The organism is Ruegeria atlantica (assembly GCF_947495585.1).
Lineage (GTDB): Bacteria > Pseudomonadota > Alphaproteobacteria > Rhodobacterales > Rhodobacteraceae > Ruegeria > Ruegeria atlantica_G.
Window position 1 is genome coordinate 344,044 of the sequence record NZ_CANLZK010000001.1, and the last position, 228,578, is coordinate 572,621.

Below are 228,578 nucleotides of genomic sequence, written 5' to 3' on the forward strand. Positions count from 1 at the left end.
AATCTCAGGCCACCTCATCCCGCAGGATCCGGTCAGGCTCGTGGCTTTCACCGGCTCAACCGCTGTGGGGCGGCATCTGACCACCTTGGCCTCGGAACACATGACATCGGTGCTGATGGAACTTGGTGGCCACGCGCCAGTAATTGTCTGCGAAGACACAGATGTGAAAGCGGCCGGGATCTCAAGCGCAGTCCGAAAGATGCGCAATGCCGGGCAGGTGTGCACATCGCCTACAAGGTTTTTTGCGCATGAGAGCATCTTTGACGATTACGCCACAACTTTCGTTGAACGCGCTGCGGCAACTATTGTCGGAAACGGAATGGACCAAAATGTGGAAATGGGGCCTTTGGCAAATGACCGGCGGGTGCCTGCACTGACCGAATTGGTGGAAGACGCCCGTGAAAAGGGTGCGACGGTTGCCACGGGTGGCGCCAAACATGGCGACAAAGGGTACTTCTTTCAGCCCACCGTCCTGCTGAACGTGCCCGACAACGCCCGGATCATGCAGGAGGAACCTTTTGGTCCGGTGGCTGTGATCAATCCAGTGTCCTCACTGGACGACGCAATCGGCAAAGCAAACTCAGTGCCCTATGGGCTGGCCGGTTACGCGTTCACAAATCGCGCGGACTATATTGATCGATTGATTGACGAGGTCGAGGTTGGAAACCTGTCTATCAACACGCTTGAGGCATCCATGCCTGAGACGCCCTTTGGGGGCGTGAAATCCAGCGGATATGGTCGCGAAGGCGGCACCGAGGGGCTGGACAACTACATGATCGTAAAAAACGTATGGCATTCCGCCGACATCACCTGAGCAAAGGCGCGTCAGATAAAGTCGCGCCGATTACGGCGTCAGAAGTTTCCGGTAGAGCGTGTCGATAAACGGCTCGGCCCCTTCAAACGGGTCTTCGTCGCCCAGAATTGCGCGGACCTGAACGTCGAAGTCGGCGTAGTGCTGTGTCAGCGCCCAGATTGAAAATATCAGGTGATAAGGGTGCAGGCGCGCGATTTTGCCCTGATCCATCCACTGCGTCAGTATTTCCGTTTTCTCATCCACCAGAGATTTGAGGTCATGCGACAGAGATTCGTGGATACGCGGAGCGCCCTGAACCAGCTCGTTCGCAAACAAACGGCTTTCGCGCGGCAGGTCTCGGCTCATTTCCAGCTTGCGGCGGATATAGGCGAGGATTTCTTCCATCGGGTCGCCATCCGCGTCCAGATCATGCAGGGGGGCCAGCCAGATCTCTAACAGACCGGACAGCAATGCGGTGTGGATCGCCTCTTTCGACGGGAAATAATACAACAGGTTCGGTTTGCTCAGCCCGGCCTCGGTGGCGATTTGATCTACGGTCGCCCCACGGAAACCATGCGCCGAAAACACGTTCAGTGCGGCTTCGAGAATCGCTGCGCGGTTCTTTTTCTGAATTCGGGTCGGGGCGCGGTCTTTGGGCATGTTTCCTGACTGTCTCTTTTTCCGCCAAGCGGGCACCAAATATGCCGAATTTTCCGGCGGCACCATGCAATTTCTTGACTGATGTCGAACCCGTGATAGCGTGAGTTTGACCAGATGGTCAAATCAAGACACCAAAAGCGAGCCAAATCGCAAGCAACAGGGAAGAACAAGATGGCAGCTCCGGCGCAAAACCTCAGGATCAATGGCGACAGACTTTGGGACAGCCTGATGGAGATGGCCAAGATCGGCCCCGGTGTTGCGGGCGGCAACAACCGCCAAACCCTGACGGATGAAGACGCAGAAGGGCGCGCTTTGTTTCAAAAGTGGTGCGAAGACGCCGGTTGCACCATGGGTTTGGATCAGATGGGCAATATGTTTGCCCGTCGCGAAGGGACTGATCCAGATGCGTTGCCGGTCTATGTCGGCTCGCATCTGGACACCCAACCAACCGGCGGCAAGTATGACGGCGTGTTGGGCGTATTGGGTGGGCTGGAGATTATCCGCACGCTCAACGATTTGGGCATCAAGACCAAACACCCGATCGTTGCGACCAACTGGACCAACGAAGAGGGCACACGTTATGCACCAGCGATGCTTTCCTCAGGGGTGTTCGCCGGGATGCACACGCAAGACTGGGCCTATGACCGCGAGGATGCCGAGGGCAAGACGTTCGGCGATGAGCTAAAGCGCATTGGCTGGCGGGGAGACGAAGAAGTCGGTGCCCGCAAAATGCATGCCTTCTTTGAACTGCACATCGAACAGGGGCCGATCCTTGAGGCCGAGGGCAAGGATATCGGCGTTGTGACGCACGGGCAGGGGCTGAGCTGGACGCAGATCACCGTGACAGGCAAAGACGCACATACTGGATCTACTCCGATGCCGATGCGCAAAAACGCGGGTCTGGCGATGGGGCGTATCCTTGAGAAAGTGGATGAGATCGCGTGGTCTCATGCGCCCCATGCCGTTGGTGCTGTAGGGCATATTGACGTGTTCCCGAATTCTCGCAACGTGATTCCCGGCAAGGCGGTGTTCACGGTCGATTTCCGCTCGCCGGATTTGGCGGTCATCACAGATATGGAAAACCGTTTGCGCGTTGCGGCCGAAGATATCGTGGAAGAGATGGGCCTGCAGATCGAATTCGAGAAAGTTGGTGGGTTTGATCCAGTGAAGTTCGATGACAGCTGTGTCGCGGCTGTACGGGGCGCAGCAGAGCGGCTGGGATATTCGCACACCGATATCATCTCAGGGGCGGGGCACGATGCCTGTTGGATCAACCGGGTGGCCCCGACGGCCATGGTCATGTGCCCTTGCGTTGACGGGTTGAGCCACAACGAGGCGGAAGAGATCAGCAAGGATTGGGCCGCAGCCGGGGCGGATGTTCTGTTTCATGCGGTCGTCGAAACGGCCGAGATTGTGGAATAAGGGGCGCTGCCCCCGTCGCCTGATGGGCGACTCCCACGGGATATATTGGCCAGATCAAGCAAGCGGCGCAGACCGCGTCAGGGAGATTAGAATGAGCACTGTTATCAAGAACGGAACCGTTGTGACCGCCGACTTGTCTTACAAGGCGGATGTCATGGTCGAAGATGGCGTCATCACAGAGATCGGGATGGATCTGAAGGGTGACAAGGAATTGGACGCCACGGGATGTTACGTCATGCCGGGTGGGATTGATCCGCATACCCATCTGGAGATGCCGTTTATGGGCACTTATTCCAGCGATGATTTCGAAAGCGGTACGCGGGCTGCGCTGGCGGGTGGAACCACGATGGTCGTTGATTTCGCGCTGCCGAACCCGGGTGAAAGCCTGTTGGACGCGTTGAAGCGTTGGGACAACAAATCCACCCGTGCCAACTGTGACTACTCCTTCCACATGGCCGTGACCTGGTGGGGCGAGCAGGTGTTCGATGACATCAAAACGGTGATCGAGACACGCGGTATCAACACGTTCAAGCACTTCATGGCCTACAAAGGCGCATTGATGGTGAATGATGACGAGTTGTTCTCTTCGTTCAAGCGTCTGGCAGAGTTGGGCGGCATCGCGATGGTTCACGCCGAAAACGGTGATGTGGTGGCGGAACTCAGTGCCAAACTACTGGCCGAGGGCAACAACGGCCCAGAGGCGCACGCCTATTCCCGCCCGCCGCAGGTTGAAGGCGAGGCGACCAACCGTGCGATCATGATTGCCGATATGGCGGGCGTGCCGCTTTATGTGGTGCATACGTCCTGCGAGGATGCGCATGAGGCGATCCGGCGGGCCAAATTGCAGGGCAAGCGGGTCTGGGGCGAACCCCTTATTCAACACCTGACGTTGGATGAGAGCGAGTATTTCAACCAGGATTGGGATCATGCGGCACGTCGGGTTATGAGCCCTCCGTTCCGGAACAAGCAGCACCAGGACAGCTTGTGGAACGGTCTGCAATCGGGATCGTTGAGCGTTGTGGCAACAGACCATTGTGCCTTTACCACCGAACAAAAGCGCTATGGTGTGGGCGACTTTACCAAGATCCCCAACGGCACCGGCGGGCTTGAAGATCGGATGCCGATGCTGTGGACTCATGGGGTAAACACCGGGCGTTTGACACCGAATGAATACGTCGCGGTGACTTCAACGAATATCGCCAAGATATTGAATTGTTACCCGAAAAAAGGAGCCGTTCTGGTTGGCGCTGATGCGGATCTGGTGGTTTGGGATCCTGAAAAGTCCAAGACGATCAGTGCCGATGCGCAGCAATCCTCGATCGACTACAATGTATTCGAGGGCAAAGAGGTTAAAGGCCTGCCGCGCTTTACCCTTACGCGAGGGCATGTGGCTGTGCATGATGGGGAAATCCGCACGCAGGAAGGCCACGGCGATTTTGTTGCACGTGAAGCCAATACCACTGTGAACAAAGCGCTAAGCACCTGGAAAGAGCTGACCGCGCCTCGGCCGGTTGAACGGACGGGCATCCCGGCGACGGGCGTATGATGCGTGCGGGCCGCAATTCATGCGGCCCAAAATCAAATCTTTTCAAGGCTATGGAATGAATACTGAAAGCACTACCCAGCCGGTTATCGAGGCAAGGCAGCTGGATCTGACCTTCCAAACCAATGACGGGCCAATTCACGCGCTGAAAGACGTAAATCTGACGGTCGACAAGGGTGACTTCGTCAGCTTCATCGGTCCCTCAGGCTGCGGAAAAACCACCTTTTTGCGATGTATCGCTGCGCTTGAAACACCGACCGGAGGAACCCTGACGGTCAATGGCATGACCCCGGATGAGGCGCGGCGGAACCGGGCCTATGGCTACGTGTTTCAAGCGGCGGGCCTGTATCCCTGGCGCACCATCGCTAAGAACATCAAGCTACCGCTTGAGATCATGGGGTATTCGGCCACTGAGCAAGATGAACGTGTGAGAAACGTTCTTGAACTTGTTGATCTTGAAGGGTTTGGCGGCAAATTTCCGTGGCAACTGTCCGGCGGTATGCAGCAACGCGCCAGCATTGCGCGTGCGCTGGCATTTGACGCTGATATCCTGCTAATGGACGAACCCTTTGGGGCGCTGGACGAGATCGTGCGCGATCACCTGAACGAACAGCTTTTGGCGCTATGGGCGCGCACAGAAAAAACCATCGGTTTCGTCACGCACTCGATCCCCGAGGCAGTGTATCTGAGCACCAAAATCGTGGTGATGAGCCCGCGACCGGGGCGAATAACGGATGTGATCGACAGCCCGTTGCCGAAGGAACGTCCATTGGACATCCGCGACACGCCTGAGTTCATCGAAGTGGCTCATCGTGTGCGCGAGGGTCTACGGGCGGGGCATGCGGAAGATGAATGATGGGTTCAAAGCTTTTTGGGCAGTTCTGACCGTCCTAGCGGTGATCGTTGTCTTTTGGTATGCGGCCTGCATTCCAATGAACATCAAAGGTGTTTTGACGGAACAGGAGCGTGCAGGGGCCGAAGTTCAGCCACCATCGGCTAAAGATCGTCGAGATATGTCCGAATTCGGACTGGTGTTGAATAACAGCTTTGCCATCCCCGCCACGTGGGAGCAGGACCGGCCCCGCCTGCCGGCGCCGCATCAGGTCGCCGTCGAGATGTGGGAGACCACTGTACAGAAAAAAATTACCTCGAAGCGATCGCTTATCTATCACGGATGGGTCACGCTGAGCGCAACGATGCTGGGCTTTGTGATCGGTACTGGATTGGGCATTCTGCTGGCTGTCGGGATAGTGCACAGCCGCGTCATGGACCTGTCGGTGATGCCATGGGCCATCGTCAGCCAGACGATTCCCATCATCGCTTTGGCGCCAATGATTATCGTGGTGCTGTACTCGGTGGGCATTCAGGGGATCATCCCCAAGGCGGTAATCTCGGCCTATTTGAGTTTCTTCCCTGTGGTTGTTGGTATGGTCAAAGGGCTTCGCAGCCCAGATGCAATGCAACTGGACCTGCTGCGCACTTACAGCGCCAGCCGGTCGCAGGGGTTCTGGAAGCTGCGCTTGCCCGCATCGATGCCGTATCTGTTTACGTCGCTGAAGATCGGCATTGCGGCTTCGCTGGTCGGTGCCATCGTTGGTGAATTGCCAACAGGGGCGGTGGCCGGTTTGGGTGCGCGTCTACTGGCAGGCAGCTACTATGGACAAACCGTGCAGATCTGGTCTGCCTTGTTTGCAGCGGCCATTCTGGCGGCTTGCCTGGTCGGGTTGCTGGGGCTTGTAGAACGGAAGGTCCTGAAAAGAATGGGGATGGCGCAATGATACTAGTGCTGTTTGCAATCGTCGTTTGGGTCCTGGGTTGGTGGCTGAATAGTCGTCTGGCCAGCGGGCCTTATGCGGACACGCGCATGGTGCGATTTCTGGCTCCGTTCATATTTGGCGTAACGATTATTGTCATATGGGAGCTGCTGGTCAGAGGCCTAGACGTGTCTTTGGTCATACTGCCGGCGCCATCCGTAATTGCGGTGCGCTTTGCCAACAGCCTGCCGATCCTGTGGGAGGATTTCGTTCAAACCATCATCAAAGGCGCGTTCAGCGGGTACATCATTGGGTGCTTCGCCGCATTCCTGATGGCAATTGCGGTGGATCGCTGGGATTTCCTCCGACTTGGGTTGCTGCCCGTTGGGAACTTTGTCGCAGCGCTGCCAATTGTCGGGACCGCACCCATTCTTGTGATGTGGTTTGGGTTCGACTGGCACTCCAAAGCCGCCGTTGTCGTGGTGATGGTGTTCTTCCCAATGCTGGTCAACACCGTGGCTGGTCTGCGTGAGGCCACGGCAATGCAGCGCGACCTGATGGAGACCTATGCGGCCACCTATTGGCAGAGCTTCTTGAAGTTGCGATTGCCCGCCGCGATGCCCTTTATCTTCAACGGCTTAAAGATTTCTACCACCCTGGCGTTGATCGGCGCTATCGTGGCAGAGTTCTTTGGCTCGCCCACGCTAGGCATGGGCTTTCGGATATCCACCAGCGTGGGGCAATTATCGCTGGACATGGTCTGGGCCGAGATTGTGGTGGCCGCTTTGGCCGGGACCGCATTTTATGGTCTTGTCGCAATGATCGAAAAGGCGGTGACCTTCTGGCACCCGTCGCAACGTGGATAAAACAATAATTCAACAGACCCCAAAAGGGGCACCAACAGCAACTAGGAGATATGAAGATGAATAAGCTACTCAGCGGGGCGATAGCCGCCTTTAGTCTGGCCGCCAGTTCGGCTTTCGCTGCGGATGAGGTGACATTGCAACTGAAGTGGGTCACGCAAGCTCAGTTCGCGGGCTACTATGTTGCCAAGGACAAGGGGTTCTACGAGGAAGAGGGGCTGGACGTCACTATTCTGCCCGGCGGACCAGACATTGCACCGACGCAGGTGATCGCAGGTGGCGGCGCTGACGTGACCGTTGAATGGATGCCTGCCGCGCTGGCTGCACGCGAAAAGGGTTTGCCTCTGGTCAATATCGCGCAGCCGTTCAAAAGCTCGGGTATGATGCTGACCTGCTGGAAAGATGCCGGGATCGAGGCACCCGAAGACCTTAAGAACCGCACGCTGGGCGTTTGGTTTTTTGGCAACGAGTTCCCATTCATGAGCTGGATGAGCCAACTGGGCATCGACACGGGAGGCAAAAGCGAAAGCGGTGTGGAAGTTCTGAAGCAAGGCTTCAACGTCGACCCGCTGCTGCAGCGTCAGGCCGATTGCATCAGCACCATGACCTATAACGAATATTGGCAGGTCATCGATTCCGGCGTCAACCCGGATGAGCTGGTGACCTTCAAGTACGAAGATCAGGGTGTCGCGACATTGGAGGACGGCCTGTATGTTCTGGAGGAGAACCTTGGGGACGCAGCGTTTGTCGACAAGATGGAACGCTTCGTTCGCGCCTCGATGAAGGGTTGGAAATACGCCGAAGAAAATCCGGATGAGGCGGCCGATATCGTGCTGGAAAACGATGAGACCGGCGCCCAGACCGAAGAGCATCAGAAACGCATGATGGGCGAGATCGCCAAGCTGACCTCAGGTTCGAACGGTTCGCTGGACCCTGCCGATTTTGAGCGCACCGTTGCCACCTTGCTGGCGGGCGGTTCCGATCCTGTGATCACCAAGCAGCCAGACGGCGCTTGGACGCACCAGATCACGGATGCGGCTCTGAACTGATCCGCTTCGCACTGACTGAAAAGGCGCGGTCCCAAACGGGGCCGCGTTTCCTGTTTCTTATGTCGGAAATGTGTCTGTACTTGAGATCGAAATGGCGTAGAATTCTATGAATAACAGCGCATTTCATACGAAACTGGCGATAGTCCGAAGAAAATGCAGGGATTTGCATCGGAATTCAATGCAGCGTTCACTCTGATCCTGAATGGGGATCCAGAGCTTTGGGCGATTGTGCTGCTTTCCCTGAAAGTTTCCGTTTTTGCCGTCCTGATTTCTGCACTGATTGGCATGCCTGTTGGCGCTGCGCTGGCCGTTGCACGCTTTCCGGGGCGGCGGGTTTTGATCATTCTTATGAACGCGCTGATGGGGTTCCCGCCGGTGGTCGTAGGCTTGCTGGTTTATCTGATGTTGTCACGATCCGGGCCTTTAGGTGTGCTTGAACTGCTCTACACACCGACCGCGATGATCATCGCGCAGGTTGTTTTGGTGACGCCCATCGTCGCTGCGTTGACGCGGCAGGTGGTCGAGATGCTGGCCGAGGAATACTCGGAACAGCTCCGATCCTTGGGCGTGTCGCGGCTGGCGTCTGTGCCAGTACTTCTGTGGGATGCGCGTTTGGCGCTGGTCACGGCCTTGCTGGCCGGATTTGGCCGCGCCATTGCCGAAGTTGGGGCGGTCATAATCGTTGGCGGAAACATCAATCACGTGACGCGGGTGATGACGACGACCATCGCGCTGGAAACGTCCAAGGGAAATCTTGCGCTGGCCCTGGCGCTCGGCGCGATCCTGATCGGTATTGCCATAGCGGTGAACGCCATGGTCAGCACGCTTAGCCTGCGGGCTGAAAGAGAGGGGTTGCGTCATGCGTGATCTGGTCTCGGAAATGGCGCGGCGCATCACCGTTAACGGATTGCAGATTGCGCGTAATGGCACCGCATTGCTGGACGTTCCGCACCTGACATTGAACGGGCCGGGGCCGACCTTGATCCTTGGACCGAACGGCGCGGGCAAAAGCCTGTTGCTGCGGTGCCTGCATGGGCTGATTGCGCCGGACAAAGGGTACGTGGAGCAAGATGGAGTTCCTTTGAATGCTGATCACAAGGCCCGGCAGGCGATGGTGTTTCAGCAACCCGTCTTGCTGCGCCGGTCCGTCGCAGCCAATCTGGATTTTGTCCTCAAACGGCAGGGCCTGCAGCGCGTTGCTCGCAAGACGCGTATTGCTGATTTGCTGACCCAAGGCGGGCTTGAAGGCAAAGCACGGCAAGCGGCCAGATCGCTGTCGGGAGGTGAGGCGCAGCGGCTGGCCATCCTGCGCGCGCTGGCGCTGGACCCGGATACCTTGTTTCTGGACGAACCGACCAGCGCACTGGACCCCGGCGCCACTCAGGTGATTGAGCGGATGATCCTGCGCGCATCAGAAGGGGGGGTGCGCATTGTCATGGTGACCCATGACATCGGTCAGGCGCGCCGGCTGGCATCGGATGTCGTCATGATGCAGGGCGGTCATGTGGTTGAACATGGCGATGCGCGTCAGGTATTGGACGATCCCAAAAGTGATGCCTCGCGCAGGTATCTTGCAGGCGGATTGGTGACATAACAAAAAATCTGGAGTTTAGAATGATCCGGAATTTCATTCGGGCAGCATTGGTTTCACTTGGCTTGTTTACAGGTCCGGCCTTAGCCGAAGAACCATTTATCGTGGTGCAATCAACGACCTCGACCCAAAATTCGGGACTGTTGGATTACATCCTTCCTTGGTTCGAGGCGGAAACCGGGATCGACGTGCGCGTTGTTGCTGTGGGCACCGGGCAGGCGATCCGTAATGCAATCAATGGGGATGGTGACGTTCTGTTGGTCCATGCAAAGGCGGACGAAGAGCAGTTTGTCGAAGACGGCTGGGGCGTTGAACGATTTGACGTGATGTATAATGACTTCGTTCTTGTCGGTCCGAAATCAGACCCGGCCAAGGTGAAGGGCGGATCGGATATCGTGGCCGCTTTGACCGCGGTATCTGAGGCCGAAGTTCCCTTTGCATCACGCGGGGACGACAGCGGAACGCATAAGGCCGAAATGCGCCACTGGAACGACGCCGAAGTAGATCCGGCTGCGGAATCGGGTACGTGGTACCGGGAAACCGGTTCAGGCATGGGCGCGACGTTGAACGTGGCCAGTGGCATGGATGCCTATACCCTGACGGATCGTGCGACGTGGGAATCCTTCGGCAACCGTGGAAACCTTGAAGTGTTGGTCGAAGGTGATCCGCGCTTGTTCAACCAATACGGCGTTATTCTGGTGAACCCCGAAAAACATGCGGGTGTAAGGGCGGCGGCAGGGCAGCGGTTTGTTGATTGGCTGATCGGCCCGGACGGGCAGGCAGCCATCGAGGCCTTTGAGTTGAATGGTCAGCAGCTGTTCTTTCCGAACGCGAAATAGGGGATCACCCGCTGGCGCCATTGTGGTGGATCGTTCCCAGACCGGACAGGTCGTAACCACCAAACTCATTGGCGCGGGTCAGGAACCGCTCGGACTGCACAAAGCTGAGCAACTTCAGCATCGGGTCATCAAAATAGGCCCGACGCCAAATCGCCAGGTCCAGGCGTTCGGTATGCGTAGGAACAAACCCCAGATCGTACAGCCCAGCCAATGCGCCTAGTCCGAACCCGACCTCGGCCTTGTTGTCATGCAGGGCAATGGCCAACTCTTCTTCTGTGCGGGCGCAGGTGGGCAGAGTTTCCAGATCGTTGCGGGTTATTTCGTGGGCCTCAAGCTGTGCGTCGAACAACCGTTGGCTGGCCGCGCTGTCCTGACGCAAGATGACACGACGGCCTTTTAGCTGCGCAAAACCCTGAATATCCGACGCGTCCGGTGCCAGCAGCAACCCACGCTGGCGCTGCGCGATTTCGAACAGAACGACCGGAGCCTCACCCAAAGCGTCTTTCAGGGTCTGGGTGTTGAACCCGCCATCCTCATGAATATGCAGCGCAGCCGCCTGCGCGTTGCGGTCTTTCAGGCGGGTCAGGCCGTCGAATGAGCCATCATAATATGTCGCCAGACCCGAGCCGCTTTCGCGCAGCGCCCAGTCCAGCAGCGGATCGTGACTGCCAGCCACAATCGGGGGCAGGGGCGGTTCGGCCACTTGCGGACCGGATCGTGATGCGTTGAGCCAGGCGATCACCTCGGCCCGCGGGAACAGCAGTTTGCCCATGGCACGCACGCAAGGCACCTCACCCGATGAGGCAAGATCATAGGCCTTCCGCTCGCCAATGCGCAGCAGATCGGCCAGTTCCTTGGTGGTCAGATATTCGGACATTCAGTCGAGACGCACAGCCGAGCTGGAGCCGGCATCCGCAGCACTGAAACCGATCTGTTGCAGTGCAAAGGGCGCAGCGACTGTGATCACCACCATGGCAGCGACAGCGGCAAGAAAGGCTTTCATAGTCTCCTCCAGCTCAGTTTTCCGGTGCCGTGGCGCGGCGTAGAAAGGCGATAAGGTCGTCCCTGTCCCTGGGTTCGGTGATCCGCTGCATCGGCATCTTCGACCCCGGAATGTAGTGGTCCGGCCCTTCGTCAAACAGAGCGTTTATCGTTTCTTCATTCCAAATGATATCAGAGTCTTGCAGCGTGTTCGAATAAAAATATCCGGTAAGCGTACCCGCCTTGCGCCCGAACACACCATGCAGCGACGGACCCGCGCGGCGTTGATCATCCGGTGTAAGGCTGTGGCAGATCGAGCATTTGCGGGCAAACTGGCGTTCTCCGTTCTCCATTTCCTCAGGGTTTTTGAGAAAGCTGGGTTCTGTCGCGGCCATCTGTTCCTGGTCGCCAAGCGAGGCGACTGGCCAGCTGTACATGGCTTCGTCAATCCCGCCCGCGTGTAGGTTCTGCCCATCAGGCGAAAAGGCCAGCGCCCAGACCGGGCCGCGTAATGTGGCCCTGAAATCCTGCGCGATACGCCATTCGACCGTGTCGATCACCATGATATAGCCTTCGCCATCTCCGACGGCCAACATGCTGCGATCCGGGCTGAGCGCCAATGCAAGGATCGGTCGACGTTCCAAGGTGAAATCACGCTCATCACCGGTTGTCAGGTCAAGGATGCGGGTGACACCGTCGACTGCGCCGTACGCAATCCAGTTGTCCTGTTCGTTCAGTGCCAGCTCATTGATGCCAAATCCGTGTTCCACGAACCGGTTCGTTTCCTGTCCGCTGGCAACGTCCCATATGCGCAGTGAACCATCGATACCTGCGGAATAAAGTTCCGAACCGTCTGCAGAGAATTCGACGGCGTTTATGCCACTGCCAATGGGGCCGAGGATCGACGGTGCCGAACCGTCAACTGGCCATAGGCCGATTGTGCCGTCCCAACTGGCCGTTGCCACGTGGGTTTTGGATGCGGCCACGCCCACGATCTTGCCTTTGTGCTGACCTACAACTTGGCCTCCGGGCCACCGGCGCAGGGTAAAGTCATCTCCTGCCGAATAGATCGCAGTGCCGTTGAAAACGACCGAATTGACGGCGGCTTCGTGGCCTTCCAGCCATTTTGGGGATTGATCCGTCCACACACCGACCGAGTTGTCAAAACTTGCTGTTGCGATCCGACCGTCTGGCGCGGTGGCGATCCCCATGATGGGTCCGCCATGGCCCTTGAGCGTAAAGAACTCGGCCATTGCGGGCAGGGGCATCAAAGCCAGAGCCAGAACCAGCTTGCGCATTTATTCGGCGGGCGAGGCCGCCCCTTCGCTGGCCTCTTTTGCCTGCACCTCTTCAAGCCACAGCGAGTGATGCTCGCGTGCCCATTGCTCTTCCACCTCTCCGGTTCCCATAGCGTCAAACGCACCTTCCATGCCGACCGAGCCCAGATAGATGTGGGCCAGAATGATCGCGATGAATGCATAGGCGACCATGACGTGCCAGATCTGGGCGTATTGCATCTCTTCCTGCGGGGACATCTGCACGGGCAGGTTCAGCCCAAGCATCTGCGGAATACCGGTCGAATTCGCGATCGAAAAGGTCTTGGCAAACAGTGGCATTTCAAATGGGAACAGCAACGACAGACCGGACAGGCTGATCGAGACGCCCAGCAGAATGCAAAGCCAGAATATGATCTTTTGCCCGGCGTTAAATTTTTTGGCGGGCGGGTGGCTGCCTTTGGTGAATAACCCCCCACCGGCAGCGAGCCATTTCAGGTCGGTGCGGTTCGGGATGTTGTGAGAAATCCAGTTCACTGTCACGATGATCAGCCCAAGCATAAAGGCCCAAGCCAGGTTGTTGTGCAGCCATTTGCAGCCCTGAGCGATCGTCGCGAACCCCTCTTTGCCGAAAACGGGGATCAGGAAATCACGACCGTACAAAGTTAACAGGCCGGTGACGCCTAGTATCAGGAAGGACCCGGCAAACAACCAGTGCCCGAACCGCTCGATCCCGTTGAAACGCAGAATCTTCCGCCCGGTCTTTTCACCATCAATCCTGATCTTTCCGCGGACCAGGAAAAACAGCAGCAACAGAACAAGCATACCGCCGATGATGTAAGATCCGTATTCACGCAAAGGTCCGGTGCGAAAATTCAGCCACCACATGCCGCCGTCCTGGATCAGTACCGTTGCGGCTGGCCCCTGAGATGAAACGGTTACATCCGCCGAGCCGTAGCGAAGTGCGCGATAGACATCGCTGTCCGAGGTCACACCGCGCGTCCCAAGCTGACCAAGCAAGCCTTCGGCATTGCCTTGGCCGGTGTTTTCGGACCGATAGCTGTCATCCACCTTTTCGCCGCGCTGGCGCGCCATGATATCCTCAAGCGTAGTCGCACCACCAGTCGCCGTCCTGTGGGCTGGTGCGGCGGCTTCGGTTTCACTTGATTGGGCGATGGCGGTTTGGGCCATCGAAAATGTCAGCAGCAATATGGCGAGTAAGCGGAACATCTGAACCTCGGTCAAAATCCCTGTTCAGACGACCCACTGATGCGGGTCGTCTGTTTGGTTCATGAAGGCGGGTTTACCCGTCCTTCTGGTCGTAGGCGGTGCCCCAACCCCATGCGCCCGATCCAAATCCGCGCGCGACGACGCGCTCGCGGTAGATGGCCGAGACCACATCGCCGTCACCGGCGAGCAGGGCCTTGGTGGAACACATCTCGGCGCAGATGGGCAGTTTGCCCTCGGCGATCCGGTTGCGACCATACTTTGCGAACTCTGCGGTCGAGTTGTTTTCTTCGGGACCACCGGCGCAGAAGGTACATTTGTCCATCTTGCCACGTGATCCGAAGTTGCCCGCCTGCGGGTATTGCGGCGCACCGAAGGGGCACGCATAAAAGCAATAGCCGCAGCCAATGCACAGGTCCTTGGAGTGCAGGACGACGCCTTCTTCGTTCTGATAGAAGCAGTCGACCGGGCACACCGCCATGCAAGGCGCGTCTGAGCAATGCATACAGGCCACCGAGATCGAGCGTTCGCCCGGGTTGCCGTCATTGATCGTCACCACCCTGCGGCGGTTGATGCCCCAAGGCACTTCGTGCTCGTTCTTACACGCGGTTACGCAGGCGTTGCACTCGATGCAGCGTTCAGCGTCGCAGAGAAACTTTGCTCTAGCCATTATCGTTCTCCTTACGCTGCCGAGATCTTGCAGAGAGTACACTTGGTCTCTTGCATCTGGGTCACTGAATCATAGCCATAGGTCTGGGCGGTGTTGGAACTTTCACCCAAGACATAGGGGTCGGCACCAGCAGGGTATTTATTCCGCTGGTCTTCGCCCTGGAAATGGCCGCCAAAGTGGAACGGCATGAAGGCCACGCCGGCACCGACCCTGTTGGTCAGCATCGCCATCACCTTGACCTTGCCGCCCTCGGGACCTTCGACCCAGACCTGTGCCCCGTCACGAATGCCCAGATTGTTGGCATCGCGCGGGTTGATCTCGACGAACATGTCCTGTTGCAGTTCAGCCAGCCACGGGTTTGACCGCGACTCATCACCGCCGCCCTCATACTCGACCAGGCGACCCGACGTCAGGATTATCGGATAATCCTTTGAAAAGTCGTTCTTTTGGATCGATGCATAAAGCGTGGGTAGGCGATAGGCCTGACGGTCCTCGTAGGTCGGATAGTCCTCTACCAGATCGCGACGCGGCGTATATAGCGGCTCACGGTGGATTGGGATCGGATCCGGGAAGGTCCAGACGACCGCGCGGGCCTTGGCGTTCCCGAAGGGCGCACAGCCATGCTCGATCGCGACCCGCTGGATGCCGCCGGACAGGTCGGTCTTCCAGTTGGTCTCTGGTCCCGCAACGGCATCGATGGCCGCGCGTTCCTCGGCCGTCAGATCGCCATCCCAGCCAAGGTCCATCAGCATCTGCATCGTGAATTCAGGATAGCCATCCTGAATTTCCGACCCGACACTATAGACCCCTTCGGCCAGCAGGTTGTCACCGTCGCGTTCCACGCCGAAACGGGCGCGGAAGGTCAGGCCGCCTTCGGCCACCGGTTTGGACATGTCATAGAGGTTTGGTGTCCCCGTATGACCCATCTCTGCCGTTCCCCAGCAAGGCCAGGGTAGACCGTAATACTCGCCGTCGTTGGGTCCACCAATGGCCTGCAGCGTGGTTCTGTCGAACGTGTGCTGGTTGGCCATGTGGCTTTTCAGACGTTCCGGTGACTGACCAGTATATCCGATGGTCCAGAGGCCCGAGTTGAACTCACGCGTGATGCTTTCAACATTCGGGGTTTCGGGATCTTCCATCTCGATATTGCGGAATAGTCGATCTGCCCATCCAAACTTGTTGGCGAACTTGGCCATGATGACCTCGTCCGGCAGACTTTCGAACAGCGGTTCCACAACCTTGTCACGCCACTGCAGCGACCGGTTCGATGCCGTGACCGAGCCGCGGGTTTCGAACTGCGTACAGGCGGGCAACAGGTAGACGCCATCAGTGCGATCATGCAAAACGGCGGAAACTGTAGGATAAGGGTCGATCACGACCAGCATGTCCAGCTTCTCCATCGCCGTCTTCATTTCCGTCATCCGGGTCTGCGAGTTGGGCGCGTGGCCCCACAGAACCATGGCACGGACGTTGTTGTCCTGATCCATGTTTGCCGGGTCTTCCAGAACACCGTCGATCCAGCGGGAAACAGGGATGCCGCGTTCGTTCTGAAGCGGTTTGTCCTTGCCTTCCTTGTCTTTGATCGTGGCAAACTGGCCAGCGAGCCATTCGGGTTCTTCACCCCAGACACGTGCCCAGTGACCCCATGCACCTTTTGACAGGCCATAATAGCCGGGCAGCGTGTGGGACAGAACACCAAGGTCCGTTGCGCCCTGAACATTGTCATGGCCGCGGAAGATGTTGGTGCCACCACCCGAGGTGCCCATGTTGCCAAGCGCAAGCTGCAACACGCAGTAGGCGCGGGTGTTGTTGTTACCATTGGTGTGCTGCGTACCACCCATACACCAGATCACCGTACCAGGACGGTTGTTGGCCATGGTGCGCGCAACACGCTTCAGCTGCGAACCGGGGGTGCCGGTGACGCGCTCGACCTCTTCCGGGTTCCACTTGGCAACCTCTTCACGGATCTGGTCCATGCCCCAGACACGGGTGCGGATGAACTCTTTGTCCTCCCATCCGTTGTCGAAGATGTGCCACAGAATACCCCAGACCAAAGCAACGTCTGTACCGGGGCGGAAGCGGACATACTCATCGGCATGGGCCGCGGTGCGCGTAAAGCGTGGATCGCAGACAATCAGTGGCGCGTTGTTCTGCTCTTTCGCGCGCAGAACATGCAACAGTGAGACAGGGTGTGCCTCGGCCGGGTTGCCGCCGATGATGAAGATGGCCCGAGAGTTATGGATGTCGTTGTACGAATTGGTCATGGCGCCGTAGCCCCATGTATTCGCAACACCCGCAACAGTGGTTGAGTGGCAGATACGGGCTTGATGGTCCACGTTGTTCGTGCCCCAATAGGCGGCGAACTTGCGGAACAGATAGGCCTGTTCGTTGTTATGCTTGGCCGAGCCCAGCCAGTACACGCTGTCCGGCCCGGATTCTTCGCGGATGCTCATCATGCCGTCGCCGATCTCGTTGATCGCCTCTTCCCAGCTGATGCGCTTCCACTCTCCGCCTTCCTTCTTCATCGGATACTTGAGGCGACGCTCGCCATGGGCGTGCTCGCGAACTGCGGCCCCCTTGGCGCAATGTCCACCCAGATTGAACGGGCTATCCCAACCGGGCTCTTGCCCGATCCAGACGCCATTCTGCACTTCGGCGACGACGGTGCAGCCGACCGAGCAGTGGGTGCATATGGACTTGATGTTTTCCACGGCCTGATTGGCCGCTGTCTGGGCACTGGCTGGCGTCACGGTTCCACCCGTGGCGCTGATCGCGGCAAGGCCGCCGATCGTCAGGCCCGAGCCACGCAGGAATGCGCGGCGATCGACGGTTTTCTCGCCGACCTGGGACAGGATACTTGTCCGCTGGGGGCGTCTCGCAACCCCGTTGGTCTTTTTCCTAAGCATTTCTTTCCTCCCTTGCGCGCCGTGTGAGCCACGGCTGGCTTGGTACTGCTGGTGCCGACGTCAGGGCCAATCGCAACCGTCAGTCGGGTGTGACCTCGTCCGGGTTAGAACCGGGCGCTGTCGTCGCGCTAGAAGCGTGCGCTTTTCAAGTATGCGCGCGTGTGCGCGGTATCCTGAATGCGGTTCTCATCCGTAGGCAGCTCGGCTGCCTCGGCTTTTCCGCTCAGGCTGGCGGCGGCAACGGCAGCGGGGGCTGCGGTTCCGGCCAGTTTGAGGAAGTCGCGGCGCGTTGCGCCTTCTTCCTTGGTCTTGCTCATGGGTTTCTCCTCTCCCATTTGCGAGTTAGCGCCCGTTGAGGCGCCGGTGAGTGACAGCGGTTCACGCTGCCGTCATTCGGAAGGCTTCGCGCTCGATCTCCATGAAGACCCGACCGGCTGTGCCGATCGAGGCATAGAGAACCGAGTTCTCGGCGCCTTCCAAATCCGAATAAAAATGCATGGCCCAAGGGCCGATATGTTTGTTCCAGAATGCCCTTTGGTCTTCCAAAGATGCAGCTGCGCCGAAGCGACCAACGATCATGCCTGCCATCATCTCCATCAATGAGGCGATGTTGTCTTCCGGTTCAAAAACGTTCCGGGCTCGGGTAATGCCACGCATCGCCATGTCGTTGCGCAGCTGCGCCAGGGGTTTCTCATTCAGGAACCCAGTGAGGTAGAAACTGGCGTAAGGTAGTAGCTCGCCGCGTCCCAACCCGATGAACAGCGCGTTGAATTCGCGTTCCGCTGCGGCGGGCTTGGTCACTTTGGCGACGCGGGCCATGGCCTGAATGGCCTGTCCAAGATCGGTGCCGTCGCCAGTCAGACCGGCCACCTGATCCAGCAGCATCTGATCGGGCGGCGCAGACAGAAGCAGCCCCAGAAAGTTGTAGAAATCCGCGCGCATACGATCCTCTGCCGAGACATTCATCTGTTGCGCTTCACTTGCGGTCATCAGGTTATCCTTCGAATTCAAACTTCATACGGCGCGGGGCAGGGGTGACCTCAGCCTCCTCAGGCAGGTCCGGCGCCATGTCCACCTCGGCCATCAGAACGGGCTCTGGTGTCGCGGTTTCGGGTGACGCAGGTTCGTCCTGCGGTTCATCCGGTTCAATTGTTTCGTCCGTCTCGCTGTCTTCGGCCTCAGCCGCCAGCGCCTCGACATGTGCAAGCATACCTTTGCCAACTTGATACGCTGTCTGAATGTTTTCGATCACGCAGGCAGCGTCAGTATAATCCTCGCCGTAGTCCACAAGGCCATCGACATTGGCCAATACCGGGTTCAGCCGCCACAGCCGCCGCAAAGCACGACGGCGCAGACGGTCAGGCACCGCCTTGGCCATAAAGCCCGAGACGTCATCGCCCGCCTGCAATTCGTCAGGGTCGGGCAGATCAAACTCGGCCAGTATCTCGGCATCGGATTTTTCCTGCAGTTCGGCGTGTTGGGCGGCAATGGCCTGTTCTTCAATCGCGATGACCTCGGCCTCGGCTTCCGCCTGTACTGCCGCTTTGCGGCGGGACCAGAAATCGCGGGCTTGGGTCATTGCACGATCCTCCGCGGGGCGCGGTACACGTCTGACTCTTGCCGGATGCGTGCGTCACCCTTGCCGTCCTCGACCAAATCGATCCGTTTTTTGTCCCGACGGCGTTTCACAAAGACTTCGTCGTTATGATGTTCCAGAGCGAAGTCGCGCACCCAGGCGATCAACCCATCGGTCATCGGAATTTTCTCAACGATCTCTTCACCGGTATCGGCATAGTCCTGACCTTCGAAGGGCGACGCCGTTACCAGCACCGCATCCATCGGCCTTTCGCCATCCAGCGCATCACGAAGGACAAGGTAGATCGACGGCTGGCCGTCCGACAGGTTCACCATGTAGGCTTCAGTTTCGTCCGCCCAAAGCGTCAGGGGCAGGGTCGCTGCGTGGTACTCAATGGCCTCGCCTTCACGTCGCATTTCGTGCCAGTCCGCAGGTCCGGCACCGGGCAACACGGCAATGGCGCGCCAATTCCATTTCGCCCAGCGGGTTACACCGGGTGTTTTGCGCACGACGACGCCGATTGGCATTTCAATCTGGCTTGCGGCCTTGGCCACTGGCTCCTCCCCGGAAGGCTCTCCCATGCCTTCCCATAGGTCCACTATGGTACACAAAGCACTCAGGTGCCAAGCCCGCGTCGTACGACCTTAGTCGTAATGGCTGGTAGCAAAATAGTGATCCCCACAAACGGACGCCTTTGTTTATTGTAAAGAAAGGGGTTTCCGTGGCCAAATGGCCCGCTGTCCCAAAGGGTTTACATTCCAGCAACGGGGATACAGCCTGCGATGCGAAGAGGTGGAGAAGTATCCGGGGGAGGATCATGGGCACCAAACTACTGTTATGCGATTGCGCCGGGTCTCAACCTCTAAATTCCGACAAGATCGGTTCGGCCTGCGAGATGGATTGTTCCAAGGTTTTCACAGCGCTTTGCACGCGAGAGTTGGAAGCGGTGGCCGCGGAGCTACAACAGGGGGACACCATCATTGCCTGCGGACAAGAGCAGGAAGTGTTTCAGGCCCTGGCCGAAGAACTAAATGTGGACGCCCCGGGCTTTGTTGATCTTCGTGACAGGGCCGGGTGGTCTGATGAGGGCGCGGATGCGGCCCCCAAGATGGCTGCCTTGGCTGCCGAAGCCTTGTTGCCGCAGCCGGTGACGCCCAGCGTAGACGTCTATAGCGAAGGCACATGCCTGATCATCGGTCCCGGCGACGTTGCATTTGCACTTGCTGAAAAACTGGCCGTTACACTGGCGGTTACGGTACTGGTCTTGGATGAGGCCAAGCCTATGTCGCGCGCATTCGACGTCGTGCGCGGTCGCATCAAATCGCTGAACGGTGCATTGGGTGGGTTTATCCTGCAGCTTGACGCGTTTCAGCAGCTTGAGCCCGGCGGTCGCGGAGCTTTTATGTGGACAGAGGCACGTGACAGGGCACAATCGGGCTGCGATATCGTTCTGGACCTGACCGGCGACACATCCTTGGTTCAGGCTCCGACCAAGCGCGAAGGCTATCTGCGGGCTGATCCCAAAGATCCATTGTCCGTCGAACGGCTAGCGTTTGAGGCGGCCCAATTGGTCGGCACCTTCGAAAAGCCGCTTTACGTGCGGATGGAAGAAACGCTGTGTGCCCATTCACGGGCCGAACAAGTCGCTTGCACGAACTGTCTGGATATCTGCCCGACCGGAGCGATCAAACCTGCCGGTGAGCATGTCGAGATCGACCCGATGATCTGCGCTGGCTGTGGGGAATGCGCCGCAGTTTGCCCCTCAACAGCAATCACCTACGAGGATCCGCCGATATCCGCGTTGCTGTCGCGGATGCATATTTTAGCGCGCACCTATCGGCGGGCTGGTGGACCCGCGCCACGCTTGCTGGTGCATAATGCCCACGGGGCCGAGATGATCCGACTGGCCGCCCGTTTTGGACGTGGTTTGCCTGCCGATGTGATTCCACTGGAGCTGAGTGTGATTTCAGGCTTTGGCCATGCCGAGATTCTGGCTGCTTTGGCGCATGGTTTCGCGCGAGTGGACGTCTTGCTATCCCCAACGACCGAGCGCGATGCGTTGGACCGTGAACTGGCCTTGGCGCAGGCAATAGCGGGGGCGAATGCCCTGGGGTTGTTAGATGAGGCCGACCCGGATGCGCTGTCTGATGTCCTTTATGCGCAAGATGTCCCTCAGCCATTGGCCGACCCGGTGCTGCCATTGGGCAACCGCCGCCAGATCGCCCGTTTGGCTGCGCAGGCGCTGAACCCTAAAGCCGAAGAGCCGCTGCCCTTGCCGGAAAACGCTCCCTATGGGGCGATCGCTGTCAACACGGATGCCTGTACCTTGTGCCTCAGCTGTGTGTCGCTGTGCCCATCGGGTGCTTTGATCGATAACCCGGACAAGCCGCAATTGAACTTCCAGCAGGATGCTTGTCTGCAGTGCGGGTTGTGCAAAGGCATCTGCCCGGAAGACGCGATTGCTCTTGTCCCGCAGCTTGACCTGAGCGATGCAGCCCTGTCTCAGCAGGTGCTGAATGAAGAGGAGCCGTTTGCTTGTGTAGAATGTGGGGCACTGTTCGGAGTTAAGTCCACCGTGGAACGGATCATGGAAAAGCTTGCGGGTACACATCCGATGTTTGCCTCCTCGGACAAGGCGCGGATGATCCAGATGTGTGACAATTGCCGCGTGAACGCACAGTTCCAGCAAGAGGACAACCCGTTCCAGTCTAACCCGAAGCCTCGTGTCGTTACGACCGAGGATTATTTCTCAAAACGAAAGGATCACTGAAGCTGTAAGGGCGCACCCAAGTCCGCTGCAGTTATGACCGAGACAAAGGCAAGGATGGCTTCCAGATCATCCAGCGTCATCTCGACGGGATAGATGGGCGATGGACGCTGTGGATCAAACGGAGGTGTCAGCCCGTCGATTTGTGTGAACGAGGGGTGCGGGTTGAGGGCGAAGAACGCCTCGAACCGTTCTGACCAGTCCGGCATGGCGCGCAGCACCGCGAAAGAGGGGGTCGAACCCAGACCATTCATCCGGTTCTTGGGCCCGATCACATGGCACCGGCCGCAATGGGTCATCGACAATTCCTCGCCGCGCAGCGTATCGCCGTCGATCACTGTTTCGGTTTCCACGGCCACGATATCGAAACTGGCCGAGAAATGCGTGCCTTGCTCTGGCGCATAGCTTTCTACCGTCCGTTTTCCGATATCGGACAGCAGCCAGTCGCGGAATCGCTCATGTTTGGCGTCCTCTTCGATCCGAAGGTGATAGATCACACCGTCGCGCGCGAACACAGGATCACCCGGAGGGGCGGTTTCCAGCACCAAAACGCCGGCATCATCTGCAATAACCCGGATCCCGGTCTTGAGAGAAAAGCGAGGAAGGATATGTTGCAGCAGACCAGAGCTAGCAACCTCGTCCGGCGCGGCAAGACCAATCGCCTCTTGCGACCAAGAGGGGGTGGCAGAGAGCGTCAGGCTCAGGCACAAGAGGACAAAGCGCATGCCACAGCCTAACGGCACGGCACCAAATGCGTCAAATGAACTGAATGAGACGGAGACACGTGCAATGAACGGCAACCACAGCTTGTCGATACGCAGAACCCTGACCACCGGGTTCCAAAAGGAGAATGACGCATGAGTGTTCGTGACGCAGTTCTTGCAAACCTGAGAAAGATCACCGACCCCGTCTCTGGACAGGACATCGTCAGCGCTGGAGTTGTTCGCGCGCTGAACGTCGAAGGGGACACTGTGCGCTTTGTGCTGGAGATCGACCCCAAGCAGGCCGAGCAGATGGAACCCGTCCGTGCCGCAGCCGAACAGGCCGCAAAGTTGGTCGACGGTGTTTCCACGGTCTCGGCCATGCTGACAGCACATTCCGAAAAGGCACCGCCAGATCTGAAGCCGAAACCGAAACCCTCGCAGACTGGTCCGCAAGCCGTGCCGGGTGTGGACAGAATTATCGCTGTGGCTTCGGGCAAGGGCGGCGTTGGCAAGTCCACGGTTTCTGCCAACCTGGCTTGTGCCTTGGCGGCCGAAGGGCGACGCGTGGGGCTGTTGGACGCAGATGTCTATGGACCGTCGCAACCGCGGATGCTGGGTGTTTCGGGCCGTCCGGCCAGTCCTGATGGCAAAACGATCCTGCCATTGCGCAACCACGGCGTCACCATGATGTCGATGGGTCTGATGACCAATGAAGGTCAGGCCGTTGTCTGGCGTGGCCCGATGCTGATGGGCGCGCTGCAACAGATGATGGGTCAGGTGCAATGGGGGGCGCTGGATGTTCTAATCGTCGACCTGCCGCCCGGCACAGGTGACGTGCAGCTGACGCTTAGCCAGAAGTTCAACGTGGACGGCGCCATTGTTGTCTCGACTCCTCAGGACGTGGCTCTGATCGATGCCCGCAAGGGGATCGACATGTTCAACCAGCTCAAGACGCCCATCCTTGGGATGATTGAGAATATGTCGACGCATATCTGCTCGAACTGCGGGCATGAAGAACATGTGTTCGGCCATGGCGGCGTAAAGTCCGAGGCCGAGGCGCTGGGCGTTCCTTTGCTGGGTGAGATCCCGCTGCATCTAGATATCCGGGTTGCCGCTGACGGCGGTGCACCGATCGTGGTCAGCAAGCCCGACAGTCCGCAAGCCGAAGCGTTTCGCCAAATTGCGCGCGGCATGATTGCCAAGGGCAACGCATGAACGAGCCGGTCTTTCCCCCTTTGCTGACGGGCCACCCGGTGCAAGGTGGGGAAGACCCGTTCGAGCGCGCGCAGGCCATGGCTGCGCTGGGCTGTGATGGCGGTACCGTGGTTTATAACATTCAGGCCGATCGTCTGCGTGTGGCCATCGTTTTTGCCCCCGAGGTTGTCTTGCGCGATGCGATGGCAATGGTGCCGCTTTGTGCCGTTGGGTTTCAGAACGCGCTGGGCGCGCTGGCCCCGCCTGAGGTCGCGGTCCATCTGGGCTGGGACGGGCTGATCTGTGTGAATGGGGCCAAATGCGGAATGTTCCGTGTGGCAGCTTCGGATGCAGATCCAGAAGCAGAACCGGATTGGCTAATCGTCGGTTGGGATTTGGCGCTGCTGCAAACCAGTCAGGCACCGGGCCAAAACCCGGATGTCACCGCCCTTTACGACGAGGGCTGCGCGGATGTCTCGGCAACGCAGCTTGTCGAAAGCTGGTCGCGGCACATGATGACATGGCTGAACCGCTGGCAAGAGGACGGCAACGCGCCTGTGCACGGAGAATGGATAGGCCTGCTGCGCGGAGTAGGAGAGCCCTTCGGTGAAACGGGCGTGTTTCTGGGGACGGATGAACGGTTCGGCATGCTGATCCGGCATGGTTCAGATACACAGCTTCGCCCGCTGACGGAATTGTTGGAGAACGGATGATGAAACTAGCGCGCGCAATCCATTTCGACGAAAGCGACATGAATGTGTTCCACTCCCCGGCGCGAACCGGGGAATGGTGCATTTCGGGCGGATTCGAGTTCTCAAATTGGGGCGAAGGCGATCTTGAAGGCAAAGCGCGTCAGGCTTTTGCGAATGGCTGGTTGGGTGTGGAAACCTTTGGGCGGGTGACATTCGTCGCGGTCACGCAGGTGGAACAGGCCGAGCTGGATCAGATCGCGCAGAGCCTTGCTGAACACTTTGTGCAGCTTTACGGGGCACCGTCGGTCGAAGCCGCTATCGACGTCGCACAGGCCGAGATCGCCCACATGTCCGAGCTGTGTGATGAGCATAACCCAAACACGCTGCTGACCGTCTCGCGTGAGCTGTCAGACGCCGGAGTGCGTGAGGCTTTCCGTGTGATCACGCCGCAAGAGACTCAGCTAGAGGCTCTGGCCGTACATGGGTCATTGGACGAATAACCGTCAGATCAGATCCGCAAAGCCGCCAAATTGACCGCGCTTAAAGATCAAACCTTTGCCGGTGCGGTACATGACCTTTTGAACCTCACCAACAATGATCAGGTGATCCCCCGCATCGTGTTGGGCGTGCACCTGACAATCGAACCGCGCCAGACAACCGGATAATTGGGGCCGGCGCGCCGGGTCGTGGGCCCATTCCGCGTGCGAAAAATCCTTGCCGTCGCGAGCAAAGCGCAGGGCCTGTTCCTGTTGATCCTGTCCCATCACGTGGATCGAATAATGTCGGCTGGTGTTGAAATCGTCGAACCTGTTGGAGTCTTTGGCCAAGCACCACAAAACAAGTGGCGGGTCCAGCGATACCGACGCGAACGAGTTGACCGTAATGGCTCGAGGGCCCTGATCGGTGTTCGTGGTGATCACCGTCACACCGGTTCCGAAACACCCCAACGCTTCGCGAAAAGCGGTGCTTTGATCCGGGGTTGGAGTGAATTGTTTTTCCGTCATTGCGCGCTAATCCCGTGGCCGTGCCTCAGGTGCCACGACGCGCGGGGTTTGTCCATGAAAAGCTGCGTCCGGTATGCGTGTTTTCCGAACTAGTTCAGGTCTTCCAACAGACGACCATGTTGGCGCGTTGCCTCAACGACCAGGCCAAAGGTTGTCATGCCGCGCGCCTGCAGCATCGGTAGCATTCTGACCAGCGCTTCGGCGGTAGCGACCGCATCACCCAGGGCGGTATGGCGAAGATGTTCGGGGATGGTGATCCCCAACCGTTCGCACAGAGCATCCAGTGTGTGTTTGTCACTTGCCCCGAACAGCACGGCAGACAACAGAACCGTATCCAGAATGGGGTGATCCCAATCGACATCCATGCGTTTTGCATGTCGCCGCAAAAAGGCCATGTCGAATGGCGCGTTATGGGCCACGATCACTGCATCGCGGGAGAATTGATGCAGCGCGCGCCCGGCCTCGGCAATGTCCGGTGCGCCCTGAACCATGCGATCGCTGATCTTGTGCACCTTAGTCGAGGCTGGCGGGATCGGAATGCCGGGATCAACCAATGTGTCCAATTGCTCTCCGTCCACGATGCGGCCGTTGACAACCCGTACAGCTCCGATCTGAACGATTTCGTCCTTGTGTGGCAGCAGTCCGGTGGTTTCGGTGTCAAACACGACGAAACACAAATCCTGCAGAGCAAGGTTTTCGAAGGTCTCATCCGTCGAGGTGTTCAGCAAGTCGAAGTCATACACCAAAGGCCGCGCGGCTTCGGGTGCGATGTTCGCGGCACTGTCCTCGAAGATCAGCATGTATCCGGGTGCGCTCCCAAGAGGTTTCATGCGCGTGCGGTAACTTTGCGTACCATCGACGCTGGTCAGCGCGCAGGCGACCTCCAGCCCGGTCTTCACCAGTTTGGAATGGGCCTCTTCCAGCAGGTCAGATTGTAGGTATTCAAACAACGAGGCATTCAGCCGGGGATGCGCAATCTGTGCCAGAACCTCGGCCGCCTGACCATCGTACAAAACGATCTTGTGTGTTGGGCTCGCCAACAGCATTGCAACCGGGATTTCGGTCAATAAGGCCGTCAGACGGTGTTTTTCTGCCGCCAGATGTGCCGTCTCCTCGGCCACAGCCTGTGCCACGTCCATGGTTTTACCGGACAATTGGTTGGCCAGTCCGGCCGCGGCTGGTGCCAGATCACCCAGATATCGCGCGGCCTGTGTGTCCAATTCGGTGCTGACCCCGGCATGCGCGCGGGCCCTGAGCTGGGCGGATATCCGTTCGATTGGCTTTGCAACATTGTCGTCGAACAATAACCAAACCGCTGCAATCAAAGCCAGAAACCCAAAACCCATCAGGATTTCGGCAAAGATGAACGCGTCGACCAAGTCAGGATCTGCAACGCGCCGATAGCTGATCCACAGTGCCACAGAGCTGACTATCAGAGCGCCAATGGCCAGCAGGCAGAAGAACAGGAAAATGCGCAGACGCAGGCTTAACCGGTTCAGCATGTCACACTCCGCAGGTTGCCTCGACGATTGGGTCACTGGCGGCGACGTCGATCCAGTCGGCGTTCAGCAGCTGGCCGTCATCCGCGAATTCTGCCCCATCCGCAAGATTGGCGCGGCTGAACTCTTTGCAGTCGACCACGACCGGCAGTTTTGAGACTGGGGCCCAGCGACCAAAGAGATACAGTTCCACCAAACGTTGTTCGGGAACCTGTTCATTGGTGCGCACGGAACCGGCATCAATGGCGGCAAAGCGGTCCACGAAGGGCACGGCATAGGTCCAGGGGCGGTAGAAGGCGCGGCTTTCGACCTCTTGAATGACGGTCATACCTTCGGGAAGGGTATCGCGTGTGCGGTCGTACCAGGAATATTCACTGGTAATCGTCATGCCGATCATACCCAGACCAGCGGCAACGGGTGTCATCCAACGGGGCAGGCGGCCCCCCGTCACTTTGTTCAGAACCATTACGATGCCGGCAAAGGCAAAGCCTGCAAATATGGTGCCAATCAGTTCCAGAAACATGTGACTCTCCGTATGTCTGGCGTATTCGCCAATAGTTATCGCTGCTTTAGCCCAGCATTCCCTTGCCGTGACCTACTGCCGATTGCATGGTTTTTACCACAACGAACGCATCCCGAAGATGACTTCGCTCAAAATCCGACAGGTCTGAGGGCGGCAGGAAATTGTCCGGCTTTTGACCGCTCTTCACAAGCCGGACCTGATGCTCAAGGCGGGTTTCTGCGATCAGATCATAGGCATCAAGCAAATCCCGCGCGCCCGAGGGGCTGAGGATACCGCCTGATGCGGCTGCTTTCAGACGCGCCCGAGTATTGGCTTCGGTCAATTGACCCTGAAGGCTGTAGATGCGCGCAAGGTCAACGACTGGGACCACTCCGTTATGTTTGAGGTCCAGCGTGTTGCGATGTTCACCAGACCGGATGGTCGCAAACCCGCGCAGCAGCCCCAGCGGAGGCGTGTGCTTAAGAGAGTTCGAAATCATGTGCGCCACAAAGATCGAGTTTGCGTTGGCCGCTGCCAGTGTTTCGGCCTGCAGATCGTCGAACAGGTGAAAGGCCCCACCGATAGGGCGGAGGTCGAACATGACTGAGGCCAGCATCTGCGCCTCGGGGTTCGGTTTGGCGATCCATCCGTTGAAATAGTCGCGCCAGACGCGCACCGGCTGACACCATCGTGGGTTGGTCGCCATCATGTCGCCCGGGCAATAGAAATATCCGCAGGTGTCCAGGCCATCCGAGACGTATTTGGCAAGCTCGGCGAAGTACTTCATATCGGCGTCGGTCACGCTGTCGTCCAGCATTAGACAGTTGTCCTGATCGGATACTCCGGTTTGTTCTTGCCGCCCTTGCGACCCACAGGCCAACCACAGATAGGGAACGGGTGCTGGGCCCAGCTTGTCCTCGGCCAAAGCCAACAGTCGGCGGGTTGCTGTGTCTGCAATATCCGTTATCAGCCGTGTCACGATCTCGTGCCGGTTTCCGGCAGCCACAAGTTGCACCAGAAGCTGCGGGATTTCAGCCGTCACCACCGCCATTTGATCCGCTGAGTCCGCTTGAGCGATCCGGCGGACAAGCTCTGCCGAATTCACTGCCTGATAATGGGTTAAGTCCGTTTGCGTTACGATGCCGACCAAACGTCCACCTTCGCTGATCGGGATATGACCAATCCCGCGTTCCATCATCACGTGCAGAACGTCCGATCCAATGTCAGATGGCGACAAGGTGATTGGGTTGGCTGTCATTATCGCTGACACCGGTGTCTCTGCGGGCATGCCATTGGCTACGTATTTGCCCGAGATGTCGCGCAAGGTGGCGATGCCCAGCAGGTTATCCGTTTCGGTGACGCACAAGGATGAAATGTGCTTGTCACGCATGATCCGGGCGGCTTCTTGAACTGATGTGTCCGGTGGACAGGTTGCAGGGTTATGCGCCATAAGAACGTCAATCGCGCTGGTGGCCAAGCTCTGCGGGCCGGACCGGTTCGAACGGGTCCGGTTGAAGAATTTCGAAACGACGTCATGCCCATCGATCAACTCGCGCACCAGATCTGGCGGCAGGACCAGCAAGACGGATGGCTTATGCGCGCGCGCCTTGGTCGCGGCTTTCCCGTCTTTAAGTAGCCCACGCTCACCAAACGAATTGCGCAGACCGAGATGGGACACGACGGCGTCGTTCTCATCGGTGATTTCGACGTGCCCCTCATAGATCACGAAAACACCGGGCAGGGTGTGCCCAAGTTCGTACACGGGAAAGTCTTCCTCGACTTCCCAAACCTCGACCTGCTTGGCGATCTGATCCAGTGTTTCTGCGGGCAAAGCATCATAGGGGTGGACGGATTTCAGGAACCGGGTGATTTCGTCATGAGACAGGGGCATCGTACAGTCCTGTGATTCCGGTTTTGAAAAATCCCGCCCGGTGGAGTGCCGGGCGGGAACAGTCGGTCGAAAGACGCGGCACATGGAAGTTAACCATATGCCGCATCATGCTCATTTGTTCTGAGCTGCGCCAGCGCCACGGGGAATGCGGACGCTTTCGACCAATTCAACGATCTCCGGCGGAGTCTCTTTGGTCATTCCGGCGACGACGTAAGCAACGCCGAAGTTGATCATTGCACCGATGGCGCCGAACGAGGTCGACTTGATCGGCCCCAGAAGCGGATCAGCATCAGTGAACGAGTTGGTGCCCGGAATGAACAGCCAGCCCTTGTGCAGGAAGATGTAGACCAGGGTTACGGTCAGACCAGCCAGCATACCTGCGACAGCACCGGTGTTGTTGATACGGGTCGAGAAGATCCCCATCATCAGCGCCGGGAAGATCGAGGCAGCCGCCAGACCAAACGCCAGGGCCACGGTTTGCGCCGCAAAGCCCGGTGGGTTCAGACCCAGATAGGTTGCGACAACGATGGCCACGGCCATGGCGATACGAGCAGCCAGCAGTTCTCCTTTTTCAGAGATTTGCGGGTTGATCGCACCTTTGACAAGGTCGTGGGATACCGCCGACGAGATCGCCAGCAACAGACCCGCAGCGGTCGACAGAGCAGCCGCAAGACCACCGGCAGCGACCAGACCGATCACCCAACCCGGCAGGTTGGCAATCTCCGGGTTGGCCAGAACCAGGATATCGCGGTTGAACTTGGTCAGCTCGTTACCGACCCAGCCTTTTTCTTCCGCAAGAGCCTGCATGTCGGCATTCTTGTCGTTGTAGTACTGGATCTTGCCGTCGCCGTTCTTGTCTTCCCAGTCCAACAGGCCGGTTTTCTGCCACGTCTGCATCCAGTCATAGCGCGGATCATTGTCGATATCTTCGACCGAGACAGCGCCACCTTCGATGCCACCGTTGGGCCACATCATGTCGGTGATGTTCAGACGCGCCATTGCGCCAACCGCAGGGGCGGTCAGATATAGCAGGGCGATGAAGACCAGCGTCCAGCCAGCAGACCAGCGGGCGTCAGACACTTTCGGCACGGTGAAGAAGCGCATGATCACGTGCGGCAGACCGGCGGTGCCGATCATCAGCGACAGTGTGAACAGCACCATGTTCAGCGTGTTCGAGTGGTGGGCAGTGTATTCGTTAAAGCCCAGCTCGGTCACGATCGCATCCAGCTTGGTCAGCAGAGGCTCACCACTTGCGGTGTCGCTGAACAGACCCAGCGCCGGAACCGGCGTACCGGTCAGCTGCAGCGAGATGAAGATCGCCGGGATTGTGTAGGCGGTGATCAGTACGCAGTACTGAGCGACCTGAGTGTAGGTCACGCCTTTCATCCCACCGAACACCGCGTAAGCAAACACGACACAGGCACCGATCAGCAGACCAGAGGTGTTGGACACCTCGAGGAAGCGGCCAAAGGCCACGCCCACACCGGTCATCTGACCAATCACGTAAGTCACCGATGCAACGATCAGACAGATCACCGCAACGATACGCGCGGTCTGGCTGTAAAAACGGTCGCCGATGAATTCCGAGACAGTGTATTTGCCAAACTTACGCAGATAGGGCGCAAGTAGCAGTGCCAGCAGCACGTAACCGCCAGTCCAACCCATCAGGAAGGTCGAATTGTCATAGCCGGTGAAGGCAATCAGGCCCGCCATCGAGATGAACGAGGCCGCAGACATCCAGTCTGCCGCTGTTGCCATGCCGTTGGTGACCGGGTGAATGCCGCGACCGGCGGCGTAGAATTCCGATGTGGAACCCGCACGGGCCCAAATCGCGATGCCGATGTACAGCGCAAAGGACGCGCCGACAAAGAGCAGGTTAATGGTAAACTGGTCCATTCCGCTTACTCCTCATCCACGCCAAATTCGGCGTCCAATTTGTTCATGCGCCAGGCGTAGTTGAAGATCAGCACCAGAAAGACCAGGATTGATCCCTGCTGAGCAAACCAAAAGCCCAGATCGGTGCCGCCAACTGCAATGCCGGACAGCAATGGACGCAGCAGAATGCCGAATCCAAAAGACACCAGCGCCCAGATCACGAGGCTGATGTAGATGAGACGCAGGTTCGCCTGCCAATAGCCCTTGTCGGCTTCGGCAGTCTGCGCGGAGTGTGTTGATTGATCCGCCATTGCGGGTTCCTCCTTCGCTTCTTCCATGGGCGACCCGTTGTCCTAAACCTCCAACGCGCGGGGCCGCTTTTCGAAATGCCGAATGCCAGGGTGGCATCAGGCACGACTTCTCCGATCCGCCGGGGCGGGTACTTTGAAGTTTTCCTTTAGGAATTGGGCCCTTATTCAGGGCGGGCCGTCTTCCCTTAGTTCATGGCGTCGCTGACAATCCTTTCCAGATTGCCCGCGATGTCATTGATATTGCCCATAGCGTTCAGGCCTTTCAGAACGCCGTGGTCTTGGTAATAAGTAATCAAAGGCGCGGTTTGCGCGTGATACGCAGCCAGCCGCGAGGCGACGGTTTCGGCGTTGTCATCAGCACGGCGCTTGAATTCGGTGCTGCCGCACTTGTCACACTTGCCTTTAACAACAGGGACCTTGAACGTGTCATGGAACCCTTCGCCACATCCGGCGCAGGTGTAGCGGCCCGAGATACGGATAACCATTTCGCCGTCCTCAACCTCAAGACTGATGGCGGCGTTGATCTTCTGCCCGGTTTCCGACAGCAACCCGTCCAGCGCCTCGGCCTGAACCGTGGTGCGTGGAAAGCCGTCCAGAATGACGCCCTTGGCGCAATCCGATTCAGCAAGACGGTCGCGCAAAATGGCAATGACGATCTCGTCGCTGACCAGATCGCCGGCTTCCATCACCGCCTTCGCGGCCTTGCCGGCCTCGGTTCCTGCGGCGACAGCCGCACGCAACAGGTCGCCAGTGCTGAGTTGTACCAGCCCGAACTTGTCCTCGAGCATACGAGCCTGTGTTCCCTTCCCGGCACCCGGAGGGCCGAGAAGGATCAAAACAGCGGGTGTGGTGATCGTGGCAGCGTCCATCACATCCTCACTTGTTTGCACGGTTTTCGATCAGGTCTTCGACCACAGACGGATCTGCAAGCGTAGACGTGTCACCCAATGCGCCAAAGTCGTTCTCGGCAATCTTGCGCAGGATACGGCGCATAATCTTGCCCGAGCGGGTCTTGGGCAGGCCGGGCGCCCACTGGATTACGTCAGGCGATGCAATCGGGCCGATCTCTGTCCGAACCCAAGTGCGCAGCTCTTTCAGCAACTCATCCGACGGCTCGCGGTCATTCATTAGAGTGACGTAGCAATAGATGCCTTGCCCTTTGATCTCATGGGGATATCCAACCACGGCGGCCTCGGCCACGGCGGCATGCGCTACAAGCGCGCTTTCAACTTCGGCGGTCCCCATACGGTGGCCCGAGACGTTGATCACGTCGTCAACGCGGCCGGTGATCCAATAGTCGCCATCTTCATCTCGGCGGCAACCGTCGCCAGTAAAGTAGTAACCTTTGTAATCCGAGAAATAGGTCTTCTCGAACCGTTCATGATCACCCCAGACGGTGCGCATCTGACCCGGCCAGCTGTCTTTGATGCACAGAACGCCTTCGACACCGTTTCCTGTGATTTCGACACCTGACTGCGGGTCTAGAACCACGGGCTGAACGCCGAAGAATGGCTTCATGGCAGCACCCGGCTTCATCGCATGTGCACCGGGCAGGGGGGTCATCAGGTGACCGCCGGTCTCGGTCTGCCACCACGTGTCGACGATGGGGCAATTTCCTTTGCCGACCACCTCATTGTACCAGTTCCAGGCTTCGGGATTGATCGGCTCGCCCACGGTGCCCAGTAGTTTCAGGTCGCTCAGATCATGCTTCTCGACCCACTCGTTGCCTTGCCCCATCAACGCGCGGATTGCGGTTGGTGCGGTGTAGAACTGGTTGACCTTGTGCTTGGCGCACACCTCCCAGAAACGGCCCGCGTCGGGGTAGGTAGGGACACCTTCGAACATCAGTGTAGTCGCGCCGTTGGCAAGCGGGCCGTAGACGATATAGCTGTGGCCTGTGACCCAGCCCACGTCAGCAGTGCACCAATACACATCGCCCTCGTGGTAATCGAAGGTGATCTCATGGGTCAGCGATGCGAAAACCAGATAGCCGCCAGTGGTATGTACCACACCCTTGGGTTGTCCGGTCGAGCCGGAGGTGTAGAGGATGAACAGAGGGTCTTCGGCGCTCATCTCAGCAGGGGCGCAGTAGTCATCGGCCTCAAGCGCCATTTCGTTATAGTCGTAGTCGCGGCCGTCGATCCATGTGGTCTGACCACCGGTGCGCTTGACCACCAGGCATTTCACTGTGTCTTTGCAATGCAGAAGAGCAGCATCCGCATTGGATTTCAGTGCAGTCTTGCGGCCGCCTCGAGGGGCCTCGTCGGCGGTGATCACAACCTTTGCGTCGCAGCCATTGACGCGCGCCGCCAGAGCGTCTGGTGAGAAACCCGCAAAGACGATCGAATGGATCGCGCCAATGCGCGCGCAGGCCAACATGGCATAGGCGGCCTCGGGGATCATCGGCATATAGATCACGACGCGGTCGCCCTTACGCACGCCCAGCGATTCCAGAATGTTTGCCATCCGGCAGGTCCGGCGGTGCAACTCAGCATAGGTGATGTGCTGCGCTTCGTCTTTTGGATCATCCGGTTCCCAAATGATCGCAGTTTGATCGCTGCGGGTTTTCAGGTGGCGGTCCAGGCAGTTGGCCGAAACGTTCAGCGTGCCGTCTGCGTACCAGTTGATTCCGACCGAGCCGAAATCATAGTTTACATCTTTGACTTGTGTGTAGGGCTTGATCCATTCGATCCGCTTGCCTTGTTCGTCCCAGAATGCGACGGGATCGTTGATCGAAGCCGCATACATCTCAGTGTATTTTTCAGCATTAACATGCGTGCGGGCCACGGTTTCGGCGGACGGCGGAAAGGTATTGGCTTCTGCCTGGGCAGCGGTTGTCATTCTGAGGCTCCTCCCTCTGGATCATATTGAATCAGACCGATTTTGCCTGCTGAACTGGCGATGTCGATCTGTTTCCTCCTTGTCCGCAATAATACGGAGAGCTGAAAACAAGGAAATAAATTACCGATTTCTCACGATTAGTTTGTAAATTTTTTTTTTAGACCGGAGTGATTTTGTAAAGAAAGAGGCCATCTTTGGGAATACTGGTTTTTTTACATAGCTTTGGCTGTAATGAAAATTTGTGTGGAAATAAGCCGCCCGATTACAACTAAATTGCATCTGAGACTCACCTTTCGGTTGTTAGCGCTCAACGGTGCCATTCCCAGCCGGTCAGGAACGTTGACCAGGGGTTGGCACATTCCGATGTTGGCGCTAGCTTTGACGCCAAGCGCCTCGGTAAGGGGGTGCAGCAAAGGGAGAAATTAGTATGAAAAAGATCTTGAGCGGCTCTGCTGTGGCCGCCTTGTGTGTTGCGTTCGTGTCTGAGGCAGCCGCAACTGAATGGAATGCTTCGGTCTGGGGCAAACGTCGTGCGTTCACCGAGCATGTTGAGAAACTGTCTGAGTTGGTCAGCGAAAAGACAAACGGCGATTTCACCATCAATGTTAGCTATGGTGGCCTGTCCAAGCCGCGCGAAAACCTGGATGGAATCGAAATTGGTGCGTTTGAGATGGCGCAGTTCTGTGCTGGATATCATCGCGACAAAAACCGCGCGATCACCGTTCTGGAACTGCCGTTCCTAGGCGTGAACAACCTGGATGAGGAAGTTGCCGTCAGCCACGCGGTTTACGATCACCCTGCCGTTAAGGATGAGATGGCGCAGTGGAACGCGCGTATTATCATGACGTCGCCCATGCCGCAGTACAACATCGTCGGAACCGGCGACCCGCGTGACGAACTTGCCGAGTTCGAAGGCATGCGTGTCCGCGCCACAGGTGGTCTGGGCAAGGCATTCGAGGCGGTAGGTGGTGTACCGACCTCGGTTCCTGCAACCGAAGCTTTTAACGCAATGGAGTCCGGTGTCGTTGACACGGTTGCCTTTGCTCAGCACGCGCACCTGTCTTTTGGCACGATCAACGAAGCAGATTGGTGGACGGCCAACCTGAACCCCGGCACTGTGAATTGCCCGGTTGTGGTCAATATCGATGCCTATGAGGCACTCCCGGCTGAGCATCGCGAAGCGCTGGACAGTTCGATCGACGAAGCGATTGATCACTATCTGGCCAATTATGGTTCGCTGCTGGATCAGTGGGACAGTGTTTTGGATGAAAAGGGCGTCGCAAAGGTACAGATCGATGATGCGGTAATCGCAGAGTTCCGCACCAAAGCTGCCGATCCCATCCGGGCACAGTGGATTGAGGATATGTCCGCTCAGGGCATCCCTGCGCAGGACCTGTATGATCTGGTCCAGTCCACGCTGGAACAGCAACGCAGCGGTAACTAAGCACAAAATCCGGGTGCCCACCGGGGCATCCGGACACCAATAAAAATACAGGGGAACACCGCAATGGCAGGACAGGCCACGGTGCTTGAAGACAACAGCCTCCTGAGTTCTTTGGACCGTAAGTTATTGAGGTTAGAGCGGTTTTTGGCTCTGATCAGCGGCCTTGCCGTGTTCAGTCTTATGGTTTTGGCGGTTGTCTCGGTCAGCGGACGCAATGCGATTAACGCACCTTTGCCGGGATATGTCGACTGGATCGAACAGGCGATGCCTCTAATTGCATTTCTGGGCATTTCATATGTTCAGCGCGATGGCGGTCATATCCGGATGGACATTGTCATCTCACGCCTGCACGGCCGGGCACTTTGGCTGTTTGAGCTGATATCGGTTCTTCTGATCCTGGTGTTGATGCTGGCCTTGGTCTGGGGCAGCTGGTCCCATTTTGACCGCTCGTTCGATTTTGGCGCGCCGATGTGGAGCCGGGACAGTTCAATCGACATCGGTATCCCGCTTTGGCCGGCCAAACTGCTGGCACCCGTGGCGTTCTCGGTGCTTTGCCTACGGTTGTTACTTCAGGTTTGGGGATATGGTCGCGCGCTGATCGTAGGGGCCGAAAGCCCGGTAGCGGTTCCACTGATCCAGGACGCCGCCGCACAAGCCGCCGCCGAGGCTGAGCAATTCGAAGGGCAGGACTAGCACATGGACTCGATTGAAATTGGCTTGTGGGTCACAGGTGGCCTGCTGGTTCTGGTTTTTACCGGAATGCGCGTGGCCTTTGCGGCAGGTCTTGCGGGGCTGGTTGGGCTGGTTTGGATTTTCTGGGCCAAGTTCGGATACGATCCGGATCGCTTCGGCAAAGCATTAACCGTCGCGGTCAAGACGGCGGGGCAGGTGCCCCATTCCAAGGTTGCGGCCCATACACTCAGCCTGATCCCCACCTTTATCCTGATCGGTTATCTGGCCTATTACGCGGGGCTGACGCGCGCGTTGTTCGAGGCCGCTAAACGTTGGGTTGCGTGGGTGCCCGGAGGGCTCGCGGTTTCGACTGTGTTCGCCACAGCCGGGTTCGCGGCCGTTTCTGGCGCGTCGGTGGCAACGTCTGCCGTGTTTGCCCGGATCGCTATCCCCGAGATGTTGAAGGTCGGCTACAACAAGCAGTTCGCAGCCGGAGTGGTCGCAGCGGGCGGTACACTTGCGTCCCTGATCCCGCCATCCGCGATCCTAGTGATCTATGCGATCATCGTGGAACAGGATGTGGGTAAACTGCTGCTCGCCGGGTTTATCCCCGGTGCATTCTCTGCCGTTGTGTACGGTCTGCTGATCGTCGGCATCGCGGTTGTGTTCAAAAACGTTGGTCCACCGGTAACAGGTTTCACCTGGAAGCAGCGTTTTGCGTCACTGCCGGGAGCGTTTCCGATTGTCGCCGTGATCCTGATCATCATTTGCTTTGTCTATAACCCGTTTGGTGAAAAAGCCTGGGGCACTCCCACCGAAGGCGGGGCTATCGGTGCCTTCATCGTCTTCTGTTTTGCCCTATTTCACGGAATGCGGTGGCCCGAGCTGAAGTCGGCGCTGCTGGAAACCGCCAAACTGACGGCCATGATCTTCACGATCATCTGGGGGGTGCTGATCTACGTACGGTTTCTGGGGTTTGCCGATCTTCCGGGCGCGTTTTCGGACTGGATCACTTCGTTGGAAATGTCGCCGATGCTGATACTGATCTGTATCCTGCTCGCCTATGCGGTCTTGGGCATGTTCATGGATGCCATCGGGATGCTGTTGCTGACATTACCGGTCGTCTATCCGGCGGTCATGGCCCTGAACGGGGGTGAGACGGTCAGTGCCGCCGAGAGCGCTTTTGGCATGTCAGGTCCGATGTGTGCGATCTGGTTCGGAATTCTGGTCGTGAAAATGGCCGAGTTTTGCCTGATCACGCCCCCTATTGGCCTGAATTGTTTCGTGGTTGCAGGCGTGCGCCCGGATCTGAGCGTTCAGGACGTGTTCAAGGGCGTTACGCCGTTCTTCATCGCAGACGGCGTAACGATCGCGCTGCTCGTGGCGTTTCCCGGTATCGTACTTTACCTGCCGTCATTGGCCGGATAGAAAAAACCCCCGGTGGTGAACCGGGGGCTAGTCGACGTGAAGTGCGGGTTCTTCAGCTCGCCCGCATCAGCATTCCATACAGATCCCGCGGATCATCTGGATCTGCCAACATGTCCAAAGGTTCAAAGAAATCAGTGCCTTTGATGGCAGACTGGACGTAGCACAAGGCTGAGAAATCCTCGATCGCGAAGCCAACGCTATCAAAAAGAGTGATCTGTCGGTCGTCGCGCCGGCCTTTGGCCTGACCGGTCATGACCTGCCACAATTCGGTCACTGGGTGATCCTCGACCAAGGCCTGAATCTCGCCCTCGATGCGTGTTTGTTCCGGGTATTCGACGAAGATGTCCGAGCGCAGCAGAATATCGCGGTGTAGTTCGGTCTTGCCGGGGCAATCACCGCCAATTGCATTGATGTGGACGCCCGGTCCGACCATGTTGTCGGTCAGGATCGTTGCGTTTTTCTTATCTGCGGTGCAGGTCGTGATGATCTGAGCGCCTTCGATGGCGTCCTCGGGTGTTTTGCAAAGCACGACCGTCAGCCCGGAATTCTTGAGGTTTGCCGCGCATTTTTCGGTGGCCGCGTGATCGGTATCGTAAAGGCGCACAGTGTCGATCCCGCACATGGCCTTGAACGCCAGGCATTGGAACTCGGACTGAGCGCCATTCCCAATCATCGCCATAACACGCGATGACTTGGGTGCCAGATAACTGCCGACAAGGGCCGAGGTTGCCGCCGTGCGGAGGGCGGTTAGCATCGTCATCTCGGTCAAAAGCGTAGGGTAGCCGGTATAGACGTCGGCCAGAAGGCCAAAGGCTGTCACGGTCTGCAGGCCCTCGGACGTGTTCTTGGGGTGCCCGTTGACGTATTTAAATCCATAGGCCTCACCATCCGAGGTTGGCATCAGTTCGATTACGCCATGGGGAGAATGCGCCGGAATGCGAGGGGTCTTGTCAAAGCTCTCCCAGCGTTTGAAGTCGGATTCAATCTGAGCCGCGATCTGAGTGATCATCTTTTCAAGCCCGATATGGTGCACCAGCCGCATCATGTTGTCGACGGATACAAAGGGCACAAGAGCCTTGTCAGAAGGTTGCATCATGATCTCCTATCGGCGGGAAAGGTGGATACCGGCGATCATGCAACGTACTGATCCTCCGGCTGTTTCAATGGTTGGAACCGACAACGGCAGCAGAGTGGCGCTGTCTTCGATGATGTCGGTCTGTTGGGGCGTCAGCGCATCTTTGGCGCGGCTGGAAAGAGCTAGCACGAGCCCATCACGACCACTAAGCTCGATGGTGTTTCCAGCAAAGTTTGCGATCTGGTCATGGGACAGATCGATTACGGTGCGACCGGATTCTTCCAATCGCGCCTGCACGGTCGCGCGGCGTTCGGCATCGATTATCATGTCGAGGCAGATCAGTGCATAATGTGTGCCGATTCCCATCAGGACATTGGTGTGATAAACGTCTCGGCCTGCGTCGTCCCTAGCTTCGAACGCGATGGGTTCGTAGTTGAAGTTCGTGCAGAACCGCTCCAACAAAACGGGATCAGCGCGGTTTGACTTGACCGTGTAAGCGATGCGGCCGACGTGATCGAGAACCATTGCTCCGGTACCTTCCAGTGCGAGATCGTCCGGTTCCAGCCCCGAATAATCGATCACGTCCTGAACGCGGTATTCTTGTTTCAACAACTCGATAACATCTGTGCGGCGTTCGCGTCGACGCGACGGAACAAACATCGGATAGATTGCAATGTGTCCGCCGGGATGCGTCGAGAACCAGTTGTTGGGAAAGACACTGTCCGGCGTGTTTTGTTGGCCGTGATCATCAAATACATGAACTGTGACGCCTGCATCGCGCAGTTGTTCGACTGCACGATCATGTTCATCGCGCGCGGCTGCTGAAGTCGCTTCGGCGGACCGATGTGCCAGTGTCTGAAACGCATTGTCATGGCGAGTCTCTGGGTTCGACACAAACTCATGCGGTCGAACCATGACAACAGCGGAAGGAGATTGAAGGGAATTCATCAGAAACTCCGGGTCGGGCGGTCGAAGATGCGGCGGCCCAACAGGGACGCGGCCAGATCGACCATCAGTTTTGCGGTTCGTCCACGTTCATCCAGGAACGGGTTCAGTTCGACCAAATCCAGCGAGCAGACGAGGCCGCTTTCGTGCAGCAGTTCCATCGCCAGATGGGCTTCGCGTTCGGTCGCGCCGCCAGGAACAGTGGTGCCAACGGCGGGCGCAATTGAAGGGTCCAGAAAGTCGACGTCCAGCGAGACGTGCAGGATACCGTTTGCTGCGCGTACTCGGTCGAGGAACGCGATCAAAGGTGCCTTGATACCGTGCTCATCAATGCTGCGCATGTCTGCCAGCATGGCCTGATCCTGTTCCAATCGTGCACGTTCAGCCGGATCCACGGAGCGCAAACCAATCATGCCTACTCGATCCGTTGGAATCGGTGCAGCCAGCGGAGGGAATGCGTCAAACCCGGGTTGCCCGGTGAAATAGGCAACCGGTGTGCCGTGCAGGTTGCCGCTGCCGGTGCTGTCAGGTGTATGAAAGTCGCTGTGCGCGTCCAGCCAAAGCACGAACAGGGGGCGACCCATCCTGTCTGCATGTGTTGCCATCCCGGCAACTGTGCCCATGGACAAAGCGTGATCGCCGCCCATAAAAATCGGCAGTCCGTTCGGCGCGGTTTCCTGTGCGGCGCGGCTCAGGGCGCTGGTCCAGCCGATGCACTCGGGCAGCGCCACAAGGTGTGGATGCTCCGGTACATCTGACGGATCGGCGTTGACATTTCCGATATCCGACACTTGGTGCCCGAGGTCAGTCAGAGCTTGTTCCAGACCGGCCACCCGGTAGGCGTCCGGGCCCATGCGGCACCCCTGACGACGCTTACCTGCGTCCATTGGTGCGCCAACCAATATTACATTTTGCGTATCCATATGACTATCTAGACCCTCGTGATGGCTTGCGAAAAGACAGCAAAATGTTCAAAATGGCATTCGGATAAACGAAATGAGAAGCAGTCATGGACGATTTGGATAGCAGGCTGCTCAGCGCCTTGCACCGGGATGCACGGGCGTCCCTGTCCGAACTCGCCGAAACGCTGGGTGTGACGCGCACTACGGTTCGCAGCCGCCTGCAGCGCCTCAAACAGTCCGGTGAAATTGTTGGGTTCACGGTACTCACCCGTCAGGACGTGGCGCAAAGCCCGGTGCGCGGCTTGATGATGCTGGAAATCGAAGGCCGCGGAACCGAGCGCACGATGGCCCGAATTGCCGCCATGCGTCAGGTGCGTGCTGTTCACTCCACAAACGGAAGCTGGGATCTGATCGCCGAAATCTGGACCGAAACACTGGCCGAGCTGGACGAGGTGCTGTTCCAGATTCGCCGTATGGAGGGGATCACTAAGTCCGAGACCAACCTGCTGCTGTCCACCCGCAAAGGTCGGTTGTGACCCCCGTAGTGCTTTGAGCCTGAACGAAAATGTGCAAAAGTCGGCTTGCGCGTTTCGATCGTGCAGAGTGTGATCGCGCCTGAGAGCAGGGACAAAGCATGGCAACTCATGAAAATGTCGAAGAACTCTGGGCTGTACGCCTGGCCGAACGGGTTTCGGGGTTTCTTGAAAAGCCCCTTGTCCGGATCGCGATACCGATTCTGGTCACGCTTATTGCCCTGACCGTCCTGCACGAGCTGTCTTCGCACGTCAAATGGGCTGATGTAAAAACCGACGTCGCGAATACATCGTGGAAACTGATGTTTTTCGCCCTGTGCTGGACGGCTGTCAGCTTTTTATCTCTCTCACTTTACGATGTGTTTGCCGTGCAAAGTGTGGCAGATGGCGAGGTTCCTTTGCCTGTCGCAGGCATGGCTGGCGCCTGTGGTTATGCCGTGTCGAATTGCCTTGGGTTTTCTTACATTACTGGCACGGCGATCCGGTATCGGATCTATGCGTCCCTGGGTCTTGATCTGGGTCGGGTTGCGGGGGTGATTGCCACATCTTGGATCGCGTTCTGGTCAGGTTTCATTCTGCTTCTGGGTGGGTTGCTAACCTTTCATCCGGATGGCGTGTCCAAAGTTCTACCAATAAGTGACACGGTGGAAACCGTGCTAGGATTGTGCCTGCTTGTGGGTTTCGCAACGCTGTTCATTTGGCTCTCCAAGGGCGGACGCAGACTGGCCACCGGTGGTTTGGGCTTCAATTTGCCGGGCGGCAAGTTGCCTGGATTGTTGACGCTGGCGGCTGTGGGTGACCTGTTTGGGGCGTCAATGACGCTGTACGTGTTGATGCCGGATGATCTGGGGGTCGGGTTCCCGTTCTTCTTCACAATCTACATTGGCGCTATTGCAGTCGGAATTCTCAGCCACGCTCCGGGCGGGATTGGTGCGTTCGAAGCGACTCTGATAGCCGGGCTAGGGGCCTCGGGTCGGTCTGACGTGATCGCCGCCCTTTTGCTGTACCGGTTGATTTATACCTTCTTGCCGTTCGCCATCGCGACGCTGTCCATCGCGGTGGCTTCGGCCCTGACGAACCGACATCACATCAGCGGAGCCGCCACGTGGGTTTACCGCGTGATCCGTCCGATTGTGCCGATGGTCGCGGCCGGTGTCGCAGCTGTGGCGGGTGTCATTCTGCTGGTGTCCGGGGCGTTGCCTGCAGGCAGCGAGAAGCTTAGCGCATTGCGGGACTTTCTGCCTTTGTCCTTCGTTGAAGCTTCGCATCTTGCCGGAAGCGCTGTCGGAGTTCTACTGATCCTTGTTTCACGCGGCCTGTTCCGCAAGCTGTACCGCGCATGGATAGTGGCCATGCTGCTGATGGTTGCCGGGTTCGTCGCATCGCTGACCAAGGGTCTCGATACGCACGAAGCGATCAGCATGTTGGGCACAATCGCCTTACTGGCCACGTTTCGCGGGGCGTTTTACCGCGTCAGCGGGGCATCGATATTCCGCCTGAACATCCCGTGGCTGGTCAGCGTGGTCGCCTTGCTTTTGGTCGTCTTTTGGGTCGGGCTGTTTTCCTATTCGCATGTCGAATATCAGAACGCTTTGTGGTGGGAGTTCGCGTGGAACGGTGACGCCTCACGCTTTTTGCGATCCAGTCTTGTGGTGGCGGTTATTCTTGGCGTGGTGGCCGTGAATTCTTTGTTCGGGCGCGAAGTTCCGGAACCGGTCCGGACGGAGATCCCCGAGGTTGTTGAACGTCTGGTCATGGAAAGCGAAGACACCGAGTCGCAGATTTCACTGACCGGCGACAAGCAATTCCTGATTTCACCGGACGATGACGCATTTCTGGCCTATGCCGACACAGGCAATGCACTGATAACAAAGGGGGAGCCGGTTGGGGATGAAACCGCCGGAAAGCAACTGATCTGGCAATTGCGCGAAATGGCGGACCGTGAGGGCAAGTTGTGCGCTTTCTACAGCGTATCAACTAAGTACCTGCCGACATTTCTGGATCTAGGCCTATCTATTCTGAAGATCGGAGAGGTCGCGCGCGTGCCGTTGAAAGATTTCTCGCTGGACGGTAAATCTCGCAAGCGGTTCCGTCAGGCCAAGAACCGGGCCGAACGCGAAGGGTATGTTTTCGAGATCATACCGAAAGACAAAGTGGGTCCTGTGTTGCCCGAATTGCGCAAGATTTCAGACGATTGGCTGGAGCATAAGGCTGGTGAGGAGAAGGGGTTCGCCTTGGGCGGGTTTGACGATGAATACCTGTCCTATTTCGATTTCGCGGTGCTGAAAAAGGCAGATACGGGAAAGATCGTCGCCTTCGCCAACCTCTTCCAAGGCGGGAACAAGTCCGAATTGTCGTTGGACCTGATGCGGTATGAGCCGGACGGGTCGAACTTTATCATGGATGCCTTGTTTGCCGAGATGATGACCTGGGGGGCAGAGCAGGGGTTCCATTGGTTCTCGCTGGGGGCGGCACCGTTTTCGGGAATCGAGAACCGGCAACTGGCGTCTTTCTGGAACCGCGTCGGAGGGTTCGTTTATGAACACGGCGAGCAGTTCTATCACTTCGAAGGGCTGCGATCCTTCAAGCAGAAGTTCGATCCGGAATGGAGCCCGAATTACCTCGCCAGCCCCGGTGGTCTGGCAGCACCACGTATTCTGTACGAGGTGAACATCCTGATTTCAGGCGGTTTGCGCGGGTTGACGAAATAAAGTTCAGTTCAGACTGGCGCGGGTCGGGGTTTTCTCCAGTAGATCGCCCCAATCTGTGCGATATGCCATTTCGGCCAGAACGGTTTCTGGCAGGAATTCTTGGTTCTGCCGGATCTGCCAGCCGCCTCCCAATCCCTTGTAAACCGCAACCAGATTGCTAGAAACCTGCTGGCGGGCCTGAATCAAATTAGCCTGAGACCGCAGCAGGGCTGTTTGGGTGTTCAGGATACGCGAATAGCTGGCGATACCGTCCCGATACTGGTCGATGGCGATATCAGCCGCTTTGCGCGAAGCCGCGACGCTTTTTTCATAAAAGCCAACTTGCTTGCGTGACTGGGCATAGGCAACCATCGCGCTTTCAACCTCGGAATAGGCGGTCAGGACGGTGTTCTGGTAATTGGCGATCAACGCCTGATAGGCCGCATCCTGCGCGCGGACGTTGTTTTTGATCCGGCCATAGTTCAGCACGTTCCAGACCACACCGGCATTCGCGAGCCCGGTGTTGCTGCCTGCTGAAAACAGATCTTGCCCGCCCGAGGCCTGCAGGCCAATAGCACCTGACAGGATAAATTGCGGATAAAGGTCGGCCAAAGCGATCCCGACCTGCGCTGATTGCGTGGCCGCTGCCAGCTCGGCCGCGCGAACGTCTGGGCGGCGGCGCAGAAGCTCGGCGGGGACACCGACGGACACATTCGTACGCGCAGAGGGGATCCGCCCGGAATTGCCTAGTAGGCTGGTCATGCGGGACGGCGTGGTTCCCAGCAGCACGGCCAAAGCATTTTTGGCCTGTTGAAGATCACTCTCAATCTCTGGCACCAAGGCCTTGGTATTGTTCAACAGGGCCGTGGATTCCTGCACGTCCAGCTCGGTTGTCACGCCATTGTCAAACCGCAATTGGGTCAGATCTGAGGATTCCTGTTGCAACTGGATGTTGTCGCGCGCCACGGCCAGCGACTCCTGCAAGGCACGGATGTTGACATATAGCGCCGCAACATCGCCGGTCAGGGTGACAAGCGCGTCGTCATAGTTGGCCACTTGCAGCGCCAGATTGGATCGCGCGGCCTGAACGCCGCGGCGCTGCTGGCCCCAGACGTCTAGTTCCCATTGGGCATCAAACCCGACTTGCGAGGTCGAAAACTCGGTGTCCAGCGGGATGATCCGACGGATATCGGAAATAGGTCCGAGGTTGTCGCTGACCTGACGGCGTTCAATGGATGCACCGATGGCCTGTGATTGCGGATAAAGCTCGCCAAACGCAATGCCCAACTGCGCGCGTGCCTGCAGAACGCGGGCACCGGCAACCTGCAAGTCCAGGTTCTGTGCATAGGCCTCGGCGATTAGTTTATTGAGGGTGGGGTCATTGAAGGTCTCCCACCATTTCACTACCGGAGCGCTGCGTGAGGTCAGACCGCTTTGACCAGTGCTTGGGGTGTTGACCTCGATCCATTGTTTGACGACCGGTGAGTTCGGGCGCACGAAATCCGGGCCAACTGGTGCGCAGCCGACCAGCAGCGCGGCGCAAAGGGCCGTGCCCATCAGTCGGCGGTGTAATCTGGCCCAGGTCATCATATGCGTCCTTAGATATCCAGTGGTCGAATGAAGTTGGCGAAGGAATAGAGACGAATGTTGATCCGTCGCAGAAACTCAAAGCTTTTGCCCTGACCGGTATAAATCGCCACAGCCGCGTGACCACCAGCGGGGAAGGTATGCCCGTCGGGGATATCGACCGAGATCTGGACCGCGATGCGACCGGGTAATTTCGGTAGCTCAAAGCCGGGCAGGCGGCCTGACGGCAAGTATTGCCCTTGACGGGTTGCCCACCAGATCGCTTCGACTTTACCAGTCAAAATTTCGCCCGGATACAGATCAAGGGCGACTTCAACGGGTTGGCCGACTTCGACAAATTTCAGGTTCTGCTGACGGTAGGTTGCAAGAATGTAAGGGTTATCCTTGGTGACAAAGCTGGCAATGGCGCCCAGGCGAATATCGCCGACGACCAGACCGGGACGGGCTTGTTGGGACACGATCATGCCGTCTTCGGGGGCGTAAATCGTGGTGTTGTCCAGAAAGTACTGGGCCTTGTCCAACTGCGCCTGGGCCTGAAGGATGCCGGTGTTCACGCCGTCAATCTGGGAATCCAGCGCAAGCTGAGCCTTTTCCAGATTTGCCGTGGCCTCTTTGACCTGCGCCTGATCCTCAGTCACCTGTTCGTTCCAGCGATCTAGCTCGTCCTGCCGCGCACCACCTGCGGGTACGAGGTTTTCGTATCGGGCTTGCTGCGTCTGTGCGTAAGCAAGTTGCGCGTTTGCACGCTCAATGGCTTCCCCAGCGGCAATGACGTCCTGTTCAAGGATCTTGGCGTTTTGCTCGGCCGCAACCAGCTGCGCTGTGGCTTCCTCAACCTCAAGCGCGAACACGGTGTCGTCGAACCGATACAGGGGATCGCCCTTTGTGACCTCGGTATTTGGCTCGACCAGTACCTCAGTCAATAACGTCGGCTCGGTCAGCCGTGGGACGATCTGGATGGTTGAGCGGACCACGTGGCTGTCAATGGAGAACGGCTGAAAGAACCGAAGGGCGACAAGGAAGATCAACAGCAGGTGCGCACCGACCCAGAAGGATACGATGCCCCACATGATGTTGAACTTCAGCCACTGGAACTTGAAGAAAATAAGCCAGACAAAAATGATGTAGAAAAGCGTAATGCCGAGGGCGACAAACATATTTTGTAGTTTCCTTTGGCGTTAGCTCTTTTGCGTCTCTTCCGGATCCAGCGGGTCACGGTATTCTTCCGTCAACTCACCACCCAAGCGCTTGATTTCTTTGCGAACTGCCTTTCGTTCTTCATCGGGCATGCGGCGGATATCGACCACCGTTCCATCGTGGAACGCCCAAATGAAAGCATGGACCCAAGGCACGATGGCGAGAAACCCCATCCAGCCCATGATCTTGATAGCTTCGGCATGGGGGTGATTGCGTTTGATCGCGATGCGGCCCGGTAGTCCCATCACGAATAGAAACAGCGCCATGACGGCGGCCAGTAGCAAAATCAACGCAACAAATGTCAGGTAGTCGTAATAGCCCAGTGGCTGCCCAAGTAACCCCATGTTTGTGCCTCTGTTCGGGAAGGTTATCCCATCCTCAGTTGTTGGAGCCCAGTTCGTCAATCACTTTGTAGCTGGTTGGCGGGTCGGCGCAGATGCCGGGACCACATTCAAGCAGCGTAGAACCGGCATTCAGAACAGCCAGACCAAGCATGATGAAGAAGGCAGTTTTGGCCAAGGTGCTTCCACCAAAGCGCGACTGATCCGAAGTTTCGTCAGCGTATTGGCGATCAAACAGCAGCATAACCGCGGTGCCCAACAGGATCAGGAAAAAGCAAATGGCAGCCCACGTATAGTAGTGCAGCCCCAACACGGGCGAGCCGTAATGGCCCGTGCCCGGAACGATATGCAGAAGGATCTGGCGCACCGATACGCTGCCGCCATAAAGTGCTGCGATTAACATCAACGCATAGTGCTGCGGCCGCGCGCCGTATAGCAGGTTCAAGCCCAGCCCAACGCCCACGGCGACAAAGCCAACGCGTTGCAGCAGGCAAAGTGGACAGGGCAGCTCGTAAAGCGCCAGTTGGTAAACAAAGGCCAAAAGCAGCACAAGGCTGACGGCCAGCATGCCGATGGCGTTCAGGGTTCGGGATAATTCTGGTGTCATCATCGCCCCTACAACTGGATTGTCAGTTGGCTGGTGGCGTGGAATTTCAGCCAGTACACACTCAACGCCAGCGTGAAGAAAAACAGCGCATTGGCTGCCGTTGTTTGTCGAAAATAATTCAGCCCCATGGTGGCTGTAAGTAACGCAAATAAAAGCGCTATCATGGCCCGGTTCTCCCCTTCCGTGCAACGACCGCAATACCGGGATACTGTCAGGCACTGGGAGGTCTGGCAAGAAAACTCTCGTCGAGTTCACCTTTTAGGAGAGCCACTTAGGGGATTATTGGCACACGCGCAGATCGGTCTTCCACGCCTGACACCTCTTGCTTAGGCGGTCCGTCAGAGGCCGGTCGGTGTAGAACGTATCGATCTCAGCCAACGAGGTGATGCGCGCGGGGGCTGCACGCTGAAACTTTGAATGATCGGCCACAAGAAAGGTGCGCCGTGTCTGGGCCAGGATCGTCTGGCTCACTTGGACCTCTTGAAAATCAAAATCCAATAGGTCGCCATCGGCATCAAGTGCCGAGCAGCCGATGACCGCATAATCGAATTTGAAGTGCCGGATGGTTGCGACCGTCAGATTGCCGACCAGCCCGCCATCCGATCTGCGCAGGACACCACCCGCGACGACGATTTCGCAATCGGCGTTCTCTGCCAGTATATTGGCGACATTCATGTTGTTTGTAACGACCATCAGGTTCTTGTGGATCACCAATTGGCGCGCAACCGCCTCGGTCGAGGTCCCGATATTCATGAAAACCGACGCGCCGTCCGGAATGTCTTGGGCACAAGACGAGGCAATGCGCGCTTTGGCCTCATCGTTCAGGGCGCGACGATCCTCATAGCCAATATTGGAAACGCCAGAGCGAATGACGGCCCCGCCATGAACCCGGTCCAGTTTCCCCAGATCCGCCAGCTCAGACAGGTCGCGGCGAATGGTCTGAACCGTGACCCCGAACTGAGCGGCCAAGTCATCCACCATCACACGACCATCCTGTCTGGCGATGTTCAGGATGTCTGACTGGCGAAAGGAAAGGGACATGGTCGGCTCCGAAACGGTGTGGGTTCGTTCTTGTTCTAATTTCGAAGGGTTTCCAAGAGATCTGTTTGGTCACGCTCTTGAAATACTTCGAATTGTAGTGATAAAGCGAACATAAACGAAAGTAAACGTTGACGAAACGCACGTACATCGGGTTAATGACCCCGGTTTTTCAAACAAAGAGAATCATCCGGACATGGAACGGCACACGGACAAGGTCACGGACCTTTTCATCATTGGTGGTGGGATCAACGGGTGCGGAATAGCGCGCGATGCGGCCGGGCGCGGATTGTCCGTGACATTGGCCGAGATGAACGATCTTGCTTCGGCGACGTCTTCGGCCTCGACCAAGCTGTTTCATGGCGGCCTGCGGTATCTGGAGTATTTCGAATTCCGTCTGGTGCGCGAGGCGTTGATCGAGCGTGAAACACTACTGCGGGCGATGCCGCATATCAGCTGGCCGATGCGGTTTGTATTGCCGTATCACAAGGATATGCGGTTCGATTCTGAAACGCCGACCTCGCGACTTCTCAGCACAGTAATGCCTTGGATGAAGGGACGGCGCCCGGCGTGGCTGATCCGTCTGGGTCTGTTTATGTATGACCATCTGGGGGGGCGCAAAATCCTGCCGGGGACAAGCTCACTGGATCTGCAAAGCGCGCCGGAAGGCGGGCCGTTGCAGAACAAGTTTCACACAGCCTACGAGTATTCCGATTGCTGGATCGAGGATTCACGGTTGGTTGTGCTGAATGCCCGCGATGCCGAGGCACGCGGGGCGAATATCCTGGTACGGACCGAAGTTCTGGCGGCCAAACGCGTCGATGATCTGTGGGAGATCACCATCCGCGATAAGCAGAGCGGCGAAACGCGGATGGTGCAGGCCAAAATGCTGATCAACGCGGGTGGCCCCTGGGTTGGGGACATCATCCAGACCAAGATCCACATCAACTCTCGTGAAGGTGTGCGGCTGGTGCGCGGCAGCCATATCGTGACGCCAAAGCTCTATGATCACGACAAGTGCTATTTCTTCCAAGGCGAGGACGGGCGCATCATCTTCGCCATTCCGTATGAGCGCGATTTTACGCTGATCGGCACAACGGACCAGGATCACCCAGACCCGGCAGAGCCCCCGATCTGTACGGAGACCGAGCAGGACTATCTGTGCGCATTTGCATCGAAGTATTTCCAGAAACCGGTTACGCGCGATGACATCGTGTGGACCTATTCTGGTGTGCGTCCGTTGTATGACGACGGGGCCAGCAGCGCCACTGCGGCGACGCGGGATTATACGCTGAAAGTTGACGCGCAGGGTGGGGCGGCAGTGCTGAATGTCTTTGGTGGCAAGATCACCACCTATCGGCGTCTCGCCGAGAGTGCGATGGACAAAGTGTCCGAGCATTTCCCCGATCTTCCTGGCCCCTGGACTGCAGGCGTTTCGCTTCCGGGCGGCGATTTTCCAGTTGGTGGCGTACCGGATTTGGTCGAGGCACTGTTGGCCGACTACCCGTTTCTGGACCGTGTCTGGGCGCAACGTCTGGTTCGCGCTTATGGCACTGAGGCCAAGACAATTTTGGGCGACGCCAAGTCCGTATCGGATCTGGGCGATGACTTCGGTGCAACGCTAACCGCGCGGGAACTGGCGTGGCTGATGGATAAGGAATATGCGCGCACGGCCGAAGATGTTGTCTGGCGCAGAAACAAGATGGGTCTAAGGTTAAGTACCGAGCAGATCGCTGATATTCAAGGCTGGATGGATCGCAAAACCGAACCCGTCGCAGTGAACGCCTGACCAAAAAAGTAGAAAGCCCCGCCAGTTTGGCGGGGCTGTTGTTTTGGATCACGCGGCCTCTTCTGATGGGCCCGGATCGTCTTTGGTTCCCTTGATCCATTCCCGCATCCCCTGCAGCAGGGCGTAAAGGACCGGCACTAGGATCACGCCGACCAGAGTAGCTGCCAGCATCCCGCCGAACACGGCGACACCGATGGCTTTCTGGCTGGCGGCACCCGCGCCGCTGGCCGCCAGAAGCGGCACAACTCCCAGCAGGAAGGACAGGGCCGTCATCATCACCGCGCGGAAACGTTGAAAGGCGGCCTCGGCTGCGGCGTCTTTGACCGACAACCCTTTTGCGCGTTGTTCCATCGCGAATTCAACGATCAGAATGCCGTTCTTCGAGGCCAACCCCACAAGCATGATCATCCCGATCTGCGTATAGAGGTTGATGTCGCTGCCCACGATAGCCACGGCCGCCACCGCCCCGAACAAGGCGACGATCACCGATAGCAGGATCGACACAGGCAAGGTCCAACTCTCGTATTGCCCCACAAGGAAGAGGTATCCGAACAGGATCGCCAGACCGAGGATGATCACTACCAGTCCACCGGTCGCCAATTGCTGCTGCGCGGTCCCGGTCCATTCAAAGGCATATCCCGGGGGCAGGGCAGTCGTGGATTCCTCGGTCATGACATTGATCGCGTCACCAGTGGATAACCCAGGCGCCGGAACCGCCGTTACGGTCGCCGAACGGAACAGGTTGTGACGTTTCAGCAAGACCGGACCCAATACGTTTTCGACGTCGATGAGCGTACCCAACGGCACCATCTCACCTTTGGTCGAGCGTACATACAGGTTCGAGATATCGTCGACATTATCACGATATGAACCGTCGGCCTGGATCATCACGCGATACACGCGCCCGAACAGGTTGAAGTCGTTCACATAGTATGACCCCAACTGCGCCTGCATCGTCTGGAACACCTCGGCCACGGACACTTGCAGCGTCTTGGCCTTTTCGCGGTCCAGATCCACAAACAACTGAGGAACGTTGGCCCGGAAGGTGGTATAAGCCTGACCGATTTCTGGTCGTTGGTTGGCCGAATAGACGAATGAACCAACTGCAGACGCCAGATCCTGAGGCGTACCGCCTCCGGTCTGCTGCACTTCCATCTCCACACCGGCCGAGTTGCCCAGGCCTTGAATGGGGGGTGGGTTGAACGCGATTATCGATGCGGCGGTTTCACCATAGGCAATCGCCAGCACTTTCTGCAGGATTGCATCAGCGCTCAGGTCGTCCTCTTTACGTTCATCCCAGTTGTCGAGGTTCACAAAGATCGCGGCGCCGTTTGTCGTCGTACCGTTCAGGATTGAGAACCCGTTGATCAGAACTGTGCTTGCGACGCCGGGGATCTGTTGGATCTGTGCGTCGACACGTGCAGTGACCGTTTCGGTCCGTTCCAACGTCGCAGCGTCTGGCAGTTGCACATCCACGAACAGGTATCCGTTGTCTTCCAGCGGAAGGAAGCCACTGGACGTGTTGGACATGATCGTGCCCGTGCCCATGGCCAGCGCGACAATAATCCCCAGACCGATGATCGGAAGGATCAGCAATTTGCGTACGATGGCGACATAGCCACTGCGAACGCTGCCGATGAAGTTTTCGAACACCGCCAACAGCCCCTTGGGCGGACCGGAGCGAGCCTTCAACACCAAGCCGCACAATGCGGGCGACAGCGTCAACGCGTTGATCGACGAGATCACAACAGCGGTCGAGATTGTCACGGCGAACTGCGAATAAAGCCGTCCCGAGATGCCGGGCATAAAGGTGACAGGCACGAATACCGCCAACAGAACCAGCGTGGTTGCAATAACCGGACCGGTGATCTGCCCCATGGCCTTGCGCGTTGCCTCTGCCGGTGGAAGCCCCTCGTCGGCGATGATCCGTTCGACGTTTTCGACCACAACGATCGCGTCATCCACGACAATCCCGATGGCCAGCACCAGCGCGAACAAAGAGATCGTGTTCAGCGACATACCGAAAAGCAGCAAGAACGCGAATGTCCCGATCAACGACACGGGGATCGCAACCGCCGGAATGATCGTCGCGCGCCAGCTTCCAAGGAAGACAAACACCACCGAGATCACAAGGATGAAGGTCAGGATCAGGGTCGAGACCACGTCATTCAGCGACTGTTTGACAAAGTCTGTGGTGTTGAAAGGTACGGCGTATTCCACATCCGTCGGGAAGGTTCGGGACAATCGCTCAAGCTCGGCCTCGACACGGTCCGACACGGCCAGCGCATTCGCGCCAGGTGCCTGATAAATGCCGATTACCGTGGCTGGGACACTGTCGAAATAGCCCGAAGCCGCATAATACTCCGCGCCCAGCTCGACCCGCGCGATGTCCTTGACCCGTACGATTGAACCGGCATCCCCGGTTCGGATGACAATGTCGCCGAACTCTGCGGCCGAGGTCAGGCGGCCCTTGGTTTTGATCGTGTATTGAAAAGTCTGCCCTTCCGGGACCGGAGGAGCGCCGATGGAACCGGCCGAAACTTCGACGTTTTGTTCCCGAATTGCGTTGATCACGTCACCGGGTGTGATGGACAAAGCAGCCATCTGATCCGGGTCCATCCAGATCCGCATGGCGTATTCCAGATTGGTCAGAACGTCGGCTTTACCCACACCCTGAACACGCGCCAGCGCGTCTTTCAGGTTGATCGAAGCATAGTTGGACAGAAAGACACTGTCATACGTCTCATTCGGCGAGGTCAGCGTCACCAGCAACAACATGTTGGTGGATGCTTTTTGAGTAACCACGCCAGATGAGGTCACTTCGGCAGGCAGGGACGACATGGCCTGAGCAACGCGGTTCTGCACGTTGACTGAGGCGATGTCCGGGTCGGTGCCCACTTCGAATGTGACGTTGAGCGAATAGGATCCGTTATCTGCCGAGGTCGACGTCATGTAGATCATGTCGTCCACACCGTTGACCTGCGCCTCAATCGGTGCGGCGACGGTGTTTTCTACGGTTTCGGCGTTGGCGCCGGTATAGGTGGTCGTCACGCTGACCACTGGTGGCGTAATGTCCGGGAACTGGGCGACCGGCAGAACCAAATAGCCGATGCCGCCCATGATCGTAAGGACAAGCGAAATAACTAGGGCCAGCTTGGGCCGGCTAATGAACAGGGCTGAGAACATCCGTTATTCTCCTGGCTGTTCAGACGCGACGACGGCATCTACCGCAACGCCCGGGCGAACCCGCTGCAGGCCCTCAACGATCACGCTTTCACCTTCGCGCAGACCGTCCGTCACAATAATCGCCGTCCCAACCACGTCGCCGGTTGTGATGTAGCGCTGTTCGACCATTTGCTTGTCATTCACCACCAACACAAACTCACCACGCTGGTCGCGCTGCAAGGCGGCCTGAGGGACCAGCACCTGAAGGGTGGGCTCCAGTGCTTCGATCTGAACGCTCAGAAATTGTCCGTCGATGATGAACCGGTCCGCGTTGGGGAACTCGGCACGCATTGTAATTGCGCCTGTCAGCGGGTCGATGCGGTTGTCTACAAAAACGATCTCGCCAGTTTCGTCCAGCTTGGTTCCGTTGGGCAAAGTGAGGTGCACATTCGGGCTTTTGTTGCTTTCAGCCAGCGAGGCCGCACTCTCTCCAACCTGTTCGAGAACCGAAGTGAACTGCTTTTCGTTCAGCGAGAAATTTACATAGATAGGGGCCTCACTTACCAGATTGACGAGCGGAGGATTTGTCGGCCCTACAACGTCGCCTACGCTTGTTTCCACACGTCCAATCCGACCGTCAAATGGCGCGTGGATCTCGGTATAGCTCAGATCCAACTCTGCTTGTTGGATGGCAGCGTGAGCGGCCTTGACCTCGGCCTCGGCGACCAGTTCATTGGCGCGGGCGATGTCACGCTCGGACTCCGGGGTGGCATCGCGTTTGTACAGCTCTTCCTTTCGGGCCAGATCGACCTTGGCAAGCTCCAGATTGGCCTCCGCCCGGTCCAGATCGGCTTTCCGGGCCTCCAGGGTCGCCTCATAAAGATCGGGTTCGATGGTGAACAACAGGTCGTCTTTTTTGATAAGCGCACCGTCTTCCACATCCTGAGTTTCAAGAAAGCCATTCACCCGGGCGACAATATCCACCTTGTTAATGGCCTCGGCCCGCCCGATGAACACGGCCTCATCGGTAATTTCTTCGGTATAGGCCGCTGCAATAGACACTTTCGGCGGCGGCGCGTCGCTTTGATCCTGGGCCAGCGCCGTGAACGAGACGCCCAAACTGGTCAGTGCCGCGATGGCCAAGACCGGACCTCTGTGTCGGAAAAAAGAATTCTTTAATGCAAGGGACATGGCGGGCGCCTCGTTAGACCTAAGGATATTGCGCCGGGGCGGCTCTGTTGCCTCGACGAGTCGTGCTGATTTCTTGGCAGGATGGCCGTTTTGGAACTTTATCTCAAGCTTCTTGAATGCGTCAGCTGGGTGGTGCGCCCGGAAATTATGCCGGTTTCAAGCGGACTTACGCCAAGATCATATGGAGTTTTTGCGCCCAAACCCGGTTTTCGCCCCATTTCAAAAGAAAACGGAGGCCAAATGGCCTCCGTAACTATGGTGTTGTGATCCATAATATCAGTCGCGCTGTCCAGCGAACCTGGATTGCCAGTCTTCGCGTTGTTCGTCTGTGATTTTGGCGAATAGAACGTCCGGCACCGTGAACTCGTGACCGGAGGGCAGGGCGCCCAGTGCGGCCGCAACATCGTCGGGCCAACTGGTGTCCAACGTGTTCATTGCACTCAGCATCTTAGCTGAAGCTTCAGGGATGAACGGTGCGCTAAGTACGGCGTAGAGGCGGATCAGGTTCAGGCCCAGACGTACCTGAGCGGCGGCCTGTTCAGGGTCTTCCTTGAATGTCGACCATGGGGCAGCAGCTTGCAGGTATTCGTTGCCCGCAACCCAGATCGCACGCAGTTCCTGCGCGGATTTGCGAACCTCCATCGCCTCCATATGCCCTTCATAGGCACGGACGCGTTTGGTCAGCTCATCAATCAGCGCCTGTTCGCGGTCGCCATAAGCGCCGCCTTCAGGAACTACCTCACCAAACTTAGAGCGGCAAAACTTTGTAATGCGGCTGACAAAGTTACCCAGAACATCCGCCAGGTCCTTGTTCACCGACTGCTGGAAGTTCTCCCATGTGAATTCGCTGTCGCTGCTTTCTGGCGCATGGCTCAGCAGCCACCAGCGCCAGTAGTCGGCCGGCAGGATTTCCAGCGCCTGATCCATGAATACGCCACGGCCCTGGCTGGTCGAGAACTGACCACCATCGTAGTTCAGGTAGTTGAACGACTTGATGTAGTCGACAAGCTTCCAACGTTCGGATGACCCAGATTCTTCGTTGTATGTGTTGGTGCCCAAAATCGTTGCCGGGAAGGACAGCGTGTGGAAGGGCACGTTGTCCTTGCCCATGAACTGGACATAACGGACATCATCCGCACCTTTGTCGGAGCGCCACCAGCGTTCCCAGTCTGCGTCCGTTTTGCCGTTGGCATCCGCCCATTCCTTTGCGCAGGCGATGTATTCGATCGGCGCGTCGAACCAGACGTAGAAGACTTTGCCCTCCATGCCGGGCCAGTCCTGATCGCCCTTCTTGACCGGTACACCCCAGTCCAGATCGCGGGTGATACCGCGATCCTGAAGACCGTCGCCGTCATGCAACCATTTTTTGGCAATGGACGTGGTTAAAGTGGGCCAATATTGGGTGCCCGCAAATTGCGAAAAGTCTTCTGCAGTCGCCAACTCTTTGCCGTCATCCTTTGCCACAAGAAACTTGGGAGTATTCTTAGGCGGTATTTTTGTATCTATCCATGCATCCAATTGGTCCTTCATTGCCGACTGACGCAGATATAAATGCTTGGTCTCGCGCACCTCCAGATCAGTTGAACCGGAAATGGCCGAGCGCGGCTCGATCAAATCGGTCGGGTCCAGCTGTTTGGTACAGTTTTCACATTGGTCGCCCCGCGCGCGCTCATATCCGCAATTGGGGCAGGTGCCTTCGATATAGCGGTCAGGAAGAAAGCGGCCATCGGCGTTGGAATAGACCTGTTTTTCGCTGACTTCGCGGATCAGCCCAGCATCGTCCAGCTTCCCGGCGAAATGCTGGGTCAGCGTCTTGTTTTGCTCACTGGACGAACGGCCAAAATGATCAAAGCTCATACCAAAACGCTTGGCGATGTCGGCCTGAACCTCGTACATATCTGCGCAGTATTCAGCCACCGGCTTGCCCGCTTTCGCTGCGGCCAGCTCGGCAGGTGTGCCGTGTTCGTCGGTGGCGCACAGGAACATGACCTCGTTCCCCCGGCCACGCAGGTAGCGTGCGTACAGATCAGCCGGCAATTGCGAGCCGATCAGGTTACCGAGGTGCTTGATCCCGTTGATGTAAGGGATCGCTGAGGTGATGAGAATCCGAGCCATGTTCCGTTTCCGCGTAACTGTCTGCGCGCCCGTCTACATTATGTAACCGGCCAGCAAAACCCCGGCTTTGGTTCGGACGTCGTTTTAGGCAGGGGTCGCCGGGAAAATCGACCTGAGTTGCAGCCTTGGATTGCGCCGTATTCAACGCATTCAATACCCCAGAGTTGTAAATTAGAATCACAAACTCTTGAATTTCCGCAATGACTTCCCATCTAAAATGTATACCACAGTATACAATAACGAGGGCAAACAACTGATGTTCGACTTTCTGCTTGAGGGTGCATTTGCGCCCTTCACTTTGGCGCTTGCGTTTCTGTTCGGCCTGCTTGTGCTGGAACTGATCGCATTGGTCCTGGGTGGAAGCCTTATGGCGGGCGAGGGCGATGTCGATCTGGATGTTGTGGATGCCCCTGATCTGGATGTCGGTGATTTCGGTCTGGATATTGATGCCGACATGGATCTGGGCGAATTCGAATTGGCCGAGATCGAGGCAGACGCGCCAGGCGTGATCCCTGCGGGACCTTTGGCGTGGCTGGGGATCGGCAAAGTGCCGTTCATGATCTGGCTGGTGGTTCTGCTGGCAGGCTTTGGCTTGTCCGGTATGGGCCTGCAACTGACGCTGCGCGACCTGCTGGGCTTTGACCTCCCGCCTTGGATGGCTGCGATTCCCGCCGGTGCCTTTGGCCTGTGGTTTGCACGTGGCTTTGGCGGCATCTTTGCTCGTCTGCTGCCCAAGACCGAGACCGAGGCGATGTCGGAGCGCCTGCTTGCCCGTCGCCGTGGCGTGATCACCCAAGGCACCGCTTCGCGCGGACGCCCCGCCGAGGTGCGCGTCATGGATCGATTTGGCAATACCCACTACCTGCGCGCCGAGCCGTTGCAGGACAAGGACACGCTTGAGCAGGGCACCGATGTGCTTGTGCTGCGCGACCGACGGCGCGACCGGTTCGTTCTGGTCGGCATGTCTGAATAACCAAAATTTCTAACCCCATCACGGAGGATTTTGCATGGAACTTACATTCCTAGCCGTCACAGTTGTGACCATTCTGGCAGTAGTTTTGTTTATCGGCCTTGTGCTTGGCCGTCTTTACCGCCGCGCGACCCGAGAGATCAGCCTGGTGAAAACCGGTGCTGGCGGTAAGAAAGTCATCATGGATGGTGGCGTCATCGTCGTGCCGTTACTGCACGAAGTCAGCCCCGTCAACATGAAAACCCTGCGCCTTGAGGTTCAGCGCAGCGGCGAGGCCGCTCTGATCACCAAGGACCGGATGCGCGTGGACGTGGGCGTCGAGTTCTACGTCTCGGTCATGGCGACAGAAGAGGGCATCGCACGTGCTGCGCAAACCCTTGGCGACCGTACATTCGACGTCGAACAGCTACGGGAAATGATCGAAGGCAAATTGATCGACGGTCTGCGCGCTGTTGCGGCCCAGATGACGATGGACGGTCTGCACGAAAACCGCGCTGACTTTGTGCAAGAGGTGCAGAATGCGGTGTCCGAAGACCTTCTAAAGAACGGTCTGTCCCTGGAATCTGTTTCGCTGACTGCATTGGACCAGACGCCGTTTGAGGCGCTGGACGAGAACAACGCCTTTAACGCTGTGGGTATGCGCAAATTGGCCGAGGTGATTGCCACCTCAAAGAAAGAGCGTGCGCAGATTGATGCCGATGCCGAGGTCGAAGTGCGCCGTGCAGCGATGGAAGCTCAGCGTCAGAAGCTGTTGATCGAAAAGGACGAAGAGCAGGCGCGCATCGAGCAGACGCAGCAGATCGAAACGCTGCGCGTGGCGCAAGAGGCCGAGGTTGCAGCCCGGACCGAAGACTCGGTACGCGAAACGGAACGCGCACGGATCGGCCGTGAAGAAGCCATTCGCGCCGCAGACATCGAGCGTGAGCGTAAAATCCGCGAAGCCGAGATCTCGAAAGAGCGTGAACTGGAAGTCGCCGAGCAAGAGCGCCAAATCATCATCGCGCAGAAATCCGAAGAGGAAAGCCGCGCTCGTGCATCTGCCGATCTTGCCCGTGCCGAGGCAACCAAAGCGACCGAAGCCGTGGCGACCGCGCAGAAGGTGGCCGAGGCGGAGCGTATCAAGCAGATCGCACTGATCGAAGCCACACGTGAGGCCGAGCGTCAGGCAACCGCGATCCGACTGGCTGCGCAAGCTGACAAAGAGGCCGCTGCTGACCGCGCCGAAGCCCGCCGTGAAGAGGCGCAGGCCGAAGCGGACGCTCTGAACATTCGGGCTGAGGCCAAGAAGAACGACATGCTGGCCGAAGCCGAAGGTAAGCGTGCGATCGTCGAAGCAGACAACGTGCTGTCAGTGGATCAGATCCGCATGAAGGTTGATCTGGCGCGGATCGAAACCATGCCGTCGATCATCGCGGAGATGGTTAAACCAGCTGAGAAGATCGACTCGATCAAGATCCATCAGGTTGGCGGTATCGGTGGCACCAATGGCGGCGGCGCATCGAACGGTGACAAGCCGGTCGTTAATCAGGCTCTGGACTCGATTATGGGTATGGCCGTGCAGATGCCGGCGCTCAAGAAGCTGGGTGAAGAGCTGGGCCTGTCGATGGAAAACGGTGTCGGGGGTGTCGTCAACGGTGCGCTTGAATCGACGGTTGAACCTGCCGAAGAAGGCGGCGTGATCGAAGAAGGATCGCGGACAGAACACTAATCGAAAGGGGCCGGGGTTTTCCCGGCCCTTTTTTATTGCCTTTCACGCGACCGTTTCAGCAAACGACCAATCGTGAACGACGTGCGTGGCGCGTAGACATAGTTGGTCCGCTCTTCCGGTGTCGGGCGTGAGCGCATTCGGGCCAGGCCAAAGATGATCAGGAAAACATGGCCGACCGCTACAAATGCAAACAGGGCTCCGGGTCCGAACTGCTGAATCAATGTCGAAGAGATATAGGGTGAGGCTATCGCACCCAAAGCGAACCAGAACATCAGCGCCGCGGATAGCTCTACCCGTTCTTCTGCCGTTGCGAAGTCGTTCGCATGGGCAGAAGAGACTGAGAAGATCGGGAAGGTTGTCAGGCCAAAGAAAACAGCGGCCAGCATGACGCCCACCGTTCCCGTTCCGCTGGCCGCCATTGTGACACCGCTGCTGACGACCGCAGCAACGGACAGCCAGATCAGCACCCAACGCCTGTCATATTTGTCGGCCAGCCAGCCAACTGGGTACTGCGCCAGTGCGCCACCCAATACGAATGACGCCAGGAAGAATGCGATTTGGTCAACGTCCAACCCGACTTCCTGACCGTAAACTGGGCCGACCATTCGGAAGGATGCAGAGCTGAGCGCAGCGACGATTACCCCTGCAACGGCCAGAGGCGAACTGCGCCAGGCCAATTTGGGTCTCAACCGAGGGGCGTCGGGTGTTTTTGGCTGACTGGCCCGTGTCAACGTCAACGGTAACAGGGACGCGCAGCACAGGATCGCCAGCAAGTTGTAGGACACGTATGACGCTGGCGGCAAAACCGCGATGATCAACTGTGCGCACAGAGACGCGCCCATATCCGCAATGCGATAGGTCCCCATGGCGCGGCCGCGCGTTTCGTTTGTGACTTTGGCGTTCAGCCATGCTTCGATCACCGTATAGGCCCCGGCGACACAGGTTCCAGACGCGACCCGAAGGGCTGCCCAGATGTACGGGTTTTCGGTCAACGTATGCCCAATAAGACCCATAGCGCCCAAGGCCGTACAGACTGCGAAGGCCCGCGAATGACCGACGCTGCCCATTAGGCGGGGGGCCCACCAGCAGCCAATGAAGAAGCCAAGAAAGTGCGCCGAACCCAACATACCGATTTGTCCGGTTGAGAACCCAAGCGTGATACCCGAGATCGCATCCAAAGGACCAACGCCGCCCGTTGAGAGCTGCAGAAGAATGACGGAAAGAAACAGGGCGGCAAAAGAAATGATCGTGCGCATAGTGCGCCCAGCATTACCCCATCAGCGAGCGTTGCGCGTGATAATTCGACCTCTGCGCGTCGTTTTTTGTCCTTTGGGTGTCAGGCCTTGCGGGTCAACTCGGCCCGGATGTTCAAAGACACGGTATCGGCGACCAGATCGGGATAACCAGAGGCGCCGAACTCGTGGCGGTTCAACGCGCCCGACAGTCGAATTGACAAAGCGTTCAGGTCATCAGCCTCAGTTCCGGGTTCGCGGTACAGATTGGCTTGCAGGGTCACAGGGCGCGTGACCCCACGCACCGTCAGGTCTCCGGTGATAGTTGCGCCTTCGGAAATGCGGCCGGTGGGGCCAAGCTGTATCCGGGTGGATTTGAACGTAATGCTCGGAAATTCCTGCGCGTTTAGCACGCTTTTGCTTAACATCGGGCCGCGGGCAAAGGGCAGCCGGGTGCGCGCCGCGGCTACATTCAGCACGACGGTGACACGGCTGTTTTGCAACTGATCCGTGTCGACTCGAATATCTGCCGATTGGATCGGCATCGTGCCTGACTGCGCAACCCCCGAGAGCATGAATGAAAAACCGACGGACGTCCCGGCTCGAGACAATTCATATTGGACCAACGCAGCATGAGTGGGCCGCGCCAACGGAATACTCGCCAGACCCGCAATCAGAAAGCGCCGCGTCAATGATCTCATGCCAAAACCTCTTGTTTGTGGGGGCGCGAGCGGCTGAGCAGAAACAGCAGAATTCCGATGTTCAGGCCATTCCATAGAATGCCGTTCACGAAGGCCAGTTGGTAATTGCCGGTCACGTCGTAAATCCAGCCGGACATCCATCCCCCCAGCGCCATGCCCATGATCGTCATCATCATGACAAACCCCACACGCGCGCCGGCTTCCTTCGGGGGCATAAATTCGCGCACAATAAGGGCATAACCGGGAACGATGCCGCCTTGTGACAGGCCAAAAAGCAGGCTGATCAGGTAGAGTGAGACCATCCCGTCATAGGGAAGGAACAGAAACAGCGCGAGGCATTGAAGGACCGAGCCGATCAGAACCGTCAGGACGCCGCCAAGTTGATCGGCGACCATGCCCGATATTACTCGGCTGATCACACCTCCGAACAGCATCAGGGACAACATCTCGGCGCCGACTGTGGGTCCGTAACCCAGCCCGACGCAATAGGACACGATATGCACCTGAGGCATCGACATCGCGACACAGCACGAAATACCGGCCAGACCGAGGATGTATTGAAGTGTCCGGGGGGAAATGCCAACGCTGCGCGCCTTGATTTGTGCGGCCGACGCGGCGGTGCTGTGCGCCTCAGCCGGGACCTGTCGGCGCAACAGTAGAGACAGGGGGATCACGACCAGCAGCGTTATGACGGCCAGCGTCAGGTAGACCTGCTGCCAGCCGTCGCGCGCGAGTATGCCGGACAGCAATGTCGGCCAGATGGCCCCAGACAGGTAGTTTCCGCTTGCCACCAGACCCACAGCGATCCCGCGCCGTTTCATGAACCAGTGCGAGATGTCGGCGATCAATGGTCCAAAGCCGATGGATGCCCCGAGGCCCAACAGAAGATGTGCGACGGACAACATCACAATGTTTGGCGCTAGTGTCGCCAGCAGATAACTGGTCGCACTGAGGATTGCGGCCCCGATCAGGGCTTTGGTCACGCCCAGCCGATCCACCAATTGCCCCATCCAAAAATTGCCAAGGGCGAACCCGATCATAGCCAATGTGTAAGGCATCGCGGCCTCGGCGCGTCCGGCGTTGAATTGGGATTCGACGGCGGGCATCACAACGATGACGGCCCACATTCCCACATTTGCCACGGTTGCGATGATCAAAGTGATCGCAAGTCGCAGCCAGGAGTATCGGCTATCGTGGATCGCGTGGCTCATCCCGAAACGCTAGGGCTCGGCCCTTGCTTTGGCCAGTCACAAACCCCGTGAGGGGCGCGTGATCACACGGGTGTGTCTTCTGTGGCGATCTGTTGCAGGTGCAGACCGGCGCGCGGTTTGGTCTGCGTGGCATGCCAGCTGACCGGGGGCAGGGCGCGGGCGCGGCGGCGGGTCAGAGTCCAGCGTCGGGCCTCTGCCTGATGGTTTGCGGCCATGTGCCAGCGCGTCTCTACCCCCTGTGCACCACCGTCACCGGGGGTCAGCAGCACCCCAAGCGGAGCCCGCCCCATCGCACCACCCTGTTCTGCGGCCAGATGCATGCGCCGCACTGGCGTCAGCCCCGGTGCGCCCGGCAGATCACCGATGACCAGAGGCATGGCCGCGCTGCGCAGCGCCTCTTCTACGCACCACAGCAGGTCTTCGGACCGGGTCGGGCGCACAAAGATGAACCGGGCGGGATCGGCAAAGGCCATCATGCCATCGGGATTAAGCTGGCCGGGCTCCCATGCGGGCGCGATCCACAGCACCGGCCCCTGCATCTGCCCCGCCAGCCACATGGCAAAGCTGCGCCGGGCGGGGCCGCAGGCCTCGTGCACGCGGGCCAGTTGCAGTCTGATCTGCGGATGAAGATCTATCCCCGGCACGTCACGCGCGGGTTTGCGGCCAAGAAGATGTGTAGACATGCCGTCAGATTAGCATGTTCTTATTTTGTTCTCAATTGTGGAATTGCGGCAACGGATGCCTTAGCGAGACAAAAGCAGGCGGCCATTGGCGAACTGGATATTCGAGAACCGATGCAGGTAATCCATACCCAACAAGGATTTGTCCAATTCTCCTTCGTTCACCCAGGCCGAGATATTCTGGTCCGTGATTGGCCCCAATGCCAGCGTGTCCAGACGCACTGGCGCGGTCCGCACAACGCCATTGGCCGTGTTTGCCCGGCCGAAATAATTCAACTGATCAGGGTCGATGCCAACACGTTTGGCATCCCGCGAGCTTAAAACAATCTGGCTTGCACCGGTGTCCACCAAAAAGGTGATCGGCTCTCCGTTCACATCAATGGGCAGGTAATAGTGTCCGTCGGAGGCGCGCGGAACCTCTATAGTCTGGCCGGTGACGGTCATCTGCGGGGCAGGGCCAACGGTGGTGCGAATGTCTTCCCACAGGCCGACAGCGGCAATGACACCAATAAAGATAAAGACCCACGCCAAAGCCTGCTGCAGCGTTTTGTTCAGAGACTGGCGGTTTTGCGCAACAAACCACGCCACAACGGCCGTACCAAGCACGGCCAGATATACCAAACGTCCAATGTTGTCGCCGTCCATAGCGCTCCTCACCATATTCTCTGAAAGACATATGGGGTTTTACGACGCAAAACCAAAGGCCTTGAGGCCGTCCAGGATGAATTGAACCGACAACGCCGCCAGCAGCATCCCCAACAGCCGCGTCAATACGTTCAGGCCGGTTTTGCCCAGCAAACGCGCAATCAAGCCGCCGGACAGGAAGAAGGTCAAAACCACGGCCATGACGGCCAGCATGACGATACAGGCCTCGACAATGCCAAGAATGCCCGGGTGCTGTCCGGCCAGCAGGATAATCGTCGCAATTGATCCGGGACCGGCGACCAGCGGAATGGCCAGCGGGAACACGGACGGGTCGTGGTGTTCCTCTTCTTCCTCGACCCGGTCTTCACGGCGTTTGGTGCGTCGTTCGAACAACATGTCCAATGCTGTAAGGAACAACAACGCGCCCCCGGCGACCTTGAAGGCCTCCATCGAGATACCGACAAAACCTAGCACCGCTTCGCCAAAGGCGGCAAAGGCAATGAGTATGCCAGAGGCCACGGCACAGGTGCGATAGGCCGTGCGGCGACGGGCGCGGGCGTCCATGTCCTGAGTTAAAGCCACAAAAATCGGCGCGGTGCCAAAGGGGTCAATCACCACGAACAGGGTGGTGAAGGCAGTGATGAAAAAGGCGAGGTCGATCATTTGCCGGCACCTTGTTGGAGGTCTAACAGAACGGCCACAGCTTTTTCCGCCAGATTGCTTGGAACATAGACGTGGTCGTGGTGATACCCCGCGACCATGTTTGCCGGAATTCTACTTTGGGCAAGAGCATCGGACACAGCGGCAGTCAAGCCAACGCCTTCTAGTGAGGAATGAATCCGCAGGGTGATGTACTTCATACTGATGGCGCCAGCGGGTGCTGCGTCGATTGGCACGATAAGGGACAGTCCTTCGGCCTCCATGCAACTGGCCCGCGTCCCTTCGGGCCAGGCTTTGTCATGCGGCCAAACGACAAAGGCAAATTCCCCGTCCTGAAGTTCAGGGCGCATGCCTGCGATCATGGCAGTCGTTTCGATTACGGGTTTCGTCATGTCGCTTCGGCCTTTTCCAGGCGTTCGGCCGCGACGACCCAAAGCGCCTCGGCTTTTTGCATGGCTTGGACCACTTCGGCAAATTTCCGGTTCCACGTTGCAAGATCGTTTTTCCTGTCGTCCTCGTAAAGCGCAGGATCTGCCAGCTTGGCCGACAATTTATCGTGCATATCCGTTAGCTTCTCGATCCGGTCCTCGCATTTGCGAAGGTCCGCCCGCAGGTTCAGCACTGCCTCGCGCGAAGGGCGCTTGGGTTTGATCACTTGCGGTTTCTCTTTGGCCGGTTTGTCGCGTCCCAGCAGCATGGTGCGATAGGTCTCAAGGTCTCCCTCTAAGGGTTTGACCGTTCCGTCCGAGACCAGCCACAGATGGTCCGCGACCAGCGACAATAGGTGCATATCGTGGCTGACCAGAACCACCGCACCGGAATAGGCGGTCAACGCCTCGACCAATGCCTCACGGCTTTCGATATCCAGGTGGTTGGTCGGTTCGTCCAGGATCAACATATGCGGCGCGTCGATGGTGGCGATCAGCAGCGACAGGCGTGCCTTCTGGCCGCCCGATAGACGACCAACCTTAGTTTCAGCCTGATCCGCGTTCAGCCCGAACCCCGCCAGACGCGACCGCCACTTGCCCGGCGCCTCGTTCGGGCGCAGGCGTCGCAGATGGTCCAGCGGCGTTTCGTCCACATAAAGCTCATCCACCTGATGCTGCGCAAAATAACCAATCCGCAGCTTGTTGCTGCGGGTCATCTTGCCCGCCATCAGGGGCAGGCGGTCGGACAGCAGCTTGGACAGGGTCGACTTGCCCTGACCGTTCTTGCCCAGCAGCGCAATCCGGTCATCCTGGTCAATACGCAGGTTCAATCGGCGCAGCACCTCGGTTTCACCATAGCCCGTCACGCCGCCTTCAATCTGAATGATTGGCGGGGACAGCTCTTCTGGCTCTGGGAAGGAGAATGCGCGCAGTGCGGCCTCTTGAGGGGTTGAAACCAGTTGAATGCGCTCGATCATTTTCAGGCGTGACTGGGCCTGAACCGCCTTGGATGCCTTGTAGCGGAAGCGATCCACGAAACTCTGCAGATGGGCGATCCGGGCCTTGGCTTTCACGTTCTCGGATTCCGCCTGTGCCAGTCGTTCAGCGCGGCGTTCGGCGAATTTGTCGTAAGGAACCGCGTAATAGGTCAGCTTGCGGTCTTCCAAATGAAGGATCGACCCCACCGCTCGGTTTAGCAACCCGCGGTCGTGGCTGATGATGATGACGGTGTGCGGATATTTGGCCAAATAGCTCTCCAGCCACAGCGCACCTTCGAGGTCCAGATAGTTAGTCGGTTCGTCCAGCAACAGCAGATCGGGTTGAGAAAACAGCACCGCCGCCAACGCCACGCGCATCCGCCAGCCGCCCGAGAAGTCGGAGCAGGGACGCAACTGGTCGTCATCATCAAACCCAAGACCTTTGAGGATCGAGGCGGCGCGCGCTTCGGCGGACCAGGCGTCGATATCTACCAGGCGGGTCTGGATTTCGGCGATACGTGTGGGATCGGTCGCGGTGTCGGCCTCGTCCATCAGCGCGCTGCGCTCGGTATCGGCGGCCAGAACCGTGTTGATCAGCGACACATCCGAGGAGGGCACCTCTTGCGCCACTCCGCCAATCCGGGCGCGCTTCGGGACATTGATATTGCCTGACTCCAGCGCCAATTCGCCCCGGATCAATCGGAACAGGGTTGTCTTCCCCGTACCGTTCCGTCCCACAAGGCCAACTTTGTGACCGTCGGGAATAGTCGCACTGGCCCCATCGAAAAGGGGACGGCCTTCAACCGCGTAGGTTATGTCTTGAATCCGTAGCATGACGCGCTCTTAGCAGAGCCTTGGTGCCGCCGCCAGCAGCTTGATATGTTCAATATCCAGGCAATGTGTTAGCGCTGATCCGGTTGGCATTACTCGACGGTTTTCATCATGCGCGCGGCTCAGACGCCTCCTTCTTTGGTCACTTTGATCTTCGCCACGGCGTTGTCGGTTTTGTCGTTGAACATGTTCCTGCCGTCGCTTGCGAGGATGGCCGAGGGGTTTCAGGTCGACTACGGGCTGATTAACCTGTCAGTCGCCGGGTATCTGGCGGTATCCGCCGTGTTGCAATTGATCATGGGGCCGTTGTCCGACCGATATGGTCGCAGACCGATCCTTTTGATTTGCATGGCAGTTTTCACAGTGGCATCGGTTGGCTGCGTATTGGTCGAGTCGATCTGGATATTCCTCGGTTTCCGTCTGCTTCAAGCAGCGGTGGTGGCCGGACCCGTGCTGTCCAGCGCCTCGATCCGGGATCTCTATGCCCCGAACGAGGCCGCCAGCAAACTGGGCTATGTTGCGATGGCAATGGCTTTGGCACCGATGCTTGGCCCGATGCTGGGCGGCGCACTGGATATGCTGTTCGGTTGGCGAGCCGGGTTCATATTGTACTCGGTCCTTGGGGCGGGGATGCTGGCGTTGTTGTGGGCGGACATGGGTGAGACAAATGCGAACCGATCCGCAACATTCTCGGCTCAGTTAAAGGAATACCCACACCTGTTTCGCGCGCGTCGGTTCTGGGGTTACGCGCTGTGCGCGGCATTCTCGATCGGCGGGTTCTTCAGCTTTATCACCGGTGCGCCACTGGTCGCCGCGGTCTGGTTCGAACTGAGCCCTGCCATGCTGGGTCTGGGGATCGGAATTATTACCGGCGGCTTCATGGTGGGCAATTTCATCACCGGGCGTATCGCAGCACACACGAAGCTGACGACGATGATCCTGATCGGTCGGGTCGTTGCCTCTATTGGCCCTTTCTGCGGGTTGCTGCTGTTCACAGCAGGTCTGGGTTCAGTCTGGGTATTCTTCGGATCGGCCATTTGCGTGGGCTTCGGTAATGGGCTGACGAATGCCAACGCCTCGGCCGGGGTAATGTCCGTGAGAGCCAATCTGGCAGGCAGCGCCGCGGGACTATCTGGCGCGCTGATCGTGGCGTTGGGCGCAGTTCTGACCTTGATGACCGGCTCGTTTGTTAGCCCCGAAAATGGGCCCTTTCTGGTGTTGGGCATGATGTTCGCCAGCAGCTTTGTCGGATTGCTTGCTGTGCTTTACGTTCGCCGGATCGACGCGTCAGAGCCCTTGCCGGACACAATCTGATCGCCAAGACCCACTGGCGCAATCATTCCACTTTTCATGAGGCACATACCGTGTTAGGCGGCGCGCGATGGATTTCGGCGCGTACCTCGCGCCATATAGTAAGGAGAGGCCGATATGGCACTGGAACGCACATTCTCGATCATCAAACCTGATGCAACCCGTCGCAACCTGACTGGCAAGATCAACGCCAAGTTCGAAGACGCTGGCCTGCGCATCGTTGCGCAAAAGCGCATCCACATGACCAAAGCTCAGGCTGGCAAGTTCTACGACGTGCATGCCGAGCGTCCGTTCTATGACGAACTGTGCGAATTCATGTCCTCCGAGCCGGTTATCGTTCAGGTTCTGGAAGGCGAAGGCGCCATTGCAAAGAACCGCGAAGTCATGGGCGCAACCAACCCCGCAGACGCAGCACCCGGCACCATCCGCGCCGAGTTTGCTGAATCGGTTGGCGAAAACTCGGTCCACGGTTCGGACGCGCCTGAAACTGCTGCGGTTGAAATCGCATACTTCTTCTCGGGCATCGAACTGGTCGGCTAATCCGCCGTCAGACGAAGTTCAGGGCCGTATCCCATTGGGGGTGCGGCCTTTTTCGTTTCAGACCTGTTTAAGATCTTTCGGTGCAACGCGTATGCCAATTGCATCCAGATCAGAAATCATCTGGGTTTCCGGGGCGGTACTAACGCTGGATTTTATTGCGTCGAACTTTACGCGTAGCGCCTTCTTTTCCTCACCCTTGCAGTCGTTCCAGGGGCGCCCCTGCAATCCCATCACCAGCACGTAGTATCCGATGAAATGCGGTCGGGTGCCCGCCTGCAATAGCCGCGCATAGGCTTCATCCGCTCCCAAATCGCGCAATTCCTGCGCAGAATGAATGCCTGCTCGTGCGCAGGATTGTTCAAATGCCGGGCCGAGATTGCGGATCGATGAAACAGGATCAGACATACCCCCGTCTTAGCCAAATGCCCGGACAGAGTCATTCGGTTGTTCGAGCAAAATCAGATGTTTTGGTCATTGCTGTTGATCAACGGAGTTAGTCGTTGATCGGATCGCAGGAATATGAATTCATGATCACGTACTGGATCCTCGGTGAAAGGGACGCTCTTAATGGCTCGGGTCAAAAACTGTTTTGTTATCCCGGGCACATTCGATGAGGCGGGTTTTACTAAATCTTTGAAAGAATTGGCATTGCGGTTCGAGGCCGCTGAACCTGCTGGAAATTTTGATATTCTGGATTGTCATGACCAATCCCTCAGGGCATCTAGCAAGGTATTGATCCAAACCGATGGGTCATTGTTTTTGTTGCGCGGCGGAACAGCCAAAACCCAGCAGTGCAAGGGTAAGGGCAAGTTCGTGCAGGATTTACCTGACGGATCCGTCAAAGCGGGTCTAGCGGGCTTTCCCAAGTTGCGCGCGTTGATGAGCGTCGGAGCGGGCAGAGCCAAGCACCGATCATTTGCCATTCTGGGTGACCTGCAAAAGACACAAGTGCGTGGCACGATGATGTTGATGTCCTCGGATCAGGGGCAGGTAACAGTTGTAACCGTTCAACACATGCGTGGATATGACCGGGCGTATAAGACTGTTTGTGAAAAGCTGACGAAATTGGAGGGTGGCAAAAGCAAGGCTAAGCCATTGTTCGACTGGTTGTTTCCCGACACGACCATATACAAGGCCAAGCCCGAAATCCGCGTTAGTAAACAAGAGCCATCAATTGAAGTCGCCACCGACATCATTCGCACCTATCTGGCGGTCGCGCGCCAGAATGAGGCGGGCGTGATCGATGATATTGATACTGAATTTCTGCATGACTACCGCGTTTCCTTGCGCCGCGTGCGATCTGTGATCAGCCTGTTCAAGGGGGTGCTCTCGCCTGAACAAACCGCTGCATTAAAGCGCGAGTTTTCCGGCCTGATGGAATCCACTGGACGAGCGCGAGATTTGGACGTCTATCTGTTGGAAAAAGACAGTTACTTCAATCTGATACCGCCGAACCTTCATGAAGGTGCCGTGGCCATGTTTGCGCAATTCGAAAAGGAACGCAGCCAGGCACTTGGACGTCTGTCTCGGCTCTTTCGGACGCAGAACTATGACAATCAGATGAAAAAGTTGACCGAGCTTTTCGCTAATCCGACAAACCTGCAGCCGGGCCCAAATGCAGATCGGCCTGCCTATGAATACGCGCGCGCCCTGATCTGGAAACGATATCGCAAAACCTGCAAACTGGCGCGCGGCATTACGCCAAACACGCCTGACGAAGCTGTGCATAATCTGCGGATCGACTGCAAAAAACTGCGTTATCTTATGGAGTTCTTTGCGCCTTTGTTTGACGCAAAGGCATTTAAAACGATCATCAAGCCATTGAAAAAGCTGCAGGATAATTTGGGTCTATTCAATGATTTCTCAGTCCAACAAGGGGCGCTTCTGAGCTTTGTTAAACAGCACACCAATATGCAAGGCCGCGCTGATGCGCAGTTGGCCTTATCCGTGGGCGGGCTGATTTCTGTTCTGGATCAGCGCCAATTGGCGGAACGTGACCGTGTCATCGCAAGTTTCAAGCATTTCGACAGCCCGGACATCCGGCACCTGTTCCGCAGTTTGTTTCATCAAAAGGAGGGCTGAGAAGTGAAGATCATTGCCTGTTACAGCAACAAGGGCGGTGTGGGTAAAACCGCGACCTCGGTCAATCTGGCCCATGCTTACGCGGCAGCGGGGCACAGTGTTTTGCTATGCGACCTGGATCCGCAAGGGGCGTCTGGGTTTTATCTGCGCGTCAAACCATCCAAAAAGCTGACAGATGCAAGGTTCTTTGAGGATGTCGCGCGGTTTACCAAGTCCATTCGCGCCAGTGACTTCGATGGGCTGGACGTGCTGCCAGCAAACATGACCTTTCGGGATTTTGACGTCTTCCTGTCACGGATGCGGAACACGCGGTCGCGGCTGAAAAAAGCGCTGATCTCGGCGGGCAGCGATTATGAGGTGATCATTCTGGATTGCCCGCCCAACTTTTCGACCCTGTCGGAAAACATCTTCAAAGCGGCCGATCAGATTGTGGTTCCGGTCATCCCGACGACCCTGTCTGAACGGTCTTTCGATCAGTTGGTCGGTTTTTTTGATGCCAACAAGTTGTCGAAGAAAAAGCTGACGGCATTCTTCTCCATGGTGCAACAGCGCAAGACCCTGCACCTTGAGACTATGGATACGATGCGAAAGCTCTATCGCAAACGGTTCCTGCACAGCTCAATCCCGTTTGCGGCGGATATCGAACGGATGGGGCAGAACCGTGCGCCAGTCAGTGAATTCGCCCCGCGCAGCGCCGCCAGCCTGGCATATCAAAAGCTGTACAATGAGATGGAAAACGGAGTTATTTCAAAGCGATGAGCACCGAAATTGAACGCAAGTTTCTGGTGGCGGAACTGCCCGACCTGAGCGGTGCGGATAAGGCCGTCGTCCGCCAAGGTTATCTGACTGCACCGAGCGATTCCACGGAACTGCGTCTGCGGCAAAAGAATGACAGGTACTTCTTGACGCTCAAAGGAGCGGGCTCCTTGGTGCGGGTGGAACGCGAGGCCAAGATCACGGCCGAGCAATTCGAAACCTTCTGGCCGGAAACCGAAGGACGTCGGGTTGAGAAAGAACGCTATACCGGAAAAATGCCAGACGGTCGGGTGTTTGAGCTGGACATCTTTCTGGGAAACCTCGCGCCGCTGCGGCTGGTCGAGGTGGAGTTCGACACAGAGGCCGAGGCGCAAGCATACACGCCGCCCGACTGGTTCGGAACAGATGTGACGGCAGATAAACGTTATAAAAACAAAATGATGGCGATCAAGGGTGTGCCAATCTAGGGCTTACGAGCCAGTTTGATTGTTGCCTCAAGACCCGGGTCGCAATTGCGGGCGTCGAATGCGCCCTGATGCATGTGTGAAATCGCTGCCACTAGCGCCAGACCCAAGCCTGAGTTGCGCTCGGTCCTTGCGGGATCGAGCGTCACAAACGGCACCTGCAGGCGTGGCAAATCCTCTTTAGGGACACCCGGGCCCCGGTCACGCACGCTCAGGCAGGTGTAGGGTCCGCTTTCTGACAGGGTGATCGTGATCGCCGTCTTTTCCGGGGCATAACGCATGGCATTTTCCAGAAGATTCGACAGTGCTTGAGACAGAAGCGGGCGGTGTCCCTGAACAGTGTGAGCGGTGCCCACAACTTCCAAAGAAATTCCCTGATCGGCCGCAACAGGATCATAAAGTTCGACGACGTCGCCAATCAGTTGCTGCAGGTCCACAGGTTCGAACTGTTCCCGCCCAACACCGGCCTCGGCGCGTGAGATTTCGGTCAGCTGCCCAAGAACACGCAGCACGTGGTCGATTTCCGCTGTCGCGCGCGCCACGTCGACGTCGCGGTCCAGATCGCTTTTGGACGGGTCAGACAGTGACTCGACCCTTTGACGCAGGCGGGACAGGGGGGATCGCAGGTCATGCGCGATTGAATTTGAGGTTGTGCGCAGATTGCTGATCAGTTCCTCAATCCGGTCCAACATGCTGTTCAAGGTTCCGGCCACTTGATCCAGCTCATCCCCGGTTCCGCGCAAGGGCATGCGGCGGGAGAGATCACCTGACACGATGTTTTCCGCCGTTCCCGCAAATTCGGACAGGCGCGTGAACACCAGCCGGGTGAAAAGCCAGCCGGTCAAAAGGCTTAGCGCCAGTGCAATGGCTAGGGCCAAGCCAACCGCGCGCAACAGCGCCCTGTCGAATTGTTGCCGCGCGAGGGCATCGCGCCCAACCAGCAGGCGTTCCCCGCCGGGCAGGCGAACTGAGGCGGCCGAGATCGGCACCAACTGGTCGTTATCGGCGCGGCGAAGATCCAGATCGACCCAACCGCTGCCTGCCGTGACATCCGCAGGCCAGTGCTTGAGGTTACCGGCCAGCTTCACGCCGAACCGGTCGGTCAAAAGATACAGCGCATCCCGCTCGGACGCGGTTGGAATCCTGCGTTCAATGGCTTGCAACAGCCCGAACAGACCGCGTCGTTCGTATTCATCTGCCAGGCCTGTCAGTTCCGCGGACACCACCGAGCGGGTCTCACCCTCGATACTGCGATTGGCGGTGAAGTATACAAGCCCCAGCACAATTGCCGTCAGCAGCGTGCTGAGGACCATGCTGGCAAGGACGAGGCGGGTACGGGAATTATTGAACGAAAGTCGCAAGTTATCCATCGGATATCATGTAACCCGCACCTCGAACTGTTTCAATCAATGGCGGCCTGTCGCCTTCATCCAGCTGGCGGCGCAGCTTTGATATATGGACGTCGACCACGTTGGTATTCGGGTCGAAATGATAATCCCAGACACCTTCCAGCAGCATTGTACGCGATACAACGCGGTTCTTGCGGCGCAGAAAGAATTCAAGGATCTGGAACTCACGCGGTGTCAGGGAAATCTCTTGCCCGTCGCGGGTGACCTTGCGGGTCAACAGATCCATCTCAAGATCGCGGCAGGTCAGCGTCGCGGTTTCCTCGGATTCCTGCGGGCGTCGCAACAGGGCTTCGATCCGGGCATGCAGTTCCTGGAACGAAAACGGTTTGACCAGATAGTCATCCGCACCCGAACGTAAGCCCTTGACCCGTTCGTCAACCGCACTCATCGCGGTCAGCATCAGGGTAGGGGTCTTGACCCCGGCCGCCCGCAAAGATCGGATTAGCGAAAGGCCATCAAGACCTGGAAGCATCCGGTCCAGCACAATGGCGTCAAACCCACCATCCGTGGCGTGGTACAGACCTTCGCGCCCGTCTGCGGCCTGCTCGACCACATAACCTTCCTCGCCAAAGCCCTTGGCGATGAACTCACGAGTGTCCTCGTCATCTTCGACGATCAGCAGGCGACGGCTCATATTTTGCGTTCCTTTCTAGCGGGATTTAAACACAGAAATCCGGCAAAGCACATGATTTGCTTAAATTACGTGCCGGGTGCGTTGCAGCGCACCCGGCAGTCTCAGCGGAATGCGGACAATTCAATCCGCCGAGGAGGCGTACGCCAGAAATCCCCATCAAATGGCGCACGCGGACTTCGGATCAGGCGATCTCTACCGCCACGAAGATTTGGTTTCCGCCACGGTTGATCAGCACCAGCGCAGGATCAGTCTTTTCGCTGTCCAGCGCGGCCTTCAGCGCGTCGGGGGAGGCGGTTTCCTGACCACCCAGCTTTACGATCACGTCGCCGCGTTGCAGGCCGGCCTTGGCAGCAGGGCTGTCTGGCTTCAGATCAGTGACGACCACACCGTCGACATTCTCAGCAACGCCCATCTGAGCACGGTTGCTGTCGGTCAGCGGTGCGACAGTCACGCCCAGTGCAGTGCCCGAGATACCTTCGTCCACGGATTTGTCGATCTCAGCCGAGGCGCTTTGATGCTGCCCGATTGTCAGTTCAATCTGCTGTTCCTTGCCATCGCGCAGAACGGTCATGACGCTGTCGGTACCGACTTTGGTTGTGCCCACAAGGATCGGCAATTCACTGCTGGAGTCGACGGATTCGTCGTTGAAAGTCAGGATGACATCACCTTGCTCAAGCACGCCTTCGGCCGGGCTGCCTGCGACGACATCCGACACCAGCGCGCCGGTTGAGGCGTCGATACCCATCGCTGCTGCGATTTCGGGGCTGACATTCTGGATCGAAACACCCAGCCAGCCGCGGCTGACCTGGCCGTCATCGCGCAGATCGGCCGCGATATGTTCAACGATGTTCGAGGTCACGGCAAAGCCAAGACCAACCGAACCGCCGGTAGGAGAGTAAATGGCCGAGTTCACGCCAATCACTTCGCCTTCCATGTTGAACAGCGGACCGCCCGAATTGCCCTTGTTGATGGCTGCATCGGTCTGAATGAATTCAGCGTAAGGTCCGGCCGAGATGTTGCGGCCCTTGGCCGAAACGATACCGGTGGTTACGGTCGAATGCAGGCCAAACGGATTGCCGATCGCCACGACATCTTCACCCACGCGGATAACGTCGCTGTCACCAATCTCGACGGCCTGCAACGCTTCGCCAGCGTCGATCTTCAGAACGGCGATATCGGTCAGCGGGTCGGTGCCCACAATCTCGGCCTCGAAACTACGATCGTCGCTCAGACGGACGGTCACGGTCGAGGCATTGTCGACAACATGGTGGTTGGTGATGATGTACCCGGCTTCGTCCAATACAAAACCCGACCCCAGACCTTGGGATGGTCCGCGCTGCGGTGCCTGAAAGCCCTCAGGCGCGCCGAAGCGCTTGAAGAACTCACCAAAGGGGTGGTCTTCCAAATCAAAATTCTGTCCTTGTCCCGGCGCTTGTACGGGTACGATGTCTTGTTCCGCGATGATGGTCACTACCGACGGCGACACGCCTTCGACCAGATCGGCCAGGGCTTCGTCGGCCAGTGAGGGCAAGGCTGTCGTGGCCAACAGCGCTGCACCAAGGGCGGATGCGCCAACCAAGCCAGTAGCGCGTGGCAAAAGCAGTGAGGATTTACGGATGCTCATTTTAGTCTCCTGTTTATATCGCGCGATTGCAGGCGCGCGTTAACCGAGGAGATGAGGCATCAGTCTGTGAGTTTCCTGTGCTCAGGATTAAGATATCTTAATTTAGCCACAAACAGGTCGTTGTATGACGGCCGTCCGCAGGGAATCGTAGCGAATCGCCAGTCGCGAATCATCCATTGTTGACAATTTGAAAGTCAAATCCTGAATTATCCTAAATTGATTCAGTTTTGGTAACAAAGGGTAAATGGAAGGCCTCGACGGAAACCCGCTCACCTCTTGGTTGTGACGCGTTTCAACGACCTGAGCAGATCAAATGCGTACCCTCCCGATAAGATGTATATATGCTCAATAAAGAATATACATAACGCCCGATGTGACCTAGAGCGTGCAGTTTATTGATCATCTATAGGTAGATTCCGCCTCGGCGGGATGTTGCGCAAAAACCAAACCGAGACGCCAAAAAATAACTGTTCTTTCCAATTTTACGTTGTTTAGGCGCACCGTTTGGGTGACGATGAACTTGCCCAAGCGAAGGGGGAGCCGAAGGCACTAGGGGGTGCCAACGGCTTGTCACAGTCACTGGAAACGCTGAGCGGCATGTTAACGAGGGGGTCTTGTTTAGGTTCAGCGGCGGAATAGCCAGGGTGCCATAGGCATTTTTGGCAGCGTTTTCAGGATTGGTGAAAAGTGGTAGTCCTGTTTTGGGCAAGCGGCCTGGTCGGTATCGACCGGGCCGTTTCTATTTTGGCAGGCCGGTTATGTGGCCTTCCCGGCCCGCCAGCGTACCCAATCCTCGGGAGTGTCCAGATCCAACAGGGCGTTTTGACCGGGTAGTGGTTGAAGATGCACTGCATTCTTATGCGCCTGCACAACGGACTGCGCGCCCTCATCGCCTGTAAGTTGCCTGAGCTCTTTGAACAGCGGACGAGCAAACACAACCGGATGGCCGGGCTTTCCTGTGGCTGTCGCCCCACGCCAGATCAAGCAATTTGGATATTCTTGGACAGCCTCTGCGACCTGCTTCAGGTCACCAACTGTGATTTCCGGCAAATCTGCCAGTAGAACCATGACAGCCCTGGCATCGGCGGGCACATGCGCAAGAGCACCGCGCAAACTGGCGTTCATGCCCTCATCAGCGTCGGGTATTTCAACTGCAACAACATCCATACCTTTCAAGGCGTCCTGGCGAGGATGCGGAGCAGGCGGAAGCGCAACGATCACCGGGCCTACCTGCAACGCTGTTTGTGCGGATCGCCGTAGCAGGGGCATGCCATCGACGCTTTGCATCAGCTTGTCCGTGCCAGCCATGCGGCGGGATTGCCCGGCGGCCAGAAGGATAATGGGAATGTCTGTCATACCTTCACATAGCCGCCGTAGCCGTCTTTTGTCATCCCCGCATACGTTCACCGTCCGCGTCGAACAGTGGGGTTGAGATCACGCGCGCCTTGCGCATCTGGCCCAGTATCTCAATCTCGACCTCCAAGCCGTCACGTATGCGATCCGAGGGCAGGAAACCTATTGCGATGGATTTGCCGGCATAATGGGAATACCCGCCCGAGGTGCAGAATCCGACGACCGCACCATCCAGCCAGATCGGCTCATAGGCATTCGCGTCAGCGTCTTCGGCATCCACTTCGAACGAGACCAGCTTGCGCGCGATCCCCTCGGACTGTTCCAGCTCGGCCGCGGCGCGACCGGTAAAATCGGTGTTCTTCGTGAAGGCAATAAAGCGATCCAGCCCGGTTTCAGCTGCGGTGTAATCGGGGGAAAACTCGCGCATCCACGAGCCAAAGAACTTGTCCAACCGCAGGCTCATCATCGCGCGCATGCCAAAGGGCACCATACCGTGGGGCTGACCGGCCTGCCAAAGGGTCCACCACAATTGCCGTTGGGCCATCGGATCACAGTAGATTTCGTACCCCAGATCGCCCGTGTAGCTGACCCTTTGAACGGTGCAGTCGTTCATACCGATGGTCATGCGGCGAACATCAAGGAACCTGAGGTCCGAGATGTCCGTACGGGTACAGGCGGCCAAAACCTCAGTCGCCTTGGGACCTGCGATCTGAAAACCGTTCAGACGGTCGCTAATGTTTTCAATTGAAACGCCATCGTTTTGATGCTGCAGGAACCACCGCATATGGAAGGCCTGGCTGCCATATGACGCGGTTAGTTGGAATTCGGTCTCGGCCAGACAGGAAACGGTGAAATCCCCGATCAGCTTGCCTTTGGGCGACAGCATTGGTGTCAGCGACAGGCGTCCAGGCTTTGGAATGCGGCCAGCCATGATGCGGTCCAGCCAGTCGCGCGCACCCGGGCCGGTGATGCGATACTTGCCGAAATTGTGGACCTCGTTGATGCCGACACCATTGCGCACAGCGCGCACCTCGCGCCCGGTCGCCTCGAAGGCATCCGAGCGTCGGAACGAGGGCGTTTCGTAGCCCGGCTCGTCACCGTGCGCAAAATAGTTCGCAACCTCCAGCCCGTATTGCTGACCCCAAACCGCGCCCAGATCGCTGAAGATATCGTACATCGGGGTGGTCCGGTTCGGACGCGCGGCAGGCAGTTCTTCGTTGGGGTAGGCGACACTAAAGCGTTTCTGATAGTTCTCGATCACCTTCGGGCGCGTATAGCCAGGCCCGATCCAGTCTCCGAAGCGGGCGACATCCATGGCGAACACATCGCGCTCAGGCTCTCCTTCGATCATCCATTGCGCCAACGTCAGGCCAACCCCGCCGCCCTGACTGAAACCCGCCATCACGCCACAGGCGGACCAATAGTTGCGCATGCCCGGCACCGGCCCGACGAGCGGGTTGCCATCGGGCGCAAAGGTAAACGGTCCATGGATCACCGATTTGACGCCAGCCTTGGCCAGAACGGGGAAGCGTTTGTAGGCAAATTCGATGCTGTCGGTGATCTTGTCGTAATCATCGGGCAGCAGTTCGTGACCAAACTCCCACGGTGTGCCATCGACAGCCCAGGGTTTGCAGTGCTGTTCATAGAACCCAATACACAGCCCGCGCCCTTCCTGCCGCAAATAGCTTTCTCCGGCGGGATCCATCACATGCGGATGCTCGCCGCCAGCGTCGATGATCGCCTCAATCTGAGAGATCGAGTCTGTCACCAGGTACTGGTGTTCCATCGGGTGAAGGGGGAAATAGACGCCTGCCATCGCGCCAACCTCGCGCGCCCAAAGGCCACCGGCATTGACGATGTGTTCGGCATGGATCGTACCCTTGTCGGTAACCACATCCCATGTCCCATCGGTGCGTTGGATGGTCTCGTGTACCATGCAGTGCGTTTCGATCGTAGCGCCTCCCATCCGGGCCGCTTTGGCATAGGCATGGGTGGTCCCCGACGGATCCAGATGACCGTCCAGCGGATCATAAAGCGCGCCGATGATCCCGTCGGTGTTGGTGATAGGAGCGATCTTTTTGATCTCATCCGGACCAACGATTTCCGTCTCCAACCCCATGAACCGATGCTTGGCGCGTTCCGCCAGCAACATGTCGAACCGATCCTGATTATCTGCCAGCGTCACTCCGCCCACATGATGCAGACCGCAGGACATGCCGGTAATCTCTTCCAGCTCTTTATACAGCCGGATCGTATATCCCTGCAGCGCCGCCATGTTGGTGTCGCCGTTCAGGGTGTGAAACCCACCCGCCGCGTGCCAGGTCGACCCGCTGGTCAGCTCGGAGCGTTCCAACAGCATCACGTCCGTCCACCCCAGCTTGGTCAAGTGATAGAGAACGGAACATCCAACGACTCCGCCGCCGATGACTGCAACTTGGGTTGTGAGTTTCATGCACGTCTCCTGATGCCTATGCCGTCAGTCTCAATAGGAAAGCTGCCTTTGCAATAGCTTCAGCGACAGAAAGTGTCGCGGAAGGCGATCCGGGTTCAGCACCTGCTGGCGACCCCAAACAGGAAGGATAGGGTGGTTGTCCAAAAGAAAACCGGCGCTCGGATCAGAACGCCGGTGGATTCTTGCAGTTATTTTGGTTGTCTTCAGAGAGGGCGAACTTTCAGTTCGGTGATCCGGTTGCCTTGACGTTTTGTCACCTCAAAGCGGAAGCCGTGAAAGGAAAAGACCTGACCGACGGTTGGGATCATCTGCGCTTCGTGAATGACCAGACCGGCAATGGTGTTTGCCTCAACGTCGGGCAGGGACCAATCCATCGCGCGGTTGGCGTCGCGGATCGTGGTGGCCCCTTCGACCAGAAACTGCCCATCTTCGGTTCGGGTTACAGAAACGTCTTCGTCTATATCGAACTCATCCGCGATCTCGCCCACGATTTCCTCAAGGATATCCTCTAGCGTGATCAGCCCGCGCAGCGAACCGTATTCATCCACCACCAGCGCAAAGTGGCTGTGCATCCGAAGGAATTCGCGCATCTGATCGTCCAGAGTGGTGGTTTCCGGAACAAAATAAGGATCGTTCGCGACCTTGAGGATGTCGAATTCTTTCAGGCGGTTATCGGCGTTCTCACTACCTCCGGCATGGGCGTACATCGCGCGGAACAGGTCCTTTGCGTGCACGACACCCACGATGTTTTCTTGCTCATCCCGAAACACGGGCAGGCGTGTGTGACTGCTTTTCAAACATTGCTGAAGGATGGCCTCGGGCGAGGCGTCTGCATCGATCATCTCAATATTCGAGCGGTGCAGCATGATCTCTTCAACCGTACGATCGCCCAAATCCAGCGCGCCAAGGATACGGTCGCGGTCTTCCTTTTCGACCACGCCTTCAGAATGACCAAGCTGCAACGCACCGGCGATTTCCTCGCGTACGGCCAGAATGTTGCTGTCCGGGTCGATCTGGACGCCGAACAGGCGCAGAACACCGCGTACCAGCAGGCGCACGGCTGCAACGATAGGCGAAAACACCGTCACGACGACGCCGATGATCGGCGCCACGGCAGCGGCCGCTTTTTCCGAATTGGTGATCGCGTAGGTTTTGGGAAGAACCTCGGCAAAGATCAGGACCAGCAGGGTCATTACAAGCGTTGCCAACGCAACGCCGCTTTCGCCGAACAGCCGGGTGAACAGCGCGGTCGCCAGCGACGCAGCAAGGATGTTGACAAGGTTGTTGCCCAACAGGACCGAGCCGATCAGCCGTTCGTTGTCGTCCGTGATTTCCAGCGCCTTTTGCGCGCCGCGTGAACCCTTGTCGGCCTGTACACGCAGTTTTCCGCGCGATGACGCGGTCAATGCCGTTTCAGAACCCGAGAAAAAGCCCGACAGGACAAGCAAAAGCAGGATGGCGCCTGTGGTAAACCAGAATGCGCCGTCGATCAGAGAAGCAGAAGAGGGTTCCATCGGTCCTTGGTTGTTCGTGATACTGCATCCGTTATGGGGGTGCGCATGCTGTGGATCAAGGGGTTAGCCGTCGTCATCGCCGTCTTTAGCCAACGGGTGATGCTGCAACACAAGCTCTGACAGGCGTTCTTCCAGGACATGGGTGTAGATTTCCGTGGTCGCCACGTCGGCATGGCCAAGCAGGGTCTGGATCGACCTCAGATCAGCGCCATTGGCCAGAAGATGCGTGGCAAAGGCATGGCGCAGGGTGTGTGGTGTCACTTTTTCCGGCGAAACGCCACCTTCTGCGGCCAGTTCCTTGACCAGCAGAAAAAACCTGTGCCGGGTCAGATAGCCGGATTTGCCGCGAGACGGAAACAGGAACTTGGAACGCTGAGCACCGTCTGCAACCTGCTTGTCCTCGGCCTCGTCCCTGATAAGCAACCACGCCGCCAACGCATCGCGCGCCGGAGGGGACAGAGGCACCATCCGTTCCTTACCGCCTTTGCCCAGCACAAGCAGCATCCGGGGGTCACCTCTGGCCGAGGAGACCGGCAGCGAAACCAATTCAGTTACCCGCATTCCCGTGGCGTACAGAACCTCCATCAGGCAGGTGTTGCGCACCCGGTCTGCATCCTTGCGACCGGTGCGGCGCGCGGCCTCAAGCAAACGATCGACTTCGGCGACATCCAGTGTTTTGGGCAGCCGTTTTTGTCGCCCGGGGCCTTTGATCTGAATGGCGGGGTTAGCTTCAAGCCAACCTTCTTCGAAGGCGAACCGGAAAAGTTGCTTGATCGCCGACAACCGACGTGCGCGCGTGGAACGGGACAGGCCCTGCGCGTCGCAGTCTATCAGGTATTGTTCGATCTGTTCCCTTTGTGTGTCGGGAAAACCCGTCTTTCGACGTTCCAACCAGGCCGAGAATTCTTTCAGATCGCGGCCATAGGCTAGCAGCGTATTGGTCGCGGCCCCCAATTCGGCGGCCTGAGCTTGCAAAAAGGTGGAAATCCACAAGTCCTGAGTCGCTGGGGCCGCCACTATCTGCGGTCCTGCAGGATCAGCAAGTTCAGTGCGGCGCGGCGGGCGGTGTCCTCAAGACCCACACGGCGCAGCGTCGCAATGGCTGCTGTCAGATCGACTAGGTTGCCGCGTGCCCCGTGTGCAAACCGCTGCATGGTCTCCAAGATCGCTTCCCCCAGCTGATCATTGTTTAGCATCGTTTCGATATTCGACGGGACCGGAGCAGCCCATGCAAACCCTTGCGCAACCGCATCCGCCAGAGGCGAAGGAGAGCGCGCGCGCCCCGGATCGCCTTGCGCTAACGCCGCCAGAAAGTGATTTTCGTCGGATTGACCGGGCACAGAAAGGGCCGCTGTTTCATACAGTTCGGACAACAGCAGGATACGCCAGCGCAGCTGTTCCGCCGACGGGTCCGTCAGCTCTATCTGCGACAGGCGTTCTGCGAACAATTCTGCAAAGGGTACCTCTAATCCGATCAGGCGCATTTGCGTCCACACAGTATTTAAAGCCCGGGCGATTTTCTCGGGATCGCGCGAATCCAGCGCTGACTCGAACTGTTGCACGGCCGACACCCTGTCCCAAACTGCGCCCGATGCAGCCGGGGACCGTTCGGTATACAGGCCCAGCAACTGGTTGGGGGTAAGCGCGCCGATACGGGTCAGCCGCTCAGCCGCTTCGATCTGCGCTTTCCACCCGGCCACGTCCCGCAGGTCGGCATTCGCGAAGGCACGGGGCAGAGGGGCCGATGGCAGGCGCTCTCCGATGGCTTCAAACAGGCGAAAGGTCAGCGGGCTGGGATCATTTGGCTGTGGCAGGTATTCGGCTTCTTCAAACAACTCGGGGCTGAGAAAGCGATCCAGCACATCCAGTTCTTCTGCTGGCAGTATTTGCAATGCATGTGCTGCTTCCAGCGTGAGGGCGGCTGATCGCCAGTCACCGCGCCGCGCCTTGCAGAATATTTGCGCGGCGTAATCCTGCGACAGGTGCGGTTTTGCGATCAGCGACGTACAGCTGCGATCCTCGTCCCCGGTGAGCAGCGTGGCGTCAAACCAGCGCTGGAACCTGTCGCGTGTGTCGGTCGGACCGGCCAGTTGGACCAGCGATTGCGCCGGGTCGGCTGCGCCAAGCTGCATCAATCGGTCGATGCGGGCCAATAGTAGCGTTTCCTCGGCACCGGAACCGGCAGGCGCGCGGGCCTCGGACAGGATCAGCGTAAACAACAACCGCTGCATCGCGGGGTTATAGCGAACCGGCACATCGGTGATCAGCTCAGCCAGCCGGTCGGCATCACTATTCTGCCAAAGGTGCACCGGCAGGCCGGTCACCGACGACGACACAAGCCCCAACGGCTGTGACAGCGCCTCAAGCGGAGAGACTTGGATATCCGGCTGAATGCCCGTCTCCGTGACCGGTGGTTCCAACAGGACAGTCCCTGGCAGGTTTTCCGGAGGGTCCGTCAGCCAATCGATGACGGAAAGAGGAGCCTGTTGCGCCTGCGCTGATCCAGCCAGCAATAAGGCAGCCAGTGCGGCTTTATTCAACATTCAGGATTACCGGCTCTCGGATCTCGTCTTGCGGGGCCGAGAAATCCACCCCGAATATCGGACCCAGATAGGCATATCCCACCAGCCCGACAAAACACAGGCAAACAATATATATCAGGAACTTGATCAGACGGCCCATTGCTCAACGCTGCCCCAATTTTGTCTTTTGCCATAGTTATAGCTGGCATTTTTCGTAAGATCACGTCATTCACGTTGAAATGAGCGAAATTAAGCATAACACCCACACAGAAGGTACTGATGCGGTCTTTGAACTGCACAAAACCGTCGTTCTTGTTGGCATGATGGGGGCCGGAAAGACGGCTGTGGGCCGTGCTTTGGCCGCAAGGCTGGGTGTTCCCTTCCTCGACAGCGACGCCGAGATCGAATCGGCGGCCAATATGACCATCCCCGAGATTTTCGAGCGTGATGGTGAGCCGTTCTTTCGCGCCAAGGAAAGTCAGGTCATCGGGCGTCTTCTGGACGAGGAAAAAGGCATCCTGTCTACTGGCGGCGGCGCGTTTCTGTCTGAGCTAAATCGCCAGATGATCACCGAACGCGGGGTCTCGGTCTGGCTGCGGGCTGATTTGAAAGTGTTGTGGAACAGGGTCAAACACAAGGACACGCGGCCTTTGCTGCGCACGGCTGACCCTTATGCGACCTTGCGCGACTTGTACGAAGCCCGCGTTCCGGTTTATGCGCAGGCAGGTCTGACGGTTGAGTCCGATGGCGAAACCTCGATTGAAAATATGGTGGACCGGGTGGTGAATGCGATGTTGACGCGCCCCGACGTATTGGAACGGAAGTAAATGCACCAAACCGTACATGTAGAGCTGGGCGAACGCTCGTATGACGTGGAAATCGGGCCTGATCTGCTGGTGCAATCCGGCACGATGATTGCGCCCTTGCTACATCGGCCCAAGGTCGCTGTTCTGACGGATGAGAACGTGGCCAGGTTGCACCTGAATGCGTTGCGGGATGGTCTGGCAACAGCTGGTATCGAGATGACCTCGCTGGCCTTGCCTGCAGGAGAAGCCACCAAAAGCTGGCCGCATTTCGAGCGCGCGGTTGAATGGCTTTTGTCGGAAAAGGTAGAACGCCGCGATGTGGTGATCGCCTTGGGTGGCGGGGTCATCGGTGATCTTGCGGGATTTGCTGCGGCCGTTTTGCGGCGCGGAGTCCGTTTCGTCCAGATACCGACCTCGTTGCTGGCACAGGTGGACAGTTCTGTTGGCGGAAAAACCGGCATCAACGCTCCACAGGGCAAAAACCTGATTGGGGCATTCCATCAGCCTTCTCTGGTTCTGGCGGACACCTCGGTTCTGGGCACCATGACCCAACGGGATTTCCTGTCGGGCTATGGCGAGGTGGTCAAGTACGGCCTGCTGGGCGATGCAGAGTTCTTTGAATGGCTCGAAAGAAACGGTCCCGACGTTTCGGGTGGCGATATGGCCGCGCGCGTGCGGGCGGTGACACGCTCGGTTCAGATGAAGGCCGACATCGTCGCCCGCGACGAGACTGAGCAAGGCGACCGTGCGCTGCTGAACCTTGGGCACACTTTCTGTCACGCGCTTGAAGCGGCCACCGGCTATTCTGATCGCCTGTTGCACGGCGAGGGTGTCGCTATCGGCTGTTCACTGGCGTTTGAGCTGTCCTCTCGTCTTGGGCTGTGCTCACAGGAGGAACCGAGCCGTGTTCGGGCGCACCTACGTGCAATGGGAATGAAAACCGATCTGGCCGACATTTCCGGAGATCTGCCGGGTGCCGGGGCACTGGTTGATCTCATGGCGCAGGACAAAAAGGTCATCGACGGTCAGTTGCGGTTAATACTGGCGCGCGGAATCGGGCAGGCGTTCGTCACTTCGGACGCCCCAAGGGACGCTGTGTTGTCCGTGCTTGAAGACGCATTGGCGACGATCTGATCACCGTCCGCGGATCACCATCAGTTCACCGATGTTTTCGCGGGTGATGTAGCCGACCATTGTCCCGGCCTGGGTGCAAACTGCGACGGCGGGAGCACCCTTGTGTAGTTTCCCCAGCACGGTTTCCAGGCCGGTGGTCAATTCAACGCGCGGGATCTCGGTTTCCATGATCGAAGTTGCCAGATCTGACCGAGGTGCCTCTTGCGCCATGGCAGTGAACAGCGTGCCGCGTGCTATAAAGCCCAGCAGGTCTCCATTCGGACCCAACACGGGGAATTCGTGTTGCGTGGTGTGAATGACGGCCTGTGCGGCGGTTGCAAGCGTGTCGGTGGGCGATAGGGCGTGAAACTCGGTAATCATCGCGTCGCGGGCCAGCACCCGCCGCGCGACTGAGCGCATGGCCACATCGTGGCTTTCCGCATTGGCCGCGACGAACACAAAGACGGCGATCAAAACCAGCAGAGGGTTACCTGTGCTCAGACCGAGAAAACCAAACGCCACCGCCACGACCTGACCCGCCAGAGCGGCGATACGTGTGGCTTTTACCCGGTCCATCTTCAGACATAAAAGCGCGCGGAATACCCGGCCGCCGTCCATAGGGAAGGCCGGGATCATGTTGAATACGGCCAGCAACAAATTCACATAGGCAAGCCGGTTCAACAGTCCGGCACTGGTCGAATCGATCCGGGCTAGGGAGTCCAGCGTCATTCCTGCCCCCATGGCCATCAAAACGATCCAGATCACAATATTTACCGCCGGCCCGGCCAGAGCGACCCAGACTTCTTCTATGGGCTTCTCGGGCATCCTTTCGAGCCGGGCAAGCCCGCCGATAGGCAGCAAGGTGATGTCAGGGGTTTTGATGCCGTAACGCCGCGCCATCAGCGCGTGGCCGAACTCATGCGCGACAACGCAGGCAAACAGGGCCAGAACAAAGATCAGGTTGTCGATCGCGGCGGGCATCCCGCCTTTGGAATAAGCCGCAAAGGCGACCCAGCCCAGTAGGAGAAAAAAGGTGACATGGACCCTCAGTTCCGACCCCAGTACCCGGCCGAGTGAGAAGGACCATGTCATGTTTCGTCTCCGTTTGCCTTAGAACGGAATCTCGTCGTCGTCGATTCCGCCGGATGCAGGTGCAGGGGCAGGGGCGCTGGACTGTCCGCCATAGGGGTCGCCATAGCCGCCGCCCGCCTGACCGCCGCCATAGCTGCCTGACTGTCCGCCGCCATAACCGCCGCCGCCTCCGCCTTCGCCGCGTGCATCCAGCATCACAAGGGTCGAGCCGAACCCCTGAAGAACAACCTCAGTCGAATAACGATCCTGCCCAGATTGGTCCTGCCATTTGCGGGTCTGCAATTGCCCTTCGAGATAGACCTTCGAGCCTTTGCGCAGATATTGCTCCGCTACGCGGACAAGCCCTTCATTGAAGATCGCGACCGAGTGCCACTCGGTGCGCTCACGACGCTCGCCAGTATTGCGGTCTTTCCAATTTTCGGATGTGGCGATGCGCAGGTTGCATACTTTGCCCCCGTTTTGGAAATTCCTAACTTCAGGATCGCGGCCAAGATTTCCGACCAGAATGACCTTGTTGACTGAACCTGCCATATATTTCCCCGTTCTTGTCTGTGTCGAGAGCGCCCGAATCTGACGCAAAGTTTCTACGCGACCCTATACGGCCTACGTCGTGGTTAAAACACAGTTGATGTGTGCAACGGTTGGCAAGAAACTACGCAGGTTCTGTTTACCAAGCTTTTATTCTTGCCTGAAATACCTATAATCACTCGGGTTCGAGAGCGAGCAGGATTGGCATAAATGCGTTTTCTAGTTGGTTGTTTTTCTGTTCTGTGCCTTGCGCTGGTTTCGGTTCCGGCTGCGGCAGAAACCCTGTCCACCAAAAACCGTAAGGATATTTTCCTCAAACAATCCAAGATTTTAGACTCGCGTGCTGCCACCCAATACCGCGGTTCTGAACGGCTGAAGCCCAAAACAGCGCAGCCAACTCAAGTCATCAAGCGATATAATGGTAAATATCGCGGCCAATACCTGGCGCTGGCGCGGCAAGCAGCCCGGAAACACAGTGTCCCGGAAGAGTTGTTCTTGCGACTGGTGCAACAGGAAAGCGGATGGAACCCGCACGCGGTGTCTCACAAAGGAGCACTGGGTTTGGCGCAACTGATGCCTGGAACCGCGCGCCTTTTAGGTGTGAACCCGCATGATCCCAAACAGAATCTGGAAGGCGGGGCCCGTTATTTGTCGTGGCAGTACCGCAAGTTCAAATCCTGGCGGCTGGCGCTGGCGGCATATAACGCCGGTCCGAAAGCCGTGGAAAAGCACGGCGGCGTGCCGCCCTACAAAGAAACCCAGAACTATGTGAAAGTGATCTGGGGCGGCTGATCACCAGCCAACCCAAGTCAGAAAAGAACCGGCGCTGTGGCCGGTTCTTTGCGTTTGGGCTGTTACTCGGCTGCGATTTTGATGACCGGCTCCATGCGGGCCAGAACTTCTTCGGACAGATGGCATTTGACCTGATGTCCATCCGCCAAGGTTTTCACCGGCGGCACATCTTTCTCACACAACCCGCCCGGCACTTCGGATTTCCAGCGACAGCGCGTCTGGAAAGGGCACCCAGGGGGCGGGTTCATGGCCGAGGGGATATCACCGTCCAGAACGATATGCGCTTTTTCAACCGACGTATCCGCAATGGGAACAGCACTCAGCAGAGCCTCGGTATAGGGGTGATAGGGCGGCGAGAACACCTGATCAGTGGTTCCCAGCTCGACCACATGGCCCAGATACATCACCATCACCCGGTCGCTGAGATAGCGCACAATCGACAGGTCGTGACTGATGAACAGCAAGGTGGTCTTGTGTTCGCGCTGAATCTCCATCAACAGGTCGGTCACCGCCGCCTGTACAGACACATCCAAAGCCGACACAGGTTCGTCCGCAACAACGATCCGCGCATCGCCGGCAAAGGCGCGCGCAATACCGACGCGCTGTTTCTGTCCACCGGACAACTGACGCGGCATCCGATCGGCAAAGGCGCGCGGTAGCTTCACCAGGTCCAACAATTCCAGCATGCGTTGTTTTCGTTCAGCCTCGGAATTGCCGATGCCAAAAATTTCCAGCGCGCGGATGATCTGCCGCCCAACGGTCATCGAGGGGTTCAGAGTGTCAAACGGGTTCTGGAACACCATTTGAACTTCGCCCACGGTTTTGGCGTCACGTTCTTCGATGGGCACATCTTCGATGTTGCGGTTGTCCAGAAGGATTTGCCCATCTGTGGCCGTTTCAAGTCCCATCAAAACCTTGGCAAAGGTGGATTTACCGCACCCAGATTCGCCTACAATCGCCAGCGTCTCAGACTCATGTGCCTCAAAGCTCAGTGTTTCGTTGGCTTTGACTACCTTCTTCTCACCGCCCCCGAACAACGCATTGGCGGCTACCTCATAGTATTTTTTGAGGTTGTCCATTTTCAGGACAACGCGGCCGATTTCGCCTTTTTCTTTCTTGTCGGCCAAAGTGATCGGGGCGTTCCAGTCAATCTCCTTGAACTTCAAACAGCGTGTGTGGTGGCGGTCATTACCAGGCACAGGCTCCATCAGAATGTTCTGCGCGTCGCAGCGGCCTTCTTCGAAATAGTCGCAGCGCGGGCCAAAGTTACAGCCTGACGGGCGTTCGTGGGGCAGGGGAAAGTTCCCGGGAATAGCCACCAGTGGGCGGGCGTTCTTGTCTGCCCCCGGCAACGGGATCGAGCGGAACAGCGCCTGAGTATAGGGGTGCTGCATCTCGTCGAACACATCGTGTATCGAGCCGCGCTCGACCGCCTCACCCGAATACATCACGCAAAGCCGGTCACAGGTTTCCAGAACCAGACCAAGGTTGTGCGAGATGAACAGCATCGAGGTGCCGTATTTCTTACCCAAATCCCTGACTAACTCGACTACGGCGGCCTCAACCGTCACATCCAGTGCGGTTGTCGGTTCATCCAGAATCAACAGCGCCGGCTTCGACATCAGAGCCATCGCGATCACGATACGCTGCTGCTGCCCCCCTGAAAGCTGATGGGGGAACGAATTCAGCATCCGCTCGGGGTCGGGCAGGCGTACGTCCGTTACCACTTCCAATGCACGGGCATAGGCCTCTTCCTTGCCGACTCCCTCGTGGATCATCGGGACTTCCATCAATTGCTTGCCGATCTTCATCGCAGGGTTCAGCGAGGCCATCGGTTCCTGATAGATCATCGCGATCTCATTGCCGCGAATATCGCGCAATTCATCCGCGCTCATCTCAGCCAGATCGCGTCCTTTGAACTTGATCGAACCGCCTACAACCCGCCCGTTCTTGCCAAGGTCCTGCATGACCCCAAGTGCCACAGTGGACTTGCCGCAACCGGATTCTCCGACCAGTCCAACAGCCTCGCCGGGCTGTACGCTGACCGAAAAATCCATCACGGCGGGAATTTCCCGAAGGCGGGTGAAGAAAGAAATCGAAAGTTTGTCGATCTCAAGAATTGGGCCGTCATATTCCGCCAATTTGTTCATCTTGTATCTCCTCGCGAGAGTCCGGGGATCCCCTTCATCTGGCTAAAAATATCCTGGGGGTCCGGGGGCAAAGCCCCCGGTCGCTCTCACATCAGTCCTTCAGGCTTTCTTCGCGCAGGCCATCTGCCAGCAGGTTCAGACCAAGAACCAGCGACAGCAAGGCAAAGGCAGGCGGAAGGGCAGGGTGCAGATAGATCGACAACAGCTTGCGCCCTTCGTTGATCGTAGAGCCCCAATCCGGGCTTTCCGGCGGCAGTCCCAATCCAAAGAAACCCAAGGTTCCCAACAGGATCGTGGTATAGCCGATACGCAGACAGAAATCGACGATCAGCGGACCACGTGCATTGGGCAGGATTTCCCACAGCATGATGTACCACGGGCCTTCGCCACGGGTCTGTGCCGCAGCCACGTAATCCCGTGTTTTGATGTCCAGCGCGAGACCGCGCACGATGCGGAACACGGTGGGTGAGTTCACGAAGACAACCGAAACAAACACCACGAGGATACCGCCAGGGATATCGAACAGGTCCAGATAGGTCGGCAAGCCCCAAATGCCGTAATCATCGGTGTTGATGATGTAGCCATCGGTCGAAATCAGCGACAGATACAGCCACAGCGCGATACCCAGAACCCCGATCAACAGCGGAGTGCGGAAATTCGGGCGGGTGTAATACCGCGAGTTCAGCAGAACGCCGATGAACAAGATCGGGAATATGAACAAAACGGCCGCCATATAGTTCGGCACGCCTGTCGCCACGATTTCGGGTGTGACCAGCAGGTAGAACAACAGGATTACCGGGAAAGCCAGGATCAGGTTGGCAAGGAAGGACAGGAACGTGTCCAGACGTCCTCCGTAATACCCTGCTGGAAGACCCAGAGTGATCCCGACCATAAATGCGAACATGGTCGCAAGCGGTGCGATCTGCACCACGATCCATGCGCCTTTGACCATGCGACTAAAGACGTCGCGGGCAAGGTTGTCGCCGCCCAGAAGGTACCAGGCATACTCGCCGTCTTCAGGGTTTTGCAGGGGCGTTCCGGGCACTTTGTTTTTCATGCCAGAGACCTGACTCAGCGGGTCATGTGTGATGATCAGATCCAGCGCACCGAAGATCCCGGTAAAGACCCAGAACATCACAAGACCAAAGCCGATCATGCCGATGGGGCTGTCGAACAGTTTTCCGTACAGCCCGAGGCGTCGTTTGAAGGCGATCGACATTGCAAACAGGATGATCAGCGACAACCACACAGGCAGAAATTGCTGTGAGATCGCGCCGACGATCCCGGCACTGGTACCCATGAGGATGCCAAGAACGATATACGCCAGCGCAAGGACGACACAGGCGAAAAAGCTGTATCTCAAGGCTGATTGGGTCAATCCCCGCAGTCCTGTGCCTGAGCTGAGCGTGCCGTCCGCATTCAAGCTCAACGGGGCTTCGGGTAGGACGATGCTGCCGATGATCCAGACGACGATAGATACGACCAACGCAGCCAGCGCGATCATCAGGATAGGGTTTAGAATGGCGATAGAGCCGGTCCAGCTAAGAGGTTCCATGATCTATCTCCCTTACGAAATACGGATGCGCGGGTTGAGGTAGACATAGCCGATATCGGATATCAGCTGCGTCACCAGCACCACAAAGACCGACACGACCGAAATCGCCAGCAAGAGCTGAATGTCGTTGTTGCCCGCCGCCTGTACCAGTGCCCAGCCGAAACCCTTGTAGTTGAATAGGGTTTCAACAATTACCACGCCATTCAGCAGCCATGGGAACTGCAGCATGATGACAGTAAAGGGGGCGATCAGAGCGTTGCGCAGCGCGTGCTTCATAACGATGTTGCCAAAGGAAACACCCTTGAGACGCGCGGTACGGATGTATTGTGCGGTCATCACCTCGGTCATCGAAGCGCGGGTCATCCGGGCGATATAGCCCATCCCGTAAAGCGCAATGGTCAGAACCGGCAGAAAGAAGTTCTCAAAGGTCGGATTGTCCATCGCTTGCGTTGCAGTGCCCTTGAACCATTTCAGGCCCACGGTGGACGAGGTGAAGATCGCGATGAAGATCACGCCTGATACGTATTCCGGCGTCGCCGTCGTGATGATCGAGAAGGTGGAGAGGGACCGGTCAAGCGCTGATCCTTCGCGCATCCCGGCCAATACTCCGACCAGTAGCGCGGATGGCACCATCAGGACCAAAACCCAAAACATCAGATAGCCGGTGTTGCCCAGGCGTTTGCCAACAATGGTGCCGACCTCGTCTTTGAACACGCTGGAATAGCCCCAGTCGCCTTGCAAAACACCGCAATATCTGGAGGTCGTTTCCTCGGTCGACCCCGGTCTGGTACACGTTCCAAGGAACGTGCCGTCATCAAGTGTCTTGGTATAGCCTGGCAAAACCCCCAGCCATTGACCGTATTTGACCAGCGTTGGTTGCAGATAACCGCGATTGTCCAACCAGGTCTCAACCTGTTCGTCGGACATCCGCTGGTTGCCCTGCGTTTTCGCAAGCTTTTCCAGGTTCGGGTAGAGGTTGGTCAGAAAGAAGACCACGAAAGTCAGGCACAATGCAGTAAGAAGCATGACGCCGAACCGTCGGAGGATGAATAGTCCCATGATGGCCCCTGTTGTTCGGGTGTTCCGCAGATCATTGGACCATTGTCTGGCCTCGGACATCCGACCCCGTGTCGGCCTGTCTGCGGCTGGAAAGGGGCGCCCTGTTCAGGCGCCCCCATTAACGTCTGGCAGGTTTTAGGCCGCCCAACCCCACTTATAGTGGTGGTGCTCGAAGGACACGTGCATGTCGGTGCCGACAAGACCGTCCTTCATGTGGCGATACAGCGAACGCCAGTAAGGCTGAATGGTGACGCCTTCTTCCTGGATCATCGCCTCGCCCTTGGCGACCACTTCACGGCGCTTGTCGGCATCCGCGATGGCCAGCGCTTCGGTCAGAAGCGCGTCAAACTCGGCATTTGCCCAGCCGAATTCGTTCCAGGCTTCACCGGTACGATAGGCCAGAGCCCAGATTTGCACGCCCAGTGGACGGTGGTTCCAGTTGGTCGAGCTGTAGGGGTATTTCGCCCAGTCGTTCCAGAACGTGTTGCCCGGCAGAACGGTCCGCTTGACCTTGATACCCGCGTCACGCAGCTGCGCTGCAACCGCGTCGGTGGTGTTCCGGCGCCAGTCATCGTCGATCGAGATCAGCTCGTGCTCGAAATCGATCATTCCGGCTTCTTCCATCAGCGCACGTGCGCCTTCCGGGTCGACCTTCTGCGGCGGCAGTTCGTAATAGTCCGGGTGGATTGGACCAACATGGTGGTTTTCCGCAGGCGAACCGCGACCGCCGTAACCCAGTTCCAAGCAGATCGAGTTATCAACCGCCATTTGCAGAGCCTGGCGCACCCGCTTGTCTTCGTAAGGCTTCTTGCCGTCAATCTCTGCCAACTGGTTCGGGCGGACGACGATGGTGTTCATGGTCACAACTTCAGACTTCACATAGCCGAGGCTGTCCATCACGTCGATGAATTCACCAACCGATTCATACAACATGTCGACTTCATCGGATTCCAGCGCGGCCAGCCATGCGGACGGGTCGGTGCCGTAGTCAATGTAGACGATGCTATCCAGCGCCGGGCGACCAAAGATCTCTTCGCCCCACCAGGTGTGGTTCTCGTTGCGAACGAGGGTGGCTTTCACGCCGACTTCCAATTCCTGCACCAGATATGCGCCGGTGCCCACATTGTTAAGCAGATCGGTTTCACTGAACGAGCTGTGTACGATAGCTGCCGGATAGTCCGCCATGCCTGCGATCAGCGAGATATCAGAGGCCGGCAGGTTCAGTTTGACGGTGTTGGCATCGACAACTTCGATTGCGCCGTCAATGGCCTGACCAGATTCAGGATCGATCAGTGTCGCAAAGCGACCTGCCATCGAGTTGGTTTCCGAGCTTTTGTCACACCAGCGCCCGATGTTGCGGGCCACATCTTCCGCGGTGAAGTCGTCACCGTTGTTCCATTTGACGCCCGGACGGACTTTCAGAGTGTAAACGGTTGCGTCGTCGTTGACTTCCCAGCCCTCCAGCAACATGCCGCGGAACGTACCGTCCGAGTTGTACTCGACCAGATACTCGAGCGTGCCGCGGGTGACGTTCGCGATCTGCGACCAGTCATAGGTGCGTGGGTCCTTCAGGGCGCGCACTTCCTGCTGAACGCGAAGGGTGCCGCCTTCTTTCTTTGCATCTTCTCCGGCCGCACGCGCCGGGGCGGCCAGTCCGATCATGCCATAGGCTGCGGCGGCGGTGACCCCAAGACCCGTGGTGCGGGTCAAAAACTCGCGTCGGTTCAGTTTGCCGTCCCGATATTCCTGTGCGTGCATTTCTGCCGCCCAGTGCATCGGTGCTCCGGTCATCGTTTGATTATTCATTAACGTTACTCCCTGTGAGACAGTATTTTTTTGGATGAAGTGGCGAACCGCTCAGGCCGGAATGCTCCGGCCGGCAGGTTCATTAGTCTTCTGATCTCGGATTTCGGACATCCCCATGACCGACATTCGGCACCAGAATTTTGGTGAGGTCAATGTTCGAAATCGTCATTCGAGGTACAAAAACGACATTGACGGGCGGTGTTTACCGCTATCAGCTTTTTTTGCCCCAGGGGAATCCCTTGGCAGGTTCAGTTTCGCGGCAGTGGATTCGCCGCGAATTCTCTGCATGTGTGTTCGCGATCAGTGCGACTTCAACCGCATCAGGTATCACTTTGATAAGTCGACCCGATTCCAACTTTTCATGCGGGCGCGAAACCAGGTGCGCTGTCGTTTGGCGAATTGGCGGGTCGAGATCGTGGCCCGTTCGCGGGCTTCATCCAACGTCATGGTGCCGTCGATATAGGCCATCAACTCGGGTACTCCGATGGCCTTGAATGCCGGAAGCGACGGATCATAGCGGTCCCGCATCCTTTCAACCTCGTTCAATGCACCGGTGTCCAACATCAGGTCAAAGCGGCGCGTGATGCGGTCCAAAAGCCATTGTTTATCCACGTCGAAAACGATGGGCACTGTGTTCTTCACGTCCAAAACCGGGGGTGGTGTGGCGTCTTGCCAGTCACTGAGGTTTCGACCGGTGGCATTGTACACTTCCCATGCCCGCTGAACACGGGCGCGGTTTTGTGTGTCGATCCGGGCTAGAGTATGCGCATCCACACCCGCGATCAGAGTCTGCAAGGTCAGGCTGTCCGCCTCGGCCCGGATTTCGGACGGTGTAGGTGGAATATCGGCCATACCTTCGGTCAGCGCAGAAAAATATAGGCCGGTGCCCCCTACAATGATGGGGCGTGCGCCGCCGGTCAGCAGTGGTTTCACCTCGCGCAACCAATGGCCGGTGGAGTAGTCTTGGTCACATGAGATATGTCCGTACAGAAGATGCGGTGCGCGGGCTTCCTCTTCAGCCGACGGGCGGGCGGAAATCACGCGCCAGCAATCGTAGACCTGGCTGGCATCGGCATTCACGATGACGCCACCGAACTGTTCGGCGATCAACAGGGCAAGGGCGGACTTTCCAGATGCAGTGGGGCCTGCAATCAACACAGGTTTCCCATCAGGAATGGGGGGCAGGCGGTCCAATATCTGCGATCTTGCGGGTTCGGTCATCTCGGACTGCCTTATTCCTTACCAATCGCATTGAACCTGCGGCGGTTTTGCTTCATTTTGCGCCTGAAAATAAACCCGTGCCAGCCCGGAGCGCAACATGACCATTTCCCCGACCACCGACACCGCCGAAATCACAAAGGCAAGGTATGATCGCGTAATGCTGAAAATCTCGGGCGAGGCGCTTATGGGCGATCAGGGGTTCGGCCTGCATCCGCCTACAGTTCAGCGCATCGCGCAAGAGATCAAATCGGTGCACGATCTGGGCGTCGAGATCTGCATGGTGATTGGCGGCGGGAATATCTTCCGCGGTCTCAGCGGATCGGCACAGGGGATGGAACGGACTACGGCTGATTACATGGGCATGCTGGCAACGGTCATGAACGCGTTGGGGATGCAGTCCGCGTTGGAAGAAATCGGCGTTTTCACCCGAGTAATCTCAGCCATCCGCATGGACGAGGTGTGCGAGCCCTATATTCGCCGTCGCGCCGTGCGCCACCTTGAGAAAAAGCGGGTCTGCATCTTTGCTGCCGGAACCGGAAACCCGTATTTTACCACCGACACTGCCGCGACCCTTCGGGCCAACGAAATGGCATGTCAGGCGATCTTCATGGGTAAGAACGGCGTCGATGGTGTTTATGATAAGGACCCCAAGGAACACGCGGATGCCGTGCGGTACGACACCGTCAGCTATGATGATGTTCTGGCCAAACGCCTGCGGGTCATGGACGCGTCGGCCATTGCACTGGCGCGCGACAACAATCTGCCGTTGATTGTCTTCGGGCTTGACGAACCGGGCGGGTTCCGGGGCATTTTGGCCGGTGAGGGGACCTACACCAAAGTTCAGGGCTAAACCGCTTTACAGTTTGCTTAAAAGCCGGGTTTGGATGCCCGGCTTTTTTGTGCGCGTTTAGCAAACCTGAACGCTTGACGAACCATCTCAGTCCTTGCAATTTGACCGCGTTCCCGCGCCGGACCGGTAGCGGGGGCTGTCTGCGCCTATCGCGCGGACTGGGCTGGAAGACCTGCCATGATTTCTGAGGGTTTCGAAATCATGCTCGGACACCTCTTGAATGAACGCGCATGATCAAGGAGAGACGTGCCATGAGCACTCTGGATATCAATTTTGTCCGGTCACAGTTTCCGGCCTTTTCCGAGCCCAGCCTGCAAGGGCAGGCATTCTTCGAAAACGCTGGTGGGTCATACACTTGCAAGCCGGTTCTCGACCGCCTGACGCGGTATTATACCCAGCGCAAAGTGCAACCCTATGCACCCTATGAGGCCAGCCGTCTTGCCGGCGAGGAAATGGACGAAGCCCGGGCACGCATGGCAGCAATATTGGGCGTCGAGACGGATGAGTTGAGCTTTGGCCCTTCGACCACGCAGAATACCTATGTCCTGGCGCAAGCATTCCGACAATGGATGCAACCGGGTGAGGCCATCATTGTCACCAATCAGGATCATGAGGCGAATTCAGGTCCGTGGCGGCGGCTAGCGGACGAGGGAATCGAAATCCGTGAATGGCAGATTGATCCCGAAACCGGGTCGTTGAATCCGATGGATCTGGAGAACCTGCTGGACGAAAACGTGCGTCTGGTGTGTTTTCCCCATTGCTCGAACGTGATCGGAGAGATCAACCCGGTTACCGAGATTACCGCGATTGCCCATGCGGCGGGGGCATTTGTATGCGTTGACGGCGTATCCTACGCACCACACGGGTTTCCGAATGTGGGTGATCTGGGGCCGGATATCTATCTGTTTTCGGCCTACAAAACATATGGGCCGCATCAGGGTTGTATGGTCATCCGGCGTACGCTGGGCGAGATGCTGCCGAACCAGGGGCACTATTTCAACGGCGACGTGCTGTACCAACGGTTTACTCCCGCGGGACCGGACCATGCCCAGATTGCGGCCAGCGCGGGCATGGCGGACTATATTGATCTGCTGTGCGACCATCATAGCGGGCCAACCGGCGAAGCGGCCGAGCGTGGTTCATTCGCCCATGATCTGATGCGCTCGCACGAGGTCGCATTGCTGCAACCGGTTCTGGATGCGGTCAAAGACCGCAACGCCGTTCGCCTGATCGGAACATCCGATGCCAGCCGCCGCGCGCCGACTGTGGCCCTGGCGTTGAACCGCAATGTCGAAGCGGTTGCCGCCGATCTGACTGGATGTGGAATCATGGCCGGCGGAGGTGATTTCTATGCCGTGCGCCCGTTGACCGCGATGGGGGTTGATCCGGATCAGGGCGTGCTGCGGGTCAGTTTCACGCACTATACGTCTCAACAGGAAATTGATCAGCTTTTGAATGCACTAGACGACATTTTGTGATCCAATTCCCCTGCTGCTTCGTAACCGAAGAAAGAAGAAAAGAGCAGGGCGGACATGGAACAGCAGCGGTCACCGATCATAATGTGGTTCCGACGGGATTTGCGCCTGTCGGATCACCCTGCACTGAGCGCCGCGGTTGAGAGCGGGCGACCGATCATACCAGTTTTCATTCTGGACCACACGGTCCAGGCTTTGCGCGCAGCGCCGAAATGGCGTCTTGGATTGGGCCTAAAGGCTTTTACCCAGGCGCTAGAACAGGCTGGCAGCCGCTTGATCCTGCGGCATGGGGATGCGCTGACCGTTCTGCGGCAGCTTGTCGTCGAAACCGGCGCAAGCGATGTGTTTTGGACCCGCGCATATGACCCGGACGCCATTGCCAGAGATACGAAGATCAAGACGGCTCTGACCGACCAAAGTGTCACTGTTAAATCCTTCGCCGGCCATCTTTTGTTCGAACCTTGGACAGTGGCGACGAAAACAGGGCAGCCGTTCCGTGTGTTCACTCCAATGTGGCGTTCAGTGCGCAGCCGGGATGTTCCGGCCCCAAACAACGCTGTGTCTCATCTCAAAACGCCCGCGATGTGGCCCGTTTCTGAAAACCTTGAGGATTGGCATCTGGGCGCGCAGATGCGCCGCGGAGCATCCGTGGTCACACCCCATGTCCGACCGGGCGAGACCGCAGCTTTTGAGGCGTTGCATCAATTTCTGGACCGCATCGCCGACTATTCAGATCACCGGGATCGTATGGACTTGGACGGAACATCTAACCTGTCCGAGTATCTGTCTTTAGGTGAAATAGGCCCGCGCAGTGTCTGGCACGCAGTTCAGCGGGCCGGGATGACGGGCGTTCAGGGGGGTGAACCCTATTTGCGCCAATTGGTCTGGCGCGAGTTTGCTTATCATCTGATGTATCACACTCCATCCTTGCTCAGCGGTAACTGGAAGCCGGAGTGGGATAGATTTCCCTGGAATACTGATGGGGGCCAGCCCGAAGTTCTCGCCTGGAAGCAGGCGAAAACCGGCGTTCCAGGCGTCGATGCGGGGTTACGGCAGATGTATGTGACAGGGCGGATGCACAATCGGGCCCGGATGATCGTGGCGAGCTACCTGACCAAGCATCTCATGACGCATTGGAAAATTGGCATGGATTGGTTCGCGGATTGTCTGGTCGACTGGGATCCGGCGGCAAACGCTATGGGCTGGCAATGGGTTGCAGGGTCGGGGCCGGATGCCTCGCCATTCTTTCGCATCTTCAATCCGCATACCCAGCAGGAAAAATTCGATCCGCAATCGGACTTCGTTCGGCATTGGATTGCTGAGGGGCAGAGCAATCCACCAGCAACAGCACTGGCGTATTTTGATGCGGTTCCGAAGTCATGGAACCTCAGCCCACAGGACCCATACCCGCAACCCGTTGTCACTTTGGCAGCCGGTCGGGCGCGTGCATTGGCGGCCTATGAGGGCCGAAAAAACCAGTAACGAATTGAAAACTTGCCATAAACACAAACTCGGCCTAGCCTGTTTGCGCGGCCGCACAGAGGAGAGCGGATGACTTTGATGACCACCGAGGGGCAGAAAGACCTGCCCAGATACTTTGTGCAAGTATTCAAAATGGTTAGCCGGATGCAGTCTGGCCGATTGGACATCGGACTGCCGGATGGTCGTGTCTTCCGAACCGAGGGCACCAAACCCGGGCCGGTTGCGCGTGTGGATATCCACAATCCAGACGTTTTTGCCCGCCTGGTCCGTGAGGGTGAACTTGGTTTTTCCGACGCATATCTGGAAGGTGACTGGAGCACGCCGGACCTGCGATCCTTTATGGACCTGGTGCATATGGGTAATGAAACGGTCTACGACGATTTCACCGGAAAAGTCCTTGTGCAGATGTATGAGCGGCTGCGGTTCTGGTTGCACCGCAATAACCGGACACAGGCCAAAAAGAACATCTCGTACCATTATGATCTGGGCAATGATTTCTATGGTTTGTGGCTTGATGACACGATGACCTATTCCAGCGCACTGTTCGAAACAGGGCAGGAAAGTCTGGAAAAGGCGCAAACCGCAAAATACGCCAGCATGGTCGATGAAATGGGTGCAAAACCCGGAGATCACATTCTTGAGATTGGCTGTGGCTGGGGCGGCTTTGCTGAATACGCTGCAAAAGAGCGTGGCCTGCGGGTCACAGGTCTGACGATTAGTCAAGAACAGTTGAAGTTTGCCAGGCAGCGTATTGAAAATGCTGGTCTTTCGAATTTGGTTGAATTCAAATTGCAGGATTACCGGGATGAGCGTGGCCAGTACGACGGAATCGCATCGATCGAGATGTTCGAAGCGGTAGGTCAAAAGTACTGGCCTGTGTATTTCGACACTGTGCGTGAGCGATTAAAACCCGGGGCGCAAGCGACATTGCAAATTATCACTGTCGCGGATCATCGATGGGATGTTTATCGTAACGGCATTGATTTCATTCAGAAATATATTTTCCCGGGCGGCATGCTTCCGGCGCCTTCCATTTTGAAGGAACAAGTTGCTCAAGCGGGTTTGAAAGTCGTCAAATCGAAAGAATTCGGTAAAAGCTATGACCTGACCCTGCGCCGCTGGTATGACACGTTCAACGGCAAGTGGGACGAAATCTCGGAAATGGGCTTTGATGAGCGTTTTCGCCGCATGTGGAATTATTATTTGACCGCCTGCGGAGCAGCCTTTGACACCGGTAATTGCGATGTGACACAGATCACTATAGCGAAACCGAGTTAAGGAACGGACTTCAGAAATGCCCACTGCCCCCAAGCTTGTTTCTGGCTTATGCCTTTTGATCGTGGCGTTCTTGGTTTCGAGTATGGTCATCGAAAACGGTGATGAAGGTAAGAACTACGGTATGTTTACCTACGTAAACATGGCGTTGGGCGTGATTTGCGGTTGGTGGATCATGGGCAAGCGTGCTGGCCGGGGCTGGACTGCCGCAATCAACAACGGCTTGACCGGAATGGCGGCGCTGGTGTTCTGGGGCCTGTTTGTTCAGGGTGTAAACGAAATGCTCCGCTTGGCAATGCGCCATCGGTATGACGGCCCGTTCGAGGCGCTGATCTCCATCTTTAAAATCGGTGTTGAATATGGTCAGCAACTTGTGGTGCCCGAAATCTTGTGGACTTTGATCATTGGGGCTCTGATCACTGGGCTGGTCACCGAGGAAGCAGCCCGCCGGTGGCGGTGAGCTAACAACTTAAAGTACGAAAGAACCCAACAGTGTCAGATCTGTTCTTTTATGGCACGCTGCGGCACTTGCCATTGCTGGAGCTTGTCTTGGGACGTCCGGCGTCCAAACTTGAATTTGCCCAAGCCACACTGAAAGATCATGCAGTCCATAGCGTGCAGGATCAGGCCTTTCCCATGATTGTTCATGAGGAAGGCAGTCTGGCCAAAGGGTTATTGCTCCGGGGATTGAGTGAGGAAGATCAGAACCGTTTGGTCTTCTACGAGGGTGGCTTTGATTACGACCTGCGAGAGCAGACAGTTGATCTGGCCGACGGGTCGATATCGCAAGCCCTTGTGTTCTACCCTGAGCCGGGGCTTTGGAACCGCGGCGGTCTCTGGTTGCTGCAGGGCTGGTTGGATGAGTGGGGCGCGATGACGATGCTCGCCGCGCAAGAGGTTATGGGTTTTTACGGCAAGGTTGATGTGGAACAAATTGCGCGAAGCTTTCCGTCGATCCGGACGCGAGCATGGGCAAAGCTGGCTGCCCGTCAACGTGCGACAGGTGATGCACGAGACACTGCCAAAGACGTCATCGTGCACGATCGTAAACCGGCCTATGTCAACTATTTCGGGATGGAAGAAGTCGCGTTGCAGCATCGCCAATACGATGGCTCGATGGGCAAAGTGCTGAACCGCAACAGCCTGATGCAGGGCAGCGCCGTGATCGTCCTGCCATATGATCCCGTGCGCGACACGGTTTTGCTAGTCGAACAATTCAGGGCACCGATCTTTCTGGCTGAAGATCCTGAACCCTGGATGTGGGAGCCGGTCGCCGGGATGATAGACCCAGGCGAAACGCCGGAACAGGCGGCCCTGCGCGAGGCCGAAGAAGAAGCCCAGATTGCGCTGAACCGGCTGGAATATGCAGGCGGCGCGTATTCCTCCAGCGGGTCATCGACTGAATATCTATACCTTTATGTCGGGCTGGCTGATCTGACCAAGACCATCGAAGATGGTGGGTTGGCAACGGAGGGTGAGGATATCCGAACCCAGATTCTGCCTTTCAGTGATTTCATGGACAGGGTCGACAGTCATAGGTTCAAGGATTTGCCGCTTTTGGCGGTGGCCCATTGGCTTGCACGTCACCGTGAGCGCCTGCGCGGATGATTTTCGCCGCTTGTGGTCGTCGCGCACCACAGGTAAATCTGCGTTGATCCGAAATGAAATGAGGGCGCCATGCGCATTGCACGAGACCTTGCCGACGCAGTCGGAAAAACCCCGCTGATCCGCCTGCGTCGCATCAGCGAAGAGACCGGGTGCGAGATTCTCGGCAAGGCCGAATTCATGAACCCCGGCCAGTCGGTCAAGGATCGTGCGGCGCTCTACATCATCCGCGATGCCATTGCGCGTGGTGACCTGAAACCGGGTGGCACCATTGTCGAAGGTACGGCGGGTAACACCGGGATCGGTTTGGCGCTTGTTGGTGCGTCGATGGGGTTCAAGACCGTCATTGTCATCCCGGAAACGCAGTCCGAAGAGAAAAAGGACATGCTGCGACTAGCTGGGGCTCAGCTGGTTCAGGTTCCGGCCGCACCGTATCGCAACCCCAACAATTTCGTACACTATTCCCGTCGTTTGGCCGAAGAACTGGCGCAGACCGAGCCCAATGGCGCGATCTGGGCCAACCAGTTCGACAATGTGGCGAACCGTCAGGCGCATGTGGAAACGACCGGTCCCGAAATCTGGGAACAGACCGATGGCAAAGTTGACGGGTTCGTCTGTGCCGTGGGCTCGGGCGGTACATTGGCGGGCGTAGCGGACGCGTTGCAGCCCAAAGGCGTCAAGATCGGTCTGGTCGATCCGATGGGGGCTGGGCTGTATTCGTATTACACCACCGGCGAAATCGCGATGGAGGGCGGCTCGATCGCCGAAGGCATCGGTCAGGTGCGTATCACCAAGAACCTTGAAGGGTTCAAACCTGACTTTGCTTATCAGATGTCGGATAACGAGGCGCTGCCTTACATCTTTGACCTGCTGCGCGATGAAGGCCTGGTCATGGGCGGTTCAACCGCCATTAACATGGCTGGTGCGGTACGTCTGGCCAAGGATCTGGGACCGGGCCACACCATCGTGACCATCCTGTGTGACTATGGCACACGCTATCAGTCCAAGCTGTTTAACCCGGACTTCCTGCGTGAAAAGGAATTGCCTGTCCCGGACTGGATGACCGAAGCTCCACGCAGTATCCCCGGCGTTTTTGAGGACGTGTGATGCTGCGGCGTGTTCGCCTGTTCCTGACCCTTGTTGCGGTATGTTTTGCGATACTTTGCGGCCCCGCTGCCGCGCAGCTTACAGATCGTCAAAGCGAATATTATCAGGGCTGGGTCAAAACGGCGGACCGCGCCGAGACGGTGATCGAGGCCGATCGCGCGTCGAACGCTTCGCTCGAAAACCTGCGCGCCGAGATCAACGAATACCGGGACGATTTCAATCGGGCACGCGGTGCAAACACCGAACGTATCCAAACGCTTGAAAACCAGATCAAGGCTCTTGGTGCTGCGCCCGAGGGCGATGCGACCGAACCGGAAGACATTGCCACACTACGAGAGCACCTAAACGAGCAGCTGAACAGTTTGCGCGTCCCACAGATCATCTCAGAAGAGGCATTCAGCCGATCAAATGGTCTGATATCCGAGATAGACAAGCTATTGCGGGACCGTCAGAAGAAAGAGCTTTTGGAGCGTGGCCCGTCGCCAATGAACCCCACCCACTGGCGGCCGGCCTGGGTTGATGTGAACGAAGCTGCGCAAGCGTTGTTCAACGAAGCGCGGCGGAATCTGAAAACTGACGTGGTGCATGAACGTTTGCGGTCCCGTGGGCTGGGTATTCTGGCCTTGGTGTTCGTCGCAGGTGTTCTGCTGCTTTACGGCAAGCGCTGGTCCGAAGCCGCCGGTGAACGTATGCGAGCTTTGGGAGGGCAGGGAAGTGGCGTATGGACGTTCCTGACCTCGTTGCTGCGCATTATCCTCCCTTGGTTCGGCGTCTGGCTTCTGGTTCAGGCGGTTGTGATGACAGGCGTTCTGGGGCTGCGCGGCACGCTGTTGATGCAGAACGTGCCCTATTGGGCCGCGATCATCCTGTATTATGACTGGATTGGCCGACAGGTTTATGTGCTGCAAGCGGCGCAAGGTTTCAAAAAACTGTCCCGGCAAAAAGTCACCGAGTTACGCGTCTACCTCGATTTTCTTGCCGGGCTCCTGATCCTGCACGAACTGGTGAACCTGTTCGATCAGATCGAAAATATTTCGGATGCCACGCGCGCTGTCGTCGTCTTTCCGGTCATCGTCGCAACAGCTTTGATTCTTCTTCGCGTCCGTCGCGTCCGCAGTGTTGATGTCCCGGTCGATGCAGGTGAGCCGTCCGAAACGGCCCGCGCTGCCGGGTTCAGCCAACTGGTCGAGTTCATTCGACGCGCTTTGTTCTTCCTGGGGATTGCCAGCCCGATATTAGCGATGCTGGGGTATACGAATGCGGCTGAGGCAATCGTTTTCCCGGCCGTGCGTTCATTGGTTCTTATTGCCGCGCTGGTCATCGTCCAACGCTTCCTGACGTCTGTTTACGGATGGCTCGGTGGGCAGGGCGATAAGGCCAAGGACTCTCTGTTTTCGGTTCTCATCGGCTTTGCAATGGCCATTCTGGCTATGCCCGTGCTCGCGCTGTATTGGGGTGCGCGTCAAACCGACCTGCAGGAAGTCTGGTCGCGCCTGCTGCAGGGGTTTGACATTGGCGGGGTAACCATCTCGCCCAGCAACTTCTTTACCTTCCTTGTCATATTTGCCATCGGCTATGGCCTGACGCGGATGCTACAAAGCGGGCTGCGCAATTCGCTACTGCCAAAGACCAGTATTGATCCAGGCGGGCAAAACGCGATTGTTTCGGGCACCGGGTATGTCGGTATTTTCCTGGCCGCGCTGGTTGCGATAACGATTGCCGGGTTCAACCTGTCATCGCTGGCTATTGTTGCCGGTGCGTTGTCAGTTGGGATCGGCTTTGGTCTGCAGACCATCGTGTCAAACTTTGTGTCGGGCATTATCCTGTTGGTCGAACGCCCAATCTCGAAAGGGGATTGGATCGACGTGAATGGTATGATGGGGTACGTCCGTGATATTTCCGTCCGGTCCACGCGGATCGAGACGTTTGACCGCACGGATGTTATCGTTCCGAACTCGGACCTGATCAGCGGCGTTGTCACTAACTATACACGCGGCAATACGATCGGGCGGGTGATTGTGCCGGTCGGCGTCGCCTATGGGACTGATACCCGGTTGGTGGAAAAAATCCTGGGTGAGATTGCGAATGCACATCCGATGGTTTTGGCGAATCCAGCCCCTAGTGTGGTGTTCCAGGGGTTTGGTGCAGATTCGCTGGACTTTGAAATCCGGGCCATCCTTCGCGATGTGAACTGGGTGTTGTCAGTCAAATCCGACATGAACCACGAGATCAACCGGCGCTTTGTCGAAGAGGGGATCGAAATCCCGTTTGCACAGCGCGATCTCTGGTTGCGTAACCCCGAGTCGTTGCAGGGCAGCGAAGCCCAACCCAGCAAGAACACCAACGAAATACCGTCCGCAAAGCCATCCACAAATCCCGTCGATATGACCGAGGGCGATTTGGCTGATGGTGACGGCGACGAGATTTAAACGCCTTTGCAAGGCTTTCGATTTCAGGTGAAATTTCACCACAATGGGGCCTTGCAAATCCCCCGGCGATAGTTCAAATAACGCCGGCACGGAGAGGTGGCCGAGTGGTCGAAGGCGCACGCCTGGAAAGTGTGTAGGCGGGAGACCGTCTCCAGGGTTCGAATCCCTGTCTCTCCGCCACAATCCCCTATCAACATTCATCCAGCCGCGTTTGCAGGTGAATCCGTCAATCCTTGGATTTCGACCAGCGCAGAAGTAGGTTGGCCGCGATTGGCGCGCCGATAATAACGACGACAATGCGCGCCAGGTGGTGCGTGACCACATATCCCAGATCCGCCCCCGATACGATGGCCAGCACCGTCATCTCTGCCTGTCCTCCGGGTGCAAAGGCCAGAAAGGCTTCGACCGGTTGGCCAAGCCCAAGCGCCGTGACCACTGCCGTGAAAGCAGCGGCCAGAACGGCCAGCAAGATCACATAGGTGAAGCCAGCCGCCACGACGCGTCTAAGTTCCGACCAGGTGACACCGACGAACTTGACGCCGATCCCACAGCCGATGAAGAACTGGGCGAACAGGATCGCCTCGCGCGGGGGGCGGGTATGGATGAAATCCCCAAGCGAAAAGGCCGCTGTCAGGATTAATGGCCCAAGAATTGAAGCCCCGAAAAGCCCGATCTTCTCTCCGCCTTTCCAGCCGACAAAAGCTGCGACCGCCATGAGTATCAGTTCATGCAAGGGTAGAGCCGAGGCAGGTTCGCCCAACGGGTTAGTTAGTTCGGCACCGTAAAACAAAGTCAGGAACAAAGGGGCAAGGGTGACGATAATCAGAACGCGCGTCCCGTGGATCAGGGATAGGGTTCGCGGATTGGCACCAGCCTCAGCCCCAAAGATAACCATGTCCTGAAACCCGCCCGGCATGGCGGCAAAAAACGCAGTTTTTTCGTCAAAGCCCCAGAATTTGCGAAAGAACGGCACGCCAACCATTGCAATCAGCAGGATAAAAACTGGTATCAGCAAAAGGGACGCCGCCATCTTTGGAAGTTCTGCGAACAGACTGGGTGTGATCGACGCCCCGACAGCGACGCCAAGAATGGTTCTGGACGCGACTGAGATTTGCCCGAAATCCCGCATGGGTGCGTGTGCCAAAGCTGCAATCAAACACGCTGACATCGGCCCGAACAGAAAGGGCAGCGGCAGGTTCAACGCCCAAAAAACTGCAGTTCCCAACATAGCCAATATCAGCGTAACTGACCGTTGCATCAGCGGCGACAAATGAAGGCTTGAGGCGGTCAAGGATAGTGTCCGATTTTGTTGACTAGATCATGTATCCAAATGTATACAAAGAAATCCGATATGCAAGATTGAGAACGATGAAAACTCAAGAAGATCCTAATCAGGCCGGCCCGCAGGGGAATTCCGCTTATCAGCGTTTGCTAGATGAAATTCGCGAGGGCGTTTTGTTGCCTGGTGACCGGCTCAGAGAGATCGAGCTGTCCGAAAGACTGGGTGTCAGCCGAACACCTGTGCGCGAAGCGATACGGCAACTCGAAACGGATGGGTTGGTGACGCATGTCCCTAGGTTGGGCGCAACGGTTCGCAGCCTGAGCTATTCGGAAGTTATGGAACTGTATGAAATGCGCGCCGTACTTGAAGGCACGGCGGCACGGTTGGCGGCACGCGCGGCTTCGGATGTGGAACTGGACGAACTTAATGTCCTGAACGATCGCCTTGCCGAGGCTGGCACCGGTCCAGTGGCCGCTCAGTTGAACCGTATTTTCCATGCCACGCTGTTGGATGCCGCCAAAAACCGCTTTCTCACAAAGTCGATGTTATCGCTGCAAAAGGCGCTGTTGATATTGGGTCCATCCCAAATGCTGGATGGTCAGCGCGCAGACGATGCCGTGGGTGAGCATCGCCGTGTGATGGACGCCTTGCACGCCCGCGACGGCGACGCAGCCGAGCTGGCGATGCGCGCCCATGTTCATGCGGCCCAGCGGATGCGTATCCGCGCGTTGCAGAAACGGGACCGCGCAATTGATCAGACCTGATCTGAGGAGCTGATTGTCCTAGCTCTCGGTCTTTGGTTCCTTCACCAAACCACTCCTCCCATCCGCAGAAGTCGACGAAAAACCCGACCATCGTGGAGGTCGTTGTTTAGGCTCTTCCGGTACAAACACTCAGCTGACCACTTTCAAAGGGTTGGCGCCTTCAACCTCGCGGCTAATCTCTTGTACCAGCGCCATCGCGGCAGGGTTTCGGCGCTTAACATGCATACGCGCGACAAAAACGATGGCCGGGGGATCGGGGAACACGCCTTTGATCACCTCTATGTCCGGTGTGACATGCATTCCATTCAACAGGGCGACGCCCAAACCGGACCGCACGGCCGACTGAATGCCAGTGGCGCTTGGGCATTCTAATACGTTGTCGAAGCGGTGCCCTTGCAGCTGCCCATCTCCGAAGCCCCATTTGCGATAGAAACATTGGCTGTCGAAGGACAGAAAGGGAACAGGTGCTGTCGTATCCAGTTGGAAATCCGGTGATTTTACCCAGTGCAGAGTGTCCTCGAACAAGATCAGGTCATCTGGCCGCGTATCGTGCCGAAAGATTTGCATGACGGCGACATCCAACTCTCCGGCCTTCAACCACTCTTGCACGTTCAGACTTTGACTGGTGCGTGTTCGGACCTGAACGTCCGGGTAAAGCCGTGTGAAACGACCCAATATGCGGGCGATGTCGCTGGTTGCCGTGTCTTCGGTCATGCCCAGCCGGAGTGCACCGGCCAAGGGTTTCTTGCCCAAACTGGCAAGCGCCTCATCGTGCAGGGCACATATTCGGCGGGCATGGTCGCACAGGCGCAGACCTGTATCTGTGAACAGAGGGCCACCGGGTCGTCGCGCCAGCAGATCGCAGTCCAGGGCTTGCTCTAACCGTCGGATTTTGTGGCTGACTGCCGATTGCGACAGCGCCAGATGCTCGGCCGCGCGCGTCACGCCGCCATGGGATGCGATGGCTAGAAGGGCGCGCAGAGCGTCAATTTCCAATCGGTCGGTCATTTGTGAAACCATGACAGTTTTAGATCACACCATGAATATCATTCATTTGTGTCACGCACCAGTATTGAACTACTGGTCAGGAAATCCAAAGCTCAGGAGCATTCGCATGCCGCATCTCGTCCCGGACCACACAGTGATCAAAACCCCGCGGATGGCCCCCGGAATCCATGGGGTGGGCTATCCGGCGGTTCTTACTCGCGGCACATTATCTTACATCCGGTGCGACGTGCTGCCTGAAATGGCAGCGGCGTGCAACAGGGTACATTTGTTCGATCTGGCGGGTCTTGGTCAGTCTGAACGACCTTGGAATCCGGCGCTTAATGGGTCGGTTACCGATCAAGTTCCCGTCGTTCACAAGTTGCCGAAAAACTGCAGTCATTTCCAGATTAGAGATCAGCCCGAACAGACACCCACGCCGCTGATCAATCTCCTGAAGCGAAAGGGCTGAGCTATGACGGATCAAATCAAAATCCCTGACCGGCGCGGTCTGACGACGGTATTCGAAATCACTGGATCGGTTCTGGCCATGGCCTATGCCTTGTTTATCGCGTCTAATACAGGGGCCGAGCTGTTCGGGTTTGCCCTGTTGTTACTGTCCTCGGGCCTGTTTGCGGCCTGGGCCGTGATTGATCGCCGCTGGACGTTCCTGTTGTTGCAGGGGTTTTATTCGGCCTCGGCGATCATCGGCTTGATCCGGTGGGCATGAACTTCGCATAGGGCGGTTGCGGAAATCTTGTTAGAACAGCCTTATGCGCAATGAAGATAGAATCAAAATCGGCTTTTTGCTGTTCGACGGCTTTCCCATGGCTTGCCTGACCTCGGTGATCGAGCCGTTGCGGGCGGCCAATGAAATCGCCGGGCAAGAGGCGTTCTGCTGGTCGCTGCTGTCCGAGCGTCAACAGAAAGTACAATCCAGCGCAGGTGTCCGGTTCGAGGCCGAGAGGTCTTTGGCCGACTGCAAGGATATCGACATTTTGTTCCTTCTCAGCAGCCCAACGTCCGGCTTTGACAACACAACCGTTGGCAACGGTGCTCTGCGCAGTCTCGGACGGCATGGCACCGTTTTGGGCGGGATTAGCGGTGGGGTTTTCCCATTGGTCCGGTCCGGGGTGATGGGGGGGCAACCTGTTTCCGTCCATTGGTGCTATGAGGCCGCATTTCTGGCTGAGTTTCCCGAAGTCGACTCGCGTAGCGAGGTGATCGTGAAAACGGCCACACGTTACACTGCAGCTGGCGCTGCGGCCGGGTTCGATCTGGCCCTGCATCTGATCGAGGATCGGCTGGGCGGCGATGTCGCGCACGAGGTTGCCTGTTGGTTCCAACATCCGATGATGCGCGGGGCAGGTGTGCGGCAACAGGTTCCGACCACGACCGCGCCGGAAACCGGGGACAGCCTTCCACCGTTGGTGTCGCGTTGTGTCGACCTATTCGCGAGTCATATGAGCGATCCGATTTCCATCGCAGAGGCCGCACAGCAGATGGGGGTTACGCCGCGCCAGGTGGAACGTGCCTTTAAACAGGCGACAGGCCAAAGCCCCAGCCACTATTATCGCGCAATGCGCATGAAGGCGGCGCGCCAGATGGTGGTCTATACCAAAGACCCAATCGCAGACATCGCGGCTGCGATCGGGTATGGTTCAGTGGCGCCGCTTGTGACGCATTACCGGTCGGCCTTTGGGCTAAGCCCCAGCGAAGATCGCCGTAGGATCAACCGCTTCCGCGTTGAAGGTAATGCGCCATTGCCGTCAGTCTGACACTGCTTTACAGCGCCGAACGCATTGCAGTGACGATGGCATGGTGCAACGATCCGGCGGATGAACGAGGGCCATAAATGCTGAACGCCTCGTCTGACCGACAGAGAACAAAGCAGCCAACGTGGTGAATTGAGCAACGGGCGACGCTGCCCGCGTCCATTTTACGGAGATCCAGCATGCACAACAGCTCCAGCACTGCTGGTATTTGACCCCCATTCAGGTCGAACCGTGTCCAACCGTCGGTCTGTTCTGTCACCGACGCGGTATCGCCCAAAGCGGACTTCACCTGATCAGCAAGTTCTTCGTGCGTGTCAAAAGGAGCCTCGATCATCCACTGATCCGGACCGGCCCAAAAGGCAGTGACAGTGTCACCGGCATGTTGGCCGATACCAGGTGTAGGGGCACCGATCAGTTTTGCCAGGGCTTTGCTGGCTTTGGTTTCCTGTCCCATCCGCGCGGCGACGGATGCCAGCGCGACGCCCGGAACTTCCCGGCACGTAACCCCGCCAACAGTGTCGACCTGCGGTTCGGACCCGCCCAATGCGGTTATTGCAACTAGATCATGCACGCAGACGCTCTCCTTCGGGGTCAACGAAATGGGCCGATACGATTTCGACCTCGACGGTCAGATCGGTCAATGGGGACACGAGGCGCATTTTCTCGCCCATCCGGTTTGCGCCATCCTTCAAAAGACCCAGCCCGATATTGCTGTTCAGAATAGGCGAATACGCAGCCGAAGTGACATAGCCCTGATCGTGCGCGGCATCCACCGGGCCGGTCGTGTTCATCAAATGGCCACCAGCGGTGACTTTCTCTTCGGGCGATACCGGTTTGATCCCGACCAGCCGCAGGACATCCGGTTCTACCAAGGCCTCTCGTTCGGACAGGGTCGATCCGATGCTGTCTTTCTTTTTCGACACCATCTTACCCAATCCAAGATTCAATGCCGTTGTGGTGCCGTTCAGCTCGTTGCCAGCCGCGTGGCCCTTTTCGATCCGCATGACGCCCAGCGCTTCGGTGCCGTAGGGGACCACGTCAAATTCTTCACCCTCGGTCATCAGACGCCGCATCAGCGCATCGCCATAGCGTGAGGGCACCGCGATTTCGAACGCCAACTCTCCCGAGAATGAGATCCGGAACAGCCGCGCGCGCAACCCGCCGCAGACTGTAATGTTGCCACAGCCCATGAACGGAAATGCCTCGTTTGAAATGTCGAATTCAGGGTCGACGATCTTTTGCAGCAGCTTGCGCGAATTGGGACCAGCGACAGCATATTGCGCCCAGGATTCCGTGGTCGAGATCAGCTGCACATCCATATCCGGGAACAGGCATTGGCGCACAAATTCCATGTGACGATAGACATTTACCGCGTTGGCCGTGGTCGTTGTAACGACAAAATGATCCTCGGCCAGACGCGCGGCTGTGCCATCATCCATCACCATGCCGTCTTCGCGAAGCATCAGGCCATAGCGGGTTTTTCCCACGGGAAGCTTGGCGAAACCGTTCGCGTAGACGCGGTTCAGGAAATCAGCCGCGTCCGCGCCCTGCACGTCGATTTTTCCAAGTGTCGTACAGTCGCACACCCCGACGGACGCGCGGGTCTGGCGCACTTCACGGTCCACTGATTCACGCCAATGAGTCTCACCCGGAAGGGGGAACCATTGCGCGCGCAGCCAGTTGCCGACCTCGACAAACACAGCGCCCTTCTCCTTGGCCCAATAATGCGAGGGCGTCAGGCGCGTGGGGTGGAATTCTTGTCCCTTCATCCGACCGGCGAAGGTGCTGATCGGAACAGGCGTGTAGGGTGGGCGGAAAATGGTTGTTCCTGTTTCGGGGATCGTCTTTCCGGCCACCTCGGCCATGATCGCCAATGCGCTGATGTTCGAGGTCTTGCCTTGATCAGTCGCCATGCCAAGGGTGGTATAGCGTTTCAGGTGTTCAACTGACCGGAACCCTTCCTGATAGCTGAGTTTGACGTCCTTGACGGTCACGTCATTTTGCTGGTCCAGCCATGCGCGTTTGCAGCCTTCGACATACCAGAACGGTTTCTGCGCGATTGGGGTATCCTCAGCCTCGGGCAAGTCAGGCTGAGCAACGCCCAACTCCAACGCTGCCGCAGCAGCCTCGGCACCGGATTGCAATGCGCCGTGGGTGGACATCACCCCGTTCGCCGCACCCGCCACCGATAGCCCGACAGGCAGGTTCGAGCCGGGCACAAAGGCGGCCAGATCGTCGTTCCAGACCGGACGCCCGCGCTGATGGCAGGTCAGATGCACATTCGGGTTCCAACCACCCGAGACGCCCAGCGCGCCGCATTCAAGCGTGCGGGTCGAACCGTCGGGCAGGGCAACTTCGACAAAGGTCAGACCAAGGCGTCCCTTTGTATTCACAACCTGAGCGCCGCTCAGGACTTCGTAATCGTAGTTGACCGGAGCATCCTCACGCACGTCGACAACGGCGCAAATGTGAACGCCCTTTGCATGCAGATCGGCGGCGGTGCGGTGACCGTCGTCGTTGTTGGTAAAGATCGCCACGCGCTGAGAGGCAGTAGCCGCGAACCGATTGGCATAGGTTCGCAAGGCGCTGGCCATCATGATGCCGGGGCGGTCGTTGTTTTCGAACGCGATGGGCCGTTCAGTCGACCCCGCACACAGCAACGCCTTCTTGGTGTAAATGCGCCAGAGGATTTGGCGCGGCTTACCGGCGGGCAGGGTGGCCACGTGATCTCCGGTGCGTTCTACAGCGCCGTAGATGCCGTGGTCGAAGGCGCCGATGACAGTGGTTCTGGCCATCAGCCGGACGTTGGGCATTGATGACAGTTCCGCGACGGCCTGTGCGGCCCAATCGCTGCCGCTTTGATCTCCGACCGAAAATGTCTCGCTGTTCAGACGTCCGCCGAACCGAAAATCCTCATCAACCAGAATAACGTCCGCACCTGCGCGTCCTGCGGTCAGGGCTGCCATCAAGCCCGATGGACCCGCGCCGATGATTAGCAGGTCACAGTGGCGGAACCCTTTGTCATATTCGTCGGGATCAGCCTCCATCGACAAAGAGCCAAGGCCCGCGGCGCGACGGATGATCGGCTCATAGGCTTTTTCCCAAAAAGCGGCCGGCCACATGAAGGTTTTGTAGTAAAACCCAGCGGACAGGAAATTCGAGAACAGATCGTTAACGCCAAGCGCATCGAATTTCAGGCTGGGCCAACGGTTCTGCGATTGCGCCTCAAGCCCATCAAACATCTCGGTCGTTGTGGCGCGTGTGTTGGGTTCCTGCCGGTTGCCAGAGCGCAGCTCGACAATGCCGTTGGGCTCCTCGGATCCGGCGGTCAGCAGGCCGCGCGGGCGGTGATACTTGAACGAGCGTCCGATCAACCGCACGTCATTGGCCAGCAAAGCCGAAGCCAGTGTATCGCCGGGATGGGCGGTATAGTTGCGGTTGTCGAACCGAAAGTTAACAGTGGTGTTGCGGTCGATCTGGCCACCGCCCAGCCTGTTGGATTGCGTCATTTGGATCGCCCCCGCGCGCGGGCCACATCGCGGGCCAGTTCTACCTTGGAAATCTCATGCGTGGTGGTGTCACGGGTCACGACCAGCCACGACCGGTCGCCAGCCTCATGATACCATAGTTCTTGATGTTCGCCTGCGGGATTGTCGCGCAGATAGCCGTATTCATAGAACGCTTCCGCCGCGTCTTCGGCCTGCCAGTCCGGGCGGTTGATCAGTGTCGCATCACCCAGATAGGTGAATTCGGATGCGTCGCGCGGGCCCAGAAGGGGATGGTTGATAATCATTCTCGTGCTCCCCTCAATGCAGGTTGGGCTGATTGCCCACGCCTTTTTCGTCGATCATCCGGCCCGTGCGGAACCGGTCGAAGCGATAGGCCGTGGCGGTAGAGTGCGGTTCGTCCTTCGCCAACAGATGCGCAAAACAGTAACCGGACGCCGGGGTCGCCTTGAACCCGCCATAGCACCAGCCACCATTGAAATAGAGCCCCTCGACGGGTGTGCGGTCGATGATGGGCGAGCCATCCATCGACATGTCCATAACGCCGCCCCACATGCGCAGCAAACGGGCGCGGCCGATCATCGGCATCAACGAGACGCCGCCTTCGCAGACATCCTCGACCACTGGCAGATTTCCACGTTGGGCGTAGGTGTTATAGCCGTCGATATCACCGCCAAAGACCAACCCGCCTTTGTCGGACTGGCTGACATAGAAATGTCCGGCCCCATAGGTGATGACGCTGGGCAGAACGGGCTTCAGACCTTCGGACACAAAGGCCTGCAGCACGTGGCTTTCGATCGGTAGGCGCATGCCCGCCATGCCCATCACCCGGCCCGAGTTTCCGGCAACAGCGCAGCCGACTTTGTTAGCCCCGATAAAGCCCTTTGAGGTCTCGACGCCCAGGCATTTGCCGTTCTCGATACGCAAACCAGTTACTTCGCAATTCTGGATGATGTCGACACCGTGGCTGTCCGCGGACCGGGCAAAGCCCCAGGCCACCGCATCATGGCGCGCGGTGCCGCCCCGCCGCTGGGCCAGACCGCCTTTGATCGGGAAACGCGCGTCGTCGAAATTCAGATAGGGGTGTTCTTTGCGTACCTGATCGGCATCCAACAATTCGGCATCTGCACCGTGCAGGATCATCGCATTGCCGCGCCGCGTATAAGCGTCGCGCTGACCATCCGTGTGGAACAGGTTGAGTATTCCACGCTGGCTCATCATGGCGTTGTAGTTCAGGTCCTGCTCAAGCCCTTCCCACAGTTTCATCGAGAATTCATAGAACGGCTCATTCCCGTCCAGCATGTAGTTCGAGCGAACGATCGTCGTGTTCCGCCCGACATTGCCTCCGCCGATCCAGCCCTTTTCGACAACCGCTACATTGCGATGACCATAGACCTTGGACAGATAATGGGCCGTCGCCAGCCCATGACCACCACCGCCTATGACGATGATGTCGTAATGGGCTTTGGGTTCAGGGTCACGCCAAACCGGCTTCCACCCTTTGTGGCCGGTAAGCGCCTCTTTGATGACTCGAAAGCCTGAATATCGCATGAATCGGACCTTTTTGGCCAGAATTCACTATTTTCCTGCTCAGTGATATCCTCAGATGCGACATTGGTGTGTCTGAATCAGACCCTTTGGTGTGCCGGGCCGGGAACCAATTGTGAAAACCATGATACAAAGGCGTCAACCTCGGGTGATGCGCGCTGCACGGCCAGAAAGTACCCTTCGGTCGCCGGGGCGGTCTCATCGAAAGCACGCGCGACCTGTCCGGTTTGCAGAGCGTGATCGGCAATAAGGGCATTCACCAAGGCCACGCCGTTTCCCGAAGCCGCCAATTGCAAGGCGAGCCCGTAAGAATCGACATAATAGGCCGGGGTATGGATTTTATGACCGGTGACTTCCGCCCAGGTGGACCAGTTGTCTGACGTTCCCACGGCCTCGATCAGGGGCAAGTCCTGAAAAGCGCCAACCAAGCCAGGTGCTTTTACCGCGATCAGGTCATTCGGCAGTAACGGTTTTGCATCCCGCCCGACTTGTTTTTCCGACCCGAACCGGATTTCGACATCGGCGCGCAGGGCCGAGTATTCATCGGGCCAGATCGTGCTGACAAAGCGAATGGACGTGTCTGGGTTTTGGTCGCGAAACTGGGGCAGGGCAGGGGAAATTAACCATTCGATGATACTGATCGATGCTGCAACAGTGACGTGCTTAGCCCGTTCCTCTGCCAAATACGGAGAGGCGGCGGATTGCAGCAATTGCAGTGCGGCTTCGACCTGCGGCAGCAGCTTTCGCCCTTCATCCGTCAAGGAAAGACCGCGCGGATGCCGATGAAACAGGACGACGCCAAGCCGGGATTCCAGCGACCTGATTTGCTGGCTTACGGCGGATTGGGTCAATCCGATTTCATCCGCCGCAGCTGTTGAGCTCAACCTTCGGGCCGCGGCCTCGAAAGACCTGAACCATGTAAGGGGGGGCAGTGTTTTGGGCATGTGCAACCGACCTAGTAGCTTTGTTAATACCTAAGACCCAACTTCTTTCGTTTGTCAAAGTGCCGGCCAATCAAAGATATTTCTCGTACTCAAGATTGGGGGATAACGTGCAGCCGGAAATTCGTAAAATAGTGACCTTCGACGAAGAAGTTCTGATCGAAGGATATCGCAAAGCCGAACGGCCGTGGCGCATGTTTGCTGTAGCAGCGGTTGTTACCAACCCTTGGGCTGGACGTTTCGTCGAAGATCTACGGCCGGAAATTTTGGCCTATGGCCCAATCCTGGGTCAAGAACTGACCGACAGGATGATCGCGCTGGCCGGAAGCGGTGAGGCGATTGAGGCTTATGGCAAGGCTGCGGTTGTGGGGCTGGACGGAGAGGTCGAGCATGCCTCGGGCCTGATCCACACTCTGCATTTCGGGAACATCTTCCGGCAGGCGGTTGACGCCAAGTCCTATCTTTCATTCACTAACACCCGGGGGCCTGCGAACACACCGATCATGGTGCCATTGATGGACAAGAACGATGCAGGCCGCCGGTCGCATTACCTGACGCTGCAATTCGCCATCCCCGACGCGCCCCGTGCGGATGAGATTGTCGTGGTTTTGGGCGGAGCAACCTCGGGCCGTCCACATCATCGCATCGGCGACCGTTATCAGGATTTGAAGGATCTGGGCCATGACGTGGACAACCCGGCCTCGGTCTGACATCGGCGGGCTCGCCGCGATAGACGAAGGTGAAGGCCCGCTTGTGGTTCTGCTCCATGGCGTTGGATTGCGGGCCGAAGCCTGGGGCGCGCAAATCGATGCGCTGTCTGCTGCCGGGTATCGTGTTCTGTGTCCGGATATGCCCGGGCACGGAAAAACCCAGTTTCAAGGTGCTATGGGGCTGGATGGGTACGCCAACCCGATCGCGGTCCGATTGACCGAGCCTGCCGTTCTGATTGGGCATTCCATGGGAGCTTTGATCGCTTTGGACATTGCGGCATCGGGGCATGATCAGGTGAGAGGCGTTGCCGCGTTGAACGCGATTTACCGCCGAACCCCCGAAGCCCGTGCGGCTGTCACGACCCGCGCGTCGGCTCTGGATACCGAGGTCATGAACGATCCCACCGTGACTTTGCAGCGTTGGTTTGGCGATCAGGTTTCCGAAGAATGCGAAGCCTGTTCGCGTTGGCTGAAAGATGTCCACCCGGGCGCATACAAAGCGGCCTATACCATCTTCGCCGAAAGCGATGGCCCGACTGACGCACAACTGGGTCAAATCAAATGCCCGGCACTGTTTATGACGGGCGGGGATGAGCCAAATTCCACACCCGGCATGTCGCAGGGCATGGCGCAGCAAGTGACAAATGGCCTGGCAAAGATAATCCCAAATGCCGCCCACATGATGCCCATGACGCACCCGGCTGACGTTAACGCCAATTTGCTTGAGTTCGTTCGGAGGTGCCTGCCATGACCGAGATTGACACTCGCGCCCTGCGTGATGCATTCGGCAACTTCATGACTGGCGTGACGGTTGTGACTACCCGGGATTTTTCCGGCAATCCGGTCGGGTTCACGGCGAATTCGTTCACGTCCGTGTCGCTTGATCCGCCTTTGCTGTTGGTCTGCCCCGGCAAGTTTCTGTCCAGCCACGATACCTTCGCCGGATGCTCGCATTTTGCGGTGAATGTTCTGGCAGACGGGCAGCAGGGCGTCTCGAATACCTTCGCAAGATTCAAGGGCGACCGATTTGGTCGGGTGGTGCATCGCGACGGAGCCCATGGCTTGCCGCTGATCGACGGGGCGCTGGCACAGTTTAGCTGTGAAACGCATCAGGCGCTGCCCGCAGGCGACCACACGGTTCTGATTGGCCGTGTCACGGAGTTCACCCATATTGGCGGAAACGGTTTGGGTTACGTTAACGGATCGTACTTCAGTCTTGAGCTCGAGCGTGAGATGGACGCGCAGGTTCCAACAATCTGCGGCGCGATTGTCGCATCGAGTGGCAAAGTTCTTCTGGAACGCCACGAAGGCGCATTTCGCCCGGTTCAAATCGCCGGTGCGGAACCCGGGGGGCAACGCAACAGGCTGGCACAGGGCCTTTCCGATCGGGGCATTCAGGCGCAGATCGAACAGGTCTATTCTTCGTTCAACGATGCCGAAACGAACCTGCACTACACGTTCTTTCTGGCGTCTTGCGTTCAGAACATCCCGGTGGAAAATGCCGAATGGGTAGATATCGGCGATCTGGCTGATCTGACTTACGCCAGCAATAGCTTGCACCACATGATGACCCGCTACGCCCTTGAAGCCCGCGAAGGCGTTTTCGGGCTGTATCTCGGTGACGCCGAACGCGGCGAAATTCACAGTTTCGGTAAAGGAGCCATTTGATGGAGTTTTCACTGTTTGCCCACGTGGAACGTCTGACCCCGGATCAGCCTCACGATGTTCTGTATGATGAATTCGTGAGCCTGGTGAAGATGGCTGATGACGGGGGCATGCGGGCAGTTTGGACAGGTGAACATCATGGGATGGAGTTCACCATTGCCCCCAACCCGTTTCTGTCGCTGGTCGATCTGGCGCATCACACGCGCAATGTGCGGTTGGGCACCGGAACGGTAATTGCGCCGTTCTGGCATCCCATCAAACTGGCAGGTGAGGCCGCCGCAGCGGATCAGATGACGAAAGGTCGTATCGAGTTGGGGATCGCGCGCGGTGCGTATTCCTATGAATACGAACGTCTGATGCCAGGAATGGACGCTTGGGAGGCGGGGCAGCGCATGCGCGAGTCCACCCCGCTGTTGCCGCAGATCTGGCAAGGCGACTGCGCCCATGAAGGCGAGTTCTATGCGTTTCCGGCGGCAACTTCGGCGCCGAAACCTTATCAGGATGGCGGGCCTCCAATCTGGATCGCCGCGCGGGATCCAAACAGCCACGAATTCGGCGTTCACAACGGATTCAACATTCAGGTCACCCCGCTGTGGCAGGGCATGGAAGAGATCGAGACCCTGATGGGGCGGTTCAACGATGCCTGTGACAGCTACGCGGGGCCGCGCCCCAAGATCATGCTGTTGCACCACACCTATGTCGGCAAAGATGACGAGGATGTTGCGCAGGGCGTGCAAAATCTGCGCCGTTACTACAATTACTTTGGTGCATGGTTTATGAACAAACGGCCAGTTGAACAGGGCTTGATCAAGCCGATTACCGAAGCCGAGATGGACGCAAACCCGATGTATACCAGCGAAAAACTGGGCCGCGACCTGACAGTTGGGACCGCGCAACAGGTAATCGACCGGATCAAGTGCTATGAAGATCTGGGCTATGACGAGTTTTCGTTCTGGGTCGATAGCGGCATGACCAACGAACGCAAGCGCGCCTCTTTGGCGCGATTCATCGACGACGTGATGCCGGCATTTCAGTGAGGACCACCATGGGAAACTTACCGCATTTTCAGCTGTTCATTGATGGCGCCTGGACCGAAGGTTCAGCCTCGCAGGTCATGACGTCCGAGAACCCGGCCACAGGCCAGGGGTGGGCCACATTCGCGTGCGCCTCGCCCATAGATGTTGAGCGCGCCATCGCCGCTGCCAAACGGGTTCTGGATGACCCGGAATGGCGGGATATGACACAGACCCAGCGGGGTAAGCTGCTGTACCGCCTTGCTGATCTGGTGGCAGAAAACGCCGCGCGTCTGGGTGAGCTGGAGACAACCGACAGCGGAAAGCTGTTGGCGGAAACCTCGGCACAAACCGGATATGTTGCCGATTACTACCGCTACTATGCGGGTCTGGCAGACAAGATCGAAGGCACGGTCCTGCCCATCGACAAGCCTGACATGCATGTCTTTACCTCACGAGAACCGATTGGCGTCGTGGCCGCGATCGTGCCGTGGAATGCCCAGATGTTCCTGACCGCGACCAAGCTGGGCCCGGCGTTGGCTGCCGGGTGTTCCGTGGTGCTGAAAGCATCGGAAATCGCGCCCGCACCCATGCTGGAATTCGCCAAGCTGATTGAACAGGCTGGGTTCCCGTCCGGCGTTGTGTCGGTCATCACCGGTGACGCCGAAAACTGCGCGATCCCACTGACCCGCCACCCGGATGTCGACCGAATTGCCTTTACGGGTGGGCCTGAAACTGCCCGCCATGTGGTACGAAACTCGGCTGAGAACTTTGCGGTCACGTCATTGGAGTTGGGTGGGAAATCCCCGATCCTCGTGTTTGAGGACGCCGATTTGGTCGGTGCAGCAAACGGCCTGATCGCAGGTAATTTCGGCGCATCCGGTCAGAGTTGCGTGGCGGGAACGCGCGGACTGGTGCATCGGTCAATCCTTGGGCCCTTGGTCGAGCGGATCGCCGAAAAGGCCAGCGCCATCCGGTTGGGTGATCCTTTGCAGCCGGAAACGCATGTTGGTCCGTTGTGTACCGCGGCGCAGGTGCAAAAAATTGAAGACACACTGGGCAAGGCACAAGGGCAGGGCGCGACGATTCACTTCGGGGGAAAAGCTGCCGACCGTCCCGGAAACTACATGAACCCCACCTTGGTAGAATGCGCGTCCCCCGAAACCGAAACGTTGAAAATCGAAATGTTCGGGCCGGTGATGTCCTTGATGCCATTCGATACCGAAGAAGAGGCTATCGCGCTGGCAAACAGCACCCCTTACGGATTGGGCTCGGGCGTGTTCACGCAGAACCTTGCGCGCGCACACCGCGTGTCGAAAAGGATCAGGGCCGGTATCTGCTGGGTGAACACCTACCGCGCGATTTCACCCATTGCGCCTTTCGGCGGGTTCAACCAGTCGGGATATGGTCGCGAGGCCGGAGTTGAGGCGATACTGGATTACACCAGAACCAAGACAACCTGGATCAGTACCGCGCAAGAGCCGATGGCGAACCCTTTCATAATGCGCTAAGGATTCGGAAAGGCAGGGATTTCTGCAGGGAAGTGAGGGGCGCATGAAACTGACAAAACCAAACTTCCCATCGCCGGCCGATGCCGCCGACCGCAAGGCAATTGCCCCTGTAATCTGCTATCCGCCGGATGCCCTGCAGCAGCCTGATCTGAACGGTTTGAGCAAGCTTCGCGAGGATGCGGTAAAGGTGGCTGAGGCCACCGCGGCGCCACGCGATGCGGCATGCATTGATGTTCCGGCTGGCGCTTTTGTCAGGGTGGTTTCGGTCGACGGTCCTCAGGTTGGCGACCTGAACATGTGGAATAAGCATGACCTGACCGAGCGGTTCTATTCCGGCAAAACACGTGCGCTTCATGGCACACATTTGTCGACCGGGGACCGGATGTGGTCGAGCTTTCCTAATATGCGTCCGATGGCAACCATCGTTGCCGATACGCTGGATTGGTACGGGTTCGATGCCTATGGCGGCTCGGTCCATGATGTGATCGGCACGCGGTGTGATCCATATACCGGGCGTTTGCTTTCAGGGGATGACTATCACTATTGCTGTCATTCGAACCTGACCCGGGCGCTGGCCGGCCATTGCGACCTGCCGCTGCATGAGGCCGAAATGCTGGTGCATGACGTGCTGAACGTGTTCATGTGCACCGGATTTACCCGCGATACGGGCCAGTATTTCATGAAGGCCAGCCCGGTACGTCCGGGCGACTATCTTGAGTTTTATGCCGAGATTGACCTGATCGTCGGCCTGTCTGCTTGCCCCGGCGGGGATTGTTCGTCGGAACATTCCTCGGATACCGCTGCCTGCCATCCGTTATTGATGGAAGTCTACGATCCCGGCGAAGAAGCGCGGGCTGCGCATGTGCAACCGGATCGGTCAAGATACGACCGCTCACACGGAACCGGTTAACGGATCAAACGGTGCCCCAAACGGGTTAGCATTCTGCAGCACAGGTCCAGCTGTTCAATCTCAAGGAACTCGTCAGCTTTGTGCGCCTGAGCGATGGAACCTGGACCGCAAACAATCGCATGAACGCCCAGTTTCTGGAACAACCCGGCCTCCGTCGCAAAGGCGACAACACCGGTGCCGTTCGCGCCCGTCAGTTCAGCCACCAAATCACGGGCCGCGTTTTCTTCCATGGGTTCAAGACCTTCGACCTCGGCGATAGCCTCTTGCGTGATGTTCGAGTCGCTGTGGACCGCTTGCATCTCCGGCAGCAAAGAATGCTCTACGTAGTCCGAAAGGGTCTTTTTGACGAGGTCGGCGTCACTTGCCTGCACTGGGCGCATCTCCCACAAGACCTCGGCCTTGCTGGCTATGACGTTGTGGGCAACGCCGCCCGAAATTTGGCCGATATTGACCGTCGTCCAAGGCGGCTCGAACCGGCTGTCGGCGGGTGCGCGGGACTTGAGGATATGGCGCAACTCCAGCAGTTTGCCGATATAGCGCGCGGCATATTCCGCAGCATTCACCCCGTCATCGGGGGCAGAGCTGTGTCCCTCTAGACCCGAGAAGCGGGTGGTATATTCAAAGCAGCCCTTGTGCCCCTCTATCACGCGCATCTCGGTCGGTTCGCCGATGATGGCGATGTCCGGAACGATGCCACGTTCAGACAGGTCGTCGACCAGCGTTTGCGCACCAAGGCAGCCGACTTCCTCGTCGTAGGTGAAGGCAAAGTGCAGCGGTTGGTTCAGCTTGCCCGCATCCATCGTCTCACCGAAAGCCACAGCCGCAGCGATAAAGCCCTTCATGTCGCATGTTCCGCGACCGTAGAGCTTGCCGTCGGTCTCGGCCATCTGAAACGGATCGGTTGTCCAGTCCTGATCGGCCACCGGCACCACATCCGTATGGCCGGACAGAAGGATTCCGCCGGGTTGACCAGGCCCCATAGTGGCAAACACATTGGCCTTTGCCCCGGTCTTGTCTCGCGTAACGATACACCGCGCGCCCAATGCCTCAAGCCGTTCGGTCAGATAGCTGACCATTTCCAGATTCGAGTCCGCAGACACTGTCTCAAAAGCGATCAGGTCGGCTAGTATTTCCATGGTTCTGGGTAAAGTCATGGCTTCACAAACAGCTTTCTGGGGCGGTCGCAGAAACACTCGGCAGGTCCGGAATCTGTGATGAGGATCGGCTCAGTGATCTCCAACCCCCAATCATCCATCCAGAGGCCGGGCATGAAGTGAAAGGTCATGCCGGGTTCCAATACGGTCTCATCCTCGGGGCGGAGAGAGATCGTGCGTTCGCCCCAATCGGGTGGATAGCTGAGGCCAATCGGATAACCGCATCGCGCGCCGCGCTCGATACCCGCCCGTTCCAGCGGGGCAGCCAGAGCCAACGCGATATCACGCGCCTGATTGCCGGCGCGCGCGGCCTTTAGTCCCGCTTCAAGACCCTCTACCAGCGCGGCTTCAGCACGAAGCAAATAGTCGGGTGGCTTACCCAAAAAGACCGAGCGGCAGAAGGGCGCGTGGTAGCGGCGATAGCAGCCCGACAGTTCGAAAAATGTACACTCTCCGGATTTGAACGGCTCACCATCCCAAGTCAGGTGTGGTGCGGCGGCATCCGGGCCGGACGGGAGCAGTGGCACAATGGCCGCGTAATCGCCCCAATCCTCGCCAACTCCGGTGACTGCGTCATGGTAGATTTGCGCGACGAGGTCGTTCTTGCGCATACCCGGTTCGATGCGCTCCAATACGCCGTCGGTCACATGCTCGGATATCCGGGCAGCTTTTCGCATTAGCGCAATTTCCTCATCGGATTTCACGGCACGCTGCCAGTTCACCAATGTGTTTGCGTCGACCAGCTCTGCGTCGGGCAACTCCGCCAGCAAAGTCAGGTGCGCTTTGGCTGAATAATAATAATTGTCCAACTCGACACCGATCCGCCCCTTCGCGATACCAGTATCCGCAATCAGCGCTGCCAGATCCTGCATGGGGTGACGCACGGTGGATTGTACGTATTCGTCCGCATAGCCGTGGATCCGGTCATTGGACATCCAAACAGTTTTACGCGCGCCGTTGGCATCCTGATTTCGGCCCCACCAGATCGGGTCGGCATCCTGAAGCACAAGTACCCCTTGATGCACATAGAACGACCAGCCCTCATAGCCCGTCAGCCATGCCATGTTTGAAGGATCTTCGACAAACAAAGCATCCAAACCCGCCGCTGCCATGGCAGCACGGGTCTTTGCCAATCTGCGGTCATACTCGGCGCGGCTGAAGGCCGGATCTGAATGGGGCATTTTAGGCTCCTGCCTTGGGCGAGTTTTGTTGACAGAACTTGACGAATGCGATCACGTCAATGGGCATCACGGGAAAGACACCAAATTGAGAATCTCACCTACCCCCCATCGCGGCGGCCAAAAGCTGATCAATGGCGCTTGCTTGAGAATTGACGCAGACGCGCAGGTTATCTGCTTTTTCTCTGAGGTCACGAAATGAGGGGGTTTGACACATCTGAGTTCGCAGCACGAACAGAACGTGCGCAAAACAAGATGCGAGCCTCTGGTCTGTCGGCGCTATTGCTGACGACGGAACCTGAGGTCCGATATTTTACCGGCTACCTGACGCGGTTTTGGGAAAGCCCGACACGGCCCTGGTTTCTGATTGTACCCGCCAATGGTAAGCCGATTGCGGTGATCCCTTCGATCGGGGCCGCGCTTATGGCCGAGACATGGCTCGACGATATCCGAACCTGGGCTGCGCCGGATCTGGTCGATGATGGCATTACTCTTTTGACCGATACGCTTCGCGAGGTGACCCCAAGCGACGCGAAAATTGGATTGCCCGATGGGCATGAAACGCATGTCAGGATGCCGTTGGCAGACATTCGACGTCTGCAACAGGCAGTTGGTCAGCGAGGCCTTTGCGGCGACGACGGGATCGTACGCGCGCTTCGGATGGTGAAATCATCAGCTGAGATTGCAAAGATCGAAACGGCATGTGCCATCGCCGGGCGCGCCTTTCAGAGGGTACCCGAAATCGCCAAAGAAGGCGTGGCGCTGGATGCTGTTTTCCGCGGGTTTCAGATGCTGTGTCTGGACGAGGGGGCCGATTGGGTTCCCTACCTTGCCGGCGGTGCGGAACAGGGCGGTTACACTGACGTGATTTCCCCAGCATCTGATACGCTGCTGCAGCATGGTGATGTATTGATGCTGGACACCGGCCTGGTTTGGGACGGGTATTTCAGTGATTACGACCGCAACTGGTCGATAGGGTCCGCGAACGCGCAGGTTAAGTCAGCCTACTGTGCTTTGATTGAAGCATCGGATGCGGCATTTGAGATTGCGCGCCCCGGTGCCACGGCGGCTGACTTGTTTCAGGCGATGAACTCTGTGCTGTCGCGCCACGATGCTGACACTGGGGCCGGGCGCTTGGGGCATGGATTGGGGATGTCTTTGACAGAATGGCCGTCCCTCATTCCAACCGACCACACAGTTTTGGAACCAGGCATGGTCTTGACGCTTGAACCGGGCATTGCCGTGGGTGGAAAAATCCTTGTCCACGAAGAAAACATCGTCATAACCGAAGGAGAGCCCCGCTTCCTTAGCCCGCGCGCTGGTATGGAGTTGCCCGAGATATGACGCGTTTACCTTATACAGTTGATGCAGATGATCCCGCCACGTCCCCAATGGGCCTGATTGTCTTGCAGACAGACGAGACCCTTGAGCCGGAGTTCAACGCATATTTTTCTGATCGCAGCTGTCCCATTTACGTCTCTAGAATTCCCAGCGGTAAAGAGGTGACGACTGATACTCTGGCGGAAATGAAAACGGCACTGCCTGCCGCTGCTGATTTGTTGCCCAAGACGCGACCATATCGAGTGGTCGGATACGGGTGCACCTCTGCCAGCTCGGTGATCGGCTCGGAACAGGTCGAACAAATGGTTCAAAAAACTTGCGAGGCGGCGATTGTTACAAACCCATTGCGCGCGGCCTCGGCCTGCGCCCACGAACTTGGGGTAGCAAAGTTCGCACTTTTGTCGCCATATATCGAAGAAGTGAACGATCCCTTACGCAGTGCTTTTGCGCAAAATGGCATCTCGATAGATGTTTTTGGCACCTTCGGGGAAGCCAAGGAAGCCAAGGTTGCCCGGATTTCCCGAGAGTCTTTGATCGACGCTGCGGTGAATCTTGGGCGGGACGATTCGGTTGAAGCTGTTTTTCTAAGTTGTACGAATCTAAGAACTTTTGACGTAATCCCGATTGTACAGGAACGCCTAAAAAAACCGGTGCTTTCCAGCAATCAAAGCCTCGCGTGGCACATGCGCAAGTTGAATTCCGCCTGAAAACTCGGCTGCTTCCTTTCTAATAGTTACCCACGTGTCATATTTTGGTTGCGTGCCGCACCCTGCATGTCCTTAAATGGCCTCGACAGGTCTTTGAGATCCGGATGAACCGGGCAGGCAAGGACTGCACAGGGGAGACTAATCGGTAAATGTCTAATGACGCAGCGTTCGTCGAGTTTCAGCATGTCCAAAAATCTTATGATGGCGAGATCCTTGTTGTAAAAGACCTTAACCTTTCCATGCCGAAGGGTGAGTTTCTTACAATGCTTGGGCCCTCGGGTTCCGGCAAGACAACTTGCCTGATGATGCTGGCAGGTTTTGAAACAGCCACCCATGGCGAGATTATGTTGGACGGACGGCCGATCAACAACATCCCACCGCACAAGCGCGGTATCGGCATGGTTTTCCAAAACTACGCTCTTTTTCCGCATATGACGGTGGCAGAAAATCTGTCGTTCCCTCTGGAAGTGCGGAAAATTGGCAAGGATGCGCGAGAAGAAAAGGTCCGGCGGGCGCTTGATATGGTCCAGATGGGGGCCTTTGGCAGCCGTCGACCGGCGCAATTGTCCGGGGGGCAGCAACAGCGGATCGCCCTTGCGCGCGCTTTGGTGTTCGAACCCGAGCTGGTTCTGATGGATGAACCGCTGGGTGCGCTCGACAAACAGCTGCGCGAACATATGCAGTTTGAAATCACGCGCCTGGCCCATGAACTTGGGATTACGACCGTCTACGTGACCCACGACCAGACCGAAGCCCTGACAATGTCAGATCGCGTTGCGGTATTCGACGATGGGCGCATTCAACAGCTTGCGCCGCCGGATCTTCTGTACGAAGAGCCTGAAAACAGTTTTGTTGCCCAGTTCATTGGTGAAAACAACACATTGGAAGGCGTTATTAAGTCAATCAACGGCGACGAATGTGTTGTGGCGCTGGATGACGGATCTGAAATTGACGCCAAGCCGGTCAATGTCCACGCGGCAGGTGATCGGACCAAAGTGTCAATCCGGCCTGAGCGGGTGGAGTTCAACAAGGATCGCCTGCACGCCGATGCGCATACTCTGAAAGCAACGGTGAAAGAGTTCATCTACATGGGCGATGTCTTCCGCTTCCGTCTGTCGGTTGCCGGGAATGACGACTTCATCATCAAGACGCGAAACGCCCCGGACGCTATCAGACTGTCACCGGGCCAGGAAGTCGAAATCGGCTGGCTTGCGCGTGACTGTCGGGCGTTGGACGCCTGATCAGGGAACAACCCGTTCACGACACCAAAGTGCGCGGGGAAAGGCATGGGTGGGTTACCCCGTGGCCCAACCAAAAAGATCAAAATTAACGGGAATAACAGGGAGTTAACGATGAAAGTAACAAAAACCACTCTTATGGCAGGTGCTATCGTGGCAGTTGCCGGCGCTGCATCAGCCGAAGAAATGACAATTGTCTCTTGGGGCGGCGCATACTCCAAGTCGCAGCTGAAAGCATATCACGAGCCCTATTCCGAGAAGTCCGGCGTCACGATCCTGAACGACGACAGCTCGGCCGAGGCGGTTGCGAAACTGCGTGCGATGAACGAAGCGGGTAACGTTACCTGGGACGTGGTCGACGTTGTGGCGGCAGACGCAATTCGTCTGTGTGACGAAGGTTTGGCGCTGGAAATCGATCCGGACACCATGCTGGCACCGGCACCTGACGGAACCTCGGCTGCCGATGATTTCGGTGACTTGCTTGTCAGTGAGTGTTTCATTCCGCAAATCGTTTATTCGACCACATTCGGATATCGTACGGATCTTGTGGGTGACACACCGCCGTCGGATGTTTGCGCAGTCTTCGATCTGGAAGCCTATCCTGGCAAGCGTTCGCTTGAAAAGCGTGCCATCAACAACATGGAATGGGCGCTGATTTGTGATGGCGTAGCCAAAGACGACGTCTATGACGTGCTGGCGACTCCTGAAGGGCAAGATCAGGCCCTGGCCAAGCTAGGCACCATCAAAGACAACGTTGTCTGGTGGTCCGCAGGCGCGGACACGCCGCAGTTGCTGGCGGACGGCGAGATCATCATGGGTTCGACCTATAACGGTCGCCTGTTCAGCGTGATCGAAGAACAGAAGCAACCCGTTGCAATGCTGTGGGATGCGCAGATCTTTGATCTGGACGGCTGGATTATTCCTGCTGGTTTGAGCGAAGAGCGTCAGAAGCGCGCGCTGGACTACATCATGTTCGCAACCGATACGCAGCGCCTGGCGGATCAGGCCAAGTACATCTCGTACGGTCCGGCCCGCGCATCTTCGGCGCCGCTGGTGGGTCAGCACGCGGACCTGGGCATCGACATGGCACCTCACATGCCGACCGATCCCGAGAACGCCAAGAACACGTTCCTGTACAACTACGAGTTCTGGGCTGACTATCGTGATGATATCGAAGCAAAGTTCCAGGCTTGGCTGGCGAAGTAATCGCTGATTGAACCAAAAAACCAGCCGGGGCCAAGTTAGGCCCCGGCGTCAAAAAATCAGGGAACGCAGATGAGCGACGCAACTCAATCAGGTCCGATGTTGGCGGCAGATGGTACGCCGCTGAAGAAATCACTGGCGCGTTCATTGCGTCGGCGTAAATTGCGGGCGTTGGCTCTGGTTGCGCCACTTTTGCTATTTGTACTGCTATCATTCGTCATACCTATCATTTCCATGCTATTCCGATCGGTCGAAAACGGGATTGTCTCAGAGACACTTCCTTTGACAGTCGTTGAGTTACAGCAATGGGACGCCGAGAGCGGGGAATTGCCGGACGAAGCTTTGTATGAAGCATTTATTCGCGACATGGTTGTTGCCGTTGACGCCAAGCAACACACAAGACTAGGTACCCGCTTGAATTACGAACAGACGGGAATGTCGTCGATGTTCCGAAAATCTGGACGCCAAATCAAGCGGTTGGATCCGGAAGCTGACGCCCCGTTCAAGGAAAAATTGATCGAAATTCACGATGGCTGGGGGGACGTGGACACGTGGCGCGTGATCAAGACGCACGCGGTGCCGATCACCAATGGATACTTTCTGAACGCTATTGATATGCAGCGCACACCCGAAGGGGCGCAAGCGCAACCCGAAGATAAGCGCATCCTCATCAAGCTGTTCGGCCGGACATTGTTCATGTCGCTGATCATTACCGGGGCCTGTATTCTGCTGGCCTATCCAGTTTCTTACCTGCTCGCCAATCTGCCGATGCGGGCTTCAAACATGCTGATGATTTTGGTGCTGTTGCCATTCTGGACCTCGCTGCTTGTGCGCACCTCCGCCTGGAAAGTGATGTTGCAGCAGCAGGGTGTGATCAACGAAACGCTGGTCTGGCTGGGCTTTGTTGCCGATGATGCGAGGCTGGTGATCATCAACAATCAATTCGGCACGATAATTGCGATGACGCATATCCTGCTGCCGTTCATGATCCTGCCGATGTATTCGGTCATGCAGACGATTCCGCCGTACTATACCCGTGCGGCCAAATCCATGGGCGCCACCAACTGGACGACTTTCTGGCGGATTTACTTCCCGCAATCGATACCGGGTATCGGCGCGGGTTCGATCCTCGTATTCATTCTTGCCATCGGGTACTACATCACGCCCGAGATCGTTGGCGGCACCAAAGGTGTCTTCATTTCGAACCGGATTGCGTACCACATCTCATCCTCTCTGAACTGGGGACTGGCTGCGGCGCTGGGGACGATCCTGCTGGCGGTCGTTCTTCTACTCTACTGGTGCTACGACAAGATCGTCGGCATTGATAACGTCAAGCTGGGATAAAGAATATGGCTGCACTTACACCAATATCCCGCAAACCGTTGTCCGTGGTTCTGCCGGCTGTCGCAATCGCCGGAGGATTTCTGGGCATGTTCGTCGGAGCCGGGCAGGACAACGTTCTGCTGGGCATTCTGATCGGCGCTGCTTTGATGGCAGGGCTGGCATGGCTGTATATCAACGTGCTGGACAACGAACGCGTTGCGCGCTGGATTACGATACTGGGTCTTGCTGCAATTGGATTTTTCTTCGCAGGCATTACGGGCTTGATCGTCGGGCTGCTGGCGGGGTGGTTCTTTGCCTTCTTCATCTTCTGGCTCTACGAGGGGCGCTATCGGCAAAAATTGCTGCCTTACATGACGGCTGGTCAGGTGTTGTGGCATTTTACTTTCCGGGTGATCTGCGGGGCAATCTTCGTGTTCCTGATCACGCCGATCCTTGTGGTACTGCCGCTGTCTTTCAATGCGCAGGACTTTTTCACCTTTACGCCCGAAATGCTGCGTCTGGACCCTGAAGGGTATTCGCTGAAGCACTACCGCGACTTTTTCACCAACAATGAATGGCAGCGTAGCTTCAAGAACTCGCTGATCATCGCACCAATTGCGACCATCATTTCGGTATCGCTGGGCACTCTGGCGGCGATAGGCCTCAGCCAGTCGCATGTTCCGGGGCGTCGGGCCATCATGGGCATTCTGATCTCGCCAATGATCGTTCCGCTGATCATCTCGGCCACGGGTATGTTCTTTTTCTACAGCGACATCGGCCGTTTTTTGGAAGGTACGCTGGGCATGAACAAGAACTTCGTCGGCTATGTGAAAGTCGTGCTGGCCCACGCGGTTCTGGGGATTCCCTTCGTCATCATCACGGTGACCGCAACGCTGGTCGGGTTTGACCAATCCCTGACGCGGGCTGCTGCGAATATGGGTGCAGGTCCGGTGCGGACGTTCTTCAAGATCCAGATGCCGCTGATTTTGCCGGGTGTAATCTCGGGCGGATTGTTTGCCTTCATCACTTCGTTTGACGAAGTTGTGGTGGTTCTCTTTGTCGGATCAGCCAGCCAGAAAACACTGCCATGGCAGATGTTCACCGGCCTGCGCGAACAAATCAGCCCGACCATTCTGGCCGTTGCGACCATCCTTGTCGTGATCTCGATCGCGCTGCTGACCACGGTCGAACTGCTGCGGCGGCGGTCTGAACGCCTGCGGGGTCTCACCCCGGCTTGACGCGACTCAAAAGCTGATTTAGCGATTTCACCATGTACCCCGGTCACGATGGCGTCGTGACGCAACGCGGGGTGCATGGCTCTCGGATCCCGAGGCCGCTCGTCCTGAACGCCGGGACTTGTGGCCGGGCGATGCCAGTCCGGCGTTGAGGAGAGTCAAAGATGAAAGATCTGAACAACCGCCCCGAGTTTTTCACCTGCCACAACGGTGACAAAGCGCCGTTGCCATTCAGCCGGGCTGAATACGACCGCCGCCTTGCCAGCCTGCGCGCGACCATGGCGGCACGGGACATTCCCGCAGTTCTGCTGACGTCGATGCAGAACATCGCTTACTACTCGGGCTTCCTGTACTGCTCGTTTGGTCGCCCCTATGGCTGTGTTGTAACGCAGGATGCCTGTACCACGGTTTCGGCCAATATCGACGCCGGGCAGCCCTGGCGCCGGTCGGTCGAAGAGAACGTGATCTACACCGATTGGAAGCGGAACAATTACTGGCGCGCTGTAGCCAGCCTGATCGGCTCCGCCCGCCGGGTCGGTATCGAGGGTGACCACATGACACTGGCAATGCGCGACTCTGCGCTGGACATGTTGGGTGGGCCGGAACTGGTCGATATCGCGCCTGATACGATGGCTGCACGGATGGTGAAATCAGCCGAAGAGATTGAATTGATCAAAGGCGGCGCGCGTACTGCGGATGTTGGTGGCGCGGCTATCCACGCCGCGATCCGTGAAGGCGCGACTGAGATCGAGATCGCCATGGCCGGACGTGACGCGATGGAGGCTGAGATTGCCCGCGCCTATCCGGATGCCGAATACCGCGACACATGGGTTTGGTTTCAGTCAGGCCTGAACACGGATGGTGCACATAACCCGGTCACCAAGCGCGCGTTGGAAAAGGGCGATATCCTATCCCTGAACACTTTCCCGATGATTTCAGGTTATTACACAGCGCTGGAGCGCACTCTGTTCCTAGGCGAACCGGACGCCGATAGCCTGCGCATCTGGAAAGCCAACGTTGCCGCGCATGAGCTGGGTCTGAGCCTGATTAAACCCGGCGCGACCTGCTCGGGGATCTGCGAAGAGATCAACCGCTTTTTCGCTGACGAAGGCCTGCTGCAGTACCGGTCCTTCGGGTACGGCCACTCTTTCGGTATCCTCAGCCACTATTACGGGCGCGAGGCGGGGCTGGAGCTGCGCGAGGATATCGATACGGTTTTGGAACCGGGCATGGTCGTTTCAATTGAGCCGATGCTGTGGATTCCAGAAGGTCAGAAGGGTGCAGGCGGATACCGGGAACACGACATTCTGGTGGTCGAGGAAACCGGTGCCGAAAACATTACCGGCTTCCCCTATGGCCCTGAACACAACACGATCAGTGCATAATTGATCTGGCAGGAAGGGCGATCAGCCCTTCTTGCCACGTTCGTGAAAGATGAACCCGATGAAGTTCAGCAGAACCTGAGCCGCCAATATCTGCGTGCTTTCGGTCGGGTCGTAATTCGGAGCCACTTCGACAAGGTCGATCCCGACTACGTCTCCGCGTTTCGCAAGCCCCTGAATTATCTCCAAGACATCATAGTACTGGAACCCGCCGTGGCTGGGCGTGCCAGTGCCAGAGGCGATGGACGGGCAGAATGCGTCGATATCAATCGTGACATAATACCGGGCGCCTTCCGGGATGCGCGCCAACACGCCATCCGTACCGAGCTTGCGCACCTGCCGAACAGACAGAATGTCCGACCCGCGGGCGCGGGCGTCCTCATATCCTTCTTTGGCGGTTGACGACACGTTCCGGATGCCCAATTGCGTCATGCCCGAAACATACGATTTTTCAATTGCACGCCGCATGGGGTTGCCGTGCCCGGCGGTCACGCCATGCCGTTCGTCCACAAAATCCAGATGCGCATCAATCTGCACGACGTGGATAGGCCCGTTTTTCTCGCAATCGTTTTCGAAAGCGTTGATGCACGGGATGTTGACTGAGTGATCGCCGCCGATGGTGACGGGCAGGGCGCCTGCGTTCAGCATCTTTTCAACACCGAACTGGATGTTGGCGTGGCTTTCTTCGGTCTTGGTGTGGATGATATCCGCGTCGCCGATATCGACCATCCGGACCGAGCCATCCAAGTAAGTGGCATCATCCTCGTGGTCATATGCGCCGGCATGGCCGAAGCTGAACAGAGTTGACGCTTCGCGCACCGCACGCGGTCCAAACCGAGCGCCGGATCGCCACTGAGTTCCGAAATCAAAAGGCGCGCCCATGACGGCGACGTCAGCATCGATTTGATCCCAATCCTCGACGTACGGAGCTTTGCCAAAGGTCGATATGCCCACAAACGGCAGGTTCAGGCGACCGCCGGAATATCCATGAGACGTCATTGCAAGAATCCTGTTTATTGTTTTCCCAGAGCAGCTTAATCGGGACTTCTAAATCAGGATAGGCGAAACCGGATACATATTGCTCAAGCGCGGACTTGATTGTCCGCCTTGCCAGTGTGTATCTGGCGTAACTGCTTGAAAGGAAACACCGTGGGACGTCACGAACTGCCACCAGAGACGGGTGCCTTTTTTATCAATCTGGATCGGGTCCCAGTGCGCCGTGACTTCATGGAAGCGCAGTTCAATCATGCAGGCTTGGTGGGTGCCACCCGGTTTGGCGCGACGGATGCCCAGAAACCCGGAGTTGTGGACGCCAGCGGCTATGTTGCCGGATCGGGCAGTCGCTGGGGATTGACGCAAAGCGAAATCGCCTGTTTCGAAAGCCATCGCGCGGTTTGGCAGGCGGTCGTGGATCAAAACCTGCAAGCGGTGGCCATTTTTGAAGATGACGTCGAAATGTCCATTCAGGCAGGATCTGTGATTTCAGCACTGATGGCGGACCCAGATGCCTTTGACATGGTGAAGCTGGACTATTCCCCCAAATCTCTTCGTTTTGGGCCAGAGACGCGTATCGCAGGCGTCACCGTCCGGCCCATGCTGGAAATGGCCCCGAGTGCGGCCGCCTATGTGCTTTCTCAGCGGGCCTGCCAGAAACTGCTGAATTGGTCCGAAAAGTATTCGGATCACCTGGATGATTTCGTCTCCATCCCACGGTCGGATTGGCGGATGTATCAGTGCTTTCCGGCTGTTGGGGTGCAGATGATCTGGTCGAAACAGCAAGATCACACGGTCGAAGAGGTGAAGGTCAGCGAACGATCCCTAGACCAGGAAACCAACAGCGGGCTGGATAAGGGGCCGCTTTGGTTCCGCCTTCGGCGGGAATTGGTCGCGGCGCGGCGCAAGCTGTATTGGCGCGTGGGGGGCCAGACGCGATTGCTGGAACAGGGGGGATACGTCGGGTTCATCCCCTGCGCCGACGATCTGAGCGTGTGAATTCAAGTCTCACCACGCCACCAAAATGGTCGTCCCGCGGTGCATCCGCGTCATTTGCGTTAACAAAACTGTCAATATGATATAACCTCGTGACGTTAGTGGTGAATAACGTTTGGGTTATGTGTCGTGGGGCAGACAATTTACGAAAGATACGGTGGCTTCAAAACGATCTCTCGGATCGTGATGACCTTTTACGAAATGGCGTTGGAGTCCGATCAGATCGGCGGTCATTTCGAAGAAATAGACATGCCTCGTTTGATTGATCATCAGACCAAGTTTGTTTCGTCCCTGGTTGGTGGACCTGCATCCTTTAGCGATGACAGGATCGAGGCGGTCCATCGTCACCTGAACATCTCTCACGCCGATTTTGACGAGATGGCCGCGCTTTTCAGCGAGGCCCTGTCGCTGCATGGAATGGAAGACGCACATATTAAAATTGCCCTTGATGCCATCGAGTCAAAACGGGCCATCATCGTGGCTCGCGACGCCGCATGAGTATTCTGGCCATAAATGAACAGCTGCTCCGCGCGATCGGTGTTGGCGTCGCTGTTGTGCGGGCTTCGGATTTGGGTTTCGTGTTTCACAACGGTCCGTTTACCGAATGGTTTGGGGCACCGGCTGAAGGTCAGACCCTGTTGGATTATTTTCCCGACCTTGATCCAAAAGAGCTCGAAGACGTCAAGCAATCCGGCCTGCGCTATTCGGCCGAGCTGCAGGTCAAACCCAAGCGCCGGACGCTGATATTCGCAGTCGCGGTGTCCTTGGCCAACGGCCTTTCCGAACAGGTGCTGGTGGTCGAATTTCAGAACATTACCCGCATTCGCGAGCTTGAGAGCATGATCGACAGTTATTCGACCATGGTCGAACGTAACACGCGCGAATTGGAACGTGAGAAAGAGCGGGTCGAACGGTTGCTGTTGAACCTCATGCCCCGCGCTGTGTACGAAGAGTTCAAGACCTTTGGTGTCGTTACGCCGCAGCTCTACGATCAGGTCTCGGTCGTGATGCTGGATTTTGTGGGCTTTACGGATTTTGCGGCAAAGACCGACCCGACTGTGACACTCAGCGAGTTGAACGACGTTTTCACGGCCTTCGACAGAATCGTCGAACAATATGGGTGCGAACGGATCAAAACTATCGGCGACGCTTATCTGGCGGTCTCGGGTATGCCGGATGCAACACCGGATCATGCGACGGCCGTGGCCCATTGCGCGGTCCGGTTCTTGCGATACCTCGAGCGGCGCAACGAAAGCCATCCGCATAAATGGCAGGCCCGGATCGGTCTGGGAATGGGGCCGGCTGTCGGCTCGGTCGTGGGTATTCAGAAATACGTCTACGACGTGTTTGGTCCGGCCGTGAACATTGCTTCACGCCTGCAAGTCTTTGCAAAACCAATGAATATTGTCGCCCCGGAAGAGATGAAGTACGCGTTGATTGACGAGTTCCAGGTCTCGGATATTGGACCGGTGGATATCAAGGGCATGGGGCAGATGGATCTGATTAACGTCACCTCGGGCCTTAGTGTTCCGGCACCAAGGCCCAGGTTCTAGCTCGAACCTCAATCGTCCTGCGGAACCAGACCTAAACCCCGCAAATATATTCCAATGCCACTTTCCAACAGATCCTCTGGCGGGAATGGAGAGCTGGCACCTGTGTTTCGGGCATAAAGCTCAACAACGCCATGGCTCATGGCCCAGATATGAGCACTGAACATTGACGCGGGCGGGCGTTTTTCGGGGGGGATATGCTGAGAAAGGTCTGCAGCCGCTTTCTCCAGGACGCTCTTGGCCCGGTTCGCGGCCAGCGCCAATTCAGGCGTTCGGTTAACGGAAATCCCGCTTTCGAACATGGCGATGTAGTGACCAGGGTGCTTGCGGGCAAAAGCCAGATAAGCCCGACCGGTTGCCTCAAACGCAGCAAGGGCCGAGGGTTGGCCCGTGTCGTAGGCGTACTGCATCAAGTCGGCAAACATCTCGAAACCCTGCCGGGCGGCCTCGGCAATCAGGTCCTCGCGTCCCTGAAAGTGCCTGTATACAGCTGCAGGCGTTACACCCGCGGTCTTTGCGGCCTCGGAAAGGGTAAAGCCTGTCGGACCTTTTTCTTCGATCAGCGAAAGAGCGGCCTCGATCAGGGCTTGCTTGAGATTGCCGTGGTGATACCCGCGTTTCGCCATGCCTGTGTCACGAGCCTTTTTGTTTAAGTTCCGGGGAACCAAGACATAATCCACGCCTGCCGGTTCGTCCAACCCTTGGCAGCAATGGAGCGCGAAAATGTCATCACGCGTCCAACACCTCGGGTCCGCCGCAAATCAGTGGATCAATCTTGCCAATAGCCTTCTTGTCTTTTTCATCATAGTCCAACGCGTGCAAAACAGTTCGTATTGCCGCGATGCGGGCGCGTTTTTTGTCGTCTGAGCGAATGATGGTCCAAGGGCAAAGGTCTGAGTGACTGCGGGTCAGAGTTTCCGAGATCGATTGCGTGTACTCGTCCCATTTACCAAGCCCCGCAATGTCGATTGGGCTGAGTTTCCATTGCTTTAGCGGATCTGTCTCACGTGCCAGAAAGCGGTTCAGTTGTTCCGCGCGCCCGACGTTAAGCCAGAATTTGAACAGTTTGATCCCGTCATTCACCAGTCCGGTTTCAAGCGGCAGAACTTGCCTGAAAAAACGTTCGCGTTCCTCAGTTTCGCAAAAGCCAAAGACATTTTCGACCACGCCTCGATTGTACCAGCTTCGGTCAAAGAACACGATTTCGCCCGCCGCAGGTAGGTGTTGAACGTAACGTTGGAAATACCATTGGCTGCGTTCGGTATCAGAGGGTTTACTGAGCGCCACGTTGCGGGCACCGCGCGGATTTAGGTTTTCGCGAAAGCGTTTGATCGTACCACCTTTTCCGGCGGCATCGCGGCCTTCGAAAATAATAGCGACGCGGTTGCCCGTTGCCCTGACCCAGGATTGCATTTTGACCAGCTCGATCTGCAGCACATCCATTTCTTTCTCGTAATCCTTACGCTTCATTCTTTCTTTGTAAGGGTAGGTCGGGTTCAGGATGTCGTCTTTCTTTGCGTTTTCAATGGCTGATCGCACCTCTTTCGGGGCGTCCTTGCGGAAATACTTTTCAATGGAACCTTTGTCCGAACGGGCCATTAGCTACCTCGCCATAAAATCCATATCCTACTATGGATTAGCTGGCAGTTTAACGCAAACCCGCTCGCTCGGCGGCGCGGTCGATCGCTGATGCGACCTCGGGGGCAGCCACAACCTGCGGCATGTGACCAATACCCGGAAGCTCGATCAGTTCCGCGTCAGGGATTTGGTCGACCAGTTGTTCTGCATGCCAAGCAAATTTGACAGTGGTGTCCGCCGTTCCGTGAACGACTTCCGTCGGTACGGAAATTTCCCCATAGCGGGGTTGCAGGGCGCGGACCTCGTTCAACAGGTTGGCCCGCTGCTTGGCATTTGCATGCATCGAGGCACGCCGCATTGTCAGGCCGGGGCCGAAGTGCTGTGAATATCCTTCGGGTGCTGTCTGCGGGGCAAAGACCTTGTCCAACGCCTGTTCCACATACCATTCGGGAACGAACGCGGTGATCAAGGGCAGGGCCAGCGTATTGCCCGCCTCAGTCGACGCCAGCTTGTTGAAACCGTCCAGCGGCGTCTCCCACGGGATTGCAGCCGGTGCGATCAAAACAAGGGCAGAAATGTTGTCGGGCCGGGTGACCGCCCAAGCAAGCGATACGGACCCGCCATAGCTTTGCCCTGCAACAATGGGTTTTTCCGCGCCCAGCTTGGCAGCGGCCTTTTGCAAGATTAACGCTTGCTCATCAATGGTTTCGCCGTTCGGATTGAAGCTGTCACTATAGCCCAGACCGGGTCGGTCGAACACGATCACACGGAAGTTCTCGGCCAAGATCGGTGCAAGCGCAAAGGTCATGTCACGGGTGTTACCGCTGGACCCGTGGATCAGAACCACATCGGGGCCTTCGCCCATGACCACCGCATGGACGGCGATACCGTCGACCATCACCATTTCACCCTCAGGAGGGAAACGAGCCTCAGCCGCAGCTTCGTTCTGTGCTGCACGCCAGACGGTCAGCAGGATCAGGCCCGATAGGACAAGGCCAAGGAATATCAGGACTTTAATGACCAACGTCTTCCATGTTGAACGGTGTGGACTGGTAAATCTCGTTAATCCAGTTGCCGTACAGCAGGTGCGCATGGCTGCGCCATCTGTTTTGCGGCGGTTGTGATGGATCGTCGTCTGGATAGTAGTTCATCGGCACGTTGATGGGGGTCCCGTTCGAGACATCGCGATCATATTCCTGCTTCAACGTATCACTGTCATATTCGAAATGGTTGAAGATATAGATTGCACGATGCGAGGGGTCCTCGACCAGACAGGGGCCGACCTCATCGCTTCCCAACAATGTCGTCAGGCCGGGCGCGCTGTTGATCTCAGATTGGTTCATTGTGGTCCAGCGGCTGACAGGGATCACGCAATCATCGGAAAACCCACGCAAAAACGGGGAAGAAGGGGCCAGATTCTGGTGCCGATAGCAACCAAACGCCTTGGCATCGAGCGCCTGTTTGTCGATGCCGTGGAAATGGTTGATCATCGCCATCCCACCCCAGCAGACGCCAAAGGTGGAATGGACGTTTGTCTGTGTCCATTCGAATACTTCGGTCATCTCGTCCCAATAGGTGACGTCATCGAACTCCAGATGCTCGATCGGCGCGCCCGTGATGATCAGGCCGTCGAATTTCTGATCCTTTACCTCTTGGAACGGTTGATAGAACTCGGCCATGTGATCCGCGGCGGTGTTCCTGGTGCGATGTTCGGTCATGCGGATCAGCGACAGGTCGATCTGCAGAGGCGTGGCACCAATCAGACGCGCGAACTGGTTTTCGGTCTGAATCTTCTTGGGCATCAGATTCAGCAATCCGATCCGCAAGGGGCGGATGTCCTGACGCATTGCCTGATCCGCGGCCATGACCATGACGCCCTCTTTGGTGAGAACGTCGTAAGCGGGCAGGTCGGAAGGGATCTTGATCGGCATCAGGTGCAAGCCTTTGGAGTTACTGTGTAGAGGCGGTAATTAAGCCGGGTTTGTCCGGGTCTCAAGGGTGCGTTCGATCAACTCATCGAAATCACCCGCATCGCGGACCTTGTGCATGTCATCAGCGGTGACTGTGACACCCCAATTGTCGGCCATGGCCTGATAGCGCGGTTGGCGGTGGGCCAATGCGCGTGCATAAGTCCAGCGGATAAAGGCGTCCGGGTCGACATTCTCGGGCGCGTAACCATGTTCGGTGAGGTATTCGTCCCAGACCCGGGTCAGAAACTCTGCCTGATAGGACATCGGCTTGGGGGCCTTATCGAAACGGCGGATCAGTTCTGCGGTGTGATCTTCATCGCCCTTGATCCAGATCATCAGAGTTTGACGGGACAGCTCGGACAAGACATGATCAGCCGGGTCTTCGGGATCGACCCATTCGCAAATTGATCCACCGGTATCGCAGATGAAGTTCGGGTATTGATACAAACGCTTGGCACGGTCGATGAAATACTCGGTGTCCAGCAGGGCGTGGATCTCAGCCAGGCGGAACTGCTCCTGCCGGCGACGATACTCCGTCAGTTCCAAGCCACCCAGTTCCGGGTTACCCGGTTTGCCCAGATAGGTCGCAACCGGTGTCAGGTTTTCGAATGAGATATTCGAGCCGATATAGATCGAATCCGACAGCAACAGGTCGCGCAGGAAGGGCACCTTCATCGCCTCGGCCTTGGCATTGTCGATGATGTATTCGCCCATGTACCGGGTGCCGATGCGGTAATCGATCGAGTAGTGGAACCAGTCCCCGGAATCACGCAGCACGTTCGACACATAGGTCTTGCCCAGCCCAGACATGCCGAAGAACAGCACTTTTTTCCGGGCCGCTTCGCGCCAGTCCTTTGCCGAGCTGTAGATCATTATCCGCTGTCCCTTTTTCTGACCTAGCTAAAACGGGCAGGGGGCGGCGTCAATCACGTGAGCGGGACCAGTTGAGAATCAATAATCCTATTGCCAGCACGGCAAAGCCCAAAAAGGCCTGCGGCGGTAAGGTTTCGTCGCGCACCAATGTGCCTAAAACGATGGCGACTGGCGGTATGACAAGCGTTACCAACATCAGGTTTCCGGCCCCGGCCATGGCCAGAACACGGTAGTACAGCAAGTACGCTCCGGCTGTTGCGATCAGGGCGTAATAGGCAATGGCCGCCCACGTGATCGCCGGCAGGTTCAAAACGGGAAGGCCGTCGACCGCGAGGGAAACTGGCAAAATCAGAATGGTTGAGCCGGTCAGCATGCCAGCAGCGGCAACTATGGGAGACAAGCCTGACAACTTGATTCTGGCCCACGCTCCGGCCAACGCGTAAGAAACTGTTCCGGCGATGATTGCCAGTTGGGCAACGCTTTGAAGGTTGAAAGTTGCGAAATTCTTAAGGCCGATTGCAATTGCAACACCCAGAAAACCCAGACCGACACCCACTCCGCGCGCCAGGGTCAATCGCTCGTCCTTGAAGAACATTGCGGCGATCAGAACGCCGAAAACAGCGGTTGCGGCATTCAGGATCGAGGTCAGGCCAGTCTCGATGTAAAGCTGCCCCCAAGCCATAAGCGAGAAAGGGATGGCATTGTTCAACAACCCCATCATCAGGAATGCGCCCCAGATACGCGGACTGGTGGGAACGCTCAGCTTTTTGACCCAGACAACGATCCACAGCGCCAGCATCGCCCAGAAAACGCGGTGCAGAACCGAGGTCATGACGGGGATCGTGTCTAATGCGACGCGGATCGCGATAAAGGATGCGCCCCAGATCACGCCCAGAAGTAAAAGTTCGGCCCAAGCCCTTGGAGAAAGGTGTTTTTGAGGTTCCATAGCCCGTTCTTGCATTCCCCGCGGCGGTGTTCGACCCGGAACTTGCGCAAAGAAAAACCCCGCCGAAAGTGGCGGGGTTTTTGTAGTTGGTTCTGTAGGCGGGATCAGTTCAGCGTGTAAGTGAGCTGCAGACCGACGCTCCATGCCGAGTTGCCCGAGAATTCGCCACCTGTGGTGGTGGTCGCATCGCCGATATCGGTATAGCGGATGCCGCCAGAAATCTGCGCCTGCTCGAAAGTGTATGTACCACCTACGCCAAGGCTCCAGAAACCGTCGGTGGGGCCGAGGTTCGAAACAGTGGAACCCGAGGACGTTTCATAGCCCGCAGAGATCGCGCCAGAAAACTCTTCGGTGAACTTGTAGCCAAGACCCAGTGTGTAGGTGAAGGTGTCGTCCGCGTAATCAACCAGGTTCTGTTGCGCAGCGGCAGTATAAACCGGCGGTGCCAGAACTGTCTGCGGCCAGTCAACCCAGCGGATCGAGCCGAACAGCAGCGTTTTAGGTGCCACACCGGTCTGGAAGTCCAGATTTACCGATTGAGGCGTCACAACTTCGGTTTCGGTCTGTGCGGTCACAAGCGGTGCGGGGACGGGCGGTGGTCTTCGGTTGATGGACTCCGTCGAGTCGAAATCGTGCGTGATTTTAGAGTTGTAGGTCAGTGCGACACGTGCCGCGATTTCGGGACGTTCCCATGCGACGCCTACGACGTAACCGAAGTCAACCTCAGAGCCGGATTCAAATTCGTAACCGGCAACAACCGGGACAGCAACCGTTGCCTTGGCTCGCTGTGCGCGAATACCGCCGATTGCGCTGAAGCCGCCATCGAACTTGTAACGCACCAGGGCAGTAATCGCATCAACATCCGCTTTAGCGCGCAAAACGTCGGTGCGACCACCAAAAGCGGCCAAGGGGTTCTGCGACAAAGGATAGTTCGACGGGTACTCGACATCGGCACCGTACGGTTCATCATAGATGAGAGCAAAGTCCAACTGATCGGTAAACGAATGCTTGTATGCCAGGTGTGGTGTCCAGAAGCTTTTGGCGATGTTTCCGGAATCAACACCGTTCTGCTCACCGCTCACGTCGGGGTTTGCGTAACCCAAACGGAACTGAACAACAGAACCTTCCTCAAACAGAATGTTGACGCCCTGGCCGCTGCGATCAAGACCGCCTGCGTAAGCACCGGTTGCGCCAACGCATACCGCACACGCCTGTAGAAGCGCTTTTTTCATTAGTTCCTCCCTCTAGGTCTCCTGGAGGTCAGCGCCTGTTGATATGTGGTGCGGACTGACCTGCATTGTGGTGCTCGTTATTTTCTTGAGCTTTACCTTATCGTCAACTGGTGACCGTGCGTTACTTGTGTTGAGTGTCGCGTAGAGGTGTTGCCAAACTGTTACGATTCTCGGCGTGAACGTTCAGGAAAATACCTACGAAAATTACCGCAGCGCCTAATAGGGTCCAGTGATCCAGCGGTTCGTGATACAGAACCATACCTATGACCGCGATTGTGGGCAGGCGTGCAAAGTCAAACGGCACCACAACGGTTGCCGGGGCAATCGCCAGCGCATTTGTGATGCAGTAATGCGCCAGCAGCCCGGCCAGTCCCACCAACAACAAAAACGGAGCTGTGCTTGCCGAGGGCAGGGTGATTTGTCCGTCGATACCCGATGCGATCAGCCCCAGCACGGCTTGCATTACTGTCAGCCAGAACATGATGCATCCGATGCTGGCAAAGCGAGTGAGGGACTTTGTTGATATCGTTGTTAAGGCGAAGAAAACAGCGGACATAGCAGCGGTCATCACACCTGCACTGAGAGGCACGGAGCCCGGCCGGGCGACCAGTAGAATTCCGGCAAATCCGATCAGCGCCGATAGCATGCGCACGGTCGTCAGGCGCTCTTTCAATAGAAGTGGAGACAGCAGTATGACCCATATGGGCTGCGTAAACTCCAGCGCAAAAACCTGCGCCAACGGAATGACGCTGACCGCATAGAACCAAAGGTTTTGCCCGGTGAAATGCAGCACATTCCGGATGCCGTGCAAGCCGATCCGTTCGGTCGAAACCTGGTGCCACTTTCGCGTCAGAGTCAGGATCAGGGCGACCACGCAGATGCCGACGAGGCTGCGGTACAACATGATCTCGAACGTGTCGTGGGTCACGCTCAGTTCGCGGCCCGCGATTGCCATGGACGAGAAAGAGGCAATCGCCCCGGTCATCCAGAGCGCTGCCTTGCCGATCTGTGGTCTGGCCGTTTCCATCCGGGCGCCTGTAGATTTTGGTTATACCAATTTGATTGCTATCGATTTTTTCCCGGCGTGAAAAACAAAAAAAGCCGGGACAGAGCCCGGCTTTCGCATTATTCCCACTCAATGGTTCCGGGTGGTTTTGAGGTGATGTCATAGGTGCATCTGTTGATGCCTTTGACCTCGTTGATGATCCGTGTGGCCGTTTCGCCAAGGAACTCGTGGCTGAACGGATAGTAGTCGGCAGTCATGCCATCCACCGATGTCACCGCGCGCAGGGCACAAGCGTAGTCGTAGGTGCGACCGTCGCCCATGACGCCCACCGTGCGCACAGGCAGGATGGCCACAAAGGCTTGCCAGATGTCATCGTAAAGGCCGTGCTTGCGAATCTGGTCGATATAGACCGCATCCGCTTCGCGCAGGATATCCAGCTTTTCGCGGGTGATCTCACCGGGGCAGCGAATCGCCAGACCGGGACCGGGGAAGGGGTGGCGGCCGATGAAGCTCTGGGGCAGGCCCAACTCGCGACCCAGCGCGCGGACTTCGTCCTTGAACAGCTCGCGCAGCGGCTCGACTAGCTTCAGGCCCATCTTTTCGGGCAGGCCGCCTACATTGTGGTGCGATTTGATCGTGACCGAGGGGCCGCCCGAGAAGGACACCGATTCAATCACGTCGGGATACAGGGTGCCCTGCGCCAGGAATTCAGCGCCGTCGATTGTGTCGGCGTGTTTCTGGAACACGTCGATGAACAGCTTGCCGATGATCTTGCGCTTGGTCTCGGGGTCGCTTTGACCTTCGAGTTCACCAAGGAAAAGATCGCTTTCGTTCGCGTGGATCAGCTGGATGTTGTAATTGTCGCGGAACATGCCGACGACTTCCTCGGCCTCATTCTTGCGCAGCAAGCCATGGTCCACGAATACACAGGTCAGCTGATCACCGATTGCCTCGTGGATCAGGATCGCCGCGACTGAGCTGTCGACGCCACCGGACAGGCCGCAGATGACCTTTTTGTCGCCGACCTGCTCGCGGATCTTTTCGATCATCTGTTCGCGGTAGGCACCCATGGTCCAATCGCCCTTGAACCCGGCCAGCTTGACGAAATTCTCATACAGTTTTGCACCTTTGGGTGTGTGGTGCACTTCGGGGTGGAACTGAACCGCATAGAAATGACGGTCGCTGTCCGCTGTAATCGCATAAGGCGCGTTGGGTGAGGTGCCGTAAACGGTGAAGCCGGGCGCGATTTCACTGACATGGTCGCCGTGACTCATCCAGACCTGTTCGTCACCGTCCCTAAACCAGCCTTCCAAAATATCCAGTTTTGCCTGCGGGGTAACAAACGCACGCCCGAACTCGGCCGTGCCGTGTCCGCTTTCAACCTTACCGCCCAGCTGGTGCATCATCACCTGTTGGCCGTAGCAGATACCAAGGATTGGAACGCCGTAATCAAAGATCTCTTGCGGTACACGGGGCGAACCCTCACGCGTTACGCTGTCAGGACCGCCCGAGAATATCACGGCCTTCGGGGCCATTTCCCGCACAAAGTCCATCGTGACTTTTTGATAGGGGTGGATTTCGCAATAGACATTCAGCTCGCGCAGGCGGCGCGCAATAAGCTGCGTAACCTGGCTGCCGAAGTCGATGATCAGAAGGCGGTCATGGGTGTCTTGGGTCATGGTTGGCTATTAGGTCGCAAGGCTTGCATGTGCAAGCGCTATGACGTCATTTGTGCAATTGAGCCTCAGGATAATACAGAAAGAGCGCGAGATGCCCGAGATCATACTACGCCGCGCAAGTGCTGCTGATACCGAAGCCGTCACAAGGTGCATTGCGGCAGCTTATGCGGATGCATTGCGCGATATTCCTGATCTGCCCGATGTCACAGACGGCGTTGGCGACGATATCGCCGCGCATCAGGCCTGGGTTGCCACGAGGGATGAAGACATCGTCGGGTTTATTGTTTTTGACCGGGTCGATTCTGCGATGATGATCTTTAACCTCGCCGTATCGCCAAAGGCACAAGGGGCAGGGTTGGCGAGGCGGTTGATCAAAATAGCTGAACAAGAAGCCAAGGGAACGGCCACCGCTAAGCTCAGGTTGCGAACGCATAAATTAATGCAAGCGACAGTCTCCATGTACCTATACATGGGGTGGCACGAGAAAGAGTTGAGCGGCATGACTATCCTGATGGAGAAGGAACTTTCCTGATCAGAGCAAGTGCCTGACGGTTTTGGTTCCTGCGGATGTCGCTTTTCCCCCTATAGCGCCGTAAATTAGATGCTTTGCCCCAAATGCTTGCTGTAACAAACTGATCAAATCAATCAATAGACGGGATCTTCTCATGGCAGAGGCAAACACCCGGCGTCGGGCAAGAGGTGGCGGTGGCGCCGCCCGCCGGGCCGAACGTACCGCGGTTCGCATTGAAACGGCGAAATACATCGAACGGAATATTCCGAACTTCGAGGTTCTCAACGAAGAAGCGTTGGAAATCATCGAAACCAATGCGGAAACCATTCTGGCCGAAGTTGGCGTGAACTTTGTCGACAACCCAGCCGCGTTGCAGCGCTGGAAAGATGTTGGCGCCGATGTCGATGGTGAACGCGTCCGCATTCCGCGTGGTTTGGCACGTCAGCTGATCAAAACCGCGCCCAGCGAATTCACGCAGCATGCCCGTAACCCCGAGAAATCGGTTGTCATCGGTGGCCGCAATCTGGTTCTGGCCCCGGTGTACGGCCCGCCCTTTGTGCGGGACGCGCAAGGTGGTCGTCGCTATGCGAACATGGAAGATTTCAACAAGTTCGTGAAACTGGCCTATATGTCCAAGTGGCTGCACCATTCGGGCGGGACCGTGTGTGAGCCGACAGATATTCCGGTGAACAAGCGTCACCTGGACATGCTGATGGCGCACATGACCTTGTCGGACAAGCCGTTCATGGGCTCGGTCACCGATCCAAGCCGCGCGCAGGATTCGGTTGAGATGTGCGAGATTCTGTTCGGCAAGGAGTTCGTTCAGGAAAACACAGTGATGACCTCGCTGACCAACATCAACTCGCCGATGACCTTCGACGACGTGATGATGGGCGCGCTGGAAGTTTATGCGAAGAACAATCAGGCCTGCATCATCTCGCCCTTTATCGTGGGTGGTGCGATGGCGCCGGTTTCGATTGCAGGGACACTGACGCAGGTTCTGGCCGAAGTTCTGGCTGGCGTGGCCTATAGTCAGATCATCCGTCCGGGCGCGCCTGCGATTTTTGGTGCCTTCGTGTCATCGATCGATATGAACTCTGGCGCGCCGACATTTGGTACGCCCGAGGCATCGATGGTCACATACGGCGCGGGCCAGTTGGCGCGACGTCTGAACCTACCGTTCCGCTCGGCCGGGTCGTTCTGCGGTTCGAAGCTGCCCGATGCACAGGCGGCCTATGAGACCGCGAACTCGCTGAACATGGGGCTGATGGCTGGTGTGAACTTCATGCTGCACTCATGCGGCTGGCTTGAAGGCGGTCTTGTTGCAGACTTCGAAAAGTTCGTCATGGATGCCGACCAGTTGGGCGTTCTGCACGGTCTGGCCAAGGGCGTGGCCTATGATGAAAACGCGCAGGCGATGGATGCGATCCGCGAAGTTGGCCCGGGCGGTCACTATCTGGGCTGTGCCCACACGCAGGCGAATTTTAAAGAAGCGTTCTGGAAGTCCGAGGTCCTGGATTACAAACCCTTTGAGACCTGGGAAGACGAAGGCGGGCGCGACACACGCCAATTGGCCACGTCGCGGGTCGAGCATCTGCTGGCCAACTACCAGCAACCGCAACTCGACCCCGCCGTCAACGAAGCATTGAACGCATACGTGGCGGAAAAGAAAGCATCCATGCCGGATGCCTTCACCTGATCATTGATATTGCGCGGCGCGACTGGCTTTGAACAGTTGCGCCTCGCCCAACAGCGCGATCAGCAGGTCCAGATGGCGGACCAGCGAATAGGCTGCGTCTTCGGCCAGTCTTTGGGCGTTAACCTCTCGTTCCAATTCCAACAAACGAACCAGCGCAGCCCCTGTGCCGGGCAGTGATCCGTATCCCAGAACACGCTGAAGATGCCGGTCCCGATCATACTCCTGCGCCCCAATTTTTGCGGCCCGAGCCAACAGGCGTGGGCGGCGGAGCGTTGTAATCATGGTCATCAGGTCCTGCATTTCGGTGATCCCTTGGTTGAACAGAAGATAGCCATTTGTCACACAACCTAAGCGAGTGTTGCCTTGTGCGGGTTCCCTCCGAACTCTGACTTCATGAGTGTTTATGATTTTGAATCAAATCTGGTTGTTGTCTCTCCGGGTTAACGAACGAGTAACGAAAGCGGCTCTAGTTAGGATTGGTTAACACATTCACCGGGGGCGATTGAGAACCGATTGTTTTGTCGACGAGGGCAAGTGACTATGCAAGAAAACATGGCTTTCACCATTCCGGCGTGGGTGCCTGAAGGGGCGCAGAGATACCTGGCGCATACCGAAACCGGTCAATCGATCCGCGACATCGCGCGATCCGTGGGGTGCCATGCGTCAACCATACTCAGACAAATCCGACGTATTGAATTGCGCCGGGACGATCCGTTGGTGGATGCTGCGCTGCAAGCGCTGGCAGAGGTCCATTTCACGGATCAACAAGGGCGCGCTGGGTCCCTGAACGAGCCTTTGGGGATTCAGGCCAACGATGCAACAAGCAAGGACGATGAGTTTAACCGCGAAGCTCTTCGAATACTGCGTCGCCTTTGCGAAACCGGCGCGGTTCTGGCTGTGGCGGAAGAGATGGACAAGGCTGTGGTCGTTCGGGATACCGGCGACAGCGGGACCGCAAGAACTGCGGTCGTCGATTGCACGATTGCGCAAGCGCTGGCTCTGAATGATTGGATATCCTGCGATAATCCCGGACGTATTTCCCGGTATCGCATCTCTTCCTCTGGGCGGTCGGCCTTAAGCCAACTGATCGCCGAGGCCGAGAACAAAGCCCGCGCCAGAAACGAGTTCGGCATGGCCGAGGCGCAATCGCCGTTTCAGGCGCATGGCGAACAAAGACAGGACAGGTCGTCGCACGGCGCCAGACGTATTCGGTACAGTGCTGCCGAAAGTCCGCTGATCGCGTTGGCGCGCAGGCGGGACAAGGACGGAAAGCCCTTTCTCGACGAAACTCTGGTCGGCGCTGGCGAACGGCTGCGCGAAGACTTTGAACTGTCGCAGATCGGTCCGCAGGTTGCCCAAAACTGGGATCACTTTCTAACGGCCGGGGGGCGGGGAAGTTTCGCAAATGGAACGTATGCAGGGCAGGGGTCCTCAGACGCGCGCGCTCGGGTTGAATGTGCCCTGTCGGATCTGGGGCCGGGGCTAAGCGACGTGGCACTGCGGTGCTGCTGTTATCTTGAGGGGCTGGAATTGGCTGAAAAACGCATGGGCTGGTCGGCGCGTTCCGGAAAGATCGTGTTGCGCATCGCCCTGCAGCGCCTCAAGCGCCATTACGAAGATCAGGCAGAGAAAACTCGCCTGATTGGATAGGAATCCCATAATTCGCAGTTGAGTTTTCAGGGGGTAGTGATAGGAATTGCCTATGAATTTTACCCTCAGACAGCTTCAGTATTTCAATGCGGTGGCAGATCAGCGCAATTTTGGCCGTGCGGCGCAGGTCTGCCATGTTTCGCAGCCCGCGCTGTCGGTTCAAATCAAAGCGTTAGAAGAGACCTTGGGCGGGTCGTTGTTCGAACGTCAGGCGCGCGACATACTGCTGACGCCGTTGGGGCGCGACGTGCTGGACTATGCGCGTCAGATCTTAGGCGCAGCGGATCGGCTGGATCAGTTCGCAAAGGATCATTCCGTTGGGCACCGGTCTTTGGCGATTGGAATCATCCCGACGATTGCTCCTTATCTTTTGCCCGGTGTTTTAGCCGGACTGCGCACAGCCGACGTCTCCTTGCGGGTGCAGATCCGCGAGGCTCGGACCGAACGCTTGCTGGCCATGCTGCGGGCCGGGGAAATCGATGCCGGTGTGATGGCCTTGCCAGCCGGCGGAAACGAATTGTTCGAATTGCCGCTTTTCGAGGATCGCTTTCTGCTTGCCGGAAGCGCGGGGCGGCTTGGGACAGTACACTCGGACCCGGATGCCTTGCGCCCGGTGGATCTGCAGACCGCGCAGCTGATGTTACTGGATGACGGGCATTGCCTGACGGATCAGGCGCTTGAGGTCTGTGGTCAGGACAGAAGCAGCGGTTTGATCAATATGGGGGCGTCCTCACTGGCGACTCTGTCGCGACTGGTTGCCGAAGGGTTTGGCCTGACACTCATGCCTGAACTCGCGGCGCGCTCGGAAACCGAAGCTGTTCCGGGGCTCAAGCTCATGCGGTTCGGGGCACCGCAGCCTGCGCGGACGGTGGGTTTGGTCCGGCGCCTTTCGACAGGACATGAAGACTGGTTCGACAGTCTGGCGGAAGTCATCCAGCGTGTTGGCGAAGATATCGTAACCGCGACCCGTCACTAAGAAAGGCCCGCCAGAGGCGAGCCTTTGATACGTCAGCCTGACAATTCTTATGCCAGTGCCGGTTCTTTGGCTTCTTCCAGGTGCTTCATCAGGGTTTCCGGGGACGAAACGCCATAGGGGTCTTCGGGGCAGTTATCCATCAGGCCGGGCTCTTCGAACCAAGCTTCGACTACACCATCGGTTACGATGGCAGCGTAGCGCCACGAACGCATGCCAAAGCCCAGGTTTTCCTTGTCGACCAGCATGCCCATTTTGCGGGTAAATTCGCCCGAACCGTCAGGGATGACTTTGACGTTTTTCAGGCCCTGATCCTGTGCCCATTTGTTCATGACAAAGCTGTCATTCACGGACATGCAGTAGATTTCATCGATGCCCTTGGCAGTGAAATCGGCATACCCGTTTTCGAAACCGGGCAGTTGGAAGGTCGAGCATGTGGGTGTGAACGCACCGGGTAGGGAAAACAGGATGACGCGCTTGCCTGCGAAGTAATCCGCGGTTGTTTTGTCTTCCCAACGGAACGGGTTGGATCCTTCGATTGCTTCGTCGCGGACACGGGTGTGGAAGGTAACGGAAGGCAGTTTTGCGCCGGTTTTCATCTACGGGCTCCTGTGATTCACATTAGAATTAATGGTGACTTAAAACAGTTCTAAACCGCCTTCAACGCTAGAAATGCTGCAATTGCGATATATCTTTAAGTGGCGGTAAAAGAGAGTTAATCTGCCTAGAGTGTTTGAAGTGCCGGGCCGTTTTCTGCGAGTGCGAACTTACCGTGCATGGCGGGTATGCCCGGGTGGCATAGTCTGCGCGGGCGTATTATGTTAGGGCAAAGCAAATTGACCCAAAGTCAGGAAAGCCAGCCGTGCGTGATCTGAAGATCCCAGAACAACGTCATCCCGAAAAAGCGCATCGTCCAGACAATGCGCAGCCTAAGAAGCCCAAGTGGATACGCGTCAAGGCCCCCGGCGGAAAGGGTTATGCCGAGACGCACAAGATCATGCGTGAAAATAATCTGGTCACTGTCTGTGAAGAGGCCGGATGCCCAAATGTTGGCGAATGCTGGAGCCAGGGCCACGCCACCATGATGATCATGGGCGAGATCTGCACGCGCGGCTGTACCTTCTGTAACATTGCGACAGGACGTCCGGACTCCTTGGATGCGTTTGAACCGGGGCGCGTGGCGCATGCGGTTGAAAAGCTGGGTTTGAACCACGTCGTGATCACATCTGTTGACCGCGATGATCTGAAGGACGGCGGTGCCGATCATTTCGCGCAGACGATACGCGCGGTGCGGCACCGGTCGCCGAAGACGACCATTGAAATCCTGACACCTGATTTCCTGAAATGTGACTCTTCCGTTCTTGAAACTGTCGTTGAGGCCAAGCCGGACGTGTTCAACCACAATCTGGAAACCGTACCTGGCCTGTACCTCGAAGTGCGTCCTGGTGCGCGCTATTTCCACTCGTTGCGGCTGTTGCAGCGCGTCAAAGAGCTGGACCCGTCTATTTTCACCAAATCGGGAATCATGGTCGGATTGGGTGAGAATGAGCAAGAAGTTCGGCAGGTTATGGATGACATGCGCGCCGCCGATATCGACTTTCTAACCATCGGTCAGTATCTGCAGCCCACGCCCAAACACCATGGTGTGGATCGATTCGTGACGCCGGAAGAATTCGCATCCTATGAAAAGGCAGCTTATGGCAAAGGGTTCCTGATGGTGTCCGCGACGCCTCTGACCCGGTCGTCTTATCACGCGGGGGATGACTTTGCCCGGTTGCGTGATGCTCGCCAGAAAAAGCTGGAACAGGGGTGACACCCGAAGCGCACGCGCGGCTGACACGCCTGCGCCACGACCTGCATCAATATCCCGAACTTTCCGGGCAGGAGCGCGAAACCGCTGCCCGCATGATAGAGCTGTTGCAGGGAATCGGTGCGGACCGTGTGCTTACCGGACTGGGGGGGCATGGCGTTGCCGCGGTTTTTGACAGTGGGCAGGCCGGGCCAACCATTGGTATCCGGTGCGAGTTGGACGGGCTGCCGATTCAAGAACTTGGCACGCACCAATATGTGTCGAAGGTTCCGGGCAAAGGGCATCTGTGTGGCCATGATGGGCACATGGCGATGGTGCTTGGCGTTGCCGAAGACTTGGCGCGCCACCGCCCCCAAAAGGGTCGGGTGGTATTGATCTTTCAACCGGCTGAGGAAACCGGGCAGGGCGCTATCGCCTTTCGCGCGGACCCTCAATTCGCGCAAATCGCGCCGGGCTATGTGTTCTCTTTGCACAACCTGCCGGGGTTGGAACTTGGTGCAGTTGAGTTGTGTCAGGGTTCGGCCAATTGCGCCTCGCGCGGGATGAAAATTATCCTGACCGGCAAGACATCCCATGCGGCTGCACCTCAGGATGGGATTTCCCCGGCTGAGGCGATGTCCGAACTGATTTCGAAGCTGGCAGGCTTGGGCGCGGGCGGCGCGTTGGATGCCGATTTTGCGCTGACAACTGTGACGCATGCCCGTTTGGGAGAGCCGACTTTCGGCGTCGCTCCGGGACAGGCCGAGATCTGGGTGACCTTGCGCACCGTTTCAGACACTCGGATGCAAACGCTGATGACCGAGGCCGAACAGCTGGCGTGCCGCGCTGCATCCGCCGACAGTCTGGGGGTTGAGATCACCTATGACGATGTCTTCGAGGCCTGTGTCAATCACAGCGACGCGGTGAACATCATCGCAACGGCCTGCGCCGAGCGTGGAGTACCGTGCCATTCAACCGAGACACCGCAAAAATTCTCGGAAGATTTCGGGCAATTTGGCAAAGGCGCAAAGGCGGCGATGTTTTGGCTGGGCGCGGGGCAGGGTCACCCGCAATTGCATAACCCTGACTATGATTTCCCGGACGCGTTGATACCTGTTGGAACCGGGGTTTTCCTGTCGGCTATCCGGCAGGTTTTAGGCGACGCCCAAGCCTGAACGGGGGGTAATCCGGTTTAGTCTTCGACAAATCGAACTTTGCCAATGAATGGCAAGTTGCGATTGCGCTGCGCGTAGTCGATCCCGTAACCCACAACAAATTCGTCCGGAATTTCAAAGCCGATCCAATCGGAACGGAAATCGACCTCGCGCCGGCTGGGTTTGTCCAGCAAGGCAATGGACTTAAGTCGGCTTGGTTTGCGGCTGCGCAACAGTTTTGTGACGTGGTTCAGCGTGTGGCCGGTGTCGACGATATCTTCGACGGCCAAAACATCGCGCCCTTCAATCGCGCCACGTAAGTCCTTGAGAATGCGTACTTCCCGGCTGCTTTCCATCGCGTCTCCATACGAGGATACTTCGAGGAAATCGACCTCGATCGGCAGGTCCAGTTCGCGCACCAGATCCGCGATGAAGACGAAGCTGCCGCGCAGCAGACCGACCACGATCAGCTTGTCGGTATCTCCGAATTCTGCCGTGATTTCGCGGCATAATTCCTCGATTCGGGCTGCAATCGCCTTGGCCGAGATCATCGTATCTATCACATATGCGCGGTCGCTCATCGCTGCCCCCTTGATCTTTGGCGCGCAACATACGACATGACGCGCCATTGTCACCTGAAAAACCGGACGCCATGCCTACTCATTCGGAAACACGTCACCTTCCTTACACTGCGCAGCAGATGTACGAGCTGGTCGCGGACGTGGCAAAGTATCCCGAGTTTCTGCCTTGGTGCGCGGCCGCCCGCATTCGTCGGACCTATGCGGCGGGTGAGGCGCAGGTCATGGAAGCGGATCTGGTGATCTCGTTCAAAGTGTTCCGCGAACGGTTTGGTAGCCGGGTGACATTGTTTGCCGATCAGAAAAGAATCGACACTGAATATCTGGACGGCCCATTCAAATACATGAAATCCGACTGGCAATTCGCTGACGCCGATGATGGCGGATGCAACATCACGTTCCACGTGGATTTCGAATTCAAGAACGCGATCCTTCAGGGGATCATCGGCGTGGTCTTCAACGAGGCTATGCATCGGATCGTTCAGGCCTTTGAGACCCGCGCGAAGGACTTGTACAGCTAGGTCTTTACCCCGGGTTGGCGGTCGCTAGACTGCGCCCATGACCGATTTTACCACATCACTGGCAGCCTTTGCGGCGGGGCCCATCACGACGACTTTGCAGACGCGGGTCGTTACGTCTCTTTCTGTTTTGGACTGGATTGCTGTCGGGCGTGCTGGAGTTGATGAGCCTGTTTCCCGGACAGTGCGCGACCTTGTGCTTGGTGAGGGGGGGGCGGAACAAGCGCGCCTTTTTGGCGGAGGTGGGGCGCCCCTGCGCGGTGCTGCATTGGTAAACGGAACCGTGTCGCATGCCCTGGATTATGACGACACGCATTTCGCCCATATCGGGCATCCATCGGTTGCCGTCCTTCCGGCGGCGCTGGCCATAAGCGAGTGGGACGACCGTATTTTGGTCGATTTCCTTGAGGCCGCGCTGGTTGGGATGGAGACGTCCATTCGGATCGGTCTCTGGCTGGGGCGTGATCACTATCAGGCGGGCTTTCACCAAACGGCAACGTCCGGTGCGTTTGGTGCGGCTGTCGCTGCAGGGCGCATACTGGGGTTCGACGTCGAACAGATGCGAAAAGTTCTGGGCCTGACGGCGACTAGGGCTGCCGGTCTGAAGGCGCAATTCGGAACGATGGGAAAACCTTATAACGCGGGTCTTGCGGCCTCTGCCGGGGTTGAGGCAGCTTTGTTGGTGGCATCGGGATTCGATCCCAATTCAGACGCGCTGGAAGGGTCCTATGGATTCGGCGCGACACATAAAGGACAGTCTGACATTGCAGCCTCATTGGATGGGCTGGGTGCGGAATGGCTTTTTGAAAGCGTCAGTCACAAGTTTCATGCCTGTTGCCACGGATTGCACGCCGCGCTTGAGGCCGCGCGCGACCTGGATATCGCCGAACCGGAAGTCGCCGAGATCAAGATCAAGACGCATCCAAGGTGGATGAGCGTCTGCAACCAGACATCTCCGCCAACTGGCCTTGGTGCCAAGTTCTCATATCGGACGGTGATTGCGATGCAGGCGCTTGGCTATGATACGGCCCTGCCAGGCAGCTATTCGGACAAGATATGCGCCGACCCGCGACTGGTATCCTTGCGGGACCGAGTCTCTGTCGAAGCGGATGACAGTTTGTCAGAAACGCAGGCGCAGCTGACCTTGTTGCGCCGGGATGGGGCATGGCGCGAGGCCACGCATGACCTGTTGGCCCCGATGACCCTGTCGGACCGTGAGGACCGCGTGCGCGGCAAGGCCAACAAGCTGATTGGAGCAGAGGACGCGGACGCGATCTGGTCGATGCTTCGCACCGGAGGCCGCGTCCGCGATTTGTCTGCGTTGCTGGAGGGTTAAGTCACGCGCCAGTGTAGCGGGAAACCCGGTTCAAACACTGTGACCGGTCCTTCGTCGCAGTCGATCTTTTCCGGGTATTCTACCGGTTCGCCTTTGGTCAGGGTGATGGTTTCCTCATTCACCGGAAGGCGATAGAAGGCCGGGCCGTTCAGAGACACAAAGCCTTCCAGCTTGTCCAAAGCGCCCTCGCGGTCAAACATCTCGGCCACAAGTGACATTGTATTGGTCGCGGTGAAACATCCCGCACACCCGCAGGCCATTTCCTTGTTGGCGTCGGTGTGGGGTGCGCTGTCAGTACCCAGGAAATACCGCGCATCGCCCGAGGTTGCAGCCGCCAGCAGAGCCAGTCGATGTTCTTCACGCTTGGCGACAGGCAGGCAATAGTAATGCGGCTTGATTCCACCAACGAGGATATGGTTGCGGTTGATAATCAGATGGTGTGCCGTAATCGTTGCACCCAGATCCTTGTCATTGGATTTGACATAATCGACACCGTTCGCGGTCGTTATGTGCTCCATAACCACGCGCAGTCCGGGAGTGGCCTTGCGGATCGGATCCAGAACACGGTCGATGAACACAGCTTCGCGGTCAAAGATGTCGATCTCGGCGTCGGTAACCTCACCATGCACACACATTGGGAGGCCAATCTCGGCCATCTTTTCCAGCACCGGACGCACTTTGTCGAAATCCTGCACGCCGGAGGCAGAGTTGGTCGTCGCGCCCGCCGGGTACAGTTTGACGGCTTTGACCAGACCGCTGGCGTGGGCTGCTGCCATATCATCGGGGTCCGTATCTTCAGTCAGGTACAGGGTCATCAACGGCTCGAACGTCATGCCTTCGGGCAGCGCGGCCAATATGCGGTCGCGATAGGCGGCGGCCTGATCGCCGCGCACGACGGGCGGCACAAGGTTCGGCATGATGATCGCGCGGGCAAAATGACGCGCGGTTTCGGGCAGGACGGCCTGCAACATCGCGCCATCGCGCAGGTGCAGATGCCAGTCGTCGGGGCGGCGGATCGTGAGGGTATCGGTCATGGCCTTCCGCTAGCACAGCGGACCCGGCGGTGAAAGACCTTCAATTTGGTCCCAGACCTTGTCAATCAGTCCGAACGTCGTAAGTCCCGGAAAGAACACGGCCTTGACGCGCGCGGGTGGTCATGACCTGTTGTGCCAAGGGAGAGATCGAAACATGACACAGCCAGATTCCATCGACGCCGTCCAATCCATGTTGGGTTCACAGGGCTATGTCTGCGGGCGCGCGCTGGCGACGGTGGTGTTTCTGTCCCTGAAACTGGGCCGACCACTGTTTTTGGAAGGTGAGGCCGGGGTGGGCAAGACCGAGATCGCCAAGGCCCTTGCCGCCGGTCTGAACCGGCGCTTGATTAGGTTGCAATGCTACGAAGGACTGGATGCCTCTTCTGCTGTTTACGAATGGAATTTTCCGGCGCAGATGGTGGCGATCCGCACGGCCGAAGCCTCGGGCGGGGCGGATCGGGGCACATTGCAGACCGAACTATTCTCGGACGAGTACCTGATCGAACGCCCGCTGCTGCAGGCAATGCGCCCGGATGAGCATGGTGCGCCGGTCCTGTTGATCGATGAGCTTGATCGCACAGACGAACCGTTCGAGGCGTTCCTGCTCGAAGCGCTCAGCGATTTTCAGGTCACGATTCCTGAACTGGGCACGGTCAAAGCACCGGAGCCGCCCATCGTTATCGTCACCTCGAACCGCACACGTGAGGTGCATGATGCACTAAAAAGACGCTGCCTCTATCATTGGGTCGACTACCCCGATTTCGACCGAGAGATCGAAATCCTGCACGCGCGCGCGCCGGAAGCTGCCGAAGCGCTTAGTCGTGAGGTCGTGGCCTTTGTTCAGCATCTACGCACCGAAGACCTGTTCAAGAAACCGGGTGTGGCTGAGACGATAGATTGGGCCAAATGCCTGCTTGCGCTGGACATCATCAACCTCAGCCCCGAAGTGATCGGAGACACCCTGGGTGCGATCTTGAAATACCAGGACGACATCCAGAAATTGCAGGGATCCGAGGCGAAACGAATACTGGATCAAGCCAAAGCGTCGCTGGAACCAGCCTGATGGCTGAACAGCTTCCGATCGACATTCCGGACAACCCCAAGCTGGCGCAAAACATCACCCATTTCGCACGCGCGTTGCGTAAGGCCGGGCTACCGATTGGGACGGGTCGAGTGGTGGATGCTATTCGCGCGGTGCAGGCGGCGGGGTTCACGGAAAAACAGGATTTCTATTGGACATTGCACGCCTGTTTCGTGAACCGCCCGGAACACCGCACTGTATTTGCGCAGGTCTTTCGCCTCTATTGGCGTGACCCCCGATATCTTGAGCACATGATGTCCATGATGCTGCCGGCCATTCGCGGCGTGCAGGAAGAACGCAAGGCTGACGCGGCCGAAAAGCGCGCGGCCGAGGCGTTGTTGGACGGGGTTGAACGTGATCTGCCCGAGGTGGCTGAGAAGGAAGAAGAATCCGAGTTAGAGATCGACGCCTCGCAAACGGCGTCCTCCGAGGAACGTCTGCGCAGTCTGGACTTTGAGCAGATGAGCACCGCCGAGATCGCGCAAGCCAAGCGCATGCTGTCGCGGCTTGCTCTGCCGGTGAAGCCCATAGAATCCAGGCGCGGTCAGGCTAGCCATCTGGGGCATCGCATCGACCGGGCTCGGACATTGCGCGCCGCGATGCGTCAGGGTGGAGAGTTGCGCGATATTGCCAAGCTGAAGCCGAAACCTCGATGGCCCAATCTTGTCGTGCTTTGCGATATCTCGGGGTCGATGAGCCAGTATAGCCGGATCGTCCTGCATTTCCTGCATGCGGTGTCGAACGCCAAAGGGGCAGGCTGGGCCAAGGTTCACGCATTCACCTTTGGGACGCGCCTGACGAATATCACACGTCATCTTCAGCAGCGCGACGTAGATGCCGCACTGGCCGCCGCCGGGGCTGAGGCGCAGGATTGGGAAGGAGGGACGCGGATTGGCGAGTGTCTGCACGCGTTCAACCGCGATTGGTCGCGGCGAGTTATGGGACAGGGTGCTGTGGTCCTATTGATCTCGGACGGGCTGGATCGCGGAGACCCCGAGGCGTTGGGTAAAGAGACGGAGCGATTGCACCTGTCTGCGCGTCGTCTGATTTGGTTGAATCCATTGCTACGGTGGGATGGGTTCGCGCCCAAAGCGCAGGGCGTCGCGACCATGCTGCCCCATGTTGACAGTTTCCGCGCTGGTCACTCGATCGCGTCGTTGGAAGATCTGGCCAATGTCATCTCGAAACCCGATGACGTGGGTGAGAAAGCGCGGTTGTTGTCCGCGCTTTCCGACTGAGTATCAGCTTAACTGTTCTTCGTTGCACTTGCGGGCCATTTCCATGGCTTTGTAAGTGCCGGTCAGATCAACGGTGAAGGCAAATTCCTTTTCCGGGAACACAACCATGACCTTTTGCTTGGCGAGGTCATCGGCGAATTGGGGATCGTCGGACAGGACGTAACCACCTGAGTAACCCTTGGTGATGTTGCCCTTCATACCGGTTGCTTCACCAACATAGATGTTGTCGCCCAGCAGGACCGCCACGGCTTCTTTCTCGCCACGCTTGATGTCGGTCTTGGCCTTGGTGAAGACGCCAACATAGCCCACGCCACGATCTTCGGTCAGGCCCATCTGAACGACGTTTTCAGCGTCATCAACAGCTTCGATCAGGCAGGATTTCTTGTCCTCGTCAATAAATACTTTCCAACCTTCAACCTCGCCATAACGCAGGAACGTGTCTGCGGATGCAACGCTTGCGGTGAACAGGCCAAGTGCCATTCCGAGTGTAAAAATGCGTTTCAACTCTCTGTCTCCATTGTCAAAAATTAATATGCGCATACTGGAATGCAGCAGCTACGCATGTAGGCTAGAATCTGGGCCGGGTGCAATCAATGATTTGTGGGCTGCTTGGCAATCTGGGCTTGTATACGCCGATGCAATTCTGAGTTTAACAGACAGGTCGAACATCCGGTATTCGCCTTAAGGCTTACTTTTCATTGCGCCAAACCTGCCTATGTTGGTTCAGAACAAGCCGGGAGGGTGCAATGGACAGATTCGACAACAGCCCAGAGACGGCCCTTAAATGGCATTCCGAGGGTAACCCAACCGCTCTGGCCACGGTGGTTGAAACCTGGGGCAGCGCGCCGCGCCGTGTCGGGGCTCAGTTGGTGATTGCCGCAGATGGTCGCATCGAAGGCTCGGTGTCCGGTGGCTGTGTCGAAGGCGCGGTCATCGTCGAAGCGCTTGAAGCGATGGACGAGGGTGATGCGCGGCTGTTGGAATTTGGCGTCAGCGACGAAGATGCTTTTGCCGTGGGTCTGGCCTGTGGCGGAACGATCCGTGTTTTAGTGGAACCTATCGGTTCGGTCCTGCCAGAATCCATGTTGAGAGATCTGGTCAAAGCCCGCGCACAGCGGGAACCGGTGGCCTATGAAGTTAATACCGAGACCGGTCATCGGGCTTTACGCCGCAAAGCCTATTCAAACCGAATGCGCATGGACCGATCAGGTTTTGAGGAGGACGGGCAGACATTTGTTGCAGTCCACAACCCTCCGCTGCGATTGATAATAGTGGGGGCAGTGCACATTGCGCAGGCTCTGGTTCCGATGGCCCGGATCGCCGGATATGATCCGACCATCATCGACCCGCGCGATGCCTTTGCGTCTGGTGCCCGATTCCCGGGCGAAACCATCCTGACTGATTGGCCGGACGAGGCGGTCGCCAAGCTGGGCATGGATACGCGAACCGCTGTTGTCTTGCTGACGCATGACCCCAAATTGGACGACCCGGCTTTGGAGTCTGCCTTGAAGGCGGGCGTGTTTTATATCGGGGCTCTGGGGTCCACGCGTACGCATGCCAAGCGGGTTGCTCGCATGAAAGAGGCGGGTTTTTCGGACGAACAGATTGCCCAGATCCACGGACCGATTGGATTGGACATCGGCGCGGCGGGTCCGTCCGAGATCGCGGTGGCCATCCTCGCCCAGATGACGGCCGTGCTGCGGGGCAAGGCGTGAAATTCGGTCCCGTTCCTGTCGCCGAGGCCACCGGCGCGATCCTTGCACACTCCGTCCAGGTTCAGGATACCAAGTTGCGCAAAGGATTGCTGCTGACTGCCGAACATGCGGCTCATCTGGGTGCAGCTGGATATGATGAGGTCACAGTTGCGCAGCTTGAGCCCGGCGATTGCCACGAAGACGAGGCTGCTGAAATGTTGGCCGCAGCGCTTGCGCCTGATCCAGACGCTGCCGGTTTACGGGTAACGCAGCCGTTTACCGGGCGCGTGAACTTGCTGGCCGACGGGCCGGGTGTTGTCGAATTGGACGTTGCGGCCCTGCAGAAGTTCAACTGCGTTAATCCTATGATTACAGTAGCGACGGTGCCGCAATATCAACAGATGGGCCCGGGTGGGATGGTCGCCACGATCAAGGTGATATCCTACGCCGTTCCAAAGGATGACGTCGTGCAGGCCGCTGGTCTGGCTAGGGCCTCGATTCGTCTGGTGGCACCGGTACATAAAACGGCAGGGCTGATCGTAACGGATATTCCCGGAGGTCCCCCCAACGAAAAGGGGATCGCAGCCATTCGCGGCCGGGTAGAAACCCTTGGCATGGACCTCAGCGATGTACGGATCGTTCCACACAAAGCCGAACCGCTGTCGCAGGCTATTTCAGAGGCTGCCGGTGACATTGTGATGATCCTGACCGGCTCTGCGACATCTGATGTTTTTGATGTTGCACCTCAGGCCGTGCGGGCGGCTGGCGGTCAGGTGGATAGGTTCGGCATGCCAGTCGATCCCGGTAATCTGCTGTTTCTTGGATCACTCGGCCCAAGGCCAGTAATCGGATTGCCCGGATGCGCCCGTTCGCCTGCATTGAACGGCGCGGATTGGGTCCTGTCGCGGGTTGCTTGCGGCATCGAAACAACCGGCGCGGACATTGCTGGGATGGGGGTTGGCGGGCTGTTGAAAGAAATCCCGACGCGGCCGCAACCACGCGCGTCGCGCAAAAGGTGATGTGGCAGATTTTAGCTTTTCTTCTTAGGCGGCTGAGATAGAGAAGACGACCCCTACGAACGTCGGATATTGGCGCTAAATATTTTTGTTCTCAAACAAATTTTCCCGTGTTTAACTCGGGACGAAGAATAATACGAAATGGGAGGAATCTATGACACAGGTCTCAATGACCGTGAACGGAAAGTCCGTGAGCGGTGACGTCGAGGGCCGGACGTTGTTGTCCGGTTTTCTGCGTGAACACCTGTCGCTGACTGGCACTCATGTCGGATGCGATACCGCGCAGTGCGGCGCGTGCGTCGTGCATGTGAACGGCGAGGCGGTCAAATCCTGTAACATGCTGGCGCTTGAGGCGGACGGGGCCGATGTCGGCACCATCGAAGGCCAGGCCAACGCGGATGGTTCGCTGAATGTGATCCAGCAAGCATTTCAGGACCACCATGGCCTGCAATGCGGCTTCTGCACGCCAGGCATGGTGATGAGCGCGGCCGCGCTGTTGAAAGAGAACCCGCGGCCGACCGAGGCTGAAGTGCGCAAATATCTGGAAGGCAACCTGTGCCGCTGCACCGGATACCACAACATCGTCAAGGCGATCATGGCCGCATCGGGTCAGGACGTCAGCAGCATCGCTGCCGAATGATGCCGCTGCGGGCGTCCAAATAAACGCCCGTGGGATGACATAGGGTGCACACGCATCCGTTTATGGGAGGAGAACAAGCAATGCCCAAAGACAGTGGCATCGGAGCCAGTTCCAAGCGACGCGAAGACGTACGCTTTCTGACCGGAGCGGGAAATTATACCGACGACATCAACGTACATGGCCAGGCTTATGTACATTTCCTGCGGTCCGACATTGCGCATGGCCGCATCAATATTATCGACACCTCAGCCGCCGAAGCTATGCCGGGAGTGGTCAAGGTTTTCACCGGCAAGGATTTCGAAGGCGTGGGCGGGATGCCATGCGGCTGGGAAGTGACCGACAAGCACGGCGCGCCGATGCAGGAGCCGCCGCACCCGATTCTGGCGCAGGGCAAAGTGCGCCATGTGGGCGACCCGATTGCGGCCGTTGTGGCCGACAGTCTGGAGCAGGCCCGTGATGCGGCCGAGGCTATCGATCTGGATATCGAAGTACTGCCAGCTGTCATGAACATGAAGACCGCCGCACAAGATGGGGCGACGCTGGTCCATGACGATCTGAAGAACAACATCTGCTATGACTGGCAGTTGGGTGAGACTGACGACGCCAAGGTCGATGAGGTCTTTGCCAATGCAGCGCATGTCACGACGCTGGATCTGGTCAACAACCGGCTCGTCGCCAACCCGATGGAACCGCGTGTGGCGGTGGGTGAGTACAAGCCTGGCACGGGCGACTACACGCTCTTTACCACTTCGCAGAACCCGCATGTGATTCGTCTGCTGATGTGCGCCTTTGTTCTGGGCCTGCCCGAACACAAAGTGCGCGTGGTAGCCCCGGATGTGGGCGGCGGTTTTGGCACCAAGATCTTCCACTATGCGGAAGAAGCGTTCTGCACCTTTGCCGCCAAGGCCTGCAACCGTCCGGTAAAGTGGACATCCAGCCGGTCCGAGGCGTTCATGTCGGATGCCCATGGTCGCGACCATGTCAGCAAGATCGAATTGGCACTGGACGCAGACAACAACTTTATCGGTCTGCGCACGAACACCTATGCCAATCTGGGTGCGTATCTGTCGACTTTCTCCAGCTCGGTTCCGACCTGGCTGCACGGCACTCTGATGGCGGGCAACTACAAGACGCCAGTCATTCAGGTAAACGTGAAGGCGATGTTTACCAACACCGTACCGGTGGACGCCTATCGCGGTGCTGGACGCCCCGAGGCGACCTATCAGCTGGAGCGTGTCGTTGACAAAGCCGCACGCGAGTTGGGTGTTGATCCGATTGCCCTGCGCCGTCAAAACTTTATCACTCAGTTCCCCTATGACACTCCGGTCGCACTGACCTACGACACCGGGAATTACAACGGGACGATGGACAAGCTTGAGGTCGCTGCCGACCTGGCTGGATTTGCCGCGCGTCGTGCGAAAAGCGAAGCCAACGGCAAACTGCGTGGTCTGGGCATTAACTGCTATATCGAGGCCTGCGGTATCGCGCCTTCGAACATCGTCGGCATGCTGGGGGCCCGTGCGGGTCTGTATGATGCCGCAACTGTTCGGGTGAACGCCACCGGTTCGATCAGCGTCATGGTGGGCGCACACAGCCACGGGCAGGGGCACGAGACAGCCTTCCCGCAGGTTGTGGCCGACATGATCGGCATTGATGAGTCAATGGTCGAGATCGTGCATGGCGACACCTCAAAGATCCCGTTTGGCATGGGGACCTATGGCTCGCGTTCGCTGGCGGTTTGTGGCTCGGCCATGGTCAAAGCGACCGAGAAGGTGATCGAGAAAGCCAAAAAGATCGCAGCACACCTGCTGGAGGCGTCCGAGGCGGATATTGAACTGAAAGACGGTCAGTTCAGCGTCGCGGGTACCGACAAGTCGGTGGCTTGGGGTGATGTAACCCTGACGGCTTATGTACCACACAACTATCCGTTGGAAGTCGAACCTGGGTTGGAGGAGACCGCGTTTTACGACCCGGCCAACTTCACTTATCCGGCCGGTGCATATGCATGCGAGGTCGAGGTTGACCCCGAGACCGGTCAGGTCACCATCGAGGCTTTCAATGCCGCAGATGACTTTGGCAACATCGTCAATCCTATGATCGTCGACGGTCAGGTCCATGGCGGCATTGGTCAGGGCATAGGTCAGGCTTTGCTTGAGAATTGTGCCTATGACGAGAACGGTCAGTTGCTGAGCGCGTCCTTCATGGACTACGCGATGCCGCGAGCGGATGACGTGCCATTTTACGGTGTGGATCATTCCAGCCAGACACCCTGTACGCATAACCCATTGGGTGTGAAGGGCTGCGGTGAAGCTGGTGCAATTGGCTCGCCGCCGGCGGTGGTCAATGCGGTGTTGGATGCGCTGAACTCGGGCGGCAAGGCGGTCGATCACATCGATATGCCGGTGAGCCCGTCCCGCGTCTGGGCGGCAATGAACAGCTGATTGGTCGGGTGGTCTGGGGGCTCTGCCCCCAGTCACTCGGGATATTTTTAGCCAGATGAAGGGCGGATCCGCGCCTTTCGGAAAGGAAAGCGAAATGTACAATTTCGAGTTTGAAAAGCCCTCGACCGTCGCTGACGCCGTTTCGGCGCTGGGAGGCGAGGATGCACAGGCGTTGGGGGGCGGCCAGACGCTGATCCCAACGTTGAAACAGCGATTGGCGGCGCCGTCTACGCTAGTGTCTCTGGGTGGGATTCCCGACATACAGGGCGTCTGTATCGAGGATGACGGGTCGGTGGCCATTGGTGGCGCAACAACCCACGCAACTGTGGCGTCGGAGGCCGCCGGCAACTATCCGGCGCTGGCCGCACTGGCTGGGCAGATCGGCGATCCGGCAGTGCGCAATCGGGGAACTATCGGTGGCTCACTGGCCAACAATGATCCGGCCGCTTGTTATCCGGCGGGCGCTTTGGGATCAGGTGCGACGATCATCACCAATACGCGCCAAATCGCAGCGGATGATTTCTTCGAGGGTTTGTTCAGTACAGCCCTGGAGGAAGGTGAGATCATCACCACGGTCAATTTCCCGGTGCCACAAGCGGCCAGCTACCAGAAGTTCCTGCAACCCGCATCGCGCTTTGCGCTGGTTGGTGTGTATCTGGCACGTTTCGCCGACGGTGTTCGCGTTGCGGTAACAGGTGCCAGTGAGGATGGTGTGTTCCGCTGGTCCGAGGCCGAGGAAGCCCTGAACAAGGAGTTTCGGCAGGATGCATTGACCGGGCTGAGCATCAATCCCGCGAACATGATTGCCGACTTGCACGGCAGCAAGGCGTACCGCGCGCATCTGGTCAGTGTAATGACCAAGCGGGCCATTGAAGCCTGCATGTAAGCCCAAAACTGTCAAAAAAGCCCCGGACCTTATGGCCGGGGCTTTTTTTATTTCCGTCTTATTCTGGGCGGCTGGGATGGTTGCCAGTATGCGCCTGTGTCTTCCCGGGACTTTTGGTAATTGTCCACGCGATCGCGCGCGACGTCGCCGCCGGCTTGAAACAGGTGACCCAAAAGGCATTCCAGGACCACCATGGCCCCGGCATAGTTTGAGAAGTGGTGCAGAGATCGCGTGCTGACGGGGAAAACCACGTCCGGCTCGACCCCGGGTGCGATCACTTCGCTGTCGGCAATCAGGATGAGCGGCATGTTCATGCGTCGCGCCATTCGCATGGATTGGATAGTGTCAGCGGAATAGGGGTGGACGGTGATGGCGATCAGGCAGTCGTTGGGATTCGCATCCAACAGATCATCTGCCGCGGACCCCGTGTGGCGCGGAATAAGTTGCAGACCAGGGTGAGCCATGCGTCCGGCGTATGAAAAATAGTAAGACAAGGCATAGCTGGCGCGGGTGGCCGTGACAAAGCACCTGTCAGCAGACGTCATAATTTCAACAGCGCGCTTGACGCGTTCAGGGTTCATTAACCTCAGCGATCGCATAACGACGTTCTGCGCATTCTGGGCAAATTTTGCCTGAGCGGCACTGAATGCGTCACCGTCTTGCATGTCGGCAAGCCAACTTTGACTCAGATGATCCTCACCATCTGTGACCAACGCATCGCGGAACGGAGCGCGCAGGCCGTCGAAGCGGTCATATCCCATCCGATCCGCCAGCCGGACCAGAACGTTCGAGCTAACGCCGATCTTTGCTGCGGTTTCTCGAATTGAGTCCAGCCCAAAATCTCCGGGATGGTCGAGGATGTATTTTGCCGCCATCTGCAATCCGGGTGGCAACTGGTCGATCTGCTGTCGCAGAGCTTCGGTAAGCTGGCTCAAAGACTTGGTCATCCGCGAAAGAAAACAAATGTTATGAAAGATGTAAATTGAAAACGCGCCTAAGGTCCTTAACTGGGTTAAAAGTTGAAAAGGGTGCTCTTATGTCCAAAACACTGCCGCAATCGCATACGCCCTATGTTCTGGTGGCGCCGAACGGCGCCCGCAGGGGGCATGCGGATCACGCCCAGCTTCCGGTGTCGGTGCAGGAGATCGTATCGACTGCACAAAGCTGTTTTCGGGCCGGTGCAAATGGGATTCACCTGCATGTGCGCGATGAACAGGGGCAGCATTCTCTGGATGCCGGGCGTTATCTTGAGACGATGTCCGAGTTGCGTCGTGCCGTGCCAGAGATGGATGTTCAGATCACGACCGAGGCGGCGGGTATCTTTGATGTCCCGGCCCAATTGCACTGTTTGCAGCAGGTAAAGCCAAAATGGGCTTCGATCTCGGTCCGGGAAATCGCGCGCGCGCCGGACCTCGCGGATAAGGTTTACGGCCTGTGTGCCGAGCAGGGAACGCGTGTTCAGCATATACTCTATAACGATGAAGACGCAGCTCTGCTGGCTGACTGGCAAGCCCGCTGTATCGTCCGCGATGGGCAAACTGATCGGCTGTTGGTTCTGGGGCGTTACACCTCGGGGCAGGAATCCGCACCAGAAGACCTTGATCACTTTCCGCAAACCCACTCCAGTTGGATGGTCTGTGCATTTGGAAAGCAGGAACATGTTTGCCTAAAAACGGCTGCGGACCGTGGCGGGGATGTGCGGGTTGGATTTGAAAACAGTTTGACCGACCAGGACGGAAGTACCTGGGCGAACAACGCAGCGTCGGTGTCGGCGCTGGTCGCGGCTTTGAAAGGACCTTAGCAATGAGCCACGTTTTTCCTCGTCATACCAAATCGAACCTGCCGGTCGCTGTTGGGGGCGACGGGTGTTACCTGATCGACGATCAGGGGCAACGCTATCTGGATTGTGGTGACGCTGCGGTGTCGTGCCTCGGGCATTCGAACCCGGCGGTTATCGAGGCCGTGCAGCAGCAGGTCGAACAGATCGCTTTTGCACATACCGGTTTCATGACATCCGAACCTGCTGAGGCACTGGCTGATCTGTTGGTGGAACACGCGCCTGGTGATCTGGACCGTGTGTATTTCGTCTCAGGCGGGTCCGAGGCGACCGAGGCGGCGATGAAACTCGCCCGGCAGTATTTCCTTGAAATCGGTCAGCCTGAGCGTCGCCGGGTGATCGCGCGGCGGCAGAGCTATCACGGGAACACTTTGGGCGCGTTGTCGGCTGGAGGTAACGAATGGCGACGCGCGCAATTTGCGCCGATGTTGATCGAGATGACACATATCGCGCCCTGTTTCGAATACGCTGAAAAGCCGGATACTGAGAGCAGCTTTGACTACGGCCAGCGCGTCGCGAATGAGTTGGAGGCCGAGATCCTGCGCTTGGGTCCTGAATCGGTTATGGCGTTCATGGCAGAACCCGTCGTGGGGGCAACGCTGGGTGCGGTTCCTGCCGTTGAGGGGTATTTTCAGCGTATTCGCCAGATATGTGACCAATATGGCGTTTTGTTGATTCTTGATGAAGTCATGTGTGGCATGGGGCGGACCGGGCATTTGTTTGCCTGCGATCATGATGGGGTTTCGCCGGACATTCTGTGCATCGCCAAAGGGTTGGGTGCTGGATACCAACCGATTGGTGCGATGATGTGCACCGGGAAAATCTATAATGCAATCCGCGACGGGTCCGGGTTCTTTCAGCATGGTCACACCTATATTGGTCACCCGGTTGCGACAGCAGCGGCCCTGGCCGTTGTCACCGAACTGACCACGCGCGCGTTGCCCACGCGCGCCGGCGTCATGGGCGACAAGCTGCAAGAAGCGTTGCAGGCCGAATTCGGACAGCATCCGAATGTCGGGGATATCCGCGGCAGGGGGCTGTTTCGAGGGCTGGAGTTGGTGGCTGACCGCGAAACAAAAACGCCGTTTGATCCGGCTCACGGCGTTGCGGGCAAAATCAAGAAAGCCGCCTTGGCCGGGGGGCTGATCTGTTACCCCATGGCCGGTACACGGGATGGGCGGGTTGGGGATCACGTCCTGCTGGCTCCGCCGTTCATCATAGAAGACGCGCAGATAGACGAGCTTGTGGGCAAACTTAGTCGGGCGATCTCGACCTCGATCCCCGGCTGAAGCGCCGCGTGGTCTGTGCCTCAGAACCAACAAAAAAACCCTGTCAGAGCTGATCTGACAGGGTTTCAAATTCGATATGCACAGGGATTTATTTCTGTGGCAGCGGACCGATCAGCATAATCATCTGACGGCCTTCCATCTTCGGCATGTTTTCAACTTTGCCGATCTCTTTGGTGTCGGCCGCAACACGTTCCAAAAGCTCGCGACCCAGGTTTTGGTGCGCCATTTCACGGCCGCGGAAACGCAGGGTCACTTTGACCTTGTCCCCGTTTTCAAGAAACTTGAACACATTCCGCATTTTCACGTCGTAGTCATGAGTATCAGTGTTGGGTCGGAATTTGACCTCTTTGATCTCAATGATCTTCTGTTTTTTGCGGGCTTCGGCTTCGCGTTTCTGCGTCTCGTACTTGAACTTACCGAAGTCCATAATTTTGCAGACCGGCGGGTTTGCGTTGGGCGAAATTTCGACCAGATCAAGACCGGCATCAACTGCCATCTGCATGGCTTTGGCGGGATGAACCACCCCGACATTTTCACCTTCAGCGCCAATCAGACGGATTTCGGGGGCACGGATCTTATCATTGACGCGGGGGCCGGTGTCTCTTTGCGGCGGCGCGTTGTGAGGTCTGCGGGCTATGGGTTCATTCCTTTGATGATTGCAGAAATTCAAGGCCGGAATTTAGACTGGCCTGCACGCCGATTCAAGCGGCATAAGTACAGGCCAGCCCGAAAAATCGGGGTTTGTCAGAGGTTTTTCGCCAGTCCGGGGCCAAATGCCCCGGATCCGGTGCATCGGGTTAACCAACAAAGGCTTTTTCGATGACAAATTCCTTGGGTTCGGAATTGGCACCTTCGCGCAGGTCGAACTCTTCCAGAATCTTTTTGATGTCCAGGTTGAAGGCCAAAGACCCGCAGACCATCGCGCGGTCGGTTTCTGGTTTGATGCCGCCTTCGATGCCCAGATCAGCAAAAACCGTGCCGTCTTTCAGCAATTCGGTGATGCGGCCCATCTTGGGACTCTCTTCCCGGGTCGTGGTCGGGTAGTAGCGGATCTTGTCGGCAAAGCCTTCGCCCATCAGTTCGGCTAGCATTTCGTCCTGACGGATGCTTTCGATCAGCTGACGGCCATATTCCAGTTCACCCACTTCGCGGCAGGTATGGGTGATGATGACTTCGTCGTAATCCTCATAGGTCTGCGGCTCGCGCAGCAACGAGGCGAAGGGCGCAAAACCGGTGCCGGTGGCAAAGAACCACAGGCGTTTGCCGGGCAACAACGCGTCATGCACCAGCGTGCCAACAGGCTTGGGGCGCAGGATGATCTGATCGCCCGGTTTGATGTGCTGCAGCTTCGAGGTCAGCGGACCGTCCTGCACCTTGATCGAGTAGAATTCCAGCTCTTCATCCCACGAAGGCGAGGCGATGGAATACGCGCGCAGCAGCGGCTTGCCGTTGTCGCCCAGCAGGCCGATCATCACGAACTCGCCCGAACGGAAGCGAAGCGAGGCGGGACGCGACACCTTGAAGGAAAACAGGCTGTCGGTCCAATGTTTGACGTCTGTTACGGTCTGTGCGTCCGGAAGGACGGGGGCCTTGACGGCGGTTACTTCGGTCACGGGTTTCATCTCTGTCATCGTTTCACTATCGGCTGGGTAAACCGACATCTCCGTTTAATCTTTGATCCAAGTCAGGAAAAGGGGCTAAATGCCCCTTTGAAGTCACAAGCTGGCGATTGGCGGGGTTAGCCGCGCAGGCGGGCCTGATAGCTATGATCTTTCCAGTTGGCGCGGGCCAGCCACTGATCTTCGGGCTGGCGATTGGCCAGTGCGTCGTCGATTTCGACCTCATCGAACCCGCTGCGGCGCGCCATGGCGTACTGGTCGGCCAGAACGTGGCCCCTGGCCCGCAGGCGGCCTGTGAAACCTTTCAGGCGCAGCACGCGCGCGATGGTAAAGCCGCGGCCATCCGCCGAAGACGGGAAGTCCACGCGGACCATGCGGGCGCTGCCCAGGCGGTCAACCAGTTCATCAGGATCAGTGTCCGAGGCCACGTCCAGCGCAACCACATCATTGGCAGCGTCCTCAAGCGTGACAAAGCCATCTGTCCAGTCGTCAGGGGCGAACCCCTCATCCGTAACGATTACGTTCATGTTTTCTCTCCTGCGCGCACCATCTTGCCGTCGACAAAATGGATGCCGCATTCTTCTTTGTTCTGATCGCGCCAGCGTCCGGCGCGGGGGTCTTCGCCTTCTTTGACCGGCGAGGTGCAGGGCGCACAACCGATCGAGGGGTAACCTTTGGCCACCAGCGGATGCCGGGGCAGGTTGTTTTCATCCATATAGGCGCGCACGTCTTCGGGCGCCCAGTGGGCCAGTGGGTTCACCTTGATCCGGCCAGTGCCGTCCTCGACCTCAAAGAAGTCAAGCGCGGCGCGTGTGCCAGACTGGAACCGCTTCCGACCCGAGATCCAGCCGTCATAGCCTGCCAAAGCACGCTGCAGCGGGAAGGTTTTGCGCAGGTTGCAGCAAGCATCCGTGTCGCTCAGGCGCAAAGCGCCGTATGGGTCTTCGCGCTGAACATCCTCATCATCTGCGCGGATGATGTGAACGTTCTTCAGGCCAAGCCGATCTGAAACGTCCTGCTGATATTCCAGCGTTTCGGTGAACAGCATCTGCGTGTCCACAAACAGGACCGGCGTGGCTTTGTCGACCACGGCTGCCATGTGCAACAACACCACCGACTCCGCCCCAAAGCTGGAGACCAAAGCAAGCTCTTCGATTGCCTCCAACGCGCCATGCATGACGTCATGGGCACTGTGGTGGCGGAACTGGGTGTTCAACGCTTCGACCTTTTCGGTCAGCTCAGCGCGGTCGGCCCCCAGTTCCGTCTGGATCAGGTCAAGCGGCATTCGCTCGCGCCTCGGGGTAGAGGGCTGCCTTGAACGGTGCCATGCCTACGCGGCGATAGGTTTCAAGGAATGTCTCTTCGGCGCTGTCACGCTGTTCCAGATAGGTTTCGACGATGCGTTCGACGGCAGGCACGATCTCATCATAGGCAAAGCCCGGGCCGGTCCGGTCGCCAACGGCTGCAGTTTCAGTCGCGTCACCACCCAGAGTGATCTGGTAGTTCTCGACGCCTGCGCGATCCAGACCCAGGATGCCGATGTGACCGACATGGTGGTGACCACATGCGTTGATGCAGCCCGAGATTTTGATCTTCAGGTGACCAATGTCATGCTCAAGCTTCAGATCATCGAAACGGGTCGCGATTTCCTGTGCAACCGGGATCGAACGCGCCGTTGCCAGTGCGCAGTAATCCATGCCGGGGCAGGCGATGATATCGCTAATCAGGCCGATATTGGCGGTTGCCAGTTCGTACTCTTTCAGCTTCGCATGGATCGCGGGCAGGTCCGACTTGTGGACATGCGGCAGGATCACGTTCTGCTCGTGGCTGATACGCAGCTCGTCATGGGCGAACTCTTCGGCCAGATCGGCCATTACGCGCATTTGCTCAGCAGTCGCATCGCCCGGAGTCTGACCGTGTTTCTTGATCGAGATAGTGACGATCGCGTGATCCGCGTTCTTGTGCGGCGCGATGTTGGTGTCGACCCACGACCGGAAGACCGGATCATTGGTGTAGGCGCTTTCAAACGACGCAACCGAGGCTTCACGGAAAGTTGGCGGGGCAAAGTGACCCTTGATCTCTTCAAGCAGGTTCATATCCGCGCCTTTGAACTGCGGGCGGACCTTCAAGAAGCGCTCGTTCACCTTGGCGCGGATCGCGTCGATGCCATGCTCATGCACGGTGATCTTGATGCGGGCTTTGTACTTGTTGTCGCGACGGCCGATCTGGTTCCAGACCGAAACGGTGGCTTCGAGATACGCGAGCAGGTCGTCAAAGGCGACGAACTCGGACAGTTCTTTACCGATCATCGGCGTACGGCCCAGGCCACCACCCACGATAACGCGGGCACCCAGAACGCCGTCACGCTCAACCAGTTGCAAGCCGATGTCATGCGCCTTGATCACGGCACGGTCGTTTTCCGAACCGGTGATGGCGATCTTGAACTTACGCGGCATGAACTGGAATTCCGGGTGGTCGGTCGACCACTGGCGCAGCAGCTCGGCGTAGGGACGCGGGTCAGCGACCTCATCCGCCGCAGCACCGGCGAAATGGTCGGCGGTCACGTTGCGGATGGTATTGCCCGAGGTCTGAATGGCGTGCATGCCAACCTCGGCCAGCGCGTCCAGCATGTCTGGCACGTCGTTCAGTTTCGGCCAGTTGTACTGGATGTTCTGACGGGTGGTGAAGTGGCCATAACCCTTATCCCACTTCTCGGCCAGCAGGGCCAGTTGACGCATCTGCGCGCTGGACAGCGTGCCATATGGGATGGCGACCCGCAGCATGTATGCGTGCAGCTGCAGATACAGGCCGTTCATCAGGCGCAGCGGTTTGAATTCATCTTCGGTCAGCGAGCCGTCAATGCGGCGCTCGACCTGCGCGCGGAACTGCGCGTTACGTTCTGCCAAAAATGCTGTGTCGAACTCGGAGTAGCGATACATGATTAGCTGTCCTTAGTTGCAGCCCCGAACCGTGGGGCCTTGAGTAGGGGAGAGAGACGGGCCAGAGGTCAGGCCCGGGGCTGCGGGGAAGTTTCCTGTTTGCCGTGGGCATAGTTGGACGGACCAGTGCGGCGGAAGTCTTCCCGGAAATGGGTGGGCTCGGGGCCATTGTCGCCGGCAATAGCGTCGGCCAGATATGCCCCGACAATCTTGTTGGCCTGGCGCGAGGCATCCAGAAGACGCACCTGCGCGTGGGCTTCGTCGGTGATCAACTCGGCCTCGGTCAGCTCGCGTGACCACTGATCGTCTTCGGTCAAATAGATGACGTCACCTTTCAACAGGTCGTTGGCGGTCACCACTTTAGGGGTAAAAGCGCGGGCCATCAGGCGTGTTCCTTCTTAAATTCGGTCAGGGCCGCGGTAGTTTGGCGCGGGGCGAGGCCATAAAAGGTCAGGGTGGGGCCATCCATATCGGCGGCGTTCAAATCGGTGGGCAACTGGTCCAGCGTTGTTTCCAGAATGCGCTGATCGGGACGCGTGGCGTTTTCGATCAGCGTCACCGGTGTTTGGCGATCTGCGCCGTGCATGATCAGGCGGCCCTGAATGAAACGAGCGGACTTTTTTCCCATGTAGATCGCGGCCACCGAACCGGTGCGCGCCAGCGCGGTCCAGTCGTGATCGGCAAAGCCCTTCATGTCGTGGCCTGTCAGAAAGCGGACCGACGAGTTGCGCCCACGCCGTGTCAGGCTTTGACCGATTCCGGCAACGGCCGCCGAAGCGGCGGTGATGCCCGGAACAATCCGCCACGAGATACCAGCAGCCTCAACCGCCTCGATCTCTTCATCCAGACGGCCAAATACGGTCGGGTCGCCGGACTTCAGGCGCACGACGCGCTGACCTTTCAAGGCGTGCTCAACCAGCAGGGCGTCAATGTCTTCCTGTTTCCACGATGGGCCGAAACCGGCCTTGCCGACATCGACCAGTTGGGCGGTCTTGCCGGCCAAGGCCAGGACCTCATCACTGATCAGACGGTCATGCAGAACAACATCCGCGCGCTCGAAGGCGTTCAGTGCCTTGAGCGTCAGCAATTCCGGATCGCCCGGACCCGCGCCGACAAAGTCGACATGTCCTGTGCCATCATATGATTGCGTAAGCTGCATTTCGTGTCCCGAGTGTGGTTTGACTTGTGTTGCAATATAGGAAATATTCCCGCCAATACGCCATATAGGCGAACAAATAAGGACAAATGTTCCACGCCAACGGCAAAACGGGACATTGGTTTCGAAACGAAGGGAAATTTGGAATGTCGGTGCGGATTGATGATACGGATCGGAAAATTCTGGTCGAGCTGCAGCGGGACGCCAGTCAATCGCTGGACGAAATAGCCGCTCGTGTCGGCAGTTCCAAGACGCCGGTCTGGAATCGGATACGCAAGCTGAAAGGGGCCGGTGTGATCGGGCAGCAGACCGTTTTGCTGGACGCCGAAGCGCTGGGATTTGAAGCTACGTTTTTTGTTCTGATCCGCACCTCAGAGCACGAGGCTGACTGGCAGCACAAGTTCCTCAAGGCCCTGCGCGACAGGCCCGAAGTGCAAGAAGCGCATCGGCTGGCCGGGGACATTGACTATATCCTGAAGGTGCGGGTCAAGAACGCGCGAGCCTATGACGAATTCTATCAGGCGCTGATTTCAGAAGTGCGCGTGCACAACGTGACTGCCTTGCTGTCGATGGAAGAGATCAAGTCCACCACCATGTTGCCACTGAAAGCGCTGATCGAAAGCTAGGTCTGCACCATCAGTTTGGTCAGCCCGTGGAAATGGTACGTGTTCGAAAACTCGGGCTCGGTGCTCAGGCGCAGGTTCGGATATCTGTCGAACAGCGTGGACAGTGCGATGCGCATTTCCATCCGTGCCAGAGGGGCGCCAACGCAAAAGTGCAGGCCGCCACCGAAACTGGTGTTCGTGACGATGGCGCGGGTGGGATCAAACCTGTCCGGGTCGCTCCAGACGGCAGGATCCCGGTTCGCAGCGCCCAATAGTAACGCGACCTCATCACCACGTTTGAAACTGTGCCCAAATGCGTCGATGTCTTCATAAGCATAGCGGGTGAACATGTGCAGCGGCGGGTCATAGCGTAAAACCTCTTCTACCGTGCGGTCGATGGTGCCCGGCGCAAAGTATTGCGGTCCGATGCCATTTTGCAAAACGGTCTTCACGCCGTTTCCAAGTGAATGCACGGTCGCTTCGTGCCCGGCATTCAAAAGCAGGATGCAGGTGGCGACCAGCTCTTCGCGTGAGAGCTTGTCGCCATCTTCTTCGGCCACGATCAACCGTGTGATCAGATCGTCCTGCGGATCGCTGCGGCGCTGCTCGATGTAGTCGATCAGAAAGTCGGTGAATGCTTGAGATGAGGCTGCGGCAGCGGTCTCAGTCTCGGGCGTACGGCTGGCTTGATACATCGCCACCATATCATGTGACCAGCGGAGTAGGCTGGGTGACATATCCTCGGGCACGCCCAGAAGGCGGCAGATCGTGATGACCGGAACTTGGGTGCAAAAGGTAGAGAGCAAATCGAACGGTTGGTCGGGAAATGCGTCAATCAAAGAATGGGTTAGGTCGTGAATCGAAGGTTCCAGCGCCGATATGGCACGCGACGTGAATGCCCGCATCACCAATGCGCGCAAACGTGTGTGTCTTGGCGGTTCGGCTTCCAGCAACGAATGCGCCTCGACCGCCAGCCAAGGGGCAAGATGCGCCGGACCTGGGGTTCGCATTTCTTCGGGTACTTCCCGACCAAAGCGGCGGTCTTTCAAAAGCGCCGAGACCGCCCGGTGTGATACAGCCGCAACTTTCCCATAGTCCTCCCAATAGACCAGATCACCGCACGCGCGGGCCTGATCATAGAACGGGTAGGGGTTCTGCACGAATTCCGGATCGACCGGAGATTGAAATACCGTCTTCATGCGGCGCAGACTTGCCATGCGGCGCGCCGAATGCAAGACCCTATATCATGCAACGCGTTTGGGTCATTCTGGGATTTTTGTTTGCTGTCGGCCTGTTGACCGCAGGGGTCTGGTCCTATGGCTATCGTCAAGCGCTGTCGCAGCTCAGCGAAAAGGCCGAGGCTGACCTTGAACTGGCTGCCGACCGGCTCAGCACTCAGATGCAGGTCTATCAGGAACTGGCCGTGCTGATGGCCACGCATCCGGTCTTGCGCGCCCTAGAGACACCGGTGCAACAACGGGCTGCGCGCGCGATATTGCTGGACGTCGCCGACAAAACCTCGGCCGTCAACATGATGTATCTTGACCGAAGCGGGCAGGTGCTGGCCTCGGCGCAGCCGGTTGTGTGGCCAAACATGGCGAACCACCCCGCGTTTCGGCGCGCATTGCAAGGCGCAATGGGCAGCGCGCATGGGGTTGTGGAAAGCAGCGGGGATCGCACCTATTCCTACGCCGCCCCGGCCTTTGGCGATGCTGGTCAGGTCGAGGGTGTATTAATCGTTGTGGCCGATGTGCAGGATGTGGAACAGACCTGGCGCGGCAGTACCGAGGCGGTGTTCTTCACCGACGGGGACGGTGTCGTGTTTATCTCAAACCGATCGGATTTGTTGTTTTGGCACCGGGATGAGGGTCAATTGGGCCTGACACCGCCAGACGGCGGGGTGGTCGATTTTGCCTCGGTTCTGGTCGGTCCGCACGAGGTCTGGGAACTGAATTGGGGGCGGTATCTGCCCAGCCGCGCATTACATCTTATGTTGGACCTGCCTGTCATTGATATGACAGCTGAGGTTCTGGTCGATGTGGCCCCCGCGCAGCGTTTGGCGGGGTTGCAGGCGGCGACCGTTGCTGCAATCTGTCTGGCCTTCGGCGCGCTGTTGTATCTGGCGACCGAACGCAGGCGCACATTGGCCGAGGCCAACACGATTCTGGAAAGCCGGGTCGCGCAACGGACGCATGCGTTGACAGCTGCAAACACCGCGCTGCGCCATGAAGTGCGTGAACGTGAAGACGCAGAAGAGGCTCTGAAACACGCTCAGGAAGAGCTGATCCAGGCCGGTAAACTCAGCGCGTTGGGCCAGATGTCGGCGGGTATCAGTCACGAGCTGAACCAACCGCTGATGGCGATTCAGCAATTCGCAGATAATGGCGCGGCTTTTCTATCCCGCGGCCGGGATGAGAAAGCGTCGGAGAACCTGACGCGTATCTCTGCCATGGCGGCGCGCATGGCGCGCATCATCAAGAACCTGCGCGCCTTTTCGCGCAACGAAAGTGAACCGATGGGCAAGGTTAACCTAGTTCAGGTGATCGATACGGCGGTCGAGTTGACCGAGGCGCGGTTGCGGACCGAGGATGTCCGTATGGACTGGGCCCCGCCCAATAACCCGGTTTACGCATGGGGCGGCGAGGTGCGGTTGGTTCAGGTGTTCGTCAACCTGATTAACAATGCCGCCGACGCGATGAGTGGGCAAAACGACCGCCTCATCCGCATTGCGATCGACCGCGGCGACAAGCTGGCCGTGACTGTCCGCGATATCGGCCCGGGCATCGAAAACTCGGAAAAACTGTTCGAACCGTTCTATACGACCAAGGCTGTCGGATCCTCTGAGGGGATGGGGCTTGGGCTTTCGATTTCGTATGGTCTGGTGCAAAGCTTTGGAGGTAATATCCGGGGCGCAAATCTGGACACCGGGGCATTGTTTACGGTCGAGCTTGAGCCTTTCACGGAGCACGAGGTCGCATGACGCGGAAAATTCTACTGGTTGATGACGACGCTGCCGTCCGCGAAGCTTTGGCTCAAACGCTTGAGCTGGCAGATTATGATCCGGTTACGGCGGGATCCTTTGTGGCAGCTAAAGACCATATTCGCGCCGACTTTCCGGGTGTGATCGTTTCGGACATCCGTATGCCGGGCCGGGATGGATTTCATCTGCTGAACTACGCGCGTGAGGTTGATCCAGATTTGCCCGTTGTTCTGTTGACCGGTGAGGGCGACATCCCGATGGCGGTGCAGGCCATGGGACAGGGAGCTTTTGACTTTCTGGAAAAGCCATGTGCGGCGGCGGACCTGCTGCCCGTGTTGGAACGAGCCTTTGACGCGCGCGCGCAGGTGATCGAACAGCGTGCCCTCAAATCAGAGCTTGAGCGCGGCGATCCGGCAGCGCGGCTTTTGTTCGGCCTGTCCGCACAGGCCGAGGCCCTGCGTGAACGGGTCCGATCCGTCGCCCCCACCGGGGCAGAAGTTCTGGTAACCGGGCCACCGGGCAGCGGGATATCGAAGGTGGCCGAAGTCGTTCATCTGATGTCGCCGGTCGGGCAGGGGCCGTTCGTCAAGCGCCCGGCCTCAGGGCTGACGCCCGAGGGGTTGGTACGCGTGTGCGAAGATGCGGCCGGTGGGTCGTTGTTCTTGGATGAGGTTTCGGCCATGCCAGACGCCACGCAATACGCCGCGCTTGAAATGATAGAGCAGGGCACCGGTTCACGGATTGTCGCGGGAACAACCGCAGATCTGGCGGTGCTGTCAGAGCAGGGCCAATTCAATGCCGACCTGTTTTATCGCCTGGATGTCATGCGTGTGCGCATCCCGTCGCTGGCGGAACGACCCGAAGATATTCCAGTGATCTTTCGCCATTATGTCGCGCAAGCGGCGGAACAGGCGGGCATTGCCGAACCCGAGATTACCTCGGAGCAACTTGCGTCGTTGATGGCCAGCGATTGGCCGGGCAATGCAAGATCGCTGATGTCGGCGGCGATGCGGTTCGTGTTAGGGATGCCGGAAGAGGTTGCACGTGCCGCTGATCTGGGGCTGAACGAGCAAATGGCGCGCGTAGAGCGGTCGTTGTTGATTGCGGCACTGGGTCGGCACAATGGCAAAGCCTCGGATGCGGCAAGTGCGTTGAAACTGCCGCGCAAGACTTTTTACGACAAACTGGCGCGCTATCAGATTCGCCCAGAAGACTATCGGCGCTAACGGGGGCACCCGCCGCCTTTGGCCGCATTATCATGCATTTAAAGCCGTTCGGCCGGGAAGCCTGCATCTGCAGGCTGCGGGTGGTCACCAGAGAATCAGGGGGTGAGTCGCTCGATCTGATTCGAAGTGCGTGCGGAAATCCGCACAGCCGGGGGAATAAATGTGCGGATTTTCGCACAACGTGTAGTGTCACTACCTTTTGATGGCGAGGAAGAGCCTTGTAATAGTATGAAATAAAACAAAAATACTTGATATTTCCGAATTTCGAACAAAAAGTTGAGCGGTGCCCCTTGATTCGCTTCACTGCGCCACATGAGACGCCGATCTGGCGTTGACTGAAGGTTTCATAGAAGTCTGGGAGGAAAAGACAGATGAAATTCCTGACAACTGCCGCGACCGCGCTGGCGTTGAGTGTTACAGCAACCGCCGGTATGGCCGCGTGTGATGACGGCGAGATTGTCGTCAAGTTCGCGCATGTGACGAACACGGACAAACACCCCAAGGGCATCGCGGCATCGCTGTTGGAGCAGCGCGTCAATGACGAGATGAATGGCGTGATGTGCGTTGAGGTCTATCCGAACTCGACGCTCTATAATGATGACAAGGTGCTTGAAGCAATGCTTCAAGGCGACGTCCAGCTGGCCGCGCCGTCGCTGTCAAAATTCGAGAAGTTTACCAAACAGTTCCGTCTGTTCGATCTGCCGTTCATGTTCAAGAACATTGACGCCGTGGATGCGTTCCAGGCCTCGGCAGATGGTCAGGCGATGAAAGACAGCATGCAGCGCCGCGGCCTGCAAGGGCTGGCGTTCTGGCACAATGGCATGAAACAGATGTCGGCTAATAAACCGCTTGAGGCTCCGTCGGATGCCGAAGGCCTGAAATTCCGTGTTCAATCCTCGGACGTTCTGGTTGCCCAAATGGAAGCCATTGGCGGCAGCCCGCAGAAGATGGCGTTCTCGGAAGTTTACGGCGCGCTGCAACAGGGCGTTGTGGATGGCCAAGAAAACACCTGGTCGAACATCTATGGCAAAAAGTTCTTCGAAGTGCAGGACGGTATCACCGAGACCAACCATGGCATCATCGACTATCTGGTCGTGACATCGGTTGACTGGTTGGACAGCCTTGATCCCGAGGTGCGCGATCAGTTCCTGACCATTCTGGGCGAAGTGACCGAGACACGGAACAAGGAAGCCTTCTCGGTGAACGAAGCAGCCAAGGCTTCGATCACTGATGCCGGCGGAATCATCCGCGAGCTGAACCCCGAACAGCGTCAGGCCTGGGTCGATGCGATGAAGCCCGTTTGGGACCAGTTTTCCGACGACGTAGGTCAGGATAAGATCGACGCCGCTCAGGCCATCAACGCCGGGTTCTGATCCCGGTTGAGGCCGCGTGTCCAAAGACTGGGGAGTGGCGGATACGCAGGCTGGGCGGGCCGTAATTTGGCCCGCCACACCTAACTCTCATCACCAATAATGTGGGGACAGAAAAATGTCTGGTTCGAAACCCGGCCAAGGCGGGCTGGTCGACCATATCGAAGAGACCATGATTGCCGCTCTGTTGGGCGTGATGACGGTCGTAACCTTCGCCAACGTGATCGCGCGTTTTGTGTTTAACTCTAATATCTTATGGGCGCTTGAGCTGACGGTTTTCACCTTTGGCTGGCTGGTTTTGCTGGGGGCTTCTTATGCGGTCAAGAAACACGCGCATCTGGGTGTTGATGCAATCCTGAACATGCTGGCCCCGGCGCCGCGCCGCATTCTGGCGCTGATATCGGTGGCGTGCTGTCTGGTGTTCTCGCTTCTGCTTCTGAAAGGGTCGTATGACTACTGGGCCGTGTTTGCGGACCTGCCGCCAACATCGGGCCGCTGGTTCCCGACCGGGTTCAATTTCGACGCACGCAGCCAGAGTTTTTACGAAGTGGATGATATTCCGATGGTCGCGCCGCTGCGCTTCCTCGAGGATCTGATCAACTACGGCGAGGGGTATGAAAAATTGCCCAAGGTGGTGCCGTATCTGGTGTTGCCGGTGTCGATGCTGCTTCTAGTGATCCGCTTTGCTCAGGTCGCAGTACAAATCTGGCGTGGTGAGACCGACCGTCTTGTTGCCAGCCACGAAGTCGAGGACGAGATCGAAGAAGTCCGGGCTCAGCAAGGAGAGCATGACTAATGGACGTCGTACTTCTATTCTCTATGGTCATCGGCCTGTTGCTGATCGGTGTGCCGATTGCGGTGGCCCTGGGTCTCAGCTCGACCCTGTTTCTGCTGATTTATTCCGACAGTTCGTTGGCTTCGGTCGCGGGAACCCTGTTCGAAGCCTTTGAAGGCCACTTTACACTGTTGGCGATCCCGTTCTTCATTCTTGCGTCGTCCTTCATGACGACCGGTGGAGTGGCGCGTCGGATCATCCGCTTTTCCATCGCCTGTGTCGGACACTTGCCTGGCGGTCTGGCGATTGCGGGTGTCTTTGCCTGTATGCTGTTTGCCGCGCTGTCGGGGTCGTCTCCGGCAACGGTTGTGGCCATCGGTTCTATCGTCATCGCCGGTATGCGGCAGGTTGGCTATTCCAAGGAATTCGCTGCCGGTGTGATCTGTAACGCGGGTACCCTGGGCATTCTGATCCCGCCGTCCATTGTCATGGTGGTTTATGCCGCCGCCGTTGAGGTCTCGGTCGGGCGGATGTTCCTTGCGGGCGTCATTCCGGGCCTGATGGCGGGTCTGATGCTGATGGTTACGATCTATGTGATGGCCAAAGTCAAGAACCTGCCCAAGGGTGAATGGAAAGGTTGGGGCGAGATCTTTATCTCGGCCCGCGAAGCCGGTTGGGGTCTGTTCCTGATCGTCATCATTCTGGGTGGTATTTATGGCGGTATCTTCACACCGACCGAAGCCGCTGCTGTCGCTGCCGTCTATGCCTTCTTTATTGCCAGCTTTGTCTACAAGGACATGGGTCCGCTTAGCACCAATGGGGATGGGCAGAACATTTCGCTTCTGAAGAAACCCTATGCTCTGGTCACGGCGTTCTTTCACCCCGACACCAAGCACACGCTGTTTGAAGCCGGTAAACTGACGGTGACTTTGCTGTTCGTCATCGCCAACGCGCTGATCCTCAAGCACGTGCTGACCGATGAACAGGTGCCTCAGCACATCGCAAGTGCAATGCTATCGGCGGGATTGGGACCAGTCACCTTCCTGATTGTGGTCAACGTGATCCTGCTGATTGGTGGTCAATTCATGGAACCTTCGGGACTGCTGGTCATCGTGGCTCCTCTGGTGTTCCCGATCGCGATCGAGTTGGGCATCGACCCAATCCATCTGGGCATCATCATGGTGGTGAACATGGAGATTGGGATGATTACGCCTCCGGTTGGGTTGAACCTATTCGTGACCTCGGGCGTGGCCGGTATGCCGATGATGAGCGTTGTGAAGGCGGCGCTGCCGTTCCTGGCTGTCCTGTTCGTCTTCCTGATCATGGTGACGTACATACCGTGGATATCGACCTTCCTGCCCAACACGTTCATGGGGCCTGAGATCATTACGAACTAGCGGTTTCTTTGACAGAACAGAGGGCCGGGTCTGTCGTCAGATCCGGCCATTTTTGTGTACGGAATCGATCCAGATAGTCGGAAACCCATTCGATACCACCCTAAACGCGAACCCATCAGTTTCGTATCACCGGTTGAATTGCCGCATTAAAAGTTTCATCTCGTCAATCGGGCGTCGATCGTTTGCCCGCCCGGGTGTCCTTAGGTGCTCAATTAAGTGTCCGACCTCTTGAACCCGGGTACAGTGGGTATATCTTTCAGCCGAGGACGACCTCGCCTTGTTGGCTGATCATTCGGGACGACCCGAAGAGATATGAGGTGTCCAAATGCCCTGGATATTATTGCTATTCGCTGGCCTGCTGGAAATTGTCTGGGCCGTCGCCATGAAGCAATCTGCCGGTTTCACACGCCTATGGCCTACGGCCCTGATGGGCGTGTCGATGATCGGATCGTTCGGATTGCTTGCCCTTGCGATGCGCGATCTGCCTTTGGGCACGGCCTATACGATCTGGACCGGAATCGGTGCAGTCGGGGCCTTTATGGTCGGCGTAATGTTTCTGGGTGAGGCGCTGACTGCGCCCCGCCTAGTCGCGGCGGCCCTGATTGTGGCCGGGCTGGTGACGATGAAATTGGCTTGACCTCAGGCCTTTTGCAGGGCGTCGATAATGCCAGAAAAGTCTTCGGCTTTCAGGCTTGCCCCGCCCACCAGCGCCCCGTCGACGTTGGAGACTGCAAAGATTTCGGCCGCGTTGCCCGGTTTGACCGAACCGCCATAAAGTAACCGGACCGAGCGGCCGACACCTTCGCCAAATCGACGCTCAAGCCGGGCGCGGATGAAGTCGTGCACTTCTCCGATCTCGTCCAGTGTGGGGACCTTGCCGGTGCCAATGGCCCAGATCGGTTCATAGGCGACAACCAGGTTCTCACCGGTCGACTGATCCGGGATCGAGCCGGACATCTGACCGCCGATAATGTCCAACGTGTTCGCGGCCTCGCGCTGTTCCAGGCTTTCGCCGACGCAAATGATGGCTTTCAGACCCGCTTCCATTGCGGAACGTGCCTTGGCGCGGACATCCTCATTCTGCTCGTCGCAATCTTCGCGCCGCTCTGAATGCCCAAGAATGACGGCGCTTGCCCCTGCATCAACCAGCATCTGAGCACTGACATCGCCGGTATGTGCGCCGGATTCGGCTGCATGGCAATCCTGACCGCCGACGGTAATTCCCGTGCCTTTCACCGCCTCTGCCGCGCGATGCAGCAGGGTCGCTGGTGGGCAAATCAGGACGTCCACCGATGCATCAGGAAACGATGTAGCCAGCGACTGAAGCTCGGGCAAATCAGCCGCAGTTCCGTTCATTTTCCAGTTTCCAGCTGCCAGCTTGCGCCGCATAACGCGTACCCCCAAATAAGTCGTTGTTTGCTCATCGGATAGCACCACCAGCCGAGCCTGACAATTCCGGTTGCAAAGGTCCGACCACAACGGCAGGTTCCGCGGTATTGTGGAGGGCGGCATGATCGACGATCTGGATCTGAAAAAACTGGATGAACGCGAGGCTTCAGAGATGGCAAAGCTGCTGCATGCTATTGGAGAAGTTGGGTTTTTAACGGTGTCGAACACCGGGTTGAACGCCGATCAAGTCCGAAACGTGATCGAGGCGTATCGCGACTTCTTCCATTTGCCGGACGTCCAGAAAAAAACCGTTGATATGGCGATGACGGGTTCAAACCGAGGGTGGGGCGCGCCGCGATCAGAACAGGTCGACCCCAAGGCCAATCCGGATTTCAAGGAAGTGTTCGACTGTGGTTTCGAATTGCCTGCGGGAAATTCTTATGCCGGAAAAGGGCTCAGTGTATATGCTCCGAACCTGTGGCCGAATAATCCTGTAGAATTTCAAGGTATTATCAGAGCTTACTACATTCACGCTTGCAATGTGGCGATGCGCGTTCTTCGGGCCATTGCGGTCGCTTTGGGCCGGGATGAACTCAGCTTTGATCGCGCCTTTGACACGCCAATGGCCCTATTGCGCGGGAACTACTATCCAGAACGCCCGGCATGGGCAGGTGATCGGGATTTTGGCATCGGGGCGCATACTGACTATGGGTGTCTCACATTGCTGGCCACGGACGGGGTCTCAGGGCTTGAGGTCCGCATGCCGGATAACAGCTGGCAACCTGTCTCTGCAGAGCCTGGTACATTCATCATCAACTTTGGAGAGATGCTGGAATTCTGGACCGCGGGAAAAGTCAAAGCCACCGAGCACCGCGTCATAGGCGGGACGCAGGAACGCATTTCGGTCCCACTGTTCTTTAACCCGTCCTACGACACCAACGTTGCTCCGCCAAGCTCAGGCAAAACGATCAGCGCAGGTGACCATCTTACACGGCGCTACAACGAAACCTATCTGCACCTGCAGGCGACTTAGTTTTGTGTGGAAAGCGTCTCGTCAAATTTGATGGATTCGCCGCAACCGCAAGCGTCCACAACATTCGGGTTGCGGAACTTGAACCCGGCTTCCAGAAGCGAGACCTCATAGTCGATTTCAGTTCCGAACAAGAACATCTGCGCCATTGGCGCGATCATGATGCGGGCACCGTCCTGTTCGACCACTTCGTCGTTGGTATCGGCTTCATCCACGTAGTCCATGGTGTATTCCATGCCAGCGCAGCCGCCTTTCTTGACGCCAATGCGCAACCCTGCATGACCGCCGGACGCCATCAGGCGTGCGATCTGCTCGGCCGCTTTGGTCGTCATTGTCACGGCCTGTTTGCCGGGAATGCCAAACATGGTGGTCTCCGTTGCGCTACGTTACCCCTAATCTAGGGCCGAGAGGCGTCAGGCTCAAGACATAGCAGACCTGCTGACCTAAGTTTTACCGGCAGTGACGCTGCCAAACGACCAATTGCCACAGCAAACTTGCGTCCCTCACGGTCTTCGCCTTAGCCTGACGGTTGTAACAAGATATTTGAGCGAAGGGCGAATGAAGATGGTGAAGATCAGGCATTTCCGCAGAAAAATCATAACGATGCAAGCTGTAGCCACAGTCTTTCTGACCGCAGGTTTGGGGCATGCAGCAACGGATGGCGCACGGCATCCGGTAAATTGCGCTACCGCCGAGGGGGATCTTCGGGCCATCGCAGCAGAAAAGAAGCACGCAGAAGACCAGCAGGCAGAAAGTATCATTGCGATCACTCCTGCCGGTGCATTGCTGGGACTGGTCACGGGAACCGAGCAAAAAAGGCTCAGCATGTTGAATGGCGATTACGTCAAAGAGCTGGATCAACGCGCGGCCGAGATAAAATCGACCTGCGGCGTGGAATAGGCCGCTCGGGTCCTATAATGTAAAAAGGGCTGCCCCGGTTCATGGACAGCCCTTTTTGTTACCCTTCAATGCCTTACTCGGTAAAGCTAAGCGAAATTCTACATGAATCCCAGTTCAAGACGTGCTTCGTCTGACATCATCTCCATGCCCCAGGGGGGCTCCCATGTCAGCTCGACGTCAACCTCTTTGACGCCAGCGACCGGTTCGATTGCCTCGACAATCCAGCCTGGCATTTCACCGGCGACCGGGCATCCGGGCGCGGTCAGTGTCATGATGACCTTCACCGCGTTTTCCTTGGTAATATCGATCGTATAGATCAGACCCAGATCGTAGATATTCACCGGAATCTCGGGATCGAAGACGGATCTGCAAGCCTCGACCACGGAATCGTAGAGTGGATGATCGATGGTCGAAGGCGCGATCAGCGGCGTACCTTCGAACTGTTCACTTGGATGGGTCATTCGTGCCTCGGGGCTGTTACCTGAGAAATTATATAGGGAAAGGCTGGGGCAGCGTCCAGTGGTGCCGTGTGGCCCCCGGGACGCTGCGTCGATTTGGATCAATCGTTGATATCGTGGCGGAAGGTTTTCACCTGGCCATGGGGCAGGGCGAACATGCGCCGCAGGATCAGCCAAGCCACAAGCGAAAGACCCGCAAAGATCAAAAGCAAGACCGCCAGGCTCGGGGCAAAACCGGGGATCACAAGCAAAAGCCCTGTGACCGCCGCTCCAATCGCAAAGCCAAGAAAGATGAACCCCGGCAAGACGATCTCAAGTATGCCCAGAGCTAGCGCTCCGGCCAGCCAGAGCCACCATGTCAGCCAGAAGGGATCAGCCATTACTTTCCTCCTTTCAACATCTTGAAGGCATCGCCAAAGGCCTCAAGCGCATTGGCGGGAACCACGATGGTCTGCGACCCGGTGCCGTTACCCAGCGCGTTCAGAGCTTCGACTTGCTTCAATGCGACCTGATATTGGGCTGCCTCGATACCATTGTCCTGAATGGCCTTGGCGACGACGCCGGTTGCATAAGCTTCAGCCTCGGCCTGAATGCGGCGGGCTTTTGCGGTCTGCTCGGCCGCATAGAGTTCCGCGTCCGCATTCAATTCGACCGAACGTTTCTGACCTTCAGCCTCGGTCACCTGCGCGCGGCGGGCGCGTTCGGCGTTCAACTGCTGCAACATAGCATCGCGTGTGGCTTGATCCAGATTTACGTCTAGAATCTCGGCGCGGGTGACTTCGATGCCCCAGTCGTCAACGGCAGTTTCGACGCTTTCCTGAATGCGTTCAATCAGTTGCGCGCGGTTGGACTGTACCTCATCCAGATCCATTTTACCGATCTCGGCACGGACTATACCAGCAACGGTTGTTGCAATCGCACCGTCGACGTCACGGATACGGTACACGGTCTTTTCCGGTTCAAGAATACGGTAAAACACCGATGTATCAATCTGAACCAGAACATTGTCCTTGGTGATTGCATCTTGCGTCGCATTCGGTAGCTGGCGTTCAAGAATGGATATCTTGTGGCGCGCAACATCAAGAAAAGGAACGATAAAGTTGATTCCGGGGCCAAGCACCGAATGCAGGCGGCCAAAGCGTTCAACCACGTATTTTTCGGACTGAGGCACAATTTTGATGCCTTTGAAAATAACGACGACAATCAGAACTGCCGCAAGCAGGTAAATGATGTTCGATGTTAACAACCCAATGATCTGTTCTTCGGTCATATCTGTCCTCTGTATTATTGTGTACTATGGTATACACTTGGGGATTGACTCGCCCATTTTCAACTCTGGTATGGCGGGAATGGGGATAGATGCAAATCTCTGAAAACCACAATGTAGCGTGGAATATTTTGAATGTGGCTGCTTTGCATCCGGTTGTGATTGCGCTATCGGGCGGGGATGAAACTGATAATTGATACAGATCCGGGCATCGACGATGCGATGGCCATTGCCTATGCCGCCGCTGCACCAGAAATAGACCTGATCGGCCTGACCACGGTTTTCGGCAACACGCATGTGCACCAATCCAGCCGCAACGCACGGTTCTTGCTCCATAAACTGGGACTGGACGCGCCAGTGGCTGAGGGGGCGCCGCTTCCAGTTGGTGCGACCACATACGACCCGTCCGAGCACGTGCACGGCCCCGAAGGATTCGGTGATTTGACTGACATCCCGCAGATTGGGGAAAATCACCCCCTGACGGCGGCCGAATTCCTTGTCGAGCAGGCGCGGGAACACAAGGGTGAGCTGGTCGTCTGCGCCATTGGGCCGTTGACCAACGTCGCCGATGCAATGCGGTTGGACCCAGAGTTTGCAGGCAACATCAAGCGACTGGTGATCATGGGCGGTGCCGTGTTTTGCCCCGGAAACATCACAGAGCATGCAGAGGCCAACATCTATCACGATGCGCAGGCTGCGGATGCAGTGTTCGCGTCTCCGCCAGATACCGTTCTGGTCGGTTTGGATGTCACGCTGAAAACTCTGTACGAGACTGCGGATTTTGATGCATTGGCGGCGCGTTCCGTTGACATGGGCGGTTTCCTGCGCGACATCTCGAAATTTTATCTGAAGTTCTACAAGGATATCGGCGGATTGGAGGGGTGCGGCCTGCACGACTCGACGGCTGTGATTGCCTGCACCCACGAACCCATGTTCGAGATAGTCGAAACCGGGCTTCAGATTGAGGTAGATGGTCCGCAAATCGGGGCAACCCGACCGGAGGCCAACAGACCAACGGTGCGCGTATGCCGGGATGTGGACGGGGCAGGGGTTGTCAACCTGTTCACTGACCGCGTTGCGTCATTGCCCTGACGGCTTGCAATACCAGCGAAGATCGGGCAATTGCTGCCCGGTTCAGCGACCCTGAGGCATTCACATGACAGACCGTTTCTCATTTGACCTGAAAGCCACGGACGGCAAAGCGCGCACCGGGGTAATCCATACTCCACGCGGTGAGGTGCGCACGCCGGCCTTTATGCCGGTTGGCACCGCGGCAACGGTCAAAGCGATGATGCCGGAAAGCGTACGCGCCACAGGAGCGGACATCCTGTTGGGCAACACCTATCACTTGATGCTGCGTCCGACAGCCGAGCGGATCGACCGTTTGGGCGGGTTGCACAAGTTCATGAATTGGGAACGGCCGATCCTGACGGATTCCGGTGGGTTTCAGGTTATGTCGCTGGCCGGGTTGCGCAAGCTGACCGAAAAGGGTGTGACCTTCAAATCTCATATCGACGGCTCGCGCCACGAATTAACGCCGGAGCGATCGATGGAGATTCAGCGCCTGTTGGGGTCCGACATCGTCATGTGTTTCGACGAGTGCCCGGCGCTGCCCGCTGACCGGAATCGAATTGCCGAGTCGATGCGCCTGTCGATGCGGTGGGCCGAGCGGTCGCGTGATGCTTTCGGGGATCGCCCGGGTCATGCTTTGTTCGGCATTCAGCAGGGCGGACTTGAGCAGGATTTCCGCAAGGAATCGGCCGAGGCGCTGAAAGAGATCGGTTTCGAAGGTTACGCCGTCGGTGGTCTTGCCGTGGGTGAAGGCCAGGAAGCGATGTTCGACGTGCTGGACTTTGCGCCGGATATGCTGCCGGTCGACAAACCTCGTTATCTGATGGGCGTTGGAAAACCGGATGATATCGTTGGCGCTGTTGCGCGTGGCATTGACATGATGGATTGCGTGTTGCCGTCCCGTTCGGGGCGTACAGGGCAGGTATTCACGCGCTACGGCGTGGTGAACATCAAGAATGCCCGCCATTCAGATGATCCGCGCCCGTTGGATGAACACTGCACGTGTCCTGCCTGTACAAACTACTCCCGCGCTTATCTGCACCACGTGTTCCGTTCGAATGAAATGATTTCTGGCATGCTGCTGACCTGGCACAACCTGCATTATTTCCAGGAGATCATGCAGGGGATGCGTGACGCCATCGCTGCCGGAACATTCGATGCGTGGCAGGTCGAGTTCCATGCGCAGCGCGCGCAAGGCGATATTGAGCCTGTTTGATAGGCGCTTGGCGTTTTGGTGATCAAAATCACCGAATAGTCCATCAGGTGCCTTGCAGTCCCGAACACCTCAGGTCATTCTCACTATGAGAGATGGCGGTAAGGTTGAAATAGGGCGGTAACTGCCCCACCTTTATCGTCCAAGACAGGAGACGGCCGGGCGTTGCCTCGATGAGGGACCAGAGCCGTCTTGCCAATGATAAGGATAGAGCATGCAAGAGCCCCTGAACTCCTCATACCCAGTGCTGCCGCTGCGCGATATCGTGGTTTTCCCGCATATGATCGTGCCGCTGTTCGTCGGTCGGGAAAAATCCGTCCGAGCGCTGGAAGAAGTGATGCAGGACGACAAGCAGATACTGTTGTCCAGCCAGATCGACCCGAGCGACGATGACCCAACCGAGGACGGCATCTACCGATCTGGTGTGTTGGCCAATGTACTGCAATTGCTGAAATTGCCGGACGGCACCGTGAAGGTGCTGGTCGAGGGCCAAGCCCGTGTGATGATCACGGAATTCCTTGAAAACGAAGAATTTTTTGAGGCGCGCGCCGAGTATTTGACCGAAATTCCGGGCGACGTTACGACAACCGAAGCACTGCAGCGCACGGTTGCGGATGAATTCGAGCGTTACGCGAAAGTGCGCAAAAACATCCCCGAAGAAGCGTTGACCGCAGTTGGAGAATCCACCGAACCGGCAAAGCTGGCTGACCTTGTGTCGGGTCATTTGGGGATTGAAGTTGAACAAAAGCAAGACCTGCTGGAAACCCTAAGCGTCAGCGAGCGGCTTGAGAAGGTCTATGGCCTGATGCAGGGCGAAATGTCGGTTCTGCAGGTCGAGAAAAAGATCAAGACACGTGTCAAAACCCAGATGGAGAAGACGCAGCGCGAGTACTATCTGAATGAGCAGATGAAGGCCATTCAGAAGGAACTTGGCGACGGTGAGGATGGCAGCAATGAAGTTGCTGAGCTGGAAGCCAAGATCGAAGAGACCAAGCTGTCGAAAGAGGCCCGTGAAAAGGCCGAAGGCGAGCTGAAAAAACTGCGTAACATGAGCCCGATGTCGGCTGAGGCCACCGTCGTCCGCAACTACTTGGATTGGATTTTGGCCTTGCCGTGGGGCACCAAATCCCGCGTGAAAAAGGATCTGGGCCGCGCGCAAGACATTCTGGATGCCGACCACTATGGCCTTGAGAAGGTCAAGGAACGGATCGTCGAATATCTGGCTGTTCAGCAGCGGTCGAAAAAGCTGAAGGGCCCGATTATGTGCCTTGTTGGCCCTCCGGGTGTGGGTAAAACCTCGCTTGGTAAGTCGGTTGCACGTGCGACGGGGCGTGAGTTCATTCGCATCTCGCTGGGCGGTGTGCGTGACGAGTCCGAGATCCGTGGCCACCGTCGGACCTATATCGGTTCGATGCCTGGTAAGATCATCCAGGCGCTGAAAAAGGCGAAGACCACAAACCCGCTCATCCTGCTCGACGAGATCGACAAGATGGGGCAGGACTTCCGTGGTGACCCGGCTTCGGCGATGCTCGAGGTGTTGGACCCGGAGCAGAACAGCACATTCATGGACCACTACCTTGAGGTCGAATACGACCTGTCCAACGTGATGTTCCTGACCACATCCAACAGCTACAACATGCCTGGGCCTTTGCTGGACCGGATGGAGATCATTCCGCTGGCCGGTTACACCGAGGACGAAAAAAGTGAGATCGCCAAACAGCATCTGATCAGCAAGCAGGTGAAGAACCACGGCCTGAAGGCCAAGGAGTTCGAACTGACCGATGACGCGCTGCATTCGATCATCCGCACTTACACGCGGGAAGCTGGCGTTCGGAACTTAGAACGTGAAATCGCCAAGGTGGCGCGGAAGTCGCTGACCAAGATCATCAAGAAAGAGGCTGAATCTGTAACGGTGACGCCAGACAATCTGGATGAGTTCCTGGGCGTGCCCAAGTTCCGCTATGGCCTGGCCGAACAGGACGATCAGGTTGGTGTTGTCACCGGTCTGGCGTGGACATCGGTCGGTGGTGATCTGTTGCATATCGAGGCGCTGAAACTGCCGGGCAAGGGTCGGATGAAGACCACCGGCAAGCTGGGCGATGTGATGAAGGAATCCATCGATGCGGCGTCGTCCTATGTGCGGTCAATTTCGCCTCAGATTGGGGTGAAGCCACCCAAGTTCGACAAGATAGACATCCACGTGCACGTGCCGGATGGTGCGACTCCGAAAGACGGGCCTTCGGCTGGTCTGGCCATGGTGACCTCGATCGTATCCGTGCTGACCGGTATTCCGGTTCGTAAGGACATCGCGATGACGGGTGAGGTTTCGTTGCGTGGCAACGCGATGCCGATTGGTGGTTTGAAAGAGAAACTGCTGGCGGCCCTGCGCGGTGGCATCAAGACTGTTCTGATCCCGGAAGAGAACGAAAAGGACCTGGCCGAGATCCCGGACAACGTGAAAGAAGGTCTGAAGATCATTCCGGTAGAGCACGTGTCCGAAGTTCTCAAACTGGCACTGGTACGTGAGCCGGAAGCGATTGAGTGGGATGAGGCCGCCGAAGAGGCTGCCGCAGCCGCTGCGAAGGCCACTGAAAGCGCAAGCCCGTCTGCCACGACGCACTAAGCGATAGGCGATAGACAAAGAAAAGGCGGGGTCTTCCCCGCCTTTTTCCTTTTCAGAAGCCGATAACAGGCTTCTTCGGGTCCAGTACCTCTTCCTCGGCGATGTAAGTTTGAAACTTTTTGGCGGATAGGGAGGATCGGACCGCTAGACCAAAAATGATGACTGAAAACAGGACGCACAGCAAAATATCCCAACCGAAGGGGATTTGCTTAAGCGCACCTTCCCCGAACTGTCCCAGGAACGAGATCAGGCCGATCCCTCCGAAATAGGGAATCAGCCACAGGGCCTCGGTCACGTCCATTTCGTCCAGCCGACTATGAAACCGTGCCAGAAGAAGAACAAACCCGACGATCAACGCGATGCCAAGCCGCCAAACGGTGTCCCATCCGCTCCAATAGACGATGAGCGTGGCGACAGCGAAGGCCGTGATGGCCACCACTTTAACGAAGGGGATGCGAATGGACCGCGGGTGGTCCGGCATCAGGCGGCGCAGGCACACAACGGCGATTGGCCCAACGGCAAAAGATACGACTATGGCGGCGCCATTCAGGGCAATAACGGTGGTGAACGGGACCGTAAGAAGGAATAGAATTCCGATCAGAAAGTTCAGCGCCAAGGCCCACAAGGGCACCCCAAATGAGGACAGTATTTGCAAACGCTTTGGCAGGAACCCGTTCTGTGACAAGGCCATCGCGATACGCGCGTTCGAACCGGTGGACACCAAACCGTTGCCAAAGGGGCCAATGACCGAACCTATGTTCAAAACGCTCAGGAACCAGACGATCCCAACCGATAGGATGACCCCGTCCAATGGCCCCTGACCGCTAAAATTCAGGCTTGCCCAGCCGTTCTTCAGCATCTCCGGGTCAAGTGCGCCGATAAATGCAATCTGTAATCCGACGTAAATGGCTGCACACAGAATGATGGACAGCACCAGCGCCGCAGGAATGGCTACTTTGGGGTTTCGAACCTCACCGGCCATATCGACCACATGGCGGAAACCGATGAAGGAAAAGATGACGCCTCCGGTTGAAACAGCCGCCATGATGCCCTGCAAGCCGTACGGCGCAAAACCACCCGGTTGGGTGAAGTTCCCAGTGTCAAATCGACTTGCGATCAGCAGAATCGACAGAACGATCGGAATGGCAATTTTGGCCCATGTCAGCGTCGCGTTCACTTGCGTAAAGAATTTTACCCCCAGCGCATTAATGACAACGAACAACAACATGAAAAACAACGCCACGGCGATACCTGCGCCGGTCAAATCGCCCGTATCGGCTGTGTGCAGCCACGGAGCATAAGGCCCGAGGTATTTAAGCATCGCCTCGACCTCAATCGGGGCGGTGGTGTTGTACCCAATCCAGGCGGTCCACCCCATTGCCATCGAAACGATGTTTCCGTGCGAAAACTGGGGGACGCGGGCGATCCCTCCGGGAATGGGCAGCATGGCCGAAATCTCGGCGAAGGTTATCGCAAGAACGAACATGGCCACCGCGCCAATGATCCACGAAAGGATAGCGGCAGGACCTGCGTGTTGAACTGCGAGGAGGGGGCCGAACAACCAGCCGGAACCGATAATTCCACCGACCGAAATGAAGGTCAGGCCAACAAGGCCAATATCCCGTTTCAATTTGGCCATGCGAAACCTCGTGCATCAGCGCCGGTTGATCACACGGCAGATGCAAGAACGATACGCAGCTGAAATGCAAGCTGGCAAGTATTGTAATTTCAAGGCCTTAGAAGGCGTTGATTCTGAGGAAGTGGAATGGTGGGTGATAAGAGATTTGAACTCCTGACATCTTCGATGTGAACGAAGCGCTCTACCACTGAGCTAATCACCCGTAGGCGCTGCTGTTACAGCGACTCGGATTGGTTGGCAAGATGGCCGGTGGTGAATTCGATCCACCTCATGAAAAGCTGGTTTTGCGGCCTCGGGGGTGAGTGGCTCAATCGGAAAAAATCAGGTTCTTTGAAAAAACTTCAAAACGCCGCTTGACGATGTCGGGGCGTAGCCATAATACACCCAAACGTTCAGCGATGAACAGACAGCGGGCGGTTGTAGCTCAGATGGTTAGAGTACCGGCCTGTCACGCCGGGGGTCGCGGGTTCGAGCCCCGTCAACCGCGCCACTGCTGTCAGCCTGGATCCGGGTTAAGGGATCACGAAAATAGATGCGCGGTTGTAGCTCAGTTGGTTAGAGTACCGGCCTGTCACGCCGGGGGTCGCGGGTTCGAGCCCCGTCAACCGCGCCATTTTCCTTTAAGTCAGCGGTAAATTCGTAATTTGTGCCACGCTTCTGCGTGTCAAATGCGATGCTGCTTTGCCGGATCGGCGAATAGATGACAGTTCTTGCTTTGTTCTAATTTTTCTGTTGGAGTTCCAGCGTCGTTCACCTATTTCTAAGACACTTGTGTGTTGGGGGCCAAAAATGGCTGAGCTGAAGAATATCGAAGTGCGTGGAGCGCGCGAACATAACCTCAAAGGGATCGACGTGGACATCCCACGTGATCAGCTTGTGGTGATCACCGGGCTGTCGGGGTCTGGTAAGTCGTCTTTGGCTTTCGACACGATCTATGCCGAGGGCCAGCGGCGTTACGTTGAAAGCCTGTCAGCCTATGCGCGCCAGTTTCTGGACATGATGGAAAAGCCGGATGTGGACCACATCAGCGGCCTTTCACCGGCCATCTCGATTGAACAGAAGACTACATCCAAGAACCCTCGTTCGACCGTCGGAACGGTCACCGAGATCTATGACTATATGCGCTTGTTATTTGCCCGGTCCGGAACGCCGTACAGCCCCGCCACCGGGCAGCCGATTGAGGCGCAACAAGTTCAGGACATGGTCGACCGTATCATGACGATGGAGGAGGGGACACGCGGATACCTCCTCGCCCCCATCGTGCGCGATCGCAAAGGCGAATACAAAAAAGAATTCCTCGAACTGCGCAAGCAGGGTTTTCAGCGCGTGAAGGTCGACGGAGAATTCTACGAGCTGGATGAACCGCCCACGCTGGACAAGAAATATCGCCATGACATTGATGTCGTCGTCGACCGATTGGTCGTGCGCGAAGGGATGGAGACCCGGCTGGCCGACAGTTTGCGTACTGCTTTGGACTTGGCCGACGGTATCGCCGTTCTCGAAACCGCGCCGCGTGAGGGCGATCCGGAACGGATCACGTTCAGCGAGAACTTTGCTTGTCCCGTCAGCGGTTTCACCATTCCTGAAATCGAACCCCGTTTGTTTTCGTTCAACGCTCCGTTCGGGGCGTGCCCGGATTGTGATGGCCTGGGTGTTGAGCTGTTCTTTGACGAACGCCTTGTGGTGCCGGACCAGACCCTGAAACTGTACGACGGGGCGTTGGCGCCCTGGCGCAAGGGAAAGTCGCCGTACTTCCTGCAGACCATCGAAGCGATTGCCCGACACTATGAGTTCGATAAGAACACGCCGTGGAAGGACCTGCCGCCAAAGGTGCAGCACGTGTTTCTGCGCGGTTCCGGCGACGAAGAAATCCAATTCCGCTATGATGAAGGCGGGCGGGTCTATCAGGTCACCCGCAGCTTTGAGGGCGTGATCCCGAATATGCAGCGCCGCTATCGCGAGACCGACAGCGCGTGGATCCGTGAAGAGTTTGAGCGGTATCAGAACAACCGTCCCTGTGGTGCCTGTGAAGGCTATCGCCTCCGTCCCGAGGCGCTGGCGGTTAAGATTGCAGGTATGCATGTTGGGCAGGTTGTTCAGATGTCGATCCGCGAGGCCTTGGCCTGGATCGAAGACGCCCCAAATCACATGAGTGCGCAGAAAAACGAAATCGCGCGTGTCATTCTCAAGGAAATCCGTGAACGGCTTGGATTTCTGAATAACGTTGGTTTGGAATACCTTACGCTGTCCCGCTCAAGTGGTACCTTGTCTGGTGGTGAAAGCCAGCGCATTCGTCTGGCCAGTCAGATCGGATCGGGTTTGACAGGGGTTTTGTACGTTCTGGATGAACCGTCCATCGGTCTGCACCAGCGGGACAACGACCGCTTGCTTGGGACGCTCAAGAACCTGCGTGACCAGGGTAACACCGTGATTGTCGTCGAGCACGACGAGGAAGCGATCCGCGAGGCGGATTATGTTTTTGACATCGGTCCGGGGGCTGGAGTGCATGGTGGTCAGGTTGTCAGTAAGGGCACACCTGACCAGATCGCGGCTGATGCAGCCTCTGTGACCGGGCAATACTTGTCGGGAACCCGCGAGATCTCGGTCCCGGCTGAGCGACGCAAAGGGAACAAAAAGAAGGTTACGGTCGTCAAAGCGACCGGGAACAACCTGAAAAACGTGACTGCCGAGTTTCCGCTGGGCAAGTTTGTCTGTGTCACAGGTGTCTCCGGCGGCGGAAAATCGACGCTTACGATTGAGACGCTGTTTAAAACTGCCTCCATGCGTCTGAACGGCGCACGGCAAACGCCGGCGCCCTGCGAAACCATCAAAGGGTTGGAGCATCTGGACAAGGTCATCGACATTGACCAGCGCCCTATCGGGCGAACTCCGCGTTCGAATCCAGCGACTTACACCGGCGCCTTCACACCGATCCGCGATTGGTTTGCCGGTTTGCCCGAGGCGAAGGCGCGCGGCTACAAACCGGGACGGTTCAGCTTTAACGTCAAGGGCGGCCGGTGCGAGGCCTGTCAGGGTGACGGCGTCATCAAGATTGAGATGCACTTCCTGCCCGACGTCTACGTCACCTGCGAAACCTGTAAGGGCGCGCGGTACAACCGCGAAACGCTGGAGATCAAGTTCAAAGGCAAGTCTATCGCCGATGTCCTTGATATGACCGTCGAAGACGCGCAGGAGTTCTTTAAGGCCGTGCCGTCGATCCGCGATAAAATGGACGCACTGGCGCGGGTCGGGCTTGGTTATATTAAGGTTGGGCAGCAGGCGACCACACTTTCGGGTGGCGAGGCGCAGCGCGTGAAGCTTTCAAAAGAATTGTCCAAACGCTCGACCGGGCGGACATTGTATATTCTGGATGAACCGACCACTGGTCTACATTTCGAAGACGTGCGCAAGTTGTTGGAAGTGCTGCATGAACTGGTCGATCAGGGCAATACCGTTGTTGTGATCGAACACAATCTGGATGTCGTCAAAACCGCCGACCACATCATTGATATCGGCCCGGAAGGCGGCGATGGCGGTGGTGAAATCGTGGCAACCGGGACACCCGAGAATGTGGCCGAGGTCGACCGCAGCCATACCGGCAGGTATCTCAAGCCGATGTTGGATGGTGCGCGCGTTGCTGCGGAATAGTGCTGTTCTTTAGTAAAGAATATCAGCCACTGCACCGATCAGGTTCAGCACCTTTTGCGTTTCGGGGTCGACACGATAAACGTAATTGCCCGCGCGAATGTAGGATCCGCCGCGATTCAGACCATAACGGTAGGGATCATTGATCCAGCGGTAGTCGCGCGTGATATAGTCGCCCTTTTTGTACAGGTTTTTTACCTGACCCGGCGGAACACAGGGCACTGCTTTTTTTGCCAGGCCTGGCGGGCAATGACCCGCCTTACTCTTTCCGTTCCCTGCCATTGCTGTAGCCGGACTCAACGAAAGCGCGACAATGGTCAAAGTAGCAGACAGAATTCGCGACATCATGTTTCCTTTCGCGTTAAAGCGCGGTTAGGAAACAGATGGCCGCTGTTTGTCCGCCGGTCAACCCGATGGGTAGGAATCTGCACCCTGCGGCGACTAGCCCCTGGTACGCTTTTCAAACCGTGGCAGCATGGCGGAAAAATCCTTACCCAGCCCGTCTTCGGATTCGACGAATTCCTCATAAAGCGCTGTTGCAACCTGTCCCATGGGCGTGTCTGCGTCCGAGCTTTCTGCCGCTTGCTGGCTGAGCCGCAGATCTTTTAGCATCAGTTCGGCCGCAAATCCGGGTTGATAGTCGTTGTCCGCCGGGCTGGCAGGTCCAACGCCCGGGGCGGGGCAGTAGACGTTCATCGTCCAGCTATAGCCCGAGGACGTGCTGACCACGTCAAACATCTTTTGCCGGTCCAGCCCAAGCTTGTCGGCCAATGCAAAGGCTTCGCAGGTGGCGATCATGGTCACACCCAGGATCATGTTGTTGCAAATCTTAGCCGCTTGACCGGCACCGGATTCGCCGCAATGCACGGCTTTCTGACCCATAATGTCGAACAGCGGCGATGCCTTTTCAAACGCCGCGTCGCTACCGCCGGCCATGAAAGTCAGCGTACCCGCTGCCGCACCGCCGATGCCGCCCGACACCGGGGCGTCGACTGCGAGAACGTCCGCTTCCTTGGCTTGCTCGGCAACGGCGCGGGCGCTGTCTACATCGACCGTCGAACAGTCGATCCAGACCGCTCCGGGCGCCATGGCGGGAATGATCTCATTTGCCACCGCCCGCAGGATCTGTCCGTTCGGCAGCATGGTCACGACGATGTCGGCATCGGTCGCGGCCTCAGGGCCGGAGCTGGCCATAGTGACACCCGGCACGGTGACATCCGCCATATCAAAGCCGCTGACATCATGCCCTGCTTTGGCAAGGTTGGCCGCCATCGGATTGCCCATGTTGCCCAGACCGATAAACCCGATTTTCATTCCTTAATCCTCCTCAAAAGTCAGCGTGTTCGCGCCCAAAGGTTGTAGCATCTTTGAAACAGCGACAGCCGGTATGTCTTGGTTCTGATGGCGCCAGCTCGGGTTGCGATCCTTGTCGATGATCTGCGCCCGGATACCCTCCAGAAAGTCCCCGTGTTCCATCGCGCGATAGGTGAAGCGATACTCCAGCTCCAACGCCTTGCGCATGGTCAGGTTTGGAGTGCGGAGACGGTGCAGCATCTCGACCGTGCAAGCCATGGAGAGTGGCGAATTGCGCCCGATCAACTTCAGTGCGTCAGCGGCGGCGTCATTGTTCGAGTTGCGCAGGTTGTTCTGGATATCTCCAAGCGTTTCGCCCCCGAAATCCGTCTCAATTGCATCTTGCATTGCGACCAACGAGCCTTCGGGCGGCGTGTCGGAATGGCTTTCAAGAATGCTGGCGTCGCCGGATGCTTCAAGCATGTCGATCAGATCCGGCCATTGCTGGATCGGAATGTGATGATCTGCGAAACCGGCCAGAATGGCATCGGCTGGCCCCATGCGATGCCCGGTTGTGCCGAGGTATTCACCAAGCCGTCCGGGTGCGAGTGCCAGCATTAGCGTGCTGCCGACATCCGGAACCAAACCGATCGAGCATTCGGGCAGGGCGATTTGCGACGTTTCACCCACGATGCGATGGCTGCCATGGCACCCGATGCCGACGCCTCCACCCATCGTAAAACCTTGTAGGAAGCTGACTACCGGTTTTGGGTATTCGAAGATCAGAGCATTCAAGCGGTACTCATCGCGCCAGAACTTTCGGCCATATTCAAAATCGCCCTTTGTGCCGGTCTCATAAAGCTCGGCAATGTCACCGCCCGCGCAAAAGGCCTTGTCGCCCTCGGCATCCAGAATGACCAGATCGACCGCGTCATCCTCACGCCAGTTGCGCAAAGCGGTGTCGATGGCCAGGCACATATCATAGCTGAGCGCATTCAGCGCCTTGGTCCGGGTCAGGGTGATACGACCGGCACGGCCTGCTGTGCGAATATAGATGTCTGACATAAAGTCCTCAGCGCTGAGAGAGCATCTGGCGGGCAACGATGACCCTCATGATCTCGTTCGTGCCTTCCAAAATCTGATGCACGCGCAGATCGCGTACAAGCTTTTCGATACCGTAATCGGCCAGATAGCCATAGCCGCCATGCAATTGCAGGCATTGGTCCACCACTTTCGATCCCGTTTCTGTCACGAATTTCTTGGCCATAGCGCAGAACTTTGTCGCATCGGGCGCGCCCTGATCCAACTTCCACGCCGCCTGACGCAGGAATGTCCGGGCGGCCTGCAATTCGATCTCCATATCTGCCAGACGGAACTGAAGGGCCTGAAACTGGTCGATGGACTGCCCGAAAGCCTTCCGCTCGGACATGTATTGCAGTGTCATGGTCAACCCGGTTTGTGCGGCACCTAGAGAACAGGACGCGATGTTCAGACGTCCGCCATCCAATCCCTTCATCGCGTATTTAAAACCGTCGCCCTCGACACCGACAAGGTTGTCGGAAGGGATCTTGCAATCGTCGAACTGTACCTGAGCTGTAGGCTGGCTTTTCCACCCCATCTTTTGTTCAAGCGCACCAAAGCTAAGGCCCGGGGTGCCATCCTCGACATAGACCGTCGAAATGCCCTTGGGTCCATCCTGACCGGTGCGCACCATACAAACATAGGCATCCGAATACCCGCCGCCCGAGATAAACGCCTTGGTGCCGTTCAGGGTATAGCCTTCGTTCGTGCGTTCAGCACGGGTTTTCAAAGCGGCCGCGTCCGAACCAGAGCCGGGCTCGGTCAGGCAATAGCTGAGCACGGTGTTCAAGCTTAGAACATCGGGCATGATACGGGACTTCAGCTCGTTACAGGCAAAGTTGTCCAGCATCTTGGCACACATGTTGTGGATCGACAGAAAGGCCGCGACCGAGGGGCAGGCCATCGACAAAGCTTCGAACACAAGCGTGGCGTCTAGACGAGACAGGCCAGAACCGCCGCTGTCCTCTGAAACATAAAGGCCGCCGAAACCCAGTTCACCAATGCGCGGCCAAAGGTCTTTGGGGATGGTGCCGTCGGCTTCCCACTGGCGGGCATATGGGGCAATGTTTTCCTGCCCAAAATCATGGGCCATGTCGAAGATTGCATTCTGCTCTTCGGTTGTTGCGAAATCCATGGATTGCCTCCCACGCTGCCCGTTGAATTGAACGAGTGTTTATTTCCCAATCCTTACAGAAATTTTGCACAGCCATCAATCACGGGCACATTCTTGTGCGGGAAAACGTGCCAAGGTTCAGAGGTCTTGATGGAATTCGTCAATCAAGTGTTGAACCACAGCCTTGCCGGGGTCATCACCTTTTGCCGCTGCCTCGGCATGTACCCGGCGCTGGCGAGTGGCCGAGGTGCCGTTCTGGGCAATCTGCTGTAGTTTGGCCAACTCGGTCATGGTGCCCAGCGCTTCGGCATCTTCGGCCAGCAGACCCATCAATTCGCCCATAAGTTCCGGCATGGGTTTGATTGAGCGATCTCCGAAGTCAATCATCCCTTCGCCAACGCCATAGCGCTGTGCACGCCAGCGGTTTTCGCCAATTAGGAATCGATCGTATTGTCGCCACCTGAGGTTTCGGTCTTTCAAGCGACATAGCATGCGCGTTAACGCTTGAACCATTGCGGCCAGTGAAAGTGCATGCTCCATGCGGGGCTGCACGTCCATGATCCGGGTTTCCAGCGTTGGATATTGGTGCGACGGTCGCAAATCCCACCAGATTTTCGTGGTGTCTTCGATCACGCCCAGTTCGACCAGAACGCCCGTAGTACGCTCATATTCGGACCAGCCGGAAAAGATCGGCGGGAGTCCGGTGCGGGGTAAGTTGTCGAACACCGTTAACCTGTACGAAGACAGTCCTGTGTCCTCACCGTTCCAATAGGGCGATGACGTCGACAAGGCCAAGAGATGCGGCAGAAAGTAGGACAGCTGCGGAATCAGGTCGGCGCGCAAGGCTGAATCGGCCACCCCGATATGGACATGCATGCCACAGATTAGCATACGCCGCGCCACTCCGCCCAACGCGTGTTGCAGCGCGTCATATCGGTCTTTGCGCGTATGTTGCTGTTTTTTCCAGTCGGCAAAGGGGTGGCAGGAAACAGCGATTGGGGCAAGATTGTGCTCGGCGGCGCGTTTCGAAACACAGGACCGCAAGCGTTTCAGATCCTCGCGCGCAGAGCTGATGGTCACATGCGGTCGCGTACCGACCTCGATTTGGCATTGCAGGAATTCGGGGCTGACCTGTCCTTCAAAATCGGCCTGGCAGGCTTCCATTAACGCGGCAGGCGCTTCGGCGAGTTCCAGACTGTCTCGATCAACCAGCAGATACTCTTCTTCGATGCCCAGCGTAAATTCCTGCTGCATTCCGGCCCTCGCAACTTTGTTCCAACCAGTGAATACGGAAATTGTCTTTTTGCCAAGTGTTTGCCAGCTGGGTTCTTGCGAAGCCCCCATGCGCACAGGTAAGGAGGCGTCTAGACTGTCACCAAACCCGGAGCGCCCCGTGAAACCAAGGAAATTCCCCCGGCTGAACGCCGCGCTTGACCGGTTTGGTGTGAAACTGATCGACAAAGTGACCGAACGGGACGAGCGCGCGCGCCTTGAGGCGTTTGAACGGGCAGGGGGTCTGACCCGACCTGCCTATGCTCTGTCACCGGGTATGGAAGGGTTCGACATCACTCAATTGGTGTCGGAATACCAAGAACACTCTGTTTCTCTGGAAGCATTGAAGGACCCGGTGCACAACAAGACCGGTTATCGTATCAACAATGGGTACTACGACAGCCCGGATGCGGATGCGCTGTATCTGATGATACGCAGGTTCAAACCAAAACGCGTGATCGAGGTGGGTTGCGGCAACTCGACCCGTGTGACTCGGCAGGCGATTATCGACGGCGGGTTGCAGACCAACGTCACCGCAATCGATCCGTATCCACGGGCAGATATCGCGCATGTGGTGGATGAGTTCGAACAAAAACGTCTGGAAGAAGTCGATCCGGCACTGTTCGAGAAACTCGAATCCGGTGACGTATTGTTCATCGATTCCAGTCACGTTGTTCGCATGAGCAATGACGTCGCGCACCTGTTCTGCCGTATCATTCCGGCGCTCAAACCCGGTGTGATCATTCATGTGCACGATGTTTTTCTGCCTTATGAATATCCCAAACGGTTCTTCTATGATTGCCCGGGCTGGGGTGAGCAGTACATGCTGCATGCACTCCTGCAATCTGGTGCATATTCAATGCTTTGGCCCGGATACTACCTTCAACAGGATCGCCCCGATGCGGTCGAATCCTTGCCATTTTTGAAAGACGGTCGCGCCCAAAGCATATGGGTTCAGGTCAAAGAAAATTGATCTGTTAGTGATCCGGCGCGACTAAGCGCCCGTACCCCTTTCCATAACTAGCTGGAGAGGAGATGACAGCCATGTTTCGTCGTACGTTTATGGGCGCCGCCGCCGCAATTGCACTGACACTGCCTGTAAAAGCACAGGCTGCAGATATCGTGGATACCGCAGTATCGGCCGGGTCCTTCAACACATTGGTCGCCGCCGTTCAGGCTGCGGGGCTTGTCGACACGTTGAAAAGTGACGGACCGTTCACAGTGTTCGCACCGACTGATGACGCTTTTGCGGCACTGCCCGAAGGTACGGTGGAAACACTGCTGTTGCCGGAGAACAAAGACCAACTGGTCGAAATTCTGACCTATCACGTGGTTCCCGCCAAGGTGATGTCCGGTGACATCGCTGGCAAGCGCGCCAAGGTTCTGACCGTGCAAGGCGATCGCCTGAGCGTAAATGCAAAGAACGGCGTGAAAGTTAACGGTGCCGAAGTCATTCAGGCCGATATTGAGACCAGCAATGGTGTGATCCACGTTGTCGACGCTGTGATCCTGCCGGAATAAGATACTTTGATTTCATGAAAAAGCCCCGGTCCTTATGGCCGGGGCTTTGTCGTTAGACCAGTCTGACCTGGGTTCCGACCTGGACGAGAGGAAACAATTCCTCGACATGTTGATTGTACAGGCCGATGCACCCGGACGAGCTTTGGCGCCCGATTTTTCGCGTATCGTGGGTGCCGTGCACAAGATAGGCTGGCCAGCCCAGATACATTGCACGGGTGCCCAACGGGTTGCCTGGTTCACCACCTTCCATACGCACTGGCAAAAGCGGATCACGCTCGCGCATCGACGCGGTTGGTGTCCAACTAGGATTTTCAGCCTTGCGCACAACCTCGGTATAACCGCGCTTCGTCAGCTCTTCGCTCATCGGTACCGAACTAGGGTACAGCTTGTAGGTGCCATCGGGGCCCCAATAGTGCACCGCGCGGCTTGTGATATCGGCCAGCAAAGCCCCAGCGCCCAGCTGGTCAAAATGGTCCTGCCAGTTCTGTTGCGAGAAGGACGAGACATTGCGGCGCACCGGCAGTTGCGTGCTGATCGCCTCTTCTGTTGTTGGGAAAGCATCTGAGCTTTGGGCGCGCAGAAGCGTCGGCGTCGCTAGGACGGACGCAGCACCCAGCAAGGCGGTACGACGATTAATACGGGAACTGGACACGGATGCCTCCTGAAGGAATGCTCTATGGTTTCCGGCAATTTAGTAACTGCTGTCCCTCAGGGCCAGATGCTTGGCTTAAATTTTCCGTGAGATTTACACATTTGACGCAGTTTATTGCCTGTCCGGACGGGGGAATACTCGGTGTCCGGACAGGTTTTTGCTGTTTTACGGACAAGCTTGGGGTATTTTTCTGACCTGTTTGATCCAATTCCAAAGGACAGACCCACAGTACTTCGGAGACCGCACGATATGATCAAGAAAACGGAAACCTTGGAAGTTCGCGTATCATAAGAGTTGAAAACCAAATTGGCAGATCTGAGTGCGTTCCTACAGAACTAACCCTTTGTCACTCAACAATAAAGGCCGCCCGATAGGGCGGCCTTTGGCGTTTGTTAGGCAAAGAATCAGTCCATCGCTTTGAAGTTGAATTCGCCACCTTCTTTGATGCCCGACGGCCAGCGCGCTGTGACGGTTTTCGTGCGGGTGTAGAACTTGAAGCTGTCCGGACCGTGCTGGTTCAGGTCACCAAACATAGATTTTTTCCAGCCGCCAAAGGTGTGGTAGGCCAGCGGAACAGGGATCGGAACGTTGATCCCGACCATGCCGATATTCACACGGCTGGCAAAGTCGCGGGCGGTGTCACCATCGCGAGTGAAGATTGCAGTGCCGTTGCCGTACTCGTGATCCATCGCCAGTTTCAGCGCTTCTTCATAAGAGCCTGCGCGCACGGTCGACAGAACCGGGCCAAAGATCTCTTGCTTGTAGATGTCCATCTCAGGCGTCACGTTATCGAACAGGTGTGGGCCGACAAAGAAGCCGTCCTCATAGCCCTGCAAGCTGAAGTCGCGGTTATCAACAACCAGCTTCGCGCCTTGTTCTACGCCCGAGTTGATCAGACCAAGAATACGCTCTTTGGCAGCACCGGTTACAACTGGGCCCATGTCGACGTCATCGCCGGCGGTGTAGGGGCCGACCTTCAGCTTTTCAACGCGTGGAATCAGCTTTTCGATCAGTGCGTCGGCTGTTTCTTCGCCAACGGGCACAGCAACCGAGATGGCCATGCAGCGTTCGCCCGCCGCGCCAAACCCGGCACCGACCAAAGCGTCGGCCGCCTGATCCAGATCCGCGTCAGGCATGACGATCATGTGGTTCTTGGCGCCGCCGAAACACTGCGCGCGCTTACCGTTCGCAGTCGCGCGGGAATAGATGTATTGCGCGATCGGGGTCGAGCCAACAAAGGACACGCCCTGAATGGTATCGCTGTCCAGCAGAGTGTCCACGGCCTCTTTGTCGCCATTGACGACCTGGAAGACGCCCTTGGGCAGGCCGGCTTCGACAAACAGCTCTGCTAGCATCAGGGGAACGGAGGGATCACGCTCGGACGGTTTCAGAACCACTGCGTTGCCGCAGGCCAGGGCAGGGCCTACGTGCCAAAGCGGCATCATGGCTGGGAAGTTGAACGGCATAATGGATGCAACAACACCCAGCGGCTGCCGCATGGAATACATGTCGATGCCAGGGCCTGCGCTGTCGGTGAACTCACCCTTCAGCATCTGCGGTGCGGCGATGCAGTATTCGATCACTTCCAGACCGCGCTGCAAGTCGCCCTTGGCGTCTGGGATGGTTTTGCCATGCTCGCGGCTGAGCGCCTCGGCCAGTTTGTCCATGTCGCGGTTCATCAGGTGAACCATGGCCATCATGACACGTGCGCGTTTCTGTGGATTGGTTGCACCCCAGGCAAGCTGCGCGGCGGCTGCGCTTTCGATTGCCGCCGTGGTTTCAGCAGCACTTGCCATCGGGCACTTGTACTGAACCTCGCCAGTGGCGGGGTTAAAGACGTCGTCAAATCGTCCTGAGGTTCCGGCGACATTCTCGCCGTTGATGAAATGGGACAGCTCGGTCATTGCAGATCTCCTCCGATGCGTTTGTGCGCACAATAGGCTTGCATAAATTGCTTGAACAGAGGCAATGTCCCAAAGATGTTTTGCAAAAATGCAAAGGGCAGGGCGTGACACCAAACTGGGATGATATGCGGGTCTTTCTGGCCGTCGCGCGCGAAGAAAGCCTTTCGGCTGCCGGGCGTCAGCTCAAGATAGACCCAGCCACCGTCGGGCGGCGGATTGCTCGGTTGGAAGCCTCATTGGAAGCCCCCCTGTTTACCAAGTCGCAACAAGGCTACCTTTTGACCGCTGCGGGCGAACGCCTGATGGAACACGGGCTGAAAGCCGAAGAGGCGATGCGCGCGGCAGCTGGCGCGATGGCGGGCACGTCGAAAACGTTCAGCGGACAAATACGGATTGGCGCGCCGGACGGGTCGGCCAACTATCTTTTGCCGCAGGTCTGCGCGAAAATCAGCGATGCAAACCCCGATCTGGATATTCAGATTCTGGCCCTGCCGCGCGTGATCAACCTGTCCCGGCGCGAGGCTGATATGGCGGTGACCGTCAGTGCACCAACAGCTGGGAGCCTTCTGGTCCAGAAAATCACCGATTACAAACTGCACCTTGTTGCGACGCGCGACTATCTGGCCTCTTACCCGGCAATCCGTTCGATCCAGGACCTGAGTGGCCATCGCATGATTGGCTACATTCCGGATATGATCTTTGACCGCGAGCTGGATTATCTAGTGGATATCGGTGTTGACCGTGTCGCGCTTGCATCGAATTCGGTGTCGGTTCAGCTGCGGCAGGCCACGCTTGGAACGGGGGTTTGTGTGGCGCATGACTTCACCTTGCCGTTTCATCCCAACCTGCAGAAAATCCTGGCGGATCAGGTGAGTTTGACCCGGAGTTTTCACCTGGTGCGACATCAGGGCGATCAGCGGAATGAAAGATTGAACCGGTTTGCGCAGGCCTTGACGCAGGGTATTCGGGAAGAGGTTGAGCGGCTTGAGGCTCAAGTGTCACCTTGACAGGTTTAAGCATTCCGGCAACGCTTTGGAAAACAGGACATTATTTCGGAGGTTACGCTTATGCTCGTTCAGGCCATTCTGAAATCCAAGGCCACCGGAGGGGTCGAGACAGTCAGCCCGACAATCACTGTGGCTGACGCCTCGAAAATCCTGGCCGAAAAACGGATCGGGACGGTTATTGTATCAGAAGATGGCGGCGAAACGGCATCTGGCATCCTTTCCGAGCGGGACATCGTAAGGGAGCTGGCCGCAAGCGGCAGTGGTTGCCTGGCGCAGCCAGTCAGCGCCTATATGACCCGTAACCTTGTGACAGCCACTCAGCAGGACACGGTTCAGGATATCATGACCCGCATGACCGAAGGGCGCTTTCGCCACATGCCCGTTGTCGAAGATGGCAAGCTGGTGGGGATCGTCACACTGGGCGACGTGGTAAAGGCGCAGCTGGCAGAACTGGCTATGGAAAAAGACGCGCTGCAAGGCATGATCATGGGGCATTGAGGCCCTTGAACCCCAAAGCTGCCTCTTGCACCTGCGGCGAAGTTATGTTTGCTTGCGCAGAAATTTTATTGCGCAGGAGGCCGCGATGAGGGTTGGATTATATCCCGGAACATTCGATCCAATCACCTTGGGTCATATCGATATCATTCGCCGTGCGGCTGCTTTGGTGGACAAACTCGTCATTGGCGTTGCGATCAACCGCGACAAGGGCCCATTGTTCTCACTTGAGGAACGCGTTGCGATGATCGAGGCGGAATGCGCCCATCTGACCGAGCAAACGGGAACTGAAATCGTTGCGCATCCCTTTGAAAACCTGCTGATCGACTGCGCCCGCGATGTTGGGGCGCAGATCATTGTCCGCGGGCTGAGGGCTGTCGCGGATTTTGAATACGAATTCCAGATGGTCGGGATGAACCGGGCGTTGGACGACACGGTCGAGACGGTCTTCCTGATGGCCGAGGCGCGGCATCAGGCCATTGCCTCCAAGTTGGTTAAGGAAATCGCCCGGTTGGACGGGGACGTGTCGAAATTCGTCACGCCCCGCGTCAATGCTGCGCTGCGTGACCGTTTAGGCTAGGGCACCCATCGCTGCGGCGGTGTCCAGCATCCGGTTCGAGAAACCCCATTCATTGTCATACCATGCCAGTACACGCACCAGCGTGCCGTCGGTCACCTTGGTTTCCGGCAGCGAAATGGTCGAGCTGTGTGGGTCGTGGTTGAAATCCACCGAGATCAGCGGGCGGTTCTCTGCCGCCAGAACCCCGGGGATTTTAGCTGCGGCTTCGGTAAACAGCGCGTTGACTTCGTCCTCGGTTGTCGGGCGCGAGACTTCGGCGACCAGATCAACCACGGACACGTTCGGTGTTGGGACACGAATGGCCTGACCTGTCAGCTTGCCGGCCAGTTGCGGCAGGACGAGGCCAACGGCAGAGGCCGCGCCCGTAGTGGTTGGGATCATCGACAATGCCGCCGCGCGTGACAGGTAAGGGTCTTTGCCGGCAGTGTCGTGAACCGGTTGGCTGGCTGTGTAGGCGTGAACCGTGGTCATGTTGCCGTGGACAATGCCTAGCCCGGCGTCCAGCGCTGCGGCCACCGGTGACAGGCAGTTGGTGGTACAAGACGCATTGGACACCACGTTATCTTCGGCCGTAAGCTCGTGATCGTTAACGCCAAACACGATCGTTTTCACAGCGCCATCGCCGCGGGCGGGGGCCGAGATCAATACCTTCTTCGATCCGTTCGTGAAATGGCGGGATGCAGCTTCGCGTGTGCGGAATACGCCAGTGCATTCCAGAACGACGTCCACATCGGACCAATCCAGTTTTTCCGGCTCACGCTCGCTGCTCAGGCGGATCGGACCGTTTCCAACGTCCAGGCCTGCCTCGGTCAAAGTGACCGGTTTGCCGTACCGGCCATGGACGCTGTCGAATTCGAACAGATGCGCGTTCATTTCCGGCTTTGCCAGGTCGTTTATCGCAACGATTTCAACATCCGTGCGCCCGGATTCCATGACCGCCCGCAGCACGCCGCGTCCGATCCGTCCAAATCCGTTGATTGCCAGCTTGAGTGTCATGTCCTGCTCCGTCCGATATGCGGCCAATATGAAGTTAGCGCTAACAAAGCCAGATCAAAGAAAAAGTCAAGCAAAACCTCAGTCAACGCCAGAAGGCGAGCCAGTCCAGAAAGAAGTAGAGTTTCTTGCCAAGGAACACGAATTGTTCGGTTCCAAAGAGGGCATAGCTGATAACGAACAAGCCCAGAATGAGCAGGGCAAGCCAGATGGCGATTTGATTTGTCATGCTAGCCCCGGACGAAAACGCCCGCCCAGTTAACCTGAGCGGGCGAAAAGGTTCAAGATTTCAAAGCAACCTTAGTAAAGGCGACCCATGGCAACTGCGACGTCTGCCATGCGGACCGAGAACGCCCATTCGTTGTCGTACCATGCCAGAACGCGAACCATGCGGTCGCCGACCACGCGGGTCTGATCGGGTGCGAAGATCGAGCTTTCTTCGGTGTTGTTGAAATCGGTCGAAACCAGCGGCGCGGGTTCATAGCCCAGAACGCGCTGCATCGAACCCTGCGAGGCCTCGCGTACGATGGCGTTCACTTCTTCTACCGTTACATCACGTGCGGCGCGGAATGTCAGATCAACCGCAGAAACATTCGGGGTCGGAACACGAATGGCCGAACCATCCAGGCGACCTTTCAGGTTGGGCAGAACCTCGCCCAGTGCTTTCGCGGCACCTGTTGAGGTCGGGATCATCGACATCGCGGCAGCACGGGCGCGGTACAAATCGCTGTGACGGCGGTCCAGGGTCGGCTGGTCGCCGGTATAAGCATGGATCGTGGTCATGATGCCGTTCTCGATGCCGATGCCCTCGTCCAGTACCTTGGCAAGCGGAGCAAGGCAGTTCGTGGTGCACGAACCGTTCGAGACCATTTTATCATCGGTCACAAGGCTGTTGTGGTTTACACCATACACGATGGTCTTATCGACGTTCTTGCCGGGGGCTGACAGCAGGACCTTTTGCGCACCGCGATCCAAGTGCGTTTTTGCTTTCAAACCGTCATTGAATTTACCGGTGCATTCCAGAACGACATCGCAGCCATCCCAGTCCAGTTCATTCATGTCATAGGTCGAGAACATCTCCATCGGGCCTCGGCCCAGATCCATGGTTTTGCCGTCGATTGCGACATCGCGAGGGAAACGTCCGTGGACACTGTCATACTTTAGCAGGTGCGCTGTAGTTTCCAGCGGGCCGGTTGCGTTGACCTTGATCACTTCGATGTCGTTGCGGGCGGATGCCGCGATATGCGACAACGTGCAGCGGCCAATGCGGCCAAAACCATTGATACCGACCTTGATGGTCATGTGCTGTCTCCAAATGCGCTTGCTTTGGTCGCCATATAGCGGTCAAAGCGCATTCTCAAAAGACCAAAAGTGACATATTTTTAACGTGTTAGCGCAAACCTATACCGGTTGCGCTAACGCTTGCGCTAGCCGTCGGATCGGGTAGGCTCCGGGTGCGGCAGGTGAAGTGAAAGGAAACACCATGAGCGGTCTGTTGGCCCTGTTGGATGACGTTGCAGGTATTGCAAAGGTTGCGGCCTCGTCCGTGGACGATGTGGTCGCGGCGGCCGGAAAGGCGGGTGCAAAGACCGCTGGTGTGATCATCGACGATGCGGCCGTGACGCCGAAATACGTTCAAGGATTCGCCCCGGCGCGCGAGTTGCCCATCATTTGGCGCATCGCGCGTGGTTCCATATTCAACAAGATTATCCTGCTGCTGCCGGTTGCTTTGCTACTGGCGAATTTTGCTCCGTGGTTGATTACGCCTTTGTTGATGATCGGCGGCTCTTATTTGTGTTTCGAAGGGGCCGAGAAGATATTTCATGTCCTATTCCCTCATGGCAGTCACGTTATCGACGAAGACATGGCCATTCGCGACCCCGGCCATCTGGAAGAGCAAAAGGTCAAAGGCGCGATCAAGACAGATTTTATCCTTTCGGCTGAAATCATGACGATTGCGCTGGCCGCGATTGAGGCCCCAAACCTATGGATGCAGGCCGCGACCTTGGCGGTTGTGGGGATCGGTGTCACCGTGGCGGTCTACGGGTCAGTTGCCCTGATCGTGAAGATGGACGATGTCGGGCTGTACCTCGCGCAAAACGCACCGACACCGATTGGGCGAGGGCTTGGGCGCGGGTTGGTCAAAGCCATGCCGGTTGTCATGAAAATCCTGTCCATAGTCGGCACCGCCGCGATGTTGTGGGTCGGCGGTTCCATCATCATTCACGGGATGGAGGTTCTGGGCTTTGGGTGGCTGGGACACCACATCCACGACTGGGCCTATGCCATTGGTCATTCCGTGTCTGAGCAGTGGACCGGCGTTGTTGAATGGGTATCCAAGGCGACGATGGACGGTGTGTTCGGTCTGGCATGGGGGTTTGTTCTGATCCCGGTGGCGACAAAGGTGGTCGGGCCGATGATCGGGTTGTTTTCAAAGAAGACTGATGCGCATTAAATTGATAATCCTGAAATGAGTGACCTGAGCCATTTACCGGCTTATCGACCGGTTCAGAGTTGGGTCCGCATACAATTGAAGGGGCGCGCAGCCAAACGCAAAACGGCGGCCTTGTCGGCCATGAACCTTGGCGCGGAACAAATGCCGTTTGAACCGCTCAGGCTTTACCAGGTACTGCATTTCCGGATCGACACGGCGGAGACTGCGGCCCGACGCGCCAAGTGGGCAGGGGGGCGATTGTTTAACCTGCTCAGCGGCCAGTCGGCGCAATTCATTCCGCTATATGGAACGCATGTTAGGCAGGTTTTGTCTGCTGCAGGGCTGAACGTGCCCGATGGGATTGTGCCAGCAGAACGGTATGAGTTGCGGTTGGATTATGCGAAACGGGCCTATACGGCGTTGAAGGCCGAGCTAAAGCAGCCAAAATAGGAAAGGGCGGCCAAAGCCGCCCTTTTTGTATCTGGCTGATGAGCCGAGCGTTTATTGACCCAGCAGTTCCTTGACCTTGGCCACTGTCGCCTCGGCGGTGATGCCGAACTGCTTGTACAGTTCACCGGCTGGGGCCGACGCACCGAAGCTGGACATGCCGATGAAACCGGCTTTGGCTTCGCGACCACGTTCACCCAGCAACCAGCGATCCCAGCCACCGGCGCGAACGGCGGCCTCAATACCAACGCGGACGGGTCCACCTGGCAGGACGCGCTTTCGATAGGCTTCATCCTGCTCGGCGAACAGCTCCATCGAGGGCATTGAGACGACGCGGGTGCCAATGCCTTCAGCCTCAAGCATCGCTTTGGCTTCCATCGCCAGCGATACTTCGGACCCGGTGGCGATCAGGATGGCCTGACGTTTGCTGTCCGCGTCGGCCAGAACATACGCGCCCTGTGCGGTCAGGTTCTTGGTCTTGTGTTCTTTACGCACCGTCGGCACGCCCTGACGGGTCAGCGACAGAACCGAAGGGCTGTCCTTGAACGTCAGCGCCAACTCCCAGGCCTCAGCCGTCTCAACCACATCGGCGGGACGGAACACATAAGTGTTCGGCGTCGCGCGCGAGATGGCCAGATGCTCAACCGGCTGGTGGGTCGGGCCGTCTTCGCCCAGACCAATCGAGTCGTGGGTCATCACGAAGACCGTAGGCACCTTCATCAAGGCGGCCAAACGCATCGAAGGGCGGGCATAGTCAGTGAACGCCATGAACGTTCCGCCATAGGGGCGGATACCGCCATGCAGCGCCATACCGTTCATCGCGGCGGCCATGCCGTGTTCGCGGATTCCGTAGTGGATATAGCGACCCTTGCGGTTTTCCGGCAGGAACACGCCCATATCCGCAGATTTGGTGTTGTTCGACCCGGTCAGGTCGGCGGAACCGCCAACGGTCTCGGTCATGATCGGGTTCACCACGTTCAGAACCTTTTCCGAAGATGCGCGGGTGGCGAGTTTCGGTTGATCTTCCGACATCTGCTTTTTGAACGAACGGATGGCACCGGCGAGTTTCTTGGGTGCATCAAACGCATAGGCGCGGTTGAATTCGGCCTGTTTGCGTTCGGAAATCTGCGCGAAACGCTCTTCCCATTCGGCGCGTTCAGCCGCGCCACGGGTACCGATGGCCTCCCAAGCTGATTTGACGTCAGCAGGGACCACAAAGGCATCATGGGGCCAGCCATAGCCGTCTTTGGCGGCTTTCAGCTGATCCTGGTCGGTCAATGCGCCGTGACCTTTGGAAGTATCCTGTGCGGCGTGACCCAGCGCGATGTGGCTTTCGCAGGCGATCATGGATGGTTTGTTGGACGATTTGGCTTGCACAATGGCCGCATCAATCGCGATCGGATCATGGCCATCGATTTCAATCACGTTCCAGCCCGAGGCCTTGAAGCGGCGCACCTGATCTGTGCGATCAGCAATATCCACGGTGCCGTCGATGGTGATGTTGTTGTTGTCCCAGAAAACGATCAGCTTGCTCAGCTCATGACGGCCAGCCAGAGTGATGGCCTCTTGGCTGACGCCTTCCATCAGGCAGCCGTCGCCCGCGATCACGTAAGTATAGTGGTCGACAACCTTTTTACCGTAATGGGCGCGCTGAATTTCTTCGGCCATGGCGAAACCAACTGCGTTGGAAATGCCCTGACCCAATGGTCCGGTGGTGGTTTCGATACCGTTCACCAGGAAGTTTTCCGGGTGACCCGCAGTTTTCGCACCCAGCTGGCGGAAGTTCTTGATCTCATCCAGCGTCACGTCCGCATGACCAGTGAGATACAACAGAGAATAGACCAACATCGAACCGTGACCAGCAGACAGGATGAACCGGTCACGATCAGGCCAGTTCGGGGCCGAGGCGTCGAATTTCAGGTGCTTTTCAAACAGCACGGTCGCAACGTCGGCCATGCCCATCGGCATACCGGAATGGCCGGAATTGGCGGCGGCGACGGCGTCAAGGGTCAGGGTGCGGATTGCCGCAGCCTTGTTCCAGTGTTCAGGATTGGCATTGCGCAGCGCAGTCAGGTCCACGGGCGTTGTTCCTTTGGATTACAGGCAGATGGGGCGCTCAATACCATCCACCCCCCAAAGTGCAAGTGGAACCGGGGGTTGCGTCGCGTTCGTGGTTCAAGAATGCTGTCCAAGTGATTGAAAGCAAACAGTGGGTATTTTCCGTTTCATTCGGTTAGACTAGGCCAATACCCGGCCTGTATTGATTCGGATGGGCCGCGAAAAAGTGAACCTTGGTAAAGAGGTGGCAGGGGCATGAGCCAGATCGAAGAATTACAGCGCCGTATCGTTGCCGCGATGGAGAGGATCGGAACCGGGGTCGACGCCCTGCGTGACGCGACGCCTGCAAGTGGCGGTGATGACAGCGCTTTGCACACGGCATTGGAAGACGAGCGCGTCGCCAATGCGCAGCTGGAAGAGCGGCTGAAATCCCTCAAGGAACGGCACGAAAACGAAGTCGACGCGATGCGCGCCGACATGGATGCGCTGAAAGCAACGCCAGCCGAAGATCCTGAAAACGGCGCGTTGCGTCAGCAGCTGTCAGAGGCCACTGCCAAATTGGTGGCGGTCGAAGCGGCCAGGGCCGAGTTGGCAGAGGCCAAAGCTGCATTGGAAAACCAGGACGAACTAGTTGTTCTCAAGACAGAAAACGATGAACTTAAAGCGGTTGTGAGCAAAACGCAGTCGCTTGAAGATGAGAACAAAAAGCTACGGTCCGAATTGGCCGACAGCGAGCGTGTTGCGGAGTTAAGCGCAGAACTTGAGATGCTGCGTGCCGAGCGTGCCAGCCACGGCGCGGCCATGTCACGCTTGGATGATGATCTTCAACGTATGCGCAAGGCGAACGAACAACTGCGCAACTCGGTTGATGAGTTGCGGGCGGCCAGCAAGGACGGCCTGGCCGATGCCGAGCTGTTGAACCGCGCCACCGTGGCCGAGCTTGAGGCGACGAAGGCTGCACAGGCGACGGACGCTGCCGAAGCTCAGGCAGTACTAGCCCGGCTGGAACCGTTGCTGTCGCAGGCAAAGCTGGCTGAGGGAGAGGTAGAGTAATGCCCGAATTGACCATTCATATCGGTGGCCGTGGTTTTGATGTTTCGTGCCAGGACGGTGAAGAGCCATTTCTGCAATCTGCCGCGAAAATGCTGGATGACGAGGCGCAGGTTTTGTCTGATCAGATCGGTCGGATGCCCGAAGCACGCATGCTGTTGATGGCCGGGCTGATGCTGGCCGACAAGACCGCCGCGACAGATGACAAGCTCAAACGGGCAGAGGCCAAACTGGCCGAGGTTGAAGCCGAATTGCAAAGCCTTCGCAACCGTCCCGAGCCCGAGCCTGAAAGGATTGAAGTGGCGGTCGTCCCGCCTTCGGTCACGGACACACTGGCCGAACTGGCCGCACGCGCCGAGGCCTTGGCCTCGGTGGTTGAGGAGAAAACGGCGAAATGAATGCGTTTAAAACGGTAGCGTTGGCCGGTTTGTTCGGTCTACCTGGCGGCTTGGCCTGGGCGGACATGGATATCCTGCCGGTTACCTTCACCTGCCAGAATGGCGTTGAGTTGCAGGTTGCGTATTTCAATGCGTCCGACGGCTCTGGTGCTGCGGCAATGATGGTGGACAACCAATTGGTTGCCTTGCAGCAAGTGCCCAGCGGATCAGGCATTCGCTATGAATCCAAAGGAGAGACCGGGTCGTATATCCTTCGGTCAAAAGGGTGGGATGCGACCGTCAGCTTTCTGGCGGCCAGTGGGGCCACCAGTGAGCAGGTTGTTCTGGAGAATTGCAGCAGTCGCTGATCAGGCGTTTGCTTCGCGAATTTTGTCGGCCGCTTCTTTGTTGAATTCGACACCGTTTTCGTCAAACAGCGTGTCCAATTCGCCCGACAGGGTCATCTCGGTGATGATGTCGCATCCGCCGACGAATTCACCTTTGACGTACAGCTGTGGCACGGTCGGCCAGTCAGAATAATCCTTGATGCCCTGACGAACGTCTTCGTTGGCCAGAACATTCACATCGGCATATTCAACGCCCATGTAGTTCAGCACGCCGGCCACGCGGGACGAGAAACCACATTGGGGCATCTCTTTGGTGCCTTTCATGTAGAGCACCACATCGTTGGCTTTGACGGTTTCGTCGATCTGAGTCTTAACGTCGGTCATCTTGCTTGTCCTTTTCACCCGCGTCGGGGGCGGTCGTTTCATCCTGTGACGGGTCGGGGACCCATCCTTCTTCCTCTAGTCGCCGATGCTCGGCCTGTGCCAGGGCCAGCGGATCCAGCCCGTATCTTTCAATGCCGCCGACCTTGCTGATCTTGTCCGGGTCCGGGCGCATGTCGGCCAGCTTACGCTTTCTGTTGCGCTTCACATAGGCTTCGATAAGCGCCGCGGCAACTATCAATGCTGCAATGATGCCTATCCAGAAGAGCCAGCCGTTCATTTTTTGGGAGCCATTGTCTTTGCGTATTGCTGCGGATCACGCGGAACAACTATCGCACTCACCGCGCCCCCCCCTGCCTCCGTCCATCGTTGAGGCGACCACGCTGGCATTCTGACTGGGGGTCGCCCCTTTGCGTCCACGCGTGATGGGTCTTCGTGCGGAGCGGCTACGCCTGACGATGGCGACGACATAAATACCGACGATGCCGACAAACACGGCGCCCCAAAGCGAATATGCCCAAAAAGCCGTGCTCACTCAGGCACTTTCGTGGTCAGCGCCAGAGCGTGTAACTCTCCGTCCGCGCCGTCCATCTTGCCCTTCAGGGCCGAATAGACTGCGCGCTGCTGTTGCACCCGGTTTTTCCCGCGAAAGCTTTCGTCCACGACCATTGCGGACATATGCACGCCATCGCTGCCGCCAACCTGAATTTCCGCATCCGGAAAGGTTTCGCGCAGTAGGGCTTCGATTTCGTGGGCGCTCATCGGCATGTAGGTTTCTCCTGAAGGTCTTTCTCAAGATGTAGAGCGCCCAGACGGGGCGTGCAAGGGGAGGATAGAGGCCCTGAAACAACAAAACCTGCGCCGGGACAGGCGCAGGTTTCATGTTGCAAAGATTGCTTCGGTGTTAGGCGACGGCCTCAGCAAAGCTGGTGCGGAACGTGGTAGCCAGATCCTCTAACGCGGCCTCAGAGCTGCCAACCCGAATGCTGTCGCCAGTGAACCGACCTACGGACACCAGAGGGACACCTGCCTGGCCAGCAGCGATCATCAGTGCCTCGGCCTGATCAAAGTTGCACGCAACCAGATAACGGGCCTGATCTTCGCCGAACAGGAACTCGGTCGTGGCTTCATCGAGGTGAACGCCGACGCCTGCGGATTCCGCCAGCTCAAAGGCTGCCAGCGCCAGACCACCGTCACCCAGATCGGTGCAGGCCTTGATCATCTCACGGTTGGCGCGGATGAACTCGCCGTTACGCTTTTCAGCATCCAGATCGACATGCGGCGCGTCGCCGTCTTCGCGGTTGAACACTTCGGCCAGCAGCGCAGATTGACCAAGATGGCCGTTTGTCTCGCCGATCACCAGCGCAACATGGCCCTCGCGAACCTCATTACCGATGATCTCGTCCGTGTGTGTCAGCAGGCCAACAGCGCCGATGGTCGGGGTCGGCAAGATCGCCTGACCATCGGTTTCGTTATACAACGAGACGTTGCCCGAAACGATGGGCATATCCAGCGCGGCTACGGCTTCGCCGATGCCCTTGATCGCGCCGACGAACTGGCCCATGATCTCGGGCTTTTCAGGGTTTCCGAAGTTCAGGTTGTCGGTGGTCGCCAATGGGTTGGCCCCAACGGCGGTCAGGTTGCGGTAGGCCTCGGCCACAGCCTGCTTGCCGCCCTCAACAGGGTTGGCGCGGACATAGCGTGGGGTTACGTCGCTGGTGAAGGCAAGTGCCTTGTCAGTGCCGTGCACGCGGACCATGCCTGCACCCAGACCCGGCGTGCGGGCGGTGTCGGCCATGACCATGGTGTCGTACTGCTCATAAACCCACTGTTTGCCTGCATAGTTCGGCGAAGCGAGCAAGGCGCGCAGACCGTCGATCGGGTCGATTTGCGGGACTTCAGCCAGTTCTTCGGCTTCTGGCGTGGCTTCCCATGGGCGGTCGTATTCTGGCGCCGTCGAGGACAGCTTGGACAGGACCAGGTCAGCTTTGACTTCGCCGTTGTGAAGGATCAGAAAGCGGTCTTCGGCGATGGTTTCTCCGACGATGGCGAAGTCCAGGTCCCACTTTTCGAAGACGGCGCGGGCCTCAGCCTCAAGCTCGGGCTTGAGGACCATCAGCATCCGTTCCTGTGACTCAGACAGCATCATCTCGTAGGCGGTCATATCCTCTTCGCGCTGGGGAACGTTTTCCAGATCCAGACGCACACCCAGACCACCCTTGTCGCCCATTTCAACGGCGGAACAGGTCAGACCCGCTGCACCCATATCTTGGATCGAAATCACGGCACCGGTCTGCATCAGCTCAAGCGTGGCCTCCATCAGGCGCTTTTCGGTGAACGGGTCACCGACCTGAACGGTGGGGCGCTTTTCTTCGATGGTGTCGTCAAACTCGGCCGAGGCCATGGTTGCGCCGCCAACGCCGTCACGTCCGGTTTTTGCACCCAGATAAACAACGGGCATGCCGACGCCAGAGGCCGCCGAATAGAAAATCTTGTCGCTGTCAGCCAGACCTGCAGCAAAGGCGTTCACAAGGCAGTTGCCGTTGTAGGCGGGATGGAACCGAACTTCGCCACCCACGCAAGGGACACCAAAGCAGTTGCCGTAACCGCCAATGCCTTCGACCACACCGTTGACCAGCTGGCGGGTCTTGTGGTGGCCGGGCTCGCCAAATGACAGCGCGTTCATCGATGCGATGGGGCGCGCACCCATGGTGAAGACGTCGCGTAGAATGCCGCCAACACCTGTGGCTGCACCTTGATAGGGTTCGATATAAGAGGGATGGTTGTGGCTTTCCATCTTGAACACCACCGCCTGACCGTCGCCGATATCCACAACGCCGGCGTTTTCACCTGGCCCGCAGATCACCTGAGGCCCAGAGGTGGGCAGGGTGCGCAGCCATTTCTTGGACGATTTGTAGGAACAATGTTCGTTCCACATGGCCGAAAAGATGCCGAGTTCGGTAAAAGTCGGCTCGCGCCCGATGATCCCGAGGATCATATCATATTCGTCGGGCTTCAGCCCGTGTGAGGCAATCAGATCCGGGGTGATGGCGGGCTCTTGCATCGTTTGTCCTTGTCCAGGTTGGCCGGGATTGCGGGCCTTTTAGGGCAAGGTGCCGTCTGTGGAAAGGGTCAAGTCAGCGCAGGCCAATTGTGAAAGTAAAAAACGGAACCGGCAATTGGGCCGGTTCCGTCTGTTGTTTGGAACGTGCGGGTGTCATCCGCTGACGTATCAGCGGATGATCCGTTATCGTTAAGCTGGGTTCTGCGCCTTTCTTGACGCATCCGCAGCCGCAGCGCCAACTGCTGCTTTTTGTTCTTCAGTCAGGTTTTCAGCTTCGTCCAGTCCCGGGATGGCGACACGAACTTCGCGACGGGCAAAGTCGATGCCGTTTTCCTTGAAGGCAGCCTTGACCCGGTTGAAGATCTCTTTGCGCAGGGTGAACTGCTTACCCGGTTTGGCCATGAACTTGCCGCGGATGATCATGCCGACATCGTCAAAGTCGAACACGCCCTGAGATTTGAAGGGCTGCAGGAAGCCGTCCTTGTGAACCTCGTCCTCCATCATCTCGGCACCGATCTTCTTGAAGATCTTCTTCACCTTGTTCGGGTCTGTATCGAAGGGCACGGTGAATTTCAGCTTCATGATGACCCAGTCACGGCTGAAGTTGGTGATCTTCTGAATCTCACCATAGGGGATGGTGTGAACCAGACCGCGGTGGTGGCGCAGTTGCATGGAGCGGATCGAGATCTTTTCGACCGTACCCATGGTGCCGCCGATATCGACATATTCACCAACCCGGAACGCATCGTCGATCAGGAAGAAGATCCCGCCGACAATGTCCGAAACAAGCTTTTGCGCACCAAAGCCGATGGCCAGGCCAAGAATGCCGGCACCAGCAAGCAGCGGCGTGATATCCAACCCCAGCGCGCCAAGCGCGAGCAGGACAAATATAACCGCAATCGCGACCTGAGCGGTCACACGCAGCAGTGGCAGAACCGTCGCCAGACGTGATCCACCAGAACCGCCGCCTTCGCCCGCTTCTTGATCAGCACTTTGTTCAACCGCAGTTTGCTCTTTCGCAAGCCGACGGTTGATCCAAAGCGAAACGACCTCGTTCAGGATGTAGCCAACAGCAATGATGATGAAGAACTGGATGACCTTGCTACCGGATTCATCCCCACCACCCGCGATTTCACTGAGGTCGAGATCCCATGCCCGGGCAATCATCAGGATGACAAGAATGCCGGCCAAAACCCGACCAATCCGGATATAGCTGCGTTTAGTGGACTTGTATGCGCGCTCGGCCACCGGTCCTTCGCCGAGCATCGGCGGTTGCAGATGGCGAACCAGCCCACGTATCAGCGTATCCAACGCAGGTGCGATCAGCAGCCATGCCATGGTGGTGAAATGCGCCCCCTTGACCAGCAGCGCCAAGGACGAAGGATTGCGTTGCGCTACGATAAACTCGACCAGCAGCCAGATTACCGCCGACACGCTGATTGCGAAGTAGGGGTAGTAGTGGGCGACTTCCTCATCAAATTTGGAGTGATCAGGGTCGGTACCCAACATCATCTGAGACAGGCCTTCGCGCGCGGTCCAGGCGATGACGCCGATATAGATATGGATTGCTGCGTTCAGCCAGAAACCAATGCGTGTTTCGCCGCCAGTAATGCCGTTCAGCCTGTTGAAATGAAGCAGGAACAGCGTGAAACCGACCAAAATAAGCAGGCCGATCAGGTTGCGGTGTAGGTATTTCGCCCAGTGATCATCAATGTTTACCAGCCGGTAGTGTGGTTTGCTTGGTGCAAGTACGAACCGCGAGGCCGCTGCGCCCAAGCGCGGAATCCAGATCAGGTAAAAAACGAAGGGTGCCGCGTAGGTGATTTGTTCCGGAGTCAGAAGCCCACGCCCGACCGCGCGGATGACGACATAGAACACGACCAATCCTGCGATCTCGCGGCAAAAACGGCGAAACAGGTACCTGACGGCGCCCCAAAGGTCATTTTCATCCCCAACTTCAGCATGTTCGTGCCACCGGCGAGTAAGGAATTCGAACAGCTTTTCCGCGAGGAAGCCGACGACAAGTACACTGAGGATCAGGCCCAGCAGGGTAAACGCGCCGGTCGTACCAAAGGTTGCCGAAAAGTTCTTGAAAGCGTCGGCTTGCGCACTGAAGATGTTCGGGACCGTGACGATAACCTGAGTCCACGACGCCACCATTTCGGCCCAGATCTCATTGATTTCCGTGATTGGGTCTTCGCGCTCTTCCGCTTCGGCGGCGTTTTTTTCCGCAACTGCGTCCAGACGCTCCAGCAAGATCGCGCGGACCTGGTCGTCGGACATACGTGCGACCATGTCATCGACTTGTTCGGGCGTCAGATCCTCGGGAATTGTGACGGTAGCCGGTGCACTAGAGGTACTAGTGACCTGGGCAAGTGCTGGCCCAGATAATAGCGCAATGGAGAAGAACGCCATTAACAGGCGAGTGAGGTGAAACATCGAATCTGTCCTCGACCATAAGTCTTGATGATTTTTTCGTGATCATAGGCTTAAGTGCAGGATTTTCCCAGATGTTTCACCCATTTCAGATATGAATTTAGTGTTGCGGGCAAAAAAAAGGCCGAGCACTAAGCTCGGCCGTAGTCCAACAGGGAGGTGAAGATGATGAGCGTTACAGCATCACCGCCTTCGATTGCTCATTTAGGGGGCGGTTTGTGTACTATCAAGGTTTTATAGACTGATCGCAGATCATTGCCGCTATGCTACTGGCGCATAGCTACAGTTTTCCCATCTGCTTCAACTGCTTGCGCTGCGCAATGATCTCATCCTGAACAAAGTCGCGGAACGCCGCGACGCGTTTGGAATGGCGCAGTTCCTCGGGGTAGGCGAGATAAACCGGGACATCGGCGGTTTCGATATCCGACAGGATCGACTGCAGATGCGGAAAGTCATGGGTCACGTAATCCGGCAACACACCGATGCCGAGGTTGTGCAAAACACCCTGCAAAACACCGAAATAGTTGTTCACCGTCAACAGCGAGGTCGGATTGTAGGTCATCAGGTGCCGGACCATCATCGCGCTTGCGCCGACCTGCGGGGCCGAGGGTGTCTGGCAGATCAACCTGTGTTTCGAGATGTCTTCGGGACTTTCCGGGCTGCCGCGTTCTTCCAGGTATTCCGGCGTAGCATAAAGCTGCATCTGCACGGTCATCAGGCGTTTTCGCACCAGATCGGCCTGGCTGGGCTCTTTCATGCGGATGGCTACATCAGCCTCGCGCATCGGCAGGTCGAGAACACGCTCCTCCAGCATAAGGTCGATGTTCAGATCGGGGTATTGCTCGTATAGTTTCGGGAGGCGCGGCGCCAGCCACAGTGTACCGAAGCCAAACGTGGTGGTGACGCGCAGAACTCCGAACACTTCTTCTTCGCTGTCGCGAATGCGGGCAGCGGCGGCGTCCAGACGTTTCGACATGGCCGAAGTTGCGTCAAACAGCAACTCACCCTGTTCGGTTAGAATCAGGCCGCGGGCGTGGCGGTGAAAAAGCGTCGAATCAAGCGACTCTTCAAGCGCGCGGATCTGCCGGCTGACCGCGGATTGGGACAGATTCAGCTTGTCCCCCGCATGAGTCAGGCTGCCCGCATCCGCAACCGCGTGAAATATCCTTAACTTGTCCCAATCCATCGCCGCAACTTTCGTTATCCTTCCGAAGCCCTATATGAAATAGGTAACAAGTTCTACATTCAAACTGTTGAAACGTTACAATAACAGACTGGTAGGTCCTATACAGGTCAGCTTTTTTGACCTAAAATGCGTATGAATGAAGCACACTGATCTGACGAGGGGAGGCGTCTGATGAGTCAGCCACAAATATCGCTAAACGACCGGTTCGATCTTGAGAAAAACCCTGTTCTTTTGAACGGCACACAGGCGCTGGTGCGTCTTATGCTGATGCAGAAGGCACGGGACAATGAGGCAGGTCTGAATACTGCGGGTCTTGTGACCGGATACCGCGGCTCGCCCCTTGGGGCTGTAGATCAACAGATGATGCGAGCCCAGAAACATCTGGCTGAAAGCGATGTGACCTTTCAGTTCGGGCTGAACGAAGATCTGGCAGCTACAGCTCTGTGGGGCAGCCAGCAGGCCGGCCTGCGCGGGGACGGCAAGTTCGACGGAGTCTTTGGTCTTTGGTACGGCAAGGGGCCGGGCGTGGATCGTTCCGGCGACGTGATGCGTCACGCGAACATGGCTGGGACCGCCAAGCATGGCGGCGTTCTGATGGCCATGGGCGATGACCATACCGGCGAAAGCTCGACCGTTTTGCATCAATCTGAATGGTCGTTGGTCGACATGTATATGCCCGTGGTCAGTCCAGCAGGTGTGCAGGAGATACTGGACTATGGCATCTACGGGTTCGCACTCAGCCGGTTTGCGGGTGTCTGGGTCGGCCTGAAGACGATGAAAGACACGATCGAGGTTACTTCGGTTGTGGATGGCAGTCCGGATCGCATGAATGTGGTAGTTCCCGAATTCGACATGCCCGAAGGCGGTTTGAACATTCGGTTGGGTGATACACCGCACCTTCAGGAAGCACGGGTCATCGACTATAAGCGCTTCGCGGCCGAGACGTTCTCGCGTGCGAACAAGATGGACAAGCGTGTCTGGGGCAAGCCGGGTGCGAAAATCGGGTTTGTAGCGGCCGGCAAGAACTGGCTGGACCTGACGCACGCCATGTCACTGCTGAATATCGATGAGGCCGAGGCCGAGCGCCTGGGCATTACGACTTACAAGATTGGTCAGACATTCCCGCTGGATATGGCAGGCTTCCATGACTGGGCCGAGGGTTTGGATCTGATTGTAATCGTTGAAGAAAAACGAAAGCTGATCGAGGTTCAGGTCAAAGAAGCCATCTTTGACGACCGCCGCGGGCGTCGCGTCTACGGCTGGTACAAGGGCGGGGCCGGGACCTTGCATCGTGAAGAACTGTTCCCGACACGCGGCGCACTGGACCCAATCATGATCGCCGAAAAACTGGGCGATATCCTGATCGAGGAAGGGCGCGATACAGACGGGGTGCGCGCCGGGATGGCCAAGCTTTCCGAGGCGCGCCGGGCGGATAATGCAGAAGAGATTGCAACGCGTTTGCCGTATTTCTGTTCAGGCTGCCCGCATAACAGTTCGACCAAACTGCCCGATGGCAGCCGGGCCTATGCGGGGATCGGCTGTCACTACATGGTGCAGTGGATGGATCGGGAAACCACCGGGTTCACCCAGATGGGTGGAGAGGGTGCGAACTGGATCGGCGAAGCGCCGTTCTCGACGACCGATCACGTGTTTCAGAACCTGGGCGACGGGACATACAACCACTCGGGCGTTCAATCGATCCGGGCGGCGCTGTCGGCAGGCACCAACATCACCTTCAAAATCCTGTTCAATGATGCCGTCGCCATGACGGGCGGGCAGGACAACGAAGGCGATCTGAGCGCAGAGCGGATCGTGGCCGAGGTCAAGGCCATGGGCGTTCAGCACGTGGCGGTGGTCTACGACGAAAAAGAAGATGTGAACTTCAAGGCGATGCCGTCTGGCGTGGAAACCTTTGAACGCGCCGAACTGATGAACGTGCAGAAGAAATTCCGCGAGATCGAAGGTGTATCGGTCATCGTCTATGTTCAGACCTGTGCGGCAGAAAAGCGTCGTCGTCGCAAACGGGGCACTTTCCCAGACCCGGACAAGCGCGTGTTCATCAACTCGGACATCTGCGAAGGATGCGGTGATTGCGGTGTTCAATCGAACTGTGTCTCGATTGTTCCGAAAGAGACCGAGTTGGGACGCAAGCGCGCTATCGACCAGTCCAGCTGCAACAAGGATTTCTCTTGCCTGAAAGGGTTTTGCCCGTCTTTCGTGACGTTGGAAGGGGCAAAGATCCGCAAAGAGGCCACGACCGAGATCGATTTACCGGACTTGCCGATGCCCGTTCTGCCGACGATCAACGGTACACATAACGTGGTCATTACCGGTATTGGCGGGACCGGAGTGGTCACTCTGGGTGCTGTGATGGCGCAAGCGGCTCAGATCGACGGCAAGGGCGCCGGTATGATGGAGATGGCGGGTCTGGCCCAAAAGGGTGGCGCTGTGCACATCCACTGCCGTTTGGCCAACCGACCCGAGGATATCAGCGCCATTCGTGTGGCTACGGGCGAGGCGCATGCACTGATCGGAGGCGACCTTGTTGTGTCCGCTGGGGCCAAAACTCTGGGTTTGACTCGCACGGGGCAAACCGGTGCCGTGGTTAACAGCCATGAAACCGTCACGGGCGACTTTACCCGCGACACAAACTTTCAGATCCCCGGCGATCGACTAGAGCTTGCGCTGCAAGCGCGGCTGAAAGAGGGTTTGTCGCTATTTGACGCCACTGATCTGGCGCGCGCGGTTATGGGCGACTCGATCTATTCGAACATGATGGTCTTGGGAGCGGCCTGGCAACGTGGCCTATTACCGATTAGCCATGAAGCGATGTTACAGGCGATCGAGTTGAACGGGACCGCGGTTGAGCGCAACAAACGCGCCTTTGATATCGGCCGTTGGGCCGTTCTGCATCCGCAGGACGTCACCGCGATTTTGAGCCCTCAGGTGACTGAGCTGCCAAAAACTCTGGATCAGTTGATTGATTTCCGTGCGCAGCACCTGACCGACTACCAAGGCGCCCGTCTGGCAAAACGTTATCGTAAGCTTGTCGATAGCTTCGAGGATGAATCCGTCAAAGAGGCCGTCGCAAGAGGGTATCATAAGCTGTTGTCCTACAAGGACGAATACGAAGTTGCGCGTCTGTTGCTGCGTAGTCGGGAACAGGCTGCGGCCGAGTTTGGCGGCGACTTCAAAATGACCCTGCACCTTGCGCCACCGATTTTGGGTGGCAAAGACGCAGAGGGTCGGCCACGCAAGCGGACATTCGGAGAGTGGATGTTGGGTCCGTTGAAGCTGCTTTCCAGGTTGAAAGGCCTGCGTGGTACTCCTCTGGACATCTTTGGCTACAGCACCGAGCGACGGATGGAGCGTGCCTTGATCCGGCAATATGAACACGATCTCAAAGAGATAGCGCCCTTGGTTACACCACAAACTCACGATGCGGTTGTCGCTTTGGCCAAGCTTCCGCTTGAGATTAAGGGCTTTGGCCCGGTTCTACTTGAAAACGAGGCTAAGGCCGCAAAAAGGCGCGAAGAACTGTTGGCGACCATTCGAAATGGCGGTCCTGAAATGCAAGCCGCCGCTGAATAATCCGTCACAAGCCTGTCACGATAGCTAGGCAAAATTGTTACTTGGCACTATCTAGCAGGTGCCAAGTATCGGAGTTCGAAATGCCCTCGCGCCGCCACGTTGCTCGTGACATCTCTTATGCCTATTCCGCTGAAACCAAAAGCGGGCGTATGGTCATTAAGTTGATGGAGAATACAACGGGTCGCATGCGCCTGATTAAGCGTGCAGACGGGTATGAAAAAGAAGTGGCCGACGGGCGTGA

213 protein-coding genes and 4 tRNA genes (2 of these 217 only partly in view) are annotated in these 228,578 nt (G+C 57.4%); 103 read left to right on the top strand and 114 right to left on the bottom strand.

The annotated features are described in order from the left end of the window. Positions 1-814 carry the 3' portion of an NAD-dependent succinate-semialdehyde dehydrogenase gene (locus QMP16_RS01690; protein WP_282150990.1) on the top strand. The gene continues 617 nt to the left of window position 1, outside the view, so 814 of the gene's 1,431 nt are visible here — the last part of the coding sequence; its start codon lies off the left edge, out of view; the stop codon is at positions 812-814. Positions 815-844: 30 nt separating this feature from the next. Here QMP16_RS01690 and QMP16_RS01695 read toward each other — a convergent pair whose 3' ends face one another. Beyond that, positions 845-1,453 carry a TetR family transcriptional regulator C-terminal domain-containing protein gene (locus QMP16_RS01695; RefSeq protein ID WP_282150991.1) on the bottom strand — a complete coding sequence of 203 codons (609 nt, stop codon included), beginning with the start codon at positions 1,451-1,453 and terminating at the stop codon, positions 845-847. 171 nt (positions 1,454-1,624) lie between these two features. Here QMP16_RS01695 and QMP16_RS01700 point away from each other — a divergent pair, with 171 nt between their 5' ends. The 9 genes from QMP16_RS01700 to QMP16_RS01740 all read left to right on the top strand — a co-directional run bounded on the left by QMP16_RS01700 (position 1,625) and on the right by QMP16_RS01740 (position 10,514). Beyond that, complete coding sequence (locus QMP16_RS01700; RefSeq protein WP_282150992.1) at positions 1,625-2,875, top strand: Zn-dependent hydrolase; 1,251 nt, start codon at positions 1,625-1,627, stop codon at positions 2,873-2,875. 91 nt (positions 2,876-2,966) lie between these two features. Further along, a complete protein-coding gene (hydA, locus tag QMP16_RS01705) occupies positions 2,967-4,421 on the top strand; it encodes a dihydropyrimidinase (protein WP_282150993.1) in 1,455 nt (484 codons plus the stop codon). 55 nt (positions 4,422-4,476) lie between these two features. Continuing rightward, positions 4,477-5,274 (top strand): ABC transporter ATP-binding protein, encoded by a 798-nt coding sequence (locus QMP16_RS01710; RefSeq protein ID WP_282150994.1) that lies wholly within the window; start codon positions 4,477-4,479, stop codon positions 5,272-5,274. Then, the gene (locus tag QMP16_RS01715) at positions 5,267-6,196 is read left to right on the top strand and encodes an ABC transporter permease (protein ID WP_058277687.1); all 930 of its coding nucleotides are present in this window, start codon (positions 5,267-5,269) and stop codon (positions 6,194-6,196) included. The genes QMP16_RS01710 and QMP16_RS01715 overlap by 8 nt, the downstream gene beginning before the upstream one ends. Next, positions 6,193-7,038, top strand: coding sequence for an ABC transporter permease (locus QMP16_RS01720; RefSeq protein WP_058277688.1), 846 nt, complete (start codon positions 6,193-6,195; stop codon positions 7,036-7,038). Before QMP16_RS01715 ends, QMP16_RS01720 begins: the two co-directional genes overlap by 4 nt. A 56-nt stretch (positions 7,039-7,094) precedes the next feature. Then, positions 7,095-8,084, top strand: coding sequence for an ABC transporter substrate-binding protein (locus QMP16_RS01725; RefSeq protein WP_282150995.1), 990 nt, complete (start codon positions 7,095-7,097; stop codon positions 8,082-8,084). Between the two features lie 153 nt (positions 8,085-8,237). After that, positions 8,238-8,951: an ABC transporter permease gene (locus QMP16_RS01730; RefSeq protein ID WP_282150996.1), complete on the top strand. Its 714-nt coding sequence runs from the start codon at positions 8,238-8,240 to the stop codon at positions 8,949-8,951. Then, positions 8,944-9,678: an ATP-binding cassette domain-containing protein gene (locus QMP16_RS01735; protein ID WP_282150997.1), complete on the top strand. Its 735-nt coding sequence runs from the start codon at positions 8,944-8,946 to the stop codon at positions 9,676-9,678. Before QMP16_RS01730 ends, QMP16_RS01735 begins: the two co-directional genes overlap by 8 nt. A 20-nt stretch (positions 9,679-9,698) precedes the next feature. Continuing rightward, positions 9,699-10,514, top strand: a complete 816-nt coding sequence (locus tag QMP16_RS01740; RefSeq protein ID WP_282150998.1) for a substrate-binding domain-containing protein — start codon at positions 9,699-9,701, stop codon at positions 10,512-10,514. Positions 10,515-10,518: 4 nt separating this feature from the next. On the opposite strand, the gene QMP16_RS01745 is transcribed toward QMP16_RS01740, so the two are convergent. The 10 genes from QMP16_RS01745 to QMP16_RS01790 all read right to left on the bottom strand — a co-directional run bounded on the left by QMP16_RS01745 (position 10,519) and on the right by QMP16_RS01790 (position 19,702). Next, complete coding sequence (locus tag QMP16_RS01745; protein ID WP_282150999.1) at positions 10,519-11,391, bottom strand: helix-turn-helix transcriptional regulator; 873 nt, start codon at positions 11,389-11,391, stop codon at positions 10,519-10,521. Continuing rightward, positions 11,392-11,517 carry a hypothetical protein gene (locus QMP16_RS01750; protein WP_282151000.1) on the bottom strand — a complete coding sequence of 42 codons (126 nt, stop codon included), beginning with the start codon at positions 11,515-11,517 and terminating at the stop codon, positions 11,392-11,394. It abuts the gene before it with no gap. 13 nt (positions 11,518-11,530) lie between these two features. Beyond that, positions 11,531-12,793, bottom strand: a complete 1,263-nt coding sequence (locus tag QMP16_RS01755) for a c-type cytochrome (RefSeq protein WP_282151001.1) — start codon at positions 12,791-12,793, stop codon at positions 11,531-11,533. Beyond that, positions 12,794-13,999, bottom strand: coding sequence for a formate dehydrogenase subunit gamma (locus QMP16_RS01760; RefSeq protein WP_282151002.1), 1,206 nt, complete (start codon positions 13,997-13,999; stop codon positions 12,794-12,796). It abuts the gene before it with no gap. Positions 14,000-14,072: 73 nt separating this feature from the next. Further along, positions 14,073-14,666, bottom strand: coding sequence for a formate dehydrogenase FDH3 subunit beta (gene fdh3B, locus QMP16_RS01765; protein WP_058273836.1), 594 nt, complete (start codon positions 14,664-14,666; stop codon positions 14,073-14,075). Between the two features lie 11 nt (positions 14,667-14,677). Further along, complete coding sequence (locus tag QMP16_RS01770) at positions 14,678-17,572, bottom strand: formate dehydrogenase subunit alpha (protein WP_282151003.1); 2,895 nt, start codon at positions 17,570-17,572, stop codon at positions 14,678-14,680. A 128-nt stretch (positions 17,573-17,700) separates the two neighbouring features. Next, positions 17,701-17,889, bottom strand: coding sequence for a ubiquinol-cytochrome c reductase iron-sulfur subunit N-terminal domain-containing protein (locus tag QMP16_RS01775; RefSeq protein WP_058273834.1), 189 nt, complete (start codon positions 17,887-17,889; stop codon positions 17,701-17,703). 61 nt (positions 17,890-17,950) lie between these two features. After that, positions 17,951-18,562, bottom strand: coding sequence for a TorD/DmsD family molecular chaperone (locus QMP16_RS01780; RefSeq protein WP_282151004.1), 612 nt, complete (start codon positions 18,560-18,562; stop codon positions 17,951-17,953). Positions 18,563-18,566: 4 nt separating this feature from the next. Beyond that, the gene (locus QMP16_RS01785) at positions 18,567-19,151 is read right to left on the bottom strand and encodes a DUF3306 domain-containing protein (protein ID WP_282151005.1); all 585 of its coding nucleotides are present in this window, start codon (positions 19,149-19,151) and stop codon (positions 18,567-18,569) included. Further along, positions 19,148-19,702, bottom strand: coding sequence for a DUF3305 domain-containing protein (locus QMP16_RS01790; protein WP_082637104.1), 555 nt, complete (start codon positions 19,700-19,702; stop codon positions 19,148-19,150). Before QMP16_RS01790 ends, QMP16_RS01785 begins: the two co-directional genes overlap by 4 nt. Positions 19,703-19,965: 263 nt before the next feature. Between QMP16_RS01790 and QMP16_RS01795 the strand changes: the two genes are divergently transcribed. Further along, a complete protein-coding gene (locus QMP16_RS01795; RefSeq protein ID WP_282151006.1) occupies positions 19,966-21,918 on the top strand; it encodes a 4Fe-4S binding protein in 1,953 nt (650 codons plus the stop codon). Here the strand turns inward: QMP16_RS01795 and QMP16_RS01800 are convergent. Further along, positions 21,912-22,640 carry a c-type cytochrome gene (locus QMP16_RS01800; protein WP_282151007.1) on the bottom strand — a complete coding sequence of 243 codons (729 nt, stop codon included), beginning with the start codon at positions 22,638-22,640 and terminating at the stop codon, positions 21,912-21,914. The genes QMP16_RS01795 and QMP16_RS01800 overlap by 7 nt on opposite strands. Positions 22,641-22,772: 132 nt before the next feature. Here QMP16_RS01800 and QMP16_RS01805 point away from each other — a divergent pair, with 132 nt between their 5' ends. Genes QMP16_RS01805 through QMP16_RS01815 form a run of 3 tightly spaced genes read left to right on the top strand, consistent with a single transcriptional unit; the run spans position 22,773 to position 25,005 of the window. Then, the gene (locus QMP16_RS01805; protein WP_058273829.1) at positions 22,773-23,834 is read left to right on the top strand and encodes an Mrp/NBP35 family ATP-binding protein; all 1,062 of its coding nucleotides are present in this window, start codon (positions 22,773-22,775) and stop codon (positions 23,832-23,834) included. Beyond that, positions 23,831-24,526 carry a biotin/lipoate--protein ligase family protein gene (locus QMP16_RS01810; protein WP_282151008.1) on the top strand — a complete coding sequence of 232 codons (696 nt, stop codon included), beginning with the start codon at positions 23,831-23,833 and terminating at the stop codon, positions 24,524-24,526. Before QMP16_RS01805 ends, QMP16_RS01810 begins: the two co-directional genes overlap by 4 nt. Then, positions 24,526-25,005, top strand: a complete 480-nt coding sequence (locus tag QMP16_RS01815) for a DUF6505 family protein (RefSeq protein WP_058274241.1) — start codon at positions 24,526-24,528, stop codon at positions 25,003-25,005. The genes QMP16_RS01810 and QMP16_RS01815 overlap by 1 nt, the downstream gene beginning before the upstream one ends. 3 nt (positions 25,006-25,008) lie before the next feature. Here QMP16_RS01815 and QMP16_RS01820 read toward each other — a convergent pair whose 3' ends face one another. The 8 genes from QMP16_RS01820 to acs form a co-directional block, all read right to left on the bottom strand. Further along, on the bottom strand, positions 25,009-25,509 hold the full coding sequence (locus QMP16_RS01820) for a flavin reductase family protein (RefSeq protein ID WP_058278169.1): 501 nt from the start codon (positions 25,507-25,509) through the stop codon (positions 25,009-25,011). A gap of 89 nt (positions 25,510-25,598) precedes the next feature. Then, on the bottom strand, positions 25,599-27,011 hold the full coding sequence (locus tag QMP16_RS01825; protein ID WP_282151009.1) for a 3'-5' exonuclease: 1,413 nt from the start codon (positions 27,009-27,011) through the stop codon (positions 25,599-25,601). Position 27,012: 1 nt separating this feature from the next. Next, positions 27,013-27,531, bottom strand: coding sequence for a hypothetical protein (locus QMP16_RS01830; RefSeq protein WP_282151010.1), 519 nt, complete (start codon positions 27,529-27,531; stop codon positions 27,013-27,015). 46 nt (positions 27,532-27,577) lie between these two features. Next, positions 27,578-29,401, bottom strand: coding sequence for a DUF294 nucleotidyltransferase-like domain-containing protein (locus QMP16_RS01835; RefSeq protein WP_282151011.1), 1,824 nt, complete (start codon positions 29,399-29,401; stop codon positions 27,578-27,580). Between the two features lie 111 nt (positions 29,402-29,512). After that, a complete protein-coding gene (locus tag QMP16_RS01840; protein WP_058273825.1) occupies positions 29,513-31,297 on the bottom strand; it encodes a sodium:solute symporter family protein in 1,785 nt (594 codons plus the stop codon). 5 nt (positions 31,298-31,302) lie between these two features. Continuing rightward, positions 31,303-31,587, bottom strand: coding sequence for a DUF4212 domain-containing protein (locus tag QMP16_RS01845; protein ID WP_108859095.1), 285 nt, complete (start codon positions 31,585-31,587; stop codon positions 31,303-31,305). Positions 31,588-31,772: 185 nt separating this feature from the next. Next, complete coding sequence (locus QMP16_RS01850) at positions 31,773-32,456, bottom strand: adenylate kinase (protein WP_282151012.1); 684 nt, start codon at positions 32,454-32,456, stop codon at positions 31,773-31,775. Positions 32,457-32,463: 7 nt separating this feature from the next. Then, positions 32,464-34,428 carry an acetate--CoA ligase gene (acs, locus tag QMP16_RS01855; RefSeq protein WP_282151013.1) on the bottom strand — a complete coding sequence of 655 codons (1,965 nt, stop codon included), beginning with the start codon at positions 34,426-34,428 and terminating at the stop codon, positions 32,464-32,466. Between the two features lie 427 nt (positions 34,429-34,855). On the opposite strand from acs, the gene dctP reads away from it, so the two are divergent. The 3 genes from dctP (at position 34,856) to QMP16_RS01870 (ending at position 37,972) form a co-directional block, all read left to right on the top strand. Then, complete coding sequence (gene dctP / locus QMP16_RS01860; protein ID WP_058273822.1) at positions 34,856-35,872, top strand: TRAP transporter substrate-binding protein DctP; 1,017 nt, start codon at positions 34,856-34,858, stop codon at positions 35,870-35,872. 63 nt (positions 35,873-35,935) lie between these two features. Then, positions 35,936-36,565 carry a TRAP transporter small permease gene (locus QMP16_RS01865; RefSeq protein ID WP_058273821.1) on the top strand — a complete coding sequence of 210 codons (630 nt, stop codon included), beginning with the start codon at positions 35,936-35,938 and terminating at the stop codon, positions 36,563-36,565. A gap of 3 nt (positions 36,566-36,568) precedes the next feature. Continuing rightward, complete coding sequence (locus QMP16_RS01870; RefSeq protein WP_108858838.1) at positions 36,569-37,972, top strand: TRAP transporter large permease; 1,404 nt, start codon at positions 36,569-36,571, stop codon at positions 37,970-37,972. Positions 37,973-38,024: 52 nt separating this feature from the next. Here QMP16_RS01870 and QMP16_RS01875 read toward each other — a convergent pair whose 3' ends face one another. The 3 genes from QMP16_RS01875 to rocF are packed head-to-tail and all read right to left on the bottom strand — an operon-like array spanning position 38,025 to position 40,915. Beyond that, a complete protein-coding gene (locus tag QMP16_RS01875; protein WP_282151014.1) occupies positions 38,025-39,068 on the bottom strand; it encodes an ornithine cyclodeaminase in 1,044 nt (347 codons plus the stop codon). Positions 39,069-39,074: 6 nt separating this feature from the next. Further along, positions 39,075-39,995, bottom strand: coding sequence for a citrulline utilization hydrolase CtlX (ctlX, locus tag QMP16_RS01880; protein ID WP_282151015.1), 921 nt, complete (start codon positions 39,993-39,995; stop codon positions 39,075-39,077). Then, complete coding sequence (gene rocF / locus QMP16_RS01885; RefSeq protein WP_282151016.1) at positions 39,995-40,915, bottom strand: arginase; 921 nt, start codon at positions 40,913-40,915, stop codon at positions 39,995-39,997. Before rocF ends, ctlX begins: the two co-directional genes overlap by 1 nt. An 86-nt stretch (positions 40,916-41,001) precedes the next feature. Between rocF and QMP16_RS01890 the strand changes: the two genes are divergently transcribed. Continuing rightward, positions 41,002-41,430: an Lrp/AsnC family transcriptional regulator gene (locus QMP16_RS01890; RefSeq protein WP_058277712.1), complete on the top strand. Its 429-nt coding sequence runs from the start codon at positions 41,002-41,004 to the stop codon at positions 41,428-41,430. Between the two features lie 98 nt (positions 41,431-41,528). After that, a complete protein-coding gene (gene mprF / locus QMP16_RS01895) occupies positions 41,529-44,138 on the top strand; it encodes a bifunctional lysylphosphatidylglycerol flippase/synthetase MprF (protein ID WP_282151017.1) in 2,610 nt (869 codons plus the stop codon). Between the two features lie 3 nt (positions 44,139-44,141). Here the strand turns inward: mprF and QMP16_RS01900 are convergent, their stop codons facing one another. From QMP16_RS01900 to QMP16_RS01925, 6 genes are all read right to left on the bottom strand, one after another. Continuing rightward, the gene (locus tag QMP16_RS01900; protein WP_282151018.1) at positions 44,142-45,704 is read right to left on the bottom strand and encodes an efflux transporter outer membrane subunit; all 1,563 of its coding nucleotides are present in this window, start codon (positions 45,702-45,704) and stop codon (positions 44,142-44,144) included. A gap of 11 nt (positions 45,705-45,715) precedes the next feature. Then, positions 45,716-46,861, bottom strand: a complete 1,146-nt coding sequence (locus QMP16_RS01905) for an HlyD family secretion protein (RefSeq protein WP_282151019.1) — start codon at positions 46,859-46,861, stop codon at positions 45,716-45,718. 21 nt (positions 46,862-46,882) lie between these two features. Further along, a complete protein-coding gene (locus QMP16_RS01910) occupies positions 46,883-47,245 on the bottom strand; it encodes a DUF3302 domain-containing protein (RefSeq protein ID WP_058277715.1) in 363 nt (120 codons plus the stop codon). A 34-nt stretch (positions 47,246-47,279) separates the two neighbouring features. Next, entirely contained in the window at positions 47,280-47,849 is a 570-nt protein-coding gene (locus QMP16_RS01915; protein ID WP_282151020.1) for a disulfide bond formation protein B, read from the bottom strand. Between the two features lie 8 nt (positions 47,850-47,857). Then, positions 47,858-48,013, bottom strand: coding sequence for a DUF5993 family protein (locus QMP16_RS01920; protein WP_199528470.1), 156 nt, complete (start codon positions 48,011-48,013; stop codon positions 47,858-47,860). A 115-nt stretch (positions 48,014-48,128) separates the two neighbouring features. After that, entirely contained in the window at positions 48,129-48,890 is a 762-nt protein-coding gene (locus QMP16_RS01925) for a DeoR/GlpR family DNA-binding transcription regulator (RefSeq protein WP_282151021.1), read from the bottom strand. A gap of 193 nt (positions 48,891-49,083) precedes the next feature. Here QMP16_RS01925 and glpD point away from each other — a divergent pair, with 193 nt between their 5' ends. After that, entirely contained in the window at positions 49,084-50,676 is a 1,593-nt protein-coding gene (gene glpD / locus QMP16_RS01930) for a glycerol-3-phosphate dehydrogenase (RefSeq protein ID WP_282151022.1), read from the top strand. Between the two features lie 48 nt (positions 50,677-50,724). On the opposite strand, the gene QMP16_RS01935 is transcribed toward glpD, so the two are convergent. The 3 genes from QMP16_RS01935 to QMP16_RS01945 all read right to left on the bottom strand — a co-directional run bounded on the left by QMP16_RS01935 (position 50,725) and on the right by QMP16_RS01945 (position 57,147). After that, on the bottom strand, positions 50,725-53,862 hold the full coding sequence (locus QMP16_RS01935) for an efflux RND transporter permease subunit (protein ID WP_282151023.1): 3,138 nt from the start codon (positions 53,860-53,862) through the stop codon (positions 50,725-50,727). A gap of 3 nt (positions 53,863-53,865) precedes the next feature. Continuing rightward, on the bottom strand, positions 53,866-55,032 hold the full coding sequence (locus QMP16_RS01940; protein ID WP_282151024.1) for an efflux RND transporter periplasmic adaptor subunit: 1,167 nt from the start codon (positions 55,030-55,032) through the stop codon (positions 53,866-53,868). A 276-nt stretch (positions 55,033-55,308) separates the two neighbouring features. Then, positions 55,309-57,147 (bottom strand): methionine--tRNA ligase, encoded by a 1,839-nt coding sequence (locus tag QMP16_RS01945; RefSeq protein WP_282151025.1) that lies wholly within the window; start codon positions 57,145-57,147, stop codon positions 55,309-55,311. 217 nt (positions 57,148-57,364) lie between these two features. Between QMP16_RS01945 and QMP16_RS01950 the strand changes: the two genes are divergently transcribed. Both QMP16_RS01950 and QMP16_RS01955 read left to right on the top strand, forming a co-directional pair. After that, positions 57,365-58,120: an OB-fold-containig protein gene (locus QMP16_RS01950; protein ID WP_282151026.1), complete on the top strand. Its 756-nt coding sequence runs from the start codon at positions 57,365-57,367 to the stop codon at positions 58,118-58,120. A gap of 34 nt (positions 58,121-58,154) precedes the next feature. Beyond that, positions 58,155-59,825, top strand: a complete 1,671-nt coding sequence (locus QMP16_RS01955) for a flotillin family protein (RefSeq protein WP_058273807.1) — start codon at positions 58,155-58,157, stop codon at positions 59,823-59,825. A gap of 32 nt (positions 59,826-59,857) precedes the next feature. On the opposite strand, the gene QMP16_RS01960 is transcribed toward QMP16_RS01955, so the two are convergent. The 8 genes from QMP16_RS01960 to QMP16_RS01995 form a co-directional block, all read right to left on the bottom strand. Next, positions 59,858-61,081, bottom strand: a complete 1,224-nt coding sequence (locus QMP16_RS01960) for an MFS transporter (RefSeq protein WP_282151027.1) — start codon at positions 61,079-61,081, stop codon at positions 59,858-59,860. A gap of 80 nt (positions 61,082-61,161) precedes the next feature. Further along, a complete protein-coding gene (locus tag QMP16_RS01965; RefSeq protein WP_282151028.1) occupies positions 61,162-61,758 on the bottom strand; it encodes a YceI family protein in 597 nt (198 codons plus the stop codon). Continuing rightward, positions 61,755-62,969 carry an MFS transporter gene (locus tag QMP16_RS01970; protein ID WP_282151029.1) on the bottom strand — a complete coding sequence of 405 codons (1,215 nt, stop codon included), beginning with the start codon at positions 62,967-62,969 and terminating at the stop codon, positions 61,755-61,757. The genes QMP16_RS01965 and QMP16_RS01970 overlap by 4 nt, the downstream gene beginning before the upstream one ends. Positions 62,970-63,031: 62 nt before the next feature. Next, entirely contained in the window at positions 63,032-63,652 is a 621-nt protein-coding gene (locus tag QMP16_RS01975) for an ImuA family protein (protein ID WP_113788966.1), read from the bottom strand. 60 nt (positions 63,653-63,712) lie between these two features. Continuing rightward, positions 63,713-64,294, bottom strand: a complete 582-nt coding sequence (locus QMP16_RS01980) for a retropepsin-like aspartic protease family protein (protein WP_282151030.1) — start codon at positions 64,292-64,294, stop codon at positions 63,713-63,715. Positions 64,295-64,333: 39 nt separating this feature from the next. Continuing rightward, positions 64,334-64,957, bottom strand: coding sequence for a MarC family protein (locus tag QMP16_RS01985; RefSeq protein WP_058273801.1), 624 nt, complete (start codon positions 64,955-64,957; stop codon positions 64,334-64,336). Further along, a complete protein-coding gene (locus QMP16_RS01990) occupies positions 64,954-65,346 on the bottom strand; it encodes an ACT domain-containing protein (RefSeq protein WP_282151031.1) in 393 nt (130 codons plus the stop codon). The genes QMP16_RS01985 and QMP16_RS01990 overlap by 4 nt, the downstream gene beginning before the upstream one ends. After that, on the bottom strand, positions 65,343-67,193 hold the full coding sequence (locus QMP16_RS01995; RefSeq protein ID WP_282151032.1) for an ABC-F family ATP-binding cassette domain-containing protein: 1,851 nt from the start codon (positions 67,191-67,193) through the stop codon (positions 65,343-65,345). The genes QMP16_RS01990 and QMP16_RS01995 overlap by 4 nt, the downstream gene beginning before the upstream one ends. A gap of 108 nt (positions 67,194-67,301) precedes the next feature. Here QMP16_RS01995 and QMP16_RS02000 point away from each other — a divergent pair, with 108 nt between their 5' ends. Together QMP16_RS02000 and ndk are read left to right on the top strand one after the other, a co-directional pair. After that, positions 67,302-68,504: a multidrug effflux MFS transporter gene (locus QMP16_RS02000; protein WP_282151033.1), complete on the top strand. Its 1,203-nt coding sequence runs from the start codon at positions 67,302-67,304 to the stop codon at positions 68,502-68,504. A 114-nt stretch (positions 68,505-68,618) separates the two neighbouring features. After that, a complete protein-coding gene (gene ndk / locus QMP16_RS02005; protein ID WP_058273797.1) occupies positions 68,619-69,041 on the top strand; it encodes a nucleoside-diphosphate kinase in 423 nt (140 codons plus the stop codon). A 57-nt stretch (positions 69,042-69,098) separates the two neighbouring features. Here ndk and QMP16_RS02010 read toward each other — a convergent pair whose 3' ends face one another. Then, positions 69,099-69,446 carry a TfoX/Sxy family protein gene (locus QMP16_RS02010; RefSeq protein WP_282151034.1) on the bottom strand — a complete coding sequence of 116 codons (348 nt, stop codon included), beginning with the start codon at positions 69,444-69,446 and terminating at the stop codon, positions 69,099-69,101. 162 nt (positions 69,447-69,608) lie between these two features. On the opposite strand from QMP16_RS02010, the gene QMP16_RS02015 reads away from it, so the two are divergent. Genes QMP16_RS02015 through QMP16_RS02025 form a run of 3 tightly spaced genes read left to right on the top strand, consistent with a single transcriptional unit; the run spans position 69,609 to position 72,346 of the window. Continuing rightward, the gene (locus tag QMP16_RS02015; protein WP_282151035.1) at positions 69,609-71,123 is read left to right on the top strand and encodes a CHAD domain-containing protein; all 1,515 of its coding nucleotides are present in this window, start codon (positions 69,609-69,611) and stop codon (positions 71,121-71,123) included. Between the two features lie 3 nt (positions 71,124-71,126). Next, entirely contained in the window at positions 71,127-71,882 is a 756-nt protein-coding gene (locus tag QMP16_RS02020) for a ParA family protein (RefSeq protein WP_282151036.1), read from the top strand. Beyond that, a complete protein-coding gene (locus QMP16_RS02025) occupies positions 71,879-72,346 on the top strand; it encodes a CYTH domain-containing protein (protein ID WP_282151037.1) in 468 nt (155 codons plus the stop codon). The genes QMP16_RS02020 and QMP16_RS02025 overlap by 4 nt, the downstream gene beginning before the upstream one ends. Here QMP16_RS02025 and QMP16_RS02030 read toward each other — a convergent pair. The 9 genes from QMP16_RS02030 to QMP16_RS02070 form a co-directional block, all read right to left on the bottom strand. Further along, entirely contained in the window at positions 72,343-73,713 is a 1,371-nt protein-coding gene (locus tag QMP16_RS02030) for a sensor histidine kinase (RefSeq protein WP_282151038.1), read from the bottom strand. The genes QMP16_RS02025 and QMP16_RS02030 overlap by 4 nt on opposite strands. After that, positions 73,706-74,386: a response regulator transcription factor gene (locus tag QMP16_RS02035; RefSeq protein WP_058273791.1), complete on the bottom strand. Its 681-nt coding sequence runs from the start codon at positions 74,384-74,386 to the stop codon at positions 73,706-73,708. Before QMP16_RS02035 ends, QMP16_RS02030 begins: the two co-directional genes overlap by 8 nt. Before the next feature lie 181 nt (positions 74,387-74,567). Further along, on the bottom strand, positions 74,568-76,010 hold the full coding sequence (locus QMP16_RS02040; protein WP_282151039.1) for a Do family serine endopeptidase: 1,443 nt from the start codon (positions 76,008-76,010) through the stop codon (positions 74,568-74,570). Between the two features lie 756 nt (positions 76,011-76,766). Then, a complete protein-coding gene (locus QMP16_RS02045) occupies positions 76,767-77,366 on the bottom strand; it encodes a nucleotidyltransferase family protein (protein ID WP_282151040.1) in 600 nt (199 codons plus the stop codon). 31 nt (positions 77,367-77,397) lie between these two features. Then, positions 77,398-79,815, bottom strand: a complete 2,418-nt coding sequence (locus tag QMP16_RS02050; RefSeq protein ID WP_282151041.1) for a GcvT family protein — start codon at positions 79,813-79,815, stop codon at positions 77,398-77,400. A 203-nt stretch (positions 79,816-80,018) separates the two neighbouring features. Next, on the bottom strand, positions 80,019-81,329 hold the full coding sequence (locus QMP16_RS02055; RefSeq protein ID WP_113788952.1) for an HlyC/CorC family transporter: 1,311 nt from the start codon (positions 81,327-81,329) through the stop codon (positions 80,019-80,021). Between the two features lie 63 nt (positions 81,330-81,392). Continuing rightward, positions 81,393-82,346, bottom strand: coding sequence for a site-specific tyrosine recombinase XerD (locus QMP16_RS02060; protein ID WP_282151042.1), 954 nt, complete (start codon positions 82,344-82,346; stop codon positions 81,393-81,395). Then, complete coding sequence (locus tag QMP16_RS02065; RefSeq protein ID WP_282151043.1) at positions 82,346-83,872, bottom strand: hypothetical protein; 1,527 nt, start codon at positions 83,870-83,872, stop codon at positions 82,346-82,348. The genes QMP16_RS02060 and QMP16_RS02065 overlap by 1 nt, the downstream gene beginning before the upstream one ends. Further along, positions 83,862-84,011 carry a hypothetical protein gene (locus QMP16_RS02070; protein WP_170557697.1) on the bottom strand — a complete coding sequence of 50 codons (150 nt, stop codon included), beginning with the start codon at positions 84,009-84,011 and terminating at the stop codon, positions 83,862-83,864. The genes QMP16_RS02065 and QMP16_RS02070 overlap by 11 nt, the downstream gene beginning before the upstream one ends. A 79-nt stretch (positions 84,012-84,090) precedes the next feature. On the opposite strand from QMP16_RS02070, the gene QMP16_RS02075 reads away from it, so the two are divergent. Both QMP16_RS02075 and aroB read left to right on the top strand, forming a co-directional pair. Further along, positions 84,091-84,678 (top strand): shikimate kinase, encoded by a 588-nt coding sequence (locus QMP16_RS02075; RefSeq protein WP_282151044.1) that lies wholly within the window; start codon positions 84,091-84,093, stop codon positions 84,676-84,678. Continuing rightward, positions 84,679-85,791, top strand: a complete 1,113-nt coding sequence (gene aroB, locus QMP16_RS02080) for a 3-dehydroquinate synthase (protein WP_282151045.1) — start codon at positions 84,679-84,681, stop codon at positions 85,789-85,791. On the opposite strand, the gene QMP16_RS02085 is transcribed toward aroB, so the two are convergent. Next, a complete protein-coding gene (locus QMP16_RS02085; RefSeq protein WP_282151046.1) occupies positions 85,792-86,862 on the bottom strand; it encodes a site-2 protease family protein in 1,071 nt (356 codons plus the stop codon). Positions 86,863-86,880: 18 nt separating this feature from the next. Next, positions 86,881-87,393 (bottom strand): single-stranded DNA-binding protein, encoded by a 513-nt coding sequence (ssb, locus tag QMP16_RS02090; RefSeq protein ID WP_058273781.1) that lies wholly within the window; start codon positions 87,391-87,393, stop codon positions 86,881-86,883. A gap of 207 nt (positions 87,394-87,600) precedes the next feature. On the opposite strand from ssb, the gene QMP16_RS02095 reads away from it, so the two are divergent. Further along, a complete protein-coding gene (locus QMP16_RS02095) occupies positions 87,601-88,182 on the top strand; it encodes a lytic transglycosylase domain-containing protein (RefSeq protein ID WP_113788946.1) in 582 nt (193 codons plus the stop codon). Between the two features lie 62 nt (positions 88,183-88,244). On the opposite strand, the gene QMP16_RS02100 is transcribed toward QMP16_RS02095, so the two are convergent. From QMP16_RS02100 to miaA, 5 genes are all read right to left on the bottom strand, one after another. Further along, positions 88,245-90,332, bottom strand: coding sequence for an ABC transporter ATP-binding protein (locus tag QMP16_RS02100; protein ID WP_282118615.1), 2,088 nt, complete (start codon positions 90,330-90,332; stop codon positions 88,245-88,247). A gap of 91 nt (positions 90,333-90,423) precedes the next feature. Beyond that, entirely contained in the window at positions 90,424-91,887 is a 1,464-nt protein-coding gene (locus QMP16_RS02105) for an ABC transporter permease (protein ID WP_058273779.1), read from the bottom strand. Between the two features lie 12 nt (positions 91,888-91,899). Next, on the bottom strand, positions 91,900-92,946 hold the full coding sequence (locus tag QMP16_RS02110; protein WP_058274233.1) for an ABC transporter permease: 1,047 nt from the start codon (positions 92,944-92,946) through the stop codon (positions 91,900-91,902). Between the two features lie 135 nt (positions 92,947-93,081). Next, positions 93,082-94,752 (bottom strand): ABC transporter substrate-binding protein, encoded by a 1,671-nt coding sequence (locus QMP16_RS02115; protein WP_282151047.1) that lies wholly within the window; start codon positions 94,750-94,752, stop codon positions 93,082-93,084. 327 nt (positions 94,753-95,079) lie between these two features. Continuing rightward, the gene (gene miaA / locus QMP16_RS02120) at positions 95,080-95,973 is read right to left on the bottom strand and encodes a tRNA (adenosine(37)-N6)-dimethylallyltransferase MiaA (protein WP_282118613.1); all 894 of its coding nucleotides are present in this window, start codon (positions 95,971-95,973) and stop codon (positions 95,080-95,082) included. 97 nt (positions 95,974-96,070) lie between these two features. Between miaA and pyrH the strand changes: the two genes are divergently transcribed. The 9 genes from pyrH to QMP16_RS02165 all read left to right on the top strand — a co-directional run bounded on the left by pyrH (position 96,071) and on the right by QMP16_RS02165 (position 106,376). After that, positions 96,071-96,823, top strand: coding sequence for a UMP kinase (gene pyrH / locus QMP16_RS02125; RefSeq protein WP_109312162.1), 753 nt, complete (start codon positions 96,071-96,073; stop codon positions 96,821-96,823). Between the two features lie 251 nt (positions 96,824-97,074). Continuing rightward, complete coding sequence (locus QMP16_RS02130) at positions 97,075-98,301, top strand: aminotransferase class V-fold PLP-dependent enzyme (protein ID WP_282151048.1); 1,227 nt, start codon at positions 97,075-97,077, stop codon at positions 98,299-98,301. A 54-nt stretch (positions 98,302-98,355) separates the two neighbouring features. Then, entirely contained in the window at positions 98,356-99,780 is a 1,425-nt protein-coding gene (locus QMP16_RS02135) for a cryptochrome/photolyase family protein (RefSeq protein WP_282151049.1), read from the top strand. Positions 99,781-99,849: 69 nt separating this feature from the next. Beyond that, a complete protein-coding gene (locus tag QMP16_RS02140; RefSeq protein WP_058273775.1) occupies positions 99,850-101,058 on the top strand; it encodes an SAM-dependent methyltransferase in 1,209 nt (402 codons plus the stop codon). Between the two features lie 16 nt (positions 101,059-101,074). After that, positions 101,075-101,515 carry a TrgA family protein gene (locus QMP16_RS02145; RefSeq protein WP_058273774.1) on the top strand — a complete coding sequence of 147 codons (441 nt, stop codon included), beginning with the start codon at positions 101,075-101,077 and terminating at the stop codon, positions 101,513-101,515. 32 nt (positions 101,516-101,547) lie between these two features. After that, complete coding sequence (locus tag QMP16_RS02150; protein ID WP_282151050.1) at positions 101,548-102,663, top strand: NUDIX domain-containing protein; 1,116 nt, start codon at positions 101,548-101,550, stop codon at positions 102,661-102,663. Between the two features lie 69 nt (positions 102,664-102,732). Beyond that, positions 102,733-103,767 (top strand): cysteine synthase A, encoded by a 1,035-nt coding sequence (locus tag QMP16_RS02155; protein WP_113788936.1) that lies wholly within the window; start codon positions 102,733-102,735, stop codon positions 103,765-103,767. Beyond that, the gene (locus tag QMP16_RS02160) at positions 103,767-106,196 is read left to right on the top strand and encodes a DUF3772 domain-containing protein (protein ID WP_282151051.1); all 2,430 of its coding nucleotides are present in this window, start codon (positions 103,767-103,769) and stop codon (positions 106,194-106,196) included. The genes QMP16_RS02155 and QMP16_RS02160 overlap by 1 nt, the downstream gene beginning before the upstream one ends. A gap of 90 nt (positions 106,197-106,286) precedes the next feature. Continuing rightward, a tRNA-Ser gene (locus QMP16_RS02165) sits at positions 106,287-106,376 on the top strand. A gap of 46 nt (positions 106,377-106,422) precedes the next feature. Here QMP16_RS02165 and QMP16_RS02170 read toward each other — a convergent pair. Beyond that, complete coding sequence (locus tag QMP16_RS02170; protein WP_282151052.1) at positions 106,423-107,454, bottom strand: AbrB family transcriptional regulator; 1,032 nt, start codon at positions 107,452-107,454, stop codon at positions 106,423-106,425. A 110-nt stretch (positions 107,455-107,564) separates the two neighbouring features. On the opposite strand from QMP16_RS02170, the gene QMP16_RS02175 reads away from it, so the two are divergent. After that, positions 107,565-108,242 (top strand): GntR family transcriptional regulator, encoded by a 678-nt coding sequence (locus QMP16_RS02175; protein WP_282151053.1) that lies wholly within the window; start codon positions 107,565-107,567, stop codon positions 108,240-108,242. Between the two features lie 129 nt (positions 108,243-108,371). On the opposite strand, the gene QMP16_RS02180 is transcribed toward QMP16_RS02175, so the two are convergent. Next, entirely contained in the window at positions 108,372-109,250 is an 879-nt protein-coding gene (locus QMP16_RS02180) for a LysR family transcriptional regulator (RefSeq protein WP_282151054.1), read from the bottom strand. 10 nt (positions 109,251-109,260) lie between these two features. On the opposite strand from QMP16_RS02180, the gene QMP16_RS02185 reads away from it, so the two are divergent. Genes QMP16_RS02185 through QMP16_RS02195 form a run of 3 tightly spaced genes read left to right on the top strand, consistent with a single transcriptional unit; the run spans position 109,261 to position 111,004 of the window. Then, positions 109,261-109,698: a hypothetical protein gene (locus QMP16_RS02185; RefSeq protein ID WP_282151055.1), complete on the top strand. Its 438-nt coding sequence runs from the start codon at positions 109,261-109,263 to the stop codon at positions 109,696-109,698. A 3-nt stretch (positions 109,699-109,701) separates the two neighbouring features. After that, positions 109,702-109,956: a hypothetical protein gene (locus QMP16_RS02190; protein ID WP_282151056.1), complete on the top strand. Its 255-nt coding sequence runs from the start codon at positions 109,702-109,704 to the stop codon at positions 109,954-109,956. A gap of 43 nt (positions 109,957-109,999) precedes the next feature. Continuing rightward, on the top strand, positions 110,000-111,004 hold the full coding sequence (locus QMP16_RS02195; protein ID WP_282151057.1) for a GlxA family transcriptional regulator: 1,005 nt from the start codon (positions 110,000-110,002) through the stop codon (positions 111,002-111,004). Positions 111,005-111,011: 7 nt separating this feature from the next. On the opposite strand, the gene QMP16_RS02200 is transcribed toward QMP16_RS02195, so the two are convergent. The 5 genes from QMP16_RS02200 to QMP16_RS02220 form a co-directional block, all read right to left on the bottom strand. Further along, entirely contained in the window at positions 111,012-111,572 is a 561-nt protein-coding gene (locus QMP16_RS02200; RefSeq protein WP_282151058.1) for a sarcosine oxidase subunit gamma, read from the bottom strand. Continuing rightward, a complete protein-coding gene (locus QMP16_RS02205; RefSeq protein WP_282151059.1) occupies positions 111,565-114,510 on the bottom strand; it encodes a sarcosine oxidase subunit alpha family protein in 2,946 nt (981 codons plus the stop codon). The genes QMP16_RS02200 and QMP16_RS02205 overlap by 8 nt, the downstream gene beginning before the upstream one ends. Then, a complete protein-coding gene (locus tag QMP16_RS02210) occupies positions 114,507-114,794 on the bottom strand; it encodes a sarcosine oxidase subunit delta (protein ID WP_282151060.1) in 288 nt (95 codons plus the stop codon). The genes QMP16_RS02205 and QMP16_RS02210 overlap by 4 nt, the downstream gene beginning before the upstream one ends. Positions 114,795-114,807: 13 nt before the next feature. Continuing rightward, on the bottom strand, positions 114,808-116,058 hold the full coding sequence (locus QMP16_RS02215; RefSeq protein ID WP_109311650.1) for a sarcosine oxidase subunit beta family protein: 1,251 nt from the start codon (positions 116,056-116,058) through the stop codon (positions 114,808-114,810). Positions 116,059-116,135: 77 nt separating this feature from the next. Further along, positions 116,136-116,999, bottom strand: a complete 864-nt coding sequence (locus QMP16_RS02220; RefSeq protein WP_282151061.1) for a LysR family transcriptional regulator — start codon at positions 116,997-116,999, stop codon at positions 116,136-116,138. A gap of 107 nt (positions 117,000-117,106) precedes the next feature. Between QMP16_RS02220 and QMP16_RS02225 the strand changes: the two genes are divergently transcribed. The 6 genes from QMP16_RS02225 to QMP16_RS02250 are packed head-to-tail and all read left to right on the top strand — an operon-like array spanning position 117,107 to position 122,805. Next, entirely contained in the window at positions 117,107-117,706 is a 600-nt protein-coding gene (locus QMP16_RS02225; protein WP_058271883.1) for an amino acid synthesis family protein, read from the top strand. After that, a complete protein-coding gene (locus QMP16_RS02230; RefSeq protein ID WP_282151062.1) occupies positions 117,678-118,457 on the top strand; it encodes an alpha/beta fold hydrolase in 780 nt (259 codons plus the stop codon). The genes QMP16_RS02225 and QMP16_RS02230 overlap by 29 nt, the downstream gene beginning before the upstream one ends. Further along, positions 118,454-119,374 carry a flavin reductase family protein gene (locus QMP16_RS02235; RefSeq protein ID WP_282151063.1) on the top strand — a complete coding sequence of 307 codons (921 nt, stop codon included), beginning with the start codon at positions 118,454-118,456 and terminating at the stop codon, positions 119,372-119,374. The genes QMP16_RS02230 and QMP16_RS02235 overlap by 4 nt, the downstream gene beginning before the upstream one ends. Continuing rightward, positions 119,374-120,408 carry an LLM class flavin-dependent oxidoreductase gene (locus tag QMP16_RS02240; protein ID WP_282151064.1) on the top strand — a complete coding sequence of 345 codons (1,035 nt, stop codon included), beginning with the start codon at positions 119,374-119,376 and terminating at the stop codon, positions 120,406-120,408. The genes QMP16_RS02235 and QMP16_RS02240 overlap by 1 nt, the downstream gene beginning before the upstream one ends. A gap of 8 nt (positions 120,409-120,416) precedes the next feature. Then, the gene (locus QMP16_RS02245) at positions 120,417-121,895 is read left to right on the top strand and encodes an aldehyde dehydrogenase (protein ID WP_282151065.1); all 1,479 of its coding nucleotides are present in this window, start codon (positions 120,417-120,419) and stop codon (positions 121,893-121,895) included. A gap of 43 nt (positions 121,896-121,938) precedes the next feature. Then, on the top strand, positions 121,939-122,805 hold the full coding sequence (locus QMP16_RS02250) for an urea carboxylase-associated family protein (RefSeq protein ID WP_282151066.1): 867 nt from the start codon (positions 121,939-121,941) through the stop codon (positions 122,803-122,805). Here the strand turns inward: QMP16_RS02250 and argE are convergent. After that, entirely contained in the window at positions 122,802-123,959 is a 1,158-nt protein-coding gene (argE, locus tag QMP16_RS02255; protein ID WP_282151067.1) for an acetylornithine deacetylase, read from the bottom strand. The genes QMP16_RS02250 and argE overlap by 4 nt on opposite strands. Further along, entirely contained in the window at positions 123,956-125,140 is a 1,185-nt protein-coding gene (locus tag QMP16_RS02260) for a M24 family metallopeptidase (RefSeq protein WP_282151068.1), read from the bottom strand. Before QMP16_RS02260 ends, argE begins: the two co-directional genes overlap by 4 nt. Before the next feature lie 195 nt (positions 125,141-125,335). Between QMP16_RS02260 and QMP16_RS02265 the strand changes: the two genes are divergently transcribed. From QMP16_RS02265 to QMP16_RS02295, 7 genes are all read left to right on the top strand, one after another. Continuing rightward, complete coding sequence (locus QMP16_RS02265; protein ID WP_282151069.1) at positions 125,336-126,481, top strand: M24 family metallopeptidase; 1,146 nt, start codon at positions 125,336-125,338, stop codon at positions 126,479-126,481. Further along, positions 126,478-127,185 carry a maleate cis-trans isomerase family protein gene (locus QMP16_RS02270; protein WP_282151070.1) on the top strand — a complete coding sequence of 236 codons (708 nt, stop codon included), beginning with the start codon at positions 126,478-126,480 and terminating at the stop codon, positions 127,183-127,185. The genes QMP16_RS02265 and QMP16_RS02270 overlap by 4 nt, the downstream gene beginning before the upstream one ends. 149 nt (positions 127,186-127,334) lie before the next feature. Further along, positions 127,335-128,426 (top strand): ABC transporter ATP-binding protein, encoded by a 1,092-nt coding sequence (locus QMP16_RS02275; protein ID WP_109311640.1) that lies wholly within the window; start codon positions 127,335-127,337, stop codon positions 128,424-128,426. Between the two features lie 111 nt (positions 128,427-128,537). After that, complete coding sequence (locus QMP16_RS02280) at positions 128,538-129,629, top strand: extracellular solute-binding protein (protein ID WP_109311639.1); 1,092 nt, start codon at positions 128,538-128,540, stop codon at positions 129,627-129,629. Positions 129,630-129,698: 69 nt separating this feature from the next. After that, the gene (locus tag QMP16_RS02285; protein WP_282118587.1) at positions 129,699-130,970 is read left to right on the top strand and encodes an ABC transporter permease; all 1,272 of its coding nucleotides are present in this window, start codon (positions 129,699-129,701) and stop codon (positions 130,968-130,970) included. A 5-nt stretch (positions 130,971-130,975) separates the two neighbouring features. Further along, positions 130,976-132,187 (top strand): ABC transporter permease, encoded by a 1,212-nt coding sequence (locus QMP16_RS02290; RefSeq protein ID WP_108858770.1) that lies wholly within the window; start codon positions 130,976-130,978, stop codon positions 132,185-132,187. A 161-nt stretch (positions 132,188-132,348) separates the two neighbouring features. Continuing rightward, positions 132,349-133,569, top strand: a complete 1,221-nt coding sequence (locus QMP16_RS02295) for an aminopeptidase P family protein (protein WP_282151071.1) — start codon at positions 132,349-132,351, stop codon at positions 133,567-133,569. A gap of 21 nt (positions 133,570-133,590) precedes the next feature. Here the strand turns inward: QMP16_RS02295 and speB are convergent, their stop codons facing one another. Next, positions 133,591-134,565 carry an agmatinase gene (gene speB / locus QMP16_RS02300; RefSeq protein WP_282151072.1) on the bottom strand — a complete coding sequence of 325 codons (975 nt, stop codon included), beginning with the start codon at positions 134,563-134,565 and terminating at the stop codon, positions 133,591-133,593. 150 nt (positions 134,566-134,715) lie between these two features. On the opposite strand from speB, the gene QMP16_RS02305 reads away from it, so the two are divergent. From QMP16_RS02305 to QMP16_RS02315, 3 genes are all read left to right on the top strand, one after another. Continuing rightward, entirely contained in the window at positions 134,716-135,558 is an 843-nt protein-coding gene (locus QMP16_RS02305) for a glycosyltransferase family 25 protein (RefSeq protein ID WP_282151073.1), read from the top strand. Between the two features lie 126 nt (positions 135,559-135,684). Next, on the top strand, positions 135,685-136,053 hold the full coding sequence (locus QMP16_RS02310) for a group I truncated hemoglobin (RefSeq protein ID WP_282151074.1): 369 nt from the start codon (positions 135,685-135,687) through the stop codon (positions 136,051-136,053). Beyond that, entirely contained in the window at positions 136,050-137,108 is a 1,059-nt protein-coding gene (locus tag QMP16_RS02315) for an adenylate/guanylate cyclase domain-containing protein (RefSeq protein ID WP_282151075.1), read from the top strand. Before QMP16_RS02310 ends, QMP16_RS02315 begins: the two co-directional genes overlap by 4 nt. An 8-nt stretch (positions 137,109-137,116) precedes the next feature. Here the strand turns inward: QMP16_RS02315 and QMP16_RS02320 are convergent, their stop codons facing one another. The 9 genes from QMP16_RS02320 to guaA all read right to left on the bottom strand — a co-directional run bounded on the left by QMP16_RS02320 (position 137,117) and on the right by guaA (position 146,389). Next, a complete protein-coding gene (locus tag QMP16_RS02320) occupies positions 137,117-137,731 on the bottom strand; it encodes a TetR/AcrR family transcriptional regulator (RefSeq protein WP_058271885.1) in 615 nt (204 codons plus the stop codon). A gap of 103 nt (positions 137,732-137,834) precedes the next feature. After that, entirely contained in the window at positions 137,835-138,704 is an 870-nt protein-coding gene (gene ppk2 / locus QMP16_RS02325) for a polyphosphate kinase 2 (protein WP_282151076.1), read from the bottom strand. Between the two features lie 49 nt (positions 138,705-138,753). Next, on the bottom strand, positions 138,754-139,707 hold the full coding sequence (locus QMP16_RS02330; RefSeq protein WP_282151077.1) for an alpha/beta fold hydrolase: 954 nt from the start codon (positions 139,705-139,707) through the stop codon (positions 138,754-138,756). Then, the gene (metA, locus tag QMP16_RS02335) at positions 139,697-140,614 is read right to left on the bottom strand and encodes a homoserine O-acetyltransferase MetA (protein ID WP_058271457.1); all 918 of its coding nucleotides are present in this window, start codon (positions 140,612-140,614) and stop codon (positions 139,697-139,699) included. Before metA ends, QMP16_RS02330 begins: the two co-directional genes overlap by 11 nt. 39 nt (positions 140,615-140,653) lie before the next feature. Then, positions 140,654-141,526, bottom strand: coding sequence for an ATPase (locus QMP16_RS02340; protein WP_282151078.1), 873 nt, complete (start codon positions 141,524-141,526; stop codon positions 140,654-140,656). A gap of 49 nt (positions 141,527-141,575) precedes the next feature. Beyond that, positions 141,576-142,472: a DMT family transporter gene (locus QMP16_RS02345; RefSeq protein ID WP_282151571.1), complete on the bottom strand. Its 897-nt coding sequence runs from the start codon at positions 142,470-142,472 to the stop codon at positions 141,576-141,578. 104 nt (positions 142,473-142,576) lie between these two features. After that, positions 142,577-143,704, bottom strand: a complete 1,128-nt coding sequence (locus QMP16_RS02350) for an OmpP1/FadL family transporter (protein WP_282151079.1) — start codon at positions 143,702-143,704, stop codon at positions 142,577-142,579. Positions 143,705-143,825: 121 nt separating this feature from the next. After that, positions 143,826-144,731 carry a DMT family transporter gene (locus tag QMP16_RS02355; protein ID WP_282151080.1) on the bottom strand — a complete coding sequence of 302 codons (906 nt, stop codon included), beginning with the start codon at positions 144,729-144,731 and terminating at the stop codon, positions 143,826-143,828. A gap of 98 nt (positions 144,732-144,829) precedes the next feature. After that, entirely contained in the window at positions 144,830-146,389 is a 1,560-nt protein-coding gene (gene guaA, locus QMP16_RS02360; protein ID WP_282151081.1) for a glutamine-hydrolyzing GMP synthase, read from the bottom strand. Positions 146,390-146,429: 40 nt separating this feature from the next. On the opposite strand from guaA, the gene QMP16_RS02365 reads away from it, so the two are divergent. Beyond that, positions 146,430-146,921, top strand: a complete 492-nt coding sequence (locus QMP16_RS02365) for a GNAT family N-acetyltransferase (protein WP_282151082.1) — start codon at positions 146,430-146,432, stop codon at positions 146,919-146,921. A 133-nt stretch (positions 146,922-147,054) separates the two neighbouring features. Continuing rightward, positions 147,055-148,599 carry a trimethylamine methyltransferase family protein gene (locus QMP16_RS02370; RefSeq protein WP_058271464.1) on the top strand — a complete coding sequence of 515 codons (1,545 nt, stop codon included), beginning with the start codon at positions 147,055-147,057 and terminating at the stop codon, positions 148,597-148,599. Here the strand turns inward: QMP16_RS02370 and QMP16_RS02375 are convergent, their stop codons facing one another. Further along, positions 148,600-148,899 carry a DUF6477 family protein gene (locus tag QMP16_RS02375; protein ID WP_282151083.1) on the bottom strand — a complete coding sequence of 100 codons (300 nt, stop codon included), beginning with the start codon at positions 148,897-148,899 and terminating at the stop codon, positions 148,600-148,602. Between the two features lie 240 nt (positions 148,900-149,139). Here QMP16_RS02375 and QMP16_RS02380 point away from each other — a divergent pair, with 240 nt between their 5' ends. Next, complete coding sequence (locus QMP16_RS02380) at positions 149,140-150,249, top strand: DUF6456 domain-containing protein (RefSeq protein WP_282151084.1); 1,110 nt, start codon at positions 149,140-149,142, stop codon at positions 150,247-150,249. A gap of 52 nt (positions 150,250-150,301) precedes the next feature. Next, positions 150,302-151,225 (top strand): hydrogen peroxide-inducible genes activator, encoded by a 924-nt coding sequence (locus QMP16_RS02385; RefSeq protein WP_282151085.1) that lies wholly within the window; start codon positions 150,302-150,304, stop codon positions 151,223-151,225. A 47-nt stretch (positions 151,226-151,272) separates the two neighbouring features. Here the strand turns inward: QMP16_RS02385 and QMP16_RS02390 are convergent, their stop codons facing one another. Beyond that, complete coding sequence (locus QMP16_RS02390) at positions 151,273-151,821, bottom strand: peroxiredoxin (protein ID WP_109311623.1); 549 nt, start codon at positions 151,819-151,821, stop codon at positions 151,273-151,275. Between the two features lie 263 nt (positions 151,822-152,084). Between QMP16_RS02390 and lipA the strand changes: the two genes are divergently transcribed. Together lipA and QMP16_RS02400 are read left to right on the top strand one after the other, a co-directional pair. Beyond that, entirely contained in the window at positions 152,085-153,035 is a 951-nt protein-coding gene (gene lipA, locus QMP16_RS02395) for a lipoyl synthase (RefSeq protein WP_282151086.1), read from the top strand. Beyond that, on the top strand, positions 153,032-154,186 hold the full coding sequence (locus QMP16_RS02400; RefSeq protein ID WP_282151087.1) for an amidohydrolase: 1,155 nt from the start codon (positions 153,032-153,034) through the stop codon (positions 154,184-154,186). The genes lipA and QMP16_RS02400 overlap by 4 nt, the downstream gene beginning before the upstream one ends. Positions 154,187-154,203: 17 nt before the next feature. On the opposite strand, the gene hpt is transcribed toward QMP16_RS02400, so the two are convergent. After that, on the bottom strand, positions 154,204-154,746 hold the full coding sequence (gene hpt, locus QMP16_RS02405) for a hypoxanthine phosphoribosyltransferase (RefSeq protein ID WP_058271886.1): 543 nt from the start codon (positions 154,744-154,746) through the stop codon (positions 154,204-154,206). A gap of 71 nt (positions 154,747-154,817) precedes the next feature. Between hpt and QMP16_RS02410 the strand changes: the two genes are divergently transcribed. Together QMP16_RS02410 and QMP16_RS02415 are read left to right on the top strand one after the other, a co-directional pair. Then, positions 154,818-155,264: a type II toxin-antitoxin system RatA family toxin gene (locus QMP16_RS02410; RefSeq protein ID WP_058271887.1), complete on the top strand. Its 447-nt coding sequence runs from the start codon at positions 154,818-154,820 to the stop codon at positions 155,262-155,264. Between the two features lie 37 nt (positions 155,265-155,301). Then, positions 155,302-156,597 carry an MmgE/PrpD family protein gene (locus QMP16_RS02415; RefSeq protein WP_282151088.1) on the top strand — a complete coding sequence of 432 codons (1,296 nt, stop codon included), beginning with the start codon at positions 155,302-155,304 and terminating at the stop codon, positions 156,595-156,597. Here the strand turns inward: QMP16_RS02415 and pyrC are convergent. Continuing rightward, complete coding sequence (gene pyrC, locus QMP16_RS02420; RefSeq protein WP_282151089.1) at positions 156,594-157,631, bottom strand: dihydroorotase; 1,038 nt, start codon at positions 157,629-157,631, stop codon at positions 156,594-156,596. The two genes, QMP16_RS02415 and pyrC, sit on opposite strands and share 4 nt — an antisense overlap. 154 nt (positions 157,632-157,785) lie before the next feature. On the opposite strand from pyrC, the gene QMP16_RS02425 reads away from it, so the two are divergent. Both QMP16_RS02425 and QMP16_RS02430 read left to right on the top strand, forming a co-directional pair. Then, positions 157,786-158,694 carry an AAA family ATPase gene (locus QMP16_RS02425; RefSeq protein WP_282151090.1) on the top strand — a complete coding sequence of 303 codons (909 nt, stop codon included), beginning with the start codon at positions 157,786-157,788 and terminating at the stop codon, positions 158,692-158,694. Next, positions 158,694-159,950: a vWA domain-containing protein gene (locus tag QMP16_RS02430; RefSeq protein WP_282151091.1), complete on the top strand. Its 1,257-nt coding sequence runs from the start codon at positions 158,694-158,696 to the stop codon at positions 159,948-159,950. The genes QMP16_RS02425 and QMP16_RS02430 overlap by 1 nt, the downstream gene beginning before the upstream one ends. A gap of 3 nt (positions 159,951-159,953) precedes the next feature. On the opposite strand, the gene QMP16_RS02435 is transcribed toward QMP16_RS02430, so the two are convergent. Further along, positions 159,954-160,454, bottom strand: coding sequence for a hypothetical protein (locus tag QMP16_RS02435; protein WP_082637106.1), 501 nt, complete (start codon positions 160,452-160,454; stop codon positions 159,954-159,956). Positions 160,455-160,696: 242 nt separating this feature from the next. Between QMP16_RS02435 and QMP16_RS02440 the strand changes: the two genes are divergently transcribed. The 5 genes from QMP16_RS02440 (at position 160,697) to QMP16_RS02460 (ending at position 166,627) form a co-directional block, all read left to right on the top strand. After that, positions 160,697-161,665, top strand: a complete 969-nt coding sequence (locus tag QMP16_RS02440) for an XdhC family protein (protein WP_282151092.1) — start codon at positions 160,697-160,699, stop codon at positions 161,663-161,665. Then, a complete protein-coding gene (locus tag QMP16_RS02445; protein ID WP_282151093.1) occupies positions 161,662-162,663 on the top strand; it encodes a molybdopterin-binding protein in 1,002 nt (333 codons plus the stop codon). Before QMP16_RS02440 ends, QMP16_RS02445 begins: the two co-directional genes overlap by 4 nt. Before the next feature lie 151 nt (positions 162,664-162,814). Continuing rightward, positions 162,815-163,300, top strand: a complete 486-nt coding sequence (locus QMP16_RS02450; RefSeq protein WP_108858746.1) for a (2Fe-2S)-binding protein — start codon at positions 162,815-162,817, stop codon at positions 163,298-163,300. 80 nt (positions 163,301-163,380) lie between these two features. Next, positions 163,381-165,741: a xanthine dehydrogenase family protein molybdopterin-binding subunit gene (locus tag QMP16_RS02455; protein ID WP_282151094.1), complete on the top strand. Its 2,361-nt coding sequence runs from the start codon at positions 163,381-163,383 to the stop codon at positions 165,739-165,741. A gap of 94 nt (positions 165,742-165,835) precedes the next feature. Then, complete coding sequence (locus tag QMP16_RS02460) at positions 165,836-166,627, top strand: FAD binding domain-containing protein (RefSeq protein WP_282151095.1); 792 nt, start codon at positions 165,836-165,838, stop codon at positions 166,625-166,627. 47 nt (positions 166,628-166,674) lie between these two features. Here QMP16_RS02460 and QMP16_RS02465 read toward each other — a convergent pair whose 3' ends face one another. After that, the gene (locus QMP16_RS02465; protein WP_282151096.1) at positions 166,675-167,574 is read right to left on the bottom strand and encodes a MurR/RpiR family transcriptional regulator; all 900 of its coding nucleotides are present in this window, start codon (positions 167,572-167,574) and stop codon (positions 166,675-166,677) included. 89 nt (positions 167,575-167,663) lie between these two features. Between QMP16_RS02465 and QMP16_RS02470 the strand changes: the two genes are divergently transcribed. Both QMP16_RS02470 and QMP16_RS02475 read left to right on the top strand, forming a co-directional pair. Continuing rightward, entirely contained in the window at positions 167,664-168,428 is a 765-nt protein-coding gene (locus tag QMP16_RS02470) for a 3-keto-5-aminohexanoate cleavage protein (RefSeq protein ID WP_282151097.1), read from the top strand. Between the two features lie 2 nt (positions 168,429-168,430). After that, entirely contained in the window at positions 168,431-169,753 is a 1,323-nt protein-coding gene (locus QMP16_RS02475; protein ID WP_282151098.1) for an aspartate aminotransferase family protein, read from the top strand. Between the two features lie 88 nt (positions 169,754-169,841). Here the strand turns inward: QMP16_RS02475 and infC are convergent, their stop codons facing one another. From infC to cobA, 7 genes are all read right to left on the bottom strand, one after another. Continuing rightward, positions 169,842-170,423: a translation initiation factor IF-3 gene (infC, locus tag QMP16_RS02480; RefSeq protein WP_199520007.1), complete on the bottom strand. Its 582-nt coding sequence runs from the start codon at positions 170,421-170,423 to the stop codon at positions 169,842-169,844. A 127-nt stretch (positions 170,424-170,550) separates the two neighbouring features. After that, the gene (locus tag QMP16_RS02485) at positions 170,551-171,384 is read right to left on the bottom strand and encodes a ferredoxin--NADP reductase (RefSeq protein ID WP_058271890.1); all 834 of its coding nucleotides are present in this window, start codon (positions 171,382-171,384) and stop codon (positions 170,551-170,553) included. A gap of 107 nt (positions 171,385-171,491) precedes the next feature. After that, positions 171,492-171,899: a DUF934 domain-containing protein gene (locus tag QMP16_RS02490; RefSeq protein WP_113788883.1), complete on the bottom strand. Its 408-nt coding sequence runs from the start codon at positions 171,897-171,899 to the stop codon at positions 171,492-171,494. Continuing rightward, positions 171,896-172,657, bottom strand: coding sequence for a phosphoadenylyl-sulfate reductase (locus QMP16_RS02495; protein WP_109311607.1), 762 nt, complete (start codon positions 172,655-172,657; stop codon positions 171,896-171,898). Before QMP16_RS02495 ends, QMP16_RS02490 begins: the two co-directional genes overlap by 4 nt. Beyond that, positions 172,647-174,311, bottom strand: coding sequence for a nitrite/sulfite reductase (locus QMP16_RS02500; RefSeq protein ID WP_282151099.1), 1,665 nt, complete (start codon positions 174,309-174,311; stop codon positions 172,647-172,649). Before QMP16_RS02500 ends, QMP16_RS02495 begins: the two co-directional genes overlap by 11 nt. A 68-nt stretch (positions 174,312-174,379) precedes the next feature. Beyond that, the gene (locus tag QMP16_RS02505; RefSeq protein WP_282151100.1) at positions 174,380-174,694 is read right to left on the bottom strand and encodes a DUF2849 domain-containing protein; all 315 of its coding nucleotides are present in this window, start codon (positions 174,692-174,694) and stop codon (positions 174,380-174,382) included. Next, positions 174,694-175,470 (bottom strand): uroporphyrinogen-III C-methyltransferase, encoded by a 777-nt coding sequence (gene cobA / locus QMP16_RS02510; protein WP_282151101.1) that lies wholly within the window; start codon positions 175,468-175,470, stop codon positions 174,694-174,696. The genes QMP16_RS02505 and cobA overlap by 1 nt, the downstream gene beginning before the upstream one ends. A gap of 143 nt (positions 175,471-175,613) precedes the next feature. Here cobA and QMP16_RS02515 point away from each other — a divergent pair, with 143 nt between their 5' ends. Then, on the top strand, positions 175,614-176,093 hold the full coding sequence (locus QMP16_RS02515; RefSeq protein ID WP_058271489.1) for an Lrp/AsnC family transcriptional regulator: 480 nt from the start codon (positions 175,614-175,616) through the stop codon (positions 176,091-176,093). Here QMP16_RS02515 and QMP16_RS02520 read toward each other — a convergent pair. After that, positions 176,090-177,271, bottom strand: coding sequence for a cytochrome P450 (locus QMP16_RS02520; RefSeq protein WP_282151572.1), 1,182 nt, complete (start codon positions 177,269-177,271; stop codon positions 176,090-176,092). The genes QMP16_RS02515 and QMP16_RS02520 overlap by 4 nt on opposite strands. Positions 177,272-177,318: 47 nt before the next feature. On the opposite strand from QMP16_RS02520, the gene QMP16_RS02525 reads away from it, so the two are divergent. The 6 genes from QMP16_RS02525 to QMP16_RS02550 all read left to right on the top strand — a co-directional run bounded on the left by QMP16_RS02525 (position 177,319) and on the right by QMP16_RS02550 (position 184,457). Further along, positions 177,319-179,052, top strand: coding sequence for a sensor histidine kinase (locus tag QMP16_RS02525; protein ID WP_282151102.1), 1,734 nt, complete (start codon positions 177,319-177,321; stop codon positions 179,050-179,052). Next, positions 179,049-180,278 carry a sigma-54-dependent transcriptional regulator gene (locus QMP16_RS02530; RefSeq protein ID WP_282151103.1) on the top strand — a complete coding sequence of 410 codons (1,230 nt, stop codon included), beginning with the start codon at positions 179,049-179,051 and terminating at the stop codon, positions 180,276-180,278. The genes QMP16_RS02525 and QMP16_RS02530 overlap by 4 nt, the downstream gene beginning before the upstream one ends. 371 nt (positions 180,279-180,649) lie before the next feature. Beyond that, entirely contained in the window at positions 180,650-181,651 is a 1,002-nt protein-coding gene (locus QMP16_RS02535; RefSeq protein ID WP_109311602.1) for a DctP family TRAP transporter solute-binding subunit, read from the top strand. A 115-nt stretch (positions 181,652-181,766) separates the two neighbouring features. Continuing rightward, on the top strand, positions 181,767-182,444 hold the full coding sequence (locus QMP16_RS02540; protein WP_058271493.1) for a TRAP transporter small permease: 678 nt from the start codon (positions 181,767-181,769) through the stop codon (positions 182,442-182,444). Further along, the gene (locus QMP16_RS02545; protein ID WP_109311601.1) at positions 182,444-183,820 is read left to right on the top strand and encodes a TRAP transporter large permease; all 1,377 of its coding nucleotides are present in this window, start codon (positions 182,444-182,446) and stop codon (positions 183,818-183,820) included. Before QMP16_RS02540 ends, QMP16_RS02545 begins: the two co-directional genes overlap by 1 nt. 325 nt (positions 183,821-184,145) lie before the next feature. Then, positions 184,146-184,457 (top strand): DMT family transporter, encoded by a 312-nt coding sequence (locus QMP16_RS02550; protein ID WP_058277821.1) that lies wholly within the window; start codon positions 184,146-184,148, stop codon positions 184,455-184,457. 2 nt (positions 184,458-184,459) lie between these two features. Here the strand turns inward: QMP16_RS02550 and tpiA are convergent, their stop codons facing one another. Then, a complete protein-coding gene (gene tpiA, locus QMP16_RS02555; RefSeq protein ID WP_282151104.1) occupies positions 184,460-185,209 on the bottom strand; it encodes a triose-phosphate isomerase in 750 nt (249 codons plus the stop codon). A gap of 121 nt (positions 185,210-185,330) precedes the next feature. Here tpiA and QMP16_RS02560 point away from each other — a divergent pair, with 121 nt between their 5' ends. Beyond that, complete coding sequence (locus QMP16_RS02560; protein ID WP_282151105.1) at positions 185,331-186,242, top strand: isopenicillin N synthase family dioxygenase; 912 nt, start codon at positions 185,331-185,333, stop codon at positions 186,240-186,242. Here QMP16_RS02560 and QMP16_RS02565 read toward each other — a convergent pair. Then, on the bottom strand, positions 186,239-186,604 hold the full coding sequence (locus QMP16_RS02565; RefSeq protein WP_058277823.1) for a HesB/IscA family protein: 366 nt from the start codon (positions 186,602-186,604) through the stop codon (positions 186,239-186,241). The genes QMP16_RS02560 and QMP16_RS02565 overlap by 4 nt on opposite strands. 238 nt (positions 186,605-186,842) lie before the next feature. Between QMP16_RS02565 and QMP16_RS02570 the strand changes: the two genes are divergently transcribed. Continuing rightward, complete coding sequence (locus QMP16_RS02570) at positions 186,843-187,139, top strand: hypothetical protein (RefSeq protein ID WP_234416530.1); 297 nt, start codon at positions 186,843-186,845, stop codon at positions 187,137-187,139. A 98-nt stretch (positions 187,140-187,237) separates the two neighbouring features. On the opposite strand, the gene QMP16_RS02575 is transcribed toward QMP16_RS02570, so the two are convergent. The 3 genes from QMP16_RS02575 to QMP16_RS02585 form a co-directional block, all read right to left on the bottom strand. After that, the gene (locus tag QMP16_RS02575; RefSeq protein WP_058271500.1) at positions 187,238-187,600 is read right to left on the bottom strand and encodes an SUF system Fe-S cluster assembly protein; all 363 of its coding nucleotides are present in this window, start codon (positions 187,598-187,600) and stop codon (positions 187,238-187,240) included. A 98-nt stretch (positions 187,601-187,698) separates the two neighbouring features. Then, complete coding sequence (locus QMP16_RS02580; protein ID WP_108858729.1) at positions 187,699-187,977, bottom strand: NfeD family protein; 279 nt, start codon at positions 187,975-187,977, stop codon at positions 187,699-187,701. Continuing rightward, positions 187,977-188,867 carry an SPFH domain-containing protein gene (locus tag QMP16_RS02585; protein ID WP_282151106.1) on the bottom strand — a complete coding sequence of 297 codons (891 nt, stop codon included), beginning with the start codon at positions 188,865-188,867 and terminating at the stop codon, positions 187,977-187,979. Before QMP16_RS02585 ends, QMP16_RS02580 begins: the two co-directional genes overlap by 1 nt. 177 nt (positions 188,868-189,044) lie before the next feature. Here QMP16_RS02585 and QMP16_RS02590 point away from each other — a divergent pair, with 177 nt between their 5' ends. The 3 genes from QMP16_RS02590 to lon all read left to right on the top strand — a co-directional run bounded on the left by QMP16_RS02590 (position 189,045) and on the right by lon (position 193,771). Next, positions 189,045-189,956 carry a nucleoside hydrolase gene (locus tag QMP16_RS02590; protein WP_282151107.1) on the top strand — a complete coding sequence of 304 codons (912 nt, stop codon included), beginning with the start codon at positions 189,045-189,047 and terminating at the stop codon, positions 189,954-189,956. Positions 189,957-190,020: 64 nt separating this feature from the next. Next, positions 190,021-191,151: a tRNA guanosine(34) transglycosylase Tgt gene (tgt, locus tag QMP16_RS02595; RefSeq protein WP_282151108.1), complete on the top strand. Its 1,131-nt coding sequence runs from the start codon at positions 190,021-190,023 to the stop codon at positions 191,149-191,151. A 211-nt stretch (positions 191,152-191,362) separates the two neighbouring features. Continuing rightward, the gene (gene lon, locus QMP16_RS02600) at positions 191,363-193,771 is read left to right on the top strand and encodes an endopeptidase La (RefSeq protein WP_058277828.1); all 2,409 of its coding nucleotides are present in this window, start codon (positions 191,363-191,365) and stop codon (positions 193,769-193,771) included. A 52-nt stretch (positions 193,772-193,823) separates the two neighbouring features. Here the strand turns inward: lon and QMP16_RS02605 are convergent, their stop codons facing one another. Together QMP16_RS02605 and QMP16_RS02610 are read right to left on the bottom strand one after the other, a co-directional pair. Continuing rightward, positions 193,824-195,410, bottom strand: coding sequence for an APC family permease (locus QMP16_RS02605; protein ID WP_282151109.1), 1,587 nt, complete (start codon positions 195,408-195,410; stop codon positions 193,824-193,826). 127 nt (positions 195,411-195,537) lie between these two features. Continuing rightward, positions 195,538-195,612 (bottom strand) — tRNA-Val (locus tag QMP16_RS02610). Between the two features lie 211 nt (positions 195,613-195,823). On the opposite strand from QMP16_RS02610, the gene QMP16_RS02615 reads away from it, so the two are divergent. The 3 genes from QMP16_RS02615 to uvrA all read left to right on the top strand — a co-directional run bounded on the left by QMP16_RS02615 (position 195,824) and on the right by uvrA (position 199,058). Beyond that, positions 195,824-195,900: transfer RNA gene (locus QMP16_RS02615), tRNA-Asp, on the top strand. Positions 195,901-195,946: 46 nt separating this feature from the next. Further along, positions 195,947-196,023, top strand: a tRNA-Asp gene (locus QMP16_RS02620). Positions 196,024-196,199: 176 nt separating this feature from the next. Then, positions 196,200-199,058: an excinuclease ABC subunit UvrA gene (gene uvrA, locus QMP16_RS02625; RefSeq protein ID WP_282151110.1), complete on the top strand. Its 2,859-nt coding sequence runs from the start codon at positions 196,200-196,202 to the stop codon at positions 199,056-199,058. A 9-nt stretch (positions 199,059-199,067) separates the two neighbouring features. On the opposite strand, the gene QMP16_RS02630 is transcribed toward uvrA, so the two are convergent. From QMP16_RS02630 to QMP16_RS02650, 5 genes are all read right to left on the bottom strand, one after another. Next, positions 199,068-199,400 carry a hypothetical protein gene (locus QMP16_RS02630; protein ID WP_282151111.1) on the bottom strand — a complete coding sequence of 111 codons (333 nt, stop codon included), beginning with the start codon at positions 199,398-199,400 and terminating at the stop codon, positions 199,068-199,070. Between the two features lie 96 nt (positions 199,401-199,496). Then, a complete protein-coding gene (gene mmsB, locus QMP16_RS02635; RefSeq protein ID WP_282151112.1) occupies positions 199,497-200,369 on the bottom strand; it encodes a 3-hydroxyisobutyrate dehydrogenase in 873 nt (290 codons plus the stop codon). 3 nt (positions 200,370-200,372) lie between these two features. Next, positions 200,373-201,413, bottom strand: coding sequence for an enoyl-CoA hydratase/isomerase family protein (locus tag QMP16_RS02640; protein WP_282151113.1), 1,041 nt, complete (start codon positions 201,411-201,413; stop codon positions 200,373-200,375). 7 nt (positions 201,414-201,420) lie between these two features. Further along, on the bottom strand, positions 201,421-202,563 hold the full coding sequence (locus QMP16_RS02645) for an acyl-CoA dehydrogenase family protein (protein WP_282151114.1): 1,143 nt from the start codon (positions 202,561-202,563) through the stop codon (positions 201,421-201,423). A gap of 117 nt (positions 202,564-202,680) precedes the next feature. Beyond that, a complete protein-coding gene (locus QMP16_RS02650) occupies positions 202,681-203,796 on the bottom strand; it encodes a carboxylate-amine ligase (protein WP_282118526.1) in 1,116 nt (371 codons plus the stop codon). A gap of 139 nt (positions 203,797-203,935) precedes the next feature. Between QMP16_RS02650 and QMP16_RS02655 the strand changes: the two genes are divergently transcribed. Next, a complete protein-coding gene (locus QMP16_RS02655) occupies positions 203,936-204,787 on the top strand; it encodes a class I SAM-dependent methyltransferase (protein ID WP_282151115.1) in 852 nt (283 codons plus the stop codon). Positions 204,788-204,858: 71 nt separating this feature from the next. Continuing rightward, positions 204,859-205,335 carry a fasciclin domain-containing protein gene (locus QMP16_RS02660; RefSeq protein WP_108859083.1) on the top strand — a complete coding sequence of 159 codons (477 nt, stop codon included), beginning with the start codon at positions 204,859-204,861 and terminating at the stop codon, positions 205,333-205,335. A 52-nt stretch (positions 205,336-205,387) separates the two neighbouring features. Here QMP16_RS02660 and QMP16_RS02665 read toward each other — a convergent pair whose 3' ends face one another. Further along, positions 205,388-205,987 (bottom strand): L,D-transpeptidase, encoded by a 600-nt coding sequence (locus QMP16_RS02665; protein WP_282151116.1) that lies wholly within the window; start codon positions 205,985-205,987, stop codon positions 205,388-205,390. Between the two features lie 404 nt (positions 205,988-206,391). Next, positions 206,392-207,891: a CoA-acylating methylmalonate-semialdehyde dehydrogenase gene (locus QMP16_RS02670; RefSeq protein WP_058271513.1), complete on the bottom strand. Its 1,500-nt coding sequence runs from the start codon at positions 207,889-207,891 to the stop codon at positions 206,392-206,394. 104 nt (positions 207,892-207,995) lie between these two features. Here QMP16_RS02670 and QMP16_RS02675 point away from each other — a divergent pair, with 104 nt between their 5' ends. From QMP16_RS02675 to coaD, 3 genes are all read left to right on the top strand, one after another. After that, on the top strand, positions 207,996-208,898 hold the full coding sequence (locus QMP16_RS02675; RefSeq protein ID WP_282151573.1) for a LysR family transcriptional regulator: 903 nt from the start codon (positions 207,996-207,998) through the stop codon (positions 208,896-208,898). Between the two features lie 60 nt (positions 208,899-208,958). After that, complete coding sequence (locus QMP16_RS02680; RefSeq protein WP_282151117.1) at positions 208,959-209,396, top strand: CBS domain-containing protein; 438 nt, start codon at positions 208,959-208,961, stop codon at positions 209,394-209,396. A gap of 85 nt (positions 209,397-209,481) precedes the next feature. Beyond that, positions 209,482-209,973, top strand: a complete 492-nt coding sequence (gene coaD / locus QMP16_RS02685) for a pantetheine-phosphate adenylyltransferase (RefSeq protein WP_058271515.1) — start codon at positions 209,482-209,484, stop codon at positions 209,971-209,973. Here the strand turns inward: coaD and gap (QMP16_RS02690) are convergent. The 3 genes from gap (QMP16_RS02690) to gap (QMP16_RS02700) form a co-directional block, all read right to left on the bottom strand. Beyond that, a complete protein-coding gene (gene gap, locus QMP16_RS02690; RefSeq protein WP_282151118.1) occupies positions 209,965-210,969 on the bottom strand; it encodes a type I glyceraldehyde-3-phosphate dehydrogenase in 1,005 nt (334 codons plus the stop codon). The two genes, coaD and gap (QMP16_RS02690), sit on opposite strands and share 9 nt — an antisense overlap. Positions 210,970-211,051: 82 nt before the next feature. Beyond that, positions 211,052-211,195, bottom strand: coding sequence for a hypothetical protein (locus QMP16_RS02695; RefSeq protein ID WP_282151119.1), 144 nt, complete (start codon positions 211,193-211,195; stop codon positions 211,052-211,054). Positions 211,196-211,266: 71 nt separating this feature from the next. After that, the gene (gene gap / locus QMP16_RS02700; protein ID WP_282151120.1) at positions 211,267-212,268 is read right to left on the bottom strand and encodes a type I glyceraldehyde-3-phosphate dehydrogenase; all 1,002 of its coding nucleotides are present in this window, start codon (positions 212,266-212,268) and stop codon (positions 211,267-211,269) included. Positions 212,269-212,449: 181 nt separating this feature from the next. On the opposite strand from gap (QMP16_RS02700), the gene QMP16_RS02705 reads away from it, so the two are divergent. Continuing rightward, positions 212,450-213,421 (top strand): DUF808 domain-containing protein, encoded by a 972-nt coding sequence (locus tag QMP16_RS02705; RefSeq protein WP_282151121.1) that lies wholly within the window; start codon positions 212,450-212,452, stop codon positions 213,419-213,421. Positions 213,422-213,436: 15 nt separating this feature from the next. Further along, on the top strand, positions 213,437-213,850 hold the full coding sequence (locus QMP16_RS02710) for a hypothetical protein (protein ID WP_282151122.1): 414 nt from the start codon (positions 213,437-213,439) through the stop codon (positions 213,848-213,850). A 51-nt stretch (positions 213,851-213,901) separates the two neighbouring features. Here QMP16_RS02710 and tkt read toward each other — a convergent pair whose 3' ends face one another. After that, positions 213,902-215,926 carry a transketolase gene (gene tkt / locus QMP16_RS02715; RefSeq protein ID WP_282151123.1) on the bottom strand — a complete coding sequence of 675 codons (2,025 nt, stop codon included), beginning with the start codon at positions 215,924-215,926 and terminating at the stop codon, positions 213,902-213,904. Between the two features lie 234 nt (positions 215,927-216,160). On the opposite strand from tkt, the gene QMP16_RS02720 reads away from it, so the two are divergent. The 3 genes from QMP16_RS02720 to QMP16_RS02730 are packed head-to-tail and all read left to right on the top strand — an operon-like array spanning position 216,161 to position 217,700. Then, positions 216,161-216,958 carry a hypothetical protein gene (locus tag QMP16_RS02720; protein WP_282151124.1) on the top strand — a complete coding sequence of 266 codons (798 nt, stop codon included), beginning with the start codon at positions 216,161-216,163 and terminating at the stop codon, positions 216,956-216,958. Beyond that, on the top strand, positions 216,958-217,353 hold the full coding sequence (locus QMP16_RS02725) for a cell division protein ZapA (protein WP_282151125.1): 396 nt from the start codon (positions 216,958-216,960) through the stop codon (positions 217,351-217,353). The genes QMP16_RS02720 and QMP16_RS02725 overlap by 1 nt, the downstream gene beginning before the upstream one ends. Then, positions 217,350-217,700 carry an MliC family protein gene (locus QMP16_RS02730; RefSeq protein ID WP_282151126.1) on the top strand — a complete coding sequence of 117 codons (351 nt, stop codon included), beginning with the start codon at positions 217,350-217,352 and terminating at the stop codon, positions 217,698-217,700. The genes QMP16_RS02725 and QMP16_RS02730 overlap by 4 nt, the downstream gene beginning before the upstream one ends. On the opposite strand, the gene grxD is transcribed toward QMP16_RS02730, so the two are convergent. The 6 genes from grxD to QMP16_RS02760 form a co-directional block, all read right to left on the bottom strand. Beyond that, positions 217,701-218,063: a Grx4 family monothiol glutaredoxin gene (gene grxD, locus QMP16_RS02735; RefSeq protein ID WP_058277848.1), complete on the bottom strand. Its 363-nt coding sequence runs from the start codon at positions 218,061-218,063 to the stop codon at positions 217,701-217,703. Further along, positions 218,050-218,340 (bottom strand): hypothetical protein, encoded by a 291-nt coding sequence (locus QMP16_RS02740; RefSeq protein ID WP_282151127.1) that lies wholly within the window; start codon positions 218,338-218,340, stop codon positions 218,050-218,052. Before QMP16_RS02740 ends, grxD begins: the two co-directional genes overlap by 14 nt. A gap of 251 nt (positions 218,341-218,591) precedes the next feature. Next, positions 218,592-218,828, bottom strand: coding sequence for a BolA/IbaG family iron-sulfur metabolism protein (locus tag QMP16_RS02745; protein WP_108858706.1), 237 nt, complete (start codon positions 218,826-218,828; stop codon positions 218,592-218,594). A gap of 136 nt (positions 218,829-218,964) precedes the next feature. Continuing rightward, on the bottom strand, positions 218,965-221,124 hold the full coding sequence (purL, locus tag QMP16_RS02750) for a phosphoribosylformylglycinamidine synthase subunit PurL (RefSeq protein WP_282151128.1): 2,160 nt from the start codon (positions 221,122-221,124) through the stop codon (positions 218,965-218,967). Positions 221,125-221,313: 189 nt separating this feature from the next. Further along, the gene (locus QMP16_RS02755) at positions 221,314-223,563 is read right to left on the bottom strand and encodes a mechanosensitive ion channel family protein (RefSeq protein WP_282151129.1); all 2,250 of its coding nucleotides are present in this window, start codon (positions 223,561-223,563) and stop codon (positions 221,314-221,316) included. 277 nt (positions 223,564-223,840) lie between these two features. After that, positions 223,841-224,746 (bottom strand): LysR family transcriptional regulator, encoded by a 906-nt coding sequence (locus tag QMP16_RS02760; protein ID WP_058271530.1) that lies wholly within the window; start codon positions 224,744-224,746, stop codon positions 223,841-223,843. Positions 224,747-224,917: 171 nt separating this feature from the next. Here QMP16_RS02760 and QMP16_RS02765 point away from each other — a divergent pair, with 171 nt between their 5' ends. Both QMP16_RS02765 and QMP16_RS02770 read left to right on the top strand, forming a co-directional pair. After that, complete coding sequence (locus QMP16_RS02765) at positions 224,918-228,337, top strand: indolepyruvate ferredoxin oxidoreductase family protein (RefSeq protein ID WP_282151130.1); 3,420 nt, start codon at positions 224,918-224,920, stop codon at positions 228,335-228,337. Positions 228,338-228,417: 80 nt separating this feature from the next. Beyond that, on the top strand, positions 228,418-228,578 hold the beginning of the coding sequence (locus QMP16_RS02770) for a lysophospholipid acyltransferase family protein (RefSeq protein ID WP_282118510.1). 718 nt of this gene lie beyond the right edge of the window; 161 of the gene's 879 nt are visible here — the first part of the coding sequence; its start codon is at positions 228,418-228,420; the stop codon falls past the right edge of the window.

What these genes read in the sequence shown, in the direction of transcription:
- QMP16_RS01695 (WP_282150991.1), bottom strand. Translation starts at nt 1,453, where the DNA reads ATGCCCAAAGACCGCGCCCCGACCCGAATTCAGAAAAAGAACCGCGCA.
- QMP16_RS01700 (WP_282150992.1), top strand. Translation starts at nt 1,625, where the DNA reads ATGGCAGCTCCGGCGCAAAACCTCAGGATCAATGGCGACAGACTTTGG.
- hydA (WP_282150993.1), top strand. Translation starts at nt 2,967, where the DNA reads ATGAGCACTGTTATCAAGAACGGAACCGTTGTGACCGCCGACTTGTCT.
- QMP16_RS01710 (WP_282150994.1), top strand. Translation starts at nt 4,477, where the DNA reads ATGAATACTGAAAGCACTACCCAGCCGGTTATCGAGGCAAGGCAGCTG.
- QMP16_RS01715 (WP_058277687.1), top strand. Translation starts at nt 5,267, where the DNA reads ATGAATGATGGGTTCAAAGCTTTTTGGGCAGTTCTGACCGTCCTAGCG.
- QMP16_RS01720 (WP_058277688.1), top strand. Translation starts at nt 6,193, where the DNA reads ATGATACTAGTGCTGTTTGCAATCGTCGTTTGGGTCCTGGGTTGGTGG.
- QMP16_RS01725 (WP_282150995.1), top strand. Translation starts at nt 7,095, where the DNA reads ATGAATAAGCTACTCAGCGGGGCGATAGCCGCCTTTAGTCTGGCCGCC.
- QMP16_RS01730 (WP_282150996.1), top strand. Translation starts at nt 8,238, where the DNA reads ATGCAGGGATTTGCATCGGAATTCAATGCAGCGTTCACTCTGATCCTG.
- QMP16_RS01735 (WP_282150997.1), top strand. Translation starts at nt 8,944, where the DNA reads ATGCGTGATCTGGTCTCGGAAATGGCGCGGCGCATCACCGTTAACGGA.
- QMP16_RS01740 (WP_282150998.1), top strand. Translation starts at nt 9,699, where the DNA reads ATGATCCGGAATTTCATTCGGGCAGCATTGGTTTCACTTGGCTTGTTT.
- QMP16_RS01745 (WP_282150999.1), bottom strand. Translation starts at nt 11,391, where the DNA reads ATGTCCGAATATCTGACCACCAAGGAACTGGCCGATCTGCTGCGCATT.
- QMP16_RS01750 (WP_282151000.1), bottom strand. Translation starts at nt 11,517, where the DNA reads ATGAAAGCCTTTCTTGCCGCTGTCGCTGCCATGGTGGTGATCACAGTC.
- QMP16_RS01755 (WP_282151001.1), bottom strand. Translation starts at nt 12,793, where the DNA reads ATGCGCAAGCTGGTTCTGGCTCTGGCTTTGATGCCCCTGCCCGCAATG.
- QMP16_RS01760 (WP_282151002.1), bottom strand. Translation starts at nt 13,999, where the DNA reads ATGTTCCGCTTACTCGCCATATTGCTGCTGACATTTTCGATGGCCCAA.
- fdh3B (WP_058273836.1), bottom strand. Translation starts at nt 14,666, where the DNA reads ATGGCTAGAGCAAAGTTTCTCTGCGACGCTGAACGCTGCATCGAGTGC.
- QMP16_RS01770 (WP_282151003.1), bottom strand. Translation starts at nt 17,572, where the DNA reads ATGCTTAGGAAAAAGACCAACGGGGTTGCGAGACGCCCCCAGCGGACA.
- QMP16_RS01775 (WP_058273834.1), bottom strand. Translation starts at nt 17,889, where the DNA reads ATGAGCAAGACCAAGGAAGAAGGCGCAACGCGCCGCGACTTCCTCAAA.
- QMP16_RS01780 (WP_282151004.1), bottom strand. Translation starts at nt 18,562, where the DNA reads ATGACCGCAAGTGAAGCGCAACAGATGAATGTCTCGGCAGAGGATCGT.
- QMP16_RS01785 (WP_282151005.1), bottom strand. Translation starts at nt 19,151, where the DNA reads ATGACCCAAGCCCGCGATTTCTGGTCCCGCCGCAAAGCGGCAGTACAG.
- QMP16_RS01795 (WP_282151006.1), top strand. Translation starts at nt 19,966, where the DNA reads ATGGGCACCAAACTACTGTTATGCGATTGCGCCGGGTCTCAACCTCTA.
- QMP16_RS01800 (WP_282151007.1), bottom strand. Translation starts at nt 22,640, where the DNA reads ATGCGCTTTGTCCTCTTGTGCCTGAGCCTGACGCTCTCTGCCACCCCC.
- QMP16_RS01805 (WP_058273829.1), top strand. Translation starts at nt 22,773, where the DNA reads ATGAGTGTTCGTGACGCAGTTCTTGCAAACCTGAGAAAGATCACCGAC.
- QMP16_RS01810 (WP_282151008.1), top strand. Translation starts at nt 23,831, where the DNA reads ATGAACGAGCCGGTCTTTCCCCCTTTGCTGACGGGCCACCCGGTGCAA.
- QMP16_RS01815 (WP_058274241.1), top strand. Translation starts at nt 24,526, where the DNA reads ATGAAACTAGCGCGCGCAATCCATTTCGACGAAAGCGACATGAATGTG.
- QMP16_RS01820 (WP_058278169.1), bottom strand. Translation starts at nt 25,509, where the DNA reads ATGACGGAAAAACAATTCACTCCAACCCCGGATCAAAGCACCGCTTTT.
- QMP16_RS01825 (WP_282151009.1), bottom strand. Translation starts at nt 27,011, where the DNA reads ATGCTGAACCGGTTAAGCCTGCGTCTGCGCATTTTCCTGTTCTTCTGC.
- QMP16_RS01830 (WP_282151010.1), bottom strand. Translation starts at nt 27,531, where the DNA reads ATGTTTCTGGAACTGATTGGCACCATATTTGCAGGCTTTGCCTTTGCC.
- QMP16_RS01835 (WP_282151011.1), bottom strand. Translation starts at nt 29,401, where the DNA reads ATGCCCCTGTCTCATGACGAAATCACCCGGTTCCTGAAATCCGTCCAC.
- QMP16_RS01840 (WP_058273825.1), bottom strand. Translation starts at nt 31,297, where the DNA reads ATGGACCAGTTTACCATTAACCTGCTCTTTGTCGGCGCGTCCTTTGCG.
- QMP16_RS01845 (WP_108859095.1), bottom strand. Translation starts at nt 31,587, where the DNA reads ATGGCGGATCAATCAACACACTCCGCGCAGACTGCCGAAGCCGACAAG.
- QMP16_RS01850 (WP_282151012.1), bottom strand. Translation starts at nt 32,456, where the DNA reads ATGGACGCTGCCACGATCACCACACCCGCTGTTTTGATCCTTCTCGGC.
- acs (WP_282151013.1), bottom strand. Translation starts at nt 34,428, where the DNA reads ATGACAACCGCTGCCCAGGCAGAAGCCAATACCTTTCCGCCGTCCGCC.
- dctP (WP_058273822.1), top strand. Translation starts at nt 34,856, where the DNA reads ATGAAAAAGATCTTGAGCGGCTCTGCTGTGGCCGCCTTGTGTGTTGCG.
- QMP16_RS01865 (WP_058273821.1), top strand. Translation starts at nt 35,936, where the DNA reads ATGGCAGGACAGGCCACGGTGCTTGAAGACAACAGCCTCCTGAGTTCT.
- QMP16_RS01870 (WP_108858838.1), top strand. Translation starts at nt 36,569, where the DNA reads ATGGACTCGATTGAAATTGGCTTGTGGGTCACAGGTGGCCTGCTGGTT.
- QMP16_RS01875 (WP_282151014.1), bottom strand. Translation starts at nt 39,068, where the DNA reads ATGATGCAACCTTCTGACAAGGCTCTTGTGCCCTTTGTATCCGTCGAC.
- ctlX (WP_282151015.1), bottom strand. Translation starts at nt 39,995, where the DNA reads ATGAATTCCCTTCAATCTCCTTCCGCTGTTGTCATGGTTCGACCGCAT.
- rocF (WP_282151016.1), bottom strand. Translation starts at nt 40,915, where the DNA reads ATGGATACGCAAAATGTAATATTGGTTGGCGCACCAATGGACGCAGGT.
- QMP16_RS01890 (WP_058277712.1), top strand. Translation starts at nt 41,002, where the DNA reads ATGGACGATTTGGATAGCAGGCTGCTCAGCGCCTTGCACCGGGATGCA.
- mprF (WP_282151017.1), top strand. Translation starts at nt 41,529, where the DNA reads ATGGCAACTCATGAAAATGTCGAAGAACTCTGGGCTGTACGCCTGGCC.
- QMP16_RS01900 (WP_282151018.1), bottom strand. Translation starts at nt 45,704, where the DNA reads ATGACCTGGGCCAGATTACACCGCCGACTGATGGGCACGGCCCTTTGC.
- QMP16_RS01905 (WP_282151019.1), bottom strand. Translation starts at nt 46,861, where the DNA reads ATGTTTGTCGCCCTCGGCATTACGCTTTTCTACATCATTTTTGTCTGG.
- QMP16_RS01910 (WP_058277715.1), bottom strand. Translation starts at nt 47,245, where the DNA reads ATGGGGTTACTTGGGCAGCCACTGGGCTATTACGACTACCTGACATTT.
- QMP16_RS01915 (WP_282151020.1), bottom strand. Translation starts at nt 47,849, where the DNA reads ATGACACCAGAATTATCCCGAACCCTGAACGCCATCGGCATGCTGGCC.
- QMP16_RS01920 (WP_199528470.1), bottom strand. Translation starts at nt 48,013, where the DNA reads ATGATAGCGCTTTTATTTGCGTTACTTACAGCCACCATGGGGCTGAAT.
- QMP16_RS01925 (WP_282151021.1), bottom strand. Translation starts at nt 48,890, where the DNA reads ATGTCCCTTTCCTTTCGCCAGTCAGACATCCTGAACATCGCCAGACAG.
- glpD (WP_282151022.1), top strand. Translation starts at nt 49,084, where the DNA reads ATGGAACGGCACACGGACAAGGTCACGGACCTTTTCATCATTGGTGGT.
- QMP16_RS01935 (WP_282151023.1), bottom strand. Translation starts at nt 53,862, where the DNA reads ATGTTCTCAGCCCTGTTCATTAGCCGGCCCAAGCTGGCCCTAGTTATT.
- QMP16_RS01940 (WP_282151024.1), bottom strand. Translation starts at nt 55,032, where the DNA reads ATGTCCCTTGCATTAAAGAATTCTTTTTTCCGACACAGAGGTCCGGTC.
- QMP16_RS01945 (WP_282151025.1), bottom strand. Translation starts at nt 57,147, where the DNA reads ATGGCTCGGATTCTCATCACCTCAGCGATCCCTTACATCAACGGGATC.
- QMP16_RS01950 (WP_282151026.1), top strand. Translation starts at nt 57,365, where the DNA reads ATGTATACCACAGTATACAATAACGAGGGCAAACAACTGATGTTCGAC.
- QMP16_RS01955 (WP_058273807.1), top strand. Translation starts at nt 58,155, where the DNA reads ATGGAACTTACATTCCTAGCCGTCACAGTTGTGACCATTCTGGCAGTA.
- QMP16_RS01960 (WP_282151027.1), bottom strand. Translation starts at nt 61,081, where the DNA reads ATGCGCACGATCATTTCTTTTGCCGCCCTGTTTCTTTCCGTCATTCTT.
- QMP16_RS01965 (WP_282151028.1), bottom strand. Translation starts at nt 61,758, where the DNA reads ATGAGATCATTGACGCGGCGCTTTCTGATTGCGGGTCTGGCGAGTATT.
- QMP16_RS01970 (WP_282151029.1), bottom strand. Translation starts at nt 62,969, where the DNA reads ATGAGCCACGCGATCCACGATAGCCGATACTCCTGGCTGCGACTTGCG.
- QMP16_RS01975 (WP_113788966.1), bottom strand. Translation starts at nt 63,652, where the DNA reads ATGTCTACACATCTTCTTGGCCGCAAACCCGCGCGTGACGTGCCGGGG.
- QMP16_RS01980 (WP_282151030.1), bottom strand. Translation starts at nt 64,294, where the DNA reads ATGGACGGCGACAACATTGGACGTTTGGTATATCTGGCCGTGCTTGGT.
- QMP16_RS01985 (WP_058273801.1), bottom strand. Translation starts at nt 64,957, where the DNA reads ATGATCGACCTCGCCTTTTTCATCACTGCCTTCACCACCCTGTTCGTG.
- QMP16_RS01990 (WP_282151031.1), bottom strand. Translation starts at nt 65,346, where the DNA reads ATGACGAAACCCGTAATCGAAACGACTGCCATGATCGCAGGCATGCGC.
- QMP16_RS01995 (WP_282151032.1), bottom strand. Translation starts at nt 67,193, where the DNA reads ATGCTACGGATTCAAGACATAACCTACGCGGTTGAAGGCCGTCCCCTT.
- QMP16_RS02000 (WP_282151033.1), top strand. Translation starts at nt 67,302, where the DNA reads ATGCGCGCGGCTCAGACGCCTCCTTCTTTGGTCACTTTGATCTTCGCC.
- ndk (WP_058273797.1), top strand. Translation starts at nt 68,619, where the DNA reads ATGGCACTGGAACGCACATTCTCGATCATCAAACCTGATGCAACCCGT.
- QMP16_RS02010 (WP_282151034.1), bottom strand. Translation starts at nt 69,446, where the DNA reads ATGTCTGATCCTGTTTCATCGATCCGCAATCTCGGCCCGGCATTTGAA.
- QMP16_RS02015 (WP_282151035.1), top strand. Translation starts at nt 69,609, where the DNA reads ATGGCTCGGGTCAAAAACTGTTTTGTTATCCCGGGCACATTCGATGAG.
- QMP16_RS02025 (WP_282151037.1), top strand. Translation starts at nt 71,879, where the DNA reads ATGAGCACCGAAATTGAACGCAAGTTTCTGGTGGCGGAACTGCCCGAC.
- QMP16_RS02030 (WP_282151038.1), bottom strand. Translation starts at nt 73,713, where the DNA reads ATGGATAACTTGCGACTTTCGTTCAATAATTCCCGTACCCGCCTCGTC.
- QMP16_RS02035 (WP_058273791.1), bottom strand. Translation starts at nt 74,386, where the DNA reads ATGAGCCGTCGCCTGCTGATCGTCGAAGATGACGAGGACACTCGTGAG.
- QMP16_RS02040 (WP_282151039.1), bottom strand. Translation starts at nt 76,010, where the DNA reads ATGAGCATCCGTAAATCCTCACTGCTTTTGCCACGCGCTACTGGCTTG.
- QMP16_RS02045 (WP_282151040.1), bottom strand. Translation starts at nt 77,366, where the DNA reads ATGACAGACATTCCCATTATCCTTCTGGCCGCCGGGCAATCCCGCCGC.
- QMP16_RS02050 (WP_282151041.1), bottom strand. Translation starts at nt 79,815, where the DNA reads ATGAAACTCACAACCCAAGTTGCAGTCATCGGCGGCGGAGTCGTTGGA.
- QMP16_RS02055 (WP_113788952.1), bottom strand. Translation starts at nt 81,329, where the DNA reads ATGGAACCCTCTTCTGCTTCTCTGATCGACGGCGCATTCTGGTTTACC.
- QMP16_RS02065 (WP_282151043.1), bottom strand. Translation starts at nt 83,872, where the DNA reads ATGTTGAATAAAGCCGCACTGGCTGCCTTATTGCTGGCTGGATCAGCG.
- QMP16_RS02070 (WP_170557697.1), bottom strand. Translation starts at nt 84,011, where the DNA reads ATGGGCCGTCTGATCAAGTTCCTGATATATATTGTTTGCCTGTGTTTT.
- QMP16_RS02075 (WP_282151044.1), top strand. Translation starts at nt 84,091, where the DNA reads ATGAGCGAAATTAAGCATAACACCCACACAGAAGGTACTGATGCGGTC.
- aroB (WP_282151045.1), top strand. Translation starts at nt 84,679, where the DNA reads ATGCACCAAACCGTACATGTAGAGCTGGGCGAACGCTCGTATGACGTG.
- QMP16_RS02085 (WP_282151046.1), bottom strand. Translation starts at nt 86,862, where the DNA reads ATGACATGGTCCTTCTCACTCGGCCGGGTACTGGGGTCGGAACTGAGG.
- ssb (WP_058273781.1), bottom strand. Translation starts at nt 87,393, where the DNA reads ATGGCAGGTTCAGTCAACAAGGTCATTCTGGTCGGAAATCTTGGCCGC.
- QMP16_RS02095 (WP_113788946.1), top strand. Translation starts at nt 87,601, where the DNA reads ATGCGTTTTCTAGTTGGTTGTTTTTCTGTTCTGTGCCTTGCGCTGGTT.
- QMP16_RS02100 (WP_282118615.1), bottom strand. Translation starts at nt 90,332, where the DNA reads ATGAACAAATTGGCGGAATATGACGGCCCAATTCTTGAGATCGACAAA.
- QMP16_RS02105 (WP_058273779.1), bottom strand. Translation starts at nt 91,887, where the DNA reads ATGGAACCTCTTAGCTGGACCGGCTCTATCGCCATTCTAAACCCTATC.
- QMP16_RS02110 (WP_058274233.1), bottom strand. Translation starts at nt 92,946, where the DNA reads ATGGGACTATTCATCCTCCGACGGTTCGGCGTCATGCTTCTTACTGCA.
- QMP16_RS02115 (WP_282151047.1), bottom strand. Translation starts at nt 94,752, where the DNA reads ATGAATAATCAAACGATGACCGGAGCACCGATGCACTGGGCGGCAGAA.
- miaA (WP_282118613.1), bottom strand. Translation starts at nt 95,973, where the DNA reads ATGACCGAACCCGCAAGATCGCAGATATTGGACCGCCTGCCCCCCATT.
- pyrH (WP_109312162.1), top strand. Translation starts at nt 96,071, where the DNA reads ATGACCATTTCCCCGACCACCGACACCGCCGAAATCACAAAGGCAAGG.
- QMP16_RS02130 (WP_282151048.1), top strand. Translation starts at nt 97,075, where the DNA reads ATGAGCACTCTGGATATCAATTTTGTCCGGTCACAGTTTCCGGCCTTT.
- QMP16_RS02135 (WP_282151049.1), top strand. Translation starts at nt 98,356, where the DNA reads ATGGAACAGCAGCGGTCACCGATCATAATGTGGTTCCGACGGGATTTG.
- QMP16_RS02140 (WP_058273775.1), top strand. Translation starts at nt 99,850, where the DNA reads ATGACTTTGATGACCACCGAGGGGCAGAAAGACCTGCCCAGATACTTT.
- QMP16_RS02145 (WP_058273774.1), top strand. Translation starts at nt 101,075, where the DNA reads ATGCCCACTGCCCCCAAGCTTGTTTCTGGCTTATGCCTTTTGATCGTG.
- QMP16_RS02155 (WP_113788936.1), top strand. Translation starts at nt 102,733, where the DNA reads ATGCGCATTGCACGAGACCTTGCCGACGCAGTCGGAAAAACCCCGCTG.
- QMP16_RS02160 (WP_282151051.1), top strand. Translation starts at nt 103,767, where the DNA reads ATGCTGCGGCGTGTTCGCCTGTTCCTGACCCTTGTTGCGGTATGTTTT.
- QMP16_RS02170 (WP_282151052.1), bottom strand. Translation starts at nt 107,454, where the DNA reads ATGCAACGGTCAGTTACGCTGATATTGGCTATGTTGGGAACTGCAGTT.
- QMP16_RS02175 (WP_282151053.1), top strand. Translation starts at nt 107,565, where the DNA reads ATGAAAACTCAAGAAGATCCTAATCAGGCCGGCCCGCAGGGGAATTCC.
- QMP16_RS02180 (WP_282151054.1), bottom strand. Translation starts at nt 109,250, where the DNA reads ATGACCGACCGATTGGAAATTGACGCTCTGCGCGCCCTTCTAGCCATC.
- QMP16_RS02185 (WP_282151055.1), top strand. Translation starts at nt 109,261, where the DNA reads ATGACAGTTTTAGATCACACCATGAATATCATTCATTTGTGTCACGCA.
- QMP16_RS02190 (WP_282151056.1), top strand. Translation starts at nt 109,702, where the DNA reads ATGACGGATCAAATCAAAATCCCTGACCGGCGCGGTCTGACGACGGTA.
- QMP16_RS02195 (WP_282151057.1), top strand. Translation starts at nt 110,000, where the DNA reads ATGCGCAATGAAGATAGAATCAAAATCGGCTTTTTGCTGTTCGACGGC.
- QMP16_RS02205 (WP_282151059.1), bottom strand. Translation starts at nt 114,510, where the DNA reads ATGACGCAATCCAACAGGCTGGGCGGTGGCCAGATCGACCGCAACACC.
- QMP16_RS02210 (WP_282151060.1), bottom strand. Translation starts at nt 114,794, where the DNA reads ATGATTATCAACCATCCCCTTCTGGGCCCGCGCGACGCATCCGAATTC.
- QMP16_RS02215 (WP_109311650.1), bottom strand. Translation starts at nt 116,058, where the DNA reads ATGCGATATTCAGGCTTTCGAGTCATCAAAGAGGCGCTTACCGGCCAC.
- QMP16_RS02220 (WP_282151061.1), bottom strand. Translation starts at nt 116,999, where the DNA reads ATGCCCAAAACACTGCCCCCCCTTACATGGTTCAGGTCTTTCGAGGCC.
- QMP16_RS02230 (WP_282151062.1), top strand. Translation starts at nt 117,678, where the DNA reads ATGACGTGGACAACCCGGCCTCGGTCTGACATCGGCGGGCTCGCCGCG.
- QMP16_RS02235 (WP_282151063.1), top strand. Translation starts at nt 118,454, where the DNA reads ATGACCGAGATTGACACTCGCGCCCTGCGTGATGCATTCGGCAACTTC.
- QMP16_RS02240 (WP_282151064.1), top strand. Translation starts at nt 119,374, where the DNA reads ATGGAGTTTTCACTGTTTGCCCACGTGGAACGTCTGACCCCGGATCAG.
- QMP16_RS02245 (WP_282151065.1), top strand. Translation starts at nt 120,417, where the DNA reads ATGGGAAACTTACCGCATTTTCAGCTGTTCATTGATGGCGCCTGGACC.
- QMP16_RS02250 (WP_282151066.1), top strand. Translation starts at nt 121,939, where the DNA reads ATGAAACTGACAAAACCAAACTTCCCATCGCCGGCCGATGCCGCCGAC.
- argE (WP_282151067.1), bottom strand. Translation starts at nt 123,959, where the DNA reads ATGACTTTACCCAGAACCATGGAAATACTAGCCGACCTGATCGCTTTT.
- QMP16_RS02260 (WP_282151068.1), bottom strand. Translation starts at nt 125,140, where the DNA reads ATGCCCCATTCAGATCCGGCCTTCAGCCGCGCCGAGTATGACCGCAGA.
- QMP16_RS02265 (WP_282151069.1), top strand. Translation starts at nt 125,336, where the DNA reads ATGAGGGGGTTTGACACATCTGAGTTCGCAGCACGAACAGAACGTGCG.
- QMP16_RS02270 (WP_282151070.1), top strand. Translation starts at nt 126,478, where the DNA reads ATGACGCGTTTACCTTATACAGTTGATGCAGATGATCCCGCCACGTCC.
- QMP16_RS02275 (WP_109311640.1), top strand. Translation starts at nt 127,335, where the DNA reads ATGTCTAATGACGCAGCGTTCGTCGAGTTTCAGCATGTCCAAAAATCT.
- QMP16_RS02280 (WP_109311639.1), top strand. Translation starts at nt 128,538, where the DNA reads ATGAAAGTAACAAAAACCACTCTTATGGCAGGTGCTATCGTGGCAGTT.
- QMP16_RS02285 (WP_282118587.1), top strand. Translation starts at nt 129,699, where the DNA reads ATGAGCGACGCAACTCAATCAGGTCCGATGTTGGCGGCAGATGGTACG.
- QMP16_RS02290 (WP_108858770.1), top strand. Translation starts at nt 130,976, where the DNA reads ATGGCTGCACTTACACCAATATCCCGCAAACCGTTGTCCGTGGTTCTG.
- QMP16_RS02295 (WP_282151071.1), top strand. Translation starts at nt 132,349, where the DNA reads ATGAAAGATCTGAACAACCGCCCCGAGTTTTTCACCTGCCACAACGGT.
- speB (WP_282151072.1), bottom strand. Translation starts at nt 134,565, where the DNA reads ATGACGTCTCATGGATATTCCGGCGGTCGCCTGAACCTGCCGTTTGTG.
- QMP16_RS02315 (WP_282151075.1), top strand. Translation starts at nt 136,050, where the DNA reads ATGAGTATTCTGGCCATAAATGAACAGCTGCTCCGCGCGATCGGTGTT.
- QMP16_RS02320 (WP_058271885.1), bottom strand. Translation starts at nt 137,731, where the DNA reads ATGGCGAAACGCGGGTATCACCACGGCAATCTCAAGCAAGCCCTGATC.
- ppk2 (WP_282151076.1), bottom strand. Translation starts at nt 138,704, where the DNA reads ATGGCCCGTTCGGACAAAGGTTCCATTGAAAAGTATTTCCGCAAGGAC.
- metA (WP_058271457.1), bottom strand. Translation starts at nt 140,614, where the DNA reads ATGCCGATCAAGATCCCTTCCGACCTGCCCGCTTACGACGTTCTCACC.
- QMP16_RS02340 (WP_282151078.1), bottom strand. Translation starts at nt 141,526, where the DNA reads ATGATCTACAGCTCGGCAAAGGACTGGCGCGAAGCGGCCCGGAAAAAA.
- QMP16_RS02345 (WP_282151571.1), bottom strand. Translation starts at nt 142,472, where the DNA reads ATGGAACCTCAAAAACACCTTTCTCCAAGGGCTTGGGCCGAACTTTTA.
- QMP16_RS02350 (WP_282151079.1), bottom strand. Translation starts at nt 143,704, where the DNA reads ATGAAAAAAGCGCTTCTACAGGCGTGTGCGGTATGCGTTGGCGCAACC.
- QMP16_RS02355 (WP_282151080.1), bottom strand. Translation starts at nt 144,731, where the DNA reads ATGGAAACGGCCAGACCACAGATCGGCAAGGCAGCGCTCTGGATGACC.
- guaA (WP_282151081.1), bottom strand. Translation starts at nt 146,389, where the DNA reads ATGACCCAAGACACCCATGACCGCCTTCTGATCATCGACTTCGGCAGC.
- QMP16_RS02365 (WP_282151082.1), top strand. Translation starts at nt 146,430, where the DNA reads ATGACGTCATTTGTGCAATTGAGCCTCAGGATAATACAGAAAGAGCGC.
- QMP16_RS02370 (WP_058271464.1), top strand. Translation starts at nt 147,055, where the DNA reads ATGGCAGAGGCAAACACCCGGCGTCGGGCAAGAGGTGGCGGTGGCGCC.
- QMP16_RS02375 (WP_282151083.1), bottom strand. Translation starts at nt 148,899, where the DNA reads ATGCAGGACCTGATGACCATGATTACAACGCTCCGCCGCCCACGCCTG.
- QMP16_RS02380 (WP_282151084.1), top strand. Translation starts at nt 149,140, where the DNA reads ATGCAAGAAAACATGGCTTTCACCATTCCGGCGTGGGTGCCTGAAGGG.
- QMP16_RS02385 (WP_282151085.1), top strand. Translation starts at nt 150,302, where the DNA reads ATGAATTTTACCCTCAGACAGCTTCAGTATTTCAATGCGGTGGCAGAT.
- QMP16_RS02390 (WP_109311623.1), bottom strand. Translation starts at nt 151,821, where the DNA reads ATGAAAACCGGCGCAAAACTGCCTTCCGTTACCTTCCACACCCGTGTC.
- hpt (WP_058271886.1), bottom strand. Translation starts at nt 154,746, where the DNA reads ATGAGCGACCGCGCATATGTGATAGATACGATGATCTCGGCCAAGGCG.
- QMP16_RS02410 (WP_058271887.1), top strand. Translation starts at nt 154,818, where the DNA reads ATGCCTACTCATTCGGAAACACGTCACCTTCCTTACACTGCGCAGCAG.
- QMP16_RS02415 (WP_282151088.1), top strand. Translation starts at nt 155,302, where the DNA reads ATGACCGATTTTACCACATCACTGGCAGCCTTTGCGGCGGGGCCCATC.
- pyrC (WP_282151089.1), bottom strand. Translation starts at nt 157,631, where the DNA reads ATGACCGATACCCTCACGATCCGCCGCCCCGACGACTGGCATCTGCAC.
- QMP16_RS02425 (WP_282151090.1), top strand. Translation starts at nt 157,786, where the DNA reads ATGACACAGCCAGATTCCATCGACGCCGTCCAATCCATGTTGGGTTCA.
- QMP16_RS02430 (WP_282151091.1), top strand. Translation starts at nt 158,694, where the DNA reads ATGGCTGAACAGCTTCCGATCGACATTCCGGACAACCCCAAGCTGGCG.
- QMP16_RS02440 (WP_282151092.1), top strand. Translation starts at nt 160,697, where the DNA reads ATGGACAGATTCGACAACAGCCCAGAGACGGCCCTTAAATGGCATTCC.
- QMP16_RS02450 (WP_108858746.1), top strand. Translation starts at nt 162,815, where the DNA reads ATGACACAGGTCTCAATGACCGTGAACGGAAAGTCCGTGAGCGGTGAC.
- QMP16_RS02455 (WP_282151094.1), top strand. Translation starts at nt 163,381, where the DNA reads ATGCCCAAAGACAGTGGCATCGGAGCCAGTTCCAAGCGACGCGAAGAC.
- QMP16_RS02460 (WP_282151095.1), top strand. Translation starts at nt 165,836, where the DNA reads ATGTACAATTTCGAGTTTGAAAAGCCCTCGACCGTCGCTGACGCCGTT.
- QMP16_RS02465 (WP_282151096.1), bottom strand. Translation starts at nt 167,574, where the DNA reads ATGACCAAGTCTTTGAGCCAGCTTACCGAAGCTCTGCGACAGCAGATC.
- QMP16_RS02470 (WP_282151097.1), top strand. Translation starts at nt 167,664, where the DNA reads ATGTCCAAAACACTGCCGCAATCGCATACGCCCTATGTTCTGGTGGCG.
- QMP16_RS02475 (WP_282151098.1), top strand. Translation starts at nt 168,431, where the DNA reads ATGAGCCACGTTTTTCCTCGTCATACCAAATCGAACCTGCCGGTCGCT.
- QMP16_RS02485 (WP_058271890.1), bottom strand. Translation starts at nt 171,384, where the DNA reads ATGACAGAGATGAAACCCGTGACCGAAGTAACCGCCGTCAAGGCCCCC.
- QMP16_RS02490 (WP_113788883.1), bottom strand. Translation starts at nt 171,899, where the DNA reads ATGAACGTAATCGTTACGGATGAGGGGTTCGCCCCTGACGACTGGACA.
- QMP16_RS02495 (WP_109311607.1), bottom strand. Translation starts at nt 172,657, where the DNA reads ATGCCGCTTGACCTGATCCAGACGGAACTGGGGGCCGACCGCGCTGAG.
- QMP16_RS02500 (WP_282151099.1), bottom strand. Translation starts at nt 174,311, where the DNA reads ATGTATCGCTACTCCGAGTTCGACACAGCATTTTTGGCAGAACGTAAC.
- QMP16_RS02505 (WP_282151100.1), bottom strand. Translation starts at nt 174,694, where the DNA reads ATGGCCCGCGCTTTTACCCCTAAAGTGGTGACCGCCAACGACCTGTTG.
- cobA (WP_282151101.1), bottom strand. Translation starts at nt 175,470, where the DNA reads ATGCAGCTTACGCAATCATATGATGGCACAGGACATGTCGACTTTGTC.
- QMP16_RS02515 (WP_058271489.1), top strand. Translation starts at nt 175,614, where the DNA reads ATGTCGGTGCGGATTGATGATACGGATCGGAAAATTCTGGTCGAGCTG.
- QMP16_RS02520 (WP_282151572.1), bottom strand. Translation starts at nt 177,271, where the DNA reads ATGAAGACGGTATTTCAATCTCCGGTCGATCCGGAATTCGTGCAGAAC.
- QMP16_RS02525 (WP_282151102.1), top strand. Translation starts at nt 177,319, where the DNA reads ATGCAACGCGTTTGGGTCATTCTGGGATTTTTGTTTGCTGTCGGCCTG.
- QMP16_RS02530 (WP_282151103.1), top strand. Translation starts at nt 179,049, where the DNA reads ATGACGCGGAAAATTCTACTGGTTGATGACGACGCTGCCGTCCGCGAA.
- QMP16_RS02535 (WP_109311602.1), top strand. Translation starts at nt 180,650, where the DNA reads ATGAAATTCCTGACAACTGCCGCGACCGCGCTGGCGTTGAGTGTTACA.
- QMP16_RS02540 (WP_058271493.1), top strand. Translation starts at nt 181,767, where the DNA reads ATGTCTGGTTCGAAACCCGGCCAAGGCGGGCTGGTCGACCATATCGAA.
- QMP16_RS02545 (WP_109311601.1), top strand. Translation starts at nt 182,444, where the DNA reads ATGGACGTCGTACTTCTATTCTCTATGGTCATCGGCCTGTTGCTGATC.
- QMP16_RS02550 (WP_058277821.1), top strand. Translation starts at nt 184,146, where the DNA reads ATGCCCTGGATATTATTGCTATTCGCTGGCCTGCTGGAAATTGTCTGG.
- tpiA (WP_282151104.1), bottom strand. Translation starts at nt 185,209, where the DNA reads ATGCGGCGCAAGCTGGCAGCTGGAAACTGGAAAATGAACGGAACTGCG.
- QMP16_RS02560 (WP_282151105.1), top strand. Translation starts at nt 185,331, where the DNA reads ATGATCGACGATCTGGATCTGAAAAAACTGGATGAACGCGAGGCTTCA.
- QMP16_RS02565 (WP_058277823.1), bottom strand. Translation starts at nt 186,604, where the DNA reads ATGTTTGGCATTCCCGGCAAACAGGCCGTGACAATGACGACCAAAGCG.
- QMP16_RS02570 (WP_234416530.1), top strand. Translation starts at nt 186,843, where the DNA reads ATGCAAGCTGTAGCCACAGTCTTTCTGACCGCAGGTTTGGGGCATGCA.
- QMP16_RS02575 (WP_058271500.1), bottom strand. Translation starts at nt 187,600, where the DNA reads ATGACCCATCCAAGTGAACAGTTCGAAGGTACGCCGCTGATCGCGCCT.
- QMP16_RS02580 (WP_108858729.1), bottom strand. Translation starts at nt 187,977, where the DNA reads ATGGCTGATCCCTTCTGGCTGACATGGTGGCTCTGGCTGGCCGGAGCG.
- QMP16_RS02585 (WP_282151106.1), bottom strand. Translation starts at nt 188,867, where the DNA reads ATGACCGAAGAACAGATCATTGGGTTGTTAACATCGAACATCATTTAC.
- QMP16_RS02590 (WP_282151107.1), top strand. Translation starts at nt 189,045, where the DNA reads ATGAAACTGATAATTGATACAGATCCGGGCATCGACGATGCGATGGCC.
- tgt (WP_282151108.1), top strand. Translation starts at nt 190,021, where the DNA reads ATGACAGACCGTTTCTCATTTGACCTGAAAGCCACGGACGGCAAAGCG.
- lon (WP_058277828.1), top strand. Translation starts at nt 191,363, where the DNA reads ATGCAAGAGCCCCTGAACTCCTCATACCCAGTGCTGCCGCTGCGCGAT.
- QMP16_RS02605 (WP_282151109.1), bottom strand. Translation starts at nt 195,410, where the DNA reads ATGGCCAAATTGAAACGGGATATTGGCCTTGTTGGCCTGACCTTCATT.
- uvrA (WP_282151110.1), top strand. Translation starts at nt 196,200, where the DNA reads ATGGCTGAGCTGAAGAATATCGAAGTGCGTGGAGCGCGCGAACATAAC.
- QMP16_RS02630 (WP_282151111.1), bottom strand. Translation starts at nt 199,400, where the DNA reads ATGTCGCGAATTCTGTCTGCTACTTTGACCATTGTCGCGCTTTCGTTG.
- mmsB (WP_282151112.1), bottom strand. Translation starts at nt 200,369, where the DNA reads ATGAAAATCGGGTTTATCGGTCTGGGCAACATGGGCAATCCGATGGCG.
- QMP16_RS02640 (WP_282151113.1), bottom strand. Translation starts at nt 201,413, where the DNA reads ATGTCAGACATCTATATTCGCACAGCAGGCCGTGCCGGTCGTATCACC.
- QMP16_RS02645 (WP_282151114.1), bottom strand. Translation starts at nt 202,563, where the DNA reads ATGGATTTCGCAACAACCGAAGAGCAGAATGCAATCTTCGACATGGCC.
- QMP16_RS02650 (WP_282118526.1), bottom strand. Translation starts at nt 203,796, where the DNA reads ATGCAGCAGGAATTTACGCTGGGCATCGAAGAAGAGTATCTGCTGGTT.
- QMP16_RS02660 (WP_108859083.1), top strand. Translation starts at nt 204,859, where the DNA reads ATGTTTCGTCGTACGTTTATGGGCGCCGCCGCCGCAATTGCACTGACA.
- QMP16_RS02670 (WP_058271513.1), bottom strand. Translation starts at nt 207,891, where the DNA reads ATGACCGAGCTGTCCCATTTCATCAACGGCGAGAATGTCGCCGGAACC.
- QMP16_RS02680 (WP_282151117.1), top strand. Translation starts at nt 208,959, where the DNA reads ATGCTCGTTCAGGCCATTCTGAAATCCAAGGCCACCGGAGGGGTCGAG.
- coaD (WP_058271515.1), top strand. Translation starts at nt 209,482, where the DNA reads ATGAGGGTTGGATTATATCCCGGAACATTCGATCCAATCACCTTGGGT.
- gap (WP_282151118.1), bottom strand. Translation starts at nt 210,969, where the DNA reads ATGACACTCAAGCTGGCAATCAACGGATTTGGACGGATCGGACGCGGC.
- QMP16_RS02695 (WP_282151119.1), bottom strand. Translation starts at nt 211,195, where the DNA reads ATGACAAATCAAATCGCCATCTGGCTTGCCCTGCTCATTCTGGGCTTG.
- gap (WP_282151120.1), bottom strand. Translation starts at nt 212,268, where the DNA reads ATGACCATCAAGGTCGGTATCAATGGTTTTGGCCGCATTGGCCGCTGC.
- QMP16_RS02705 (WP_282151121.1), top strand. Translation starts at nt 212,450, where the DNA reads ATGAGCGGTCTGTTGGCCCTGTTGGATGACGTTGCAGGTATTGCAAAG.
- QMP16_RS02710 (WP_282151122.1), top strand. Translation starts at nt 213,437, where the DNA reads ATGAGTGACCTGAGCCATTTACCGGCTTATCGACCGGTTCAGAGTTGG.
- QMP16_RS02720 (WP_282151124.1), top strand. Translation starts at nt 216,161, where the DNA reads ATGAGCCAGATCGAAGAATTACAGCGCCGTATCGTTGCCGCGATGGAG.
- QMP16_RS02725 (WP_282151125.1), top strand. Translation starts at nt 216,958, where the DNA reads ATGCCCGAATTGACCATTCATATCGGTGGCCGTGGTTTTGATGTTTCG.
- QMP16_RS02730 (WP_282151126.1), top strand. Translation starts at nt 217,350, where the DNA reads ATGAATGCGTTTAAAACGGTAGCGTTGGCCGGTTTGTTCGGTCTACCT.
- grxD (WP_058277848.1), bottom strand. Translation starts at nt 218,063, where the DNA reads ATGACCGACGTTAAGACTCAGATCGACGAAACCGTCAAAGCCAACGAT.
- QMP16_RS02740 (WP_282151127.1), bottom strand. Translation starts at nt 218,340, where the DNA reads ATGAACGGCTGGCTCTTCTGGATAGGCATCATTGCAGCATTGATAGTT.
- QMP16_RS02745 (WP_108858706.1), bottom strand. Translation starts at nt 218,828, where the DNA reads ATGCCGATGAGCGCCCACGAAATCGAAGCCCTACTGCGCGAAACCTTT.
- purL (WP_282151128.1), bottom strand. Translation starts at nt 221,124, where the DNA reads ATGCAAGAGCCCGCCATCACCCCGGATCTGATTGCCTCACACGGGCTG.
- QMP16_RS02755 (WP_282151129.1), bottom strand. Translation starts at nt 223,563, where the DNA reads ATGTTTCACCTCACTCGCCTGTTAATGGCGTTCTTCTCCATTGCGCTA.
- QMP16_RS02760 (WP_058271530.1), bottom strand. Translation starts at nt 224,746, where the DNA reads ATGGATTGGGACAAGTTAAGGATATTTCACGCGGTTGCGGATGCGGGC.
- QMP16_RS02765 (WP_282151130.1), top strand. Translation starts at nt 224,918, where the DNA reads ATGAGTCAGCCACAAATATCGCTAAACGACCGGTTCGATCTTGAGAAA.